222 protein-coding genes, 1 tRNA gene and 1 other RNA gene (1 of these 224 only partly in view) are annotated in these 221,280 nt (G+C 68.5%); 138 read left to right on the top strand and 86 right to left on the bottom strand.

What is annotated here, in order from left to right:
• The coding region (locus tag QTI68_RS27005; RefSeq protein WP_286526099.1) for an ABC transporter substrate-binding protein at window positions 1-342 on the bottom strand (342 nt) is incomplete at its 3' end.
• 127 nt (window positions 343-469) lie between these two features.
• Between QTI68_RS27005 and QTI68_RS27010 the strand changes: the two genes are divergently transcribed.
• Both QTI68_RS27010 and QTI68_RS27015 read left to right on the top strand, forming a co-directional pair.
• Window positions 470-841, top strand: coding sequence for an Hsp20/alpha crystallin family protein (locus tag QTI68_RS27010; protein WP_286526101.1), 372 nt, complete (start codon window positions 470-472; stop codon window positions 839-841).
• Between the two features lie 217 nt (window positions 842-1,058).
• The gene (locus QTI68_RS27015; protein WP_286526103.1) at window positions 1,059-1,784 is read left to right on the top strand and encodes an alpha/beta hydrolase-fold protein; all 726 of its coding nucleotides are present in this window, start codon (window positions 1,059-1,061) and stop codon (window positions 1,782-1,784) included.
• On the opposite strand, the gene tsaD is transcribed toward QTI68_RS27015, so the two are convergent.
• Entirely contained in the window at window positions 1,744-2,781 is a 1,038-nt protein-coding gene (tsaD, locus tag QTI68_RS27020) for a tRNA (adenosine(37)-N6)-threonylcarbamoyltransferase complex transferase subunit TsaD (protein ID WP_286526104.1), read from the bottom strand. The genes QTI68_RS27015 and tsaD overlap by 41 nt on opposite strands.
• A gap of 86 nt (window positions 2,782-2,867) precedes the next feature.
• Between tsaD and QTI68_RS27025 the strand changes: the two genes are divergently transcribed.
• The 4 genes from QTI68_RS27025 to QTI68_RS27040 all read left to right on the top strand — a co-directional run bounded on the left by QTI68_RS27025 (window position 2,868) and on the right by QTI68_RS27040 (window position 7,444).
• On the top strand, window positions 2,868-4,148 hold the full coding sequence (locus QTI68_RS27025; RefSeq protein ID WP_286526106.1) for a nitrate regulatory protein: 1,281 nt from the start codon (window positions 2,868-2,870) through the stop codon (window positions 4,146-4,148).
• A 323-nt stretch (window positions 4,149-4,471) separates the two neighbouring features.
• Entirely contained in the window at window positions 4,472-5,716 is a 1,245-nt protein-coding gene (locus QTI68_RS27030; RefSeq protein WP_286526108.1) for a CmpA/NrtA family ABC transporter substrate-binding protein, read from the top strand.
• 10 nt (window positions 5,717-5,726) lie between these two features.
• Window positions 5,727-6,638 carry a nitrate ABC transporter permease gene (ntrB, locus tag QTI68_RS27035; RefSeq protein ID WP_286526109.1) on the top strand — a complete coding sequence of 304 codons (912 nt, stop codon included), beginning with the start codon at window positions 5,727-5,729 and terminating at the stop codon, window positions 6,636-6,638.
• Window positions 6,635-7,444 carry an ABC transporter ATP-binding protein gene (locus tag QTI68_RS27040; protein ID WP_286526110.1) on the top strand — a complete coding sequence of 270 codons (810 nt, stop codon included), beginning with the start codon at window positions 6,635-6,637 and terminating at the stop codon, window positions 7,442-7,444. Before ntrB ends, QTI68_RS27040 begins: the two co-directional genes overlap by 4 nt.
• A 22-nt stretch (window positions 7,445-7,466) precedes the next feature.
• Here QTI68_RS27040 and QTI68_RS27045 read toward each other — a convergent pair whose 3' ends face one another.
• On the bottom strand, window positions 7,467-8,723 hold the full coding sequence (locus QTI68_RS27045; protein ID WP_286526112.1) for an ANTAR domain-containing protein: 1,257 nt from the start codon (window positions 8,721-8,723) through the stop codon (window positions 7,467-7,469).
• Between the two features lie 254 nt (window positions 8,724-8,977).
• Between QTI68_RS27045 and QTI68_RS27050 the strand changes: the two genes are divergently transcribed.
• Window positions 8,978-10,246 (top strand): MFS transporter, encoded by a 1,269-nt coding sequence (locus tag QTI68_RS27050; protein ID WP_286526114.1) that lies wholly within the window; start codon window positions 8,978-8,980, stop codon window positions 10,244-10,246.
• 17 nt (window positions 10,247-10,263) lie between these two features.
• Here the strand turns inward: QTI68_RS27050 and QTI68_RS27055 are convergent, their stop codons facing one another.
• Window positions 10,264-11,973 (bottom strand): bifunctional protein-serine/threonine kinase/phosphatase, encoded by a 1,710-nt coding sequence (locus QTI68_RS27055; protein ID WP_286526115.1) that lies wholly within the window; start codon window positions 11,971-11,973, stop codon window positions 10,264-10,266.
• Between the two features lie 66 nt (window positions 11,974-12,039).
• Between QTI68_RS27055 and nirB the strand changes: the two genes are divergently transcribed.
• The 9 genes from nirB to QTI68_RS27100 all read left to right on the top strand — a co-directional run bounded on the left by nirB (window position 12,040) and on the right by QTI68_RS27100 (window position 22,041).
• Window positions 12,040-14,496 (top strand): nitrite reductase large subunit NirB, encoded by a 2,457-nt coding sequence (gene nirB / locus QTI68_RS27060; protein ID WP_286526119.1) that lies wholly within the window; start codon window positions 12,040-12,042, stop codon window positions 14,494-14,496.
• Between the two features lie 14 nt (window positions 14,497-14,510).
• Window positions 14,511-14,891, top strand: a complete 381-nt coding sequence (gene nirD / locus QTI68_RS27065) for a nitrite reductase small subunit NirD (protein ID WP_286526120.1) — start codon at window positions 14,511-14,513, stop codon at window positions 14,889-14,891.
• 8 nt (window positions 14,892-14,899) lie between these two features.
• A complete protein-coding gene (locus tag QTI68_RS27070) occupies window positions 14,900-17,716 on the top strand; it encodes a nitrate reductase (RefSeq protein ID WP_286526121.1) in 2,817 nt (938 codons plus the stop codon).
• A gap of 24 nt (window positions 17,717-17,740) precedes the next feature.
• The gene (gene ybiB, locus QTI68_RS27075) at window positions 17,741-18,682 is read left to right on the top strand and encodes a DNA-binding protein YbiB (protein ID WP_286526123.1); all 942 of its coding nucleotides are present in this window, start codon (window positions 17,741-17,743) and stop codon (window positions 18,680-18,682) included.
• A complete protein-coding gene (gene cobA / locus QTI68_RS27080; protein WP_286526124.1) occupies window positions 18,679-19,467 on the top strand; it encodes a uroporphyrinogen-III C-methyltransferase in 789 nt (262 codons plus the stop codon). The genes ybiB and cobA overlap by 4 nt, the downstream gene beginning before the upstream one ends.
• 10 nt (window positions 19,468-19,477) lie before the next feature.
• Window positions 19,478-20,716 carry a BaiN/RdsA family NAD(P)/FAD-dependent oxidoreductase gene (locus tag QTI68_RS27085; RefSeq protein WP_286526127.1) on the top strand — a complete coding sequence of 413 codons (1,239 nt, stop codon included), beginning with the start codon at window positions 19,478-19,480 and terminating at the stop codon, window positions 20,714-20,716.
• Between the two features lie 98 nt (window positions 20,717-20,814).
• A complete protein-coding gene (gene rpsU / locus QTI68_RS27090; protein ID WP_007833691.1) occupies window positions 20,815-21,027 on the top strand; it encodes a 30S ribosomal protein S21 in 213 nt (70 codons plus the stop codon).
• 109 nt (window positions 21,028-21,136) lie between these two features.
• The gene (locus tag QTI68_RS27095; protein ID WP_286526128.1) at window positions 21,137-21,586 is read left to right on the top strand and encodes a GatB/YqeY domain-containing protein; all 450 of its coding nucleotides are present in this window, start codon (window positions 21,137-21,139) and stop codon (window positions 21,584-21,586) included.
• Window positions 21,587-21,588: 2 nt separating this feature from the next.
• The gene (locus tag QTI68_RS27100) at window positions 21,589-22,041 is read left to right on the top strand and encodes an NUDIX domain-containing protein (RefSeq protein WP_286526130.1); all 453 of its coding nucleotides are present in this window, start codon (window positions 21,589-21,591) and stop codon (window positions 22,039-22,041) included.
• Between the two features lie 20 nt (window positions 22,042-22,061).
• On the opposite strand, the gene QTI68_RS27105 is transcribed toward QTI68_RS27100, so the two are convergent.
• From QTI68_RS27105 to pmbA, 4 genes are all read right to left on the bottom strand, one after another.
• Window positions 22,062-23,264 (bottom strand): ammonium transporter, encoded by a 1,203-nt coding sequence (locus QTI68_RS27105; RefSeq protein ID WP_286526132.1) that lies wholly within the window; start codon window positions 23,262-23,264, stop codon window positions 22,062-22,064.
• 175 nt (window positions 23,265-23,439) lie between these two features.
• Window positions 23,440-23,841: a type II toxin-antitoxin system VapC family toxin gene (locus QTI68_RS27110; RefSeq protein ID WP_286526134.1), complete on the bottom strand. Its 402-nt coding sequence runs from the start codon at window positions 23,839-23,841 to the stop codon at window positions 23,440-23,442.
• A 6-nt stretch (window positions 23,842-23,847) separates the two neighbouring features.
• Window positions 23,848-24,105: a type II toxin-antitoxin system Phd/YefM family antitoxin gene (locus QTI68_RS27115; RefSeq protein ID WP_286526137.1), complete on the bottom strand. Its 258-nt coding sequence runs from the start codon at window positions 24,103-24,105 to the stop codon at window positions 23,848-23,850.
• Between the two features lie 45 nt (window positions 24,106-24,150).
• Entirely contained in the window at window positions 24,151-25,521 is a 1,371-nt protein-coding gene (pmbA, locus tag QTI68_RS27120; RefSeq protein ID WP_286526139.1) for a metalloprotease PmbA, read from the bottom strand.
• 58 nt (window positions 25,522-25,579) lie between these two features.
• On the opposite strand from pmbA, the gene yjgA reads away from it, so the two are divergent.
• The 3 genes from yjgA (at window position 25,580) to QTI68_RS27135 (ending at window position 27,579) form a co-directional block, all read left to right on the top strand.
• On the top strand, window positions 25,580-26,236 hold the full coding sequence (gene yjgA / locus QTI68_RS27125; protein WP_286526141.1) for a ribosome biogenesis factor YjgA: 657 nt from the start codon (window positions 25,580-25,582) through the stop codon (window positions 26,234-26,236).
• Window positions 26,237-26,262: 26 nt separating this feature from the next.
• A complete protein-coding gene (gene mog, locus QTI68_RS27130) occupies window positions 26,263-26,820 on the top strand; it encodes a molybdopterin adenylyltransferase (RefSeq protein ID WP_503011747.1) in 558 nt (185 codons plus the stop codon).
• Window positions 26,821-27,039: 219 nt separating this feature from the next.
• Complete coding sequence (locus QTI68_RS27135) at window positions 27,040-27,579, top strand: ORF6N domain-containing protein (RefSeq protein WP_286526145.1); 540 nt, start codon at window positions 27,040-27,042, stop codon at window positions 27,577-27,579.
• A 172-nt stretch (window positions 27,580-27,751) separates the two neighbouring features.
• On the opposite strand, the gene QTI68_RS27140 is transcribed toward QTI68_RS27135, so the two are convergent.
• From QTI68_RS27140 to QTI68_RS27160, 5 genes are all read right to left on the bottom strand, one after another.
• Window positions 27,752-29,188, bottom strand: coding sequence for an aldehyde dehydrogenase family protein (locus tag QTI68_RS27140; protein WP_286526147.1), 1,437 nt, complete (start codon window positions 29,186-29,188; stop codon window positions 27,752-27,754).
• Between the two features lie 35 nt (window positions 29,189-29,223).
• Window positions 29,224-29,676 (bottom strand): nuclear transport factor 2 family protein, encoded by a 453-nt coding sequence (locus QTI68_RS27145; RefSeq protein ID WP_286371343.1) that lies wholly within the window; start codon window positions 29,674-29,676, stop codon window positions 29,224-29,226.
• Between the two features lie 42 nt (window positions 29,677-29,718).
• On the bottom strand, window positions 29,719-30,630 hold the full coding sequence (gene kdgD / locus QTI68_RS27150; protein ID WP_286526149.1) for a 5-dehydro-4-deoxyglucarate dehydratase: 912 nt from the start codon (window positions 30,628-30,630) through the stop codon (window positions 29,719-29,721).
• A gap of 49 nt (window positions 30,631-30,679) precedes the next feature.
• Complete coding sequence (locus QTI68_RS27155; RefSeq protein ID WP_286371341.1) at window positions 30,680-31,657, bottom strand: Bug family tripartite tricarboxylate transporter substrate binding protein; 978 nt, start codon at window positions 31,655-31,657, stop codon at window positions 30,680-30,682.
• Between the two features lie 107 nt (window positions 31,658-31,764).
• Window positions 31,765-32,571, bottom strand: coding sequence for a FadR/GntR family transcriptional regulator (locus QTI68_RS27160; RefSeq protein WP_286526166.1), 807 nt, complete (start codon window positions 32,569-32,571; stop codon window positions 31,765-31,767).
• A 67-nt stretch (window positions 32,572-32,638) separates the two neighbouring features.
• On the opposite strand from QTI68_RS27160, the gene QTI68_RS27165 reads away from it, so the two are divergent.
• The 19 genes from QTI68_RS27165 (at window position 32,639) to QTI68_RS27255 (ending at window position 52,940) form a co-directional block, all read left to right on the top strand.
• Entirely contained in the window at window positions 32,639-33,481 is an 843-nt protein-coding gene (locus tag QTI68_RS27165; protein WP_286526167.1) for an NAD-dependent epimerase/dehydratase family protein, read from the top strand.
• Between the two features lie 5 nt (window positions 33,482-33,486).
• Window positions 33,487-34,377: an SMP-30/gluconolactonase/LRE family protein gene (locus QTI68_RS27170; RefSeq protein ID WP_286526169.1), complete on the top strand. Its 891-nt coding sequence runs from the start codon at window positions 33,487-33,489 to the stop codon at window positions 34,375-34,377.
• Window positions 34,378-34,426: 49 nt separating this feature from the next.
• The gene (locus QTI68_RS27175) at window positions 34,427-35,398 is read left to right on the top strand and encodes a TRAP transporter substrate-binding protein (protein ID WP_286526171.1); all 972 of its coding nucleotides are present in this window, start codon (window positions 34,427-34,429) and stop codon (window positions 35,396-35,398) included.
• 59 nt (window positions 35,399-35,457) lie between these two features.
• On the top strand, window positions 35,458-35,946 hold the full coding sequence (locus tag QTI68_RS27180) for a TRAP transporter small permease (RefSeq protein ID WP_286371336.1): 489 nt from the start codon (window positions 35,458-35,460) through the stop codon (window positions 35,944-35,946).
• Window positions 35,947-35,949: 3 nt separating this feature from the next.
• Window positions 35,950-37,245, top strand: a complete 1,296-nt coding sequence (locus tag QTI68_RS27185) for a TRAP transporter large permease (protein ID WP_286526172.1) — start codon at window positions 35,950-35,952, stop codon at window positions 37,243-37,245.
• Between the two features lie 10 nt (window positions 37,246-37,255).
• Window positions 37,256-38,842, top strand: a complete 1,587-nt coding sequence (gene garD / locus QTI68_RS27190) for a galactarate dehydratase (RefSeq protein ID WP_286526174.1) — start codon at window positions 37,256-37,258, stop codon at window positions 38,840-38,842.
• Between the two features lie 106 nt (window positions 38,843-38,948).
• Window positions 38,949-39,713, top strand: a complete 765-nt coding sequence (locus tag QTI68_RS27195; RefSeq protein WP_286526176.1) for an SDR family NAD(P)-dependent oxidoreductase — start codon at window positions 38,949-38,951, stop codon at window positions 39,711-39,713.
• A gap of 51 nt (window positions 39,714-39,764) precedes the next feature.
• The gene (locus tag QTI68_RS27200) at window positions 39,765-40,739 is read left to right on the top strand and encodes a tripartite tricarboxylate transporter substrate binding protein (RefSeq protein WP_286526178.1); all 975 of its coding nucleotides are present in this window, start codon (window positions 39,765-39,767) and stop codon (window positions 40,737-40,739) included.
• A gap of 25 nt (window positions 40,740-40,764) precedes the next feature.
• Entirely contained in the window at window positions 40,765-41,757 is a 993-nt protein-coding gene (locus QTI68_RS27205; RefSeq protein ID WP_286526181.1) for a Bug family tripartite tricarboxylate transporter substrate binding protein, read from the top strand.
• A gap of 148 nt (window positions 41,758-41,905) precedes the next feature.
• Entirely contained in the window at window positions 41,906-42,757 is an 852-nt protein-coding gene (gene asd / locus QTI68_RS27210; protein ID WP_286526183.1) for an archaetidylserine decarboxylase, read from the top strand.
• A gap of 144 nt (window positions 42,758-42,901) precedes the next feature.
• The gene (locus QTI68_RS27215) at window positions 42,902-43,228 is read left to right on the top strand and encodes a winged helix-turn-helix transcriptional regulator (RefSeq protein ID WP_286508103.1); all 327 of its coding nucleotides are present in this window, start codon (window positions 42,902-42,904) and stop codon (window positions 43,226-43,228) included.
• A gap of 64 nt (window positions 43,229-43,292) precedes the next feature.
• Complete coding sequence (locus QTI68_RS27220; RefSeq protein ID WP_286508104.1) at window positions 43,293-43,643, top strand: FKBP-type peptidyl-prolyl cis-trans isomerase; 351 nt, start codon at window positions 43,293-43,295, stop codon at window positions 43,641-43,643.
• Between the two features lie 219 nt (window positions 43,644-43,862).
• On the top strand, window positions 43,863-44,429 hold the full coding sequence (gene grpE / locus QTI68_RS27225) for a nucleotide exchange factor GrpE (RefSeq protein WP_286526185.1): 567 nt from the start codon (window positions 43,863-43,865) through the stop codon (window positions 44,427-44,429).
• Window positions 44,430-44,535: 106 nt separating this feature from the next.
• Window positions 44,536-46,473, top strand: coding sequence for a molecular chaperone DnaK (dnaK, locus tag QTI68_RS27230; RefSeq protein WP_286526186.1), 1,938 nt, complete (start codon window positions 44,536-44,538; stop codon window positions 46,471-46,473).
• A 92-nt stretch (window positions 46,474-46,565) separates the two neighbouring features.
• Window positions 46,566-47,705: a molecular chaperone DnaJ gene (gene dnaJ / locus QTI68_RS27235; protein WP_286526189.1), complete on the top strand. Its 1,140-nt coding sequence runs from the start codon at window positions 46,566-46,568 to the stop codon at window positions 47,703-47,705.
• Between the two features lie 129 nt (window positions 47,706-47,834).
• Entirely contained in the window at window positions 47,835-48,167 is a 333-nt protein-coding gene (locus QTI68_RS27240) for a hypothetical protein (protein WP_286526191.1), read from the top strand.
• 19 nt (window positions 48,168-48,186) lie between these two features.
• Window positions 48,187-50,109, top strand: coding sequence for a PrkA family serine protein kinase (locus QTI68_RS27245; protein ID WP_286526450.1), 1,923 nt, complete (start codon window positions 48,187-48,189; stop codon window positions 50,107-50,109).
• Window positions 50,110-50,136: 27 nt separating this feature from the next.
• The gene (locus QTI68_RS27250; protein ID WP_503011748.1) at window positions 50,137-51,420 is read left to right on the top strand and encodes a YeaH/YhbH family protein; all 1,284 of its coding nucleotides are present in this window, start codon (window positions 50,137-50,139) and stop codon (window positions 51,418-51,420) included.
• Window positions 51,324-52,940: a SpoVR family protein gene (locus QTI68_RS27255; RefSeq protein ID WP_503011749.1), complete on the top strand. Its 1,617-nt coding sequence runs from the start codon at window positions 51,324-51,326 to the stop codon at window positions 52,938-52,940. Before QTI68_RS27250 ends, QTI68_RS27255 begins: the two co-directional genes overlap by 97 nt.
• Here QTI68_RS27255 and QTI68_RS27260 read toward each other — a convergent pair.
• From QTI68_RS27260 to aroQ, 3 genes are all read right to left on the bottom strand, one after another.
• Window positions 52,937-53,575, bottom strand: a complete 639-nt coding sequence (locus QTI68_RS27260) for a DNA-3-methyladenine glycosylase I (RefSeq protein ID WP_286526197.1) — start codon at window positions 53,573-53,575, stop codon at window positions 52,937-52,939. The two genes, QTI68_RS27255 and QTI68_RS27260, sit on opposite strands and share 4 nt — an antisense overlap.
• 61 nt (window positions 53,576-53,636) lie before the next feature.
• Window positions 53,637-54,749: a mandelate racemase/muconate lactonizing enzyme family protein gene (locus tag QTI68_RS27265; RefSeq protein ID WP_286526199.1), complete on the bottom strand. Its 1,113-nt coding sequence runs from the start codon at window positions 54,747-54,749 to the stop codon at window positions 53,637-53,639.
• Window positions 54,746-55,201 carry a type II 3-dehydroquinate dehydratase gene (aroQ, locus tag QTI68_RS27270; RefSeq protein WP_286526201.1) on the bottom strand — a complete coding sequence of 152 codons (456 nt, stop codon included), beginning with the start codon at window positions 55,199-55,201 and terminating at the stop codon, window positions 54,746-54,748. Before aroQ ends, QTI68_RS27265 begins: the two co-directional genes overlap by 4 nt.
• 120 nt (window positions 55,202-55,321) lie before the next feature.
• Between aroQ and QTI68_RS27275 the strand changes: the two genes are divergently transcribed.
• Genes QTI68_RS27275 through QTI68_RS27295 form a run of 5 tightly spaced genes read left to right on the top strand, consistent with a single transcriptional unit; the run spans window position 55,322 to window position 59,694 of the window.
• Complete coding sequence (locus QTI68_RS27275; protein ID WP_286526451.1) at window positions 55,322-56,158, top strand: amidohydrolase family protein; 837 nt, start codon at window positions 55,322-55,324, stop codon at window positions 56,156-56,158.
• A 45-nt stretch (window positions 56,159-56,203) separates the two neighbouring features.
• On the top strand, window positions 56,204-57,310 hold the full coding sequence (locus tag QTI68_RS27280) for an S-(hydroxymethyl)glutathione dehydrogenase/class III alcohol dehydrogenase (protein ID WP_286526202.1): 1,107 nt from the start codon (window positions 56,204-56,206) through the stop codon (window positions 57,308-57,310).
• An 8-nt stretch (window positions 57,311-57,318) separates the two neighbouring features.
• Complete coding sequence (locus tag QTI68_RS27285) at window positions 57,319-58,230, top strand: alpha/beta fold hydrolase (protein ID WP_286526204.1); 912 nt, start codon at window positions 57,319-57,321, stop codon at window positions 58,228-58,230.
• A complete protein-coding gene (gene fghA, locus QTI68_RS27290) occupies window positions 58,227-59,093 on the top strand; it encodes an S-formylglutathione hydrolase (RefSeq protein WP_286526206.1) in 867 nt (288 codons plus the stop codon). Before QTI68_RS27285 ends, fghA begins: the two co-directional genes overlap by 4 nt.
• 4 nt (window positions 59,094-59,097) lie before the next feature.
• Window positions 59,098-59,694 (top strand): 3'-5' exonuclease, encoded by a 597-nt coding sequence (locus tag QTI68_RS27295; protein ID WP_286526207.1) that lies wholly within the window; start codon window positions 59,098-59,100, stop codon window positions 59,692-59,694.
• A 1-nt stretch (window position 59,695) separates the two neighbouring features.
• On the opposite strand, the gene QTI68_RS27300 is transcribed toward QTI68_RS27295, so the two are convergent.
• Window positions 59,696-60,214, bottom strand: a complete 519-nt coding sequence (locus tag QTI68_RS27300) for a gluconokinase (RefSeq protein ID WP_286526208.1) — start codon at window positions 60,212-60,214, stop codon at window positions 59,696-59,698.
• A 61-nt stretch (window positions 60,215-60,275) separates the two neighbouring features.
• On the opposite strand from QTI68_RS27300, the gene QTI68_RS27305 reads away from it, so the two are divergent.
• From QTI68_RS27305 to QTI68_RS27315, 3 genes are all read left to right on the top strand, one after another.
• Window positions 60,276-63,482 carry an efflux RND transporter permease subunit gene (locus QTI68_RS27305; protein WP_286526209.1) on the top strand — a complete coding sequence of 1,069 codons (3,207 nt, stop codon included), beginning with the start codon at window positions 60,276-60,278 and terminating at the stop codon, window positions 63,480-63,482.
• A 69-nt stretch (window positions 63,483-63,551) separates the two neighbouring features.
• Window positions 63,552-64,769 (top strand): efflux RND transporter periplasmic adaptor subunit, encoded by a 1,218-nt coding sequence (locus QTI68_RS27310; RefSeq protein WP_286526211.1) that lies wholly within the window; start codon window positions 63,552-63,554, stop codon window positions 64,767-64,769.
• Complete coding sequence (locus tag QTI68_RS27315) at window positions 64,766-66,265, top strand: efflux transporter outer membrane subunit (protein ID WP_286526212.1); 1,500 nt, start codon at window positions 64,766-64,768, stop codon at window positions 66,263-66,265. The genes QTI68_RS27310 and QTI68_RS27315 overlap by 4 nt, the downstream gene beginning before the upstream one ends.
• Here the strand turns inward: QTI68_RS27315 and QTI68_RS27320 are convergent.
• Window positions 66,216-67,310 (bottom strand): PA0069 family radical SAM protein, encoded by a 1,095-nt coding sequence (locus QTI68_RS27320; RefSeq protein ID WP_286526214.1) that lies wholly within the window; start codon window positions 67,308-67,310, stop codon window positions 66,216-66,218. The genes QTI68_RS27315 and QTI68_RS27320 overlap by 50 nt on opposite strands.
• A 114-nt stretch (window positions 67,311-67,424) precedes the next feature.
• On the opposite strand from QTI68_RS27320, the gene QTI68_RS27325 reads away from it, so the two are divergent.
• Window positions 67,425-67,781, top strand: a complete 357-nt coding sequence (locus QTI68_RS27325; protein WP_286526216.1) for a DOPA 4,5-dioxygenase family protein — start codon at window positions 67,425-67,427, stop codon at window positions 67,779-67,781.
• Between the two features lie 15 nt (window positions 67,782-67,796).
• On the opposite strand, the gene QTI68_RS27330 is transcribed toward QTI68_RS27325, so the two are convergent.
• Window positions 67,797-68,453: a glutathione S-transferase gene (locus QTI68_RS27330; RefSeq protein ID WP_286526218.1), complete on the bottom strand. Its 657-nt coding sequence runs from the start codon at window positions 68,451-68,453 to the stop codon at window positions 67,797-67,799.
• Window positions 68,454-68,554: 101 nt separating this feature from the next.
• Here QTI68_RS27330 and QTI68_RS27335 point away from each other — a divergent pair, with 101 nt between their 5' ends.
• Window positions 68,555-69,772 carry a polyhydroxyalkanoate depolymerase gene (locus QTI68_RS27335; protein ID WP_286526222.1) on the top strand — a complete coding sequence of 406 codons (1,218 nt, stop codon included), beginning with the start codon at window positions 68,555-68,557 and terminating at the stop codon, window positions 69,770-69,772.
• Here the strand turns inward: QTI68_RS27335 and QTI68_RS27340 are convergent.
• On the bottom strand, window positions 69,769-70,686 hold the full coding sequence (locus QTI68_RS27340) for a LysR family transcriptional regulator (protein WP_286526224.1): 918 nt from the start codon (window positions 70,684-70,686) through the stop codon (window positions 69,769-69,771). The genes QTI68_RS27335 and QTI68_RS27340 overlap by 4 nt on opposite strands.
• 83 nt (window positions 70,687-70,769) lie before the next feature.
• On the opposite strand from QTI68_RS27340, the gene QTI68_RS27345 reads away from it, so the two are divergent.
• Together QTI68_RS27345 and QTI68_RS27350 are read left to right on the top strand one after the other, a co-directional pair.
• On the top strand, window positions 70,770-71,861 hold the full coding sequence (locus QTI68_RS27345) for an adenosine deaminase family protein (protein WP_286526225.1): 1,092 nt from the start codon (window positions 70,770-70,772) through the stop codon (window positions 71,859-71,861).
• On the top strand, window positions 71,858-72,844 hold the full coding sequence (locus tag QTI68_RS27350; protein WP_286526228.1) for a Bug family tripartite tricarboxylate transporter substrate binding protein: 987 nt from the start codon (window positions 71,858-71,860) through the stop codon (window positions 72,842-72,844). Before QTI68_RS27345 ends, QTI68_RS27350 begins: the two co-directional genes overlap by 4 nt.
• 9 nt (window positions 72,845-72,853) lie before the next feature.
• On the opposite strand, the gene QTI68_RS27355 is transcribed toward QTI68_RS27350, so the two are convergent.
• Window positions 72,854-73,303, bottom strand: a complete 450-nt coding sequence (locus QTI68_RS27355; RefSeq protein ID WP_286526231.1) for a CBS domain-containing protein — start codon at window positions 73,301-73,303, stop codon at window positions 72,854-72,856.
• A 136-nt stretch (window positions 73,304-73,439) separates the two neighbouring features.
• Between QTI68_RS27355 and QTI68_RS27360 the strand changes: the two genes are divergently transcribed.
• The gene (locus QTI68_RS27360) at window positions 73,440-74,750 is read left to right on the top strand and encodes an O-acetylhomoserine aminocarboxypropyltransferase (protein WP_286526233.1); all 1,311 of its coding nucleotides are present in this window, start codon (window positions 73,440-73,442) and stop codon (window positions 74,748-74,750) included.
• Entirely contained in the window at window positions 74,750-75,544 is a 795-nt protein-coding gene (locus tag QTI68_RS27365) for an alpha/beta fold hydrolase (protein WP_286526235.1), read from the top strand. Before QTI68_RS27360 ends, QTI68_RS27365 begins: the two co-directional genes overlap by 1 nt.
• A gap of 10 nt (window positions 75,545-75,554) precedes the next feature.
• On the opposite strand, the gene QTI68_RS27370 is transcribed toward QTI68_RS27365, so the two are convergent.
• The 4 genes from QTI68_RS27370 to QTI68_RS27385 are packed head-to-tail and all read right to left on the bottom strand — an operon-like array spanning window position 75,555 to window position 78,790.
• Window positions 75,555-76,478 (bottom strand): DNA-processing protein DprA, encoded by a 924-nt coding sequence (locus QTI68_RS27370; RefSeq protein ID WP_286526237.1) that lies wholly within the window; start codon window positions 76,476-76,478, stop codon window positions 75,555-75,557.
• A 16-nt stretch (window positions 76,479-76,494) separates the two neighbouring features.
• Entirely contained in the window at window positions 76,495-77,157 is a 663-nt protein-coding gene (locus QTI68_RS27375) for an NAD-dependent epimerase/dehydratase family protein (protein WP_286526239.1), read from the bottom strand.
• The gene (locus tag QTI68_RS27380; RefSeq protein ID WP_286526241.1) at window positions 77,154-77,531 is read right to left on the bottom strand and encodes a thioredoxin family protein; all 378 of its coding nucleotides are present in this window, start codon (window positions 77,529-77,531) and stop codon (window positions 77,154-77,156) included. The genes QTI68_RS27375 and QTI68_RS27380 overlap by 4 nt, the downstream gene beginning before the upstream one ends.
• 44 nt (window positions 77,532-77,575) lie before the next feature.
• Complete coding sequence (locus QTI68_RS27385; RefSeq protein ID WP_286526242.1) at window positions 77,576-78,790, bottom strand: YihY family inner membrane protein; 1,215 nt, start codon at window positions 78,788-78,790, stop codon at window positions 77,576-77,578.
• On the opposite strand from QTI68_RS27385, the gene QTI68_RS27390 reads away from it, so the two are divergent.
• Genes QTI68_RS27390 through QTI68_RS27415 form a run of 6 tightly spaced genes read left to right on the top strand, consistent with a single transcriptional unit; the run spans window position 78,777 to window position 82,641 of the window.
• A complete protein-coding gene (locus QTI68_RS27390) occupies window positions 78,777-79,253 on the top strand; it encodes a DUF2069 domain-containing protein (RefSeq protein WP_286526244.1) in 477 nt (158 codons plus the stop codon). The genes QTI68_RS27385 and QTI68_RS27390 overlap by 14 nt on opposite strands.
• A complete protein-coding gene (locus QTI68_RS27395; RefSeq protein ID WP_286526245.1) occupies window positions 79,250-80,671 on the top strand; it encodes an FAD-binding oxidoreductase in 1,422 nt (473 codons plus the stop codon). Before QTI68_RS27390 ends, QTI68_RS27395 begins: the two co-directional genes overlap by 4 nt.
• 51 nt (window positions 80,672-80,722) lie before the next feature.
• On the top strand, window positions 80,723-80,992 hold the full coding sequence (locus QTI68_RS27400; RefSeq protein WP_286526247.1) for a type II toxin-antitoxin system CcdA family antitoxin: 270 nt from the start codon (window positions 80,723-80,725) through the stop codon (window positions 80,990-80,992).
• Between the two features lies 1 nt (window position 80,993).
• A complete protein-coding gene (locus tag QTI68_RS27405) occupies window positions 80,994-81,308 on the top strand; it encodes a CcdB family protein (protein WP_286526248.1) in 315 nt (104 codons plus the stop codon).
• Between the two features lie 4 nt (window positions 81,309-81,312).
• Window positions 81,313-82,146, top strand: a complete 834-nt coding sequence (locus QTI68_RS27410) for a thymidylate synthase (protein WP_286526250.1) — start codon at window positions 81,313-81,315, stop codon at window positions 82,144-82,146.
• A gap of 3 nt (window positions 82,147-82,149) precedes the next feature.
• Entirely contained in the window at window positions 82,150-82,641 is a 492-nt protein-coding gene (locus QTI68_RS27415) for a dihydrofolate reductase (protein WP_286526252.1), read from the top strand.
• 9 nt (window positions 82,642-82,650) lie between these two features.
• On the opposite strand, the gene QTI68_RS27420 is transcribed toward QTI68_RS27415, so the two are convergent.
• A complete protein-coding gene (locus QTI68_RS27420; RefSeq protein ID WP_286526253.1) occupies window positions 82,651-83,847 on the bottom strand; it encodes an OmpA family protein in 1,197 nt (398 codons plus the stop codon).
• Window positions 83,844-85,319, bottom strand: a complete 1,476-nt coding sequence (locus tag QTI68_RS27425) for a serine/threonine protein kinase (protein ID WP_286526255.1) — start codon at window positions 85,317-85,319, stop codon at window positions 83,844-83,846. Before QTI68_RS27425 ends, QTI68_RS27420 begins: the two co-directional genes overlap by 4 nt.
• A gap of 147 nt (window positions 85,320-85,466) precedes the next feature.
• Between QTI68_RS27425 and QTI68_RS27430 the strand changes: the two genes are divergently transcribed.
• The 11 genes from QTI68_RS27430 (at window position 85,467) to QTI68_RS27480 (ending at window position 95,213) form a co-directional block, all read left to right on the top strand.
• Complete coding sequence (locus QTI68_RS27430) at window positions 85,467-86,498, top strand: LacI family DNA-binding transcriptional regulator (RefSeq protein WP_286526257.1); 1,032 nt, start codon at window positions 85,467-85,469, stop codon at window positions 86,496-86,498.
• 60 nt (window positions 86,499-86,558) lie between these two features.
• Window positions 86,559-87,890, top strand: coding sequence for an ABC transporter substrate-binding protein (locus tag QTI68_RS27435; RefSeq protein ID WP_503011750.1), 1,332 nt, complete (start codon window positions 86,559-86,561; stop codon window positions 87,888-87,890).
• Window positions 87,891-87,915: 25 nt separating this feature from the next.
• Window positions 87,916-88,869: a carbohydrate ABC transporter permease gene (locus QTI68_RS27440; protein WP_286526263.1), complete on the top strand. Its 954-nt coding sequence runs from the start codon at window positions 87,916-87,918 to the stop codon at window positions 88,867-88,869.
• A gap of 8 nt (window positions 88,870-88,877) precedes the next feature.
• Entirely contained in the window at window positions 88,878-89,834 is a 957-nt protein-coding gene (locus QTI68_RS27445) for a carbohydrate ABC transporter permease (protein ID WP_286526264.1), read from the top strand.
• 11 nt (window positions 89,835-89,845) lie between these two features.
• Window positions 89,846-90,049, top strand: a complete 204-nt coding sequence (locus tag QTI68_RS27450) for a hypothetical protein (protein ID WP_286526266.1) — start codon at window positions 89,846-89,848, stop codon at window positions 90,047-90,049.
• Between the two features lie 5 nt (window positions 90,050-90,054).
• On the top strand, window positions 90,055-91,176 hold the full coding sequence (locus QTI68_RS27455) for an ABC transporter ATP-binding protein (RefSeq protein ID WP_286526267.1): 1,122 nt from the start codon (window positions 90,055-90,057) through the stop codon (window positions 91,174-91,176).
• On the top strand, window positions 91,169-92,209 hold the full coding sequence (locus tag QTI68_RS27460; RefSeq protein ID WP_286526269.1) for an ABC transporter ATP-binding protein: 1,041 nt from the start codon (window positions 91,169-91,171) through the stop codon (window positions 92,207-92,209). Before QTI68_RS27455 ends, QTI68_RS27460 begins: the two co-directional genes overlap by 8 nt.
• A 27-nt stretch (window positions 92,210-92,236) precedes the next feature.
• Window positions 92,237-92,857, top strand: coding sequence for a dihydroxyacetone kinase subunit DhaL (dhaL, locus tag QTI68_RS27465; RefSeq protein WP_286526272.1), 621 nt, complete (start codon window positions 92,237-92,239; stop codon window positions 92,855-92,857).
• 9 nt (window positions 92,858-92,866) lie between these two features.
• Window positions 92,867-93,856 (top strand): dihydroxyacetone kinase subunit DhaK, encoded by a 990-nt coding sequence (gene dhaK / locus QTI68_RS27470; RefSeq protein WP_286526274.1) that lies wholly within the window; start codon window positions 92,867-92,869, stop codon window positions 93,854-93,856.
• A gap of 80 nt (window positions 93,857-93,936) precedes the next feature.
• Complete coding sequence (xth, locus tag QTI68_RS27475; protein WP_286526276.1) at window positions 93,937-94,716, top strand: exodeoxyribonuclease III; 780 nt, start codon at window positions 93,937-93,939, stop codon at window positions 94,714-94,716.
• Window positions 94,713-95,213, top strand: coding sequence for a hypothetical protein (locus tag QTI68_RS27480; RefSeq protein ID WP_286526278.1), 501 nt, complete (start codon window positions 94,713-94,715; stop codon window positions 95,211-95,213). Before xth ends, QTI68_RS27480 begins: the two co-directional genes overlap by 4 nt.
• A 135-nt stretch (window positions 95,214-95,348) precedes the next feature.
• Here the strand turns inward: QTI68_RS27480 and ntrC are convergent, their stop codons facing one another.
• The 15 genes from ntrC to ompA all read right to left on the bottom strand — a co-directional run bounded on the left by ntrC (window position 95,349) and on the right by ompA (window position 109,938).
• Window positions 95,349-96,857, bottom strand: coding sequence for a nitrogen regulation protein NR(I) (ntrC, locus tag QTI68_RS27485; protein WP_286526280.1), 1,509 nt, complete (start codon window positions 96,855-96,857; stop codon window positions 95,349-95,351).
• Between the two features lie 22 nt (window positions 96,858-96,879).
• Window positions 96,880-97,956: a nitrogen regulation protein NR(II) gene (gene glnL / locus QTI68_RS27490; RefSeq protein ID WP_286526281.1), complete on the bottom strand. Its 1,077-nt coding sequence runs from the start codon at window positions 97,954-97,956 to the stop codon at window positions 96,880-96,882.
• A gap of 4 nt (window positions 97,957-97,960) precedes the next feature.
• Window positions 97,961-98,473, bottom strand: a complete 513-nt coding sequence (locus QTI68_RS27495) for a hypothetical protein (RefSeq protein WP_286526282.1) — start codon at window positions 98,471-98,473, stop codon at window positions 97,961-97,963.
• 141 nt (window positions 98,474-98,614) lie between these two features.
• Window positions 98,615-100,030 carry a type I glutamate--ammonia ligase gene (glnA, locus tag QTI68_RS27500; protein ID WP_286526283.1) on the bottom strand — a complete coding sequence of 472 codons (1,416 nt, stop codon included), beginning with the start codon at window positions 100,028-100,030 and terminating at the stop codon, window positions 98,615-98,617.
• A 148-nt stretch (window positions 100,031-100,178) separates the two neighbouring features.
• The gene (locus QTI68_RS27505; RefSeq protein WP_286526284.1) at window positions 100,179-100,979 is read right to left on the bottom strand and encodes a competence/damage-inducible protein A; all 801 of its coding nucleotides are present in this window, start codon (window positions 100,977-100,979) and stop codon (window positions 100,179-100,181) included.
• Window positions 100,976-101,848, bottom strand: a complete 873-nt coding sequence (locus QTI68_RS27510; RefSeq protein ID WP_286526285.1) for an EI24 domain-containing protein — start codon at window positions 101,846-101,848, stop codon at window positions 100,976-100,978. Before QTI68_RS27510 ends, QTI68_RS27505 begins: the two co-directional genes overlap by 4 nt.
• 39 nt (window positions 101,849-101,887) lie before the next feature.
• Window positions 101,888-102,859: a sterol desaturase family protein gene (locus QTI68_RS27515; RefSeq protein WP_286526286.1), complete on the bottom strand. Its 972-nt coding sequence runs from the start codon at window positions 102,857-102,859 to the stop codon at window positions 101,888-101,890.
• 31 nt (window positions 102,860-102,890) lie between these two features.
• On the bottom strand, window positions 102,891-103,619 hold the full coding sequence (locus tag QTI68_RS27520) for a polysaccharide deacetylase family protein (RefSeq protein ID WP_503011744.1): 729 nt from the start codon (window positions 103,617-103,619) through the stop codon (window positions 102,891-102,893).
• A gap of 142 nt (window positions 103,620-103,761) precedes the next feature.
• A complete protein-coding gene (locus QTI68_RS27525; RefSeq protein ID WP_478139410.1) occupies window positions 103,762-104,733 on the bottom strand; it encodes a YncE family protein in 972 nt (323 codons plus the stop codon).
• 48 nt (window positions 104,734-104,781) lie between these two features.
• A complete protein-coding gene (locus tag QTI68_RS27530; RefSeq protein WP_286526287.1) occupies window positions 104,782-105,540 on the bottom strand; it encodes a pseudouridine synthase in 759 nt (252 codons plus the stop codon).
• Window positions 105,541-107,319 (bottom strand): gamma-glutamyltransferase, encoded by a 1,779-nt coding sequence (gene ggt / locus QTI68_RS27535; protein ID WP_286526288.1) that lies wholly within the window; start codon window positions 107,317-107,319, stop codon window positions 105,541-105,543.
• A 90-nt stretch (window positions 107,320-107,409) separates the two neighbouring features.
• Window positions 107,410-107,797, bottom strand: a transfer-messenger RNA (tmRNA) gene (gene ssrA / locus QTI68_RS27540).
• An 11-nt stretch (window positions 107,798-107,808) separates the two neighbouring features.
• The gene (gene gph, locus QTI68_RS27545) at window positions 107,809-108,477 is read right to left on the bottom strand and encodes a phosphoglycolate phosphatase (RefSeq protein WP_286526289.1); all 669 of its coding nucleotides are present in this window, start codon (window positions 108,475-108,477) and stop codon (window positions 107,809-107,811) included.
• Window positions 108,474-109,193 carry a bifunctional 2-polyprenyl-6-hydroxyphenol methylase/3-demethylubiquinol 3-O-methyltransferase UbiG gene (ubiG, locus tag QTI68_RS27550; protein ID WP_286526291.1) on the bottom strand — a complete coding sequence of 240 codons (720 nt, stop codon included), beginning with the start codon at window positions 109,191-109,193 and terminating at the stop codon, window positions 108,474-108,476. The genes gph and ubiG overlap by 4 nt, the downstream gene beginning before the upstream one ends.
• A gap of 97 nt (window positions 109,194-109,290) precedes the next feature.
• The gene (ompA, locus tag QTI68_RS27555) at window positions 109,291-109,938 is read right to left on the bottom strand and encodes an outer membrane protein OmpA (protein ID WP_286526293.1); all 648 of its coding nucleotides are present in this window, start codon (window positions 109,936-109,938) and stop codon (window positions 109,291-109,293) included.
• 225 nt (window positions 109,939-110,163) lie between these two features.
• On the opposite strand from ompA, the gene gyrA reads away from it, so the two are divergent.
• The 22 genes from gyrA (at window position 110,164) to QTI68_RS27665 (ending at window position 133,032) form a co-directional block, all read left to right on the top strand.
• The gene (gyrA, locus tag QTI68_RS27560) at window positions 110,164-112,815 is read left to right on the top strand and encodes a DNA gyrase subunit A (RefSeq protein ID WP_286526295.1); all 2,652 of its coding nucleotides are present in this window, start codon (window positions 110,164-110,166) and stop codon (window positions 112,813-112,815) included.
• Window positions 112,812-113,396 (top strand): DUF2059 domain-containing protein, encoded by a 585-nt coding sequence (locus tag QTI68_RS27565; protein WP_286526296.1) that lies wholly within the window; start codon window positions 112,812-112,814, stop codon window positions 113,394-113,396. Before gyrA ends, QTI68_RS27565 begins: the two co-directional genes overlap by 4 nt.
• Before the next feature lie 50 nt (window positions 113,397-113,446).
• A complete protein-coding gene (gene serC / locus QTI68_RS27570; RefSeq protein WP_503011751.1) occupies window positions 113,447-114,514 on the top strand; it encodes a 3-phosphoserine/phosphohydroxythreonine transaminase in 1,068 nt (355 codons plus the stop codon).
• 113 nt (window positions 114,515-114,627) lie between these two features.
• Window positions 114,628-115,746 (top strand): prephenate dehydratase, encoded by a 1,119-nt coding sequence (gene pheA / locus QTI68_RS27575; protein WP_286526298.1) that lies wholly within the window; start codon window positions 114,628-114,630, stop codon window positions 115,744-115,746.
• Window positions 115,747-115,748: 2 nt separating this feature from the next.
• Window positions 115,749-116,627, top strand: coding sequence for a prephenate dehydrogenase (locus tag QTI68_RS27580; RefSeq protein WP_286526299.1), 879 nt, complete (start codon window positions 115,749-115,751; stop codon window positions 116,625-116,627).
• A gap of 2 nt (window positions 116,628-116,629) precedes the next feature.
• A complete protein-coding gene (locus QTI68_RS27585) occupies window positions 116,630-118,624 on the top strand; it encodes a bifunctional 3-phosphoshikimate 1-carboxyvinyltransferase/cytidylate kinase (RefSeq protein ID WP_286526300.1) in 1,995 nt (664 codons plus the stop codon).
• Window positions 118,625-118,786: 162 nt separating this feature from the next.
• Entirely contained in the window at window positions 118,787-120,472 is a 1,686-nt protein-coding gene (rpsA, locus tag QTI68_RS27590; protein ID WP_286526302.1) for a 30S ribosomal protein S1, read from the top strand.
• Window positions 120,473-120,540: 68 nt separating this feature from the next.
• Window positions 120,541-120,858: an integration host factor subunit beta gene (locus tag QTI68_RS27595; protein ID WP_286508188.1), complete on the top strand. Its 318-nt coding sequence runs from the start codon at window positions 120,541-120,543 to the stop codon at window positions 120,856-120,858.
• 32 nt (window positions 120,859-120,890) lie between these two features.
• On the top strand, window positions 120,891-121,208 hold the full coding sequence (locus tag QTI68_RS27600; protein ID WP_286526303.1) for a LapA family protein: 318 nt from the start codon (window positions 120,891-120,893) through the stop codon (window positions 121,206-121,208).
• Complete coding sequence (gene lapB, locus QTI68_RS27605; protein ID WP_286526304.1) at window positions 121,198-122,382, top strand: lipopolysaccharide assembly protein LapB; 1,185 nt, start codon at window positions 121,198-121,200, stop codon at window positions 122,380-122,382. The genes QTI68_RS27600 and lapB overlap by 11 nt, the downstream gene beginning before the upstream one ends.
• A 106-nt stretch (window positions 122,383-122,488) precedes the next feature.
• The gene (locus QTI68_RS27610; RefSeq protein WP_286526305.1) at window positions 122,489-122,854 is read left to right on the top strand and encodes a ComEA family DNA-binding protein; all 366 of its coding nucleotides are present in this window, start codon (window positions 122,489-122,491) and stop codon (window positions 122,852-122,854) included.
• A gap of 172 nt (window positions 122,855-123,026) precedes the next feature.
• The gene (locus QTI68_RS27615; protein WP_286526306.1) at window positions 123,027-123,992 is read left to right on the top strand and encodes a TRAP transporter substrate-binding protein; all 966 of its coding nucleotides are present in this window, start codon (window positions 123,027-123,029) and stop codon (window positions 123,990-123,992) included.
• 89 nt (window positions 123,993-124,081) lie between these two features.
• Window positions 124,082-124,615, top strand: a complete 534-nt coding sequence (locus tag QTI68_RS27620; RefSeq protein ID WP_286526307.1) for a TRAP transporter small permease — start codon at window positions 124,082-124,084, stop codon at window positions 124,613-124,615.
• A gap of 7 nt (window positions 124,616-124,622) precedes the next feature.
• Window positions 124,623-125,936 carry a TRAP transporter large permease gene (locus tag QTI68_RS27625; RefSeq protein ID WP_286526308.1) on the top strand — a complete coding sequence of 438 codons (1,314 nt, stop codon included), beginning with the start codon at window positions 124,623-124,625 and terminating at the stop codon, window positions 125,934-125,936.
• A 24-nt stretch (window positions 125,937-125,960) separates the two neighbouring features.
• Window positions 125,961-126,338, top strand: coding sequence for a fluoride efflux transporter CrcB (gene crcB / locus QTI68_RS27630; RefSeq protein WP_286526309.1), 378 nt, complete (start codon window positions 125,961-125,963; stop codon window positions 126,336-126,338).
• Between the two features lie 42 nt (window positions 126,339-126,380).
• The gene (locus QTI68_RS27635) at window positions 126,381-129,320 is read left to right on the top strand and encodes a monovalent cation/H+ antiporter subunit A (protein ID WP_286526310.1); all 2,940 of its coding nucleotides are present in this window, start codon (window positions 126,381-126,383) and stop codon (window positions 129,318-129,320) included.
• Entirely contained in the window at window positions 129,320-129,673 is a 354-nt protein-coding gene (locus QTI68_RS27640; protein ID WP_286526311.1) for a Na+/H+ antiporter subunit C, read from the top strand. Before QTI68_RS27635 ends, QTI68_RS27640 begins: the two co-directional genes overlap by 1 nt.
• The gene (locus tag QTI68_RS27645) at window positions 129,670-131,370 is read left to right on the top strand and encodes a monovalent cation/H+ antiporter subunit D (protein ID WP_286526312.1); all 1,701 of its coding nucleotides are present in this window, start codon (window positions 129,670-129,672) and stop codon (window positions 131,368-131,370) included. Before QTI68_RS27640 ends, QTI68_RS27645 begins: the two co-directional genes overlap by 4 nt.
• On the top strand, window positions 131,367-131,861 hold the full coding sequence (locus QTI68_RS27650) for a Na+/H+ antiporter subunit E (protein ID WP_503011745.1): 495 nt from the start codon (window positions 131,367-131,369) through the stop codon (window positions 131,859-131,861). The genes QTI68_RS27645 and QTI68_RS27650 overlap by 4 nt, the downstream gene beginning before the upstream one ends.
• Window positions 131,858-132,136 carry a K+/H+ antiporter subunit F gene (locus QTI68_RS27655; protein WP_286508199.1) on the top strand — a complete coding sequence of 93 codons (279 nt, stop codon included), beginning with the start codon at window positions 131,858-131,860 and terminating at the stop codon, window positions 132,134-132,136. The genes QTI68_RS27650 and QTI68_RS27655 overlap by 4 nt, the downstream gene beginning before the upstream one ends.
• On the top strand, window positions 132,133-132,468 hold the full coding sequence (mnhG, locus tag QTI68_RS27660; RefSeq protein WP_286526313.1) for a monovalent cation/H(+) antiporter subunit G: 336 nt from the start codon (window positions 132,133-132,135) through the stop codon (window positions 132,466-132,468). Before QTI68_RS27655 ends, mnhG begins: the two co-directional genes overlap by 4 nt.
• A 12-nt stretch (window positions 132,469-132,480) precedes the next feature.
• Complete coding sequence (locus tag QTI68_RS27665) at window positions 132,481-133,032, top strand: DedA family protein (RefSeq protein WP_286526314.1); 552 nt, start codon at window positions 132,481-132,483, stop codon at window positions 133,030-133,032.
• A gap of 15 nt (window positions 133,033-133,047) precedes the next feature.
• Here the strand turns inward: QTI68_RS27665 and QTI68_RS27670 are convergent, their stop codons facing one another.
• Window positions 133,048-134,391, bottom strand: coding sequence for an MFS transporter (locus QTI68_RS27670; RefSeq protein WP_286526315.1), 1,344 nt, complete (start codon window positions 134,389-134,391; stop codon window positions 133,048-133,050).
• Window positions 134,392-134,537: 146 nt separating this feature from the next.
• Between QTI68_RS27670 and cyoA the strand changes: the two genes are divergently transcribed.
• From cyoA to QTI68_RS27710, 8 genes are all read left to right on the top strand, one after another.
• Window positions 134,538-135,599, top strand: coding sequence for a ubiquinol oxidase subunit II (gene cyoA, locus QTI68_RS27675; protein ID WP_286526318.1), 1,062 nt, complete (start codon window positions 134,538-134,540; stop codon window positions 135,597-135,599).
• A 2-nt stretch (window positions 135,600-135,601) separates the two neighbouring features.
• Window positions 135,602-137,605, top strand: coding sequence for a cytochrome o ubiquinol oxidase subunit I (cyoB, locus tag QTI68_RS27680; RefSeq protein ID WP_286526319.1), 2,004 nt, complete (start codon window positions 135,602-135,604; stop codon window positions 137,603-137,605).
• Entirely contained in the window at window positions 137,598-138,239 is a 642-nt protein-coding gene (gene cyoC, locus QTI68_RS27685; protein ID WP_286526321.1) for a cytochrome o ubiquinol oxidase subunit III, read from the top strand. The genes cyoB and cyoC overlap by 8 nt, the downstream gene beginning before the upstream one ends.
• Window positions 138,236-138,637, top strand: coding sequence for a cytochrome o ubiquinol oxidase subunit IV (gene cyoD, locus QTI68_RS27690; RefSeq protein ID WP_286526322.1), 402 nt, complete (start codon window positions 138,236-138,238; stop codon window positions 138,635-138,637). The genes cyoC and cyoD overlap by 4 nt, the downstream gene beginning before the upstream one ends.
• Window positions 138,638-138,660: 23 nt before the next feature.
• Window positions 138,661-139,410, top strand: a complete 750-nt coding sequence (locus QTI68_RS27695) for an SURF1 family protein (protein ID WP_286526323.1) — start codon at window positions 138,661-138,663, stop codon at window positions 139,408-139,410.
• Complete coding sequence (locus QTI68_RS27700) at window positions 139,394-140,698, top strand: ATP-binding protein (protein ID WP_286526324.1); 1,305 nt, start codon at window positions 139,394-139,396, stop codon at window positions 140,696-140,698. Before QTI68_RS27695 ends, QTI68_RS27700 begins: the two co-directional genes overlap by 17 nt.
• Entirely contained in the window at window positions 140,688-141,224 is a 537-nt protein-coding gene (locus QTI68_RS27705; protein WP_286526325.1) for a response regulator transcription factor, read from the top strand. Before QTI68_RS27700 ends, QTI68_RS27705 begins: the two co-directional genes overlap by 11 nt.
• 352 nt (window positions 141,225-141,576) lie before the next feature.
• Entirely contained in the window at window positions 141,577-142,023 is a 447-nt protein-coding gene (locus QTI68_RS27710) for an NUDIX hydrolase (RefSeq protein WP_286526326.1), read from the top strand.
• A gap of 46 nt (window positions 142,024-142,069) precedes the next feature.
• On the opposite strand, the gene QTI68_RS27715 is transcribed toward QTI68_RS27710, so the two are convergent.
• A complete protein-coding gene (locus tag QTI68_RS27715; protein ID WP_286526327.1) occupies window positions 142,070-142,261 on the bottom strand; it encodes a hypothetical protein in 192 nt (63 codons plus the stop codon).
• Between the two features lie 391 nt (window positions 142,262-142,652).
• Here QTI68_RS27715 and QTI68_RS27720 point away from each other — a divergent pair, with 391 nt between their 5' ends.
• Window positions 142,653-142,868, top strand: coding sequence for a hypothetical protein (locus QTI68_RS27720; RefSeq protein ID WP_286526328.1), 216 nt, complete (start codon window positions 142,653-142,655; stop codon window positions 142,866-142,868).
• Between the two features lie 29 nt (window positions 142,869-142,897).
• Here the strand turns inward: QTI68_RS27720 and QTI68_RS27725 are convergent, their stop codons facing one another.
• Complete coding sequence (locus tag QTI68_RS27725) at window positions 142,898-144,121, bottom strand: NAD(P)/FAD-dependent oxidoreductase (protein ID WP_286526329.1); 1,224 nt, start codon at window positions 144,119-144,121, stop codon at window positions 142,898-142,900.
• Window positions 144,122-144,274: 153 nt separating this feature from the next.
• Between QTI68_RS27725 and QTI68_RS27730 the strand changes: the two genes are divergently transcribed.
• The 3 genes from QTI68_RS27730 to QTI68_RS27740 are packed head-to-tail and all read left to right on the top strand — an operon-like array spanning window position 144,275 to window position 146,759.
• Entirely contained in the window at window positions 144,275-144,964 is a 690-nt protein-coding gene (locus QTI68_RS27730; RefSeq protein ID WP_286526330.1) for a glutathione S-transferase family protein, read from the top strand.
• 56 nt (window positions 144,965-145,020) lie between these two features.
• Window positions 145,021-145,884, top strand: coding sequence for a hypothetical protein (locus QTI68_RS27735; protein WP_286526331.1), 864 nt, complete (start codon window positions 145,021-145,023; stop codon window positions 145,882-145,884).
• Window positions 145,881-146,759: a RibD family protein gene (locus tag QTI68_RS27740; protein ID WP_286526332.1), complete on the top strand. Its 879-nt coding sequence runs from the start codon at window positions 145,881-145,883 to the stop codon at window positions 146,757-146,759. Before QTI68_RS27735 ends, QTI68_RS27740 begins: the two co-directional genes overlap by 4 nt.
• On the opposite strand, the gene QTI68_RS27745 is transcribed toward QTI68_RS27740, so the two are convergent.
• The 4 genes from QTI68_RS27745 to QTI68_RS27760 are packed head-to-tail and all read right to left on the bottom strand — an operon-like array spanning window position 146,756 to window position 150,146.
• The gene (locus QTI68_RS27745; protein WP_286526333.1) at window positions 146,756-147,643 is read right to left on the bottom strand and encodes a class I SAM-dependent methyltransferase; all 888 of its coding nucleotides are present in this window, start codon (window positions 147,641-147,643) and stop codon (window positions 146,756-146,758) included. The two genes, QTI68_RS27740 and QTI68_RS27745, sit on opposite strands and share 4 nt — an antisense overlap.
• A complete protein-coding gene (locus QTI68_RS27750) occupies window positions 147,640-148,713 on the bottom strand; it encodes a glycosyltransferase family 4 protein (RefSeq protein WP_286526334.1) in 1,074 nt (357 codons plus the stop codon). Before QTI68_RS27750 ends, QTI68_RS27745 begins: the two co-directional genes overlap by 4 nt.
• A complete protein-coding gene (locus tag QTI68_RS27755) occupies window positions 148,710-149,123 on the bottom strand; it encodes a 6-pyruvoyl trahydropterin synthase family protein (RefSeq protein ID WP_286526335.1) in 414 nt (137 codons plus the stop codon). The genes QTI68_RS27750 and QTI68_RS27755 overlap by 4 nt, the downstream gene beginning before the upstream one ends.
• A gap of 24 nt (window positions 149,124-149,147) precedes the next feature.
• Window positions 149,148-150,146: a zinc-dependent alcohol dehydrogenase gene (locus QTI68_RS27760; RefSeq protein WP_286526336.1), complete on the bottom strand. Its 999-nt coding sequence runs from the start codon at window positions 150,144-150,146 to the stop codon at window positions 149,148-149,150.
• A gap of 75 nt (window positions 150,147-150,221) precedes the next feature.
• Between QTI68_RS27760 and QTI68_RS27765 the strand changes: the two genes are divergently transcribed.
• The gene (locus QTI68_RS27765; RefSeq protein WP_286526338.1) at window positions 150,222-150,449 is read left to right on the top strand and encodes a hypothetical protein; all 228 of its coding nucleotides are present in this window, start codon (window positions 150,222-150,224) and stop codon (window positions 150,447-150,449) included.
• Window positions 150,450-150,454: 5 nt separating this feature from the next.
• On the opposite strand, the gene QTI68_RS27770 is transcribed toward QTI68_RS27765, so the two are convergent.
• The 7 genes from QTI68_RS27770 to QTI68_RS27800 are packed head-to-tail and all read right to left on the bottom strand — an operon-like array spanning window position 150,455 to window position 157,963.
• Window positions 150,455-151,459 (bottom strand): XdhC family protein, encoded by a 1,005-nt coding sequence (locus QTI68_RS27770; RefSeq protein WP_286526340.1) that lies wholly within the window; start codon window positions 151,457-151,459, stop codon window positions 150,455-150,457.
• Between the two features lie 3 nt (window positions 151,460-151,462).
• The gene (locus QTI68_RS27775; RefSeq protein ID WP_286526342.1) at window positions 151,463-152,035 is read right to left on the bottom strand and encodes an SRPBCC family protein; all 573 of its coding nucleotides are present in this window, start codon (window positions 152,033-152,035) and stop codon (window positions 151,463-151,465) included.
• Between the two features lie 37 nt (window positions 152,036-152,072).
• Complete coding sequence (locus QTI68_RS27780; protein ID WP_286526344.1) at window positions 152,073-153,278, bottom strand: vWA domain-containing protein; 1,206 nt, start codon at window positions 153,276-153,278, stop codon at window positions 152,073-152,075.
• Window positions 153,275-154,204, bottom strand: a complete 930-nt coding sequence (locus QTI68_RS27785; protein WP_286526345.1) for an AAA family ATPase — start codon at window positions 154,202-154,204, stop codon at window positions 153,275-153,277. The genes QTI68_RS27780 and QTI68_RS27785 overlap by 4 nt, the downstream gene beginning before the upstream one ends.
• Window positions 154,205-154,213: 9 nt before the next feature.
• Window positions 154,214-155,005, bottom strand: coding sequence for an FAD binding domain-containing protein (locus QTI68_RS27790; RefSeq protein ID WP_286526346.1), 792 nt, complete (start codon window positions 155,003-155,005; stop codon window positions 154,214-154,216).
• A 20-nt stretch (window positions 155,006-155,025) separates the two neighbouring features.
• A complete protein-coding gene (locus QTI68_RS27795; protein ID WP_286526347.1) occupies window positions 155,026-157,458 on the bottom strand; it encodes a xanthine dehydrogenase family protein molybdopterin-binding subunit in 2,433 nt (810 codons plus the stop codon).
• Between the two features lie 10 nt (window positions 157,459-157,468).
• Window positions 157,469-157,963 (bottom strand): (2Fe-2S)-binding protein, encoded by a 495-nt coding sequence (locus tag QTI68_RS27800; RefSeq protein WP_286526348.1) that lies wholly within the window; start codon window positions 157,961-157,963, stop codon window positions 157,469-157,471.
• A gap of 181 nt (window positions 157,964-158,144) precedes the next feature.
• On the opposite strand from QTI68_RS27800, the gene QTI68_RS27805 reads away from it, so the two are divergent.
• From QTI68_RS27805 to QTI68_RS27815, 3 genes are all read left to right on the top strand, one after another.
• Window positions 158,145-159,257, top strand: a complete 1,113-nt coding sequence (locus tag QTI68_RS27805; protein WP_286526349.1) for a helix-turn-helix domain-containing protein — start codon at window positions 158,145-158,147, stop codon at window positions 159,255-159,257.
• Window positions 159,258-159,367: 110 nt separating this feature from the next.
• The gene (locus tag QTI68_RS27810) at window positions 159,368-160,537 is read left to right on the top strand and encodes an ABC transporter substrate-binding protein (RefSeq protein ID WP_286526350.1); all 1,170 of its coding nucleotides are present in this window, start codon (window positions 159,368-159,370) and stop codon (window positions 160,535-160,537) included.
• Between the two features lie 52 nt (window positions 160,538-160,589).
• Window positions 160,590-160,916, top strand: a complete 327-nt coding sequence (locus QTI68_RS27815; protein ID WP_286526351.1) for a thioredoxin family protein — start codon at window positions 160,590-160,592, stop codon at window positions 160,914-160,916.
• Window positions 160,917-160,922: 6 nt separating this feature from the next.
• On the opposite strand, the gene QTI68_RS27820 is transcribed toward QTI68_RS27815, so the two are convergent.
• The 3 genes from QTI68_RS27820 to QTI68_RS27830 all read right to left on the bottom strand — a co-directional run bounded on the left by QTI68_RS27820 (window position 160,923) and on the right by QTI68_RS27830 (window position 163,550).
• Entirely contained in the window at window positions 160,923-161,708 is a 786-nt protein-coding gene (locus tag QTI68_RS27820) for a TOBE domain-containing protein (RefSeq protein WP_286526352.1), read from the bottom strand.
• Between the two features lie 41 nt (window positions 161,709-161,749).
• Window positions 161,750-162,127: a nuclear transport factor 2 family protein gene (locus tag QTI68_RS27825; RefSeq protein WP_286526353.1), complete on the bottom strand. Its 378-nt coding sequence runs from the start codon at window positions 162,125-162,127 to the stop codon at window positions 161,750-161,752.
• 112 nt (window positions 162,128-162,239) lie between these two features.
• Complete coding sequence (locus QTI68_RS27830; protein WP_286526354.1) at window positions 162,240-163,550, bottom strand: D-amino acid dehydrogenase; 1,311 nt, start codon at window positions 163,548-163,550, stop codon at window positions 162,240-162,242.
• A 129-nt stretch (window positions 163,551-163,679) separates the two neighbouring features.
• Here QTI68_RS27830 and QTI68_RS27835 point away from each other — a divergent pair, with 129 nt between their 5' ends.
• On the top strand, window positions 163,680-164,147 hold the full coding sequence (locus QTI68_RS27835) for an Lrp/AsnC ligand binding domain-containing protein (protein WP_286526356.1): 468 nt from the start codon (window positions 163,680-163,682) through the stop codon (window positions 164,145-164,147).
• A gap of 7 nt (window positions 164,148-164,154) precedes the next feature.
• Here the strand turns inward: QTI68_RS27835 and QTI68_RS27840 are convergent, their stop codons facing one another.
• A complete protein-coding gene (locus tag QTI68_RS27840; protein WP_286526357.1) occupies window positions 164,155-165,162 on the bottom strand; it encodes an AraC family transcriptional regulator in 1,008 nt (335 codons plus the stop codon).
• A 146-nt stretch (window positions 165,163-165,308) separates the two neighbouring features.
• Between QTI68_RS27840 and QTI68_RS27845 the strand changes: the two genes are divergently transcribed.
• From QTI68_RS27845 to QTI68_RS27880, 8 genes are read left to right on the top strand one after another with little or no spacing between them, the layout of a single operon-like run.
• The gene (locus tag QTI68_RS27845) at window positions 165,309-166,868 is read left to right on the top strand and encodes a long-chain-fatty-acid--CoA ligase (RefSeq protein ID WP_286526358.1); all 1,560 of its coding nucleotides are present in this window, start codon (window positions 165,309-165,311) and stop codon (window positions 166,866-166,868) included.
• Window positions 166,869-166,895: 27 nt separating this feature from the next.
• Complete coding sequence (locus tag QTI68_RS27850) at window positions 166,896-168,080, top strand: lipid-transfer protein (protein WP_286526359.1); 1,185 nt, start codon at window positions 166,896-166,898, stop codon at window positions 168,078-168,080.
• A gap of 13 nt (window positions 168,081-168,093) precedes the next feature.
• Window positions 168,094-168,534 (top strand): MaoC family dehydratase N-terminal domain-containing protein, encoded by a 441-nt coding sequence (locus tag QTI68_RS27855; RefSeq protein WP_286526360.1) that lies wholly within the window; start codon window positions 168,094-168,096, stop codon window positions 168,532-168,534.
• A gap of 12 nt (window positions 168,535-168,546) precedes the next feature.
• Window positions 168,547-168,966 (top strand): MaoC family dehydratase, encoded by a 420-nt coding sequence (locus QTI68_RS27860; RefSeq protein ID WP_286526361.1) that lies wholly within the window; start codon window positions 168,547-168,549, stop codon window positions 168,964-168,966.
• A 19-nt stretch (window positions 168,967-168,985) separates the two neighbouring features.
• Window positions 168,986-169,816, top strand: a complete 831-nt coding sequence (locus QTI68_RS27865) for an SDR family NAD(P)-dependent oxidoreductase (protein WP_286526363.1) — start codon at window positions 168,986-168,988, stop codon at window positions 169,814-169,816.
• A gap of 2 nt (window positions 169,817-169,818) precedes the next feature.
• On the top strand, window positions 169,819-170,613 hold the full coding sequence (locus tag QTI68_RS27870) for an enoyl-CoA hydratase/isomerase family protein (RefSeq protein ID WP_286526364.1): 795 nt from the start codon (window positions 169,819-169,821) through the stop codon (window positions 170,611-170,613).
• A gap of 12 nt (window positions 170,614-170,625) precedes the next feature.
• On the top strand, window positions 170,626-171,777 hold the full coding sequence (locus QTI68_RS27875; protein WP_286526365.1) for an acyl-CoA dehydrogenase family protein: 1,152 nt from the start codon (window positions 170,626-170,628) through the stop codon (window positions 171,775-171,777).
• 60 nt (window positions 171,778-171,837) lie between these two features.
• Window positions 171,838-172,638 (top strand): ParB N-terminal domain-containing protein, encoded by an 801-nt coding sequence (locus QTI68_RS27880; RefSeq protein ID WP_286526367.1) that lies wholly within the window; start codon window positions 171,838-171,840, stop codon window positions 172,636-172,638.
• Window positions 172,639-172,683: 45 nt separating this feature from the next.
• Here the strand turns inward: QTI68_RS27880 and QTI68_RS27885 are convergent, their stop codons facing one another.
• The 3 genes from QTI68_RS27885 to QTI68_RS27895 all read right to left on the bottom strand — a co-directional run bounded on the left by QTI68_RS27885 (window position 172,684) and on the right by QTI68_RS27895 (window position 174,906).
• The gene (locus QTI68_RS27885; protein ID WP_286526368.1) at window positions 172,684-173,181 is read right to left on the bottom strand and encodes a DUF8737 domain-containing protein; all 498 of its coding nucleotides are present in this window, start codon (window positions 173,179-173,181) and stop codon (window positions 172,684-172,686) included.
• A 112-nt stretch (window positions 173,182-173,293) separates the two neighbouring features.
• Window positions 173,294-174,175 carry an NmrA family NAD(P)-binding protein gene (locus tag QTI68_RS27890; RefSeq protein ID WP_286526369.1) on the bottom strand — a complete coding sequence of 294 codons (882 nt, stop codon included), beginning with the start codon at window positions 174,173-174,175 and terminating at the stop codon, window positions 173,294-173,296.
• Between the two features lie 89 nt (window positions 174,176-174,264).
• A complete protein-coding gene (locus QTI68_RS27895; protein WP_286526370.1) occupies window positions 174,265-174,906 on the bottom strand; it encodes an HD domain-containing protein in 642 nt (213 codons plus the stop codon).
• Window positions 174,907-175,026: 120 nt separating this feature from the next.
• Here QTI68_RS27895 and QTI68_RS27900 point away from each other — a divergent pair, with 120 nt between their 5' ends.
• On the top strand, window positions 175,027-176,058 hold the full coding sequence (locus QTI68_RS27900; protein WP_286526371.1) for a GlxA family transcriptional regulator: 1,032 nt from the start codon (window positions 175,027-175,029) through the stop codon (window positions 176,056-176,058).
• An 81-nt stretch (window positions 176,059-176,139) separates the two neighbouring features.
• Here the strand turns inward: QTI68_RS27900 and QTI68_RS27905 are convergent, their stop codons facing one another.
• From QTI68_RS27905 to QTI68_RS27915, 3 genes are read right to left on the bottom strand one after another with little or no spacing between them, the layout of a single operon-like run.
• Window positions 176,140-176,985 carry an ABC transporter substrate-binding protein gene (locus QTI68_RS27905; RefSeq protein ID WP_286526372.1) on the bottom strand — a complete coding sequence of 282 codons (846 nt, stop codon included), beginning with the start codon at window positions 176,983-176,985 and terminating at the stop codon, window positions 176,140-176,142.
• Window positions 176,982-177,680: an ATP-binding cassette domain-containing protein gene (locus tag QTI68_RS27910; RefSeq protein ID WP_286526373.1), complete on the bottom strand. Its 699-nt coding sequence runs from the start codon at window positions 177,678-177,680 to the stop codon at window positions 176,982-176,984. Before QTI68_RS27910 ends, QTI68_RS27905 begins: the two co-directional genes overlap by 4 nt.
• Window positions 177,677-178,426 (bottom strand): ABC transporter permease, encoded by a 750-nt coding sequence (locus QTI68_RS27915; protein WP_286526374.1) that lies wholly within the window; start codon window positions 178,424-178,426, stop codon window positions 177,677-177,679. The genes QTI68_RS27910 and QTI68_RS27915 overlap by 4 nt, the downstream gene beginning before the upstream one ends.
• Before the next feature lie 125 nt (window positions 178,427-178,551).
• Here QTI68_RS27915 and QTI68_RS27920 point away from each other — a divergent pair, with 125 nt between their 5' ends.
• On the top strand, window positions 178,552-179,655 hold the full coding sequence (locus tag QTI68_RS27920) for a substrate-binding domain-containing protein (RefSeq protein ID WP_286526375.1): 1,104 nt from the start codon (window positions 178,552-178,554) through the stop codon (window positions 179,653-179,655).
• Between the two features lie 6 nt (window positions 179,656-179,661).
• On the opposite strand, the gene QTI68_RS27925 is transcribed toward QTI68_RS27920, so the two are convergent.
• Window positions 179,662-180,882: an SUMF1/EgtB/PvdO family nonheme iron enzyme gene (locus QTI68_RS27925; protein WP_286526455.1), complete on the bottom strand. Its 1,221-nt coding sequence runs from the start codon at window positions 180,880-180,882 to the stop codon at window positions 179,662-179,664.
• Window positions 180,883-180,920: 38 nt separating this feature from the next.
• A complete protein-coding gene (locus tag QTI68_RS27930; protein WP_286526376.1) occupies window positions 180,921-182,000 on the bottom strand; it encodes a TRAP transporter substrate-binding protein in 1,080 nt (359 codons plus the stop codon).
• A 127-nt stretch (window positions 182,001-182,127) separates the two neighbouring features.
• Between QTI68_RS27930 and QTI68_RS27935 the strand changes: the two genes are divergently transcribed.
• From QTI68_RS27935 to QTI68_RS27955, 5 genes are all read left to right on the top strand, one after another.
• On the top strand, window positions 182,128-183,279 hold the full coding sequence (locus tag QTI68_RS27935; protein ID WP_286526377.1) for an ABC transporter substrate-binding protein: 1,152 nt from the start codon (window positions 182,128-182,130) through the stop codon (window positions 183,277-183,279).
• A gap of 146 nt (window positions 183,280-183,425) precedes the next feature.
• Entirely contained in the window at window positions 183,426-184,307 is an 882-nt protein-coding gene (locus QTI68_RS27940; protein WP_286508251.1) for a branched-chain amino acid ABC transporter permease, read from the top strand.
• A gap of 2 nt (window positions 184,308-184,309) precedes the next feature.
• Window positions 184,310-185,173, top strand: coding sequence for a branched-chain amino acid ABC transporter permease (locus QTI68_RS27945; RefSeq protein ID WP_286526378.1), 864 nt, complete (start codon window positions 184,310-184,312; stop codon window positions 185,171-185,173).
• A complete protein-coding gene (locus QTI68_RS27950) occupies window positions 185,170-185,970 on the top strand; it encodes an ABC transporter ATP-binding protein (RefSeq protein ID WP_286526380.1) in 801 nt (266 codons plus the stop codon). The genes QTI68_RS27945 and QTI68_RS27950 overlap by 4 nt, the downstream gene beginning before the upstream one ends.
• The gene (locus QTI68_RS27955) at window positions 185,967-186,698 is read left to right on the top strand and encodes an ABC transporter ATP-binding protein (RefSeq protein ID WP_286526382.1); all 732 of its coding nucleotides are present in this window, start codon (window positions 185,967-185,969) and stop codon (window positions 186,696-186,698) included. Before QTI68_RS27950 ends, QTI68_RS27955 begins: the two co-directional genes overlap by 4 nt.
• A 3-nt stretch (window positions 186,699-186,701) precedes the next feature.
• Here the strand turns inward: QTI68_RS27955 and QTI68_RS27960 are convergent, their stop codons facing one another.
• Genes QTI68_RS27960 through xseB form a run of 4 tightly spaced genes read right to left on the bottom strand, consistent with a single transcriptional unit; the run spans window position 186,702 to window position 190,170 of the window.
• Complete coding sequence (locus tag QTI68_RS27960; protein WP_286526383.1) at window positions 186,702-187,064, bottom strand: hypothetical protein; 363 nt, start codon at window positions 187,062-187,064, stop codon at window positions 186,702-186,704.
• Window positions 187,065-187,119: 55 nt separating this feature from the next.
• On the bottom strand, window positions 187,120-188,961 hold the full coding sequence (gene dxs, locus QTI68_RS27965) for a 1-deoxy-D-xylulose-5-phosphate synthase (RefSeq protein ID WP_286526385.1): 1,842 nt from the start codon (window positions 188,959-188,961) through the stop codon (window positions 187,120-187,122).
• 16 nt (window positions 188,962-188,977) lie between these two features.
• On the bottom strand, window positions 188,978-189,895 hold the full coding sequence (locus QTI68_RS27970; RefSeq protein WP_286526386.1) for a polyprenyl synthetase family protein: 918 nt from the start codon (window positions 189,893-189,895) through the stop codon (window positions 188,978-188,980).
• Window positions 189,892-190,170 carry an exodeoxyribonuclease VII small subunit gene (gene xseB / locus QTI68_RS27975; RefSeq protein WP_286535514.1) on the bottom strand — a complete coding sequence of 93 codons (279 nt, stop codon included), beginning with the start codon at window positions 190,168-190,170 and terminating at the stop codon, window positions 189,892-189,894. Before xseB ends, QTI68_RS27970 begins: the two co-directional genes overlap by 4 nt.
• Before the next feature lie 181 nt (window positions 190,171-190,351).
• Here xseB and QTI68_RS27980 point away from each other — a divergent pair, with 181 nt between their 5' ends.
• From QTI68_RS27980 to QTI68_RS28010, 7 genes are read left to right on the top strand one after another with little or no spacing between them, the layout of a single operon-like run.
• Complete coding sequence (locus tag QTI68_RS27980) at window positions 190,352-191,494, top strand: aromatic ring-hydroxylating oxygenase subunit alpha (RefSeq protein ID WP_286526388.1); 1,143 nt, start codon at window positions 190,352-190,354, stop codon at window positions 191,492-191,494.
• A complete protein-coding gene (locus tag QTI68_RS27985) occupies window positions 191,494-192,426 on the top strand; it encodes a DMT family transporter (protein ID WP_286526389.1) in 933 nt (310 codons plus the stop codon). The genes QTI68_RS27980 and QTI68_RS27985 overlap by 1 nt, the downstream gene beginning before the upstream one ends.
• Before the next feature lie 12 nt (window positions 192,427-192,438).
• Window positions 192,439-193,344, top strand: coding sequence for a sulfurtransferase (locus QTI68_RS27990; RefSeq protein ID WP_286526390.1), 906 nt, complete (start codon window positions 192,439-192,441; stop codon window positions 193,342-193,344).
• Entirely contained in the window at window positions 193,341-193,886 is a 546-nt protein-coding gene (locus tag QTI68_RS27995) for a DUF2796 domain-containing protein (protein ID WP_286526391.1), read from the top strand. The genes QTI68_RS27990 and QTI68_RS27995 overlap by 4 nt, the downstream gene beginning before the upstream one ends.
• Before the next feature lie 7 nt (window positions 193,887-193,893).
• Window positions 193,894-194,598 carry an ABC transporter ATP-binding protein gene (locus tag QTI68_RS28000; protein ID WP_286526392.1) on the top strand — a complete coding sequence of 235 codons (705 nt, stop codon included), beginning with the start codon at window positions 193,894-193,896 and terminating at the stop codon, window positions 194,596-194,598.
• The gene (locus QTI68_RS28005; RefSeq protein ID WP_286526394.1) at window positions 194,595-195,857 is read left to right on the top strand and encodes an ABC transporter permease; all 1,263 of its coding nucleotides are present in this window, start codon (window positions 194,595-194,597) and stop codon (window positions 195,855-195,857) included. Before QTI68_RS28000 ends, QTI68_RS28005 begins: the two co-directional genes overlap by 4 nt.
• 3 nt (window positions 195,858-195,860) lie before the next feature.
• On the top strand, window positions 195,861-196,463 hold the full coding sequence (locus QTI68_RS28010; protein ID WP_286526395.1) for a DUF3299 domain-containing protein: 603 nt from the start codon (window positions 195,861-195,863) through the stop codon (window positions 196,461-196,463).
• Here the strand turns inward: QTI68_RS28010 and QTI68_RS28015 are convergent.
• Window positions 196,460-197,752: an alpha/beta hydrolase gene (locus tag QTI68_RS28015; RefSeq protein ID WP_286526396.1), complete on the bottom strand. Its 1,293-nt coding sequence runs from the start codon at window positions 197,750-197,752 to the stop codon at window positions 196,460-196,462. The two genes, QTI68_RS28010 and QTI68_RS28015, sit on opposite strands and share 4 nt — an antisense overlap.
• A 76-nt stretch (window positions 197,753-197,828) precedes the next feature.
• Here QTI68_RS28015 and QTI68_RS28020 point away from each other — a divergent pair, with 76 nt between their 5' ends.
• Entirely contained in the window at window positions 197,829-198,038 is a 210-nt protein-coding gene (locus QTI68_RS28020) for a dodecin (protein ID WP_286369278.1), read from the top strand.
• Window positions 198,039-198,059: 21 nt separating this feature from the next.
• Here the strand turns inward: QTI68_RS28020 and QTI68_RS28025 are convergent, their stop codons facing one another.
• From QTI68_RS28025 to QTI68_RS28040, 4 genes are all read right to left on the bottom strand, one after another.
• Window positions 198,060-198,293, bottom strand: coding sequence for a hypothetical protein (locus QTI68_RS28025; RefSeq protein ID WP_286526398.1), 234 nt, complete (start codon window positions 198,291-198,293; stop codon window positions 198,060-198,062).
• 115 nt (window positions 198,294-198,408) lie between these two features.
• Window positions 198,409-199,287 (bottom strand): ZIP family metal transporter, encoded by an 879-nt coding sequence (locus QTI68_RS28030; RefSeq protein WP_286526399.1) that lies wholly within the window; start codon window positions 199,285-199,287, stop codon window positions 198,409-198,411.
• A 76-nt stretch (window positions 199,288-199,363) separates the two neighbouring features.
• Window positions 199,364-200,119 carry an aspartate/glutamate racemase family protein gene (locus QTI68_RS28035; RefSeq protein ID WP_286526400.1) on the bottom strand — a complete coding sequence of 252 codons (756 nt, stop codon included), beginning with the start codon at window positions 200,117-200,119 and terminating at the stop codon, window positions 199,364-199,366.
• A gap of 19 nt (window positions 200,120-200,138) precedes the next feature.
• Window positions 200,139-201,023 (bottom strand): transporter substrate-binding domain-containing protein, encoded by an 885-nt coding sequence (locus tag QTI68_RS28040; protein WP_286526401.1) that lies wholly within the window; start codon window positions 201,021-201,023, stop codon window positions 200,139-200,141.
• A 208-nt stretch (window positions 201,024-201,231) separates the two neighbouring features.
• Between QTI68_RS28040 and QTI68_RS28045 the strand changes: the two genes are divergently transcribed.
• Both QTI68_RS28045 and QTI68_RS28050 read left to right on the top strand, forming a co-directional pair.
• Entirely contained in the window at window positions 201,232-202,440 is a 1,209-nt protein-coding gene (locus QTI68_RS28045; RefSeq protein WP_286526403.1) for a D-amino acid dehydrogenase, read from the top strand.
• 59 nt (window positions 202,441-202,499) lie between these two features.
• Entirely contained in the window at window positions 202,500-202,904 is a 405-nt protein-coding gene (locus QTI68_RS28050; protein WP_286526456.1) for a hypothetical protein, read from the top strand.
• Window positions 202,905-202,912: 8 nt separating this feature from the next.
• On the opposite strand, the gene QTI68_RS28055 is transcribed toward QTI68_RS28050, so the two are convergent.
• The 4 genes from QTI68_RS28055 to polA are packed head-to-tail and all read right to left on the bottom strand — an operon-like array spanning window position 202,913 to window position 208,653.
• Entirely contained in the window at window positions 202,913-203,635 is a 723-nt protein-coding gene (locus QTI68_RS28055) for a hypothetical protein (RefSeq protein WP_286526404.1), read from the bottom strand.
• Complete coding sequence (locus QTI68_RS28060) at window positions 203,632-204,543, bottom strand: LysR family transcriptional regulator (protein WP_286526405.1); 912 nt, start codon at window positions 204,541-204,543, stop codon at window positions 203,632-203,634. The genes QTI68_RS28055 and QTI68_RS28060 overlap by 4 nt, the downstream gene beginning before the upstream one ends.
• Window positions 204,544-204,548: 5 nt before the next feature.
• Complete coding sequence (locus QTI68_RS28065; RefSeq protein WP_286526406.1) at window positions 204,549-205,844, bottom strand: M20/M25/M40 family metallo-hydrolase; 1,296 nt, start codon at window positions 205,842-205,844, stop codon at window positions 204,549-204,551.
• Between the two features lie 16 nt (window positions 205,845-205,860).
• Window positions 205,861-208,653: a DNA polymerase I gene (gene polA, locus QTI68_RS28070; protein ID WP_286526408.1), complete on the bottom strand. Its 2,793-nt coding sequence runs from the start codon at window positions 208,651-208,653 to the stop codon at window positions 205,861-205,863.
• Between the two features lie 98 nt (window positions 208,654-208,751).
• Between polA and QTI68_RS28075 the strand changes: the two genes are divergently transcribed.
• Genes QTI68_RS28075 through QTI68_RS28085 form a run of 3 tightly spaced genes read left to right on the top strand, consistent with a single transcriptional unit; the run spans window position 208,752 to window position 210,978 of the window.
• Window positions 208,752-209,123 carry a hypothetical protein gene (locus QTI68_RS28075; RefSeq protein WP_286526409.1) on the top strand — a complete coding sequence of 124 codons (372 nt, stop codon included), beginning with the start codon at window positions 208,752-208,754 and terminating at the stop codon, window positions 209,121-209,123.
• Window positions 209,124-209,130: 7 nt separating this feature from the next.
• The gene (locus QTI68_RS28080) at window positions 209,131-210,174 is read left to right on the top strand and encodes a homoserine kinase (RefSeq protein WP_286526410.1); all 1,044 of its coding nucleotides are present in this window, start codon (window positions 209,131-209,133) and stop codon (window positions 210,172-210,174) included.
• A 9-nt stretch (window positions 210,175-210,183) separates the two neighbouring features.
• Window positions 210,184-210,978 (top strand): BPSS1780 family membrane protein, encoded by a 795-nt coding sequence (locus tag QTI68_RS28085; RefSeq protein WP_286526411.1) that lies wholly within the window; start codon window positions 210,184-210,186, stop codon window positions 210,976-210,978.
• Window positions 210,979-211,111: 133 nt separating this feature from the next.
• Here QTI68_RS28085 and QTI68_RS28090 read toward each other — a convergent pair whose 3' ends face one another.
• Window positions 211,112-213,481 (bottom strand): UvrD-helicase domain-containing protein, encoded by a 2,370-nt coding sequence (locus QTI68_RS28090; protein WP_286526412.1) that lies wholly within the window; start codon window positions 213,479-213,481, stop codon window positions 211,112-211,114.
• 204 nt (window positions 213,482-213,685) lie between these two features.
• On the opposite strand from QTI68_RS28090, the gene QTI68_RS28095 reads away from it, so the two are divergent.
• Entirely contained in the window at window positions 213,686-214,663 is a 978-nt protein-coding gene (locus QTI68_RS28095; protein ID WP_286526413.1) for a GMP reductase, read from the top strand.
• A 12-nt stretch (window positions 214,664-214,675) separates the two neighbouring features.
• Here the strand turns inward: QTI68_RS28095 and QTI68_RS28100 are convergent, their stop codons facing one another.
• Window positions 214,676-215,542, bottom strand: a complete 867-nt coding sequence (locus QTI68_RS28100; protein ID WP_286526414.1) for an alpha/beta hydrolase — start codon at window positions 215,540-215,542, stop codon at window positions 214,676-214,678.
• 97 nt (window positions 215,543-215,639) lie between these two features.
• On the opposite strand from QTI68_RS28100, the gene QTI68_RS28105 reads away from it, so the two are divergent.
• Window positions 215,640-215,715 (top strand) — tRNA-Ala (locus QTI68_RS28105).
• Window positions 215,716-215,746: 31 nt separating this feature from the next.
• On the opposite strand, the gene QTI68_RS28110 is transcribed toward QTI68_RS28105, so the two are convergent.
• The 3 genes in view from QTI68_RS28110 to QTI68_RS28125 are tightly spaced (each overlapping or abutting the next) and all read right to left on the bottom strand, a layout consistent with a single transcriptional unit that may run on beyond the window.
• On the bottom strand, window positions 215,747-217,225 hold the full coding sequence (locus tag QTI68_RS28110) for an efflux transporter outer membrane subunit (protein ID WP_286526415.1): 1,479 nt from the start codon (window positions 217,223-217,225) through the stop codon (window positions 215,747-215,749).
• Complete coding sequence (locus QTI68_RS28115; protein WP_286526416.1) at window positions 217,212-220,403, bottom strand: efflux RND transporter permease subunit; 3,192 nt, start codon at window positions 220,401-220,403, stop codon at window positions 217,212-217,214. Before QTI68_RS28115 ends, QTI68_RS28110 begins: the two co-directional genes overlap by 14 nt.
• Window positions 220,400-221,280: the 3' portion of an efflux RND transporter periplasmic adaptor subunit gene (locus tag QTI68_RS28125; RefSeq protein ID WP_353506447.1), read on the bottom strand. 676 nt of this gene lie beyond the right edge of the window; only the last 881 of its 1,557 coding nucleotides appear in the window; its start codon lies beyond the right edge, outside the window; its stop codon occupies window positions 220,400-220,402. The genes QTI68_RS28115 and QTI68_RS28125 overlap by 4 nt, the downstream gene beginning before the upstream one ends.

Consider the following 221,280-nt stretch of genomic DNA (forward strand, 5'->3'; position numbering starts at 1 on the left):
CGAATTGCCCTGCAGCACGATGCGCGCGCCGTCGTCCATCGCGGCCCGCAGCGCCGAGAGCGCCTCCTCGTTCTGCCCCTTGCTGTCGTAGCGGTCGAGCTGCAGCATGCGGGCGCCGCCCGGCAGCTTGACGCCGCCGCGGGCGTTGACCCGTTCGACCGCCCACAGCAGGTTGCGGAACACGGCTTCGCCGGTGTTGGCGAAAGGGCCGCTCATGCTTTCGATCAGGGCCAGGCGGATCGGCGACGCCGATTGCGCCAGCGCCGCCGGAAGGGCCGGCGCGCATAGCGCCAGAGCGGCCAATTTCAAGGCGTGTCGACGCCAAATAAAGTTGGAAGGCATTGTCTTGAATCCCCTGTTGCAGCGCCTAGATGCGATGGCATGCGGCACTTGTCTTGTTGAACGCCGCGCAGTGTAAGGGACACACATTCTTGTCCCGGAAGCAATCCCTCAGCCCAGGAGTCTCACCATGTTTTTCGCCCCCGCAGTCCGCACCGCCCGCTTCGTTCCGCGCACCTATGACCGCAGCCTCGAGCGCTTCGTCAACCAGGCCTTCTCGGGTGCGCAGCGTTCGCTCAACGTCGAACAGGACGAGAAGACCTGGACCCTCACGCTGGACGTGCCCGGCCTGTCGCGCGACGACCTCACGATCGGCATCGAAGGCGCCGTGGTCCGCATCGAGAGCAAGGCCGAAGCCAAGCGCCAGATCAAGGCCGCGTACGAGCTGCCGCAGGACATCGACGTCGCCGCCAGCGAGGCCAAGCTCGAGAACGGCGTGCTGAGCCTGAAGCTGGGCAAGCTGGTGCCGGTGAGCAACGTCGCCCAGCTCGCGATCAACTGAGCCCCGCGGTGCATGCGCCCGGTTCGGCCCGGGCGCAATACCTCTCAATAGGCAGGTCGGTAACTTTCTGTTGCCGGCCTTGTCACAGTTCTGGCTCACAATAAGTGCCAAATACGTCACGTTCTGTGACGTCTTTTTCAATGCTTTCTTCTTAATTAGCGTCCGGATCGTCGAGTTCTGCGGTGGCAGCAGGTGGCGGGCGCCCGATCGAAGCGCCATGAAAACGCACTTGAAGTTTGCCAAGAACAACGCCCGGGCCGATACCCTGCTGGTCTTCCTGCCTGGCGCTTTTCTGAAGCCCGAGGAGTTCGAGCGCGAGGGCTTCGTCAACGCCGTCCGGGAGCGCGAGTTCGCGGCCGACGCCCTGCTGGTGGACGCCGACGTCTCCTACTACTACGACCAGACCTTCATCGAGCGGCTGCACCACGACGTGCTGGAGCCGCAGCGCGCGCTGGGCTACCGGTCGATCTGGCTGGTGGGCATCTCGATCGGCGGCTTCGGCGCCCTCATCCACGAACTGGCAAAGCCCGGCGCGGTCGACGGCATCGTTGCCCTGGCGCCCTACCTGGGCCGGCGGCCGATCGGCGCCGAGATTCACAAGGCCGGCGGCCTGCGGGCCTGGAAGGCGCCCGAGGGGCCGCCGCCGGACGAGGAAGTCGACCGCAAGCTGTGGCCCTGGCTGCAGCAGTACGCCTCGCCGCAGAAGGCCGCCCAGCTGCCGCCGCTGTACCTCGGCTTCGGGCTCAGCGACCGCTTTGCCTCCAACCACCAGCTGCTGGCCGACGCGCTGCCGACCGGCCACGTCTTCACCACCGAAGGCGGCCACGACTGGCCCCAATGGTCGCAGCTGTGGCGCAAGATGCTCGACGTGCTGCCGCTGCCTTCGATGGCGCGCAGCGAACTCAGGCGTCCGGCGGCGACGCCAATGGCCATCGCGGCCTGACGTCGAAGGCGTAGTGCCCGGTCGGCGCCTGGACGCCGGCCTGCAGCCGCATCGCCGCCGCCATCGCGATCATCGCGCCGTTGTCGGTGCACAGGTGCAGCTCCGGATAGTGCACGCGCACGCCGCGCCTGGCGCAGGCGGCATCGAGCTGCTGGCGCAGCACGCGGTTGGCGCCCACCCCGCCCGCGACCACGAAGCGGTCGAGCCCGGTCTGCTCGATCGCCGCCAGCGACTTCTTGAGCAGCACCTCGACGATCGCGGCCTGCGTCGAGGCGGCCAGGTCGGGCTTGCGGGCCTCCAGCTGGTCGCCCAGCTTCTTGGCCTGGGTCAGCACCGCGGTCTTCAGCCCGGCGAAGGAAAAGTCGAGGTTGCCGCTGTGCAGCAGCGGACGCGGCAGCTTGAAGGCCTCGGCATCGCCCTGCTCCGCCAGCTTGGCGAGCCAGGGGCCGCCGGGATAAGGCAAGCCCATGAGCTTGGCGCTCTTGTCGAAGGCCTCGCCGGCGGCATCGTCGATGGTTTCGCCGAGCAGCGCGTAGCGCCCGACGCCGTCGACCCGCATCAGCTGCGTATGGCCGCCTGACACCAGCAGCGCGACGAAGGGGAATTCGGGCGGGTCGGCGCTCAGGAACGGCGACAGCAGGTGGCCTTCGAGGTGGTGCACGCCGAGCACCGGCTTGTCGAGCGCCGCGCCGAGCGCGCAGGCCACGCCGGCGCCGACCAGCAGGGCGCCCGCCAGGCCGGGACCGCGGGTGTAGGCGACGACGTCGACGTCGGACAGGCGCCGGCCGGCCTCTTCGAACACCGCCTCGGTCAGCGGCAGGACGCGGCGGATGTGGTCGCGGCTGGCGAGTTCGGGTACCACGCCCCCGTAGGCCTGGTGCATCGCGATCTGGCTGTGCAGCGCGTGCGCGGCCAGGCGCGGCAGGCCGTCGTCCACGGTCTCGACCAGCGCCACGCCGGTTTCATCGCAGGAGGATTCGATTCCCAGTACATGCATCCGTCGAGTGTAGGCGGCACCCTGTTCCGGGGCACGGATGTTGCTGCATTCCCCTGGAACGGCCCCCGGGCCTCGAGAACACCCCGATGAAATCCGGATTGAGCTTCCTGGTCGGCGCGCTGCGCTGCGAAATCGACGAGCTGGAGCAGCTCGCGCGCACCAGCGAGCTGGTGGCGACGATCGGCCGGCTGGTCCATGCCCTGCAGCGCGAACGCGGCATCTCGAACGTGCTGCTGGCGTCGCGCGGCCAGCGCTTCGTTGCGCAGCGCGACGCCCAGATCGCCGAATGCCTGCGGCAGGAGCAGGCCGTGCGCCTGGCCTTCGACCAGCTCGACGCCGCCGATGGCCGCATCGGCAACGGTGCGCGGCTGTTCAGCCGGATCGCCTGGGTGCTGCCGGGGATGGACGCCCTGACCGGGTTGCGCCAGCGGATCGGCGCGCTGGACATCGATGCCGCGCAGTCGACCGCCGCCTTCGGCAAGCTGATCGCCGGCCTGATCGCGGTCGTGTTCGAGGCCGCCGACGGCGCGACCGACCCGGAGATCTCGCGCCTCCTGGTCGCGCTGTTCAACTTCATGCAGGGCAAGGAGTTCGCGGGCCAGGAGCGGGCCTGCGGCGCCGCCGCCTTCGCCTCGGGCCGCAACGACGGCGCCCGCCAGCAGCAATGGCTGCACCTGATCGCTTCGCAGGAGCATTGCTTCGCGCTGTTCGCCGACTTCGCCGCGCCCGGCTTGGCCGAGGTCTGGGGCTCGGTGCAGGCGGCCGCGCAGCTGGCCGAACTGGAGCGGCTGCGCCGCATCGCCTGCGCGGCGCCGGCCGGCGTGGCGCTTGACAGCGAGCTGAGCCAGGCCTGGTTCGACTGCTGCACCCGCCGCATCGACGCCATGCAGGCGGTCGAGGAGCGGCTGGCGGCCGACCTGCGCCGGCTCTGCCTGCACAAAACCACCCAGGCGCGCAGCGAGTTGCAGGCCCACGAGGCGCTGCTGGCCAGCCTGCAGGGCGAAAGCGGCGCGGAAACGGCGGATTTGGCGGATTTCTTTCTCGACGCGCCGGCAACGCCGGATGCACCGGCCGGCGGCGCGCCCTACGGCCGGCAGCTCGAGCGCTCGATCCTCGACATGGTGCAGGAGCAGTCACGCCGGCTGCAGGCGATGGGCGACGAGCTGGACACTGTGCGCGCCGCCCTCAACGAGCGCAAGCTGGTCGAGCGCGCCAAGGGACTCCTGATGGCGCACCGCCGCATCCGCGAGGAGGAAGCCCACAAGATGCTGCGCCAGACCGCCATGAACCAGGGCCGGCGCCTGGTCGAGGTCGCCGAATCGGTGCTCGCGATGGCCGAGTACCTGCCCGTCGACAAGGCGCCTTGAGTGCATCGCCGGCCCGCAATGGTGCACTGCACAAGCACTTCGCGACGGCAGGCTTCTTGCGGAATCCGCGCCACGGCAAGCATTGGCGGGTATTCAATGCTCCTCTTTTCATAGCAATCAGAAATTGGCACGCCGCTTGCTGTCTCCCAGTCCATAGACCGACGAAGGTCTTCAGGCAGGCGGCATCCAACGGCGGGTGCGGCCCACCGAACCGGACAAAGGCGTCCTTATCCCGCAGGGGCTCGTTTTCGAGCGGCCCGTGCGTGGTGAGGGCGCCTTTTCGTTTTTCCGAACCGCTTTTTTTACTTCCCGGAGTACGACCCATGACCGATGCGCTGAAACCCACACTGAGTCGCCGCCGAGTGCTGCAGGCCGCCGCCGCGGGCGTGGTCGGGCTCGACCCCGCACTGCGCGCCGCCGTCTGGGCCCAGGGCTCCGACAAGCCCGAGAAGGAGGAAGTCAAGATCGGCTTCATCCCGCTGACCGACTGCGCCAGCGTCGTGATGGCCTCGGTGCTGGGCATCGACAAGAAGTACGGCGTCAAGATCGTGCCGAGCAAGGAGGCCAGCTGGGCCGGCGTGCGCGACAAGCTGGTGAACGGCGAACTGGACTTCGCCCACGTGCTGTACGGCCTGGTCTACGGCGTGCACCTGGGCATCGGCGGGCCGAAGAAGGACATGGCCGTGCTGATGACGCTCAACAACAACGGCCAGGCCATCACGCTGTCGAAGAAGCTGGCCGACAAGGGTGCGGTCGACGGTGCCTCCCTGGCCAAGCTGATGGCCGGCGACAAGGCCGAATACACCTTCGCCCAGACCTTCCCCACCGGCACCCACGCGATGTGGCTGTACTACTGGATGGCGGCCAACGGCATCAACCCGCTGAAGGACGCCAAGGTCATCACCGTGCCGCCGCCGCAGATGGTGGCCAACATGCGGGTCGGCAACATGGACGGCTACTGCGTCGGCGAGCCCTGGGGCCAGCGCGCGATCATGGACGGCATCGGCATCACCGCGATCACCACCCAGGACATCTGGAAGGACCACCCGGAGAAGGTGCTCGGCACCACCGGCGATTTCGTGAAGAAGTATCCGAACACCGCGCGCGCCGTGACCGCCGCGATCCTCGAAGCCGGCAAGTGGATCGACGCCGGCCTGCAGAACAAGAACAAGATGGCCGAGACCATCGCCGACAAGAGCTACGTCAACACCAGCGTGGACGCGATCAACCAGCGCATCCTGGGGCGCTACACCAACGGCCTCGGCAAGAACTGGGACGACCCCAACTACATGAAGTTCTACGCCGACGGCGCGGTCTCCTATCCGTACCTGTCGGACGGCATGTGGTTCCTGACCCAGCACAAGCGCTGGGGCCTGCTGAAGGAGCATCCGGACTACCTGCAGGTGGCGACCCAGATCAACCAGATCGACATCTACAAGCAAGCCGCCGCCGCCACCAAGACCGCGGTGCCGAAGGAAACGATGCGCAGCAGCAAGCTGTTCGACGGCGTCGTCTGGGACGGCAAGAACCCGAAGCAGTACGCCGATTCGTTCAAGGTCCATGCCTGAGGAGCCCACCATGGTCAGTGCCGTCTTCCATTCCCCCCTCGAGGCCCACGCGGCCTTGCCGCCGGCGGCGAAAGCCGTCGCCCGCCCGGCTGCCGCGGCTGCGCCGGCCGCGCTCGAACCGAAGCCGCGCGTGCCGCGCGATTTCCGCGCCGTCTGGCTGCGCGTGCTGCCGCCGGTGCTCGGCTTCGCGCTGCTGGTGCTGGTCTGGGAACTGGTGGCGCTGAAGAGCACCACCGGCTTTCCGTCGCCGCTCGCGACCTGGCAGCAGGCGCTGACCGTGTTCAGCGACCCGTTCTACAGCAAGGGCCCGAACGACCAGGGCGTGGGCTGGAACGTGCTCTCGTCGCTGCAGCGGGTGGCGCTGGGCTTCGGCCTGGCGGCCGCGGTCGGCATCCCGGCCGGCTTCGCGATCGGGCGCTTCGAGTTTCTCTCGCGCATGTTCAATCCGCTGATCAGCCTCTTGCGGCCGGTGTCGCCGCTGGCCTGGCTGCCGATCGGCCTGCTGGTGTTCAAGGGCGCCAACCCGGCCGCCATCTGGACCATCTTCATCTGCTCGATCTGGCCGATGATCATCAACACCGCGGTCGGCGTGCAGCGCGTGCCGAGCGACTACATGAATGTCGCCAGGGTGCTCGACCTGAGCGAATGGAAGATCTTCACCAGGATCCTGTTCCCCGCCGTGCTGCCCTACATGCTGACCGGCGTGCGGCTGGCGGTCGGCACCGCCTGGCTGGTGATCGTCGCGGCCGAGATGCTGACCGGCGGCGTCGGCATCGGCTTCTGGGTCTGGGACGAGTGGAACAACCTCAACGTCGCCAACATCATCATCGCGATCTTCGTCATCGGCATCGTCGGCCTGGTGCTCGAGTTCGCGCTCGTCAAGATCGCCACCGCATTCACGTTCGAAGAGGTCAAGCAATGAACGACGACACCAAGTACATCGCGATCGAAGGCGTCGAACAGCGCTTCAAGACCGCCAAGGGCAGCTTCCTGGCGCTGCGCGACGTCCACCTGAACGTGGCCAAGGGCGAATTCATCACGCTGATCGGCCACTCCGGCTGCGGCAAGTCGACGCTGCTGAACCTGATCGCCGGCCTGACCACGCCGACGCAGGGCGTGCTGCTGTGCGCCAACCGCGAGATCAAGGGCCCGGGGCCGGAGCGTGCGGTGGTGTTCCAGAACCACTCGCTGCTGCCCTGGCTGACCTGCCACGAGAACGTGTACCTCGCGGTCGAGCGCGTGTTCGCGGCGACCGAGAACAAGGCGCAGCTCAAGGCCCGCACCGAGGCGGCGCTGGCACTGGTCGGCCTGACGCCGGCGGCGCAGAAGCGGCCCGGCGAGATCTCGGGCGGCATGAAGCAGCGCGTGGGCATCGCGCGGGCGCTGTCGATGGAACCCAAGGTGCTGCTGATGGACGAGCCCTTCGGCGCCCTCGACGCCCTGACCCGCGCCAAGCTGCAGGACGAACTGCTGGCGATCGTGCAGAAGACCCGCAGCACCGTCGTGATGGTGACGCACGACGTCGACGAGGCCGTGCTGCTGTCGGACCGCATCGTGATGCTGACCAACGGCCCGGCCGCCACCATCGGCGAGGTGCTGGCGGTCGACATTCCGCGGCCGCGCAACCGCGTGGAGCTGGCCGAAGACCCGGTCTACGTGCATGCGCGCAAGGCCGTGATCGACTTCCTCTACACACGCCAGGCGCACGTCGAAAAAGTCGCTGCCTGAATCAAACACCCGGCACCGGGACTCAGGACATGATCACCTGCAGGCTGTGCTCGTACGCGGCGGTGAGCTGCTCGAAGGTGTCGACCAGCGCGTCGCTGGCGCGCACCAGCGACGCCCGGCCCTCGGCGCTGTCGAGGGCCCGCACGCCACCCAGCAGGTGCAGCCATTCGTCGCGCGCGACCGCCAGCGCCGCACGGATCTCGGGCGAGCTCAGCGGCGCGGCTTCGAGCTCCCGCAGCGCGGCCTCGAATTCGTCCATCGTCGCGGCCATCCGGTCCTGCGACGGCGCCGCCAGCAGCGCCTCCTTGGCCAGCCGCTGGGCCCGCATGCGCTGCCGGCCGCAGAGGTTGACGATCCGCAGCGCCCGCCGAGCGCCGGAGGCTTCGAGCGCCTCGGTCAGCGCTTCGGCGGCCCGCAGCAGCGCCTCGGCCCGGGCATCGATCACATCGAGCGCCGACGCCGCCGGCCGCGCCGCGAGGGCCGTTTCCAGTTCCTGCCAGGCGCCGCGCACCCGGTCCAGCGCCGCGGTGGCGGGCGCGCCGAGCGCCAGGGCGGCGAGATGATCCAGGTTGTGCTTCACCCGCTCGGTCGACTGCGTGCGCAGCACCCGGGCGCGCCGCACGTCGATGCCGGCCAGGGCCTGTGCCGCGACCCGCACCAGCCGCTGCGACAGCATGCGCAGCTGGCCGGCGCGGTTGATCGCATCGGCCCACTGCGCGGCCTCGAGCACCGAACGCGAGACTTCGCCGAGCCGAAGGTTGGCATGCATGGCGGCGCCGCGCAGCAGGCCGAAGGCCTCGTCCTCGCCAATGCCGCGGGCCGACATCAGCAGGCCCTTGGCGCGATCGACCCACTTGCGCTCATCGAGGCGGGTGCGCAGCGCTTCGAGCTCGCCGCGCAGTGCGCCCTCGCGCTGCCAGCGGGCGTCGGCACGCGCCTGCAGCGCTGCCAGGGCCGGCGCGTCGATGCGATCGGCCGGCGCCCACGCGTGCACGCCGAGCGCCACCAGCTGCGCGTGGGCCGCACCGTCGAGCGGCGCGCTGACCAGGCCAATGGCGCAGGGCGGCAGGCCCGACCAGGCCCGCAGCGCATCGAGCAACGGTCCAGGCACCGAGCCTGGCAGCCAGATCAGGACCTGTCGTGGTGCCGACGCCTCGATCTGGCGCACCAGATCGCCGCAGGCGACCGCGACGAAACCGTGGGCCAGCGCCGGGTCGAGGGCCACGGGCAGCGCATCGGCAGCACTTTCGGGAGGAGGAGCAACGAGAAATCGGGTCACGGTGGCAATCGGAAACAGATCCACAGCATAGGCCAGCCAACGCTCAAGTTACTGGCACGTCTTTTGCGTAATTCAGGGGGCGGTGTAACGAAGCACCGCTTTGGTGAAGCGGCAGGTTCCTGCCCGCCGTCCGGCAGCGACAAGGCCGGACACACCCTCCAGGCTGCCGACTGCCGCGGCAGCCACACCTTCCCAACCCCGCCCGACGACACGGCCCGCTCACGGCCGGGCCGCGGCATTTCGCATGGACTGCCATGACCAGCTTCAAGACGTTTCTGAAAACAGGCCACGGCCCGACGCTGTTCGCGGCCTTCCTCTATTTCTCTTTCTCGTGCTGCATCTGGGTGCTGAACGGCGCCATGGCGCCCTTCATCGGCGAGACTTTCGATCTCTCGCCGGCGCAGAAGGGGCTGATGCTGTCGGTGCCGATCATCGCCGGCGCGCTGATGCGATTTCCGCTCGGCATCCTGTCGCAGTACATCGGCCGCAAGAACGCGACGCTGGTCGAGATGGGCCTGATCGCGGTGGCGATGCTGTTCGGCTTCTTCTTCGTGAAGAGCTTCAACGACCTGCTCGCGATGGGCGTGCTGCTGGGCATCGCGGGCGCCAGCTTCGGCGTCGCGCTGTCGCTCGGCTCGGGCTGGTTCCCGCCGCAGCACAAGGGCCTCGCGATGGGCCTGGTCGGCGCCGGCAATGTCGGCACCGCGGTGTCGGTGCTGGTGGCGCCGCCGCTGGCGCAATGGCTGGGCTGGCAGGCGGTGTACGGCGTCGCCGCCGGCGCCATCCTGGTGCCGATGGTCGTCATGATCGTGTTCGCCAAGGAGCCGCCGGACATCGACAGCCATGCCAGTTTCCGCGAACACATCGCCTGCCTGTTCGAGAAGGACGGCTGGGTCTTCAGCCTGATCTACGGCGTGACCTTCGGCGGCTTCATCGGCCTGACCACCTTCCTGCCGTCCTACTACTACGACCAGTTCGGCGTCAGCAAGGTGCAGGCGGGGCAGCTCACCATGCTGGCCGCCTTCATGGGTGCCGCGGTGCGCGTCGTCGGCGGCTGGATCTCCGACCGCTGGGGCGGTGTCAACACGCTGACCCTGGTGCTGACGGTGGTGGCCGGCGGCCTGGTGCTGGTGGGCATCTCGTCGTCTTCGCTGGTGCTCACCACGCTGCTGCTGATCGCCTGCTTCGCGGCACTGGGCGCGGGCAACGGCGCCCTGTTCCAGCTGGTGCCGCTGCGCTGGCCGGCCAGCACCGCGGTGGCCGGCTCGATGATCGGCGAGATCGGCGCCCTCGGCGGCGGCCTGGTGCCCAATGCGATGGGCCTGTCCAAGCAGTACCTCGGCAGCTACACCTGGGGCTTCGTCTTCTTCGCCCTGCTGTCGCTGGTGATGCTCGGCGTGATGCGCGTGATGCAGATCCGCTGGACCCGGACCTGGGCCGAGAAAGGCGGTCGTGCGCGGGTCGCGGCCTCTCCCTCGGCGGTCAAGTACGCCGCCCCGCGCAAGACGGCGCGCCAGCGCTGAAGAGGCCGCCCATCATGTCAGCGCGGCAAGAAGAGCAACCACAGCACGAGCAGGGCGTTGAGCAGCAGCGACACCGCCAGCGCGATCTTGACGAGCGCGGCCGGGTCGCGGCGGATCAGCGGCGTGTGGCCGGGCGGACCAACGGGACGCGACGCCCCACGCTCCAGCGCCAGCACCAGCTCCTCGGCGGTCTCGAAGCGCTGGCGCGGATCGCGCGCCACCGCCTTGCACACCAGGTGGTCGAGCCAGACGGGAACGTCGGGCCGGATGCGCGACAGCGCAGCCGGGTCGCGCCGGTAGCGCGCCAGCTGGTAGGGCTCGATCTCGCCGTAGGGCAGTCGTCCCGCCAGCCACTGGTAGAGCGTGACGCCGAGCGCGAACAGGTCGCTGCCGGCATCGGCGTCGGCACCCTGCCACTGCTCGGGGTTGATGTAGCTCGGCGTGCCGGCGTGCAGCTCGCGCTGGGCCTCGCCCTCGCGCCCGGACAGCGCGACGCCCAGGTCGAGGATGCGCCAGCGGCCGTCCTCGCCCAGGTGCAGGTTGCCGGGCTTGATGTCGCGGTGCACCACCCCCTGCCGATGCAGCCGGCCCAGTGCCTTGGCGATCGCGATGGCCGCGCCGATCACCTCGGCCGCGGCGCCCCGCGGGCCGGTTTTCTGCAGCTGTTCGAGCGTGCGGCCGCCATGCCAGTCGAACACGACGTAGAGCGCGCTGGCGTCCTCGGCGCGTTCATGCACGCGGACGAAGCCGCTGTCCGCGCGGGCGCTGACGCGCAGGCCCAGCCAGGCCTCGTGCGCCAGCATGGCGCGCTCCTCGGGATCGCCGGCGCGCGAGGGATGCAGCGTCTTGATCGCGACCAGCTCCCGCGTGACCGGATGGCGCGCCTGGTAGAGCAGGTGCACGCCGGTGTCGGCCACCCGTGCCGTGATGGCGTAGCCGTCGAGCACGTCGCCGACCTTCAGCGCCGGCGGCGGCGCCAGCCGACGGACGTCGCCGAGCTCGTCGTCGAGCTGGCGCGCGTCGAGGCCGATCACGCGGATCACCAGCGCGGTGGCGTTGTCGCGCGAACCGGCCGCGAGCGCCGCCCGCACCAGCGCCTCGCTGCCCTGCAGCGCCGTGCCCTGCAGTGCGAAGCGCGCCAGCTGCTGCGCCTTGAGTGCGCCGTGCACGCCATCGGAGGTCAGCACGAAGCAATCGCCGACACGGACCTCGCCCTGCGCGTAATCGACCCGCACCTGGTCGTCGAGGCCGATGGCCCGGGTCAGCCGGCTGCGCAGGTCCGGATGCTCGAAGGCGTGGTCCTGGGTCAGCGGCACGGCGGGCTCGCCGGCGTCGCGCACCTGCCAGGCGCGCGTGTCGCCGACGTGGGCCAGCGTGTAGCTCTGGCCGTGCAATACCAGCGCGGTCAAGGTGGTGAGCGCGGTGCCGCCGCCCTGCCGGCGCCGGTTGTGGTCGGCCAGCCAGGCGTTCTGGGCGCCGATCAGCCGGTCCAGGGCCGCGGTCGGCTCCCAGGTGTCGGGCGTCGCGAAGTAGTCGGCCAGCAGGCCCATCACGGTGGTCTGTGCCGCCTCCAGGCCATGGCCGCCGGCGGACACGCCGTCGGCGATGGCGGCGATCAGGCCGCGCGCCTCCTCGCCCGGCGGCGCGTGCACGGTGCCGGCGAAGTCCTCGTTGACGTCGCGCGGCCCGCGCTGGCTGCTGTAGCCGATGTCCACTTCAAAGCTCATGGCGCGATTCTCCACGCGCATCGCGGGCCACTCCGCCTGATTTGATTCCACGAAAGGTCCAGCCCCATGAAGAAGATGAAACTCGTGATGGTCGGCAACGGCATGGCCGGCGTGCGCACGCTCGAGGAACTGCTCAAGATCGAGCCCGAGCTCTATGACATCACCGTATTCGGCGCCGAGCCGCATCCGAACTACAACCGCATCCTGCTGTCCCCGGTGCTGGCCGGCGAGCAGACCGTGGACGAAATCGTCCTCAACAGCTGGGAGTGGTACGCCGACAACCACATCACGCTGCATGCCGGCAAGAAGGTGGTCGAGATCGACCGCGTCAAGCGCGTCGTGCGCGCCGACGACGGCACCGAGGCCGCCTACGACCGGCTGCTGCTGTGCACCGGCTCCAACCCCTTCATGCTGCCGGTGCCCGGCAAGGACCTGAAAGGCGTGATCGCCTACCGCGACATCGCCGACACCGACTACATGATCGAGACCGCCCGCACGCACAAGAACGCGGTCGTGATCGGCGGCGGCCTGTTGGGGCTGGAGGCGGCCAACGGCCTGATGCTGCGCGGCATGACCGTGACCGTGGTGCACGTGATGCCCTGGCTGATGGAGCGCCAGCTCGACGACGTCGCGGGCAAGCTGCTGCAGAAGTCGCTGGAAGACCGGGGGCTGAAGTTCATGATGGGCGCGCAGACGCAGGAGCTGGTCGGCGGACCCGACGGCCGGGTCAGCGCGATCCGCTTCAAGGACGGCACCGAGGTGGCAGCCGACCTGGTCGTGATGGCGGTCGGCATCCGGCCCAACACCGAGCTGGCCGAGAAGGCCCGGCTGCATGTCAACCGCGGCATCGTGGTGACCGACACCCTGCAGACCGTGACCGACGCCCGCATCTACTCGGTCGGCGAATGCGCGGCGCATCGGGGCATCGCCTACGGCCTGGTGGCGCCGCTGTTCGAGCAGGCCAAGGTGGCGGCCAACCACCTGGCGCAGTTCGGCATCGGCCGCTACCTGGGCTCGCTGACCTCGACCAAGCTCAAGGTCACCGGCATCGACCTGTTCTCGGCCGGCGAATTCATGGGTGGCGAAGGCACCGAGGAAATCGTCATGAGCGACCCCTTCGGCGGCGTCTACAAGAAGCTGGTGATCAAGGACGACAAGCTGGTCGGCGCCTGCCTCTACGGCGACACGGTCGACGGCAGCTGGTACTTCAAGCTCTTGCGCGACGGCCGCAGCGTGCACGACATCCGCGACAAGCTGATGTTCGGCGAATCGAACATCGGCGACACCGGCCACGAGGGCCACAGCAAGGCTGCCTCGATGCCCGACGACGCCGAGGTCTGCGGCTGCAACGGCGTCAACAAGGGCACCATCTGCAAGGCGATCAAGGACCGCGGCCTGTTCACGCTGGAGGAGGTCAAGAAGCACACCAAGGCCAGCGCCTCGTGCGGCTCGTGCACCGGACTGGTCGAGCAGATCCTGATGTTCACGGCCGGCGGCGACTACTCCGCCACGCCGAAGAAGAAGGCGGTCTGCGCCTGCACCGACGTCAGCCACCAGGACGTGCGCGAAGCGATCCGCAAGCAACACTACCTGACGCACGACGAGGTCTACCGCAATCTCGGCTGGCGCACGCCCAACGGCTGCGCCAGCTGCCGCCCGGCCGTCAACTACTACCTGATCTCGACCTGGCCCAAGGAGGCCAAGGACGATCCGCAGAGCCGCTTCATCAACGAGCGCAGCCACGCCAACATCCAGAAGGACGGCACCTACTCGGTGATCCCGCGCATGTGGGGCGGCCACACCACGCCCGACGAGCTGCGCCGCATCGCGGATGCGGCCGACAAATACAAGATCCCGACGGTCAAGGTCACGGGCGGGCAGCGCATCGACCTGCTGGGCGTGAAGAAGGAAGACCTGGAGAACGTCTGGAAGGACATCGGCATGCCCTCGGGCTTCGCCTACGCCAAGTCGCTGCGCACGGTGAAGACCTGCGTCGGCAGCGAGTGGTGCCGCTTCGGCACCCAGGACTCGACCCAGCTGGGCAAGGACCTGGAGCGCGCGCTGTGGGCGATGTACTCGCCGCACAAGGTCAAGCTGGCGGTCTCGGGCTGCCCGCGCAACTGCGCCGAATCGGGCATCAAGGACGTCGGCGTGATCGGCGTCGACTCGGGCTGGGAGATCTATGTCGGCGGCAACGGCGGCATCAAGACCGAGGTGGCGCACTTCCTGGTCAAGGTGAAGAGCGCCGAGGAAGTGATGGCGTACGCCGGCGCCTTCCTGCAGCTGTACCGCGAGGAAGGCTGGTACCTGGAGCGCACCGTGCACTACATCGGACGGGTCGGCCTCGACCACGTGAAGAAGCGGATCCTCGAAGACGCCGAGGGCCGCAAGGCGCTCTGGGAACGGCTGCAATTCGCGCTCGACGGCGAACCCGATCCGTGGTTCGAGTCGAGCCAGGCGTCGGTCGACGTCCGGCAGTTCACGCCGGTGGCGGTGGTCGGCGCGCTGCCGCAGACCGTTTGAAAGGAAGCACGGCCATGAACCAATGGACAGCCATCTGCCGCGTCGACGACATCCCGGTGCTGGGCGCACGGCGCGTGGCGCGGCCCGCGGGCATCGACGTCGCGGTGTTTCGCAATGCCGAGAACCAGGTCTTCGCCCTGCTCGACCGCTGCCCCCACAAGGGCGGCCCGCTGAGCCAGGGCATCGTCTTCGGCACCAGCGTGGCCTGCCCGCTGCACAACTGGGCCATCGGGCTCGACGACGGCTGCGCGAAGTCGCCCGACGAAGGCTGCACGCCGCGCTTCGCGGTCAAGGTGGCGGACGGCGTGGTGCACCTGGACAGCGCGGAACTGGCCGGCCATGCCACCGAGCTCGAACGCCCGGTCGCCGGCCCGAAGCGCTCGGTCGCGGCTTGAGGAACGACATGAACGAAACACGCTCCACCTGCCCGTACTGTGGCGTCGGTTGCGGCGTGATCATCGAATCCGATGGCGCGCAGATCACGGGTGTGCGCGGCGACCCCGAGCACCCGGCCAACTTCGGCCGCCTGTGCACCAAGGGCTCGACCTTGCACCTCACGGCCAGCGCCGCGGTCACGATGCAGACGCGCCTGCTGCGGCCCATGCAGCGGGTCACCCGAGGCTCGGCGCCCGAAGCGATCAGCTGGGACGGCGCGCTCGACCTCGCCGCCGGGAAGTTCGCGCAGGTGATCCGCGATCACGGGCCGGACGCCGTGGGCTTCTATGTCTCGGGCCAGTTGCTGACCGAGGACTACTACGTCTTCAACAAGCTCGCCAAGGGCCTGATCGGCACCAACAACATCGACACCAACTCGCGCCTGTGCATGAGCAGCGCGGTGGCCGGCTACAAGCAGACGCTCGGCGCCGACGCGCCGCCGGCCTGCTATGACGACCTCAAATCCGCCGACTGCCTGTTCATCGTCGGCAGCAACACGGCCTGGGCGCATCCGATCCTGTTTCGCCGCATCGAGGACGCCAAGGCCGCCAACCCGGCGCTCAAGATCATCGTGGCCGATCCGCGCCGCACCGACACGGCAGAGATCGCCGACCTGTTCCTGCCGATCCAGCCCGGCACCGACGTGATGCTGTTCAACGGCATGCTGCACCTGATGCTCTGGGAAGGCTGGACCGATGCCCGCTACATCTCCGCGCACACCACGGGCTTCGATGCGCTCAAGGCCACGGTGCGCGACTGCACGCCCGACCGCGTGGCGCAGGTCTGCGGCATCGCCAAGGACGACCTGCTGCAGGCCGCGCGGCTGTTCGCGACCTCGGCGGCGACCTTGAGCCTCTACTGCCAGGGCCTCAACCAGTCGTCCTCGGGCACCGCCAAGAACGCGGCGCTCATCAACCTGCACCTGGCCACCGCGCAGATCGGCAAGCCCGGGGCCGGTCCGTTCTCGCTGACCGGGCAGCCCAACGCGATGGGCGGCCGCGAAGTCGGCGGCCTGGCCAACCTGCTGTCGGCCCACCGCGATCTCGCCAACCCCGCGCACCGGGCCGAAGTCGCGGCCCTGTGGGGCGTGCCGGAGGTGCCGGCGAAGGCCGGCAAGACCGCGGTCGAGATGTTCCAGGCGGCGGCCGACGGCGAGATCCGGGCCCTCTGGATCGCCTGCACCAACCCGGCGCAGTCGATGCCCGACCAGGCCACCGTGCGCCGCGCGCTCCAGCGCTGCGAGTTCGTGGTGGTGCAGGAGGCCTTCTCGACCACCGCGACCTGCGACTACGCCGACCTCCTGCTGCCGGCCACCACCTGGGGCGAGAAGGAAGGCACGGTCACCAACAGCGAACGCCGGATGTCGCGCGTGCGCCCGGCGGTGGCGGCGCCTGGCCAGGCGCGCGGCGACTGGGCGATCGGCGTGGATTTCGCGCGCCGGCTCGAAGCCCGGCTCGCGCGCGCCGGCCTCCCGGCCACCCTCTTCCCCTACGCCGACGCCGAATCGGTCTGGAACGAGCACCGCGAAAGCACCCGCGGGCGCGACCTCGACATCACCGGCATGAGCTACGCGATGCTCGAGGCGGCGCCGCAGCAGTGGCCGCTGCGCGAGGGCGAAGCGGCCGGCCGTGCGCGGCTCTACGAAGACGGCGTGTTCCCGACCCCCGATGGCCGGGCCCGCTTCGTCGACACGCCCTACAAGCCGGTGGCCGAGGCCCGCGAGGCGCGCTATCCGTTCTCGCTCAACACCGGCCGGCTGCGCGACCAGTGGCACGGCATGAGCCGCACCGGCACGCTGGGCCGGCTGTTCGGCCACGTGGCCGAGCCGAGCGTGCAGATGCACCCGCAGGACATGGCGCGCCGTCAGCTGGCCGAAGGCGACCTGGTGCATGTGACGTCGCGCCGCGGCTCGATCGTGCTGCCGCTCGCCGCCAGCACGGAAGTCGGCCTGTCCCAGGCCTTCATCGCGATGCACTGGGGCGGCGAGTACCTGAGCGGCAGCTCGAGCACGGGCGAACGGCTGGCGGGCGTCAACGCACTCACCACGCCAAGCTACTGCCCCGACTCGAAGCAGCCGGAACTCAAGCACGCGGCAGTTAAGATCCTCAAGGCCGAGCTGCCCTGGTCGCTGCTCGCTGCCGCCTGGCTGCCCCAGGATGCGGCGCTGGACACGGCCGGCGCGCTGCGCGCCCTGATGCAGAGCTTTCCCTTCGCCAGCTGCGTGCCCTTCGGCACCGGCGGCGCGCTCGAAGGCGGCGCGGCCGAGCGCACCGGCATCCTGTTCCGGGCCGCCGGCTACGAGGCTCCGCCGGACGCCGTGCTGGCGCAGATCGAGAACCTGCTGGCGCTCGGCGGCGCCGACACGCTGCGCTACGCCGATGCCCGGCGCGGCCAGCGGCGCGCCGTGCGGCTGGCACGCGACGGCGTCGACGCCCGGCTCGAAGGCTTCCTGCTCGGCGGCGACACGCGCGCCGAAGCCTGGATCAAGGCCCTGCTGCAGGACCGCCTGCCGGCCCAGGCCTACGGCCGCCAGCTGCTGCGCCCCGGCGCCACGGCACCGGCCGGCGTGGCCGCGCGCGGCAAGGTCGTGTGCAGCTGCTTCGGCGTCACGCAGACCGCGATCGAGGCGCAGCTGGCGAGCGGCCCGGGCGACGAGACCGAAGGCCTGGCCGCACTGCAGGGCGCGCTCAAGTGCGGCACCAACTGCGGCTCCTGCCTGCCCGAACTCAAGCGCATGGTGCGTGCCGGCGTGGCGGGGCATAAGCCCACTGCCCAACCGGCATAAGGCATGCGGGACAATCCGGCACCCATGGGAATCAGTCACTACATCAAGGAAATCGGCCGCGGCGCCCGCGGCGCGAAGCCGCTCGCCCGCGAACAGGCTGCGGACCTGTTCGGCCAGGTGCTGGACGGCAGCATCACCGACCTCGAGATGGGCGCCTTCTGCCTGGCGATGCGGATCAAGGGCGAGACGCCCGAGGAGCTGGCCGGCTTCCTCGATGCCACCCATGCCCGGCTGGCGCGCTTCCCGGCCGGCGAGCGGCCGCTGGTCGTGCTGCCGAGCTACAACGGCGCCCGCCGGCTGCCGGTGCTGACGCCGCTGCTGGCGCTGCTGCTGGCGCGCGAGGGGCTGCCCGTGCTGGTGCACGGTGCGGCCACCGAATCGACCCGGGTCCTGGCGTCCAGCGTGCTGGCCGCGCTCGAGGTGCCGGCGCTGGGGGCAATCCGCCCGATCGCCGGCGGCGAGGCGGTGTTCGCGCCGACCGCGCTGCTGAGCCCCGGGCTCAAGCGCCTGCTCGATGTGCGCCGAGTGGTCGGCCTGCGCAACCCGGGCCACAGCGTGGTCAAGCTGATGCAGCCCAGCCTCGGCGACTGCGTGGTGATCGGCAGCTACACCCATCCCGAATACGCGCGCTCGATGGCCGCCACCTTCGAGCTCACCGGCATGACCGCGCTGCTGTCGCGCGGCCTCGAGGGCGAGAGCGCGGCCGACCCGCGCCGCACCGCGCAGGTCGACGGCTTCGTGCGCGGGCAACGCATCGCGCTGCAGGCGCAGCAGCCCGGCACCCAGGCCGAAGTGCCCGGCCTGCCGAGCGAGATCGACGTCGAGACCACGGCCACCTACACCCGGCGCGTGCTGGCTGGCGAGCTGCCGGTGCCCGACGCGCTGGCGCAGCAGGTGGCGCACGTCCTTCAACTGGCGCAGCGCGCGCAAGAGACACGCGCCACCCACACCGCGGAGATCCCATGAGCCAACTTTCCCTCCAAGGCAGCTGCACGCTGGTGGGCGCCGGTCCCGGCGACCCCGAGCTGCTGACCCTCAAGGCGGTCAAGGCGATCCAGGCCGCGACCGTGCTGCTGGTCGACGATCTGGTCAACGACGAGATCCTGGCCTACGCCCGGCCCGGCGCCCGCATCGTCCACGTCGGCAAGCGCGGGGGCTGCCGCAGCACGCCGCAAGCCTTCATCGAACGCCTGATGATCACCGCGGTGCAGGAAGGCGAGACCGTGGTCCGCCTGAAAGGCGGCGATCCCTTCATCTTCGGCCGCGGCGGCGAGGAGGTCGAGCACCTGCGCGAGCATGGCATCGAGGTCCGGGTCGTCAACGGCATCACGGCCGGCCTGGCCGCGGTCACGGCGCTGGGCGTGCCCCTGACCCACCGCGACCATGCCCAGGGCGTGGTGTTCGTCACCGGCCATGCCAAGACCGGCTACGCCGCCGGCGAACACCCGACCGACTGGCGCCAGCTGGCGGCCACCGCCCGCGACGCCCGCCTCACGCTGGTGATCTACATGGGCGTCGCCGGCGTCGCCCACATCCAGGACGAGCTGCTGCACGGGCTGCCCGGTGACACGCCGGTCGCCGTCATCCAGCATGCCAGCCTGCCGCAGCAGCGCCACATCGCGACCACCCTGGCGCGGCTGCGGGCCGACATCGCGGGCGCGGCCATGGCCAGCCCGTCGGTGATCGTGGTCGGCGACGTGCTGCGCGGCCTGGCTGCGGCCGGCGTCCCGTCGGCCCGCTTCGGCACCTGAGACCGGCCCGTTGGACAGCTTCGACGTCGTCGTCATCGGCGCAGGCGCCGCCGGCCTCTTCTGCGCCGGCGTGGCGGGCCAACGCGGCCTGAAGGTGCTGCTGCTCGACCATGGCGAGCGCATCGCCGAGAAGATCCGCATCTCGGGCGGCGGCCGCGCCAACTTCACCAACCGCGACCTCGACGTGCGCGCACCCCAGCGCCACTTCATCGGCGACAACCCGAACTTCTGCCGCTCCGCGCTGTCGCGCTACACGCCGCAGCAGTTCGTCGCGCTGGTCCAGCGCCACGGCATCGCCTTCCACGAGAAGCACAAGGGCCAGCTGTTCTGCGACGGCCCGTCGCAGCAGATCATCGACATGCTGCTGGCCGAGTGCGCAGCCGGCGGCGTGACCCACTGGCAGCCCTGCAGCGTCGGCGCCGTCTCGTGGTCGGACGACGGCGGCTATGCGATCCAGACCGGCCGCGGCGCCGTGCGCTCGCCCCGCCTGGTGGTCGCGACCGGGGGCCTCTCGATCCCGCAGATCGGCGCCAGCGACTTCGGTTACCGGATCGCCACCCAGTTCGGCCTGCGCGTCATCACGCCGCGGCCGGCGCTGGTGCCGCTGACCTTCGGCGGCGAGGCCTGGGAACCGTATGCGGGGCTGGCCGGGCTGGCGCTGCCGGTGCAGATCGAGACCGGCAGCAAAAAGGAGCGCATGGCGTTCCATGAAGACCTGCTGTTCACCCATCGCGGCCTGTCGGGTCCTGCGGTGCTGCAGATCTCGAGCTACTGGAAGCCCGGCGCGCCCCTGACCCTCGACTTCGCGCCCGGCACCGACGTCGCGGCGGCGCTGTCCGAGGCCAAGCAGCGCTCCCGCAAGCGGATCGGCAACGAACTGGCGGCCTGGGTGCCGTCCCGGCTGGCCGACGCCTGGGTCGGCCAGGACGCCGCCCTGCAGCGCCCGATCAATGAGGCCGCCGACCGGGCGCTGGCGGCCCTGGCCGAGCGCATCGCGCGCTGGCAGATCACGCCCAGCGGCACCGAGGGCTACAAGAAGGCCGAGGTCACGGCCGGCGGCGTCGACACCCGCGACCTGTCCTCCCAGACCCTCGAATCGAAGCAGCCGGGGCTCTATTTCATCGGCGAGGTGGTCGATGTCACGGGCTGGCTCGGCGGCTACAACTTCCAGTGGGCCTGGGCCAGTGCGCACGCCTGTGCCCAGGCGCTGGTGGCGCAACCCAAAGCTGACGCTATAATGTCGGGCTAACTTCGGCCTCCCCTCAACGGCCCACCCCATTTTTCAGTTGAGGAACCCCGGCCCGGGGCCTCGATCTCCCCAGGCCAAATGAACCAACCGATCCCTAAATGACCACCATCCGCGTAAAAGAAAACGAGCCCTTCGACGTCGCACTGCGCCGCTTCAAGCGCACCATCGAAAAGCTCGGCCTGCTGACCGACCTGCGTGCCCGCGAGTTCTACGAAAAGCCGACCGCCGAGCGCAAGCGCAAGAAGGCCGCGGCCGTCAAGCGCCACTACAAGCGCGTGCGCAGCATGCAGCTCCCCAAGAAGCTGTACTAAGCACCCGCAGCGTTGGCCACAGGCCACCGCCCGGTTCAATCCGGATCGAGCCGCGCCAGGGACACCCTGCCGCGGCTTTTGTTTGTCGCTCCATCAAAGAAAGCCAGCCATGAGCCTCAAGAACCAGATCACCGAAGACATGAAGACCGCGATGCGCGCCAAGGACGCCGAGCGCCTGGGCACCATCCGCCTGCTGCTCGCGGCCCTCAAGCAGAAGGAAGTCGACGAGCGCATCGAACTCGATGACGCGATGGTGGTCGCGATCGTCGACAAGCTGGTCAAGCAACGCAAGGACTCGGTCGCCGCCTTCACCCAGGGCGGCCGCACCGACCTGGCCGACAAGGAAGCGGCCGAGATCAAGGTGCTCGAGGTCTACCTGCCGCAGCGCATGAGCGCCGACGAGGTGGCGGTCGAGGTCCGGGCGATCGTCGCCGAGCTCGGCGCCAAGGGCCCGGGCGACATGGGCAAGGTGATGGGCGCGGTCAAGGCCAGGCTGGCCGGCAAGGCCGACATGGGCCAGGTCAGCGCCGCCGTCAAGGCGGCACTCGCCGGCGCCTGAGCATGAAGTCGCGCCCGGTCCTCAAGGCCTGCGCCTGCCTGGTCGATGCCCAGGGCCGGCTGCTGGTGTTCCACCATCCCGAGGACCGCGGCATGCAGCTGCCCAAGGGCACGATCGAGCCTGGCGAAGCGCCCGAGGACGCTGTGCGGCGCGAATTGCTGGAAGAGTCGGGGGTCGACTACGCGGGGCCGCTGGAGCCGCTGGGCACCATCGACCGCTACTGCGAGGCCGGCGTCGAAGGCAACAAGCACCGCCATCCGCAGCTGTGGCACCTGTTCCTGATGCGCTTCGAACACCCGCTGCCCGAAACCTTCGACCATGTCGCAATGGGAAGCCCCGAAGAAGACGGGTTGGTGTTCAGCTTCAGCTGGCTGACGCCGGACGCGTCGCTGGAGGACTTCGCCGCGCCCTACGTCCGGGTGATCGAAAAAGTCCGCGCCGCGCTCGCCGCCTGAGCGCCGGCCCGGGCGCCGCCCTACCAGTTGGCTTCGCGCTCCGGGGTTGCCGAGATGTGGTGGATCGACAGGTCGGCGCCGTCGTACTCCTCCTCCTGCGACAGCCGCAGCCCCAGCGTGGCCTGCAGCACGCCATAGACCGCTGCGCCGGCGACCAGCGCCCAGGCCACCCCGATCGCCACCCCGACCAGCTGGGCCCAGAGGTTCACCCCGCCGATGCCGCCCAGCGCCCGGCTGCCGAAGATCCCGGCCGCGATGCCGCCCCAGGTCCCGCAGAGGCCATGCAGCGGCCAGACGCCGAGCACGTCGTCGATCTTCCACTTGTTCTGCGTCAGGGTGAACATCTTGACGAAGATCGCGCCGGCCACGCCTCCCACCACCAGCGCGCCGATCGGGTGCATCAGGTCGGATCCGGCGCAGACCGCCACCAGGCCCGCCAGTGGCCCGTTGTAGACGAAGCCGGGGTCGTTCCTGCCCAACGCCAGCGCCACCAGCGTGCCGCCGACCATCGCCATCAGCGAATTGACCGCCACCAGGCCCGAGATCTTGTCGATCGTCTGGGCGCTCATCACGTTGAAGCCGAACCAGCCCACGCACAGGACCCAGGCGCCGAGGGCCAGGAACGGGATGTTCGAGGGCGGGTGCGCGCTCAGCGAGCCGTCGCCCCGGTAGCGGTTGCGGCGCGCCCCCAGCAGCAGCACCGCCGGCAGCGCCAGCCAGCCGCCCATCGCATGGACCACCACCGAGCCGGCGAAGTCGTGGAACTCGTTGCCCGTGACCCGGGCCAGCCAGTCCTGGATGCCGAAGGCCCGGTTCCAGGCGATGCCCTCGTAGAGCGGATACACCAGGCCCACGATGACGGCCGTGGCGATCAGCTGCGGCCAGAACTTCGCGCGCTCCGCGATGCCGCCCGAGATGATGGCCGGGATCGCCGCGGCGAAGGTGAGCAGGAAGAAGAAGCGCACCAGCTCGAAGCCGCTGCCGGCCGCCAGTTGCTCGGCGCCGACGAAGAAGTGCGTGCCGTAGGCGACGCCGAAGCCGACCAGGAAATAGACGATGGTCGACACCGAGAAGTCGACCAGGATCTTGACCAGCGCATTGACCTGGTTCTTCTTGCGCACGGTGCCGAGTTCGAGAAAGGCAAAACCCGCATGCATCGACAACACCATGATGGCGCCAAGGAGAAGAAAGAGCGCGTTCGTGCCCCGAGTGAGTGCATCCATTGGAGATTGGCTTTGATATTTGCTTGGAGATGGTGCGTCGACGCCGGATGGCCCGGTTGACGCACCGATCGAAAGCAAAAATGGTGCCAAATCGCCTCATGACGGTGCCTTCCGGTCCATGTCGCTGCATGGCGCACCGAAACGGACGTCGTCCGTCGGCGCCCCAGGCCGGCGATCAGGCGAACGGATTCACCAGGCCGACGCCGAAGGATTCGAAATCACCGACGTTGCGGGTCACGACCTTCAGGCCATGGCGCAGGGCGGTGGCGGCGATCATCGCGTCTTCGTAGAGGGTGTCCGAGCGTCGATGCATCAGCCGGGCCCAGATCCTGAAGGTCTGGGCATCCATCGGCAGACTGTTGTAAGTGGCTGCCACCTGGTCGGCCCAGTGCTCGATCTCGGCCGCCTTGACCGCATCCTGCTCCCGCGTCAGTTCGATCCCCGCCTGGATCTCGCCCAGGCTGACCGCGGACAGATGCAGATCGCTGTCGTCGACGGCCTGCAGCCAGGCCAGCACCGCCCCATGGGGGCGCGGGCGCCGCAGTTCCGAGATGACGTTGGTGTCGAGCAAATACATTGGGCGTCAGTCGAGCGGCTCGGCCCGGCGCCGCCGCGCTCCGCCCCTCTGGGGCACCAGGCTGTCCGTGCGGGCGGCATCGGACATCAGCAGCGATTTCAGGGACGGCCTGGCGGCTTCCTGCAGCCGCTTCCATTCGGCCGCAGGCACCAGCACCGCGGCCTCCGCGCCCCGGCGTGTCACCAGCTGCGGCCCCTCGGCGAGGCAGGCGTCGAGGAATTCGCTGAAGCGCGCCTTGGCATCTTGAACCGGCCATGACTTCATGGCGATCTCCTTCGGACTAGTCAGATGACCAGTCTAGCGACAATCTCATGCCCCCGCGACCTTCATGCGATTGACCAGCAAGGATCCCGTCGTCTTCGCCCCATAGTTGTAGGCATCCGCGCCCACCGCCTCGATGCCCATCAGCATGTCCTTGAGGTTGCCGGCGATCGTGATCTCCTGCACCGGGAACGCGATCCGGCCCTTCTCGACCCAGAAACCGCTGGCGCCGCGCGAATAGTCGCCCGTCACGTAGTTGACGCCCTGCCCCATCAGCTCGATCACCAGGAGGCCGGTCCCGAGCTTCTCGAGCATGGCATCGAGGTCGTCGCCCTTTTTGGTCAGGCGGGAGGTCAGCGTCAGGTTGTGCGAGCCGCCGGCGTTGCCGGTGGTCTTCATGCCCAGCTTGCGGGCCGAGTAGGTGCTGAGGAAATAGCCCTCGAGCCGTCCGGCATCGACCACCTTGCGCTTGCGCGTCACGACGCCCTCGTCGTCGAAGGGCGAGCTGCCCTTGCCGCGCAGCAAATGCGGGTCCTCGACCACGTCGATGTGCTTGGGCAGCACCTTCTTGCCAAGCGAATCGAGCAGGAAGGTGCTTTTGCGATACAGCGCACCGCCGCTGGTGGCCTGCACCAGCCCGCCCAGCAGTCCGGCCGCCAGCGGCGACTCGAACAGCACCGGGCATTCGGTGGTCTTGATCTTGCGCGACTTGAGGCGGCTCAGGGCCCGCTCGGCGGCATAGCGGCCTACGGCCACGGGGCTCGCCAGCTCGTCGGCCGAGCGCATCGAGCTGTACCAGGCGTCGCGCTGCATGTCGTCGCCCTTGCCGGCGATCGGCGCCACCGAGATCGAATGGCGCGAGCTGGCATAGCCGCCGCGGAAGCCGCGGGTGTGGGCACTGAAGAAGTGGCTTTGCTGCGCCGAGACCCCGGCACCTTCGCTGTTGGTGATGCGCTTGTCAGTCGACAGCGCCGCCGCCTCGCATTCGAGCGCCAGGCTGGCCGCCTGCTCGCTGGTGACGTCCCAGGGGTGGAACAGGTCGAGATCCGGCTGCTCCTTGGCGATGTCGGCCTCGTCAGGCAGGCCGCTGACCGGGTCCTCGGCAGTGAAGCGGGCGATGTCGTAGGCCGCCTGCACGGTCTGGGCGATCGCCGCCTCGGAGAAGTCGGAGGTGCTGGCATTGCCGCGGCGGTGGCCCACGTAGACCGTGACGCCGAGCGACTTGTCGCGGTTGCGCTCGACGTTCTCGAGCTCGCCCTTGCGCACCGAGACGCTCAGGCCGCAGCCCTCGGACGCCTCGGCGCCGGCATCGGTCGCTCCGAGCTTCTTGGCATGGGCCAAGGCCGAATCGACCAGGTTTTCGAAGAAAGGACGGCTGTAGGCGAAGCCGGAGTCGGCGCGCGAGGAAGATGTGGTCATGTGTTGGCTATGATACTTGCGCCCCCTGTTCCCGATGGTGCGGCCAACGATTGCATCTATGTCCCGCAAACCCAAAAAAGGCTACTTCGTCCGTGGCGAGTTCGTGGCCGAAGGCAGCGAACTCGATCTGGAGCTCAAGCGCGAGCTCAAGGGCACCGACGCCGCCAGCAAGACCGACCTCAAACGCGAGAGCGCCGAACTGCAGGCGCTGGGCGAAGCCCTGCTCGGCCTGCGCGCCGGCCTGTTCGACACCCTCGACCTGGGCGACAAGCTCAAGGACGCCATCGCCGACGCCAAGCGCATCACCAACTTCGAGGGCAAGCGGCGCCAGATGCAGTTCATCGGCAAGCTGATGCGCGGCCTCGACGCCGCGGTGCTCGACACGGTCCGCGCCGCCCTGGCCGAGCAGGACCGCCTGCCGGCCGAGGAAACCGCGGCGCTGCACGAAGCCGAGCGCTGGCGCGACCGGCTGATCGCCGACGACGATGCGCTGGGCGGCTGGATCGAGACCCACCCGGCCACCGATGCCCAGCAGCTGCGCGCCCTGGTGCGCCAGGCCCGCAAGGACATCAAGGCCGGCCCGCCCGGCGAGGCGCCGCGCCAGGGCAAGGCCTACCGCGAGGTGTTCCAGATCGTGCGCGCCCAGCTGCGCGTGCATGGCACCGCCGACCTCGCCGACGAGGCGGCCGAGCAGGCGCGCGAGGACGACGCATGACGGCATTCGATCCGGTCCGCATCGGCATCGTCTCGGTCAGCGACCGCGCTTCCAGCGGCGTCTATGAAGACAAGGGCCTGCCGGCGCTCAAGGACTGGCTGCAGCGCGCGCTGCGCAATCCGCTTACTTTCGAATCGCGGCTGATCCCGGACGAGCAGGCCGGCATCAGCACGGCCTTGATCGACCTGGTCGACGCCGGCTGCTCGCTGGTGCTGACCACCGGCGGCACCGGCCCGGCCCTGCGCGACGTCACGCCCGAGGCCACGCTGGCCGTGGCCCACAAGGAAATGCCGGGTTTCGGCGAGCAGATGCGGCAGATCAGCCTCGCCTTCGTGCCGACCGCGATCCTGTCGCGCCAGGTCGCGGTGATCCGCGAACGCAGCCTGATCATCAACCTGCCGGGGCAGCCGAAGGCGATTGCCGAGACGCTCGAAGGACTGCGCAATGCAGACGGCACGCAGGCTGTGCCGGGCATCTTCGCGGCGGTGCCGTACTGCGTCGACCTGATCGGCGGGCCCTACCTGGAGACCGACGACGCGGTCTGCAAGGCGTTTCGGCCGAAGTCGGCGGTTCGGTCTATCTAGTCTGTCGAGGACAGAGCAAAGACTCCTTCACAGTTTCTCGTTCTGTCCCGCAAGGTCTGAGCAGGTCGACGACAGGGTTAATACTGCTGCGCAGGTTCTTGATCCAGTCCCATAACGGTGTTGGCGCAAGCCGATGACTAAAAGACGGGGAAGAGGGAGCGCATGGTTACAACAACGACGGGCAGCGCGCTGCTGCCGCGCATCGAGGGGCGCATCCAGGTGCTGCGCGGGCTGAAGGTGATGATCGACGCCGATCTGGCCGAGCTCTACGGCGTGCCGACCAAGGCGCTGAACCAAGCCGTCAAGCGCAATGCAGCACGCTTTCCGCCGGACTTCATGTTCCAGCTCGACGCCGCCGAGAAGGCCGAGGTGGTCACAAACTGTGACCACCTCTCGAAGCTGAAGTTCTCGAGGACGCTGCCATTCGCGTTCACGGAGTTCGGCGCAGTGGCCCTGGCCAACGTGCTGGCCTCGGCACAGGCTGTAGAGATGGGCATCTACGTGGTGCGCGCTTTCGTGCGGCTGCGGCAAGCGGCGAGCTTGCATGAGGATTTGGCCAGGCGACTGGCCGAGATCGAGGAGAAGACAGAGCGGCTGGAGCTATCGCACGACATGCTCAGCCGCAACACGCGCAATCAACTGCGCCAATTGTTCGAGGCCATGCGTGCTCTGACGGTGCCTCCCGACCCGCCCAAACGGCCTATCGGGTTCGTGCCGCCGGAAGAGAAGAAGACACCGAAGGCGCGCAGCAAGAAATAGTCGATCGAATCGAGCTGCATCGACAAGAAAGCCACCCGGACTCCCCGCCAGCACCAAGTTCCGGACAGAGCAAAAACTGCTGCGCAGTTTCTTGGTCTGTCCCGCAAGGTCTAGTCAGTTGAGGACAGAGCAAAAACTGCTAACGCAGTTTCTTGGTCTGTCCCGCAAGGTTTCAGGAAAGCGTGTACGCGGTCTTCACGACAGTGAAGAACTCCTGCGCATACCTGCCCTGCTCGCGCGGCCCGTAGCTCGACCCCTTGCGCCCGCCGAAGGGCACGTGGTAGTCCACCCCCGCTGTCGGCAGGTTGACCATCACCATGCCCGCCTGGCTGTGGCGCTTGAAATGCGTCGCGTACTTCAGCGAGGTGGTGGCGATGCCGGCTGACAGGCCGAACTCGGTGTCGTTGGCCGTGGCCAGCGCCTCCTCGTAGTTCTTCACCCGGATCACGCTCGCCACCGGCCCGAAGATCTCTTCCTTGTTGATGCGCATCGACGCCGCCGACTCGCTGAACAGCGCCGGCGACATGTAGTAGCCGTCGGTGTCGAGCTTCAGCCGCTCGCCGCCCGCGGCCAGCGTGGCGCCCTCGCCCTTGCCGATCGCGATGTATTCCAGGTCCTGGTCGAGCTGCGACTTCGAGGACACCGGACCGATGTCGGTGCCCTGCGCCAGCGCATCGCCGACCTTGATCTTCGCCATGCGGGCCTTCATCGCCTCGATGAACTTCGGATAGATCCCTTCGGTCACGATCAGCCGGCTCGACGCGGTGCAGCGCTGGCCGGTCGAATAGAAGGCGCTCTGCACGCTGAGCTCCACCGCCTGGTTCAGGTCGGCGTCGTCCAGCACCACCTGCGGGTTCTTGCCGCCCATCTCGAGCTGCACCTTCTTGTGGTTGGTGGCGCACTGCACCGCGATGTTGCGGCCCACGCCGACCGAGCCGGTAAAGCTGATCGCATGGATGCCCGGGTGGTTGACCAGCGCGTCGCCAATCACGCTGCCGCGGCCCATCACGAGGTTGAACACGCCCGCCGGAATGCCCGAGCGGCTGATGATCTCGGCCAGCGCCCAGGCGCAGCCCGGCACCAGGTCGGCCGGCTTCATCACCACGCAGTTGCCGAAGGCCAGCGCCGGGGCGATCTTCCAGGCCGGGATGGCGATCGGGAAGTTCCACGGCGTGATCAGGCCGACCACGCCCACCGGCTCGCGCGTGATCTCGATGCCGATGCCGGGGCGCACCGACGGCAGCACCTCGCCCGACAGGCGCAGGCATTCGCCGGCGAAGAACTTGAAGATCTGCGCCGCGCGGGTGGCTTCGCCGATGCCTTCGGCCTTGGTCTTGCCTTCTTCGCGCGCCAGCAGCGTACCCAGTTCTTCCTTGCGCGCCAGGATCTCGTTGCCGATCTTCTCGAGCGCTTCGGAGCGCGCCTGGATGCCGCCCGTCGACCAGGTCGGGAAGGCGGCGGTGGCGGCCGCCACGGCGGCGTCGACCTGGGCCGCGTCGCCCTGCGCGTACTGGCCCAGCACGTCGCCGAGATTGCTCGGGTTGACGTTCGGGCTGTAGCTGGCAGCCGCGCGCCATTCGCCGTTGATGAGGTTGTCGAAGTTCTGCATGGCAGGGTCCTTGGAAATCGGGGTGGGGATAGGCATTACTGCGGCGGGCGCACCGCCTGGCGGGCCAGCAGCTTCCAGTCGCCGCCCGGGCCCTGTTGCTGCCAGACGCCGAGGATCTTGATGCTGACCTTGCCGGGCTTGCCGGAGTCGTTGGTGTCGGCCGTGAGCGTATGGCGCACGATCGCGACGTTGTCGATGACCTTGATGGTCTGCTCGGTGATCGCGATGGTCACGAAGTCCGACTTGCCGTCCATCAGGTCGCTGATGAAGCTGGTCTTGGTGTCGACCTTGCCGCCCGAGTGGCCGTAGCTCAGATCGTCGGCCACCAGCGCATTGAGCGCTGCGGGCGTCGGGTCGATCATCGCCACGCGCAGCTTCTCTGCCGCGGCGGCGACTGCCGGCGACTTGGCCGCCTCGTTGCCACGCATCGTGGTGCAGCCGGCGAAGGCCGCGGTGGCGGCAGCGATCAAGACCAGTTTCTTCAGCATTTTTTGTCTCCTGTTGTTGTGTGATTGCAAGCGCTTGGGAAATTACTGCGGGCCGAGCTTGTCGATCAGCGCGGCCAGGGCCTGGTATTCGTCGGCCTTGAGCTCGGTCAGCGGCGTGCGCACCGGACCGGCATCGTGGCCGACGATCTTCGCGCCGGCCTTCACGATGCTCACGGCGTAGCCCTGGCCCTTGTTGCGGATGTCCAGGTAGGGCATGAAGAAGTCCTTCAGCAGGCGGTGCTGCGTCGCGATGTCGTCCTTGGCGACCGCATGGTAGAAGTCCATCGCGGTCTTCGGAATGAAGTTGAACACCGCCGACGAATACACCGGCGTGCCGAGCGCCTTGTAGGCCGCGGCATAGACCTCTGCCGTCGGCAGGCCGCCGAGGTAGGCGAAGCGGTCGCCCATGCGCAGGTGGATCGCGCTCATGAGTTCGATGTCGCCGATTCCGTCCTTGAAGCCGACCAGGTTCGGGCAGCGCTCGGCCAGCTTCTCGAGCGTGTCGGGGTAGAGCTTGCTCTGGCCGCGGTTGTAGACGATGACGCCGAACTTCACGCTCTTGCAGACCGCCTCGACATGCGCCGCCAGGCCTTCCTGGCCGGCTTCGGTGAGGTAGTGCGGCAGCAGCAGCACGCCATGGGCGCCGGCCTTCTCGGCCGCCTGTGCGCACTGGATCGCGAAGCGCGTCGGGCCGCCGGCGCCAGCGATGATCGGCACTACGCCGCGACAGGTGTCGACCGCGGTCTGGATGATGCCGGGGTACTCGTCGCCGGTCAGCGAGAAGAACTCACCGGTGCCGCCGGCCGCGAACAGCGCGCTCGCGCCATAGGGCGCCAGCCATTCGAGGCGCTTCTCGTAGCTCTTCTTGTCGAAGTCGCCATTGCGGTCGAAATCGGTGAGCGGGAAGGACAGCAGGCCGGAGCCCATGATGGTCTTGAGTTCTTGAGGCGTCATTTTTTGGAAGAACGGGGTGGTGGAAAGGGAGGGTGTGGAGAGGCCGGGGCTAATCCAGCTTGATCTGGGCGGCGTTCACGACCTTGGCCCAGCGGGCGCGTTCCTTCTCGAAGAACTGGTCCTGCTCGGTGGGCGTCATGGTCACGACCTCGGCGCCCTGGCCGGCCAGCCGCGAGCGGATGTCGGGCGAGCGGATGATGGCGATCAGTTCCTTATTGAGGCGCTGCACCAGCGCCTCGGGTGTGCCGCGCGGCGCCAGCACGCCTTGCCAGGTGCCGGATTCGAAGCCGGGCACGCCCTGCTCCGCAATGGTCGGCACTTCGCCGATCAGGGGCATGCGCGTGCCCTTGGACACGCCCAGCACCTTGAGCTTGCCGCTCTGCACATGCGGCAGCGTCGCCAGCATGCCGTTCATCAGCACCTGGGTCTGGCCGGCCACCGTGTCCTGCACCGCCTGCACGCCGCCCTTGTAGGGCACGTAGACCCAGCGCGCGCCGCTCGCGCGCTCGAGCGCGACGCCGGCCAGGTGCGGCGCACTGCCGGTGGCGGTGACCGCGAAATTGAGGTCGGACTTCTTCGACAGCGCGACCAGTTCCTTCAGGTTGTTGGCCGGCACCGACGGATGCACCACCAGCAGGTGCGGCGAGTAGGCCAGCATGGTCACGCCGCGCAGGTCCTTGGCGGGGTCGAAGGACAGCTTGGTGTAGACCGAGGGGCTGATCGCCAGCGCGCCGACGTCGCAAAGCAGCAGCGTGTAGCCGTCGGGCTGGGCCTTGGACACCAGATCGGCGCCGAGATTGCCATTCGCGCCGGCGCGGTTCTCGACGATCACGGATTGCTTGAGTGCCTCCGACAGCGGCACGCTGATCGAGCGGGCGATGATGTCGGACGACCCGCCGGGCGGGTACGGCACGACGATGCGGATCGGCTTCGAAGGCCAGGCGTCGGCGGCCTGCGCGGCACCACCGGCGGCCAGCAGTCCGCTGCCGAGTGCACCTAGGACCAGATGGCGGCGATTCAAGCGCATGGGTTTGTCTCCAGGTTCGTTGAGGAATGAGAATCGCATGGTAGCGATGTCGTCAGTCATCGTACAACTAGATCCGGCAGATGTCCAGCAAAAGACCTGCGCGCCGCTCAGGCCGCCGGCGCCTGCCCTGCGGCCGCGGTCTGCTCGGCGTCGAGCCGGGCCGCTTCCTGGGCGAGGCGAAGCCGTTCGCGGCTGTTGGTGAGATGGATGCGCATCGCCGCGCGCGCCGACTCGGCGTCGCGGCGCGCGATCGCCGCGTAGATTTCCTCGTGCTCGCGGTTCACGCGGCTCAGGTATTCGCCGCGCCGGTCGTGATTGCGGATGGCGGTGATCCGGGTGCGCGGAATGATCGTGGTGCCGAGGTGGCTCATGATGTCCGCGAAGTAGGGATTGCCCGTCGCCTGCGCGATCTGAAGGTGGAAGCGGAAATCGGGCGCCACGGTATCGCCGGCGGTCGTCACGTTGTGTTCGAAGTCGTCGAGCGCCTGCCGCATGGCGGCCAGCTGTCCCTCGGTGCGGCGGGTCGCGGCCAGGCCTGCGGACTCGGTCTCCAGGCTGATGCGCAGCTCGAGCACTGCGAGCACGTCGACCGAGGTCGCGATGTCCGAGGCCTCGAGCCGGAACATGCCGGCGGCGCGCGGCTGCAGCACGAAGGTGCCGATGCCGTGGTGGGTCTCGACCAGCCCGCCTGCCTGCAGCTTGGAGAGCGCCTCGCGCACCACGGTGCGACTCACGCCGTAGGTCTGCATGATGGCCGACTCGGTCGGCAGTTTGTCGCCCGGGCGCAACTGCTGGCTGCGGATCTTGTCGCCGAGGTCGTCGACCAGGCCATGCGCCAGGCCCCGCACCCTGCGGCGCGGAGGAGCGCCGCCGGCTTCGGTGGTTGCGGTAGACCCCGTTGACAGGTTCGACATGGCGTGATGATAATCGCCTCCACGTTGTACGACAACCGATAACTTACGACCACCGACAGAGACACGAATGAGCGCCGCTTCCGCTTCCGCCACCCCTTCCTCCCCCGTCCTCCAAGTCGGCCGCCTCCTCCTGACCGGCGCCGCCGGCGGCCTGGGCAAGGTCCTGCGCGAACGCCTGCGCCCCTACGCGGGCGTGCTGCGCCTCTCCGACATCGCTTCGCTGTCAGCGGCCGAAGGCCCGCACGAGGAAGTCGTCGCCTGCGACCTGTCCGACAAGCAGGCGGTCGATGCGCTGGTGGCCGGCTGCGACGCCATCGTGCATCTGGGCGGCGTGTCGGTGGAACGGCCCTTCGAGGAGATCCTCGAGGCCAACATCAAGGGCGTGTTCCATATCTACGAGGCGGCCCGCCGGCACGGCGTGAAACGCGTGGTGTTCGCCAGCTCCAACCACGTGATCGGCTTCTACAAGCAGGACGAGCACCTCGACGCGCACGTCCAGCGCCGGCCCGACGGCTACTACGGCCTGTCGAAGTCCTTCGGCGAGGACGTGGCCCAGTTCTACTTCGACCGCTGGGGCATCGAGACCGTGAGCATCCGCATCGGCTCCTCGTTCCCCGAGCCCCTCAACCGCCGCATGATGAGCACCTGGCTCAGCTACCGCGACCTGACCACGCTGATCGAGAAGTCGCTGTTCACGCCGGGCGTCAGGCACACGGTGGTCTATGGCGTCTCGGCCAACCGCGACGTCTGGTGGGACAACTCGGGCGCCGCCGTGCTCGGCTACGCGCCGCAAGACACGTCCGAAGTCTTTCGCGACAAGGTCGAGCAGCAGCCACCGGTCGCATCCACCGACCCCAACGCCATCTACCAGGGCGGCGCCTTCACCGCCCAGGGTCCGTTCGGAGACTGAGCGCCATGGGGAGCCAAGCCGAACTCGTGGTCGACGCGCGCTGCGGCACGGGCGAGAGCCCGGTGTGGTCGGTGGCGGAGTCCGCCTTGTACTGGGTCGACATTCCCGGCCGCGCGCTGCACCGCTGGTCGGCGGCCGGCCACACGCAGTGGGCCAGCGACGAAATGCCGGCCTGCATCGCGCCGCGTGCCGACCTGCCGGGCAGCTGGATCGCCGGCATGGAGAGCGGCCTGTTCTCGCTCACGCCGCAGGACGGCGGCACGCTCGCGGCCACCCGGCTCGCCGAGGTGTCGCACGCGCGGCCCGGCATGCGTTTCAACGACGGCCGCTGCGACCGCCAGGGCCGCTTCTGGGCCGGCACAATGCTGATGGACATGGCTGCGGGCGCCCGCGTCGGCCGGCTCTACCGCCACGACAAGGGCAGCCTCGCGCCGTCGCTGCAGCTCGACGACCTGATCGTGCCGAACGGACTCGCCTTCAGCCCCGACGGCCGCACGATGTACCTGTCGGACTCGCATCCCAGCGTGCAGACGATCTGGGCCTTCGATTACGACACCGCCACCGGCACGCCATCGAAGCGACGCGTGTTCGTGGACATGAATCCCCTGCCCGGCCGTCCCGACGGCGCCGCTGTCGATGCCGACGGCTGCTACTGGATCTGCGGCAACGACGCCGGACAGGTGCACCGCTTCACGCCCGAGGGACGGCTCGACCGCTCGCTCGAGGTGCCGGTCAAGAAGCCGGCGATGTGCGCCTTCGGCGGCCCCAAGCTCGACACCCTGTTCGTCACCTCGATCCGCCCGGGCGGCGACCTGTCGGACCAGCCGCTGGCCGGCGGCGTGTTCGCGCTGCGGCCGGGCACGCAGGGCATTCCGGAGCCGGCCTTCGGCGGCTGAACCGATCGCTTTCAGTTTTTCACGACAACCACCAGAAAGAGGAAGACAAATGAAGTTCAACAAGCACGCACTCATCGTCGCCATCGCGGCCGGCGTGACCGCGATGGCCGCACAGGCCACCGAGTTCCGGTCGGCCGACATCCACCCCGATGACTACCCGACCGTGACCGCGGTCAAGTTCATGGGCGAACGGCTCAAGGAGCTCTCCGGCGGCAAGGACACCATCAAGGTGTTCAACAACAGCGCCCTGGGCAGCGAGAAGGACACCATCGAGCAGACCAAGATCGGCGCGCTGCAGATGGTGCGCGTGAACATCGCGCCCATGAACAACATCTGCCCCGAGACGCAGGTGCCGACGATGCCCTTCCTGTTCCGCTCGGTCGACCATCTGCACAAGGTGCTGGACGGCCCGATCGGCGAGGAAATCCTCAAGTCCTGCGAGAAGCAGGGCTTCATCGGCCTGGCCTACTACGACAGCGGTGCGCGCTCGATGTTCACGGCCAAGAAGCCGGTGCGCAGCTTCGCCGACATGAAGGGCCAGAAGGTCCGCGTGCAGCAGTCCGACCTGTGGGTCTCGATGCTCGAGGCGATGGGCGCCAACGCCACGCCGATGCCGATGGGCGAGGTCTACACCGGCCTCAAGACCGGCCTGATCGACGCCGCCGAGAACAACTACCCGACCTATGAAAGCTCGCGCGCCTTCGAGGTCGCCAAGTACTACACCAAGACCGAGCACTCGATGGCCCCCGAGATGCTGCTGTTCTCCAAGCGCGCGTGGGACAAGCTGACGCCGCAGGAGCAGGGCTGGCTGCGCCAGGCCGCCAAGGAATCGGTGCCCTACATGCGCAAGCAGTGGGAAGAGCGCGAAGTGAAGTCGCTCGCGACCGTCAAGGCCGGCGGCGCCGAGATCATCGACATCGACAAGGCCCCGTTCCAGGCCGCGATGAAGCCGGTGTACGACAAGTTCATCGTCGACGCCAAGCTCAAGGACCTCGTCAAGCGCGTGCAGGACACGAAGTAATCGTCTGAGCCCGGCCGCCCTCCCCCGCACGCGGGAGGGCGTCGCCAACCCACATCATCATGTATACGAAAATCTGCCGCACGCTGGCTCGCGCCTGCATGTGGCTGGGCATCTTCGGCCTCGTCGCGGTGATCTGCGCCGTGAGCTGGCAGGTGTTCGGCCGCTACGTCCTCAACAACACCCCCACCTGGGCCGAGAGCCTGGCGCTGCTGCTGGTGCTCTACGTCACCATGCTCGGCGTCGCCGTCGGCGTGCGCGATGCGGGCCACATCGGCCTCGAGTCCTTCCTGGTGCTGGCGCCCGACTGGCTGCGCCTCAAGATGGAATTCCTGATCCACTTCCTGATCCTGCTGTTCGGCGCCGCGATGGCCTGGAACTGCGCCTCGCTGGCCGAGTCGGTCTGGGGCTACCGCCTTCCCACGCTGTGGATCTCCGAAGGCTGGAAATACGTGCCGGCCGCAGTGTCCGGCGTCCTCATCGTGATGTTCTCGATCGAACACATCATCGCGCTCGCCCAAGGCCGCGAAGTCGAACCCGCCTGGGGCTGAGCCATGACCATTCCTCTCCTGATCCTCTGCATCTCCTTCACGGTCTTCCTGCTGCTGGGCGTGCCGGTGGCGTTCTCCATCGGCCTGTCGGCCCTGTCCACCCTGCTCTACGAAGGCCTGCCGCTGGAAGTCGGCTTCCAGCAGATGACCTCCGGCATGGGGATCTTCTCGTTCCTCGCGATCCCGTTCTTCATCTTCGCCGGCGAGCTGATGCTCTACGGCGGCATCGCCGACCGCATCGTCAACTTCGCGCGCAACCTCGTGGGCCACGTGCGCGGCGGCCTGGGCATGTCGAACGTGGTGGCCTGCACCTTGTTCGGCGGCGTCTCGGGCTCGCCCGTGGCCGACGTCTCGGCCATGGGCGCCGTGATGATCCCGATGATGAAGAAGGAGGGCTATCACGCCGACTACGCGGTCAACGTGACGACCCACGCGGCCCTGGTCGGCGCGCTGATGCCGACCAGCCACAACCTGATCATCTATTCGCTCGCGGCGGGCGGCAAGGTATCGATCGCGGCGCTGATCCTCGCGGCACTGCTGCCCGCGGCGGTGCTGACCATCAGCAACCTGGCGGCGGCCTACCTGGTGGCGGTCAAGCGCGGCTATCCGGCCGGCACCTTCCCGGGCTGGCAGATCGTGGCCCGCTCGTTCGCGGCCGCACTGCCGGGCCTGTTCATCGTCGTGCTGATCCTCGGCGGCATCCTGTCGGGCGTCTTCACCGCGACCGAATCGGCCGCCGTGGCCGTGCTCTATGCGCTGGCCCTGACGATCCTGGTCTACCGCACGCTGAAGTGGGAGCACTTCATCAAGGCGGCGGCGAAGGCGGTCCGCACCACGGGCGTGATCCTGCTGCTGATCGGCATCTCGAGCACATTCGGCTATCTGATCAGCCTCTACGGCGTGGCCGAACTCACCGGCCAGATGCTGTCGCAGGTCACGACCACGCCGTGGATGATCTTCCTGCTGATCAACATCATCCTGTTCGTGCTGGGTACCTTCCTGGACATGGCGGCGACCATCCTGCTGTGCACGCCGATCTTCCTGCCGATCGCGCAGCAGTACGGCATGACCTCGGTGCAATTCGGCGTCGTGATGCTGATCAATTGCGCGCTGGGCCTCAACACCCCGCCGGTGGGCACGACGCAGTTCGTCGGCTGCGCGATCGGCGGGGTGTCGGTGGGCACCGTGATGAAGACCATCTGGCCCTTCTATGGCGCGCTGATCTTCGCGCTCGGCGTCGTCACCTTCGTGCCGGCCTTCTCGACCTGGCTGCCCAGCCTGTTCATGGTGGTCAAGTAAGGGAGCACCCATGTCCGAAGCCGTCAAGCCACCGCTCACCATCCTCATGCACGCGCGCGACAACGTCGCGATCGTGGCCAACGACGGCGGCCTGGCGGCCGGCACCGTGTTCGCCTCGGGCCTCGTGCTGCGCGAGAAGGTGCCGCAGGCCCACAAGGTGGCGCTGGTCGACATCCCCGAGGGCGGCGTGGTGCGCCGCTACGACGTGCCGATCGGCTATGCCCTCAAGCCCATCCCGGCCGGCAGCTGGGTGCACGAGCGGCTCCTGAGGATGCCCGCCGCGCGCGAGCTCGACGGCCTGCCCATCGCCACCGTCAAGCCGCCCGCCATGCCCCCGCTCGAGGGCTACACCTTCGAGGGCTTTCGCAACCCCGACGGCTCGGTCGGCACCCGCAACATCCTGGCCATCACCCAGACCGTGCAGTGCGTGGCCGGCGTCACCGAGTTCGCGGTCCAGCGCATCAAGGCCGAGCTGCTGCCCCGGTTTCCCAACGTCGACGACGTGGTGGCGCTCGAACATTCCTATGGCTGCGGCGTGGCCATCGACGCCCCCGACGCCGTCATCCCGATCCGCACCCTGCGCAACATCAGCCTCAATCCGAACTTCGGCGGCGAGGTGATGGTCGTCAGCCTGGGCTGCGAGAAGCTGCAGCCCGAGCGGCTGATGCCCCCGGGCACCATTCCCCTGATCGACGAGCGCAACGTGGCCGATGTCGGCGACAGCGCCGACGCCAAGCTCGACGTGGTCTGCCTGCAGGACGAGGCCCATGTGGGCTTCATGTCGATGGTGGACTCGATCCTGCGCCAGGCCGAGGAGCACCTGGAGCGCCTGAACGACCGCCGCCGCGAGACCGTGCCGGCCAGCGAGCTGGTGGTCGGCGTGCAGTGCGGCGGCAGCGACGCCTTCTCGGGCGTCACGGCCAACCCGGCGGTGGGTTTCTGCACCGACTTGCTGGTGCGCGCCGGCGCCACCGTGATGTTCTCGGAGGTCACCGAGGTGCGCGACGGCATCGACCAGCTGACCTCGCGCGCGACCACCCCTGAGGTGGCCGAGGCGATGATCCGCGAGATGGCTTGGTACGACGCCTACCTCGAGCGCGGGCGGGTCGACCGCAGCGCCAACACCACGCCGGGCAACAAGAAGGGCGGCCTCTCGAACATCGTGGAGAAGGCGATGGGCTCGATCGTCAAGAGCGGCAGCGCGCCGATCTCGGGTGTGGTCGCGCCGGGCGAGAAGGCGCGCCAGAAGGGGCTGCTGTACGCCGCCACGCCGGCGAGCGACTTCATCTGCGGCACCTTGCAGCTGGCCGCGGGCATGAACCTGCACGTCTTCACCACCGGCCGCGGCACGCCCTACGGGCTGGCCGAGGTGCCGGTGATCAAGGTCGCCACGCGCAGCGACCTGGCGCGCCGCTGGCACGACCTGATGGACGTCAACGCCGGGCGCATCGCCGACGGCGAGGCCAGCATCGAGGAGGTGGGCTGGGAGCTGTTCAAGCTGATGCTCGATGTGGCCAGCGGCCGCAGGAAGACCTGGGCGGAGCAGTGGAAGCTGCACAACGCGCTGGTGCTTTTCAATCCGGCGCCGGTTACCTGAGACCTTGCGGGACAGACCAAGAAACTGCGCAGCAGTTTTTGCTCTGTCCTCAACTGATCAGATGCCTTCCGTCCCCAACTGACCACAGACAAGGAGAGCACGCACCATGGAAGACCTCAAGGGCCGCACTGCCCTCGTCACCGGCGCCAGCACCGGCATCGGCGCCGCAGTCGCCATCGCCTACGCAGCCCGCGGCATGCGCGTGGCCGTCCACTACAACAGCTCGACCGCGGCGGCAGAACAGGTCGTCGCCACCATCCAGGCCGCCGGCGGCGAGGCCTTCGCCCTGCAGGCCGACGTGCGCGACAGCGCCGCGATCCGCCGGGTGGTCGGCGAGGCCCGCGACCGGCTCGGCGCGATCGACGTGCTGGTGAACAACGCCGGCAGCCTGGTCAAGCGGCTGCCGATCGCCGACTTCGACGACGCCGTGTTCGACGAGGTGCTGCACATCAACGCGCGCTCGGTGCTCGCCTTCTGCCGCGAGGTGGTGCCGCTGATGCGCGCCCAGGGGCGCGGCGGCAGCATCGTCAACGTGTCGTCGATCGCGGCGCGCAACGGCGGCGGCCCGGGCGCCTATCTCTATGCCGGCGCCAAGGGCTTCGTCAGCACGGCGACGCGCGGCCTGGCGAAGGAACTGGCGCCCGACCGGATCCGGGTCAATGCCGTGTCGCCGGGCGTGATCCAGACGCCCTTCCACGACCGCTTCTCGACGCCGCAACTGCTCGAATCCTTCAAGGCCGCGATTCCGCTGGCCCGCATCGGCGCGCCGGACGACTGCGTCGGCGCCTTCCTGTACCTCGCTTCCGAGCAGCTGTCGGGCTACGTGACCGGACAGATCCTCGAGGTGAACGGCGGCCAGTACATGCCCTGAGGCCCCCACCGCCACCCGGGCGCACAGATCAACAACAACGGAGACACGCACTTGAACACCGCAACCCTGCGCGGCCTGGCCGCATTCACGGCCGCGGCCGCCCTGTCCCTGGGCCTGGCCGCCCCCGCCGCGGCGCAAAGCGACTTCCCCAACCACACCGTCGAGCTGCTCGTGCCCTACCAGCCCGGCGGCGGCACCGATGGCCTGGCGCGCACCTTCGCCGACGCCAGCCGCAAGCACATGGCGCAGAGCATGGTGATCATCAACCGCCCCGGCGCCGGCGGCGCGATCGGCTGGACCGAGGTGATCAACGCCAAGCCGGATGGCTACAAGCTCGCGGTGCTCACGGTCGAGCTGCTGACCTTGCCGCACCTGGGGCTGGCCAAGTTCAACTACGACGATTTCCAGCCGATCGCCCAGCTCAACGCCGACCCGGCCGCCATCACGGTCAAGGCCGACGCGCCGTGGAGCACGGTCGAGGAATTCCTCGCCGCCGCCAAGAAGGACCCCGAGGGCGTGCGGGTGGGCAATTCCGGCAATGGCTCGATCTGGCACCTGGCGGCCGCGGCCCTCGAAGACAAGACCGGCGCGAAGTTCAACCACATCCCGTTCCAGGGTGCCGCGCCCGCGGTGCTGGCGCTGCTCGGCGGCCACATCGAGGCCGTGGCCGTGAGCCCGGCCGAGGTCACGACCCACGTGCAGTCGGGCAAGCTCAAGATGCTGATGGTCATGGCCGACCAGCGGGTGAAAGGCTTCGAGAAGGTGCCGACCGCCAGAGAGCGCGGCATCGACCTCTCGATCGGCACCTGGCGCGGCCTCGGCGCCCCTAAAAACACCCCGCCCGAAGTGATGGCCAAGCTGCGCGAGATCACCGCCAAGACCGCCGCCGAGCCGATGATGCGCGAGGCCATGGAGAAGCAGAACCTGGGCTACGTCTACACCGACGGCGCGGCCTTCCAGCAGACCCTGGCGCGGGACAACGCCTATTACAAGAGCCTGATCGCCAAGCTCAACATCAAGCCCTGAGACCCAGGAAGCCGAAGGAGACCCCATGCAACGCCGCACCCTGATCCACACCGCCCTCGCCTCGCTCGCCGCCGGCCTGCCGGCCCTGCCCGCGCTGGCCCAGCCTTCCTGGCCGACCGGCAAGCCGATCACCTACCTGGTGCCGTTCCCGGCCGGCGGCACCACCGACCTGCTGGCCCGCCTGATCGCGCAGAAGCTCGGGCCGGCGCTGGGCACCAGCGTGATCATCGACAACAAGGGCGGCGCCGGCGGCAGCATCGGCTCGGAGGTCGCGGCGCGGGCGGCGCCGGATGGCTTCACGCTGCTGGGCGGCACCATCAGTTCGCACGCCATCAACGTCAGCCTCTACCCCAAGATCGGCTACGACCCGCAGAAGTCCTTCGCACCGGTGACGCTGATCGGCACCAATCCGGTGGTGCTGGTGGTCAACCAGGCGAGCCCGTACAAGACGCTGAAGGACCTGCTCGACGCCAGCCGCGCCAAGCCGGGCGGGCTGTCCTCGGCCTCGGCCGGCACCGGCACCTCGCAGCACCTGGCGCTGGAGCTGATGGCCTTCAAGTCGGGCGTCAAGTTCACGCACGTGCCCTACAAGGGCAGCGGCCCGGCGATCCAGGACGTGATCGGCGGTCAGGTCGACATGATGTTCGACACCACCGTGGTCGCAGGCCCGCATATACAAAGCGGCAAGCTGCGCGCCCTGGCCGTGACCTCGGCCAAGCGCCTGGCGTCGATGCCGAACGTGCCGACCGTGGCCGAATCGGGCATCCCGGGGCTGGCCGACTTCGAGGTGGTGTCCTGGCAGGCGATCTTCGTGCCGGCCGGCACGCCGGCGCCGATCGTCGATCGCCTGCACGACGAGATCCGCAAGATCCTGGCCCAGCCCGAGATGCAGGAGAAGCTGAAAGGCTTCGGCATGGAGCCGGCGGACATGACGACTGTCCAGATCGCGGCCTTCCAGAAGTCCGAAGTCGACAAATGGGCCCAAGTGATCAAGGCTGCAAACATCAAGGCCGAATAGCTGACCCCCACGCTCCCCCACTGCGTGTGGGTCGCTGCCCCCCAAGGGGGCCGCAGGCCGCCTTGGGGCGGCCCGGCGTCGGCCTTGTCCTGCGAAACGCAAGCAGGGCGGTCGATAGAATCGCCTACCGTTTTCCTGGGATTTCGCCTTGTCCGACCGCCTGCCCGTTCTGCCCCAATACCTGTTCCCCAAGCAGGCGCTGACCTCCTTCGCCGGCTGGGTGGCGGGCAAGGAACGCGGGTCGGTCACGACCTGGATCATCCGCCGCTTCGTCGCCAAGTACGGCGTCGACATGGGCGAGGCGCTGGCCAGCGACATCGCGAGCTACCGCAGCTTCAACGACTTCTTCACCCGCGCCCTCAAGCCCGGCGCGCGGCCGATCGCCGCCGCCGACCTGGTCTCGCCGGTGGATGGCGCGATCAGCCAGTTCGGCGCCATCGAGGGCGACCAGATCTTCCAGGCCAAGGGCCACCGCTACTCCACCACCGCGCTGGTCGGCGGCGACGCCGCCCTGGCGGCCCGATTCGCGCACGGCAGCTTCGCCACGCTCTACCTGAGCCCGAAGGACTACCACCGCATCCACATGCCCTGCGACGCTCGGCTGCTGCGCATGATCTATGTGCCGGGCGACCTGTTTTCGGTCAACCCGACCACCGCGCGCGGCGTGCCCGGCCTGTTCGCACGCAACGAGCGCGTGGTGTGCGTGTTCGAGACCGCGCGCGGCCCCTTCGTCCTGGTGCTGGTGGGCGCCACCATCGTCGGCAGCATGGCCACCGTCTGGCACGGCGTGGTCAATCCGCCGCGCGGCGGCGAGGTGCGCGAATGGCGCTACGACGACCAGCAGGTCGTGCTGCGCCAAGGCGAGGAAATGGGGCGCTTCCTGCTCGGCTCCACGGTGGTGATGCTGTTTCCGGCACCGCCGCTGGCCTTCACGCCCGCGTGGGCGCCGGGGCGGCCGGTGCGGCTCGGCGAAGCCATGGCCGAATACCGGGCAGACTGAAGCCGCGATCCCGCGAGCCGCAGCCGGCTTGTGGATACAGCTATAAAACTTGTAGCAGAGCGCCATCTGGGATATAGTCCTCGCCCGATTCCGGGTGCTCCCAGACCCACACAAGAACCACGGCGCCCCGAGGAGATGAAATCGATGAGCAGCAAGGAAAACGCGGCCGTCAGCCAATTGCTGGCGCTGCTGGAAGCCCGCTATGCGCTGCGCGTCCTCTGGGCCCTCCGGGACGGCCACGCCCAGACCTTCCGCCTGCTGCAGGACAGCGTCGGCAGCATCACGCCGAACACCCTGAACACCCGCATCAAGGAACTTCGCGAAGCCGGCCTCGTGAACCACGGCAGCGAAGGCTACAGCCTGACCCTGAGCGGCCAGGACCTGCTCAAGCGGCTGTCGGACCTGCAGGCCTTTGCGGGCAAGTGGCAGCAGACCCAGGTCAAGAAGACGGCGCCGCCGCCGACGCCGTAGCCGCTTGCCAGGTCGTTAAACTGCGCGGTTTTCCAACCTTTTCCAAATCCTGAAGGAGCGCACCATGCCCACCACTTCCTCCGGCCTGCAGTACGAAGACACCACGGTCGGCGAAGGCGCCGAAGCCAAGGCCGGCCACCACGTGCATGTGCACTACACGGGCTGGCTCTACAACGACGGCGTCCAGGGCGCCAAGTTCGACTCCAGCCGCGACCGCAACGACCCCTTCGCCTTCTCGCTCGGCGCCGGCCAGGTCATCAAGGGCTGGGACGAAGGCGTCGCCGGCATGAAGATCGGCGGCAAGCGCACCCTGATCATCCCGGCGGCGCTGGGCTACGGCGCCCGCGGCGCCGGCGGCGTGATCCCGCCGAACGCGACCCTCAAGTTCGACGTCGAACTGCTCGACGCGCACTGACTGGCCCCCACGCTCCTCACTGCGTGTGTCGCTGCCCCCCGAGGGGGCCGCAAGCCGCCTTGGGGCGGCCCGGCGCCGGCTTCATCCCCGGCGCTCCCTCAGTCCCCAGAATGCGCCTTCGGGCGCATTTTTTGTCTTGAAAACCACCTGGACAGCCCCAAATGGCTGGCTATTGTTCGTTTTTCACTGAATTCCGGCATGGCAGCCGGCTTTTTGAGCATGTCTGACCCGCAAAACACCCCCATTCATCCCGACACCCTGCAAGGCGAGCCCAGCCCCGAAGAGCTCGAGGCCGCCCAGGCGGCCAACGAGGCCGACGCGCTGGCGGCGGCCCAGGCCGAGATCGCCGCGCTGCAGGCCAAGAATGCCGACCTCGCCGACCAGTTCCTGCGCGCCCAGGCCGACGTCCAGAACGCCCGCCGCCGGGCCGACGACGAGATCACCAAGGGCCGCAAGTTCGCGATCGAAGGCTTTGCCGAGAGCCTGCTGCCGGTGCTCGACAGCCTCGAAGCCGGGCTGGCGATCCCCGACGCCACGGTCGAGCACCTGCGCGAAGGCACCGAAGCCACCCTGCGCCAGCTGAAGAGCGCCCTCGAGCGCAACAAGGTGATCGAGATCGCGCCCCCGGCCGGCAGCAAGTTCGACCCGCACCAGCACCAGGCCATCTCGGTCGTGCCGGTGCCGGGCCAGGAGCCCAACACCATCGCCAGCGTCCTCCAGAAGGGCTACACGATCGCCGAGCGCGTGCTGCGCCCGGCCCTGGTGACGGTCAGCAGCCCGGGTTGAGAAACCACAAGAAACCCACAGGAAATCCCCGTCCCATCCCTTGAATCGACGCGGGTTATCCACAAGTTCACAACAACTTAATTTTCGAAAGTCCAGGAGAAAAAACATGGCCAAAATCATCGGTATCGACCTCGGCACCACCAACTCGTGCGTGTCGATCATGGAAGGCAACACCACGCGAGTGATCGAGAACTCGGAAGGCGCGCGCACGACGCCTTCGATCGTGGCCTACCAGGAAGACGGCGAAGTACTGGTCGGTGCCTCCGCCAAGCGCCAGGCGGTCACCAACCCCAAGAACACGATCTACGCCGTGAAGCGCCTGATCGGCCGCAAGTTCGAGGAAAAGGAAGTCCAGAAGGACATCGACCTGATGCCCTACAGCATCACCAAGGCCGACAACGGCGACGCCTGGGTCGAAGTGCGCGGCAAGAAGCTCGCACCGCAGCAGATCAGCGCCGAGATCCTGCGCAAGATGAAGAAGACCGCCGAAGACTACCTCGGCGAGCCGGTCACCGAGGCCGTGATCACGGTGCCCGCCTACTTCAACGACAGCCAGCGCCAAGCCACCAAGGACGCCGGCCGCATCGCCGGCCTCGACGTCAAGCGCATCATCAACGAACCGACGGCGGCGGCGCTGGCCTTCGGCCTCGACAAGCAGGACAAGCGCGACCGCAAGATCGCCGTCTACGACCTCGGCGGCGGCACCTTCGACATTTCGATCATCGAGATCGCCGACGTCGACGGCGAAAAACAGTTCGAAGTGCTGTCGACCAACGGCGACACCTTCCTGGGCGGCGAGGACTTCGACCAGCGCATCATCGACTACATCATTTCCGAGTTCAAGAAGGACCAGGGCGTCGACCTGAGCAAGGACGTGCTGGCCCTGCAGCGCCTCAAGGAAGCCGCCGAAAAGGCCAAGATCGAGCTGTCGAACGGCGCCGCCACCGACATCAACCTGCCCTACGTCACCGCCGATGCCTCGGGCCCGAAGCACCTGAACATCAAGCTCACCCGCGCCAAGCTCGAAAGCCTGGTCGACGAGCTGATCGAGCGCACCATCGCCCCCTGCCGCACCGCCATCAAGGATGCCGGCGTCAGCGTGACCGACATCAGCGACGTGATCCTGGTCGGCGGCATGACCCGCATGCCCAAGGTGCAGGAAAAGGTCAAGGAGTTCTTCGGCAAGGAGCCGCGCAAGGACGTCAACCCCGATGAAGCCGTGGCCGTCGGCGCCGCCATCCAGGGCCAGGTGCTGTCGGGCGACCGCAAGGACGTGCTGCTGCTGGACGTCACCCCACTGTCGCTCGGCATCGAGACGATGGGCGGCGTGATGACCAAGATGATCACCAAGAACACCACGATCCCGACCAAGTTCGCGCAGACCTTCTCGACCGCGGAAGACAACCAGCCGGCCGTGACGATCAAGGTGTTCCAGGGCGAGCGCGAGATCGCCTCGGGCAACAAGCTGCTCGGCGAATTCAACCTCGAGGGCATCCCGCCGGCCTCGCGCGGCACGCCCCAGATCGAGGTCAGCTTCGACATCGACGCCAACGGCATCCTGCACGTCGGCGCCAAGGACAAGGGCACCGGCAAGGAAAACAAGATCACCATCAAGGCGAATTCGGGCCTGTCCGAGGACGAGATCCAGAAGATGGTCAAGGACGCCGAGCTGAACGCGGCCGACGACAAGAAGAAGGTCGAGCTGGCCCAGGCCCGCAACCAGGGCGAAGCCATGGTGCACAGCGTCAAGAAATCGCTCGGCGAGCACGGCGCCAGCCTGGACGCCGGCGAGAAGGAAAAGATCGAAGCCGCGATCAAGGACGTGGAAGAAGCCCTGAAGGGCGACGACAAGGCCGCGATCGACGACAAGACCAACACGCTGATGACCGCCAGCCAGAAGCTCGGCGAGAAGATGTACGCCGACGCGCAGGCGGCCGCCGGCGCGGCCGGTGCCGCGGCAGGCGGCGCTGGCCCGGAAGCTGCAAGCGCCCCGGCGGACGACAACGTGGTCGACGCCGAGGTCAAGGAAGTCAAGAAGGGCTGATCTTCACACCCTGAACGAGGCTGGACCCCCTGGCAAGGCGGTCCGGCCTTTTCCGCTTTCTGCCCCCCGATTTCGCCACCGACCCCCCGACCATGGCCACCAAACGCGACTACTACGAAACCCTCGGCGTTCCCAAGAACGCGAGCGAGGAGGAAATCAAGAAGGCTTATCGCAAGCTTGCGATGAAGCACCACCCCGACCGCAACCACGGCGACACCGGCAAGGAATCCGAGGCCAAGTTCAAGGAGGTCAAGGAAGCCTACGAAATGCTGTCGGACAGCCAGAAGCGGGCCGCCTACGACCAGTACGGGCACGCCGGCGTCGACCCGAACATGCGCGGCGGCCCGGGCGCGGAGGGCTTCGGCGGCTTCGCCGAGGCCTTCGGCGACATCTTCGGCGACGTCTTTGGCGGCGCCCGGGGCGGTCGCCAGGGCGGCGGGCGGCAGGTGTTCCGCGGCAGCGACCTCAGCTACGCGATGGAAGTCACGCTCGAGGAAGCGGCCGAGGGCAAGGACGCCCAGATCCGGATCCCGAGCTGGGACGACTGCGACACCTGCAAGGGCTCCGGCGCCAAGCCCGGCACCAAGCCGATCACCTGCACCACCTGCCACGGCCAGGGCGCGGTCCAGATGCGCCAGGGCTTCTTCAGCGTCCAGCAGACCTGCCCGACCTGCCACGGCTCGGGCAAGATCATTCCCGAGCCCTGCGCGACCTGCCACGGCCAGGGCAAGATCAAGAACAACAAGACGCTCGAAGTCAAGATCCCGGCGGGCATCGACGACGGCATGCGCATCCGCAGCACCGGCAACGGCGAGCCCGGCACCAACGGCGGCCCGCCCGGCGACCTCTATATAGAGATCAGGCTCAAGAAGCACGAGTTGTTCGAGCGCGACGGCGACGACCTGCATTGCGTGGTCCCGGTCAGCATCACCACGGCGGCGCTCGGCGGCGAGATCAACGTGCCGACGCTCAAGGGCGCGGCGGCGATCGACATCCCCGACGGCACCCAGAGCGGCAAGCAGTTCCGGCTGCGCGGCAAGGGCATCAAGGGCGTGCGCTCGAGCTACCCGGGCGACCTGTACTGCCATGTGCGGGTCGAGACCCCGGTCAAGCTGACCGAGCACCAGCGCAAGCTCATGAAGGAGCTCGACGAGTCGCTCAAGAAGGGCGGCGACAAGCACAGCCCGACCGACAAGGGCTGGTTCGACAAAGCCAAGGAATTCTTCAGCTAGCGCATTGCGCCGGCAGCGCCGACCGGCGCACCGGCGCCGGCAATATCCAAGCGGCCTTCGGGCCGCTTTTTTGTTGTCCGCGTATTCCTGTAGGCGCCGGCGGCGCGACCGGCGTTGGATCGGAAACAGATGATCCCGGCACCTGCACCCAACCTACAAGCCCTGGCGAAGCCGGCCCACGGCCGTGCCGTGCACGAATCGCCGCATGCTCGTAGCATGTGTTCGGTGGCTGCTGCAGCCGGAGGCGGTTTCGCCAATTGCTGCCGCTTTCCGCTGGAACTTTTTTGCAACGATCAAATTCTTATTTCAAAAGCAATTTGCTCGAAGCGTCGTTTGTTCTATGCTTTGAACAAGTTCATGCCCGAGGGTTTTTTCCACAGCGTGCACACATCACCTGGCACCATTCCTGCGAAGAACGATGCGACGTGTGCGGCACGGATTTCCCGGGCAGCGCCCGGCTGACTCGATGGAGGTGTCTATGGTGGATGTCATCAGCAACTTCGCAGCGCGATATGAGCGCACGCGCGAAGAGGTCTTGTCCCTTCAGGAATACCTGGAGATCTGCAAACGGGAGCCTCTGGCCTACGCCACGGCCGCCGAGCGGATGCTCAAGGCGATCGGCGAGCCCGAACTGGTGGACACGCGCAACGACCCCCGGCTCTCGCGCATCTTCGCCAACAAGGTCATCAAGATCTACCCGGCCTTCCGCGAGTTCTACGGCATGGAAGACGCCATCGAGCAGGTGGTGTCCTACTTCCGCCACGGCGCCCAGGGGCTGGAAGAAAAGAAGCAGATCCTGTATCTGCTGGGCCCGGTCGGCGGCGGCAAGAGCTCGATCGCCGAGCGCCTGAAGCAGCTCATGGAGCACGTGCCCTTCTATTCGATCAAGGGCTCGCCCGTGAACGAAACCCCGCTGGGCCTGTTCGACGCGGCCGAGGACGGCGAGATCCTCGAAAAGGAATACGGCATTCCGAGGCGCTACCTGCAACGGATCCTGTCGCCCTGGGCGGTCAAGCGGCTCGAAGAGTTCGGCGGCGACATCCGCCAGTTCCAGGTCGTCAAGCGCTACCCCTCGGTGCTGCGCCAGATCGCGGTCGCCAAGACCGAGCCGGGCGACGAGAACAACCAGGACATCTCCTCGCTGGTCGGCAAGATCGACATCCGCAAGCTCGAGGACTACGCGCAGGACGACCCGGACGCCTATGCCTACTCGGGCGGCCTGTGCTTGGCGAACCAGGGCCTGCTGGAGTTCGTGGAAATGTTCAAGGCGCCGATCAAGGTGCTGCACCCGCTGCTGACCGCCACCCAGGAAGGCAACTTCAAGGGCACCGAAGGCTTCGGCGCCATCCCGTTCGACGGCATCGTGCTGGCGCACAGCAACGAAAGCGAATGGAAGGCCTTCCGCAACAACAAGAACAACGAGGCCTTCCTCGACCGGATCTACATCGTCAAGGTGCCCTACTGCCTGCGGGTCTCCGAGGAGATCAAAATCTACGAGAAGCTGGTGCGCAACTCGTCGCTCTCGGCGGCGCCCTGCGCGCCTGGAACCTTGCGCATGATGGCCCAGTTCTCGGTGCTCACGCGGCTCAAGGAACCCGAGAACTCCAGCATCTTCAGCAAGATGCAGATCTACGACGGCGACAACCTCAAGGACACCGACCCCAAGGCCAAGTCGATGCAGGAGTACCGCGACTACGCGGGTGTCGACGAAGGCATGAGCGGGACCTCGACCCGCTTCGCCTTCAAGATCATCTCGAAGGTCTTCAACTTCGACAGCAGCGAGGTGGCGGCCAATCCGGTGCACCTGATGTACGTGCTCGAACAGCAGATCGAGCGCGAGCAGTTCGCGCCCGAGACCGAGCAGAAGTACCTCTCGTACATCAAGGAGCTGATGGCGCCGCGCTATGCGGAATTCATCGGCAAGGAGATCCAGACCGCGTACCTGGAAAGCTACTCGGAGTACGGCCAGAACATCTTCGACCGCTACGTCACCTACGCCGACTACTGGATCCAGGACCAGGAGTACCGCGACCAGGACACCGGCGAGGTCTTCGACCGCGGCTCGCTCAACGCCGAGCTCGAGAAGATCGAGAAGCCCGCGGGCATCAGCAACCCGAAGGACTTCCGCAACGAGATCGTCAACTTCGTGCTGCGCGCGCGGGCCGGCAACGCGGGCAAGAACCCGCTGTGGACCAGCTACGAGAAGCTGCGCACCGTGATCGAGAAGAAGATGTTCTCGAACACCGAGGAACTGCTGCCGGTCATCAGCTTCAACGCCAAGAGCAGCGCCGACGAGATGAAGAAGCACGAAGACTTCGTCAACCGCATGGTCCAGAAGGGCTATACGGCCAAGCAGGTCCGCCTGCTGTGCGAGTGGTATTTGCGGGTTCGCAAGAGTTCATGATGAACTGAAGGAGTTCTGTCCGTGGCCATGCTGCAGCAGATCATCGACCGCCGGTTGTCAGGCAAGAACAAGTCCATCGGCAACCGCGAACGTTTCCTGCGACGCTACCGCGAGCAGATCGGCGAGGCCGTGCGCCGCGCCGTCAGCGGCCGCGGCATCCGCGACCTCGAACAGGGCGAGGACATCACGCTGCCCAAGCGCGATGTCTCCGAGCCCGTGTTCGGCCACGGCCAGGGCGGCGACCGCGAGTACGTGCATCCGGGCAACAAGGAGTACGTCAAGGGCGATCGCATCGAGCGGCCGCAGGGCGGCGGCGGCGCGGGCAAGGGCTCGCAGGCCGGCGACGGCGAAGGCGGCGAGGACGATTTCGTCTTCAGCCTGACCAAGGAAGAGTTCATGCGGGTCTTCTTCGAGGACCTCGCCCTGCCCCACCTGATCCGCACCCAGCTGGCCGAGGTGCCCGAGTGGAAGAGCCACCGGGCCGGCTTCGTGAGCGACGGCAACCCGAGCAACCTGCACGTGGTGCGCTCGATGCGCGGCGCACTGGCCCGGCGCATCGCGCTGGGCGGCGACTCGCGGCGCGAGATCCGCGAGCTCGAAGCCCACCTGCTGCACCTGCAGCGCAGCCCGCGCGTGGCCGATGCCATGGTGCAGCGCGAGATCCGCGAGACCGAGGCCAAGCTCGAGGAGCTGCGCAGCAAGGCCAAGCACGTGCCATTCCTCGACCCGATCGACCTGCGCTACCGCAACCGGGTCAAGGTGCCGGTGCCCTCCGCCAAGGCCGTGATGTTCTGCCTGATGGACGTCTCGGGCTCGATGGACGAGGCCCGCAAGGACATGTCGAAGCGCTTCTTCATGCTGCTCTACATGTTCCTGACGCGGCACTACGAGAAGATCGACCTGGTCTTCATCCGCCACCACACCCAGGCCTCCGAGGTCACCGAGGAAGAATTCTTCCATGCCACCGAGACCGGCGGCACCGTGGTCTCGAGCGCCCTGACCTTGATGCTCGACATCGTGCGGGCCCGCTACCCGAGCGGCGAATGGAACATCTACGGCGCCCAGGCCAGCGACGGCGACAACTGGCACCAGGACTCGGGCCGCTGCCGCGAGCTGCTGGCCGACCACCTGCTGCCGCTGGTGCGCTACTACGCCTACGTGCAGGTGGCCGAGGCCGAGCAGAACATGTGGGAGGAGTACTCGCAACTGGCCGAATCCCACAAGAATTTCGCCATGCGCAAGGTCAGCGACGCGCAGGACATCTACCCGGTGTTCCGCGACCTGTTCAAGAAAGAGAGGGGGCCGGCGTGAACGAGACCACGAAGACACGGACGCCATTGCCCAGTCCGTCGGACTGGACCTTCGAGCTGATCGAGCAGTACCACACCGAGATCGCCCGGGTGGCCAAGGGCTACAAGCTCGACACCTATGCCAACCAGCTCGAGATCATCACGGCCGAGCAGATGATGGACGCCTATGCCTCGGTCGGCATGCCGGTCATCTACCGCCACTGGTCCTACGGCAAGCAGTTCATCGCCACCGAGAAGAACTACCGCCGCGGCCACATGGGGCTGGCCTACGAGATCGTGATCAACTCCGATCCCTGCATCGCCTACCTCATGGAAGAAAACACCATGGCCATGCAGGCCCTGGTGATCGCCCATGCGGCCTACGGCCACAACAGCTTCTTCAAGGGCAACTACCTGTTCAAGATGTGGACCGACGCGTCGTCGATCATCGACTACCTGGTCTATGCCCGAAAGTACATCAGCGAGTGCGAGGAGCGCCACGGCGTCGGGGCGGTCGAGGACCTGCTCGATTCCTGCCACGCACTCATGAACCACGGCGTCGACCGCTACCGCCGGCCGCAGCGCCTGTCGCTGAGCCAGGAGCAGGCAAGGCGCGAGGAGCGCGAGCACCATCTGCAGCAGCAGGTCAACGACTTGTGGCGCACCCTGCCGCGCAAGGCCGGCCGAACGTCGGAAGACGAAGAGGCCTCCAGGCGCTTCCCCGCCGAGCCCCAGGAGAACCTGCTCTACTTCATCGAGAAAAATGCACCATTGTTGGACCCCTGGCAACGCGAAGTGGTGCGCATCGTGCGCAAAATCGGGCAGTACTTCTATCCGCAGCGCCAGACCCAGGTCATGAACGAGGGCTGGGCCACCTTCTGGCACTACACCCTGCTCAACACGCTCTATGACGAAGGCCTGCTGGCCGACGGCTTCATGATGGAGTGGCTGCAGTCGCACACCAACGTGGTGTTCCAGCCGCCGGTCGGGCATCGCGCCTACAGCGGCATCAATCCCTATGCGCTGGGTTTCGCGATGTTCACCGACCTGCGGCGCATCTGCGAAAAGCCGACCGAGGAAGACCAGCGCTGGTTCCCCGACCTGGCGGGCTCCAATTGGCTGACTTCGCTCGATTACGCCATGCGCAATTTCAAGGACGAGAGCTTCATCGGACAATTCCTGTCGCCGAAATTGATGCGCGATTTCCGCTTTTTCACGGTCCGCGACCAGGAAAGCGAACCCGAGCTCGAGGTTTCCGCCATCCACGACGACAGCGGCTACCGGCAAGTGCGCGAATCCCTGTCGCGCCAGTACGACCTGAACCACCGCGAGCCCAACATCCAGGTCTGGAGCGTGAACCTGCGCGGGGACCGCGCGCTGACGCTGCGCCACACCCAGCACAACAACCGCCCGCTGCACGACAACGCCTCCGAGGTGCTCAAGCACGTGGCGCGGCTGTGGGGTTTCGACGTCCACCTCGAAAGCGTCGACAGCCAGGGCCGGATCAGCCACCGGAAGGTGACCGGGCCGCAAGCTGCCTAGCGCGGGACTTTGAGCTTGGTGCGGGCCTTCAGCGCCAGGTCGCGCGCGTGGCAGCCCTCGATGTGGTCGTTGACCAGTCCCATGGCCTGCATGAAGGCATAGACCGTGGTCGGGCCGACGAAGCTCCAGCCGCGCTTCTTCAGGTCCTTCGACATCGCGATCGATTCGGCCGAGGTCGTGAAGCTCTGCAGGGCCGCGTGCGTGATCCGCTTCGGCCGCGAGGCCGGATCGGGCTCGAAGCGCCAGGCGTAGGCCGCCAGCGAACCGAACTCCCGGCGCAGTTCGATCACGCGGTGGGCGTTGTTGATCGCCGACTCGATCTTGCCGCGATGGCGCACGATGCCGGCGTCGGCCAGCAGCCGCTCGACGTCCTTCGGTCCGAAACGGGCCATCTGCTCGGCATCGAAATCGGCGAAACCGCGGCGGAAGGCCTCGCGCTTGTTCAGGATCGTGAGCCAGCTCAAGCCGGCCTGGAAGCCCTCGAGGCACAGCTTCTCGAACAGGCGCCGGTCGTCCGTGACCGGGAAGCCCCATTCGCCGTCGTGGTAGCGCTGGTAGAGCGGCGTCGCGGCGCACCAGCGGCAGCGCCAGGCGTGGTCTTCGCCTTCGAACAGGCCGGCTCGCTCGACGCTCATAGGGCAACCTCCGTGCTGCGCACTGCGGTGCGAGCCCCCTTCGGAGCGGCCGGGCGGGGGCTCATGCCGCAGGCTTCCGGAACGACTGCCAGGCGGCCGCGGTCGGCGTGGTGCCCGCGCCGGGCTGCTGCGGCAGGCGGAAGTGGCCATCGACGACCTCGGCCGGCTCGGTGAAGCAGTCCTTGATCCACGGGATGTACTCGAGCACCTCGCAGGCCGGGTGCGCGTAGCTCAGGTGTACGTGGACCTGGCTCATGTCGCCCGCGTGCGGCGCCACCGGCAGGCGGAAGGAATGGGCGGTCTCGCAGACCTGGAGCACCTCGGTGATGCCGCCCATGCGCGTGACGTCGGGCTGGACCCAGTGGATCGCCTGCTGGGCGAAGAACTCGGAGAAGGCATCGGCGGTGTAGAGCTGCTCGCCGAGCGCCACCGGGATGCGGGTGGCGCGGGCCAGCGCCGCGTGGCCCTTGACATCGTCATACCACAGGGGCTCCTCGAACCAGAGCAGGTCGAAGGGCTCGGCGCCGCGGCAAAAGCGCAGGCAGGTGGCGAGATCCCACTTGCCGTTGCCGTCGATCGCCAGCGTGACGGACGGCCCGATGGCTTCGCGCACGGCCTCGATGCGCCGCAGATCGCGGTCCACGCTCGAACCGACCTTGATCTTGATGCCGGTGAAACCATCGTCGACCGCGCGCCGTGCGCCGTCGACCAGTTGTGCGTCGCCGATGCTGAGCCAGCCGATGTCGGTGTTGTAGGCGCGGACGCGAGGCCTCACCTGGCCGCCAAGGAGTTGCCACAGGGGCACGCCGGCCGACTTGGCCTTCAGGTCCCACAGCGCGACGTCGATCGCCGCCAGCGACAGCGTCGTGATGCCGGCACGGCCGATCCATTGCAGCGCGGGGTTGCGCGCCAGTTTCTGCCAGAGGCGACGGACCTCGCCCGCGTCCTCGCCGAGCAGGAGCGGGGCATGGCAGGTCGCGATGCAGCGCGTGATCAGCTGGTCGCCCGCCAAGTCGGCGTGGGTGCCGGTGAAGCCATGGCCGACCAGCCCGTCCTCGGTCTCGATCCGCGCGCCGACCACGCCCCAGTGCGTCAGGGTGTGCGTGCTGTCGGCGATCTGGCTGCCGGTGACCGGCACGTGCAGGATGAAAGGTTCGACCGAGACGATCTTCATTTGGCGACGCTTACGCGCACCAGCGCCTCGATCGCCAGCGGATAGCCCTTGACGCCGAAGCCGACGATGATGCCGCGTGCCGCCGGCGAGATGTACGAATGGTGGCGGAACTCCTCGCGCGCATGCACGTTGGAGATGTGCAGCTCGACCAGCGGCACGCTGGCGCCCTTGATGGCGTCGTGCAGCGCGATCGAGGTGTGGGTGTAGGCGCCGGGGTTCATCACCACGCCCAGCATCCGGCCGGCGGCGACTTCGCGTCCGGCCTCGTGGATCCAGTCGATCAACTGCCCTTCGTGATTGGACTGCCGGCATTCGATCTCGATGCCGAGCGTGGCGCCGGTCTCCAGGCACATGCGCTCGACGTCGGCCAGCGTTTCGTGGCCGTACTGCGCGGGCTCGCGCGTTCCGAGCAGGTTGAGGTTGGGGCCATTCAGGACAAGAATCTTTTTCATGGCTCGCTTTTTATCAGGTGCGGCATCGCATTTTCGGCCCGACCGCCGGATCGGGCAAACACGGCGGCCGGCCGGCCAGGGCCTGCTCGATCCCGCGCTGGTGCCCGGATCATGAAGCCGCTGCGCATCGACGCCCACCAGCACTACTGGTCGCCGGCGCACGGCGACTACGGCTGGCTGGTCGATACGCCCGCCCTGCACGCCATCCACCGGGACTTCACGCCGGCCGACCTGGCGCCGCTGCTGGACCGCGCCGGCATCGACGGCACGGTGCTGGTTCAGGCGGCGCCGAGCGAGGCCGAGACCTGGCGGCTGCTCGCGCTCGCCGCCGAACCGGCGAGCCGCGTGCGCGCCGTGGTCGGCTGGACCGCGCTGGACGCCCCCGACGCACCCGCGCGCATCCGCCGGCTGGCGCAGCAGCCGCTGCTCAGGGGACTGCGGCCGATGCTGCAGGACCTGCCGGATCCCGAGTGGGTGCTCGGCGACGCCCTGCTTCCGGCCTGGGCAGCGATGATCGAACAAGGACTGGTCCTGGACCTGCTCATCAGGCCGCACCAGATCGATGCCGCGCGCCGGCTCGCGCTGCGTCACCCGGGGCTCGCGATGGTGGTGGACCATGGCGCCAAGCCCGCCATCGCGGCCGGCGGCTTCGAGCCCTGGGCCGGCGACATGGCACGGCTGGCGGCCGCGACGCGGGTCCACTGCAAGCTGTCCGGGCTGGCCACGGAAGCAGGCCCCGGCTGGCGGGTCGACACCCTGCGGCCCTATGTCGGACACCTGCTGCGCCATTTCGGTCCGGCCCGGATGATGTGGGGCAGCGACTGGCCGGTGTTGAACCTCGCGGGCGACTACCGGCGCTGGCAGGTCGCCTGCGACGAATGGCTGGCCGAGCTGCCGGCCCCGGAGCGGGCCGGTGTATGGGGCACGAACGCGGCCCGGTTCTATGGCATAAAGTGAGCGACGCGCCGGGATTCCCCGGCGCCTTTTTACTTTCTGCACGCCATGAAAACCAAAGCCGCCGTCGCCTGGCAATCGGGCCAGCCCCTGACCATCGAAACCGTCGACCTCGAAGGGCCGAAATTCGGCGAAGTGCTGGTCGAGATCAAGGCCACGGGCATCTGCCACACCGACTACTACACCCTCTCGGGCGCCGATCCCGAGGGCATCTTCCCCGCCATCCTGGGCCACGAGGGCGCAGGCATCGTGGTCGACGTCGGCCCCGGCGTCACGACCCTCAAGAAGGGCGACCACGTCATCCCGCTCTACACGCCCGAATGCCGCCAGTGCAAGTTCTGCCTGAGCCGCAAGACCAACCTGTGCCAGCTGATCCGCGGCACCCAGGGCAAGGGCCTGATGCCCGACGCCACCAGCCGCTTCAGCCTGGACGGCAAGCCGATCTTCCACTACATGGGCACGTCGACCTTCAGCAACTACACGGTGGCACCCGAGATCTCGCTGGCCAAGATCCGCGAGGACGCGCCCTTCGACAAGGTCTGCTACATCGGCTGCGGCGTGACCACCGGCATCGGCGCCGTGATCTTCACGGCCAAGGTCGAGGCCGGCGCCAACGTGGTGGTCTTCGGCCTCGGCGGCATCGGCCTGAACGTGATCCAGGGCGCGAAGATGGTGGGCGCCGACAAGATCATCGGCGTCGACCTGAACCCGGCGCGGGAGGCGATGGCGCGCAAGTTCGGCATGACGCACTTCATCAACCCCAAGGACACGCCGAACGTGGTCGACGCCATCGTGCAGCTGACCGACGGCGGCGCCGACTACAGCTTCGAGTGCATCGGCAACACGCAGGTGATGCGCCAGGCGCTCGAATGCACGCACAAGGGCTGGGGCCGCAGCATCATCATCGGCGTAGCCGAAGCGGGCGCGGAGATCAGCACCCGGCCGTTCCAGCTGGTCACCGGCCGCAAGTGGGAGGGCTCGGCCTTCGGCGGCGCGCGCGGCCGCACCGACGTGCCCAAGATCGTCGACTGGTACATGGAGAACAAGATCAACATCGACGACCTGATCACCCACACCATGCCGCTGGAGGACATCAACAAGGGCTTCGACCTGATGAAGCGCGGCGAGTCCATTCGCGGCGTGGTGCTGTACTGAGCATCGCCATGACGCGGATGCAGCCGCTGCGCACGGTCCGGGCCGGCGTGCTCGAGGTCGCGTACTTCGAGGCCGGCCCCGCCGACGGGCCGCCCGTGCTGCTGATGCATGGCTTCCCCTACGACATCCACAGCTACGCCGAGGTCGCGCCGATGCTGGCCGAGGCCGGCTGCCGGGTCGTCGTGCCGTACCTGCGCGGCTACGGCGGCACCCGCTTCCTGAGCGATTCGACGCCCCGCTCGGGCGAGCAGGCCGCGCTCGGCGCCGACCTGCTGGCGCTGCTCGACGCGCTGTCGATCCCGCGCGCGCTGCTGGCCGGCTACGACTGGGGCGGGCGCGCCGCCTGCGTGGTGGCCGCGCTCTGGCCCGAACGCTGCGCCGGGCTGGTCTCGTTCAACAGCTACAACATCCAGGACATCGCGAAGGCGATGCGCCCCGAAGTGGCCGAGAGCGAGCACCGGCTCTGGTACCAGTACTACTTCCACAGCGAACGCGGCCGGGCCGGGCTGGCAGCCGACCGGCGCGGCATCACGCGCCTGCTGTGGCGGCTCTGGTCGCCGACCTGGTCCTTCGACGAAGCCACCTTCGAGCGCAGCGCAGCCGCCTTCGACCATCCCGACTTCGTCGAGGTGGTGATCCAGTCGTACCGCCATCGCTTCGGCCTCGCGCCCGGCGACCCGGCCTATGCCGACATCGAGGCGCGGCTGGCCGCCCAGCCACCGATCGCCGTTCCCGCCATCACCTTCGACGGCGCCGACGACGGCGTGCGGCCGGTGAGCGACGCTTCGGCGCACGCGCACCGCTTCACCGGCCCGCGCTCGCACCGCATCGTGCCCGGCGTCGGCCACAACATGCCGCAGGAAGTGCCGCGCGTGTTCGCCGACGCGGTGCTCGAACTCCTTTCCGCATCGAATCCATGACCGACAGCCCCAAGACCCTTTCCGAACACCGCTGCTTCCGCGGCACGCTGAGCTTTCTCGAACACGACGCGCGCACGATCGGGCTGCCGATGCGCTTCTCGGTCTTCCTGCCGCCGCAGGCCACCAGCGGGCCGGTACCGGCCGTGATGTACCTCGCCGGCCTGACCTGCAACGAGGAGACCTTCATGGTCAAGGCCGGCGCCCAGCGGCTGGCGGCCGAACTCGGCCTGGCCTTGATCGCGCCGGACACCAGCCCGCGCGGGCCGGCGGTCGAGGAGATCGAAGGCGCGACCGCCAGCTGGGATTTCGGCGTCGGCGCCGGCTTCTATCTCGACGCCACCGAGGCGCCGTGGTCCCGACACTGGCGCATGGAAAGCTGGATCGTCGACGAACTGCTGCCGCTGGTGGCACGACACCTGCCGATCGACGGCGAACGCATCGGGATCTTCGGTCATTCGATGGGCGGCCACGGCGCGCTGACCCTGGCGCTGCGCCATCCGGGCCGCTTCCAGTCGCTGTCGGCGCTGGCGCCGATCTGCGCACCCACCCGGTGTCCGTGGGGCGAGAAGGCCTTCAGCGGCTATCTCGGCGCCGACCGCACGCGGTGGCTGGCGCACGACGCCAGCGCACTGATGCAGTCGCAGGCGAAGGCGCCTTACCCGCGAGGGATCCTGATCGACCAGGGGCTGGCCGACAAATTCCTCCCGGACCAGCTGCACCCGCAGCACTTCGAGGCCGCCTGCGCGCAGGCCGGCCAGCCGCTCACCTTGCGCCGGCACGCCGGCTACGACCACGGCTACTACTTCGTCCAGAGCTTCCTGGCCGACCATCTGGTGCACCACGGCAACGTGTTGCGGGGCTGAACACATGTCGCCGCCACCGCTGCCCGAACGCGAGGACATCGCGCTGCTCGAACCCTTCGAGGGCCTGGGGCTGAAGGACATCCGGGTGGTGGCCAGCGCCGAAGACGCGGCCGACGCCGCCGCGGCCCTGCGCGCCAGCCGGGTGGTCGGTTTCGACACCGAGTCGAAGCCGACCTTCGCCAAGAACGAGGTCTCGGGCGGGCCGCACCTGATCCAGTTCGCCACCCGCGAGCAGGCCTGGCTGTTCCAGCTGCACCGCAGCGAATTCCACGACACGCTGGCGACGCTGCTCGGTGACCCAGGCCTGACCAAGGCCGGCTTCGGGCTGTCGAGCGACCTGAGCCTGATCCGCCAGCGCTTCGGCGTCGAACCGCAAGGCGTGCTCGACCTCGACAGCGAATTCCGCCGCCGCGGCTACCGGCGCTCGGTCGGCGTCAAGACCGCCGTGGCGCTGGTGTTCGAGCGCCGCTTCGTCAAGTCGCGCAAGGCCACGACCTCGAACTGGGCCAACCGGCAGCTGACCGACGCCCAGCTGCGCTATGCGGCCAACGACGCCTACGCCGCGATCCGGGTCTTCGACGCCCTGGGCCTGCGCGCCTGATTCAGGGCCCGGCCCACCACGCCCTCACCTGCGCCACCAGTTCCGGCAGCGGCGCGGTGGCGTCGACCGCCAGCACGCCCGGCTCGCCGACCGGGGACTCCAGCGTGGCGAACTGGTTGGCGACCAGGCTGGCCGGGAACATGTGGGCACCGGCCCGCGCCGCCACCCGGCGCTCGGCCTCCGCCGGGGTCAAGGCCAGGAAGACGAAGCGCAGTCCGGGCACGGCCGCGCGCAGCCGCTCGCGGTAGTCGCGCTTCAGGGCCGAGCAGGTCAGCACCGCGCCCTCGGGCCGGCGCGCCAGCTCGGCGCCAAGGGTCGCGAGCCAGCCGGCGCGGTCGGCATCCGTGAGCGCGATCCCGGCGCGCATCTTGCTGACGCTCTCGGCCGAGTGGAAGTCGTCGCCTTCGATCAGCGGCAACCCCGCTTCTCGCGCGAGTGCCGCGCCGAGGCTGGACTTGCCGCAACCGGAGACGCCCATCACGACGGTCGAGTACTGTTTGGGAACGTAAAGCTTAGGCATTCACTCAATTGTGTGTCCATCTCTACTTATGATGGCGGCCTTCTTCCAGAAGTAACAAGTCGTGTCCATGGTACAGCTCGCCCTGCGTCGTCCGTACACCTTCATCGTGATGGCGATGCTGATCGTGCTGGCCACGCCATTCGTGCTGCTGCGGATGGCGACCGACATCTTCCCGGAGATCAATATTCCGGTGATCAGCATCATCTGGAACTACGGCGGGCTGCCGGCGCAGGAGATGGGCCAGCGCATCGCCGGCCAGACCGAGCGCAGCCTGACGACGACGGTCAGCGACATCGAGCACATCGAGTCGCAGTCGCTGGCCGGCGTGACCGTGATCAAGGTCTTCTTCCAGCCGACCGCCAACATCGAGACCGCCATCGCCCAGGTCGTGGCCTCGATGCAGACCCAGGTGCGGCAGCTGCCGCCGGGCATCACGCCGCCGCTGGTGATCAAGTACTCGGCCTCCAGCATCCCGGTGATCCAGCTGGCGCTGTCGAGTCCGAGCCGGCCGGAGAACGCCCTGTTCGATGCCGCCGTCAACCAGCTGCGGCCCCAGCTCATCACGATCCCGGGCGTGGCCGTGCCCTTCCCCTACGGCGGCAAGAACCGGCTGATCTCGGTCGACCTCGACACCCAGGCGCTGCAGGCGCGCGGCCTGTCGCCGGCAGACGTGGTCAACGCGGTCAATGCGCAGAACCTGATCCTGCCCTCGGGCACGGCCAAGTTCGGCGCCACCGAATACAACGTGCGCCTGAACGGCTCGCCGGAGGTGCTGGCCGGACTCAACGACCTGCCGGTGCGCACCGCGGCCGGCGCCACCACCTACCTGCGCGACGTCGCCAACGTGCGCGACGGCTTCTCGCCGCAGACCAACGTGGTGCGCCAGGACGGCGTGCGCGGCGTGCTGCTGTCGGTGCTCAAGAACGGCGGCGCCTCGACCCTGGACATCGTCGCCAACCTGCGCGCCCTGCTGCCGGTGGCGGCCCAGGGCATGCCGGCGGACATCAAGGTCACACCGCTGTTCGACCAGTCGGTCTTCGTCAAGGCCGCTGTGCAGGGCGTGGTCGCCGAAGCCGTGATCGCCGCCGCGCTGACCGCCGCCATGGTGCTGCTGTTCCTCGGCAACTGGCGCAGCACGCTGATCATCGCGCTGACGATTCCGCTGTCGATCCTGGCCTCGATCCTGGTGCTCTACGCGCTCGGCCAGACGCTCAATCTGATGACCCTGGGCGGTCTCGCGCTCTCGGTCGGCATCCTGGTCGACCAGGCGATCGTGACGATCGAGAACATCGAGCGCCACCTGCACATGGGCACCGAGCTGAACCAGGCGATCCTGGTCGGTGCCGGCGAGATCGGGCCGGCCGCGTTCGTCTCCACGCTGTGCATCTGCATCGTCTTCGTGCCGATGTTCTTCCTCTCGGGCGTGGCCAAGTTCCTGTTCGTGCCGCTGGCGATGGCGGTGGTGTTCGCGATGCTGGCCTCCTACCTGCTGTCGCGCACGCTGGTACCCACCCTGGTGATGCTGCTGATGGGCGACCACGGCAAGGCCGCGGCCGATGCGAGGCCCAGCCTGCTGCAGCGCGTCTACCGCCGCTTCGACCGCCGCTTCGAGCGTGTGCGGCGGGCCTACACGCTGGTGCTGTCGGCGCTGCTGGCGCGGCGCGGCCGCTTCATCGTGCTGTTCCTGGGCTTCTGCCTGCTGTCCTGCCTGCTGTACCCGGTGCTGGGCCGCGATTTCTTCCCGAGCGTGGATGCCGGCCAGATCCGGCTGCACATGCGCGCACCGACCGGCACCCGCATCGAGGAGACCGCGCGCCTGGCCGACGAGGTCGAGGCGGCGATCCGCGAGCTGGTGCCGAAGGACCAGCTGGAGACCATCCTCGACAACCTGGGCGTGCCCAACAGCGGCATCAACCTGTCGTACAGCAACGCCGGCACCATCGGCACGCTCGACGGCGAGATCCTGCTGTCGCTGCGCGACGGCCACCGGCCGACCGAGGAGTTCGTCTCGCTGCTGCGCGCCGAGCTGCCCAAGCGCTTCCCGGGCACCGAGTTCTTCTTCCAGCCGGCCGACATCGTCACCCAGATCCTCAACTTCGGCCTGCCGGCCGCAATCGACGTCCAGTTCAGCGGCAACGACGTCGCCGGCAATGCGGCCCGCGCGGCCGAGCTGGTGAAGGCGATCCGCAAGATCCCGGGCGCGGTCGACGCCCACGTCCACCAGCGGCTCGACGGCCCCGGCCTCAACCTGCAGATGGACCGCAGCCGCCTGCAGCAGTTCGGCCTGACCGCGCAGAACGTCGGCCAGAACGTGCTGATCGCGCTGTCGGGCAGCTCGCAGACCCAGCCTGCCTTCTGGCTCAACCCGCAGAACGGCGTGGTCTACAACATCGCGGTGCAGACGCCGCAGTACGCGGTCGATTCGCTCGACTCGCTGCTCAACCTGCCCATCGGCGGCGGCGGCGCGGCCGGCAACGCGCCGCCGCAACTGCTGGGCAACCTGGTGGAAGCACAGCAGGGGCGACAGCCGGCCGTGGTCTCGCGCTACAACATCCAGCCGGTGGTCGATGTCTATGTCAGCGTGCAGGGCACCGACCTGGCGAGCGTGGCGACGAAGGTCCAGGCGCTGGTCGACGAGATGCGGCCGCGGCTCGCGCGCGGCAGCCAGGTGGCGGTGCGCGGCCAGGTCCAGACCATGCAGTCATCGTTCATCGGGCTCGGGGTCGGGCTGGCGATGGCGATTGTGCTGGTCTACCTGCTGATCGTGGTCACCTTCCAGTCCTGGCTCGACGCCGCGATCATCATCACCGCCCTGCCCGCGGCGCTGGCCGGCATCGCCTGGATGCTGTTCATCACCGGCACCACGCTCAGCGTGCCGGCGCTGACCGGGGCCATCATGACCATGGGCGTGGCCACCGCCAACAGCATCCTGCTGGTGGCCTTCGCGCGCGAGCGCCTGGCCGCCGGCATCCCGCCGCTGTCGGCGGCACTGGAAGCGGGCGCCACCCGGATCCGGCCGGTGCTGATGACCGCGCTGGCGATGATCATCGGCATGATCCCGATGGCACTCGGCCTCGGCGAAGGCGCCGAGCAGAATGCCCCGCTGGGCCGCGCCGTGATCGGCGGCCTGCTGTTCGCGACCGTTTCGACCTTGTTCTTCGTGCCCGCCGTCTATGCCGAGATCCACAGCCGCCGGGCCCACCGCCAGGCCGCACGCGACGCGGCCGCCGCACCTCATTCGCTCGGGGCCGCGCCCCAGGAGACCTGAATTCATGAACGCAGCGCCGGGCCGCCCCAAGCCAGTTCGCACCGCAGTGCGGAGCACGGAGGTCAGCCCATGACCGACCAACGCCATGCGGCCTTGGGCATCCACCCGATCGCCGCCGACGAAGACGGGGGCCACGACAACCTGCCCCGCCGGCGCCAGATCGTGCGCAGCACCCGCATCGCGGTGCTGCTCGTGCTGGCCCTGCTGGCGATCGGCGCCGCGCGCACCGTCTATGTCCGCGTCGCCAACGCCCGCGCCCTGGAAGCCGGCACCGCCGAGCGCGCCACCCAGTACGTGAAGACCGCCCTGCCCCAGACCGCGGGCAGCGGCCAGACGCTGGCGCTGCCCGGCACGCTGCAGGGCTTCACGCAGTCACCAATCTCCGCGCGTGCCAGCGGCTATCTCAAGCGCTGGACCCGGGACATCGGCAGCCGGGTCGAGAAGGGCGAGCTGCTCGCCGAGATCGAGACGCCCGAGATCGACCAGCAGCTGTCGCAGGCGGTCGCGGCGCGCCAGCAGGCGGCCGCCGCGCTCGAACTCGCGAAGAGCACGCTGGCGCGCTGGGAGGGCCTGCGCAAGAAGGACGTGGTCTCGCAGCAGGACCTCGACGAACGCCGCGGCGCCCTGGCCCAGGCCAGCGCCAACCTGGCGGCGGCCGACGCCAATGTGCAGCGGCTGCGCCAGACCGAGGGCTTCAAGCGCGTCCTGGCGCCCTTCGCGGGCGTGATCACGCGGCGCAACGTCGACGTCGGCGACCTGATCGATGCCGGCGCGGGCAACGGCGGCCGGGCGCTGTTCCAGCTCGCCCAGACCGATCCGCTGCGGGTCTACATCAACGTGCCGCAGGCCTACGCCCAGCTCGTGAAGGAAGGCCAGCCGGTGGTCGTCACCCAGACCGAACTGCGCGGCCAGAGCTTCAAGGGCCAGGTGGCGCGGACCTCGGGCGCGATCGATTCGACCACCCGCATGATGCAGGTCGAGGTCGCGCTGCCGAATAAGGAAGGCATCCTGCTGCCGGGCGCCTACGTGCAGGTCTCTTTGCCGCTGACGCCCAGCCGCGCGCTCAGCATTCCCGCCAATGCGCTGCTGTTCCGCGCCGAAGGCACGCGGGTCGCGGTGGTCGACGCCGAGGGCAAGGTGCGGCTGCGCGGCGTCAGCATCGGGCGCAACTACGGCGACACGGTGGAAGTGATCGACGGCATCTCGGGCAGCGACAGGTTGGTGCTGAACCCCTCGGACTCGCTGGCCGAAGGCGACCTGGTCACGGTCGCGAAGGAGCCGGCGTGAGTCTTCGCCGGTTGTCGTCGGTGGCCGCCGCCGCCGCATTGCTCGCCGGCTGCGTCGCCGGGCCCGACTACCGCAAGCCGGAGGTCGAGGTGCCGGTCAGCTGGCAGCTCGAGCAGCCCTGGCGCCAGGCTTCGCCCGGCGATGCCGAGGCCAAGGGTCCATGGTGGCGGCGCTTCGACGACCCGACGCTCGACGCCCTGCAAGAGAGGGCGTTGGCCAACAGCCCGACACTCGACTTGGCGAGCGCCCGGCTGGCGCAGGCGCGGGCCACGCTGGCGGGCGCCGAATCGGGCCGCTCGCCGCAGCTGGGCCTGGGTTCGCGCGCCTCGCGGCTCAAGATCTCGGCCAACCGGCCGCTCACCAACTACGCCACCAACAACTATTCGACGGTCCAGAACGACTTCGCGCTGACCCTGGTCGCCAGCTACGAACTCGACCTCGCGGGCCGGGTTCAGCGCACGGTCGAGGGCGCCACCGCCTCGGCCGCGCAATCGGCCGCCGACCTCGAGAACACCCGGCTGCTGCTGACCGCCGACCTGGCCTCGGCCTACTTCAGCCTGCGTGCGACCGACCTGGAGCTCGACGTGGTCGCGCGCTCGATCGAGGTCCAGCGCCGGGCCCTGCAGTTCGTGACCGACCGCCACGAAGGCGGCGCGGTGTCGGGCCTCGACGTGGCGCAGCAGCAGGCGCTGCTGGACAACACACTGACCCAGGTCGACCTGCTGAAGCGGCTGCGGTCGCAGTTCGAGCATGCGATCGCGACCCTGACCGGCACGCCGGCGCCGAACTTCGCGCTGGCGCCGGACATCCAGCCGCTGCGGCCGCCGGCGATCCCGCTCGGCGTGCCCTCGGACGCGCTCGAGCGCCGGCCCGACGTCGCCGCCGCCGAGCGCGCGATGGCCGCCGCCAATGCGCAGATCGGCGTCGCCACCGCGGCCTTCTACCCGAGCGTGAACCTGCTGCCTTCAGGCGGCGTCGACAGCCGCAGCCTGTCGACCCTGTTCGATGCCCAGAGCGTGCTGTGGTCGATCGGCGTCTCGGCGACCCAGACGATCTTCGACGGCGGCCGCATCCGGGCCAACGTCGACTTCACGAAGGCCGGCTACGACGCCACCGTCGCCAGCTACCGCCGGGTGGTGCTGACCGCGATGCAGGAGGCCGAGGACGGCATCACCGGCCTGGCGTCGCTCGAACGCGCGGCGGCGCAGTCGCAGACGGCGGTGGCCAGCGCGCGCCGGGTGCTCGACATGTCGGCCAGCCGTTACGAGGGCGGCGCCACCACCTTCCTCGACGTCATCACGGCCCAGCAGGCGCTGTTGAACATCGAGCGCCAGTCGGCCCAACTGGCCGGGCAGCGCATGCTGGGCTCGGTGTTCCTGGTGAAGGCGCTGGGCGGCGACTGGTGCGGCGTCGAAGCGCGCGGGGCCGGCGGCGGGGGCGCCAGCACTAGAACAGATTGCCCTGCCCCGCTGCGCCAGGTGGTCGGAACGCGCTGAGGTCGAGCCCGATGCGCTGGCGGTTGAAGCCGATGCGGTTCGTCGCCTTCTCGAAGCGCTGGCGAATCAGGTCGGCCCACAGGCCGCTGCCCTTCATGCGGGTCGCGAAGTCGGCATCGTAGTCCTTGCCGCCGCGCATCTCGCGGATGCGCGCCATGATGCGATCGGCCCGCTGCGGGTAGTGCAGTTCGAGCCACTGCTTGAACAACGGCGCGACCTCCCAGGGCAGCCGGATCACGGTGTAGAAGGCGCAGCGCGCGCCAGCCTCCCAGGCGGCTTCGAGCACCTGCTCCATGTCCTCGGTGACGAAGGGAATCTGCGGCGCCACGCTGACGCCTACCGGCACCCCGGCGTCGGCCAAGGTGCGCAGGGTGCGCAGCCGCCGGTGCGGCGCGGCGGCCCGCGGCTCGAGCTTGCGCGCCAGTTCGCCGTCGAGCGTGGTGATCGTGACGTACACCGCGGCCAGCCGGTCGGCCGCCATCGGTGCGATCAGGTCGAGGTCGCGCTCGACTGCGCTGGACTTGGTGACGAGGCCGAAGGGATGGCGTGATTCCTTCAGCACTTCGATCACCGAGCGCGTGAGTCGCAACTCGCGTTCGATCGGCTGGTAGCAATCGGTCGCGGTGCCGATCGCGATCTGGCTCGGCCGGTAGGCCTTGCGGCCCAGTTCGGCGCGCAGCACCTCGGCGATGTTGCGCTTGGCGATCAGCTTGGTCTCGAAGTCCAGGCCGGGCGAGAGATTGAGGTAGCTGTGGGTGGGCCGGGCGAAGCAGTAGATGCAGCCGTGCTCGCAGCCCCGGTAGGGGTTGAGCGAGCGGTCGAACGGAATGTCGGGCGAGTCGTTCTCGCTCAAACCCGATTTCACGTCCTCGAAGCGGACCTCGGTCTGCAGCGGCTGGAGGCCTTCTGCTTCGGCCTCGCCCTCTTCGAGCGTGCCCCAGCCGTCGTCGAAGGCGTCGCGCACGTCGCGCTCGAAGCGATGCGGCAAGCGCGTCGCGGCGCCGCGACCCTTGAGGGCGTGGACGGGGATGAAGCTGTCGCCCATGGCGCCTCCAGATACTGTATGAAATCACAGTATTCCATGTTTCGACGGAAGGCGCAGCAACGAACTGCAACGACCCGGGCTGCGCTAAGCTGCAAGTCCTACCGATCGTTCCCCATGCCTCGCCGCCCCGAAAACCTCTACCCCCAGTACCACGCCCATCTCTATTTCGGCCCTGAGACCGTCGCCCAGGCGCGCCGGATCGCCGAGCAGGCGGGGCGCGAGTTGCTGGTGGTGGTCGGGCGCGTGCACGAAAAACTCGTCGGCCCGCATCCGCACTGGAGCTGCCAGATCGCCTTCGACGCCGCCGAGTTCGATGAAGTGATCGCCTGGCTCGAGGCCCACCGCGAGGGGCTCGACGTCTTCGTGCACGGCCTCACCGGCGACGACTATCAGGACCACACGGCGCATGCGATGTGGCTCGGCAACGAATCCACGCTGGACCTCGGCATGTTCAGCCGCCCGCCCGGCTGACACGCCGACGACCCCTCAGAACTCGGCATCCAGCTCGTCGATCTCCTCCGGCTCCTGCTTCGCCGCCTTGATCCATTCCTGCATCGCGGGCAGCTCGATGATCCGCTTGCAATAACCGGCGCAAACCGTGTCCAGGGTCACGTCGTAGGTCAAGAAGCGGGTCACCACAGGCGCATACATCGCGTCCGCAATGCAAGGCTGCTTGCCGAACAGGTACGGGCCGCCGTAGGCCTTCAGGCACTCGCGCCAGATCGCGACCACGCGGTCGATGTCGGCCTGCGCGCGCGACCAGATCTTGAAGTTGGGGAACCTGGCCTTGACGTTCATCGGCAGCGAACTGCGCATCGCGCTGAAGCCCGAATGCATCTCGCCGCAGATCGCCCGGCAATGGGCCCGGGCCTTGGCATCGGCCGGCAGCAGGCCGGCCTTGGGCTTGATCTCGTTGAGGTATTCGCCGATCGCCAGCGTGTCCCAGACCTTGATGCCGGCGTGCTCGAGCGACGGCACCAGCATCGACGACGACAGCAGCAGCATCTCGGCCTTCATCGCCGGGTCGTCGGGCGGGATCACCTTTTCGCTGAAATCCAGGCCCGCGAGCCGGCACATCAACCAGCCGCGCAACGACCAGGCGCCGTAGTTCTTGCTGCTGATGGTGAGGACGGGTTTGGCCATGGAGACTCCTGGGCTGCCGGATCGGCTCTGCACCAGTGCAAGCCCTGTGCCAGAACAGTGCACCGCCTCGCCTTGGCCCGCAACTTGCCTGCAGCCCCCTCATGCTGTACCGGGCCTACCAAACTCACACCGACCTGCTCTCGCCGTCCCGGCTCGCAGCCCAGTACCTCGGCAACAGCGTGTGGAAGTCCCGGCTGGACCGCAGCGCGGCCCGCCGCATCGCTGCGGCGATGGACGTCTACGCCCACTTGCGGCTGACCCACACGCGGCCCGACTACGACATCAAGAGCGTGCTGTCCGAAGGGCAGGAAGCCGCGGTCACCGAAGAGGTCGCGCTGGTCGCGCCCTTCGGCACCCTGCTGCACTTCCGCAAGGACACCAAGGCGGTGCAGCCGAAGGTGCTGCTGGCCGCACCACTGTCGGGCCATTTCGCGACCTTGCTACGCGAAACGGTGCGCACCCTGCTGCGCGACCACGACGTCTACCTGACCGACTGGCACAACGCCCGCGACGTGCCGCTGTGGAACGGCGGCTTCGGCCTCGACGACTACACGCTGCAGATCGTGAGCTTCCTCGAGGCGATCGGCCCCGGCGCCCACATGGTGGCGGTCTGCCAGCCCTGCGTCGCGGCGCTGGCGGCGACCGCGCTGATGGCCGAGGACGACCACCCCGCCGCGCCGCTGAGCCTGACCCTGATGGCCGGCCCGGTCGACTGCCGCATCAATCCGACCGCGGTGAACAAGCTGGCGACCGATCGCCCGATCGGCTGGTTCGAGCGCAACCTGATCAGCCGGGTGCCCTGGCCGCACGCCGGGATGATGCGGCGCGTGTACCCCGGCTTCCTGCAGCTCAGCGCCTTCATGAGCATGAATCCCGACCGCCACAAGGAACAGTTCAAGAAGCTCTATCACCACCTGGTCGAAGGCGAACTCGAGCAGGCCGCCACGATCCGGAACTTCTACGACGAATACCTGGCGGTCAACGACCTGCCGGCCGAGTTCTATCTCGAGACGGTCGAGCGGGTGTTCCAGACCTACGACCTGCCGCGCGGCGAGCTCACTGTCGGCGACCGCACGGTGAACCCCGCGGCCATCCGCCGGACCGCGCTGATGACGGTCGAAGGCGAGCGCGACGACATCTGCGCGGTCGGGCAGACCGTGGCGGCGCAGGACCTGTGCACCAGCATCCGCCCCTACCTCAAGACCCACCACCTGCAGGCCGGCGTCGGCCACTACGGCGTCTTCAGCGGCAGCAAGTGGAACACGCAGATCTATCCGCGGGTGCGGGAGATGATCCACACGGCGCAGGAACTGCACTAAGCCGCGGTCGCCACCAGGGCCTCCCGCAGGTGCGCGATCAGCGCCTGCGACGCGACGTTGCGCATCGGCCCGGGCAGGTAGACGAGCACGATGCGGCGCTCGATGCCGGGCCGGGTCAGCGGCAGCACCACCAGTTCATCGTCGCGCAGCGAGGACGTGTAGAGCCTCGGCATCAGCCCGAGCGCCAGCCCGCCGCGCACCAGGGCGTAGAGCGTCTCCGAATAGCCCACCCGGTAGGGCTCCGAGCCCTGCGCGAACTGGGCCCGGGCCGGGTCCCCCAGCGCCGGCATGCTGCCGCTCTCGAAGAGCACCAGGCGCTCGCCGCCGATCGCCTCCCAGTCGGCGCCGCCGGCAGCGGCCAGCGGGTGGTCGCGCCGCGCCACCAACACCAGCGGATCGCGGAACAGGTCGATGCAGACCAGCCCGCCCGGCGGTTCGGTGATGGCGGCCACCGCGAGGTCGAGCTGGCCGCTGCGCACTTCGGCCAGCAGCGCATTCGACGGCGCGTCGCGCCAGGCGAACTCGACGCCGTGCGGCGCGTCGCCGCCGACGAATGCCGCCACCGCCGCCGCGACCCGGGCGCTGGCCGAAGGGATCACCCCGATCCGCACGAAGGCGCGGCCGCGCTGCACCGTGCTCTCGATGTCGCGCAGCGCGACCTCGAAGGTGTTGACCAGGTAGTCGGTGCGCGCCAGCACCTCGGCGCCGACCGGTGTCAGCGCCAGCCGATGGGTCGAGCGGGTCAGCAGTTCGGCGCCGAGCAGCTTCTCCATCTGCTTGATCGCATTGCTCAGCGCCGGCTGGGTGATCGACAGGCGGCGCGCGGCGCGGCCGAACTGGCCCTCTTCCACCAGCACCGAGAAGCACTGGAGCTGGCGCAGCGTGAGCGCACGCAATGGCAAGGTGGAAGCCATGGACCTCGGCTATAGATTCAGTGAATGAAATTATAGGAATTCAAAATTTTCCTTATTTCAGCGCCCTGCCTAGACTGGGCAGCATGCGCACTGCAGACACCGCCCTCCCCGACCCTCTCGAGTCCTTCCTGCGGGCGATCCCGAAGGTCGAGCTGCACTGCCACCTGTTCGGGACGGTCCGCCACGACACCTTCGCGGACCTCAACCGCCGCGCCGGCTCGCCGCTGGCCGACGACGAGATCGAGGGCTTCTACACCCGGGGCGAAAAGCCGGTCGGCGTGCTGCGGGTGCTGCGGGCGCTCGATGCCCAGTTGGTGCGCAGCGCCGACGACCTGCACCGGCTCACTTTCGAATACCTGCAGGACGCGGCGGCGCACCAGGTGCGCTACAGCGAGTTCTTCTGGAACCCGACCGGCACCGTGCACGCCTCCGGCATCGGCTACCGCCAGGCCCAGGATGCGATCGTCCGCGCGATCCACGATGCCGAGCGGGCGTTCGGCATCGTCGGCCGGCTGATCGCGGCGATCGACCGCGAAGCCAGCCCCGAGGCGGCGGTCGAGATGGTGCAGTGGGTCACCGCAAACCGACGCGACGAAGTGATCGGCATCGGCATCGACTACCGCGAGAACGATCGGCCGCCCGAGCTGTTCGCCGAGGCCTACCGCGACGCCCGGCGCGCCGGCCTCAAGACCACCGCGCACGCCGGCGAGTTCGGCATGCCCTGGACCAACGTGCGCACCGCGCTCGACCTGCTCCAGGTCGACCGCATCGACCATGGCTACACGGTGGTCGACCGGCCGGAATTCGCACGCGAATGCGCCGAGCGCGGCGTGCTGTTCACGGTCGTGCCGACCAACTCCTACTACCTGCGCACGCTGCCGCCGGAACGCTGGGCGCTCGACCACCCGATCCGCCGCATGCCGGGCCTGGGCCTGCGCATCCACCCGAACACCGACGACCCGACCCTGCACAAGGTCACGCCCACCGGCGCCTGGCGGATGATGGTGCGCGACTTCGGCTTCGGGCTCGACGAGCTGCGCGGCTTCATGCACAACGGCCTGGACGGCGCCTGGATCGACGATGCGCAGCGTCGCCGGTGGCGTGCCGACTGGAGCGCCGAATTCGACCAGCTCCGTGCCAGCCTCTCCCCGGACTCCTTCTTGCCGACCCCATGAAAAAACCCATCGCCAAACCCCTGCTCCTCGCCGCCGCCCTGCTGGGCACCCTGGCCGGCGTGGCCTCGGCCCAGCCGTCATGGCCCGGCGCCAAGCCGATCACGCTGATCGTCCCCTATTCGGCCGGCGGCAGCGTCGATTTCACGGCCCGCCTGGTCGCGACCAAGCTCGGCGAACGGCTCAAGCAATCGGTGGTGATCGAGAACGTGACCGGCGCCGGCGGCGCCATCGGCGTGGCCAAGGCGGTCAACGCGGCGCCCGACGGCTACACGCTGGTGGCCGGGCCGGACAGCGCGATCGCGATCGGCCGCCTGATCAACCCGGCCGCCTTCAAGTTCGATCCCCTGAAGGACCTGGCGCCGGTCGGCATGCTGAACACGGCGCCGATGGTGCTGGTCGCCCGTCCCGGCCTGCCGGTGAAGGATTTCGCCGATTTCGTGAAGCTCGCCAAGGCCTCGCCCGGCAAGTTCAACTACGCCACCTCGGGCGTCGGCACCGTGCTCCAGCTGGCGATGGAACTGCTGAAGGAGCGCACCGGGATCTTCGTCACCCACGTGCCGTACCGCGGCGGCGCCCAGATCGCGACCGACGTGATCGGCAACCAGGTCGACCTGGCGATGCTGGTCAGCACCAGCGCGATCCCGCACGTGACGGGCAACCGGCTGAAGGCGCTCGGCGTCACCGGCAGCCAGCGGCTGGAGGCCTTGCCCCAAGTGCCGGCCTTCGGCGAGATGCCGGGCCTGAAGGGCTTCGACATGGTGAGCTGGACCGGCATCTTCGCGCCGGCCAACACGCCGGCGCCGATCGTGAGCCGCCTGAACCAGGAGCTCAACGCGGTGCTGAAGGACCCCGAAGTGCGCGCCAAGCTGCAGGAGCAGGGCGCGCTGCCCGGCACCGGCTCGCCGGAGGACCTGGGTCGGTTCGTGAAATCGGAATACGCCCGCAACCAGAAGATCGTGCAGGCGGCCAACATCAAGGAGTGAGCCGCGGGCTCAGGACGACTCGTCCTCCGCCGGCCAGTCGCGGATGTACGCCTTCAGCATCTTGTTCTCGAAGTTCTGGCTGTCGACCACCGCCTTGGCGACGTCGTAGAAGCTGATCACGCCCATCAGCATGCGCTTGTCCATGACCGGCATGTAGCGAGCGTGGCGCTCCAGCATGATGCGGCGGATCTCGTCGAGGTCGGTTTCGAGGGTGCAGGTCACGGGATGGTCGTCCATCGCCTTGCGCACCAGGGTGCCGCCGACCTGGCCGCCGTTGGCGACGAGGGCGACGATCACTTCGCGGAAGGTCAGCATGCCGACCAGGTCGCCATGCTCCATGACCACCAGGGAGCCGATGTCCTTGTCGGCCATGACGTTGACCGCGCTGGCCAGGGGTTCGTCGGGCGTGACCGTGAAGAGCGTGTTGCCCTTGACGCGCAGGATATCGCTGACTTTCATGTAATTTGCTCCTCGCTTGCTCGGCGGCGTGCCGATTTGAATATAGCCCACAATGGCCGCCCGTCCACCGACCCGTGATTGACGCGCCGAGCCGCGCGTAACCGGGCATTGCAGAAACGATTCTCGAAAGGCGCTCATGTCCGGCTACTCAGACCCCGGCTTCGACACGCTGGCATTGCATGCCGGCGCCGCACCCGACCCCGCCACCGGCGCGCGGGCGGTGCCGATCCACCTCACGACCTCCTTCGTCTTCGAATCCAGCGACCATGCCGCGGCGCTGTTCAACCTGGAGCGCGCGGGCCATGTCTACTCGCGCATCAGCAACCCGACCAATGCGGTGCTCGAGCAGCGCGTGGCCGCGCTCGAAGGCGGCATCGGGGCGATCGCCACCGCCAGCGGCCAGGCGGCGCTGCACCTGTCGATCGCGACCCTCATGGGCGCCGGCTCGCACATCGTCGCCAGCACCGCGCTGTACGGCGGCTCGCAGAACCTGCTGCACTACACGATGCGCCGCTTCGGCATCGAGACCACCTTCGTCAAGCCCGGCGACCTCGACGGCTGGCGCGCCGCGATCCGGCCCGAGACCAAGCTGCTGTTCGGCGAAACCGTGGGCAACCCGGGGCTCGACGTGCTGGACATCCCGGCTGTCAGCGAGATCGCGCACGCCGCCCGGGTGCCGCTCCTGGTCGACTCCACCCTGACCTCGCCCTACCTGATCAAGCCCTTCGACTGGGGAGCCGACCTGGTCTACCACTCGGCCACCAAGTTCCTGTCCGGCCACGGCACCGTGATCGGCGGCGTGGTGGTCGACGGCGGCAGCTTCGACTGGGAGCGCTCGGGCAAGTTTGCCGAACTGACCCAGGCCTACGACGGTTTCCACAACATGGTCTTCAGCGAGGAGAGCACGGTCGGCGCCTTCCTGCTGCGGGCCCGCCGCGAAGGCCTGCGCGACTTCGGCGCCTCGATGAGCCCGCACACCGCCTGGCTGATCCTGCAGGGGATCGAGACGCTGCCGCTGCGCATGGCGCGCCACATCGACAACACGCAGAAGGTGGTCGAGTTCCTGGCCGCGCATCCGTTCGTGGCGCGCGTGGGCCATCCGCTGCTCGAATCACATCCCAGCCACGCGCTGGCCAACAAGCTGCTGCGCCACGGCGCCAAGGGCGCGGGCGCGGTGTTCAGCTTCGACCTCAAGGGCAACCGCGAGCAGGGCAAGAAGTTCATCGAGGCGCTCAAGCTCTTCAGCCACCTGGCGAATGTCGGCGACTGCCGCAGCCTGGTGATCCATCCGGCCAGCACCACGCACTTCCGCATGACCGACGAGGCACTGGCCGGCGCCGGGATCTCGCAGGGCACGATTCGCCTGTCGATCGGGCTGGAAGACCCGGCCGACCTGATCGACGACCTCAAGCGCGCGCTGAAAGCGGCGGAAAAGGCGGGTGCGTGATGCAGTTCGACGTCAACGGCCACGCCACCTACTGCTACACCGGCGGCAAGCCGCTCGACCCCGCCAAGCCGACGGTGGTCTTCATCCATGGCGTGCTCAACGACCACAGCGTCTGGATCCTGCAGAGCCGCTGGTTCGCCAACCACGGCTGGAACGTGCTCGCGGTCGACCTGCCGGGACACTGCAGGAGCGCAGGCGCGCCGCCCGCCAGCGTCGAGGACGCCGCCGCCTTCATCGTCGCGCTGCTCGATGCCGCGGGTGTCGCCAAGGCCGCGCTGGTCGGCCACAGCTTCGGCTCGCTGATCGCACTGGAAACCGCGGCGCGCGCGCCGGAGCGGGTCACGCACCTGGCGCTGGTCGGCACGGCCTACCCGATGACCGTGTCGCCGGCGCTGCTCGATGGCGCGCTCGACGACCCGCAGCGCACGATCGCGATGGTCAGCACCTTCTCGCATTCGATGCTGGCGCCGCCACTCGGCCCGGGGGTCTGGCTCGCCGGCAGTTCGCGGGCGCTGATGCGCCGCGTGCTCGCAAGCAACACCGACGCCAACGTCTTCCACATCGGGTTCAAGGCCTGCAACGACTACGCCAACGGCGAACAGGCGTTGGCCAAGGTGCAGTGCCCGGTGCTGTTCCTGCTCGGCGACGCCGACCAGATGACGCCGCCGCGGGCCGCCCGCTCGCTGGCGCAGAAGGCGCCGGGCGCCAAGGTCGTCACCGTCAAGGCCGGCCACGCGCTCATGAGCGAGGCACCCGACGCGGTGCTGTTCGCACTGCGCGACTTCCTGGCCTGAGCCGCCAAAACTATGGCACGGCGCGCAGTTGATCTGCTCGCCGTGCAACGACTTCCAGCATGGCCGGGTAGTCCGCGCGCGAAAAAATCGGTGTCGCGCCATGCTGAGCGACAAGCATCTTCGGCAGTGCGCTCGCCGTGCTGACGTTGGAACCGGCTTCGGGAAGGATGGCGAACACCGTCTGCGCGTCACGATGGCAAGACTCCGCATGTGCAGCCGAGGCGCTCTTTTCATTGCCCTCCACGAAAATGGACGCGCACGTCAGGCCCACCTGGATGCGGTGGCACGAGACGAGGCTGCCTGCAGTGGCCCCCACGCCCACCGGATGCTCTGAAACCCAGGCCCCGCCACCTTCCAGAATGCGATCCGCCAACGACCGGATCTTGGCCGGGCCGGCCCGCTCGAGCCCATGTGCAAGCACCGCGATCGACGAACTTTTGCCTTTCAGCGCGCCGGCGTGCGCTGCAGCATCGATTCCGATGGCCATGCCGTTCACGACCGGCCAGCCCTCGTCGGAGAGGTACTGAGATATCCGCTCCGCGATCGCCAGGCCATGCGGCGTTGCCCTGCGTGTGCCGACCACGGCCACGCCCGGAAGCTTGTCCAGCACGGCCATGTCGCCGCGCACGAACAACACGGGCGGCGCATCCGCGATCCGCCGCAGGGTCACGGGGTACCGATCGGACGACAACGGAACCGGTGCAATGCCCAGTGGCAAGCCCAGGTCGATGTCGCGCTGTGCGTCTCCGACCGACATGTTCACGGATGGCCTGGAAACGCCGGCGCGCTCGAGCACGTCGTTGATCGACATGGATCCAGCCCTATTGTCCGTCCGCAGGTCGTCAAGAAACTGACGCAGCGCAGCCCCCGCCAACCGGCCGGATCGCTGCATTGCCAGCGCCGCCACAGCGATGGCGATCTCGTTGTCACTCATGCTCCGGCGCCCGGCGTCAACGCAACGCGTTGATGTCCGCCATCTCGACCAGCGGACTCGGCGCGCCGCGCTTGGCGACGACCAGCATGGCGCGCCCGACCTGCTCGCTGGTCGTGACCGCATCGGGCCGCCAGCGGCGCACCAGCCCGAAGACCGGGTTGGCGACCACGTAGGCCCACCGGTACAGCGCCGTCTTCGAGCGCACGCCATGCATCGGCTGGATCATGCCGGGGCGGAACATGTAGGCGGCCTTGAAGGGCAGCCGCATCAGCGCGTTCTCGGTCGCGCCCTTGACGCGCGCCCACATGCGGGGGCCGCGCTCGGTGCTGTCGGTGCCGGCGCCCGTCACGTAGACGAAGGTCATCTGCGGGTTGAGCCGCACGAGCGTGCGCGCCACCCCCAGCGTGAGGTCGAAGGTCACGCGCTTGTATTCCTCCTCGCTCATGCCGACCGAGGAGACGCCGAGGCAGAAGAAGCAGGCGTCGAAGCCGGCGAGTTCGGCCTCGACCGCCGCGAGCTGTCCCGGGTCGGGCACGACCAGGTCGCGCAGCTTCGGATGCGTCTCGCCGCTCGGCCGGCGGCCGACGCAGAGCACCGCGGTCACGTCGGCATCGTGCAGGCATTCGCGCAGCACGCCCTGCCCCACCATGCCGGTGGCGCCGAAGAGAAGGATCTTCATCGGCCGCCGACCGAAAACGCCTCAGGCTCGCGCTGGAGCGCGCCCAGCAGGGTCGACACCTCGGGCGCCAGGGCCTGGGCCGGCTGGAGCGCGCCCAGCAGCCGCGCCAGTGTTTCGGCATGGGGCAGCAGCGGGCCGAGGAAGCGGGTGCCGGCCTCGCTGGCGATCAGGAGCGTCGGAAAGGTCTCGACGTCGAAGTCGTCCGCGATGTGCGCATGGTCCTCGATGTCGACCCACGCGAAACGGAATTGCGGATGGTCGCGCGCCACCGACTCGAACAGCGGCCGGTACTCGCGACAGGCGCCGCACCATTCGGCGCACAGGCAGACGACCCAGAGGCGATCGTCGGCGGCGGTGGTTGAGAAATCGGTCAAGGCAGTGTCGAAGGAACGAAGGGCTGGGGAGGAGTTCGGCGCCATTATCGATTCGCCAGCAAATCCTGCAGCCGCAGGCTTTCGAGAGGGCCTTGGGACCAGAGGCTGCGCAACGGCGGTGTGTGCGGCATCAGCAGCTCCCGCAGCAGCGGCTCCAGCGGCGTCGCGGGGCCCGCCAGCAGCACGAAGCGGGGATCGTCGTTGTCGCGTTCCTCGGCCAGCGGCGCGATCCAGTCGAGCGCGACCAGGGTTTCGAGCACCGGCGCGAGCTGCAGGGCGTCGACTCTCATGCGTCCCACCAGCTCGGCCGCGCCCAGGCCGCTGGCCGGTGTCGACCTGGCGGCATGCAGGTCCTGGAGCACCTCGACCGCCAGCTGCAGCGGCCACCCGGCCGCGCCGCCGCGCCGCGCCACCCCGGCCAGCAGGCTGGGCAGGTAGGCCGCGATCACCGCGCCCAGCAGCACGATCACCCAGGCCACGTAGATCCAGACCAGCAGGATCGGCACGGTCGCGAAGGCGCCATAGAGCACCGAGTAGGTCGGGACCAGGCTCAGGTAGTAGCCCAGCACCCGCTTGGCGAGCTCGATCGCCGTGGCGACGAAAAGGCCGCCCGCCCAGGCGTGCGACCACTTCACGTGGGTGTTCGGCACGTAGCGGTAGAGGGCCGTCATGCCGCCGGCCAGCAGCACGAATTCGAAGGTGTCGAACAGCAGCTTGACGATCGCGCCGCCCACCACCTCGCGCGAGGCCGAGAAGAAGGACGCCGTGGTGCTGAGGCTCAGTGCCAGTACCAGCGGACCGAGCGTGATCGCGGCCCAGTAAATCAGCACCCGCTGCGCCAGCGGCCGGGGCTTGCGCACCCGCCAGATGTTGTTGAGCGTCTTGTCCATGGTGAGGATCAGCGCCACCGCGGTCACCAGCAGCACCACCAGGCCGGCGACGCCGAGCCCGCTGGCCTTGCTGGCGAACTGGTTCAGGTAGCCCAACACCTGGCGCGCGATGTTGTCCGGGATCAGGCTGTCGATCAGCCAGCGCTGGACCCGGCCCTGCATCGTGCTGAACATCGGGAAGACGGTGAACAGGGCCGCCGCCACGGTGAAGAAAGGCACCATCGCGATGGTGGTGGTGAAGGTCAGGCTGCTCGCGGTCAGGCCAAGCCGGTCCTCGCGGAAACGCTCGCCCAGCACCGCCGCCGTGTTCCCCCAGGGAAAGTGCGAAAGATCCCTCCAGAACTGCCAGCGATTCATGGCCGGTATCATGCCGCATGGGCTCCCCCGAGGCTTCGCGCACGGCGTGTCGCTTCACCTTCCTGTGATCAATTCCTCTCTCCCTTCCTCCTCCGTTTCCGCCACCCGATGGCTTGCCGTCGGCAGCCTGGTCGGGCTGATCGTGCTCGGGCTCGCCTGGGAGCTGTGGCTGGCGCCCTTGCGGCCGGGCGGTTCGTGGCTGGCGCTCAAGGTGCTGCCGCTGGTGGTGCCGCTGGCCGGCCTGCTGAAGAACCGCATGTACACCTATCGCTGGGTCAGCCTGATGGTCTGGCTCTATTTCACCGAAGGCGTGGTGCGCGCCTGGAGCGACACCAATGGCGTCGGCCAGGTGCTGGCGCTGGTCCAGGTCGTGCTGTGCCTGGCGCTTTTCACGGCCTGTGCCTGGCATGTGCGGCTGCGGCTGCGCAACGCGGCCCAGGCGCGCAAACTCGAAATCGAAAGGGCGACGCCATGAGCGTTCTGTTGGAGAAGCTGCGCGCGATCGTCGGCGCGGCGAACGTGCTCACCGAAGGCGACCTCGGCGCCTGGGAGCAGGACTGGCGCAAACGCTCGCGCGGCAAGGCGCTGGCGGTCGTGCGGCCGGGCGATACGCGGCAGGTCGCCGAGGTGGTCCGGGCCTGCGCCGAAGCCGGCACCTCGATCGTGCCGCAAGGCGGCAACACCGGGCTGGCGGTCGGCTCGACGCCCGACGAGAGCGGCACCCAGGTGCTGCTGAGCCTGCAGCGGCTGAACGCGATCCGCGGCATCGACGCCGCCAATCTCACGATGACGGTCGAGGCCGGCTGCGTGCTTCAGACCCTGCAGGAGGCGGCGCGCAACGCCGGCTTCCTGTTCCCGCTGAGCCTTGCGGCCGAAGGCAGCTGCACCATCGGCGGCAACCTGGCGACCAACGCCGGCGGCACGCAGGTGGTGCGCTACGGCAACACGCGCGACCTGTGCCTCGGGCTCGAGGTCGTGACGCCGCAGGGCGGGATCTGGGAAGGCACCAGCGGCCTGCGCAAGGACAACACGGGCTATGACCTGCGCGACCTGATGATCGGCAGCGAAGGCACGCTCGGCGTCATCACGGCGGCCACCATGAAGCTCTACCCGCTGCCGGCGGCCCAGCTCACGGCCTGGGCGGCCGTGCCGTCGCTCGACCACGCGGTCACCCTGCTGGGCCTGGCGCACCAGCGCCTGGGGGCCGGCCTGACCGGTTTCGAGGTGATGGGCAAGTTCGCGCTGAGCCTGGTCGACAAGCACTTCCCGGCCCTGCGCGTGCCATTCATCGACGACGCGTCCGTTCCCTGGTGCGTGCTGCTCGAGAACTCCGACAGCGAATCGGAGGACCATGCCCGCAGCCGCTTCGAGGCCTTGCTCGAAACCGCCTTCGAAGCCGGCTGCGTGACCGACGCGGTGGTGGCAGAGAGCCTCACGCAGGCGCACCAGCTCTGGCACATCCGCGAAAGCATCCCGCTGGCGCAGGCCGAGGAAGGCCTCAACATCAAGCACGACATCTCGATCGCGGTGTCGCGCATCCCGGCCTTCGTGGCCGAGACCGACGCGCTGCTGGCGCGCGAGATCCCGGGCGTGCGGCTGGTGAATTTCGGCCACCTCGGCGATGGCAACCTGCACTACAACGTGCAGGCGCCCGAGGGCGGCGACAGCAAGGCCTTCCTGCGCGACCACGAGGACCGGATCAACACCCTGGTCTACGACGCGGTCGAGAAGTTCGATGGCTCGTTCTCGGCCGAGCACGGCGTCGGCTCGCTCAAGGTCGACAAGCTCGAGAAGCACAAATCGCCGGTGGCGCTCGAGATGATGCGCGCGATCAAGCGCGGGCTGGACCCGCAGAACATCCTGAATCCGGGGCGGGTGATCCGACTGGCCTGAGGTTCCGATGCGCGTAAACTATGCGCATAGTTCATGCTTGGAGAGCGCCCCATGCTTCGCTTCGACAAAGCCCCGAAGAAAGCCACCAACCTTTCGCTGAACAGCAAGGTGCTGGAGGCGGCGCGCGAGCTCGGCATGAACCTGTCCCAAACCGTGGACGAACTGCTTGCAGAAGAGGTCAAGCGACGCTACTGGGCGAAATGGGCGGAAGAAAGCAAGGACGGGATCGCCGCCTACAACGCCAGGATCGCAAAGGAAGGCTTGCCGCTGGCCAAGTACCGCACTTTTGCACGCAGCCTGGGCGACGGCAAGAAAGGCTGACATGGCGCGCTTCGATGTCTATTCGAATCCGGACGCAACCGATCGCGCGGCCATTCCGTTCATGCTGGACGTCCAGAGCGACTATCTCGAAGGTCTGGACACGCGCGTGGTCATCCCGCTCTTCACCACCGCCCGCTTCAAGACCAGGGTGCGCACGCTGAATGCGGAGCTTCGGGTCGCCGGAAAGGAGGTTGTCATGGACACCGCCTCGATCGGCGCCATTCCCTCGACGGAGCTGCGCCGACCCGTCGCCAATCTTTCCGACCAGCAGCTCGAAATTCAGGACGCGCTCGACGCATTGTTCGCAGGCTATTGACGACATGACCCCCCACCCCATCCGCTCCCAATACGAAGACTTCATGCGCCACGTCGACAGCACCGGCGTACAAAAGGGCGACCGCACCGGCACCGGCACCAAGAGCGTGTTCGGCTACCAGATGCGCTTCGACCTCAACGAGGGCTTCCCGCTGGTCACCACCAAGAAGGTGCACCTGCGCTCCATCATCCAGGAACTGCTCTGGTTCCTGACCGGCTCGAGCGACAACAACTGGCTCAAGGAGCGCGGCGTCACGATCTGGGACGAATGGGCCCGCGAAGATGGCGACCTGGGCCCGGTCTACGGCGTGCAATGGCGCAGCTGGCCGACGCCCGACGGCGGCCACATCGACCAGATCCAGCAGGTGATCGACACCCTCAAGAGCAACCCCGACTCGCGCCGCATCATCGTCAGCGCCTGGAACGTGGCCGAGCTCTCGAAGATGGCGCTGATGCCCTGCCACGCCTTCTTCCAGTTCTACGTGGCGCCGCCGCAAGCCCCTGGCGAGCGCGGCAAGCTGAGCTGCCAGCTCTACCAGCGCAGCGCCGACATCTTCCTCGGCGTGCCCTTCAACATCGCGAGCTACGCGCTGCTGACGCACATGGTGGCGCAGCAATGCGAGCTGGATGTCGGCGACTTCATCTGGACCGGTGGCGACTGCCATATCTACAGCAACCATGCCGAGCAGGTCGCTCTGCAGCTGAGCCGTGCACCGCGCGCCTATCCGACGCTGGTCATCCGGCGCAAGCCGGCCTCGATCTTCGACTACCAGTACGAGGATTTCGCGGTCGAGGGCTACGACCCGCATCCCGCGATCAAGGCGCCCGTGGCGGTCTGACAGATGCGTGTCAACCTGCTCCTCGCGCGCGCCGCCAACGGCGCGATCGGACTCGGCGGCACGATGCCCTGGCACCTGCCCGAGGACATGGCCCACTTCAAGCGCCAGACCGCGGGTGCGCCCGTGATCATGGGCCGCAAGACCTGGGACTCGATCCCGCCGCGCTTCCGTCCGCTGGCCGGCCGGCGCAACATCGTGGTCACGCGCAATGCCGACTGGCAGGCCGAAGGCGCAGAGCGGGCAGGAAGCTTGCCGGAAGCCATCGCCCTGTGCGAACACGCCCGCAGCGACGAAGCCTGGGTGATCGGCGGCGCCCAGATCTACGCCGAGGCGGAGCCGCTGGCCCAGCGCGTGGTGCTGACCGAGATCGCGCGCGACTACGAGGGCGACGCCTGGGCCCCCGCCTTCGATACCGGCTGGCACGAGACCGCGCGCGAATCGCACATCGCGGCCAACGGCCTGCCGTTCAGCTTCGTCACGCTGGAGCGGCGCTGAGCCGAGTTCTCAGCCGCAGGCCTCGATCTTGAATTCGACGCGGCGGTCGAGCGCATCGACGGCGTCGTCGGTGCCGCTGCCGATGATGTTCTCGCGAAAGCCCTTGCCGCTGGTCGTGGTGCGCGGGCCCAGTGCGGTCGAGTCGTTCACCAGCCGCTGGCGGATGTAGGCCGCGCGCTGCAGCGACAGCGCATCGTTGTACGCCACCGGACCGGTGTGGCTGGTGTGGCCGATGATGGCCATGCAGATCCCGGCGTCGGTGCTGGCCTTGGCGATCTGATGCAGCCACATCGGATAGGGGCCGCTGATCCGGCCATCGGACCAGAACACGGTGGTGTTCGGATTGAAGAGGAACTTGACGCCGAGCTGCCGGTTCGCGATGCCGTAGGCGACGATCTTGCCGAACGCCTGCTCGGCCTCGGCCGTGCGGCCCAGCTTGGCCGACGACAGATAGATGCCGTTGAGCACGCGCAGCTGCTCGCCGTCCGAGGTCGCGGCCACTGCGCTGTACTGCGCCAGCGCCTCCGGATAGCGTCCCGCGTTGTAGTGCGCGGTGGCCGCCGTGATCGTCGGCGCCGCCGAGAGCCGCGCCAGGTAGGCCGGGTCGGCACGCTGGCCGGCCGCCGCGGCGGTGGTGCGCACGTAGCCTTCGACCAGCGGGTCCCGCGTCGGCACCGGCGTGTCGCGGTCGTAGGGCAGCGGCGTGTGGTCCAGGCCCTCGTCACGCACCAGCGACGATGCGTGCGCGACGACCGTGCCGCTCTTCAGTTCGGTCAGGGCCAGGTCGATCCGCAACGGGCCCTGTGGCTGGCTGGGCGCGACCCGCGTCATGGTGCCGGTGAGCAGGTAGCGGGCCTTGCCGAGGTTTTCGCTGTCGAAGGGCAGGACCTCGATCGCGTCGTACTTGGTGCCCATGCGCTCGATCACGCGGTCCTGCAGCTGCAGCGTCGCGATCGTCTGCTGGCCGCTGCCGGCATCGAGCATCGGATCGAGCACCACGCTGCGCCGGCCGCCGATCCGGTCGAGAAACAGCGGCTGCGTCTGGGTCTGGACGACCAGCGCATCGGTGGCTTGCACCACGGCTTCGGCGAAGGGCAGCGGGGCCCCGGACGCGGCGACCGGCGGCGCCGCGCAGCCGGCGAGGCCCGTCGCCAACCACGCGGCCAGCGACAGGAACACGATGTGCAGCCAGCCAGTCCGTCTCATGGTCCGCAGTCCTTCCTGAGCATTGCGGCCTCGGCCGCCGTGAGGGGACCGAGCGAGGCCCGTTGCAAGGACTCGACGCATTGCGTCCGGCCCGGCCCCGCTTGAGCGGTGGCCAGCGGCGCTTGCGTCTCGCGCGCGCGCTCGCGGGCGGGCTCGGCGCGCGGCCGTTGTTGCGCCGTTCTTCGGACCGGTTCGGGCGCGATCGGCTCCGAGGCGACCACGCGGGGCAGCGACTCGGTCAGCGCCAGGGCCGCTGCGGGCAGCGCCTGCTCAGGCACCGGCGCCTTCACCTGCGCCTGCGCCGCGGGCACAGGTTCAGCCGCGGGCGCGGGCGCCGCCGGCAGCGACACCATCCGTAGCGGCTCGGGCAGTGGCGGCGGCAGGCCCGGATCGCCGAGCCGGATGGCGGTGGCTGCGCCAACGCCCACCAGCAACCCCAGCGCCAGCCGCGTGACGGCCTGGGTGCGGCTGCGGCGCGGCGCCGCCTCACGGCCCGGGAGCGCGGGCGCCTCGCAGCCGAAGGCGGGCTCGAAGACGAAATCTGGCCTGTCGTTCGCACTCAGCAGGTCGAGATCCTGGTCCCGGCGATCGTGGGCGCCACTCAGCCGGTTCCAGAGTTCGGCCGCGCTCGTGCAACCGCCCTGGGGAATCGGCGACAGCGCCGCATCGACCGCATCCATGAAATGTCCGCTGTAGCGACGGCGCGCCACTTCGGCGAGCGGCCGGACCCGATCGTTCCGGCGCGCCGGGGGCTGGCCGGCAATGGCCGCGTACACCACGCCCGCCAGCGCCCGCAGATCGGACAGCGGGGCGTCGAGGTCGTCGCCCACGTCCCGGATGCCGCCGAACGCCGTCAGCACCGGGCCGTCGTCGGTGAGCAGGATGCGGTGCGTCGCGATCCCGCCGTGCACGCACTGCGAAGCGTGCAACGTGCCGAGCGCATCGAGCAGGGGACGCAGCCAGCTGCACAGCTGGGCCTCGTCGGGCGGCCGGCCGAGTTCCACCAGCACGCGCGCCAGCGTCGCGCCCTCGTAGTACGGCATCGCCATGTAGGCCGTGCCGTTGCCTTCCCAGAAATGCAGCACCCTGGGCAGCGAGGGGTGATCGATTCGCCCCAGCATCCGGGCCTGGTTGATGAAGCTGCACAGCCCGACCTGGAACGCCGCCACCCGGCCCTTCGACTTCGCGACCACCGCCGCCGACACGCGGTCCCTCGACGCCAGTGCACCGGGCAGGTATTCCCGCACCGCCACATGCTGCTCGAGCACATGGTCCCAGGCCAGGTAGACGATGCCTTTGTCGTTCTCGCCGATGGTGCCGACGATCTCGTAGTCGAACAGCCTGAAGCCTTCGGGCAGCGCATGGATGTCGCGCGCCGGCGCCTCGTCGGAAGCCTCCGGGGCGGCCTGCGCGCGTTTCCCCGCCGCCGGGTGTTGCGCGGTGCGGAGGTCGAGCGCAAGGGCGCTGTTCATGGCGTCGACTCTACGTCGCCCGGCCGTCGACGACATTCACCGGACGCACTAGCCGAATGGACGCCAGGTCACCTGACATGCTCCAAAACCCTGATTGATTTAATTATTGATGTTAATACGATGATGCCCTCAAACCGCGTTTCAGCCATGTCCAGCGCCCCCACGATCGCCGATATCGCCCGCACCGCCGGCGTCGGCACGGCCACGGTCGACCGGGTGCTCAACCGTCGAGCCGGCGTCAACGCCGAGACCGTGCAGCGCGTGCTGCAGGTGGTCGAGGAACTGGGCGCGCCGCAGCAGCCGGGCCGCCCGCGGCGCGGCGCCAACGCCCGCTTCGCCTATGTGCTGCCGGCGGACGACTCACCCTTCCTGGAGCTGGTCGAAAGGCAGATTGCGCAGGCCGCCGGCGACTTCCGGCATGCCCACATCACCGAGGTCACGCACCGCATCGACAGCACCGACCCCGGGCGCTTCGCCGAAGAACTCGCGCAGGTCGGCGACTGCGAGGGCATCGCCCTGCTGGCGCCCGACCTGCCGCCGATCAAGCGCGCCATCAACGAGCTGGTGCGCGCCGGCGTGCACGTGGTGACCTTGTTCTCCGACGTCGCGGGCTCGATGCGCGAGACCTGCATCGGCGCCGACAACCGGGCCGCCGGCCGCACCGCCGGCCTGCTGCTGGCGCGGATGGCCAACGACACCCGGCGCGACACCTTGCTGCTGTCGTCGCAAGCGACCCGGCTGTCGGCCGAGATCGAGCGCCGCATCGGCTTCGCCCACGTCATCGAGGAGCGATTCCCCCGGCTGCACATGGTGCGCACGCCCGACCTGCCGGCCGACGACGACGGCGCCTGCCGCGCGTTGCTGCAGGCCCTGCGCGACGACATCGACCCCGCGCGCGTGGCCGGCATCTACAACGTCGGCTCGGGCAGCGCCGGCGTGGCGCGCGCACTGGCCGAGGCCGGCCTGGCGCCCGAAGCCGGCGTCGCGGTGCACGACTTCACGGACGCGCACGCGTCCCTGCTGAGCGCCAACGCCCTGTCCTACGTCCTGCACCAGGACATCCATTACTGCGTATTGACGGCGGCGCGCGTGCTGCGCGCGCTGTGCGAGAACGTCCGCGGCGCACTCAACGTGGTGCAGCCGCGCATCGAGATCCTGACGGCCGAGAACCTTCACTGAGCGGACGCCCGGTACGTGCCCCTGAACCCAAACCTTTTTTGGAGACAGCTCATGAAATCGATGTCGAAGATGCTCCCGGGCGTGATCGCCCTCGCCGCTGCCACCGTGCTCAGCCTGACCGGCGCCGACGTGCGCGCGCAGGACAAGACCATCACCCTGTGCTGGGCCGCCTGGGACCCGGCCAACGCGCTGGTCGAACTCTCGAAGGACTTCACCACCAAGACCGGCATCAAGATGAAGTTCGAGTTCGTGCCGTGGACCAGCTTCGCCGACCGCATGCTCAACGAGCTCAACTCCAAGGGCAAGCTGTGCGACCTGATCATCGGCGACAGCCAGTGGATCGGCGGCGCCGCCGAACAGGGCCAGTACGTCAAGCTCAACGAGTTCTTCGACAAGGAAGGCATCAAGATGACCGACTTCGCGCCCGCCACCGTGGTGGGCTATGCGGAGTGGCCCAAGAACACGCCCAACTACTGGGCGCTGCCGGCCATGGCCGACGCGGTCGGCTGGACCTATCGCAAGGACTGGTTCGCCAAGCCCGAGCTGCAGGCCGAGTTCAAGAAGAAGTACAACCGCGACCTCGCACCGCCCAAGACCTGGGCCCAGTTCAAGGAAGTGGCCGAGTTCTTCCAGGGCCGCATGATCGACGGCAAGAAGGTCTACGGCGCCTACCTCTTCACCGAGCGCGGCTCCGAAGGCATCACGATGGGCGTGACCAACGTGCTCTACCCGATGGGCTTCAAGTACGAGGACCCCAAGAAGCCCTATGCCATGGACGGCTTCGTCAACTCGCCGGACGCGGTGCGCGGCCTCGAGTTCTACAAGGCGCTCTACAAGGGCAGCACCCCGCCCGGCCTCACCAACGCCTACATGACCGAAGGCCTCGACGCCTTCAAGTCGGGCCAGGTGGCGATGATGATGAACTGGTTCGCCTTCTTCCCCGGCCTCTACAAGGACCCGAACGTCGGCGGCGACAAGATCGGCTTCTTCGTCAATCCGTCGGACAAGGCCAAGGGCGTGCAGCTCGGCGGCCAGGGCATCTCGGTGGTGTCGTACTCGCCGAACCGCAACGAGGCGCTGCAGTACATCAAGTGGTTCGCCAACCCCGACGTGCAGAAGAAGTGGCAGGCCATCGGCGGCTCGTCGGCCGCCAAGGCGGTGCTCAACGACCCGGCCTACCCGAAGAGTTCGCCCTTCGCCCAGCCCTTCCTCGACTCCATGGACATGGTGGTCGACTTCTGGGCCGAGCCCTCGTATGCGCAATTGCTGTTGTCGATGCAGAAGCGCGTGCATGATTACGTGGTGGCCGACAAGGGCACCGCCAAGGAGGCGCTCGATGCACTGGTGGTCGACTGGAAGAAGGTCTTCAAGGACGACGGCAAGGCGAAGTGACGGCCAGGCCCAGGCGAAACACGGCATGAGCACTCCCGCCGCCCTCGTCGCCCGCGCCGCCCAGGCCACGCCGGCCGGGGTGGCGTCGCGGATGCGCGGTCTCTCCGACCGCGCGATCGCCTGGCTGTTCGTCGCGCCGACGATGCTGCTGCTGCTGGCGATCAACATCTTCCCGCTGATCTGGACCATCAAGCTGTCGTTCACCAACTACCGGGCCAACCGGCCCAACGCGGCGGTGGTCGACGTCGGCATCGACAACTACGTGTCGGTGCTGACCGACCCGGACATCTGGCTGGCGATGCAGGCCACCGCGCACTTCCTGTTCTGGACCATCCTGCTGCAGGTGCTGATCGGCTTCGCGCTGGCCTACCTGATCGACCGCAAGTTCCGCGGCCACGGCTTCTGGACCACGATGATCCTGATCCCGATGATGCTGTCGCCCGCGGTGGTCGGCAATTTCTGGGCCTTCCTGTACCAGCCGCAGACGGGCCTGTTCAACTACGCGGTGTCGTTCCTCTCGGGCATCCCGGCCTCGTCCTTCGAGATGATCGGCTCGGTCAAGCTCGCGCCCTGGGCGATCATCATCGTCGACACCTGGATGTGGACGCCCTACGTGATGCTGATCTGCCTGGCCGGCCTGCGTTCGATCCCCGACTACATCTACGAGGCGGCCGAGGTCGACCGGGCCTCGAAGTGGCGCCAGTTCTGGTCGATCACGCTGCCGATGGTGCTGCCCTTCATCATGCTGGCGGTGCTGTTCCGCGGCATCGAGAACTTCAAGATGTTCGACATGGTCAACCTGCTGACCTCGGGCGGCCCGGGCTCGGCGACCGAGCTGGCGTCGATCACGCTCAAGCGCGAGGCCTTCGAGAAATGGCGCACCGGCTATTCGTCGGCGTTCGCGATCATCCTTTTCGTGGCGGTGTTCGGCCTGGCCAACATCTACGTCAAGGCGCTCAACCACGTGAAGAACCGCTGAGGCAACCCATGCGCACCGGCATCAGCACCGCCCACTCCGTCGTCGAGCCGAGCGCGCGCACCCGCCTGATGGCTGGCGCGGTGGTGGTCGCGTATGCGCTCCTGACGATGATCCCGCTGGTCTGGATCATCCTGACCGGCTTCAAGACGCCGCCCGACTCGATCAGCTACCCGCCGAAGGTGCTGTTCACGCCCTCCCCCCAGGGCTACTGCAACCTGTTCACCACGCGCTCGCGCCAGACGCCCGAATACATCGCCGCGCTGCCGCCTGCGACCGAGATCTGCGACAAGGTCGCGCGCGACGACAACATGGTGGTCGCGGGGCGCTCCAACTACATCCCGCGCTTCGTCAACTCGCTGATCATCGCCTTCGGCTCGACCGTGCTGTCGGTCGGCATCGGCGTGATGGCCGCCTACGCCTTCTCGCGCTTCAACGTGCCGCTGAAGGACGACATGCTGTTCTTCATTTTGTCCACGCGGATGATGCCGCCGATCGCGGTGGCGATCCCGATCTACCTGATGTACCGCGAGCTCGGCCTGTCGGACACGCGCCTCGGCATGATCCTGCTGTACAGCGCGGTCAACGTGTCGCTCGCGGTGTGGCTGCTCAAGGGCTTCATCGACGAGATTCCGCGCGAGTACGAGGAGGCCGCGATGGTCGACGGCTACACGCGGCTGCAGGCCTTCCGCAAGGTGGTGCTGCCGCAGGCCACCACCGGCATCGTCGCCACCTCGATCTTCTGCCTGATCTTTGCCTGGAACGAATACGCCTTCGCGGTGCTGCTGACCTCGGGCACGGCGCAAACGGCGCCGCCTTTCATCCCGATCATCATCGGCGAGGGCGGACAAGACTGGCCGGCCGTGGCCGCCGGCACCACCTTGTTCCTGATCCCGATCCTGGTCTTCACGGTGTTGCTGCGCCGGCACCTGCTGCGCGGCATCACCTTCGGCGCAGTGCGCAAGTAGGAGCTCCGGCCATGTCGACCCCTTCCCTGCCCGTCCACCGCCGCTGGCCGCGCTGGCTGCGCCGCGGTCCGATGGAAATCGTCGCCTGCGTCGTGATCACGGCCGGGCTCGTGATGATGCTGCAGCCGCTCGCGATGAGCCTGTTCACCTGGTCGTTCCTGACCACCCTGTTCGGCACCGCGCTGTTCATGGTCGTGTCCAAGTTTCCCGCCTGAACGCCATGGCCGAGATCCGCGTCCACGAACTGCACAAGGCCTTCACCGACTTCACCGCGGTGAAGAGCTCGAGCTTCGCCGTGCGCAACGGCGAGTTCTTCTGCCTGCTCGGCCCCTCGGGCTGCGGCAAGACCACCACCCTGCGCATGATCGCCGGGCTCGAGCTGCCGACCTCCGGCCAGATCTTCCTCGGCGACGAGGACGTGAGCTTCAAGCGGGCGTCGGCGCGCGACATCGCCTTCGTGTTCCAGATGTTCGCGCTCTACCCGCACATGAACGTGCGCCGAAACATCGCCTTCCCGCTGGTCTCCCAGGGCATGGCACGCGACGAGATCGGCCGCCAGGTCGAGCAGGCGGCGCGCACGCTGCGCATCACGCACCTGCTCGACAAGCCGGTGTCGCAGCTGTCGAGCGGCGACCGCCAGCGCGTGGCGCTGGGCCGCGCGATCGTGCGCCAGCCGCTGGCCTTCCTGATGGACGAGCCGCTCGGCGCCCTCGACGCCGAGTTCCGCGAAGTGATGTGCCACGAACTGCGCGCCCTGCACGACCGGCTGCAGGCCACCACCGTGTACGTGACGCACGACCAGATGGAGGCGATGGCCATGGCCGACGTCATCGCGATCATGAACGAGGGCGTGATCGAGCAGCTCGGCGCTCCGCTGGAGGTCTACGAGCGGCCCGCCAGCGTCTTCGTGGCCGACTTCATCGGCGCGCCGTCGATGAACTTCCTGCCCTTCGAGGCCGGCCTGGCGAGCGGCGACGATGCGATCCTGATCGGCCCGGCGCGGATCGCCGTGCCGCCCGTGCGCGAAGACGTGTCGCCGCGCGCGCTGCTGTGCGGCGTGCGCCCCGAGCATGTGCGCTTCGACGACGCGTCCGGGCTGCGCGCCGAGGTGCTCGCGACCGAATACCTCGGCACCCGCACCGTCGTGACGCTGGCCACCGCGCAAGGCACCACGCTGCGCGCCAAGGTCGACGTCGACATCCCGGTGGCGCGCGGCGACCATGTCGGATTGGCCTTCGATGCCGCGAAGATTTCGCTCTTCGATGCCGCATCGGGCCGGGCGCTGCGCAGCGCGCGCGACGAGACGCCGCTGCGGGCCGGACGGAGGGCGCGCCATGGCTGAGCTTCGACTCTCGGGCGTCATCAAGCGCTTCGGCGGCGTCACCGCGGTCGACGGCGTCGGCCTCGACATTCCGAGCGGCGAGTTCTTCGTCCTGCTGGGCCCGAGCGGCGCCGGCAAGACGACCACGCTGCGCCTGGTGGCGGGCCTCGAGCGTCCGGACGCCGGCCGCGTCTCGATCGGCGGGCGCGACGTCACGGCGCTCGCGCCGGCGCTGCGCGACGTGGCCTTCGTGTTCCAGCAGTATTCGCTCTATCCGCACCTGAGCGTCTTCGACAACCTGGCCTTCCCGCTGCGCTCGCCGCTGCGCCCCGCGCCGGAAACCGAGGTGCGCCGCAAGGTCGAGGAGGTCGCCCGCATGCTGCGCATCCACGACAAGCTGCAGAACCCCGCGACCCGTCTGTCGGGGGGCCAGATGCAGCGGGTGGCGATCGGCCGCGCCCTGGTGCGCAGCCCCGCGCTCTACCTGATGGACGAACCGCTGTCCTCGCTCGACGCCAAGCTGCGCAACGACCTGCGGCTGGAGCTCAAGCGCATCCAGCAGGACCTCGGCGCCACCATGCTCTACGTGACGCACGACCAGATCGAGGCCATGACCCTGGCCACCCGCATCGGCGTGCTCGACGCCGGCCGGCTGGTACAGGTCGGCACGCCGCAGCAGATCTACGAGAACCCGGGCAGCGCGCACGTCGCCTCGCGGCTCGGCTCGCCGCGCATCAACCTGGTCGCCCGCGGGCTGTTCCCGCAGCTCGCCGGGCCCGAGCGCGCGGTGACGGTCGGCATTCGCGCCGAGCACCTGCGGCTGCACCGCCGTCCGGCGGCGAGCGGCCCCGGCATGGCGCACCGGGGCGCCAGCGTCAGGCGCATCGAGCGCCTGAGCGATCTGCACCTGGTGCATGTCGGCCTCGACGACAGCGGCCAGGAGCTGATCGTCTCGGCGCCCGCCAACGAGAGCTTCGAGCCGAACGATGCGGTGCAGGTCGAACTGCTGCGCCCGCTCTGGTTCGATGCCGAGAGCCGGCGCATCCATGCCTGAACACGGCACATCCACACGGGAGACCCCATGGCCGACATCGACCTGATACGCAACGCGACCCAGACCCTGATCGACCATGTCGACGAACTGACGGCCCTCGACCAGGCGATCGGCGACGGCGACCACGGGCTCAACATGCGCCGCGGCGCGCTCGCCATCCAGGCCCGGCTCGACGAGCTCGCCGGCCAGTCGCTCAACGAGGCGCTGCGCACCATGGGCATGGCCTGCATGTCGACCATCGGGGGCTCGTCGGGCCCGGTGTTCGGCACCTTGCTGGTCACCCTCGGCAAGGAACTGCCCGACCCGCCCACCGCCGCCGCGCTGGCCGGCGCACTCGATGCCGGCATCAGGGCGCTGACGCGACTGGGCAAGGCCGAGGTCGGCCAGAAGACCCTGCTCGACGTCCTCGACCCGGTGCAGAAAGTGCTCGCCGAAGGCGGCGGGCAACTGGCCGGTCGCGTGCGCGACTGCGCCTTCGCGAGCGCCGACGCCACGGCCGCGATGGACGCCATCAAGGGCCGCGCCTCGTTCCTCGGCGAACGCGCGCTGGGCCATGTCGACCCGGGCTCGCGCTCGGTCGCCCTGATCATCGGCGCGATCTGCGACGGCCTGCAATCGCGCGCGCAACCGACCTCCCAATCCGCCTGAAAGCGCACCATGAAAAAGCTCATCAACGACGTCGAGTCCCTGTTGTCCGAATCGCTGGACGGCTTTGCGGCCGCGCACGCCGACATCGTGACGCTCGGCGAGGGCGGCCAGTTCGTCCGCCGGCGCACGCCCAAGCCCGGCAAGGTCGCGCTGATCTCGGGCGGCGGCTCGGGCCACGAGCCGCTGCATACCGGCTTCGTCGGCCACGGCATGCTCGACGCGGCCTGCCCGGGCCAGGTGTTCACTTCACCGACGCCCGACCAGATGCTGGCGGCGGCGCAGGCGGTGGACACCGGCGCGGGCGTGCTGTTCATCGTCAAGAACTACTCCGGCGACATGATGAACTTCCAGATGGCCGCCGAGATGATCGACTGCGACAACGCCACGGTCATCGTCAACGACGACGTGGCGGTCGAGAACTCGACCTACACGACCGGCCGGCGCGGCGTCGCCGGCACCTTGATCGTCGAGAAGATCGTCGGCGCCGCCGCCGAGCGCGGCGATGGACTGGCGGCGCTGAAGGCGCTCGGCGATTCGGTCAACAAGGCGACGGCCTCGATGGGTGTGGCGCTGACCTCGTGCACCGTGCCGGCCGCCGGCAAGCCGACCTTCCAGATCGGTGCCGACGAGATGGAGATGGGCGTCGGCATCCACGGCGAGCCGGGCCGGCGCCGGGTCCGGCTGGCATCGGCCGACGACATCGCGGCCGAGCTGAGCGGCGCGATCCTCAAGGACCTGTCGCTCAAGCCGGGCCAGGAGGTGCTGCTGCTGGTCAACGGCTTCGGCGGCACGCCGCTGATGGAGCTGTACCTGATGGTGAATGCGGTGCGCAAGATACTGGACGGCCATCGGCTGAAGATCGCTCGCTGCCTCACCGGGTCGTATGTGACTTCGCTGGAGATGGCGGGGTGCTCGGTCACCGTGAGCGCGATGGATGCGGCCACGCTGGCGCTGTGGGATGCACCGGTGCACACGGCGGCGCTGCGTTGGGGGATGTGAACGGGCCGCAGTGCCACGCGACCAGGCGGGTATAGTCGTCCGAACCCTCGACACGAACCCCCTAGATCCCACGACTTGCAATGAAGCTGGCCACCTGGAACGTCAATTCCCTCACCGCCCGCCTGCAGCATGTGCTCGACTGGCTGGCCGCCAATCCGGTCGATGTCCTGTGCCTGCAAGAACTCAAGATGAGCGACGACAAGTTTCCGCTTGAGGTGCTCAAGGACGCTGGCTACGATTCGGCCGTGTTCGGCCAGAAAACCTACAACGGGGTCGCGATCCTGAGCCGCGCGCCGGTTCGCGACGTCCTGAAGAACATCGGCGGCTTCGCCGACGATCATTCGCGCGTCATCAGCGGCACGCTCGACACGCCGGACGGCGCGCTGCGCATCGTCAATGGCTACTTCGTCAACGGCCAGGCGCCCGACAGCGAGAAGTTCGTCTACAAGATGAAGTGGCTCGACGGCCTGCACGACTGGCTGCGCCAGGAACTGGTGGCCCATCCGAACCTGGTCCTGCTCGGCGATTTCAACGTCGCGCCCGAAGACCGCGACAGCTACGACCCGGTCGGCCTCGCCGGGACGATCCACCACACGCCCCAGGAGCGCGCGCATTTCAACGCCCTGCTGGAGCTCGGCCTGGCGGACAGTTTCCGGCTCTTCGAGCAGCCGCCCAAGAGCTACTCCTGGTGGGACTACCGCATGCTCGGCTACCAGAAGAACCGCGGACTGCGCATCGACCATGTCCTGGTCAGCCAGCCGCTGGTGCCACGCGTCAAGCGCTGCGTGATCGATCGCGTGCCGCGCAAATGGGAAAAGCCCAGCGACCACGCGCCGGTGATCATGGAGCTGGCCCCATGAAGAACCCGCTCGCGCTCGCCATGCTCGTGCTGCTGCTCGGCCTTTCGGGCTGCAGCGTGTTGAAGCCGGACGCGACGCCCGCCGCCGCGCCAGGCGCAGCGCCCGATGCAGCAGCCTCCTCGACCGAGGCCTCCCCCGGGCGACTGATCACGGCCCAGACACCGGCCGTGAAGGCCTACCGCAAGGTCGGCGCGGCGGCCATCTACAAGAAGTACCCGCAGCGCATCTACAAGGGCAAGATTCCGCCGCTGGTCTATGCCGTGGTGGTGACCGAGACCGACGTCGATGCCGACGGCCGCGTCAAAGGCGTGTACTTCTCCCGCACGCCCAGCCACGCGCCCGAGGTGAGCGGCATGATCGCCGAGCTGATCAAGGGCGCGTCGCCGTTGCCCAGCCCGGGCAAGATCGGCGCCCATACCTATGTCGACACCTGGCTGTGGGACAAGAGCGGCCAGTTCCAGCTGGACACCCTGACCCTGGGCCAGCGCAACCGATAGAAAAGGCTCACCCCCGAAGCGCCTGCGGCGCCTCCCCCTCAGGGGGCGATACCGGCGGCCCGGCAAAGCCGGTTCCGCGGTATCCCTGGTGTTGGCAGCACCCGAATCAACGCACCGGACGAAGCCCGGCCACTTTCATTCGAGGCCCAGTTCCTGGATCTTGCGGGTGATGGTGTTGCGGCCGATGCCGAGCTTCTGGGCCGCCTCGATGCGGCGGCCGCGCGTGCTGGCCAGCGCCGTCAGGATCAGCCGCGACTCGAAGCGGCGCGACAGCGCATCCCAGACATCGGTGCGGCCCGCCGCCAGCATGCTCTGGGCTTCGAGTTCGAGGCCGCTCTCCCACGCCAGCGAGGCTGCCGCCGCCGGCACACCCGCGGCGGCAGGCGCCGCAACGGCCGTCGACGCGGGCATCGCCAGCGGCTCCCGCTCGGCCGCCACCGGCACGGGCACCGCATGCGGCTCCGCGGCCGGGGCGATCGCCATCACTTCGGGCGGCAGGTCCTTGGCCTCGATCAGCTGCGCCGGCGCCATCACGGTCAGCCAGTGGCAGATGTTCTCGAGCTGGCGCACGTTGCCCGGAAAACCGAAGGTCGCCAGCTGCGCCAGCGCCGCATCGGAGATGCGCTTCGGCTCGACGCCGAGCTGCTTGGCGCTCTGCTGCAGGAAATGCCGCGTCAGCGCCGGCACGTCCTCGCCGCGCTCACGCAGCGCCGGCAGCCGCAGCCGGATCACGTTGAGCCGGTGGAACAGGTCTTCGCGGAAGCCGCCGAGCTTCACGCGCTGTTCGAGGTCCTGGTGGGTCGCCGCAATCACGCGCACGTTGGCCTTGACCGAGTTGTGGCCGCCGACGCGATAGAAATGCCCATCGCTCAGGACGCGCAGCAGGCGCGTCTGCAGGTCGAAGGGCATGTCGCCGATTTCGTCGAGGAACAGCGTGCCGCCCTCGGCCTGTTCGAACCGGCCGCGGCGCATGGTCTGGGCGCCGGTGAAGGCGCCGCGCTCGTGGCCGAACAGTTCGCTCTCCAGCAGGTCCTTCGGGATCGCGGCCGTGTTGATGGCGACGAACGGGCCGTTCGCGCGCGGCGAATGCTTGTGCAGCGCGCGCGCCACCAGCTCCTTGCCCGAGCCCGATTCGCCGGTGATCAACACCGTGACATTGCTTTGCGACAGCCGTCCGATGGCACGGAACACGTCCTGCATCGCCGGCGCCTGCCCGAGCATCTCGGGCGCGGCCGCCATGCGCTCCTCGGCCACTTCCTCGCGCTGGCTTTCGTCGACCGCGCGGCGGATCAGTTCGACCGCACGCGGCAGATCGAAAGGCTTCGGCAGGTATTCGAAAGCACCGCCCTGGAAGGCCGAGACGGCGCTGTCGAGGTCGGAAAAGGCCGTCATGATGATCACCGGCAGGCCGGGATGCTTGGCCTTGATCTTGTCGAGCAGGTCGAGCCCCGAGCCACCGGGCATGCGGATGTCGCTGACCAGGACCTGGGGGCCCTGGGTCTCGTCGTCGGCCGCCGCATCGAGGGCGGCAAGAACCTCGCGCGGATTGGTGAAGCTACGGGTCGGCAGGTCTTCGCGCAGCAGCGCTTTTTCCAGCACGAAGCGGATTGATTGATCATCATCCACTATCCAGATCGGCTTCATGCAGCTCCTTGTTGCTTGGCTGCTAGGGCAGCGGTATCAGTATCTTGAAATCAGTCCGTCCCGGGACGCTGTCGCACTCGATCACGCCGTGATGCTGTTGCACAAAAGTTTGCGCAAGCGTCAATCCCAAGCCTGTCCCGCCATCCCTGCCCGACACCAGCGGGTAAAAAATGCGGTCCTTGATCGCGTCCGGCACGCCCGGTCCGTTGTCGATGACATGCAATTCCAGTGCCAGTCGATACCACTGCTTATTGAAGATAACCTGACGCGCGATGCGGGTCTTGAAAGTGATCTGCGCATCGCCCGCGGCACGCCGCTCGGCGAGGGCCTGGGCGGCGTTGTGGACGATGTTGAGCGTGGCCTGGATCAGCTGCTCGCGATCGCCGCGAAACTCGGGAATCGAGACGTCGAAGTCGCGCTCGATGTGGAGGTCGCGCGGGAACTCCGCCAAGATCACCGAACGCACCCGCTCGCAGACCTCGTGGATGTTGACGTCGCCCACCACGTGCGGACGCCGGTGCGGCGCCAGCAGCCGGTCGACCAGCGTCTGCAGCCGGTCGGCCTCGTGGATGATGACCTGCGTGTATTCGATCAGGTCGCGCGACTCGACCTCCATCTGCAGCAGTTGCGCGGCGCCGCGAATGCCGCCGAGCGGATTCTTGATCTCGTGCGCGAGATTGCGGATCAGCTCCTTGTTGGCCTGCGCCTGGTCGAGCAATCGCTCCTCGCGGTCCTGCCGCGCCTGCTGCTCGAGCGGCGACATCTCGATGATCAGCTCGCCCGCCTTGTCGCTCTGTGCCAGCGTCACCAGCACCGGCATCAGTTCGTGGTTGACGCGGCGCAGCAAGGCCTCGTAGCGCAATGTGGCGAAGTCGTTGCTGCGGGCGCCGTCGATGGCGGTGCGCAGCACCTGCGGTTCCTGGAAGCAGGCCCCGAACTGCGAGCCCTCGAGCGTGCGGCGCGAGGTGCCGAGCGCGTCCTCGAGGCCCGAGTTCGCGAACAGCACCGAGCCGTCGACCCGCACCACCGCGATCAGCGTCGACAGCAGGTCGAAGGCCTGGAAGCGCTTGCCCGGTCCAGCCGATTTACCAAAGGCCATCCGGTCAGCGATTGACCGCGGGCAGGCGGCCGATCTCGCGTTGAAGGCCGGCGATGTCGCTCTCGTTGCGGGCGATCTCGGCCTTCATCTCGGCCACGCGGTCGAGATACTTCTGGTAGTTCTTGCTTTCGCTGCCCTGCTTCTCGGGCTCGCCGTTGTTGTAGTCCCTGAGCAGCTGGGTCTGCCGCTCCTGGGCCTTGCGCAGTTCGGCCTCGAGCACCGAGCGGGCCTCGCCGTCGCGCGCCCGCTGGTCGGCGCCTTCGACCCGCGGACTGCCGGCCGGCGCGCGCACCGCGGTCCCGCCGGCGGCCGGCGCGGCCGAGGCGACCGGCCGCGTGCCCTGCACGATGGTCAGGTTGCCGCCCTCCATGATCTTGCAGCCGCGCTGCTGCGCGACGGTCGCGTTGTTGGTGTATTCGTTGCCGCAGCGCCAGACGCGCTCTTGCTGCGCCTGGGCCTGGAAAGGCACGCCGGCCGCCGCCACGGCGGTCAGCAGGAGAACGGAGAGAGTCTTCATGGTCTTGGGTGTAGTGCGCCGCAAGTCGGCATTTTCATGCAATTCGAAACAGATCCGACCCGGATGTTCCCGCCCAAATAAAAAGGACGGCCGCAGCCGTCCTTTTTTAACGCTCCGGGGGGCGACCCCGGATCTGGTCAGTCACAAAGAATAGTACATGTCGAACTCGACCGGGTGCGTCGCCATGCGGAAGCGCGTGACTTCCTGCATCTTGAGGTCGATGTAGGCATCGATGTACGAGTCGGTGAACACGCCGCCCTTGGTCAGGAAGGCACGGTCCTTGTCGAGGTACTCGAGCGCCTGGTCGAGGCTGTGGCAGACGGTCGGGATCAGCGCGTCTTCTTCCGGCGGCAGGTGGTACAGATCCTTGCTGGCGGCTTCGCCCGGATGGATCTTGTTCTCGACGCCGTCGAGGCCGGCCATCAGCAGCGCCGCGAAGCCCAGGTACGGGTTCATCAGCGGGTCCGGGAAGCGGGCTTCGACGCGGCGGCCCTTCGGGTTCGCCACGAACGGGATGCGGATCGAGGCCGAGCGGTTCTTGGCCGAATAGGCCAGCTTGACCGGGGCTTCGAAGCCGGGCACCAGGCGCTTGTAGCTGTTGGTGCCGGGGTTCGTGATGGCGTTCAGCGCGCGGGCGTGCTTGATGATGCCGCCGATGTAGTGCAGCGCGAAGTCGCTCAGGCCGGCGTAGCCGTCGCCTGCGAACAGGTTCTTGCCGTCCTTCCAGACCGACTGGTGCACGTGCATGCCCGAGCCGTTGTCGCCGACGATCGGCTTCGGCATGAAGGTGGCCGTCTTGCCGTAGGCGTGGGCCACGTTGTGGATCACGTACTTCTGCAACTGGACCCAGTCGGCGCGCTGGATCAGCGTGCTGAACTTGGTGCCGAGCTCCATCTGGCCGGCGTTGGCCACTTCATGGTGATGCACTTCGACCGGGATGCCCAGCGATTCGAGCACCAGGCACATCTCGGAGCGCATGTCCTGGAAGCTGTCGACCGGGGGCACCGGGAAGTAGCCGCCCTTGACCGCGGGACGGTGGCCGGTGTTGCCGTGCTCGAATTCCTTGCCGGTGTTCCAGGCGGCTTCTTCGGACTCGATCTTCACGAAGCAGCCGGACATGTCGTTCGACCAGCGCACGCCGTCGAAGACGAAGAATTCGGGTTCCGGTCCGAAGAAGGCGGTGTCGCCGAGGCCCGAGGCCTTCATGTAGGCTTCGGCGCGCTTGGCCAGCGAGCGCGGGTCGCGTTCGTAGGGCTTGCCGTCCGACGGATCGACCACGTCGCAGGTCAGGATCATCGTCGTTTCTTCGAAGAACGGATCGATGTTGGCCGTGTTCGGATCGGGCATGAGCTGCATGTCCGACGCTTCGATGCCCTTCCAACCGGCGATCGAGGAGCCATCGAATGCGTGGCCCGAAGTGAACTTGTCTTCATCGAACGCGGAAACCGGCACGGTCACGTGCTGTTCCTTGCCGCGGGTGTCGGTGAAGCGGAAATCGACGAACTTGACCTCGTTTTCCTTCACGAGTTTGAGTACGTCGGCGACGGTCTTGGCCATCAGGTTCTCCTTGGTATGGACAGGGGGTTGGAAGTACGGGAATTCAGGATGCAGTTTCTATGCCATTGTCACAGCGGCCGGGAGCGCCTCGGCGCCCCGGGGAACCCCCAAAACAAGGCAAGTTGTAACCAAACTGGTGCGTCGTGCGTTAACGCACCATTTCGGGGCCCAGCCGCGCATCAAAGCCGTGCAGGCCGGCCAGCAGCTGGCCGTAGGCGGCTTCGACCCGGCTCGCGTCGCCCTTGACGCCGAGCTCGATGTGGCGTCCGTGCTGCGGGTGGTCGACGCTCGGCAGGCTGAACACCTTGATGCCGGGATGGTCGCGCTCGACCGCCTGCATGAGCGGCGTCAGGGTCGCCTCCATGGCGCCGTAGACGATCACCGATTTTTCGCCGGCGCGGCCGCGCGCGAACAGCCCGGCGTAGCGGCCGTCGAGCACCGATTCGATCATCGGCCAGGCCATCACCGGGAAGCCGGGCACGAAGTGGACGTCGCCGACGCTGAAGCCGGGGATCTTGTTGTAGGTGTTGGGAATGATCTTGGCGCCGAGCGGGAACACGCCCATGTTCAGGCGGTGGACGTTGTCCGGGCGGTCCGGCTCGTAGACCGTGCCCTGCTCGCGCGCCGTGTCCTGCATGCGTTCCCGGATCAGTGCCTCGGCTTCGGGATGCAGCGCCAGCGGCACGCCCAGGGCGGCCGCCGCGCACTGGCGCGTGTGGTCGTCGGGCGTGGCGCCGATGCCACCGGTCGAGAACACGATGTCGCCCGACGCGAAGGCCCGGCCCAGCGCGGCCGTGATGCGCACCGGCACGTCGCCCACGTATTCGGCCCAGCCGAGTTCGAGGCCGCGCGCGGCCAGCAGCTCAATGACCTTGGGCATGTGCTTGTCGATGCGCTTGCCGGACAGGATTTCGTCGCCGACGACGATCAGACCGAAAGAACGGCTCATGGGGCACTCCATTGGCTCGCGGCCGCGCTGGCATCCAGCACTTCAACCGCGGAAGAGGAAACGGCGGCCGCGGCACGCTGCGCCCGCAACTGGGCCAGCGCGTCGAGGCAATAGTGGGCGAACCACAGCGCCGAGAAGGCGAACACCAGGGTATAGATCCAGATGGCCAGCGGCGCCAGCACGAAGAAGGCGGCGGCAAACAGGAGGCCTGAAGCCCAGACGATGCTGGGCGCCGCGCCGAGGTAGCCGCACAGCACGCCGATGCCCAGCAGCGGCAGGCGGTGGATGCGCAGCAGTGTGTCGCGCTCCTCGGGGCTGGCGTGCTCGGCCAGCGCGTCGAAGCTCATCACGCGGTAGGTCAGCCAGCCCCAGATCAGCGGCGGAAGGATCAGCACCAGCGGCGGGATCAGCCACAGCGGCATCGACACCACCAGCGCCAGCAGCGCCAGCACCGTGAGGCCGATCGAACGGGCCATGCTGCCGAAGAAAGAGGCGCCCTTCTTCTGCTCCAGGCTGGCGAAGCGCCGCTCGGCCACCAGCCGAGTAAGCGCCGGCGCCATGATGCCGGCCACGATCAGCAGCGACACCACGACGATCAGCGGCGTGGCGGCGAAGACCACCACCAGCGGCGCCAGGGCGGCCGCGACGTCGCCCGAGAAGAAGCGGCCGATCCAGCCCCAGAAGCCGGCCAGCAGGGGCCAGGCATCGAGCGCCGCGCGGGTCCAGACCACCGCGGCGTCCCAGTAGAAATAGCCGAGCACCGTCGCCAGCGCGATCATCAGGCCGAGCGGCAGCAGCGACAGCACGATCACCCGCGGGTGCAGGCAGTAGGCGACCGCGCGCCAGAAGGAATCGAGGAGAAGACGCATCGGGTGCCGAGGATAACGCCAGCGGGTGACCGCGGCGCCTCAATCCCTGCCGACCAGGCGCCGCAGCCCGAGCCATTGCTGGGCCCAGAAGCCGCGCCCGTAGTCGCGCACCCGGCCACTCGCATCGGGCTCGACCTGGTCGCGGATGCCGGTGGCGTCGTAGCGGTCTTCGAAATTGACGCTCCGGAAGAGCATGTCCCACCAGGGCAGCAGCACGCCGAAATTGTGACCTCCCAAGGACTTCGGTCCCTGGGACTCGTGCCCGATGCCGATCGCGTGGTGCACCCGATGGAAGCGCGGGCTGATCCACAGGCGCTCGCCGATGGCGCCGAAGCCGAGGCGCAGGTTGGCATGCTGCAGGCTCTCGCTGAGCTGGGTGAAGGCGACGATTGCAATGAACTGCCCCGGTGCGACGCCGATCAGCTGCGCCACGAGGACGATGATCGCGTCGTGGATCAGGTCGTCGAGCAGGTGGTTGCGGTTGTCGCTCCACATCGTCATCTGGCGCTGCGAGTGGTGCAGCGAATGCAGCGCCCACCACCAGCGGAAGCGATGCTGGCCGCGGTGGATCAGGTACTCGACGAAGTCCAGCACGACCAGGTAGATCGCGAACGCGATCCAGGGCACGTCGGTCACGCCTGGCCAGAGTTCGTCCAGGTGCATGCTGCCCCAGCCGGCCGCGCGCGCCATCCCCAGCAGGTCGTCGAACAGCGGCTGCACGGCGAAGAACATGGCCAGCCGGAACAGCCCGAGCCGGTGGATCAGCGTGTAGAGGATGTCGGTGCGGATCGCGCGCCGGTCGACCACCGGCTCGGCCGGCCGCCAGCGCTGCAGCGGGCCGATGACCGCGACCAGCACCGCGATCTGGATCACGCCGACCAGCAGCCAGCCGGTGGCATCGAAGGCATCCTCGACCCAGCCGCCCAGGCCGATGGCATAGACCAGCGGCTGGACGGCGGCCTCGAACAGCCATTGCTGCAAGGACGAGAAGAGGTCGGTGAGCCAATCCATCTGCGTGCGATCCGCGGGAACGACCGAAGGTTCAGGAATGGGCCGCGATCCAGGCGCGGTAGGCCGGATGCTGGCGCAGCGTCTCGAAGCAGAAGCCGCGGGCCTTGAGGCCGACGATCAGCGGCTCGAGGTCGGCCGGCGCCCACGGGTCCTTGCGCGACCAGATGCCCAGGTGCGCGAGCAGGATGTCGCCGGACTGGATCTTGTCGAGCGCCTGGGCCAGCAGCTGCGCGTTGCTGTAGGTCTCGCTCGGCAGTTCGTCGCCCAGGAAGCCGGCCGGCGCCCAGGCCACGTGCTCGAAGCCGCAGGCCTTGGCGGCCGCCAGCAGCTTGGGCGAGGTCTTGCCGCCGGGCGCGCGGAACAGCGGCAGCGGCTTCTTGCCCGTGATGAGCTGCAGCCGCTCGGAGGACTTGGCGACATTGGCGCAGTATTCGGCGGCGCTCCAGGTGAACTCGCGGCCGGCGAAGGCGCCGGCCGTCGGGCGGATCCGGAAGCGCGGCTCGACGCCCTTGATGTCGCCGCGCCAGTAGGCATGGTCGTAGGTGTGGGAGGCGAACTCGTGGCCCTCGGCCGCCCTCGCCTTCCACCACGGCGCCCAATGGTTGTCGAGGCTGTCGCCGTCGGTCTGGGTGCGCTCGGCGGCAGCGAAGAAGGTCACGCGGACGTCCTGCCGCTTGAGCACCTCGGCCACCAGCGGCGCGATGCCCATGTGGCCGGTATCGAAGGTCAGGTAGACCGGCTTGGCGCAGCCCTCAGCCAACGCGCTGCCCGACGCCGCCGCACCGGCTGCGAGCAGCAGCGCGGCAGCGCCGAGCCTAGGCCGGCGCCGGGCCGCCCCAAGGCGGCCTGCGGCCCCCTCGGGGGGCAGCGACCCACACGCAGTGGGGGAGCGTGGGGGCCATTCAAGACTTGGCATGGTCGAGCGTCCACACCCCGTGCGGCGACCGGCCGACGTTCACCTGCCGCACCACCTTGCGGCTCGCCAGGTCGACCACGCTGAGCTTCTTGGCCCAGCGCGAGGTCACGTAGAGCGTCTTGCCGTCGGCCGAGACGTCCATGCAGTCGGGTCCGCCGGGCACCGGATAGGTGTCGGTCACCTGCAGCGTCGCCAGGTCGATGCGGCTGATGGTGTTGGCCACCCGGTTGCTGACGAACACGCTGCGGCCGCCGTCGCCGGCGGCGCGGAAGGCATGGGCGCCCTTGCCGGTCGGGATCTTGCCGACCAGCTTGGGCTGGGCGCCCGCGACGTCGAACACCTGCACGCCATCGCTCCCGGTCAGGCCCACCAGCAATGTCTTGCCGTCGTGGATGCCGAAGATGTCGGCCGGCATCGGGCCGGTCGCGGTGCGCCAGCGGATGGTCTGCGTCGCCAGGTCGACCGCGATCAGTTCGTCGCTGTCCTGCATCGAGACATAGGCCGTGGTGCTCTTGCCGTCGATCCAGATGTGGCTGGGCGTCTTGCCGGTCGGGATGCGCTTGACCAGCTTGGGTTCCTTGCCGTCCCAGCGGTAGACGTCGACGTGGTTCAGGCGGTTGCCCGCGGTGACGAACCACTTCATGTCGGGCGAGAAGCGCAGGTGGTAGGGATCGATGATCCCGTAGACCACGCGCTGCACCTCGGCCGTTCGCGGATCGAGGAAGGTCAGCGAGTCACCGGCCGAGTTGGCGACGATCAGCGAATGCTCGTCGGGCGCGAGGTAGAGATGGTGCGGCTCCTTGCCGGTCGGGATGCGCGTCTTCTCGGTCCAGCCGGTGGGCTCGATCACGCTGACGGTGGCGTCGAGGGAGTTGAGCACGAAGACCGGCGGGGGTTCGGCGGCCTGGGAAGCCACCGACGCGCAGACAAACAAAAAGGCCGCGAAACGGCCCGTCAGGTAGGAAATGGAGCGCAAGGGAGGAGTTCCGGACGAAGACTGGCTATCTTAACGACCCACACCCACCGTTGGCTGACCGCCGCGGGCGCTGCGCAGGCCTTCGACTTGATCCGCGTCAAGCCAGCGCCACTGGCCGGGCGCCAGCTCGTCCGGCAGCGCCAGTTGCCCGATGCGCGAGCGATGCAGCGCCTCGACCCGGTTGCCGACCGCCGCCAGCATGCGCTTGACCTGGTGGTACTTGCCTTCGGTCAAGGTCAGGCTCAGCTGCAGCGGGCCGGTGGCCTCGCAGGCGGCGGCCCGGACCGGCTTCGGGTCGTCGTCGAGCACCACGCCGGCCAGCAGCCGGTCGATCTGGCCCGGGTCGACCGGATGCTTGGTCGTGACCTCGTAGACCTTCGGCACATGGTGCTTCGGAGACCCCATCCGATGGATGAACTGGCCGTCGTCGGTCAAAAGCAGCAGGCCCGTGGTGTCCTGGTCGAGGCGGCCGATCGCCTGCACGCCCTGCACGGCCCCCTTGTTCGGCCGCAGCCGCAGCGGCGAAGGCAGCAGCGTGTAGATGCTCGGGTAGGTCGACGGCTTCTGAGAGCATTCGGTGCCGGCCGGCTTGTGCAGCATCAGGTAGGCCTTCTCGTGGTACGCCCAGGCAGTGCCCTGGACCGTGAAGTGCAGGCCGTCGGTCGCCACGTCTGCCCCGGGATCGGTGACCGGGGCGCCGTCGATCGTGACGAAGCCCTGCTGGACCAATCCGGCGCACACGCGCCGGGTGCCGAAGCCCTGGGTGTAGAGAATTTCTTCGATATGCATTCAGTAGCCGAGCGCGAGGCCCGTATTGCGGCGCGGATCGTTGGCGCCATAGAAGCGGTTGGCGCCCACCGGCCGGCCCCCCAGCGTGGGCGCGCCGACCAGGATCGCCGCCAGGTGGTTGGCGGGCTGGGCCTCGCCGAATTCGTGACCCATGTCGACCAGGATCTTGCGGGTGTCCGGCGACAGCGCGAAAGGCTCGACGTTGGTCACGTCCGGCATCCACTGCTGGTGGAAGCGCGGCGCGTCCACGGCTTCCTGCACGTCCATGCCGTAGTCGACCAGGTTCAGGATGCTGTGGAGCACCGTCGTGATGATGCGGCTGCCACCCGGCGTGCCGACCACCAGCACCGGCCGCCCGTCCCGCGAGACGATGGTCGGGCTCATCGAGCTCAGGGGCCGCTTTCCTGGCGCGATCGCGTTGGCTTCGCCCTGGATCAGCCCGTACATGTTGGGTTCGCCCGCCTTCGAGGTGAAGTCGTCCATCTCGTTGTTGAGCAGCACGCCGGTGCCTGCCGCCATGACCTTGGCGCCAAACCAGTCGTTGAGGGTGTAGGTCACCGACACCGCATTGCCCCACTGGTCGAGGATCGAATAGTGCGTGGTGTTGCTGCCTTCGTGCGGCGCGACCCCGTTGCGCAGGTCCCTGGACACGCCGGCGCGCGCCGGGTCGATGGTGCTGCGGATCTTGTCGGCATAGCGCTTGTCGATCAGGCGCTCGACCGGGTTCTTCACGAAGTCCGGGTCGCCCAGCTGGCTGTTGCGGTCGACGTACGCATGGCGCATGGCCTCGATCTGGTAGTGCACGCCCTGGGCCGACCGGAAGCCCAGCGACTTGAGCGGGTAGCCCTCGAGGATGTTCAGCATCTCGCAGAGCACCACGCCGCCCGAACTCGGCGGCGGTGCCGAAATGACGCGATAGCCGCGGTAGCTGCACTCGATCGGAAGCAGTTCGCGCGCCTTGTACTGGTCGAGGTCGGCCTGCGTGATCAGCCCGCCCCCGGCCTGGTTCGAGGCCACGATCGCGCTGCCGACGGGCCCCTTGTAGAAGCCGTCGACCCCGTGGCGGCTGATCGCCTTCAAGGTCTTCGCCAAGTCTTTCTGGACCAGCTTCTGGCCCACGGCGAAGGCTTCGCCCTTGTTCAGGAACACCGCCGCCGACGCCGGATCGCTGCTGAAATCGGCGGTGGCGGTCGCCAGCATGTCGATGTCGCCCTGCTGCAGCACGAAGCCGCGTTCGGCCAGCGCGATCGCCGGCGCGACCAGCGCGCTGCGCTTCATGGTGCCGTACTGCTCGCGGGCCCGCTCGAGGCCGGCGACCGTGCCGGGCACACCGACCGCGAGGTGGCCCCGGGTGCTGAGGCCCGGAATCAGGTTGCCGGTCTTGTCGAGGTACATGTCGGGCGTTGCGGCCAGCGGCGCCTTCTCGCGGAAATCCAGGAAGGTCTTGCGGCCGTCGGCCAGCTGTGCCGTCATGAATCCGCCGCCGCCCAGATTCCCGGCCGCCGGATAGACCACCGCCAGTGCGTAGCCCACCGCCACAGCGGCATCGAACGCGTTGCCCCCGCGCTTGAGCACGTTGACGCCCACCTGGGTCGCCAGGGTTTGCGCGCTCACGACCATGCCGTTCTCGGCGGTGACCGGTGCCTGCGAGGCCGCCTGCGCAAAGGCGCCGGCCCATGTGAATGCCGCTGCCACGCCCAAGCGCAGCGCCTTCGTCCAGCAGTGGCGCCGCGCAAGCACGTCGCTGTGGGTCGTCAATGTCGTCTTCGATGAATCCATGGGCCTCTTTGCACGGGACAGGGGTGCCGTGGAGGGATTGGATCGCAGATGCGCCGCCGATGCAAAATGCATCGGCGGCGCCTTCTTGAATGGTGGAGCTGGGGGGATTTGAACCCCCGTCCGCAAGCCTTCTTCGCGCAGATCTACATGTTTAGCGGTCTGATTTGAGTCTCGCCACCGGTGTCGCGCAGTCGCACGCTACACCGGCCGCCAGCACCCTATTTTCTCGTCCCGACCCAAGGTACCCGGATCAGGACCAGCCCATGTAGATTATCTTTGCAGCCGGGAGGCGTCAGATTGCTCTAGCGCCCCCTTGCCCAGCCCATCGGCCTGCTGTTGCAAAGCTCACCGGCAATTAAGCGGCGAGTGCGAAACGTTCGTCGTTTGCAGTTAGTTTGTTTGAATCTGTTTTACGAGCGCATTCAGCTCGACATGCCCCGCTGCGATTCCGAACCCACGTCGAAACCAGTGCAGCCCCAAGCGAACATTTTAGGCCTGTTTCAGTAACTTCAAGAGCTCCATGGGCGAAGCGATGGCGGCATCGGCATCCCAGCGCGCCACTTCGGCCTGCTCGCCCATGTAGCCGTAGGTCGCGGCCACCGTGCGCATGCCGGCGGCGCGGCCGGCCAGGATGTCGCGCTCGTCGTCGCCCACATACATGCAGTGCGCAGGCGCGACGCCGAGCCGGCGCGCCGCCTCGAACAGCGGCTCCGGGTGCGGCTTGGCATGCGGTGTGGTGTCGCCGCTGACGATGGCGCGGGCGCTTTCGAACAGCGCCATCGCGCGCGTCAGCGGAACGGTGAAGCGCTCGGACTTGTTGGTCACCACGCCCCACTGCAGCCCGGCGGCCCTCAGGGCCTCGACCAGCTCGGCCACGCCGTCGAAGACCTGCGTGTTGTGCAGCATCCGCGACTCGTACTTGACGAAGAACTCCTCGCGCAGCTCGGGAAATTCGGGTGCTTCGGGCGTGATGCCGAAGGCCACGCCCAGCATGCCCCGGGCGCCGGCGCCGGCCATCGGGCGATAGCGCGCCAGCGGCAGCGACGGCAGGCCGCGCTCGGTGCGCATCTGGTCGGCCGCGGCGCCCAGGTCCGGGGCGCTGTCGATCAGGGTGCCGTCGAGGTCGAACAGGACGGCTTCGGTGCGATCCGGCCTCACAGGGAGCCCGCCGGCTTCTGGGTGGCGAACATGTAGTTGACGCTGGTGTCGCCGCTCAGCCAGTAGCGCCGGGTCACGGGGTTGTGTTCCAGGCCGCGGGTGTGGCGCAGGTCGAGCCCGGCGGCGCGGCAGCCAGCGGCCAGCTCGCTGGGCCGGATCAGCTTCTGGTATTCGTGGGTGCCGCGCGGCAGCATGCCCAGCACGTACTCGGCCCCCACGATCGCCAGCATGAAGGACTTGAGGTTGCGGTTGATGGTCGAGAAGAAGACCCAGCCGCCGGGCTTGGCGAGCTCGGCGCAGGCCTTGACGACGGAGGCCGGATCGGGCACGTGTTCGAGCATCTCCATGCAGGTCACGACGTCGAAAGTGGCTGGCTGCTCGGCCGCCAGCGCCTCGGCACTGACCGAACGGTACTTGACGCCGCGCGTGCCGGCCTCCAGGGCATGCAACTGCGCCACCTTGAGCGCCTTGTCGGCCAAGTCGACGCCCAGCACCTCGGCGCCCTTGCGCGCCATCGAGTCGGCCAGGATTCCGCCGCCGCAGCCGACGTCGAGCACCTTGCGCCCGGCAATCGGTGCGATGCCGTCGATCCAGTCGAGCCGCAGCGGATTGATTTCGTGCAGCGGCCGGAATTCACTTTCGAGATCCCACCAGCGGTGCGCGAGTTCGGAAAATTTGGCGAGTTCTGCCGGATCGGCATTCACGGTATCTGTCATGCAGCGATTATGAAACGTCGCGAATTGAAATGCCGGCTCGCGGCCGGCCATAAAAAAACCCCGCCGAGGCGGGGTTTTCTTCAGCGATTCTGGCGAATCACTTGTTGGGGCGGGTACCGACCACTTCGATTTCCACGCGGCGGTTCTTGGCGCGGCCTTCGGCGGTGCGGTTGTCAGCGATCGGCTGGCTCTTGCCCTTGCCTTCGGTGTACACGCGGTTCTTTTCGACGCCCTGCGAGACCAGGAAGGCCTTGACGGCTTCAGCGCGGCGGACCGACAGCTTCTGGTTGTACGCAACGGTACCGATCCAGTCGGTGTGACCCACGGCGATGATGACTTCCAGGTTCACGTCCTTGATCTTGGAGACCAGGTCGGTGAGCTTGGCGCGGCCTTCAGGCTTCAGGACGTACTTGTCGAAGTCGAAGAAAGCGTCAGCGGCGAAGGTGACCTTCGAAGCAGCGACTGCCGGGGGAACCGGAGCCGGTGCCGGAGCAGGTGCAGCAGCCACAGGAGGTGCCGGAACCAGAGCGCCGTCGCAGCCAGCGGCAGCCGTTGCAGGCGTCCAGTTGGCATCGCGCCAGCACAGTTCGTTCGTGCCGTTCTTCCAGACCAGTTCGCCCGTGCCGTTTTGCCAGTTATCGATGACCGGTCCGCCATTCGCAGCGGTGACACGGGTCTGCGCGCCGGCGGCAGTGGCGAGCGCAGCGACTGCAAACATCATCGCCACTTTATTCAGTTTCTTCATGGTTCTCCTCTTGGGGAAAAAGCCGCAGCCGCGCTGCGAATCAAGGACGCTTTAAGTGACCACCACCCAAAACGTTGAGGCGATTGTGCCATAGGGTCTTTGGCAAACCCCCCCGCAGACGCCCCGGAAACGTAGGACGGAGGCGGAATACCGGCCTTGTGTTGCGGCGGTGCGACACCGTCCACAGCGTAAAATTCCGCCTCCCTTGCCGTCAGCGTGCCGCTCATGACCTCGTTCGCCAAAGAAACACTGCCCATCAGCCTCGAAGAGGAAATGCGTCGCAGCTACCTGGATTACGCCATGAGCGTGATCGTCGGGCGCGCCCTTCCGGACGCCCGGGACGGCCTCAAGCCGGTGCATCGGCGCGTGCTTTTCGCCATGCACGAGCTCAACAACGACTGGAACCGGCCTTACAAGAAGTCGGCCCGTATCGTCGGCGACGTCATCGGCAAGTACCACCCGCACGGCGACCAGTCGGTCTACGACACCATCGTGCGGATGGCGCAGAACTTCTCGATGCGCCACATGCTGGTTGACGGCCAGGGCAATTTCGGCTCGGTCGACGGCGATATGGCGGCAGCGATGCGCTATACCGAGATCCGGCTGGCCAAAATTGCCCACGAAATGCTGGGCGATATCGACAAGGAAACAGTCGATTTCGGCCCCAATTACGACGGCTCCGAAAAAGAACCGCTGGTATTGCCGAGCAAACTGCCAAATCTGCTGGTCAATGGCGCCGGCGGCATCGCGGTCGGCATGGCGACCAACATTCCGCCGCACAACCTGAACGAGGTGGTCGACGCCTGCCTGCACCTGCTGCGCCACCCCGACGCCAGCATCGACGACCTGATGGAGATCGTGCCGGCGCCCGACTTCCCCACCGCCGGCATCATCTACGGCATCAACGGGATCAAGGACGGCTACCGCACCGGCCGCGGCAAGGTCGTGATGCGCGCCAAGTGCCACTTCGAGGACATCGACCGTGGCCAGCGGCAGGCGATCATCGTCGACGAACTGCCCTACCAGGTCAACAAGAAGACGCTCCAGGAGCGCATGGCCGAGCTGGTGCACGAGAAGAAGATAGAAGGCATCAGCCACATCCAGGACGAGTCCGACAAGTCGGGCATGCGGCTGGTGATCGAGCTCAAGCGCGGCGAAGTGCCCGAGGTGGTGCTCAACAACCTCTACAAGCAGACCCAGCTGCAGGACACCTTCGGCATCAACATGGTGGCGCTGGTCGACGGCCAGCCGAAGCTGTGCAACCTCAAGGACCTGATCGAGGTCTTCCTGCAGCACCGCCGCGAAGTGGTCACTCGCCGCACCGTGTTCACCCTGCGCAAGGCGCGCGAGCGCGGCCATGTGCTCGAAGGCCTGGCGGTGGCGCTGGCCAACATCGACGAATTCATCGCGATCATCCGCAACGCGCCGACACCCCCGGTCGCCAAGGCCGAGCTGATGAGCCGCGCCTGGGACAGCAAGCTGGTGCGCGAGATGCTGACCCGCACCCGCGCCGATGGCGGCGTGATCAACGCCGACGACTACCGACCGGACGGCCTCGAGCGCGAATACGGCATGCACGCCGACGGCCTCTACAAGCTGTCGGACACCCAGGCCCAGGAAATCCTGCAAATGCGCCTGCAGCGCCTGACCGGCCTCGAACAGGACAAGATCGTCGCTGAATACAAGGACGTGATGGCCGAGATCGACGACCTGCTCGACATCCTGGCCAAGCCGGAGCGGGTCTCGGTGATCATCGGCGACGAACTCGGCGCGATCAAGCAGGAGTTCGGCCAGAGCAAGCTGGGCGCCCGCCGCAGCCTGGTCGAACACAGCGCCTTCGACCTCTCGACCGAGGACCTGATCACGCCCACCGACATGGTCGTGACCCTGTCGCACAGCGGCTACATCAAGAGCCAGCCGCTCAGCGAGTACCGGGCCCAGAAGCGCGGCGGCCGCGGCAAGCAGGCCACGGCGACCAAGGAAGACGACTGGATCGACCAGTTGTTCATCGCCAACACGCACGACTACATCCTGTGCTTCTCGAACCGCGGCCGGCTCTACTGGCTCAAGGTCTGGGAGGTGCCGGCGGGTTCGCGCGGCTCGCGCGGGCGGCCGATCGTGAACATGTTCCCGCTGCAGGAAGGCGAGAAGATCAACGTCGTGCTGGCGCTCACCGGCGAGAAACGCACCTTCCCGGCCAACCAGTACGTCTTCATGGCGACCTCGATGGGCACGGTCAAGAAGACCGCGCTCGACGAATTCAGCAACCCGCGCAAGGCCGGCATCATCGCGGTCGACCTCGACCCGGGCGACTACCTGATCGGTGCCGCCCTGACCGACGGCGCCCACGACGTGATGCTGTTCTCCGACGGCGGCAAGGCGGTGCGTTTCGACGAGAACGACGTCCGCCCGATGGGCCGCAACGCCCGCGGCGTGCGCGGCATGACGCTGGAAGACGGCCAGGGCGTGATCGCCATGCTGGTGGCCGAGGACGAAGAGCAGAGCGTGCTCACCGCGACCGAAAATGGTTACGGAAAACGCACAAGCATTACCGAGTACACGCGTCACGGCCGGGGAACCAAGGGCATGATCGCGATTCAACAAAGTGAACGTAACGGCAAAGTGGTGGCCGCGACTCTCGTGCATGCCGACGACGAGATCATGCTCATCACCGACAAGGGTGTCCTCGTGCGCACCCGAGTCTCCGAAATCCGCGAACTGGGGCGAGCGACGCAAGGCGTCACCCTGATCGGACTCGACGAAGGCGCCAAGCTCAGCGGGCTGCAGCGCATCGTCGAGAATGACGCGAATATCGAGAATGAACCCGGCGCCGACGACGACACTTCCACCCCCTCTTCAACGGAGAACCCTCAGTGAAAAAAATCAAACTCGCGCTCCTCACGGCCGCGCTTGCCGGCAGCTCGCTGGCCATGGCCCAGGACAAGGCGACCTTGATCAAGCAATTCATCGACATGCAACGCCCCGGCGTCGAATCGCTGGCACGCGGACTGGTCGAACAGTCGAGCGCCCCGATCGCCCAGGCCGGCTCCCAGTACCTGCAGACCCAGGTGCCGGCCGAAAAGCGCGAAGCCGCCGCCAAGGCCGCCGATGCCGAGCTCAAGAAGTACTTCGACGACGCCTACCCGATCGTGCGCGACAAGGCCGTGCAGCTCGCACCAGGCGCCCTGACCCCGATCATGGAGCAGAGCTTCAGCGAAGATGAGCTCAAGCAGCTCATGGCCTGGATCAGCTCGCCGCTGAGCAAGAAGTACCAGGAAATCAACCCCAAGCTGCAGACCGCCCTGACCGAAAAGCTGGTGGCTGAAACGCGCGCCACGATCGAGCCGAAGATGGTCGCGCTCGACGCCAGCGTCGCCAAGGCACTGGGCGCACCGACCAGCCCGCCCGCCGGTGCCGGCAAGGCCGCAGCGCCCGCCAAGGCGCCTGCCAAGAAGTGACGAAGCCCGCGGGTCCGCGCCCGTACAACTTCTCCGCGGGTCCGGCCGCGATGCCGGAGGCGGTGCTGCAGCGCGCCGCCGCCGAGATGCTCGACTGGCACGGCAGCGGCATGGGCGTGATGGAAATGAGCCATCGCGGCAAGGAGTTCGGCGCGATCTGCACGCAGGCCGAGGCCGACATCCGCGAACTGCTCGCGGTGCCATCGCAGTTCCACATCCTGTTCATGCAGGGCGGGGGCCTGGGCGAGAACGCGATCGTGCCGATGAACCTGTCGCGCGGCACCCGTGCCGACTTCGTCCTCACGGGTAGCTGGAGCATCAAGTCGCACAAGGAAGCCCAGCGCTACTGCGAGGCGAAGGTGGTGGCGAGCAATGCGGCGGACGGCCACACCCGGCTGCCGGATCCGGCCGGCTGGCAGCTCTCGGCCGATGCGTCGTACGTCCACGTCTGCACCAACGAGACCATCAACGGCATCGAATTCCAGCAGCTGCCCGACCTGGCCGCGCTCGGCAGCAAGGCACCGCTGGTGATCGACTTCTCGTCGCACGTGGCGTCGCGCCCGGTCGACTGGTCGCGCGTGGGCCTGGCCTTCGGCGGCGCCCAGAAGAACCTCGGCCCTGCCGGCCTCACGATCGTGATCGTGCGCGACGACCTGCTCGGCCACGCGCTCCAGATCTGCCCGAGCGCCTTCAACTACAAGACGGTGGCGGACAACCAGTCGATGTACAACACGCCCCCGACCTGGGGCATCTACATCGCCGGCCTGACCTTCCAGTGGCTGCGGGAGCAGCAGGAAGGCGAACTGCGCGGCGTCGCGGCCATGGAGGCGCGCAACGTCGCCAAGGCGCGGCTGCTGTACGACTTCATCGACGGCTCCGACTTCTACGCAAACAAGGTCGACCCCGGCTGCCGCTCGCGCATGAACGTCCCCTTCTTCCTGGCCGACGAGAGCCGCAACGAGGCCTTCCTGGCCGGCGCCCGCGAGGCCGGGCTGCTGCAGCTCAAGGGCCACAAGTCGGTCGGCGGCATGCGCGCCAGCATCTACAACGCCATGCCGTTGGCCGGCGTGCAGGCGCTGGTGGCCTACATGCGAGAATTCGAACGGTCGCGTGCCTGATCTGACCCCCACGCTCCTCACTGCGTGTGTCGCTGCCCCCCGAGGGGGCCGCAGGCCGCCTTGGGGCGGCCCGGCGCCGGCCTAAGGCCCTGCAGACACCGAGCACTTGACCAATGACCGCACCAGCCACACCGCCCTCCACCCCCGCAACCTCCCCCGGCCTGGCCGATCTGCGCGTGCAGATCGACTCGCTCGACCAGCAGCTCCTCGACCTCCTGAACCGGCGCGCCCGCGTGGCTGAACAGGTCGGCGAGGTCAAGAAGCGCGAGGGCACGCCCTTCTTCCGGCCCGACCGCGTGGCCCAGGTGATCGAGAAGATGCAGCAGAGCAACGGCGGCCCGCTGAAGGCGCTGCACGTGGCCGCCATCTGGCGCGAGATCATGTCGGCCTGCCTGGCGCTCGAGTCGCCGCAGCGGGTGGCCGTGCTCGGCCCCGAAGGCACTTTCTGCGAGCAGGCCGCGGTCGAGTACTTCGGCGGCGCCGCCGACCTGGTCTATTGCGCCAGCTTCGACGAGGTCTTCCATGCCACCGCCGCCGGCAGCGCCCAGTACGGCGTGGTCGGGGTCGAGAACTCCACCGAGGGCGTGGTCACGCGCTCGCTCGACCTGTTCCTGCACTCGCCGACCCACGTGGTCGGCGAGGTCAGCCTGCTGGTGCGCCACCACCTGCTGCGCTCGAGCAACTCGCTCGAGGGCATCGAGGCGGTGCTGGCCCATCCGCAGGCGCTGGCCCAGTGCCAGACCTGGCTCGCCAAGCACCTGCCGAACGCCGAGCGGCGCGCCGTGTCGAGCAACGCCGAAGGCGCCCGGCTGGCGGCCGGCAACCCGGCCTGGGCAGGCCTGGCGAGCGAACGCGCGGCCACCCGCTTCGGGCTGCACATCGTGGCCCACGCGATCCAGGACGACTCCTACAACCGCACCCGCTTCGCCGTCATCTGCCTGCCGCAGACGCTGGCGATGCCGCCGGCGACCGGGCGCGACTGCACCAGCCTCGTGGTGTCGGTGCCCAACCAGCCCGGCGCGGTGCACGACCTGCTGGTGCCGCTCAAGGCCAACAACGTCTCGATGACCCGCTTCGAGTCGCGGCCGGCCCGCACCGGCCAGTGGGAGTACTACTTCTACATCGACCTCGACGGCCATCCCTCGCAACCCAACGTGGCCGCCGCGCTCGTCGAACTGCGCAAGTTGTGCGCGTTCTACAAGGTCCTCGGCGCCTACCCGATCACAGCCTGACAATGATCGAACAGTTGGGCCTGATCGGCTGCGGTTTGATGGGCGGCTCGTTCGCGCTGGCGCTCAAGCGCGCGAAACTGGTGAAGCGGGTGGTCGGCTACAGCAAGTCGCCCTCGACCACCGAACGCGCCCGGCAGCTCGGCGTCATCGACGTCGCGGCACCGTCGGCGCTGCTGGCGATGTCGGGCGCCGACCTGGTGCTGATCGCGGTGCCGGTCGGCGCTTCCGAGCAGACTTTCAAGGCGATCCGCCACGGCATCAACGACAAGATGTTCGTGATGGACGTCGGCTCGACCAAGGGCGACGTCATCGAGGCGGCGCGGCGCGGCCTGCAGGACCAGATCGGCGCCTTCGTCCCGGCCCACCCGATCGCCGGCAAGGAGGTCGCCGGGGTCGAGCATGCGGATGCCGACCTGTACACCGGGCGCCAGGTGGTGCTCACGCCGGTCAAGGCCACGCTGCGCTCGAACGTGCAGCGGGCCTCCAAGGTCTGGACCGCCATCGGCGCCAAGGTGGTAACGATGACGCCGGAGGCCCATGACAGCGCCTTCGCGGCCGTCAGCCACCTGCCGCACCTGCTGGCCTTCGCCTTCATCAACGCCATGACCGCGCACCCCCAGGGGAGCCGCTTCCTCGAACTGGCGGGCCCGGGCTTCCGTGACTTCACGCGCATCGCCGCCAGCGACCCGACCATGTGGCGCGACGTCCTGCTGGCCAACCGCGAGCAGGTGCTGCTGCAGGCCCAGGGCTTCCGCGAGGCCCTGGCCCACCTCGAGGCGCTGGTGCGCACCGGCAACGCGCAGGAGTTGGAAGACGCGATCGCGGCGGCGAGCGGCGCTCGCTCCCTGTGGCAGCCCGGCGTGGCCGCCTCGCCGGACTGACCATGTTCACGACCCCCTTCCTCGACATCCCGCCGCTGGGCGCGGCCGCCGGCACCGTCCGGCTGCCGGGCTCCAAGAGCATTTCCAACCGCGTGCTGCTGCTGGCGGCACTGGCCAGCGGCACGACGACCGTGTACGACCTGCTCGATTCCGACGACACGCGGGTCATGCTCGATGCGCTGGCCGCCCTCGGCTGCTCCGTCGAGCGCGCCGGCGACACCCTGCGCATCGAAGGGCTCGGCGGCCGGTTGAAGACGCCCTCGGCATCGCTGTTCCTCGGCAACGCCGGCACCGCGATGCGCCCGCTGACCGCCGCGCTGGCCCTGCTGGGCGGCGAGTTCGAGCTGCGCGGCGTGCCACGCATGCACGAGCGCCCGATCGGCGACCTGGTCGACGCCCTGACCCAACTCGGCTGCCGCGTCGACTACCTCGGCAATCCGGGCTATCCGCCGTTGCAGATCCATCCGGTCGCGCTCGACGACTTGCAGCTCGACGCCCCGATCCGCGTCCGCGGCGACGTCTCCAGCCAGTTCCTGACCGCGCTGCTGCTGGCGCTGCCCCTAGCCGCCCGGCGCGACATCGTGATCGACGTGGTCGGCGAACTGATCTCCAAGCCCTACATCGAGATCACGCTCAACCTGCTGGCGCGCTTCGGGATCACGGTGCAACGCGAGGGTTGGCAGCGCTTCACCATTCCGGCCGGCAGCCAGTACCGCTCGCCGGGCGACATCCACGTCGAGGCCGATGCGTCGTCGGCCAGCTATTTCATCGCGCTCGGCGCCATCGCCGAAGGAACGGGCATCCGGATCGAGGGCGTCGGCGCCGAATCGATCCAGGGCGACATCCGCTTCATCGACGCCGCGCGCCAGATGGGCGCCAGGGTCGACAGCGGCCCGAACTGGCTGGCGATCTCGCGCGGCGCCTGGCCGCTCCGGGCCATCGACATCGACGCCAACCACATTCCCGATGCCGCGATGACCCTGGCCGTGATGGCGCTCTACGCCGATGGCCCGAGCACCTTGCGCAACATCGCCAGCTGGCGCGTCAAGGAAACCGACCGCATCGACGCCATGGCCAACGAGCTGCGCAAGCTCGGGGCCACGGTCGAGGACGGTCCCGACTTCATCCGCGTCCACCCGCTGCCGGCCGGCGGCTGGCAGCCGGCCAGCATCAAGACCTACGACGACCACCGGGTGGCGATGTGCTTTTCGCTGGCGGCCTTCAATCCGGACGGCGTCGCGGTGCGCATCCTCGATCCGCACTGCGTCGCCAAGACCTTCCCCGACTACTTCGAGACCTTGTTCTCGGTCGCCCATGCGCCCGAGGTGCCGGTGATCTGCATCGACGGCCCGACCGCGTCGGGCAAGGGCACGCTGACGGTCGAGGTGGCGCGGCGGCTCGGCTACCACTACCTGGATTCGGGCACGCTCTACCGCGTGACCGGGCTGGCGATGCGCCGCGCCGGACTCGACGCCGAGCCCGCCCACGAGGCCCGCATCGCCGATCTGGCGCGGGCCCTGCCCCTGGTGTTCAGCGAGGGCAAGGTGCTGCTGGCAGGCGAGGATGTGAGCGAGGACTTGCGCACCGAGGCCGCCGGCATGGACGCCTCGCGCGTCTCGGCGCTGCCGGCGGTGCGGGCTGCCCTGCTGGCGCTGCAACGCAGCTTCCGGCGCCTGCCGGGGCTGGTGGCGGACGGCCGCGACATGGGCACCGTGATCTTCCCGGACGCCGGGCTCAAGGTCTACCTCACGGCGAGCGCCGCCCACCGTGCCGAACGGCGCTATAAGCAGTTGATTTCAAAGGGTATTTCGACTACAATCGACAGTCTTCGCGCCGACCTGGAAGCGCGTGATCTGCGGGACTCGTCCCGCAGCGTCGCGCCACTCAAGCCGGCGCCTGATGCCCGCCTCCTGGACAACTCGCACCAGACGATCGAGCAATCGGTCGTGCAGGTGCTTGCCTGGTGGCAGGAAGTACAGCCGTTCGAGTCCGCTTGAACGGTGTTTTCGATCCAGCCGGGTCCCCGCCGCGCGACAGCGCATCGGCCCTGCTGGTTGTTCAACCCTAACCGGGCCCAAAGCCCACACAACCGCCGCCGCCAGACCCAAGCCAGCCGCAATGGTGCAGCTGCAAACCCTGCGTGACGGAAGGAAAAACACATGTCTGAATCTTTTGCCGACCTATTCGAAGAATCCCTGAAGCGTTCGGAGATGCGCACCGGTGAGGTCATCACCGCCGAAGTCGTGCGTGTCGAACACAACCACGTCGTCGTCAACGCAGGCCTCAAGTCCGAAGCCTACGTGCCGATCGAAGAGTTCAAGAACGACAAGGGCGAGCTCGAAGTCCAGGCCGGCGATTTCGTTTCCGTGGCCATCGGCTCCGTCGAAAACGGCTACGGCGACACCATCCTCTCGCGCGACACCGCCAAGCGTCTGGCTTCGTGGCTCGCGCTCGAGAAGGCCCTCGAATCCGGCGACTTCGTCACCGGCACCACGAGCGGCAAGGTCAAGGGCGGCCTCACGGTGCTGGTCAACGGCATCCGCGCCTTCCTGCCGGGTTCGCTGATCGACACCCGTCCGATCAAGGACCTGACCCCGTACGAGAACAAGACCCTCGAATTCAAGGTCATCAAGCTCGACCGCAAGCGCAACAACGTCGTGCTGTCGCGCCGTGCCGTGGTCGAAGCCAGCATGGGCGAAGAACGCGCCAAGCTGATGGAAACCCTGAAGGAAGGCGCAGTCGTGCGCGGCGTCGTCAAGAACATCACCGAATACGGTGCGTTCGTCGACCTCGGCGGCATCGACGGTCTGCTGCACATCACCGACATGGCATGGCGCCGCGTCCGCCACCCGAGCGAAGTGGTGCAGGCCGGCCAGGAAATCACCGCCAAGATCCTCAAGTTCGACACCGAGAAGAACCGTGTCTCGCTGGGTCTGAAGCAAATGGGCGACGACCCGTGGATGGGTGTTTCGCGCCGCTACCCGCAATCGACCCGCCTGTTCGGCAAGGTCACGAACATCGCCGACTACGGCGCGTTCGTCGAACTCGAACCCGGCATCGAAGGCCTGGTGCACGTCTCCGAAATGGACTGGACCAACAAGAACATCGCGCCGAACAAGATCGTCTCGCTCGGCGACGAAGTCGAAGTCATGGTCCTCGAGATCGACGAAGACAAGCGCCGCATCAGCCTCGGCATGAAGCAGTGCAAGGCCAACCCGTGGCAAGAGTTCGCGCAGAACACCAAGCGCGGCGACCGCGTCAAGGGCCCGATCAAGTCGATCACCGACTTCGGCGTCTTCGTCGGCCTGGCTGCCGGCATCGACGGCCTGGTTCACCTGTCCGACCTCTCGTGGAACGAAACCGGCGAAACCGCCGTTCGCAACTACAAGAAGGGCCAGGAAGTCGAAGCGATCGTGCTGGCTGTCGACGTCGACCGCGAGCGCATCTCGCTGGGCATCAAGCAGCTCGACAGCGACCCGTTCACCACGTTCACGACCGTGAACGACAAGGGCCAGGTCGTGACCGGCAAGGTCAAGACCGTGGACGCCCGCGGCGCTGAAATCGACCTCGGCGAAGACATCATCGGCTACCTGCGCGCCAGCGAAATCTCCCGCGACCGCGTGGAAGATGCACGCAACGTGCTCAAGGAAGGCGACGAAGTCACGGCCGTGGTGGTCAATGTGGATCGCAAGACCCGCAACATCCAGCTGTCGATCAAGCAGAAGGACATGGTCGACGAGCAAGGCGCCATGGCCAGCCTGAGCCAGCAGTCGGCACGCGAGAACGCGGGCACGACCAGCCTGGGCGCCCTGCTGCGCGCCAAGCTGGACAACTCGGACAAGTAATCCGGGTCCCGGGGACAGGGTCGGCGCCGGGCGCCACCCTGTCTTTTTTTTCGCCTACATTTCTTGCCATGACCCGCTCCGATCTCGTCGAAGAACTCGCAGCCCGCTTTGCGCAACTCACGCACCGCGATGCCGAATACGCCGTCAAGACCATTCTTGACGCCATGGGCGACGCGCTGGTGCGCGGGCACCGCATCGAGATCCGCGGCTTCGGCAGCTTCACGGTCAACCGGCGCCCGCCGCGCATCGGACGCAATCCGCGGTCCGGCGAAAGCGTCCAGATCCCCGAGAAGCGGGTGCCCCACTTCAAACCGGGCAAGGCCCTGCGCGAGGCGGTCGACGCCCAGACCGCGATCCTCGACGCCGAGAAGAACAAGGCCCGCTGAGGCATAGAATTCCCCGGCCATCGGGGACCCGCATGAAATATCTCCTGTGGCTGCTCAAGGCAGCCATTTTTTTTACCCTCTTCGCCTTCGCGCTGAACAACCAGCACGACGCCACCGTCTACTTCTTCTTCGGCACCTCGTGGCGCGCGCCGCTGGTGCTGGTGGTGCTGGCCGCCTTTGCCGGCGGCCTGGTGGTCGGCGCACTCGGCATGCTGCCGGGCTGGTGGAAGCACCGCAGCGCCGCCGCCCAGCGGCCGGCCGCCCCGGTCGCCCCGACGACGGCCTCGCCCGCGGCGCCGCCCGCGCCTGCCACCACCGACCTGCCCGCCGTTCGCCAACATGGACTTTGATTTCAGCTGGCTGCTGCTCGGCCTGCCGATCGCCTTCGTGCTCGGCTGGCTCGCTTCGCGCTTCGACCTGCGGCAGCTCAGGATCGAGAACCGCCAGGCGCCCAAGGCCTATTTCCGCGGCCTGAACTTCCTGCTCAACGAGCAGCAGGACCAGGCCATCGACGCCTTCATCGAGGCGGTGCAGAACGACCCCGACACGCAGGAGCTGCATTTCGCGCTGGGCAACCTGTTCCGGCGCCGGGGCGAATACCAGCGCGCAGTCCGCGTGCACGAGCACCTGCTGGGCCGGGGCGACCTGAGCCGCGCCGACCGCGACCGCGCGCAGCACGCGCTGGCGCAGGACTTCCTGCGCGCCGGCCTGCTCGACCGCGCCGAGGCCGCGCTGCAGAAGCTCGAAGGCACGCGCTACGAGAACGAGGCCCGGCTCTCGCTGCTCGCCATCTACGAACGCTCGCGCGAATGGGCGCAGGCCGAGGACGTGGCGCAGAAGCTCGATGAATCCGACCAGGCCAGCTACGGCACCCGCCGGGCCCACCACCTGTGCGAGCAGGCGGCCGAACGCGTGGCCGCCGGCGACCTCGGGGGGGCGAGCCGGCTGCTGCAGCAGGCCGTCGCGCTGGCGCCCGAGGCGCCGCGACCGGCCATCGACAGCGCCACGCTGCAACTGCGCAAGGGCGATGCGGCGGCAGCCTTCGACACGCTGGCGGCACTGAGCGAGACCGCGCCGCTGGCGCTGCCCCTGTACGCGGCGGCGATGCAGCAGGCCGCGGTGGCTTCGCAGCGCTCCGGCGAGGCGCTCGCCCTGCTGCAGCGGCGCTACGTGGCGTCGCCATCGATCGATGTGCTCGAGGCGATCATCGCGCTGGGCGGCACGCCGGCATTGCCCGACGATGCGCCCTCGGATGCGGCGATCGCGGCGCAGCCGCGCGACGGCTACATCGCCCACCTGGCGCACCATCCCTCGCTGGTGGCGGCCTCGCGCTGGCTGGCCGGCGAGCGTTTCGAACATGAGCAATTCCACCCGCAGGTGCAGCGCTCGCTCGACCAGGCCACCCGGCCGCTGATGCGCTACCGCTGCGCGGCCTGCGGTTTCGAGGCCCACCAGTACTTCTGGCACTGCCCGGGCTGCCAGGCCTGGGACAGCTACCCGCCACGGCGCGTCGAGGAACTCTGACCGCCCCGCCGGGGCGCTTCGCCGATATCATGGCCAGCGCCGGGCGCACTCGGCGCGCGGCGGGGTGCTTCGGCACCTCCCACACCAAGTCAGGGAGAGAAAAAAGATGATGAAGAAGATAGTGGCCATCGCGGCCATGCTGTTTGCTGTCGGCTCCTGGGCCGCAGTCGATGCCAACAAGGCCACCGAGGCGGAGCTGCTCGGGATCAAGGGCGTGGGCCCGGCCATGTCCAAGCGCATCACGGACGCCCGCAAGGAGGCGCCGTTCAAGGACTGGGCCGACTTCATGGGCCGGGTGAAAGGCGTGAAGGACAAGGCGGCGACCCAGCTGTCGGCCGAAGGGCTGACGATCGATGGCCAGGGCTTCGGCGCGCCGTCGGCGCCCGCCGTCGCGGCGGCGAAGGTCGATCCGAAGGCGGCGGGCAAGGCCGCAGCGGCACCGGTGCCGGTCAAGGCGGCAACCAAGCCCTGAACCCGCCCGGCCACGCCGGACAACAACACAAGGCCGCCTTCGGGCGGCTTTTTCGTGGCCCGAGTCAGACTCCCATCAGGACTGCCGTGGCAGGGAAAGGCCCGAGCGGTGGCCCGATATTTGCACGTATGCTGCCGATCGCCTTTCTACTTCCGCACCTTCTGGAGAGTCCATGCATCACAAGTTCGGCATTGCCCTCGCTGGCCTGACCCTCGGCGCCGCCGCCTTCGCACAGACCAAGTGGGACCTGCCCACCGCCTACCCCGCCACCAACTACCACACCGAGAACATCACGCAGTTCTCGAAGGATGTCGATGCGGCGACCGGCGGCAAGCTCAAGGTCACGGTGCATGCCAACGCATCCTTGTTCAAGGCGCCCGAGATCAAGCGCGCGGTGCAGAGCGGCCAGGCCCAGGCCGGCGAGATCCTGCTGGCCAACTTCGCCAACGAGAATCCGATCTACGCGCTCGACGGCGTGCCCTTCCTGGCGACCACCTACCCCGAGGCGAAGAAGCTGTACGAGGCCTCCAAGCCGGCCATGGAGAAGCTGCTCGCGGCCCAGGGCATCAAGGTGCTGTTCATGGTGCCGTGGGCGCCGCAGGGCATCTACTCGAAGAAGGAAATCGGCTCGGTGGCCGACCTGCGCGGCATCAAGTGGCGCGCCTACAGCCCGGCCACCGCCAAGATCGCCGAACTGATCGGCGCCCAGCCGGTGCAGATCCAGCAGGCCGAACTCAGCGCCGCGATGGCCACCGGCGTGATCGAGAGCTACATGAGCTCGGGGTCGACCGGCTACGACACCAAGACCTACGAGAACATCAAGAACTTCTACGACACCCAGGCCTGGATCCCGAAGAACGCGGTGCTGGTGAACCTCAAGGCCTTCGAGGCGCTCGACCCGGCGACCAAGGCCGCGGTCACCAAGGCGGCCGCAGATGCCGAGGCGCGCGGCTGGAAGGTCGCGCAGGAGAAGAACGACGAATACAAGCGCCTGCTGGCCGAACGCGGCATGAAGATCCACAAGCCCTCGCCGAAGCTCGATGCCGACATGCGGCAGGTCGGCAGCATCATGCAGGCCGACTGGCTCAAGGCCGCCGGCCCCGATGGCGCCGCCATCGTCGCGAGCTACAAGAAATGATGAAGCCCCCACGCTCATCGCTTCGCGTATCGCTGCCCCCCGAGGGGGCGCAGGCCGCCCTTGGGGCGGCCCGGCGGGCGGCCTGACCCATGCGTCGCTGGCTGGACCGCCTGTATGACGGCGCAGGCGCGCTGGGCGCTTTCTGCGTCTTCCTGATCTTCGTGCTGATGATCGTGGCCGGCGTCGGCCGGCAGATGAACTGGCACGTGAGCGGACTCAATGACGTGGTCGCCTGGCTCTGCGCCGCCGCGGCCTTCTTCGCCATGGCCCATGCCTTTCGCCATGGCGACTTCGTGCGCGTCACGCTGCTGCTCGAGGCGGTGTCGCCGAAGCTGCGGCGCGCGCTCGACGTCGGCTGCCTGCTGGTGGCCGCGGTGGCGGTCGCCTACCTCACTTACTCGGCGACCAGCTTCACCTGGGAAAGCTACGAGTTCGCCGAGATGGCGACCGGCCTGGTCGTGATCCCGATCTGGATTCCGCAATCGACCTTCGTGCTGGGCTGCTGGCTGCTGCTGATCGCGATGGTCGACGAACTGGTCGGCGTGGTGCGAGGCGAGAAGCCCAGCTACCAGCGCGCAGTCGAAGAGCGGCACGCGGCCGGCGACTTTTCCTCCGACGTCTAAGGCGCTCATGCTCGAAACTCTTCTGATGGGCGCGCTGCTGCTCGCCATCATGCTGGTGCTGCTCGCCGGCGGCGTCTGGATCGCGATGACCCTGGCGATCGTCGGCTGGGTCGGCCAGGCCTTCTTCACCAACACGCTGCCGGCCAAGAACCTGTTCTCGTCGTTCTGGGAATCGAACGCCTCCTGGGAGCTGGCGGCGCTGCCGCTGTTCATCTGGATGGGCGAGATCCTGTTTCGCACCAAGCTCAGCGAGGAGATGTTCGAGGGCCTGCGGCCGTGGCTCAACCGGGTGCCCGGGCGTCTGATGCACACCACCATCCTCGGCTGCGGCGTGTTCGGCTCGGTCTCGGGCTCGTCGGCCGCGACCTGCGCCACCATCGCCAAGGTGGCGCTGCCGGAACTGGTGCGCCGCGGCTACAACGAGAAGCTCGCCATCGGTTCGCTGGCCACCGCGGGCACGCTGGGCATCCTGATCCCGCCGTCGATCACGATGGTGGTCTACGCGGTGGCGGCCGACGCCTCGATCATCCGGATCTTCCTGGCCGGCTTCCTGCCGGGGCTGCTGCTGATGGTGCTGTTCTCGGGCTACATCGGCTGGTGGAGCCTGCGCCACCCCGACCAGGTGCCGCCGGCCGACCCGCCGACCTCCTTCATGGAGAAGATCCGGCTGTCGGGCAACCTGATCCCGTGCGCGCTGCTGATCGTCTTCATCGTCTGGGTGCTGATCGCGGGCTGGGCCACGGCCACCGAATGCGCAGCCTTCGGCGTGCTGGGTTCGCTGGCCATCGCCGCCTGGGGCCGGAGCCTGAGCTGGAAGAACTTCAAGGACGGGATCATGGGCGCCACGCGCACCAGCTGCATGATCATGTTCATCCTCGCCGGCGCCGCCTTCCTGACCAAGACCATGGCCTTCACGGGCATCCCGCGCGAACTGGCCGAGTGGGTCGACTCGATGCACCTGTCGCCCTATGCGCTGATCGGCGCACTGGTGCTGGTGTACCTGGTGCTCGGCACCGCGCTCGACGGCATCTCGATGATCGTGCTGACCAGCGCGGTGGTGCTGCCGATGATCCAGAAGGCCGGCTTCGACCTGGTCTGGTTCGGCATCTTCATCGTGCTGCTGGTGGAGATCGCCGAGGTGACGCCGCCGGTGGGCTTCAACCTCTTCGTGCTGCAGAACATGACCGGCAAGGACAGCAACGTGATCGCCAAGGCGGCAATCCCCTTCTTCTTCTGCCTGGTGCTGTGCATCGTGCTGATCACTGTCTTCCCGAGCATTGTCACGATCCTGCCCGACGTCGTGATGGGCGTCGAGAAGTAGCCGGGCCGCGAATATCATCGCCCGATGCTGTTGAACGTCATCGTCATCTGCGTCTCCGCCTGCATCGGCGCCTTGATGCGCTGGGGCTTCCAGTTGTGGCTCAATCCGGGCGGCCTGCTGCCCTGGGGCACGCTGGCCGTGAACCTGATCGGCGGCTACATCGTCGGCGTGGCGATCGCAGTCTTTACCGCCCTGCCCGACATCGACCCGGCCTGGCGCCTGGTCGTGGTCACCGGCTTCCTGGGCTCGCTCACCACTTTCTCCAGCTTCTCCGCCGAGGTGGTCGGCATGCTCATCGGCGGCCGTCCGGGCCTGGCGCTGGGCACGGTGGCGCTGCACCTCGGCGGCTCGCTGTTTCTGACCTGGCTGGGCTTTCGCACCGTGCAGCATTTCATGGCCTGACCTGGGGGATTGCCGCGGGGCCGGTCGATAGAATCGGCCGCAATGCCCCTTGTCTTCCTCGTTGCCCTTCCCTTCGTCGCCAGCGTGCTCGCCGCGCTGCTGCCATCGGATGCGCGCAACCGGGAATCGACGCTGGCCGGATTGGTCGCGCTGGGCTGCGCGATCCAGGCCGCCTGGTTCTTTCCGAGCCTCGCCAACGGCAACGTGATCCGCCAGCGGGTCGAGTGGCTGCCCGTGCTCGGGCTCGACCTCACGTTCCGCATGGACGGCTTCGCCTGGCTGTTCTGCATGCTGGTGCTGGGCATCGGCGCGCTGGTGGTGCTCTATGCGCGCTACTACATGTCGGCCTCCGACCCGGTGCCGCGCTTCTTCTCGTTCTTCCTCGCCTTCATGGGCGCGATGATGGGCGTGGTGCTGTCGGGCAACCTGATCCAGATGGTGATGTTCTGGGAGCTCACCAGCCTGTTCTCGTTCCTGCTGATCGGCTACTGGCACCACCGGCGCGATGCCCGGCGCGGCGCCAGCATGGCGCTCACGGTCACCGCCGCCGGCGGGCTCTGCCTGCTGGCCGGGGTGCTGATCCTCGGGCGCATCGTCGGCAGCTACGACCTCGACATGGTGCTGGCCTCGGGCGACCTGATCCGCGCCAATCCGCTCTATCCCGCCGTGCTGGTGCTGGTGCTGCTGGGCGCCTTCACCAAGAGCGCGCAGTTTCCGTTCCACTTCTGGCTGCCGCGCGCGATGGCGGCACCGACGCCGGTGTCGGCCTACCTGCATTCGGCCACGATGGTGAAGCTCGGCGTGTTCCTGATGGCACGGCTGTGGCCGGTGCTGTCGGGCACCGAGCCCTGGTTCTGGCTGGTCGGCGGCGCCGGCGCGATCACCTTGCTGCTGGGCGGCTACATCGCCATGTTCCAGCGCGACCTGAAGGCGCTGCTGGCCTATTCGACCATCTCGCACCTCGGGCTCATCACGCTGCTGCTCGGGCTCAACAGCCCGCTGGCGGCGGTCGCGGCGGTGTTCCACATCATGAACCACGCGACCTTCAAAGCCTCGCTGTTCATGGCTGCCGGCATCATCGACCACGAGAGCGGCACCCGCGACATCAGCAAGCTCAGCGGCCTCATGAAGCTGATGCCGATCACCGGTACGCTGGCGATCATCGCCAGCGCCTCGATGGCCGGCGTGCCGCTGCTCAACGGCTTCCTGTCGAAGGAGATGTTCTTCGCCGAGACGGTCTTCATCCAGTCGAACGTCTGGGTCGACCGCGGCCTGCCGGTGATCGCCACGATCGCCGGGATCTTCAGCGTGGCCTACTCGGCCCGTTTCGTGTTCGATGTCTTCTTCGGTCCGCCGTGCGGGTCCGATGTCCCGAAGACGCCGCACGAGCCGCCGCACTGGATGCGGGTGCCGGCCGAGCTGCTGGTGCTGATCTGCCTGGTGGTCGGCATTGCGCCGGCCTGGTCGGTCGGTGCCTTCCTGGCCGCTGCAGCGGCGCCGGTGGTCGGCGGCGAGCTGCCGGCCTACAGCCTGGCGCTGTGGCACGGATTCAACCTGCCGCTCATGATGAGCTTCATCGCGCTGGCGGGCGGCGCCCTGCTCTACCTGCTGCAGCGGCACGGCCGCGCACGCGGCGTGCTCTCGACCACGCCGCTGCTGCATCGCTTCGACGGCCAGCGGATCTTCGAGAACCTGATGGCGCGCCTCAGCGAAGCCGGCCGCCGCAGCCGCCGGCTGCTCGGCACCCGCCGGCTGCAGATGCAGTTGCTGCTGCTGGTCGCCGTGGCGCTGGCAGGCGCCGGCGCGGCACTTTGGGTCACGCCGGTCACGCGCGGCTCGCGCGAACTGCTCACCTTCTCCCCGATGTTCGCGATGACCTGGCTGATCGGCGCCACCTGCGCGGTGAGCGCGGCCTGGCAGGCCAAGTTCCACCGGCTCGCTTCGCTGATGCTGGCCTCGGGCGCGGGCCTGGTGTGCTGCATCACCTATATCTGGTTCTCGGCGCCCGACCTGGCGCTGACGCAACTGGTGGTCGAGGCCGTCACCACGGTGCTGATCCTGCTCGGGCTGCGCTGGCTGCCGATGCGCAGCGCCAAGTCGGAACCGGTCGGCGCGCCACTGCGCCACTGGAGCCGGCGCGGACGCGACCTCGCCATCGCGATCGCCGCCGGCGCCGGCATGTCGGCCATCGCCTGGAGCGTCATGACGCGACCGTTCCCGCTCAGCATCTCGCCGTTCTTTCTCGACAACGCGCTGTTCCTGGGCGGCGGCAGCAACGTGGTCAACGTGATGCTGGTCGACTTCCGCGGCTTCGACACCTTCGGCGAGATCACGGTGCTCGGCGTGGTCGCGCTGACGGTGTATGCGCTGCTGCGGCGCTTCCGGCCGGCGATCGAGTCGATGGCGCTGCCGATCCAGCAGCGGCTGCAGCCGGCCGACGGCAGCAGCGACCTGCTCAATCCGCGCCGGGCCACCGACACGGCCGTCGGCTACCTGATGGTGCCGGCGGTGCTGGTGCGGCTGCTGCTGCCGCTGTCGGTGCTGGTCTCGGTCTATTTCTTCATGCGCGGCCACAACCAGCCGGGCGGCGGCTTCGTCGCCGGTCTTGTGATGTCGGTGGCACTGCTGCTGCAGTTCATCGTCTCGGGCACCGAATGGGTCGAGGAGCACCTGCGGATCTATCCGCGCCGCTGGATCGCGGTCGGCCTGCTGCTGGCGCTGGCCACCGGCGGCGGCGCGGTGGTGCTCGGCTATCCGTTCCTCACCACGCACACCGCGCACCTGCACCTGCCGTTGCTCGGCGAGGTTCACGTGCCGAGCGCGCTGTTCTTCGACATGGGCGTGTTCTCCCTGGTGCTCGGCGCGACCATGCTGATCCTCACCGCGCTGGCCCACCAGTCGGTGCGCAGCCATCGCTGGTCCGACGAGCAGGCCGAGCGGGAAGCCGCGCGCGTCGCGGCCGAAGCCGGAGCGCCCGCCTGATGGAAGTCGTGCTCGCCATCGCCATCGGCATCCTCACCGGGTCGGGCGTGTACCTGCTTCTGCGTCCGCGCACCTTCCAGGTGATCATGGGTCTCACCCTGATCTCGTACGCCGTCAACCTGTTCATCTTCAGCATGGGGCGGCTCAAGGTCGACAGCGAGCCGGTGCTCGAACCGGGCTTGGTCGCGACACTCGCCAACACCGCCGATCCGATGCCGCAGGCGCTGGTCCTGACCGCGATCGTGATCGGCTTCGCGATGACGGCGCTGTTCCTGGTCGTGCTGCTGGCCTCGCGCGGCCTCACCGGCACCGACCACGTCGACGGCCGGGAACGCACGGAGCCGCAGGAATGAACGAGCTCTTCGCCTTCCTCGACCGGCTGCTCGAGTTCAGCATGCCGCACCTGATCGCGGTGCCGATCCTGGTGCCGATGCTGACCGCCGCCCTGATGCTGCTGCTCGGCGAGGAACATCGCCGCAGCAAGTCGGCGCTCAGCGTGGCCTCGGGCCTGATCGGCCTGCTGACCGCGCTGGCCCTGCTGCGCTGGGTCAACGCGCCGGACACCGGCGGCGGCCCCGGCTCGATCGGCGTCTACCTGCCGGGCAACTGGCGCGCGCCCTTCGGCATCGTGCTGGTGGCCGACAGGCTGTCGACCATGATGGTCGCGCTGACCGGTGTGGTCGCCTTTGCCGCCTCGATCTACTCGACCTCGCGCTGGGACCGCGCGGGCGTCCATTTCCATCCGCTGCTGCAGCTGCAGCTGATGGGGCTCAACGGCGCCTTCCTCACCGGCGACCTGTTCAACCTGTTCGTCTTCTTCGAGGTCATGCTGGCCGCATCGTACGGGCTGCTGCTGCACGGCTCGGGGCGGCTGCGGGTGCAGGCCGGGCTGCACTACGTGGCCATCAACCTGGCCGCCTCGTCGCTGTTCCTGGTCGGCGCCGCACTGCTCTACGGCGTGACCGGCACGCTCAACATGGCCGACCTGGGCGTGCGCATCGCGCAGCTTGATCCCGCCGACCGCGGCCTGGTGCACGCGGCCGCGGCCATCCTCGGAACGGCCTTCTTCGCCAAGGCCGGCGCCTGGCCGCTCAATTTCTGGCTGGTGCCGGCCTACAGCGCGGCGGTGGCCCCCGTGGGGGCCGTGTTCTCGCTGCTGACCAAGCTGGGCATCTACACCATCCTGCGGCTCTGGACCGTGCTGTTCGCACCCGACACCGGCGCCTCGGCGCAGGTCGGCCAGGGCGTACTGACCACGATCGGCATGGCGACGCTGTTCGTCGGCGCCTTCGGCATCGTGGGCACCCAGCGGCTGTCGAACCTGGCCGGCTTCAGCGTGCTGGTCTCGGCCGGCACGCTGCTGGCGGCGATCGGCTTCGGCCAGCCGGCGATATGGGCCGGCGCGCTGTACTACCTGCTGACCTCGACCCTGGCGGTGGCCGCCTTCTTCATGCTGATCGACATGATCGAGCGCTGGCGCAACGAGGGCCGGAGCATCGCGCCGCACGAGGCGGCAGGCGATGCACCCTTCCTGTCCAAGGACCTGCGCCGGCTCGACGACGTCAACCTCGACGACGATGCGCAGGCGCTCTACGGCCGCGCCATCCCGGCCGGCGTCGCCTTCCTCGGGCTCAGTTTCGTCTGCTGCACGCTGCTGCTGGCGGGCATGCCGCCGCTGTCGGGCTTCGTCGGCAAGTTCGCGATGCTGTCGGGCCTGCTCGGCACCGAGCACGTCGCGCCGGCGGGCTGGGTCTTTCTCGGGCTGCTGATGTTCTCGGGCCTTTTCTCGCTGCTCGCACTGGGCCGCACCGGCATCCGGCATTTCTGGACCCAGGCCCACGCCACCTTGCCGGCCTTGCCCGCCCTCGAGGTGCTTCCGGTCGCGGCGCTGCTGGCCGCCTGCCTGGCGTTGACGATCGAAGCCGGCCCGGTGATGCACCACGCGGCCGCGACCGCCGAGGGCCTGTTCTCGCCCACCGCCTACCGCCGGGCGGTGCTCGGTGCGGCGCAGGTGCCCGATCCGCCCGCCAAGCCGGGAGCTGCGAAATGATCGCGCGCTGGCTGCCGGCGCCGTCGCTGTCGATCGCGCTGTTCGTGGTCTGGCTGCTGCTGAACCAGTCGCTCGATGCGGCCACCCTGCTGCTGGCGGCGATCCTCGCGATCGCGGTGCCGCTGCTGACCCAGTCGCTGCGGCCGGCCCGCGCGCACATGCGCCGGCCGGCGGTGGCGCTGCGGCTCTCGGGCGTGGTGGCCCATGACCTGGTCGAGTCGGCGCTGACGGTCGCGCGCCTGTTGCTGACCCGCCGCAGCGCACAGATGTCGCCTTGCTTCGTGCGCGTGCCGCTCGAGCTGCGCGATCCCAACGCGCTCGCGGTGCTGGCCATGATCATCTGCCTGACGCCGGGCACCGCCTGGGCCGAGATCGCGCTCGACCGCTCGACCCTGCTGATCCACGTGTTCGACCTCGACGACGTGCCGGCCTTCATCGCCATGGTCAAGACCCGCTATGAAGCCCCGCTGATGGAGATCTTCGAATCATGACGCCCGTGCTCTTCTGGGCCCTCAAGCTGGCGCTGCTGCTGCTGGCCGTGGCGATGCTGTGCGCGCTGTTCCGCCTGCTCGTCGGGCCGACCGCGCAAGACCGGGTGATGGCGCTCGACTGCCTCTACATCAACGGCATGCTCATGATGCTGGTGCTGGGCATCGTCTACGCGAGCAACGTCTACTTCGAGGCCGCGATGCTGATCGCGCTGTTCGGCTTCGTCGGCTCGACGGCGATCGCCAAGTTCCTGCTGCGCGGCGAGGTGATCGAATGAATGAGGCATTGCCACTGTGGGCCGAGGTGCTGACGGCCGTCTTCGCGGTGGTCGGCGCCGCGTTCGCCGCCATCGGCTCCTTCGGCCTGGTGCGCATCCCGACCTTCTTCCGCCGCATCCACGCGCCCACGCTGGGCGCGACGCTCGGCGTCTGGTGCATGACGCTGGCCACCATCATCTACTTCTCGGTGCAGGGGCGCAGCCTGTTCCTGCATGCGGTGCTGATCGCCCTCTTCGTCGCCCTCACCGCGCCGGTCACCACCATCTTCCTGATGCGCGCGGCGCTGTTCCGCGAGCGGCAGAAGAAAAGCGACGTCCCGCCGCCGGGCTGAGGCCTCCTTCCGATGCTGTCCCAGCTGCTCCAGCAATACGGCTACATCGTGGTCTTCGTGGCCGGCATCTTCGAGGGCGAGACGATCCTGATGCTGGGTGCCTTCGCGGTGCACCAGGGCTACCTCTCGCTGGGACCGCTGATCGCCTGCGGTGCGGCGGCGGCGTTCCTGACCGACCAGTTCTACTTCCACCTGGGGCGCCGCAAGGGCGCCGTGCTGCTGGCGAGCCGGCCCAAGCTGCGGGCCCACATCGAACGGGTCAACGGCTTCGTCGACCGACATCCGGTGGCGACCATCTTCCTGATGCGCTTCGCCTGGGGCCTGCGCATCGCGCTGCCGGCCACGCTGGGCATGGGCCCGATGCGGGCCCCGCTCTTCGCAGTGCTGGACGCCGTGGCCGCGCTGCTCTGGGCGACCGTCGTCAGCCTGTTCGGGCTCAAATTGACGGGCTGGCTGCACGCGGCGATCGGCCACCTGAAGCCGCACGAGCATCAATTGATCCTCGGCGCGCTGGTGATCACGCTGGCCGTGGCGCTGTGGCGCCAGTGGCACTCCCGGCGCTAGGCGCCGCGCGCCGAGCTATTCTCGGACTTCTTCCAGCGCCCGGTTGACCCGCAGCGCGGCCAGGGTGCACAGCGCGCCCGACAGCAGGTAGACGCTGACATAGCCCAGGCCGAAGTTGGCCGACAGGCCGAGCGCGACCAGCGGCGCGAAGGCGGCGCCGATCAGCCAGGCCAGGTCGGCCGTGAGCGCGGCGCCGGTGTAGCGGTACTTCGACTCGAAGTTGGCCGTCACCGCCCCGGCCGCCTGGCCATAGGACAGGCCCAGGATCACGAAGCCGACCAGGATGAAGACGTCCTGCCCGAGCTTGCCGCCGTCCAGCAGCGTCGGGGCGAAGCCGCTGAACACCGCGATCGCGACCGCCAGGCTGCCCAGGGTGTTGCGGCGGCCGATGCGGTCGGCGATCACGCCGGAGATCACGATGCCGATGGCACCGAGCACCGCGCCGACCATCTGGATGACCAGGAATTCGCTCACCGACTGGGTGGAGTAGAGGGTGATCCACGACAGCGGAAACACCGTGATCAGGTGGAACAGCGCGTAGCTGGCCAGGGCGGCGAAGGCGCCGATGACCAGGTTGGAGCCCTGCGAGCGGGTGATCTCGACCACGCTGGCGGGTTCGAGTTCGCGCTCTTCGAGCAGGCGGTCGTATTCATTGGTGGCCACCAACCGCAGGCGGGCGAACAGCGCGACGACATTGATCGCAAACGCCACGTAAAAGGTGTAACGCCATCCCCAGTCGAGGAAGTCCTCGGTCGACAGGCTGGAATACAGGAACGCGAACAGGGCGCTGGCAATGAAAAAGCCCACCGGCGCACCCAGTTGGCCCAGCATGGCGTACCAGCCGCGGCGGTTCGGCGGCGCATTGAGCGCCAGCAGCGAGGGCAGGCCGTCCCAGGAGCCGCCGAGCGCGATGCCCTGGCCGACGCGCAGGATCGACAGCGCGATGATCGAGGCGAAGCCCATGCTCGCATAGCCCGGCAGGAAGGCGATGCCGGCGGTCGAGATGCCGAGCATGAACAGCGCCGCCGTCAGCTTGGCCTCGCGCCCGAAGCGGCGCTGGATCGCCATCGAGGCCACGGTGCCGAAGGGCCGGGCAATGAAGGCGAAGGAGAAGATCACGAAGGCGTAGAGCGTGCCCTCGAGGCGGTTTTCCATCGGAAAGAAGACCGCCGGGAACACCAGCACCGAGGCGATGCCGTAGACGAAGAAGTCGAAATACTCGGAGGCGCGGCCGATGATCACGCCGACCGCGATCTCGCCCGGGGCGATCGGCGAATGGTCCGAGGCGGCGTCGGGGCCGTCGTGCTGGGTGTCGTGCAGCGGCGAGGAGCCGCCGGGACTGATGCTGGACGTCGTCATTTCTGCTTTTGGGTCGTGTTCAACTGGATTCCCCGAGGGTCTCACTGAATCGAGATTGCCGCCATAGGACAAAACGTCCAATATCCCGCAGTCGCCAAACGAAGTAGATTGTGGTCCCTTTGCGCACCAAACGCTCATCCTCCGGCATGCCTCCCCTCAAGAACTTCCGCGGACTGCTCCTGCTCCCGCTCGCCCTGTTGGCGGGCTGCGACATGGTGCTGTTCAATGCGTCCGGCGACATCGCGCGCCAGCAAGGCCAGCTGATCGTGGTCTCCACGGTCCTGATGCTGCTGATCATCGTGCCGGTGATCGGTCTCACCATCTATTTCGCCTGGCGCTACCGGCAGACGAACAAGGAGGCGAACTATTCGCCCGACTGGGACCACTCCACCGAGCTCGAACTGGCGATCTGGGGCGCGCCGCTGATGATCATCATCGCCCTCGGCGCGATCACCTGGATCAGCACCCACACCCTCGACCCCTACCGCCCGCTGCGCCGCATCGAGCCCGGCCGCCCGGTGCCGTCCGAGGTCAAGCCGCTGACCGTCGAGGTGGTGGCCCTCGACTGGAAGTGGCTGTTCATCTACCCGGAGCAGGGCATCGCCACGGTGAACGAACTGGCGGCGCCGATCGACCGCCCGATCGTCTTCAAGATCACCGCCTCCTCGGTGATGAACTCCTTCTTCATCCCGGCGCTGGCCGGCCAGATCTACGCCATGCCGGGCATGGAGACCAAGCTCAACGCGGTCATCAACAAGCCCGGTGACTTCGAAGGCTTCTCGGCCAACTACAGCGGCGCCGGCTTCTCCGGCATGCGCTTCCGCTTCCATGGCGTGAGCGAGCCCGACTTCGAGGCCTGGGTCCAGAAGTCGAAGACCGCCGGCGGCGCGCTGACCCGCGCGGCCTACCTCGAACTCGAGCGCCCCAGCGAGCGCGATCCGGTGCGCCGCTTCGCCAGCGTCGAGCCCGACCTCTACCATGCGATCGTCAACCGTTGCGTCGACCGCAACAAGATGTGCATGGAGCAGATGATGGCCATCGACGCCGATGGCGGCCTCGGCAAGGTCGGCGCCTACAACGTCTCGCCGCGCCCCTGGCAGCCCGACGCCAGCATCCCGCCCCGCACCTACGTGACGGCCATGTGCAGCGTCAACGACCCCGCCGGACTTTCGCTTCCGCTTTCCACCGCCCGCATCCGAGAAGAATAAAGATGCTCGACCATCTCGACTTGACGAAGCTCGTCTTCGGCCGCCTCTCCTGGGAGGCCATCCCCCTCCACGAACCGATCCTGCTGTTCACCTTCATCGCCGTCGTTCTCGGCGGCGTGGCGGTGCTCGGCGCGATCACTTATTTCCGTGTCTGGGGCACGTTGTGGCGCGACTGGATCACCAGCATCGACCACAAGAAGATCGGCATCATGTACATCATCCTCGGCCTGGTGATGCTGCTGCGCGGCTTCTCCGACGCGATCATGATGCGGGCCCAGCAGGCCTTCGCCTTCGGCGACAACGCAGGCTTCCTGCCGCCGCACCACTACGACCAGATCTTCACCGCCCACGGCGTGATCATGATCTTCTTCGTCGCGATGCCGCTGGTGACGGGCCTGATGAACTTCGTCGTGCCGCTGCAGATCGGTGCCCGCGACGTCGCCTTCCCGTTCCTGAACAACTTCAGCTTCTGGATGACCACCTTCGGCGCCGGCCTGGTGATGGCCTCGCTGTTCGTGGGCGAGTTCGCGCGCACCGGCTGGCTGGCCTACCCGCCGCTGTCGGGGCTGGAGTTCAGTCCGGACGTCGGGGTCGACTACTACATATGGTCCTTGCAGATCGCGGGGGTCGGCACATTGCTGTCGGGCATCAACCTGATCGCGACCATCGTCAAGATGCGCGCCCCGGGCATGTCGCTGATGAAGATGCCGGTGTTCACCTGGACCGCGCTCTGCACCAACATCCTGATCGTCGCCGCCTTCCCGGTGCTGACCGCCGTGCTGGCCCTGCTGTCGCTCGACCGCTACGTCGGCACCAACTTCTTCACGAACGACTTCGGCGGCAACGCGATGATGTACGTGAACCTGATCTGGATCTGGGGCCACCCCGAGGTCTACATCCTGATCCTGCCGGCCTTCGGCGTGTTCTCCGAAGTCGTCGCCACCTTCTGCGGCAAGCGCCTGTTCGGCTATGCGTCGATGGTCTATGCCACGCTGGTGATCACGATCCTGTCGTACCTCGTGTGGCTGCACCACTTCTTCACGATGGGCTCGGGCGCCAGCGTCAATTCGTTCTTCGGCATCACGACGATGATCATCTCGATCCCGACCGGGGCGAAGATCTTCAACTGGCTGTTCACGATGTACAAGGGCCGCATCCGCTTCGAGCTGCCCATGCTCTGGACCATCGCCTTCATGATCACCTTCGTGATCGGCGGCATGACCGGGGTGCTGCTGGCGGTTCCGCCGGCCGACTTCGTGCTCCACAACAGCCTGTTCCTGATCGCCCACTTCCACAACGTGATCATCGGCGGCGTGCTGTTCGGCCTGCTGGCCGGCATCACCTACTGGTATCCGAAGGCCTTCGGCTACAAGCTCGACGAGTTCTGGGGCAAGTGCTCGTTCTGGTTCTGGGTCATCGGCTTCTACTTCGCCTTCATGCCGCTGTACGTGCTGGGCCTGATGGGCGTGACCCGCCGCCTGAGCCACTTCGAGGACCCGTCCTACCAGATCTGGTTCCAGATCGCGGCCTTCGGCGCCGTGTTGATCGCCCTGGGCATCGCCTGCTTCCTGATCCAGCTCGTAGTGAGCTACGTGCGCCGCGATTCGCTGCGCGACCTGACCGGCGACCCGTGGGACGGCCGCACCCTCGAGTGGTCGACCTCCTCGCCGCCGCCGGCCTACAACTTCGCCTTCACGCCCCGCGTGTACGACAACGACGCCTGGACCTACATGAAGAAGCACGGCTACGTGCGGCCGCTCGAAGGCTTCATCCCGATCCACATGCCGAAGAACACCGGCGCCGGCTTCATCATCGCGGCCCTGGCCGCGGCCTGCGGCTTCACGCTGATCTGGCAGATGTGGCTGCTGGCCGGCGTGTCCTTCGTCGCCATGCTGCTCGCCGTGATCATCCACACCTTCAACTACAAGCGCGACTACCACATCCCCACCGAGGAAGTCGTCCGCACCGAAGGCGCCCGTACCCGCCTGCTCGCCGGCCATGTCTGATACCACCGTCCTCTCCTCCAACGGCGCCGTGAGCGCCGGCCAGCACCCGCTCTTCCACCTGCCGGGCGAGCATCACCCGGAGAACGGCACCCTGCTCGGGTTCTGGCTCTACCTGATGAGCGACTGCCTGGTGTTCGCCTGCCTGTTCGCGGTCTACGCGGTCCTGGGCCGCAACTTCGCGGCCGGCCCTTCGGGCGCCGACCTGTTCGACCTCCGGCTGGTGGCGCTCAACACCGCCTTCCTGCTGTTCTCGTCGATCACCTACGGCTTCGCAATGATCGAGATGCAGCGCAAGCGCATGGGCGCCACGATGGCCTGGCTGGCCATCACGGCCCTGTTCGGCGCCGCGTTCATCAGCGTCGAACTGTACGAGTTCGCGCACCTGATCCGCGAAGGCGCCGTGCCGCAGCGCAGCGCCTTCCTGTCGTCGTTCTTCGCACTGGTCGGCACCCACGGCCTGCACGTCACCTTCGGCCTGGTCTGGCTGGTGGTGCTGATGGTGCAGGTGACCAAGCGCGGCTTCATCGCCGAGAACCGCCGCCGGCTGATGTGCCTGTCGATGTTCTGGCACTTTCTGGACGTGGTCTGGATCGGCGTCTTCACCTTCGTGTACCTGATGGGAGTGTTGCCATGAGCGCGCACAACGAACACGCCGCCCACGGCGGCCATGGCGATCACCACGACGACCATGACGACGGCGCCCCGCACGCCACCGTCAAGGGCTACCTGACCGGCTTCATCCTGTCGCTGATCCTGACCGCGATCCCGTTCTGGATCGTGATGGGCAACGTGTTCGAGAAGAGCAGCACGACCGCCTTCGTGATCCTCGCCTTCGCAGCCGTGCAGATCGTCGTCCACATGATCTACTTCCTGCACATGAACGCGAAGTCCGAGCATGGCTGGACCATGCTGGCCCTGATCTTCACGGTGGTGGTGGTCGTGATCACGCTGAGCGGCTCGCTGTGGGTGATGTATCACATGAACCACAACATGATGCCGGGCCTGATGAACGAGACGCACAAGATGCCTTGACCGGCCCAAGGCACGGCGCTTCGGTGAGGAGACTTCTTCCGCGGCTGGCGCTGGCCTTGTGCGCGCTCTCGGCCTTCGCGGGCTTCTTCGCGCTCGGCACCTGGCAGCTCGAGCGCCGGGCCTGGAAGCTGGACCTGATCGAGCGCATCGACCAGCGGGTCCACGCGCCTGCCGTCGACGCACCGGCACCCGGCCAATGGCCGCGCGTCAACCGGGCCGACGACGAATACCGGCATGTGCTTGCCACCGGCCGCTTCCTCCACGACCGCGAGACCCTGGTCCAGGCCACGACCGAACTGGGCAGCGGCTACTGGGTGCTGACGCCCCTGCGCATGGCCGACGGCCGCTCGCTGCTGGTCAACCGCGGCTTCGTGTCGCCGGCGCAGCAGAAGGAGCGTGCGGCGCGCCGCGAAGGCGAGCCGGCTGAAGCGGCCACCGTCACCGGCCTGCTGCGGATGACCGAGCCGCGCGGCGCCCTGCTGCGCGACAACGACCCGGCCGCCGATCGCTGGTATTCGCGCGACGTGCAGGCGATCGCGCTGGCGCGCGGCCTGAGCGACGTCGCGCCCTACTTCGTCGATGCCGATGCAGGGACGGCGGCGCCTGGTGGCCCGGTCGGCGGCCTGACCGTGATCGCCTTTCCCAACAACCACCTGGTCTACGCCCTGACCTGGTATGCCCTGGCCCTGATGGTCGCGGGCGCGACCTGGATCGTGGTCCGCCAGGAACGCCGGCGCGCCGAGGAAGGAAGCCCCGATGGCTCGCACGACTGACTACGGCGACGCCACCGGCCTCGAGAACATGCAGCAGCTGATCCAGCTGCGCTGGATGGCGGTGGTCGGCCAGGTGGCGACCATCGCGGTGGTGCACTACGGCTTCGGCATCCGCCTGCCGCTCGACCAGATGCTGGCGGTGCTGGCCTTCCTGGCCGCCTTCAATGCCGCCAGCCAGCTGCGCTGGCGCATCCACCGCGACGTCAGCAACGGCGAGCTCTTCGTCGCCCTGCTGGTCGACGTCGCGATGCTGACCGCGCAGCTCTACCTGAGCGGCGGTGCCGCCAACCCCTTCGTCTTCCTGTACCTGCTGCAGGTGATCCTGGGCGCGGTGCTGCTGGAGGCCTGGTCGACCTGGACCATCGTCGGCATCACCAGCGCCTGCTTCGCCGGGCTGGCGATCTTCAGCGGTCCGCTGCAGCTGCCGATCGAGCATGGGCGCGGCCTGCTGAGCCCGTACATCCTGGGCATGCTGATCTGCTTCGGCCTCAACGCGGCGCTGCTGGTGGTGTTCATCAGCCGCATCAGCCGCAACCTGCGGGCCCGCGACGCCCGCTTGGCCGCGCTGCGTGAACGGGCCGCCGAGGAAGAGCACATCGTGCGCATGGGCCTGCTGGCCTCGGGCGCCGCGCACGACCTGGGCACGCCGCTGGCCACGCTGTCGGTGATCCTCGGCGACTGGCGGCATCTGCCGCATTTCACCTCCGACCCCGAGCTGCTGGCCGAGATCGACGAAATGCAGGCCCAGGTGCAGCGCTGCAAGGCCACCCTGAGCGGCATCCTGCTGTCGGCCGGCGAGGCGCGCGGAGAGTCTTCGCTCGAAACCACGGTCAGCACCTTTCTCGACGACACGGCCGAGGAGTGGCGGGCGACGCGGCCGGTGCTGGCCTTCGAGTACGAGAACCGCTTCGGCCACGACCTGCCGATGGTTTCCGACTCGGCCCTGAAGCAGACCCTTTGCAACGTGCTCGACAATGCGCTGCAGGCGTCGCCCGACTGGGTGCGCCTCGAAGCGACCCATGACGGCGACACCCTGCGGCTCACGGTGACCGATGCCGGGCCTGGCTTCGCACCCGGGATGCTGGCCGATTTCGGCAAGCCCTACCTGTCGACCAAGGGCCGGCCGGAAGGCGGGCTCGGGCTGTTCCTGGTGGTCAACGTGGCGCGCACGCTGGGCGGCAAGGTGAGCGCGCGCAACCGCCCCGAAGGCGGCGCCGAAGTGACGCTGACCCTGCCTCTGGCATCGATCATTCTCGAAGAAGAGGAAGACGAAGGAAATGGAAGCTGAACGCCTGCTGCTGATCGTCGAGGACGACGCGGCCTTCGCCCGCACGCTCGGGCGCTCGTTCGAGCGGCGCGGCTACACGGTGCTGCTGGCGGCCAACGTCGACGAGGTCGCTTCCCTGCTCCAGGCCCATTCGCCGCGCTACGCGGTGGTCGATCTCAAGCTCAGCGGCGAGGCCTCGGGGCTGGCCTGCGTCCAACTCTTGAACCGGCACGATCCGGCGATGCTGATCGTGGTGCTGACCGGCTTCGCCAGCATCGCCACCGCGGTCGAGGCGATCAAGCTGGGCGCCTGCCACTACCTGGCCAAACCCTCCAACACCGACGACATCGAGGCCGCCTTCGGCCGCGCCGAGGGCGACACCGACATCGAGCTGACCAACCGCTCGACCTCGATCAAGACGCTCGAATGGGAGCGCATCCACGAGACGCTGGCCGAAACCGGCTTCAATATTTCCGAGACGGCGCGGCGGCTCGGGATGCATCGGCGGACGCTGGCCCGCAAGCTGGTCAAGCAGCAGGTCAAATAAGACGGCCACGGGCGCCGGACTTGTACCGGGCTTCTGTGGATAACGCTGTGCGAAGGGCGTGGAAGCGAATGCACGGGCCCAGTCCCCATGCGGGTTCCCACCGCATTGCCTGCAAAACGGGCAGGCTGGCGGCCGTGGAAAACTCGCGGCGCAGGTGCCCGGCGTGTTGTCGCCGTAGAACGTGCCGTGCCGCCCGGTGTAGCGGGAAAGCTTCGCCACCGCAGGACATTTCCCTCAAAGAAGACAGATCCACCCAAGGGCTATGCAAGAAACAATGGACTCCGCAAAAAGCCATTGACTTGGCCCAATCAGCGCCAACGCAAATTCTCAAGAATCCGTTCTCTCACAAGCCATGTCCGATCGCATTCAATCGTCGATACGCAGACCCGTTGCAGCGATCATTTCCGTTGTGATCTGCAAGCGCGAAGTCTTGTTGGTACGTCGTGCCAACCGTCCTGACGCCGGGCGCTGGGGTTTCCCTGGAGGCAAGATCGAGTTGGGCGAGTCGATCCGAGCAGCCGCCATGCGCGAACTCTTCGAGGAAACGCAAGTTCGGGCCGAGGTGCTGCAGGCGTACACCGCGATCGACGCATTCGACCTAGATGAGGATGGGACTATGAATCAGCACTTCGTTCTGGTCGGCGTCGCGTGTCGCTGGCTCTCCGGCGAGCCGCGCGCGGGGGATGATGCGCTGGAGGCGCGCTGGTTCCCGTTGAAGGGGTTGATATCAGCCGACCCTGCGATGAGTTCTGGCGTTGCCGAAATGGCACGCCAAGCGGCGACTCTGGTGGAGACTTGAGCACCGTAGTAATCGCCAACGCAGAGTGGCCCTATATGACCACTCCTCAGAGGGCGACGACATACTTGAAACCGACGCCCAGCGCCACCGCCAGCACGACCAAGAAGAACAGCCGCCCCCATCGGACGCGGGGGTGACTGTTCAGATCGTGCAGTTCGGAGCGGTGGAGGCCCGAAAACGACGTCGAATCAGGCTTGTCCCGGGCCCAGTCGTGGAAGTTGTCTCGGTCGGTGTTCATGTAATACATTTTAACTAACATTACATGATTTTTGACAAGGGCTACGTTCGGGTTCTGTCCATTTGTTCCTCGGTTTGGGGCGGGCTCACGCCGACGGCGTACTCTGCTCCGCGAATGTCCCCCGGCCTGCGGCCTCCTCCTTTATTTCGCTGCGCAGAGCACACCATCGGCGTGAGCCGTCAAGCCGGTCGTTCATCCTCCGCCAGCGCCCCACGGCGCTACCCGTGCCGAGGGCACCGGGTGGCCCCCGCAGCGAAGTAAAGGAGGAGCCGAAGGCGGGGGACATGAGCGGAGGGGGCCACCCGGTGTCCTCGGCACGCGCCCCGAAGATCGCACGTAACGTAGGCCTTCTCCTACAGAAAAGCCCAAGCGAAACGCCCACCATCAAGGCATGAAAAATCCGATCAAACTCGTTATCGACGAGCCGGCGCCCGGGTCTTTTCTCTGGACGCTGCTCGAATGCGACGCCGGTGGCGTCCCCCACAAGGTGGTGCGCGCCGCCGAATACGGCGCCGACACCTACGAGGCCGCGCTGGCGGCCGGCACCCGCATGATGGACGCCGAGATTCGCAAGAATCTCGCGCCGCGTCCGGCGGGCGTGTCCTGAACCTGCCGGCGGCCGCGGCCTGTTGACCCTCAGGCCAGGTGCGTCTTGAGCGGCACGGCCGGATCGGCCGCGACCGCCGGGTCGGGGCTGCGCCCCGCTTCCAGCAGCTTGCGGCTCATCATGTGGTCGACCGGCGCGTTGACCGATTCGACGCAACGCAGTTGGTCGTCCACGTAGTGCAGCAGCGAGAACGAGGCCGCGCTGGCCCCGGGCCGCCGCACCGTGACGTGGCCAGGCGTGCCGGGCGCCGGCACCAGGCCGGCCATCTGCAGCCGCAAGCTGCCCTGATCGGACCAGAACCACGGCACCGCGTCATGCGGCCGCGGCGCACCGGTCAGGGTCGCCACGGCGGTGCGGGCCTGGTCGTTGGCGTTCTGCACCGACTCCAGGCGCAGCGCCTGGCCGGCGCGCCGGTCCGGGAAGCGCGTGCAATCGCCCACTGCGAGCACGCGCTCGTCGCTGGTCTGCATGTAGGCGTCGACCACGATGCCGTCGGCGCACTCCAGGCCGGCGGCCTCGGCCAGCGCGGTCTCGGGCACCGCACCGATGCCGAGCAGCAGCAGGTCGATCGGCTGCAGCGCGCCGTCGACCTCGATCGCCATCAGCCGCGGGCCGTCGATCTGCAACACACCGCTCTGCACGCCCACGCGCAGGTCCATGCCGGCGGCGCGGTGGGTCGCCAGCACGTGCGCCGACAGCTCGGGCGACACGGCGCGGCTCAACAGCCGCGGCGCGCTTTCGAGCACCAGCACCTGCTTGCCGAGCGCCAGCGCGGTGGCGGCCACCTCGAGGCCGATGAAGCCGCCGCCGAGCACGGTCACGTGCTGCGCCGCGGCCAGCAGGCTGCGCAACTGCGCCGCTTCGTCGGCGGCGCGCAGCAGGGCCACGTTGGACAGCCCCGCCAGCGCCGACAGGCGGCGGGCACGGGTGCCGGTCGCGAGCACCAGGCGTTCCCAGCCGAGCACGGTCCCCGATTGCAGCGTGACCGTGCGGGCGGCGCGGTCGATCGCCAGCGCCGCATCGCCCAGGTGCATCGTGATGCCCGATTCCGCATACCAGGCTTCGGCCCGATGCTGCTGCGGCTGCTCGTCCGGGCTCTTCAGGAAGGTCTTGGACAGCGGCGGCCGGTGATAGGGAATGGTCGCTTCCTCGCAGACCAGGTGGACGCGCCCGCCCTGCCCGGCCTCGGCCAGGCCGGCGCACAGCTGGGCGGCGGCATGGCCGCCTCCGACGATGACGATGTTGGTGCTCATGAATGCTTTCTGTCGTGTGGCAGCCGATCGGCCCGGGTCCCCGGGGTCGCTGCAGCGCACCCACCGAATGCTACTGCGCCCCGGGCTGGACTTGGGCTTAGGATGGCGGACGCCGAACGACGGCGCGTTCGCCGCCAGGAGACAAGGACCCGCATGATCGAGCTCTATCACTGTGTCAGCGCACGTTCGTTCCGCCCGCTCTGGGCGCTCGAGGAACTGGGCGCGCCCTACCAGTTGCGCATGCTGCCCTTTCCGCCGCGCGCGCTCCAGCGCAGCTACCTCGCGCTCAACCCGCTCGGCACCGTGCCCCTGCTGCTCGACGGCGCCACGCGCATGACCGAATCGTCGGCCATGTGCCAGTACCTGGTGCAGCGCTGCGACCCCGGCAACCGGCACGGGCTGGCGGTGCGGCCCGACGAGCCCGGCTTCGGCGCCTGGCTCAACTGGCTGCACCACGGCGAGGCCACGCTGACCTTCCCGCAGACCATCGTGCTGCGCTACGGCCGCTTCGAGCCCGAGGAGCGCAAGCTGCCGCAGGCGGCGGACGACTATGCCAAGTGGTTCATCGCCCGCCTGCGCGGCATCGACGCGGTGCTGCAGCAGCATGCCTTCCTGGCCGCCGACCGCTTCACGGTGGCCGACATCTCGGTCGGCTACGCGCTGCTGCTGGCCAACGAACTCGACCTGGTGCCGCGCTTCCCGGCCGCGGTGGCCGCGTACTGGGACCGGCTGCAGCAACGCGACGGCTTCCGGCGCGCGCTGGCCGCGCAGCACGACGCGGCCGTGGCGCAGGGTGTCTCGCCCTGGACCTCGACGCGTCCGCCGCCGGTGGAGTCCGCCTGATGCCGCCGCCGACCTGTCGCATTGACGGCGGCCCCGGCCGGCCTGCATAAACGGGCATGGACTTCCACCACCCGCTGTTCGAGAGCCTGGCGCTGCCGCTGGTGCTGTCGTTCGCGGCCACCGGCCTGCTGCGCGCCGTCCTCGGTGCGGTGCATGGCCGGCGCTGGGCCTCGGCGGGCGTCGCGCCGGCGATCCTGGTCGCCTCGGCCTGGGTGCTCGGCTGGCAGATGTGGCCGGGCGAGCTGACCGAGGAGCTGCCCTGGATCTACGCCTCGGCCGCCTTGCTCGGGGTCGGCCTGGAAGGCATGCGCGCGATGAAGCGCACCACCTGGCTCGCCTGCTGCGTGCTGTGGGCGCTGGTGCTGGTCGGCCTCAGCGACCAGCCCGCGGTGCTGCAGGTCGCCACGTGGGCGGTCGGCGCCGCGGCGATCGCGGCGGTGCTGGGTGCGCCGCTCGAGCAGGCCGACGCGCCCGCCAGCCTGCTGATCGCGGGGATTGGACTGTCGGCGGTGGCTTTCATTTCAGGATCGCCGCTGCTGTTCGAGCTCGGCCTGGCGATCGCCGCCGCCATCGCCGGCTGCGCCTTGTGGCTGTGGCCCAAGGCCCGCATCGGCTTCGGCGCCAGCGGCGCGGTGGTGTGCGTCATCGCCTGGCTGACGCTGGCCCAGGGCCTCGCCCTGCTGACGCCGGTGCAGCCCGAGGTACTGTTGCTGCTGGCCTGCGCCCTGACGGCGGGGCCGACGGTGCAGTGGCTGCGGCGCGGACGACGCCCCGCGATCGATGCAGTGATCGTCGCGGGCCTGGCGGCGCTGTGGGTCGCGGGCGCGGTCGCGCTGGCGCTTCATGGCCAAGCCCAGGCAGCTCGCCAGACGCAGGACACCCCCCATTCCACGCCCCCACGCCTTGCCGACAAGCCATGATGCACTCCGCCCCCACCCTCCCCGGCATCGATGCGCTGTGGCCGCTGTGCCTGGAGATCGCGGCGCGCAGGCGACGCCGCCAGGCCACGGATGCCAGCGCGCCGATCGCCTGGAGCGCGGCCCGGGGCTTCGCGTTGCAGGGCCTGTGGGACGACCAGGCGCTCGAGCTGTTCGAGCTGCTCAAGCCCCTGCTCGACCAGCCGCGCGCGGGCACGCCCTGGGCGATCGGCCAGCTCGGCCAGAGCCTGGATGGCTGCGTGGCCACCCATGGCGGCGACTCCAACTACGTCAACGGGCCGGAGATGCTGGTGCACCTGCACCGCCTGCGCGCGCTGTGCGACGCAGTCATCGTCGGTGCCGGCACCGCGGCCATCGACAATCCGCAGCTGACCACGCGGCGGGTGGCGGGCCCGCACCCGGTGCGGGTGCTGCTCGACCCGGCGCTGCGCCTGCCGGCGACGCTGCGCGTCTTCTGCGACCGCCAGGCACCCACGCTGCTGGCGTGCGACGCCGCACGCACGCCCGAAGCGGCGCGGCGCGTGGGCGCCGACCAGGTGCTCGGCGTGCCCGGCCTGCTGCGGCCCGATGGCAGCGCCGACCTGCGCGCGCTGCAGGCTGCCTTGCAGCAGCGCGGCCTGGGCGTGCTGTTCGTCGAAGGTGGCGGCGTCACCGTGTCGCGCTTCATCGCGCAGGGTTGCCTCGACCGGCTGCATCTCAGCATCGCGCCGGTGATCATCGGGGCTGGCCGGCCGGGCCTGCAATTGCCGCGCAGCGCCGCGATGCGCGATTGCCTGCGGCCGCCGGGGCGCCTGTTCCGCATGGGCGCCGACGTGCTCTGGGACCTTGATTTGCGCGCCGCGCGGTCTGCGGATTAGGGCCAGACGGCAAGCAAGTCCGCGTGGCCGATGCGAAGCCTGGTGCGCGCGAGCAGCTGCATCCGCTCGGCCGACCATGCGGCGACCGACGCGGCGGCGCCGGGGTCCTGCTCGCGCGCGGCGGCCGCGCTGCCTTCGACCAGCGCGGCCAGCATCGCCTGTGCCTGGGCGCCGTCGCGAGCGTCGATGTGCCAGTCGCTGGCGATGCGCTGAGGCTCGCAGCCCAGCGCGCGCAGCCGATCGGCCGCCACCTCCACCGCCCTGCCGCCCAACGCCGGGCCGAAGCCCTTGTCGCCGCGCTGGTGCGCCTCGAACAGACGCAGAACCGCCTCATCGGCCGCCCGCTTCGGGGTCCAGTCGACGCGCCCGTCGACCGTCAACGCGAACAGCAGCGCCGCCTTCGCCGCGCAGGCGCGGGTCAGCAGTTCGTCGAGCCAGGCGGCCGACACCAGGTCGAGCAGCGCCGACGCCGTGATCAACCCGACCCCGGCCAGCGGCAGCGCGGCCAGCTCGCGGGCGAGATCGAGGTGCACGGTTTCCACCTCGGCCTGCCAGCCCGGTCCTTCGACGCGCAGCCGATCCCCCTGCGTGCGCACCGCGAAGGCTTGCGCTGCGGCCCAGGCCGCGAGCGCGCCGGGCAATGCCGCCAGCAGCCGCGGATCGTGATCGACCAGCCGCCAGTGCTGCGCGCCGCCCAGGCGGGGCGCCAGTTCGCGCAGGTTGGCCCCGGTGCCGCAGGCCAGGTCGAGCACACCGAGCGTGGAGCCGTCGCCGCGCAATCGGCGGCCCAACCCGGCCAGGTCGAAGGCAGCGGCCGATGCCTCGCGTGCGGCCCGGTCGAAGGGCTCGCGCAGCGCGAGCCAGTCGGCGCTGAATCCGGTCATGGCAACGGTGCGAGCGCGGCGGCGTCGAGGGCGACGGCAAAGCGCGCCGCGCTCGACCTCCAGTCTGGCAAGCCGCGTCGGGCCTCGCGGGCGCCCTCGGCCAGCCGGGCTCGCAGGCCGTCTTCGTCCAGCAGGCGCCGCAACGCGGCCCGCAACGCGTCGACCTCGCCCGGCGGAACCAACAGGCCCGCAGTGCTCGGCACGGTATCGGGGATGGCGCCGGCCAGCGTGCTGATCACCGGCAGGCCGTGCGCCAGGGCCTCAGCCAGCGCCATGCCATAGCCCTCGTGGAAGGACGGCAGCACGAAAACATCGGCAGCCTGGTAGAGCGCGCGCAGGCCGGCCTCGTCGCATTCGCCGTGGAGCCGCACGCGATCCTGCAGGCCGCGGGCTTCGATCGCGGCCGCCAGGGCCGCCGCGCAGGCCGGGTCCATCGTGAGGCTGCCGGCGCAATCGAGCGTCCACGGCCGATCGCGCAGGCCGGCCAGCGCCTCGACCAGCAAGGCATGGCCCTTGCGCGGCGTCACGCTGGCAACGCACAACAGCGCCGGTGCGGCCGCGCCAGAGCCCCGCGCCAGCGGCGCGGGATCGGTGCCCGGCTCGACCACCGTGATGCGGGCGGCCTCGACGTCGAAGGCCGCCAGCGCCCGCGCCGTGGCCGGGCCGGTGACGACGACGCCGCGTGCGGACGCCAGCGCGCGCCGCTCGCTCTCGAACAGCGCCCGCTGCCGATCGGGCGCCAGCCCGGTCTCCAGCGACAGCGGATGGTGCACCAGCGCGACCCAGCGCAGCCGCTTCGCATGGGCCGCGGCCAGGTCGGGCAGGACGCCGAAGCCCAGGCCGTCGACCACCGCCAGCGTGCCGTCGGGCAGCGCCTCGATCAGGCGGCGAGCCAGCGCCAGAGCCGATGCATCGGGCTCGGGAAAGCCGGGTCCCAGTGACTGCACGTCGACCTGCCAGCCGGCCGCGCGCAGGCCGTCGATGATCCGGCGGTCGTAGCCATAGCCGCCGGTGCGGGTGCCGAGATCGCCCGGCACGAGGAAGCTGCAGCGCCCGTTCAATGGATTCAACGCGCCTCGGCCGGCAGTGCGCCCTCGTAGGCGGCCCAGGCCACGTGCGATTCGTTGAGCCGCACCCGCAGGCCCGACAGTCCGCTGGCGTGCGGCCCGAGATCGCCGGCCGCGATCCGCGCGGCAACCCGATCGAAGATCACGCGGGCCATGAACTCGGTGGTCGTGTTGCGTCCCTCGAAGGCCGGATCGTCGTCGAGGTTGCGCAGGTTGAACTCGCCCAGCACGCTGCGCAGCACCTCGGTCGCCCGCGCGATGTCGACCACCATGCCATCGGCATCGAGTTCGGCGCGGCGAAACTCGAGATCGACCACGTAGGTCGCGCCGTGCAGGCGCTGGGCCGGGCCGAAGGCCTCGCCGCGAAAGCTGTGGGCGATCATGAAGTGGTCGCGGACGTTGACGCTGTACATGCAGGGGCTCCAGGCGGTTGGGTCTCAGGTGTAGTCGATGCGCTGGCACAGCGTGTCCGGCGCACCGGCGGCAAGTCGCGCCAGCACCTCGGGCAGCTGGTCGAAGGGCGCGGTGTCGGTCAGCAGCAGGTCGAGCACCGGGTCGCGCAGCAGCGACAAGGCCAGCGCCAGCCGCCGCCGGTGCGGCCAGCGGCTGCGCTGGGCCGGCGCCACGTGGCCGACCTGGGAGCTCTTGAGCACCAGCCGGCGCGAATGAAAGGCCTCGCCGAGCGCCAGCGGCACCGGCCGCTGCCCATACCAGCTGAGCTCGATCACGGTGGCCTCGAAGGCCGCCAGCGACAGCGCCGTGGCCAGGCCCTGGGGCTGGCCGCTGGCATGCAGCACCAGGTCGGCCTCGGGCCGCGCATGCTCCGGCAGCGAGAAGGCGACGCCGAGACGCTCGGCCACGGCGCGGCGCGAGGCCTGCACGTCGACCAGTTCGACCTCACAGCCCGGCAGCCGCGCGGCCAGCCAGGCGACCAGCAGGCCGACGACCCCGCCGCCCACCACCGTGATGCGGTCGCCGACACGCGGCGCCGCATCCCAGAGCGCATTGACCGCGGTCTCCATGTTGGCGGCCAGCACCGCGCGCCCGGGCGGCAGGCCGTCGGGCAGCGGGTGCACCGCATCGACCGGCACCACATAGCGGGTCTGGTGCGGATACAGGCAGAAGACGGGACGGCCCTGCCATCCTTCGGGGCCCTGCTCGACGATGCCGACGCTGGCGTAGCCGTACTTGACCGGTGCGGGGAACGCGCCCGCTTGAAACGGTGCGCGCATGCGCTCGAATTCGCTGGCCGGCACCTCGCCGCGGAACACCAGCGATTCGGTGCCGCGGCTGACCGCGCTGTGCAGCGTCCGGACCTCGACCTCGCCGGGGCCGGGCGCGGCCATCGGCTCGATCCGGATCGCGGCCCGGCCCGGCGCTTCGATCCAGCAGGCGCGCGGCGCGGTGGCAATCACTCGGGGCGGAATGGCTGGCATGGTGCTTTCATCTTAAGGCGATGCCCGTGCACTATTTCACGCCGCAGACGATCCGTCTCTGATAGCCTGACCGCCATGCGCGCCCTCATCCTGATCCTCAATGTCGCCGTGCTCGCGATCGCCTGGTGGGCGGCCTCGCTGACTGGCGTCCTGATTGCCGCCGGCCTCTGCTTCGTGCTCGTGGCCGGCCTCTTCGCCTTCTCGATGGCCCGCACCGAAGCCCGCGAGTCGCGCAAGATGCAGCGCGCGATGGGCCGCAACACCACCTTCCTGGCGGAACTGCTGGGCCCGCGCAAGCCCTGACGGATTCAGCCCGCGGCCGCCTTGGCCACCGCCACCGCCGCTTCGCGCGGCAAGGCCACCGCGTTCTTCACCGCCAGGATCTCCGCCATCACGCTGACCGCGATCTCGGGCGGGGTCTTGCTGCCGATGTAGATGCCGATCGGGCCGCGCAGGCGCGCCAGCGATTGCTCGGTCTGCTCGAAGTGCTCGATCATGCGCTCGCGCCGGGCCTCGGCATTGCGCCGTGATCCGATCGCGCCGACATAAAAGGCCTCGCTCTGCAGCGCCTCCAGCAGCGCCAGGTCGTCGAGCTTGGGGTCGTGCGTGAGCGCCACCACGCAGGTCCGGCGATCGGGCTTGAACGCGACCACCGCATCGTCGGGCATCTCGGTGGTGATGGCGACGCCGGGCAAGGTCCAGGCCGTGTGGTATTCGGTGCGCGGGTCGCACAGCGTGACAGCGAAGCCGCTGAACTTGGCCATCGTCGCCAGGTATTCGGCCAGCTGGCCGGCACCGATCAGCAGCATGCGGTATTCGGGGCCGAAGGTGTTCACGAGCTCGGTGTCGTCGACCAAAAGCTCGGCCGGCGAGATCGCCTCGGCCAGCGCGACCGCGCCATCCGCCAGCTGCACCGTGCGCTGCATCAGCTGCCCCTGCTCGAGCGCCGCCACCAGCGTCTTCAGGGATTCGGCGTCGGGGTCGTATTCGAGCAGCAGCTCGAGCGTGCCGCCGCAGGGCAGCCCGAAGCGATGCGCCTCGTCGGCCGTGATGCCGTACTTGACCAGCGCCGGCGCGCCCGTGGGCATGACGCCGTCGCCGTGGGCGCGGCTGTAGCGGGCGATCAGGTCGTCCTCGATGCAGCCGCCCGAGACCGAGCCGACCACCGCGCCGTCCTCGGCCAGCGCCATGATCGAGCCGACCGGGCGCGGCGACGAACCCCAGGTGCGGACCACGGTCGACAGCAGCGCACGGCGGCCCGCCAGCCGCCAGTCGCGCAGGGTGCGCAGCACCATGACGTCCAGGTTTTCCATGGCTCAGTCGGGGTCCTTGTTGTCGGTGTCGGCCTTCTTGCCGATGCCGAGCTTCTGCATGAAACCCGCCACGGCGCCGACCTTCTCGGCCGGCGCTTCGGCCGCCGCCTCGGGCGGCGGGCCATAGCGGCTCTGCATCTCGGCATCGAAGCGCTTGAAGAAATCGTCGGCCGTGGACTTGGCGGCGCCGTCGATCAGACGCTGGCCCATCTGCGCGATCTTGCCGCCGACCTGGGCCTGCACGGTGTAGTCGAGCTCGCAGCCTTCGGCGCCGTCGGCCACCGGCTTGAGCGACACGCTCGACGCGCCCTTGGCGAATCCGGCGACGCCGCCCTGGCCCTCGAAGGACAGCTTGTAGCTGTCGGGCGCCAGGATGTCGGCCAGCGTGACCTTGCCGCTGAACTTGGCCGACACCGGCCCGATCTTCAGCGCCAGCCCGACCGAATACTCGTTCTCGCCGGTGAGCTCGAACCGGTCGCAGCCCGGGATGCATTTCTTCAAGGTCTCGGGATCGTTGAGCGCATCCCAGGCCTGTTGCTGCGTGACGCCGAGACGGCGGTTGCCGAGCATTTCCATGGTGGATTCCTTGTTGTCTTGGTGGGTGAACGGGCCGCTATCGACCTGCGCGCATCAGCGCCGCGAGGCTCGAAGCCAGTTGTTCGAGGGCGCTCAGATTGTGGACCGCGAGCATCGCGTCTGCATGGCGGTGCAACATGGCCGCACCGCGCGCAAGGGGAGCGTAGCCTTCGTAGCGCAGCAACGGGTTGAGCCACAGGACGCGCCGCGAATGCCGCTTGAGCCACAGCAGTTCGCGCTCCAGCGCCTCGGGCTCGCCGGTGTCGAGGCCGTCGCTGATCACCAGCACCAGCGTGCGGCGTCCGGTGAGGCGCCGCGCGTGCTTGTGGCGCAGCTGGGCCAGCGAATCGCCCAGCCGGGTGCCGCCGGCGAAATCGTCGATGGCGGCGCCGGCCGCGGCCAGCATCGCATCGGTGTCGGCAATGCGGAAGGCCGGCGTCAGGTCGGTCAGGTGGGTGCCGAAGGCGAACACGTCGCGCCGGCCCGCGCGCCGGGTCGACGCATGCAGGAAAGCCAGCAGCAGGCGGGCGTAGCGTTCCATCGACCCCGAGACGTCGATCAGCACCAGCAGCGGCAGCGGCTGGCGGCGGCGCGAGAGCTTCGGCAGCCGCAGCATTTCGCCGCCGGTGCGCGCCGCCTCGTGCAGCACGCCGGGCCAGTGCATGCGCGAATGCACGCCGCCGTCGCCGGCCACCCGCAGCCGGCGCGAGGGCAAGGTCGGCACCGGCAGCGCGATGTCGCGCGCCAGCCGCTCGACCAGCCGGTACTCGGTGGCGCCGAGCGCGTTGAAATCGGCATGGTGGACCCGCTGCCGGTCGCTGGCGGTCATCGCGGCATCGAAGTCGATCTCGCGCTCGGTCTGCGCCGGCTTGACCGCATCGCGCGGGGCCGCCAGCGCCTCGCGCACCCGCGGCCGGCGCTTGGACGGCTCGGCCTTGCCTTCGGCGCTAGGCAGCATCTGGGCCAGCAGCTTGTTGGCCAGCTCGGGATCCCGGAACCAGGCGTCGAACAGTTCGCGGAACACCCCCCGGTCTTCCTCGCGGCTGATCATCACGGCCTCCATCGCGGACGCCAGGTCGCCGCGGCTGTCGACGCCGACCAGCATCGCGGCCTCGGCCGCCAGCCCGATGCGCATGGCGTCGGTGCGCACGCCGGCGCGCCGCAATGCACGGCCGAAACCCGCGAGGTTGCCTGCGAGCTTGCCGCGGCGGGCATCGCCGAGCTGCTGCACGCGCTCGGTCAAGACGGAGCCTCCTCCTCGGGCTTGAGCAGGTCGGAGGCCAGCTCGCGCGTCAGCGCGGCGACATCGTCGCGCTGCTTGAACAAGATGCCGGCAGTGTCGGCCACCACCTCGGGGTCGAGTTCGACCGTGTCGAGCGCGATCAGGGCCTTGGCCCATTCGACGCTCTCGGCGATGCCCGGCGCCCGCTGGAAGGCACTGGCGAACGGGGCCGTGCGCAGCCGGCCGACGAAGGCCGCGACCTGCTCCGACAGCACCCGGCCGGCCTCCGGCACCTGGGCCCGCACGATCGCCAGCTCGCGTTCGCGCTCCGGGTAGTCGAGCCAGTGGTAGAGGCAGCGCCGCTTGACCGCGTCGTTGAGTTCGCGCGTGCGGTTGCTGGTGAGCAGCGTGACCGGCGGCACCAGCGCCCGCACCGTGCCGAGTTCGGGGATGCTGACCTGGTACTCGCCCAGGTATTCGAGCAGGAAGGCCTCGAAGGGCTCGTCGGCGCGATCGACTTCGTCGATCAGCAGCACCGCGCCGGGCGGCGCGGCCTGCAGCGCCTGCAGCAGCGGCCGGCGGATCAGGTAGCGCGGCTGGTAGACCTCGGACTCGATGTCGCTCGATGCGCCCTGCGCCTCGGCGGCCCGCATGTGGAGCAGTTGGGCCGCGTAGTTCCATTCGTAGAGCGCCTCGCGCTGCTCGAGCCCGTCGTAGCACTGCAGGCGCAGCAGTTCGCGCCCGAGGGCGGCGGACAGGGCCTTGGCGAGTTCGGTCTTGCCGACCCCGGGCTCGCCCTCGAGCAGCAGCGGACGCTGCAGCTTGAGGGCCAGGAACACCGCGGTCGCCAGCCGTCGATCGGCGAAGTAGCCGACGCCTTGCAGCGCCTGCACGACCGCATCGATGGAGGAGAAAGGCGAGGTCGTGGCAGGCGTGGTGTCGGTCATCCCGAAAGCTTAGCCGAGGGCCTTGGCGACCGCGCGTTGCGTGAGCACGCTGATCAGGTTGGCCCGGTACTCGGCCGAGGCATGCAGGTCGCTGTTGAGGTCGGAGGCGTCGATCTTGACGCCGGCCGCGGACTCGGGCGTGAACGCCTTGGCGAGCGCGTCCTCGAGGCCCTTGTGCCGGAACACGCCGTTGCCCGCGCCGGTGACCGCCACCCGCACGCCGCTGTCGGACTGGGCGACGAAGATGCCGACCAGCGGGAAGTTCGAGGCCTTCTGGCGCAGCTTCTCGTAGGCCGCCCGCTTCGGGATCGGGAACCGGATGGCCTTGATCAGTTCGCCGTCTTCAAGCGCGGTGGTGAACAGGCCCTGGAAGAAGTCGTCGGCCGCGATCTCGCGCTTGTTCGTGACGACCGTGGCGCCGGTCGCCAGCACCGCGCTGGGATAGCAGGCGGCCGGATCGTTGTTGGCGACCGAGCCGCCGAGGGTGCCCATGGCGCGCACCTGGCGGTCGCCGATGTGCGCCGCCAGGTAGGCGAGCGCCGGAAAGGCGGCCTGGATGTCGGCGTGGTTGGCAACGTCCAGGTGCCGGGACATGGCGCCGATGACGAAGCTGTTGCCATCGCGGGTGATCCCGGTGAGCTCCTTGACGCCGCTCAGGTCGGCCAGTTGCTCCGGGGCCGAGAGGCGCAGCTTCATTGAAGCCAGCAGGGTCTGGCCGCCGGCCAGCGGCTTGGCGCCCGCAGCGGCCAGCTTGACCGCGTCGGCCAGGGTGGTGGGACGTTCGAGGGTGAAGGCGTACATGGTGTTTTTTCCTTCGGTGTTCAGGGAGCCGGACGGCCTTGGGTGCTGGCGGCGAGGGAGGGCTGCGGGGTCGCGCTCGCGCTGCCCTTCTTCATGGCCTCCCAGACGCGGTGCGGCGACGCCGGCATGTCGAAGTCCTTGACGCCCAGGGGCGCCAGCGCATCGAGTACCGCGTTGATCACGGCCGGCGGCGAGCCGATGGCACCGGCCTCGCCGCAGCCCTTGGTGCCCAGCGGGTTGTGGGTGCAGGGCGTGCAGACGGTGTCGAGCTTGAACATCGGGAAGTCTTCGGCGCGCGGCATCGCGTAGTCCATGAAGCTGCCGGTGAGCAGCTGGCCTTCGCTGTCGTAGACGCAGTTTTCCATCAGCGCCTGGCCGATGCCCTGCACCAGGCCGCCATGCACCTGGCCCTCGACGATCATCGGATTGATGATGGTGCCGAAGTCGTCGACCGCCGTGAAGCGGTCTACCTTGACCTCGCCGGTCTGCTTGTCGATCTCGACCTCGCAGATGTAGGTGCCGCCCGGGAAGGTGAAGTTGGTCGGGTCGTAGAAGGCGGTTTCGTTGAGGCCGGGCTCGAGCTTGTCGAGCGGGTAGTTGTGCGGCACATAGGCCGTCAGTGCCACCTGGCCGAACGGGATCTTCTTGTCGGTGCCCTTGACCGTGAACTCGCCGTTGGCGAACTCGATGTCGGCGTCGCTGGCTTCCAAGAGGTGGGCCGCGATCTTCTTGGCCTTGGCCTCGATCTTGTCGAGCGCCTTCATGATTGCCGCGCCGCCCACCGAGATCGAGCGCGAGCCGTAGGTGCCCATGCCGAAGGGCACGCGGCCGGTGTCGCCGTGCACCACGTCGACCGCCTCGACCGCGATGCCCAGGCGCGCCGCGACCACCTGTGCAAAGGTCGTCTCGTGGCCCTGGCCATGGCTGTGGGAGCCGGTGAAGACGGTCACGCTGCCGGTCGGATGGACCCGGATCTCGCCGCATTCGAACAGGCCCGCGCGCGCGCCGAGCGCACCCGCGATGTTCGACGGCGCGATGCCGCAGGCCTCGATATAGCTCGAGTAGCCCATGCCGCGCAGCTTGCCCTTCGCCTCGCTGGCCGACTTGCGGGCAGCGAAGCCGGCGACGTCGGCCAGCTGCTTCGACTTGTCCATGCAGGCGTGGAAGTCGCCCGTGTCGTACTGCAGCGCCACCGGCGTCTGGTAGGGGAAGGTGGTGATGAAGTTGCGCTTGCGGATCTCGTCCTGGCCCAGGTTCATTTCCCAGGCGCAGCGCGACACCAGCCGTTCGAGCAGGTAGGTGGCCTCGGGCCGGCCGGCGCCGCGGTAGGCATCGACCGGCGCGGTGTTGGTGAACCAGGCATCGACCTCGACGTAGATCTGCGGCGTCGTGTACTGGCCGGCCAGCAGCGTGGCGTAGAGGATGGTCGGCACCGCGGTCGCGAAGGTCGACAGGTAGGCACCCAGGTTGGCGTTGGTGTGCACCCGCAGCGCCAGGAACTTGCCCTGGGCGTCCATCGCCATCTCGGCATGGCTCACGTGGTCGCGGCCGTGGGCGTCGGACAGGAAGCACTCGGAGCGCTCGCCGGTCCACTTGATGCTGCGGTTGAGCTGCTTCGAGGCCCAGGTGAGGCAGACGTCCTCGGCGTAGAGATAGATCTTCGAGCCGAAGCCGCCGCCGACGTCGGGCGCGATCACGCGCACCTTGTGCTCGGGCAGGCCGAGCACGAAGGCGGTCATCAAGAGCCGTTCGACGTGCGGATTCTGGTTCGACACGTAGAGCACGTACTCTTCGTTGGCCCGGCTGTAGCTGCCGATGGCCACGCGCGGCTCCATCGGGTTGGGCACCAGACGGTTGTTGACCAGGTCGAGCTTGGTGACATGGGCCGCGTTCTGGAAGGCGGCATCGACCGCCGCCTTGTCGCCGATCGCCCACTTGTAGCACTGGTTGTCGGGCGCCTCGTCATGGATCGTGACGCCGCTCTGCTTCTTCGCGGCATCGGCCACGCTGACCAGCGCGGGGTGGACGTCGTAGTCGACCACCACCGCCTCGGCCGCGTTCTTGGCCTGCTCGACGGTCTCGGCCACCACCATCGCGACATGGTCGCCGACATAGCGCACCTTCTTGATCGCGAGGATCGGGTGCATCGGCTCCTTCATCGGCGTGCCGTCGGGGTTGTTGATGAGCCAGCCGCAGGGCAGCCCGCCCATCTTTCCCTCGATGTCCTTGCCGCTGAAGATGCCGACCACGCCGGGCATCTTCGATGCCGCGGCAATGTCGACGGACTTGATCGTGGCGTGCGCGTGCGGCGAGCGCACGAAGATGCAGTGGGCCTGGTTGGCCAGGTCGATGTCGTCGGTGTACTGGCCGGCGCCAGTCAGGAAGCGGTAGTCTTCCTTGCGCTTGAGGGCCTCGCCGATGTGCGGCAGGCCTGCGAAGTCGGGTGCGCCCATGTCGTGCTCCTCAAGCGGTGGCCGTGGTCTTGGCGGGCGCGGCGGACATCGCCTCGCCACCCATCTGCACCGCCTTGACGATGTTCTGGTAGCCGGTGCAGCGGCAGAGGTTGCCGTCGAGCAGTTCGCGGATCTCGGTCTCGCTGGACTTCGGATGGTGGGTGCACAGGTCGATGGCGCTCATCACCATGCCCGGCGTGCAGAAGCCGCATTGCAGGCCGTGGCACTCCTTGAAGGCTGCCTGCATCGGGTGCATGGTGCCGTCGGGCTGGGCGATGCCCTCGATGGTGGTGATCTGGGCGCCGGCCACCTGCGCGACCAGCACGTTGCACGACTTGACCGCCCGGCCGTTGACGTGGACGGTGCAGGCGCCGCATTGCGCGGTGTCGCAGCCGACATGCGTCCCGGTCAGGTGGAGATGCTCGCGAATCGCTTGCACGAGGAAGGTGTTCGGGGGGGCGTCGACCGTGACCTCGCGGCCGTTGACCGTGAAAGGAACCTGCATGTGGCTGTCTCCGTTGTAGGTGATGGCTGAACTTCGGCCGCATGATCTTGGACGGGCGGCAAAGGCACGATCCTAGGCAAAACCCTAGGCGCTTGCGCGTTGTCCTTGAAATTCTCAAAATGAAACAGCTCGCCCTCCGGCGAGTTCCGAACAGGCGCCGCCGAGGCCCGATGTCCACACGATGACGCCCTCTTTCGCTTCTCCCCCGCCCGAGCGCACCCTGTCCATTGCCCAGGCGCGCCGCGCATGGATCGACGGCGACCGCCCGGCCGATCCACTGGCGGCGCCGGTCGAACCGTGGCTGGTGCGCTCGTGGCAGCGCTGCCTGGCCGCCGGCCACCGCCCGCGGCAGCACGTGAGCTTCGATCCGGTCTCGGCCGAGCAGGCGCAGCGGGTGGCCGAGCGCAACCGCGCACTGGTGACGGCGGCGCGGCCGGTGCTCGACCGCCTGTCGCGGGCGATCGCCGACACCCGCTATTTCGCCATCCTGACCGACGCCGACGGCATCGTGGTCGACGTCGGCGCCCTGCCCTCCGGCAGCGACCCGGCTGCTCGGCATGCGCGCGACATCGCGCGCATCGGCGTCGACCTGTCGGAGCGCGCCGTCGGCACCACGGCGATCGGCGCGGCGCTGGCCGAGCACGCCTCGGTCTGGCTGCATCGCGGCGAACACTTCTTCGACGACACCAGCATCTACAGCTGCGCCGGCGCGCCGCTGTTCGGCCCGCGGGGCGAATGCATCGGGATGCTCGACCTGACCGGTGTCCAGGTGGTCGAGCGGCCCGAGCTGCGCCACCTCGCGGCGTCCTCGGCCCGCAGCATCGAGAACGCGCTGGTGCAGGGCCACCCCTGCGAGCTGCTGCTGCAGATCGGCTGGCCAGGCAGCGTCGCCGGCACCGACACCGACGGCCTGCTGTGCATCGACGCCGACGGCGGCATCAGCGGCGCCAATGCCGCGGCGCGCCAGATGCTGCACCAGCCGCTCGGCGGGCGACCGTCGCTCCATTGCAACGACCTCTTCGCGCTGCCGCCGCAGATGCTGTTCGATGCCGCCCGGCGCGGCGACGCCGTGCTCGAGGTGCCGCTGTGGTCGGGCTTGCGGGTCCAGGCCCGGCCGCGGCTGGCGCGGCAGCCCAGGGCGGTCGCTGGCGCGAGCGCGCCGCGGCTGCGCGACGTCGAGTCGGCCCTGATCCGCAAGGCCGTCGACGATGCCCGCGGCAATGTCGCGGAGGCCGCGCGGGCCCTGGGCATCAGCCGCGCCACCGTCTACAGAAAGCTCGGTCGGGGTCGTTGACGGGCCCAGCGGCCCGGCATCGCCCTAGTGACAATTTTACAAATTGTTGCTATTGTCAGCGTCTGTTAAAACCCGCGCGCCGAACCCGGCGGCCTGATTGGACGTTGACCATGCGTGAGCCCGAGGCCAATAGCTTTTCCCTGCCGTCGAAACCCAATCGGCGCCAGGTCATCACCCGCATCGCGGGCGCCGCCGGCCTTGCTGCCGCAGCCGGCTTCGGACTGCCCGCGTTCGCCCAGGCCCGGACCATCCGCATCGGTGCTTCCTTCGACAACAGCAGCGTCGAGAAGGCCAACGGCATCGCCCTCTTCGTCGGATCGTCGGCCTACTTCAACGCCGTGAACCGCGCCGGCGGCATCAATGGCTCCAAGGTCGAGCTGGTGATGGCCGACGACCAGTTCAAGCCGGACATCGCCAAGGCCAACGCCCTGGCCTTCGCCGCCGACAGCTCGGTGCTGGCCATGGTGCACCCGCTGGGCACGCGGCAGACCGCCGAGATCAGCGATGCCGTGCCCGGCATGGCGGTGGTCGGCCCGAACACCGGCACCGTCTCGCTGCGCAAGAAGGCAGCACCCAACACCTTCTGGGTGCGCGCCAACTATGACCAGGAACTCGACCGGCTGATCGCCACCGCCGCCGTGCTGGGGCAGTCGCGCATCGGCATCGTCTATTCGGAAGACCCGCTCGGCCAGTCGCTGCTGGCGGGTTTCAAGGCCGCGCTCGCCAAGGCCAAGCTCGAGCCGGCGGTGATCGCCAGCACGCCGAGCACCACCAGCATGGAGGTCGACGCCGCCGCCGCCAAGATCGCAGCGGCCGAACCGCAGATCGTCATCATCGGCCTGGCCGGCACCGCGCCGGCCTTCGTTCGCGCGCTGCGCAAGGCCGGCGGCAAGAGCAGTGCCTACGGCCTGTCGATCACGGCCAGCGCGCTCGGCGCGATGGGCGACCTGGCCCATGGCCTGGGCTTCGCGATCGTCGTGCCCTCGCCGTTCGCGACCAAATTCGAGATCGTGCGACGCTACCAGGCCGACATGCTGGCCAACGGCGTCAAGGAGTTCTCGCTGCCGAGCCTGGAGGGCTACATGGACGCCTGCGTCCTGGCCGAGGGCCTGCGCCGCGCCGGTCCGTCGCCGACGCGCGCCGGCGTGATCGCCGCGCTGGAGCACATCGAGGCCTACGACCTGGGCGGCGTGAAGATCAACTACGGCCGCGGCAACCGCGAAGGCAACCAGTTCGTGGATGTCGCGGTGATCAGCTCGAACGGCCGTTTGATCAGCTGAACGGCGGCGCCGGCCGCGAGCGGGTTTCGCGTGGCTCGCGCAGAATCGCCGGATGAGTTCAAGCTATTCAACGGTCGCGCCTTCGCGCGAAGAGGTCGACGCATTGCCCGGCCCCACGCTGGTCGAGTTCGGCACCGACTGGTGCGGCTTCTGCAAGGCGGCGCAGCCGCTGCTGGCCGAAGCGCTGGCCGCGGCGCCCGCGCTGCGCCACCTGAAGATCGAAGACGGCAGCGGCCGCGCGCTGGGCCGTTCGTTCAAGATCAAGCTGTGGCCGACGCTGGTCTTCATGCGCGACGGCCGGGAGGTCGGCCGGCTGGTGCGGCCGGACAGCGCGGCGAAGATCACGCAGGAACTCGGCCGGCTCGGTACGGTGGCCTGAGCCCGGTCAGCCGGGCAGCGCCACCACCACCGCCGACTCGTCGACCGTCGCCAGCACGCGCTGGCGCCCGCGCAGCGCCGTGCCGCTGGGCGCGAAGCCCACCAGCTGCAGGCCGCCTTCCAGCGTCACCGAGATCTCGTCGCTGTCCTCGCCACGCGCCACGCCGGCGACCACCCCGCCCAGCTGATTGCCCCTGGGGCGGCGCTCGGTCGAGACTCGCTCGACCCGCACGGCGGTCGCCTTGCACAGCGCGATCGCCTGCATGCCCTCGGCCAGGCCGAGCAGCTCCGCGCTCTCCTGCGTGATGCAGGCGGCGATGCGCTGGCTGCCGCCCAGCGCCAGGCGCACCCGCACCTGGCGGCCGGTCGACTCGATCGCCTCGACGGTGGCCGGCAGCTGGTTGCGCATGCTGGTGCGGATCGCGAGCCGCGCCACCGCGGTGCCGGCGCCGGCGGCCGAGCCCCCCGCCGCTTCGGCGTGCGTCTGCACCGCGCGCCGCGCCACCTCCAGCGCCTGTGCGAGCTCGAGCAGCTGCGTGCCGTGCGCCGTCAGCGTGGCGCCCCCGCCGCCGGCACCGCCGACCGCGCTCGCCACCAGCGGCACGCCGGCCAGGTTGGTCAAGGTCGCGACCGCCTGCCAGGCGGCCTTGTAGCTGACGCCGACGTCGCGCGCGGCCTGCGAAATGCTGCCCGTGCGGCCGATGCCGCGAAGGATCTCGATGCGCTTGTCGCTCATGCCGTGGCCGAGCGCGTCGCCGAAGCGGGGGGATGCGGTTGCTTGTGCTTTCGCCATGGCGGCATTGTGCCGATGGCGCGCACGCGCCCTGCCGCGGATCAGGCCCCGACCGGCACCTTGTCCAGGAAACCCGTGACCGATTGCAGCCGGCCGGCTTCCAGCTGCGCGAAGTCGGTCCCCTCGATCAGGTCCTCGGCACCGCTGGGTCCCAGGGTCCACGAGAAGCGCAGCCGGTCGCCGTGCGCGTCTGGCTGGCCCTTGAGGGCGAAGCGAAAGCCGGGAAAGCGCTGCTGCACGCCGCTGACGAGCGCGCTGATCTGCGTGCGGCCGCTGGCCCGCGCCAGCGGATCGACATAGCGCGCGTCCTCGGTCCAGTGGGTTTCGAGCAGCCTCAGGCGGCGCTCGGCATCGGTCTCGTTCCAGACCGCGATGTAGTGCTCGGCCACGCGGGCGGCATCGATGGTGGCGGTGTTCATGGCGTTTCCTTTCGATTCACGACCCGCAACAGCGCGGGGTGAACGAATGGTCGCCGTGCGGCCTCCGCGGGTCGATGACCCCGGAGGTCATGGACCCATTGCGAACAGATTCTCAGGCCGGCACGCCTTGCGGTCGGCCCGCACTGCCACGTCCCGGCGCGACCGGCAGGTAGCGATCGACCGACAGCCCGTCGGTGCGGATCTCAGGACGCCGCCCCGTCACCTGGTCGGCCACCAGCTTGCCGGAACCGCAGGCCATGGTCCAGCCCAGCGTGCCGTGCCCGGTGTTGAGGAACAGGTTGCCGTAGCGGGTCGGGCCGACGATCGGCGTGCTGTCGGGCGTCATCGGGCGCAGGCCGGTCCAGAAGCTGGCGCGCGGCAGGTCGCCGCAGGGGAACAGGTCGGTGATGACGCGCTCCAGGGTCTCGCGCCGGCGCGGGTTCAGGCGCAAGTCGAAGCCGCCGAGTTCGGCCATGCCGCCGACCCGGATGCGGTCGTCGAAGCGCGTGACCGCGACCTTGTAGGTCTCGTCGAGCACCGTGGACTGCGGCGCCAGCGAAGGATCGACCAGCGGCACCGTCAGCGAATAGCCCTTGACCGGATAGACCGGGATGTCGAGCCCCAGCGGCGCGATGAAGTCGCGCGAATAGCTGCCGAAGGCCAGCACGTAGCGCTCGGCGGTGAGCACTTCGCTCGCCGCGCCGCCCAGGCGCACGCCGGTGATCCGGCCGCCTTCCGTGACCAGGCCGTCGACCGGCTGGTCGAAGCGGAAGTCGACGCCCAGCCCGCGGGCGATCGCCGCCAGGCCCTGGGTGAACAGGTTGCAGTCGCCGGTCTCGTCGTTCGGCAGGTGCAGGCCGCCGGAGAGCAGATCGCCGGTGCGCGCCAGGGCCGGTTCGACGCTCGCCAGGCGGCTGCGGTCGAGCAGCGTGTAGGGCACGCCGCATTCGTCGAGCACGGCCAGGTCGCGCTGCACCGCATCGAGCTGCGCCTGGGTGCGAAACAGCTGCAGCGTGCCCTGGGTGCGCTGCTCGTAGCGGATGCCGGTCTCGGCGCGCAGCGCGCGCAGGCAGTCGCGGCTGTACTCGGCGACGCGCATCATCCGTTCCTTGTTGAGCGCATAGCGATCGGGCGAGCAGTTCCTGAGCATCTGCGCCATCCAGCGCAGCTGGAACAGAGAGCCGTCGGGGCGGATCGACAGCGGCGCATGCTTCTGGAACATCCACTTGATGGCCTTCAGCGGGATCCCCGGCGCCGCCCAGGGGGTCGAGTAGCCGGGCGACACCTGGCCGGCATTGGCGAAGCTGGTTTCCTGCGCCGGGCCGCCCTGGCGATCGATCAGGGTCACCTCGGCGCCATTGCGCGCCAGGTAGTACGCGGTGGTCACGCCGATCACGCCACCGCCCAGAACGATCACTTTCATCGCAGAACTCCAAGAAAGCAGGAAAGGAGTCAATGTTATGAATTGATCGTCGGTAAACTCCACTGAAATTAGGCCACGTTGCAGTGTTTTCAGCTGCTTTCGGCCTGCCTGAAGGCCCCAAGGAGTGAAATGACCGACCTCGACCGCACCGACCGAAAAATCCTCGACATCCTGCAGCGCCAGGGACGCATCTCGATGACCGACCTGGCCGAGCAGATCGGCCTGTCGACTTCGCCCTGTTCCGAGCGGGTGCGACGCATGGAGCGCGAGGGCGTCATCAGCGGCTACCACGCGCGCATCGACCCGCAGGCGCTCGGCAAGCAACTGCTGGTGTTCGTCGAGATCACCCTGTCGTCGAAATCGGCCGATGTCTTCGACAAGGTCCGCCAGGAGCTCCTGCACGTGCCCGAGGTCATGGAATGCCATCTGGTGTCGGGCGGCTTCGACTACCTCGTCAAGGCCCGCCTGCGCGCCATGAGCGACTACCGCAACCTGCTCGGCGACCTGCTGAAGAAGCTGCCGGTGCCGGCCGAGTCGAACAGCTACGTGGTGATGGAGGAGATCAAGGAAAGCCTCTACCTGCCGATGGACCGCTGATCCGAAATCAAGGGCCGCCGCGGCGGTAGGCGCCGGGCGCGCTGCCGGTCCACACCTTGAAGGCGCGCTGGAACGCCGCGCTGTCGGCAAAGCCCAGCTCGAAGGCCAGCGTCGCGAGCGGCACCGTGCCCGAGATCAGGCGCACGATCGCGGTGTCGCGGCGCAGTTCGTCCTTGAGCGACTGGAACGAGGTGCCTTCGCTGGCCAGCCGCCGCTGCAAGGTCGAGGTCGACATGTGCAGCGCCTCGGCGGTGGCCGCGAGGTCGGGCCATGCCGGCTGGGTGTGCTGCAGGTGGCCGCGCACGCGCGCGCTGCACAGGTCGTCGCCGCGCCGCGGCACGATCACCTGGGCCCGCGCGTCGGCCAGGAAGGCGCGCATCGCGGCCTCGTCGCGGCGCACCGGCTTCTTCAGTTGCGCCGCGTCGAACCAGAACGCCGACTGCGCGCAGCCGAAGTGCAGCGGCGCCGGAAAGACCTTGCCGTAGCTGCTGGCGTAAGCCGGACTCTGGAACGCGAAATCGAAGCGCACCGCCGGCAACTGCCCGCCAGCCAGCCAGGCCAGCAGCCGCCAGACAACGCGCAGCATCAGTTCGTGCAGGAAGGCCGGGCGCGCCTGCGACGGATCCACCACCCGCAGCGCCACGCCCGCCAGTGCGCCGTCACGCACCAGTTCCAGCAGCAGGTCGTCCTGCAGCAGGCGAAACACGTGGGCGACGCGGCGGGTCGCGGCTTCGAGTGTCGGCGCGTCGATCGCGGCGCGGGTCATGAGGGCCAGGCTGCCGCGCTTGACGGGCCGCGACAGGAAGCCCAGGCATTCGTCGTCGAAGCGCTCGATCAGGCGCCCGAACAGCGCCACGTACTGGTCGGCCGTGACGCGCGCGCCGGGTTCCTGCAGCAGCCCGGGCGGAATGCCGGCCTCGGCCAGCAGGTCGTCGCAGCAGCAGCCGCGCGCCTGGATGCCGGACACCATGCCCTTGACGAACGCGATCGAGATCGTGACCGGAGGACGCAGCATCGATCGAAGGCTCCATGAGGGCGAGGGTTGAGGTCTTTTGCCATCGGATCGATGCGAAACGCAATCGTCCGGACGGCCGGCGGTTTCTACCATGAGCCCACCCAGAACAAGGCCACGGAATCCCGGGGTCGGAAGGAGACAAAGGCATGTACCTCACCCAAGCACTGCACCGCGCGGCGCAGCAGCATCCGGATCGCGTGGCGGTGCGCTTCGGCGACCGCCAACGCAGCTTCGGCGAACTGATCGACCGGGTGGCACGCCTGGCAGCGGCCTTGCAGGCACTCGGCATGCAGCGGGGCGACCGGGTCGCGATGCTGTCGCTCAATTCCGACCGCTACCTCGAATACCAGATGGCCGTGCCCTGGGGCGGCGGCGTGCTCAACCCTTGCAACATCCGCTGGTCGGCGGCCGAGATCCTCTATTCGCTGAACGACTCGGGCTCGACCATCCTGCTGGTCGATGCGAGCTTCGCCCCGCTGGTCGAGCCGTTCAGGCGCGAGGCCACCACCTTGCGCGAGGTCGTGTTCTGCGGCGACCGCGAGGCGCCCGCCGGCATGCACGGCTACGAAGCCCTGCTGGCCGAGGCCGTACCGGTGCCCGACGCGCTGCGCCGCGGCGAAGACCTAGCCGGCATCTTCTACACCGGCGGCACCACCGGCTTTCCCAAGGGCGTGATGCTGAGCCACACCAACATGTGCAGCTCGGGCATGGCGCTGCGCGCCGAGGGCCTGGCCGGACCCGACGGCACCTACCTGCACTGCGCACCGATGTTCCACCTGGCCGACATGGGCCTGGCGATGCCGCACTGGATCGAGGGCAACACGCATTCGATCATCCCGGTCTTCAACCCCGAGCAGGTGCTCGACGTCATCGAGCGCGACCGGGTCACGCATGCGCTGCTGGTGCCCACCATGATCCAGATGCTGGTCGACCACCCGGCGATGAAGAAGCCGCGCGACCTGCGCTCGCTGCGCGCCATCGCGTACGGTGCCTCGACGATCGCCGAGGCGGTGCTCGAACGCGCCATGAACGCCTTGCCCGGCGTCGAATTCGCGCAGGCCTACGGCATGACCGAATTGTCGCCGCTCGCGACCCTCAATCCACCCTGGTACCACACCCGCGAGGCACGCCACCTCGGCAAGCTGCGCTCGGCGGGCCGGGCCAGCCACTGCACCGAGGTCCGCATCGTCGACCCGCAAGGCGTCGAGGTGCCGCGCGGCACGGTCGGCGAGGTGATCGTGCGCGGACCCAACGTGATGCAGGGCTACTGGAACCAGCCGGGGCTCACCGCGGCGGCGCTGCGCGACGGCTGGATGCACACCGGCGACGGCGCCTGGATGGACGACGACGGCTTCATCTTCATCGCCGACCGGCTCAAGGACATGATCATCACGGGCGGCGAGAACGTCTATTCGGCCGAGGTCGAGAACGCCCTGGCGCAGCATCCCGCCGTGCTGGCCTGCGCGGTGATCGCGATCCCGAGCGACGAGTGGGGCGAGAGCGTGCACGCGGTGGTGGTGCGGCGGCCCGAACAAGAGGTCGCGCCGGCCGCGCTGATCGCCCACTGCAAGTCCCTGATCGCGGGCTACAAGTGCCCGCGCAGCGTCGACTTCGTCGCTGCGCTGCCGCTGTCGGGCGCCGGCAAGGTGCTCAAGACCCGGCTGCGCGAACCCTTCTGGCAGGGCCGCGAGCGCGCCGTGGCCTGAATCAACACCCACACCAAGGAGCCTTTCATGAACCAGGATGTCTACGTTGCCGGGGTCGGCATGATCCCCTTCACCAAGCCCGGGGCCGGCGAGGCCTACCCGCAGATGGCGGCCCAGGCCACCCGGCAGGCACTCGCCGACGCCGGCATCGGCTACGAGCAGGTGCAGCAGGCCTATGTCGGCTATGTCTACGGCGACTCCACCGCCGGACAGCACGCGCTGTACGAGGTCGGGCTGAGCGGCATTCCGATCGTCAACGTCAACAACAACTGCTCGACCGGCTCGACCGCGCTGTTCCTGGCGCGCCAGGCGGTGGCCAGCGGCGCTGCCGATTGCGTGCTGGCGCTCGGCTTCGAGCAGATGCGCCCGGGCGCGCTCGGCGCTGTCTTCACTGACCGGCCGAGCCCCTTCGAGCGCTTCGACAAGGCCACCGCGGAGCTGGTCGGGCAAGACGAGATCCCGCTGGCGCTGCGCTACTTCGGCGGCGCCGGCCTCGCCCACATGCAGCAGTACGGCACGCAGCTGTCGACCTTCGCCAAGGTCCGCGCCAAGGCCAGCCGCCATGCGGCGAACAACCCGCTGGCGCTGTTGCGCAAGGTAGTGACCGAGGAAGAGGTCATGAATGCCCCGGTGATGTGGCCCGGCGTGATGACCCGCCTGATGGCCTGCCCGCCGACCTGCGGCGCGGCCGCGGCCGTCATCTGCTCGAAGGCCTTCGCCGAGCGGCACGGCATCCAGCGCAGTGTGCGCATCAGGGCGCAGGCCATGACCACCGACCGCCCCGCCACCTTCGAGGCCCGCGACATGCGCGAGGTGGTCGGCTTCGGCATGGCGCAGGCGGCGGCACGGCAGGTCTACGAGGCCGCGGGCATCGGGCCGGACGACCTCGACGTCGTCGAGCTGCACGACTGCTTCGCGCAGAACGAACTGATCAGCTACGAGGCGCTCGGCCTGTGCGGGCTCGGCGGCGCCGAGCAGTTCATCTGCGACGGCGACAACAGCTACGGCGGCAAGGTGGTCACCAACCCGTCGGGCGGCTTGCTGAGCAAGGGCCATCCGCTCGGCGCCACCGGCCTGGCCCAGTGCTACGAGCTCACGCACCAGCTGCGCGGCACGGCCGAACAGCGCCAGGTCGAAGGCGCCCGGCTGGCGCTGCAGCACAACCTCGGGCTCGGCGGCGCCTGTGTCGTGACCCTCTACGAACGCGTCTGAAAAAGGAGCGCCCATGATCGACAAGAAATGGATCGGCCACGAACTGCCCGCATCGGTGCTGCCGATCGAGCGCAGCCGGCTGCAGTTCTTCGCCAAGGCGATCGGCGAGACCGATCCGGTCTACACCGACGTCGCCGCGGCGCGCGATGCCGGCTACCCCGACCTGCCGGCACCGCCGACCTTCCTGTTCGCGGCCGAGCTCGACTCGGGCGCCTCCGAGAAGATGCTCGCCGACCTGCAGATCCCGATCGCCAAGCTGCTGCACGGCGAGCAGGGCTTCAGCTTTCATGTGCCGGCCTGCGCCGGCGACACCGTCACCGTGCGCAGCACGATCAGCGACATCTACGACAAGAAGAACGGCGCGCTCGAGTTCGTCGTCAAGACCGCGCGCGCCACCAACCAGCACGGCGAGCTGGTCGCCGAACTGCGCACCGTCATCGTCTGCCGCCACTAGGAGAACGCCCGAATGAACCCTCCCACCTTCGACAGCGTGCAGGTCGGCGACGCCTTGCCGCCGCTGCAGCTGCCCCCGGTCGACCGCACCGCGCTGGCCCTGTTCGCCGGCGCCTCGGGCGACCACAACCCGATCCACATCGACATCGACGTGGCGCGCCGCGCCGGCATGCCCGATGTCTTCGCGCAAGGCATGCTGGGCATGGCCTGGCTCGGCCGCCTGCTCACCGCCTGGGCGCCGCAGAGTCGGCTGCGCCGCTTCGACGCCCGCTTCCAGGGCATCACCCACCTGGGCAATGCGATGCGCTGCAGCGGCACCGTGGTCGAGAAGCTCGAGCAGGCCGGCGAGCGCTGCGTGCGCATCGAGCTGCTGAGTGCCAACCAGTTCGGCCAGACCAAGATCGTCGGCGAGGCGCTGGTCGCGCTGCCCTGAAACCCAAAGGAAGAAAATGATGACAAGCAAACTCGAAGGCAAGGTCGCCCTCATCACCGGCTCGGGCCGCGGCATCGGGCGCTCGATCGCGCTGAAGCTGGCCAGCGAAGGCGCGCGCATCGTCGTCAACGACCTCGACGCCGAGCCGGCCCAGGAAGCCGTGCAGGCCATCCGCGAGGCCGGCGGCCAGGCGGTCGCCTGCATCGGCAACGTCACGGCGCCGGATTTCGCCGAGCGCTTCGTCGCCACCGCGGTGAACGAGTACAAGGGCCTGGACATCGTCGTCAACAACGCCGGCTACACCTGGGACAACGTGATCCAGAAGATGAGCGACGAGCAGTGGTACGCGATGCTCGACTGCCACCTGACGGCGCCGTTCCGCATCCTGCGCGCTGCACAGCCGGTGATCCGGGCGCTCGCCAAGGCCGAAGGCGAAGCCGGTCAGCGCGTGATGCGCAAGGTGGTCAACATCTCGTCGGTGGCCGGCCTGTTCGGCAATGCGGGCCAGGCCAACTATTCGACCGCCAAGGCCGGCATCGTCGGCCTGACCCAGACGCTGGCCAAGGAATGGGGCCGCATGAACGTCACGGTCAACTGCGTGGCCTACGGTTTCATCAAGACCCGGCTCACCGGCAGCGCCGCCGACGGCGGCACCGCCCGCATCGACGGCCGCGACATCAAGGTCGGCGTCAACCCCGATCTGATGGCCGCGATGGAGCGCAGCATCCCGCTCGGCCGCGGCGGCACGCCCGACGAGGCGGCCGGCGCGGTGTACCTGCTGTGCATTCCCGAGTCGGACTACGTGAGCGGCCAGACGCTGATGTGCAGCGGCGGGCTGACCGGGATTTAAGAATGACCGCCCACGTACGCAGTGCCCTCCACGATGGCGTGGCCACTCTCACGCTCGACCGCGCCGAGGCGCTCAACGCGCTCTCGCCGCCATTGATGGTCGAACTGGCGCAGGCACTGCGTGCCGCCGGCGCCGACGAGCACACGCGCGCGATCGTGCTGACCGGCGCCGGCCGCGCCTTCTCGGCCGGCGGCGACATCGGCTGGTTCGGCGAGGTCCTGGCCGGCGGCGGACTCCACGCGCAGGCCGAGATCGGCCGCTACATGGAAGACGTCGGCAACCCGCTCACGCAAGCCATCGCCGAATGCCCGGTGCCCGTGGTCGCGGCGGTCAACGGACCCTGCGTCGGCGGTGCGGTCGGCATCGCGCTGGCGGCCGACGTCGTGCTGGCTGCGCGTTCGGCGTACTTCCTGGTGCCGCAGGTGCCGCAGCTCGGCGCCGTGCCGGACCTCGGCGCCACCTGGCTGCTGTCGCGCCTGCTCGGGCGCAGCCGCGCCCTGGGCATGGCGCTGCTCGGGGAGCGGATCGACGCCGCGCAGGCCGAGCAATGGGGCCTGGTCTGGCGCTGCATCGCCGATGCCGAACTGCAGGCCGAAGCCCAGGCCCTGGCGCGGCGGCTGGGCCGCGCGTCGGCGGCTGCGCTGCGCGACACGCGCTGGCTGATCGATGCGGCGCCCGCCAACAGCCTCGAACAGCAGCTCGCCTGCGAGTGCACGGCGCAGCGCCAGCACGTCGCCGGCCCCTTCTTCAACGATGCCTGCGCGCGCTTCCTGGCCCGCGCGGGCTCACGCCACTGACGAACCCGACCCATGCTCCCCTCACTGCTGCGCCATCGCTGGATGGACGACGACATCGAAGCCTTCCGCGACCCCGTGCGCCGCTACATCGCGGCCGAACTGGCGCCCCATCTGGACGGCTGGCGCCGCCAGGGCTACATCCCGCGCGAGGTCTGGCGCCCGTTCGGCGAGCTGGGATTCCTGCTGCCCGAACTGGACGAAGCCCACGGCGGCGCTGGCGTTTCGCTGGCCTATCAGCTGGTGGTGCAGGACGAACTCGCCAAGGCCGAGGTGCCGGCCAACACCACGGTCCACAACCTCGCGGCGCACTACATCCTCGACTACGGCACCGAGGCCCAGAAGCAGCGCTGGCTGCCGCGGCTCGCCAGCGGCGAGCTGCTGGCCGGCATCGCGCTGACCGAGCCCGGCTGCGGCTCCGACCTGAAGGCCTTGCGCACGCGCGCCCGGCGCGACGGCGATGCCTACCTGATCGACGGCGCCAAGACCTTCATCACCAACGGCTTCACCGCCAACCTGCTGGTGGTGGCCGTGCGCACCGGCGACGCCGGCAGCCGTGGCGTCTCGCTGGTGGTGCTCGAGACCGACGACCTTCCGGGATTCAGGGTCGGCCGAAGGCTGGAGAAGCTGGGACAGCACGCATCCGACACGGCCGAGCTGTTCTTCGACGACGTGCGCGTGCCGGCCGACCACTTGCTGGGCGAAAAAGAAGGCGAAGGCTTCGTGCAGCTGATGAGCCAGCTGCCCTACGAACGCCTGCTGCTGTGCGTGCCGGCGGCCGCGGTGATCGAGCGCGCGGTCGAACTCACGCTGGCCTACACGCAGCAGCGCAAGGCCTTCGGCCAGAGCGTGTTCGATTTCCAGAACACGCGCTTCAAGCTGGCCGAGTGCGCGACCCTCGCGCACGTGGTGCGCAGCTTCGTCAACGACTGCATCCAGCGCCTGCTCGACGGCCAGCTCGAGCCCGAGGCGGCCTACATGGCCAAGTTGTGGTGCACCGAGCAGCAGGGCAAGGTCACCGACGAATGCCTGCAGCTGTTCGGCGGCTACGGCTACATGACCGAGTACCCGATCGCCCGCATGTACGCCGACGCCCGCATCCAGCGCATCTACGGCGGCACCAGCGAAATCATGAAGGACCTGATCGCGCGAAAACTGGGCGCCTGAAGGCTGCGGGCAGGGGCTCGCTAGAATCCCGCCCCTTGTCCCGCATCCGCATCGCGCCCCATGAACATCGTCGTCAACGAAGAACTGAAATCCTATATCGACCCGTTGACCCCGGACGAATATGAATCCCTGGAGCGCAGCATCCTCACCGAGGGCTGCCGCGATGCGCTGGTGCTGTGGGGCGATGTGCTGGTCGACGGCCACAACCGCTACGGCATCTGCCAGAAGCACGGGCTGCCGTTTCAGACGGTGCAGAACACGCGCTTCAAGTCCATCGAGGACGTGCACCTGTGGATGATCGACCAGCACCTGGGCCGGCGCAGCGTGTCGGACTTCCTGCGCGGCGTGCTGGCGCTGCGCAAGAAGGACATCGTGGCCGGCCAGAAGGCCCGGGCCGCCGCGGCGCCCGCGGATGACGCCGACGACCCGCCCTTCGACGCCGATCCGGCGCTGCCGCCGGCGGCACCGCTCAACAGCCGCGAGGCCATCGCCAAGGCCGCACGTCTCAGCAGCAGCCAGGTCGTGATGATCGAGAAGATCCAGAAGCAGGCGGCCCCCGAGCTGGTGGCCGCGGTCAAGTCCGGCACGATCTCGATCAATGCGGCGGCGGCCGTGGCGTCCCTGCCGGCCGAAGAGCAGATCGCCGCGGCCAACGGCGGCAAGGACGAGCTCAAGCAGGCCGCCAAGCGGGTGCGCGAGGCGAAGCGCCCGGCGCGCCCGGAGCCTGCAAAGGCCGAAGCCTCGGACGAGCCGGACGAGGTTCAGCGCCTCACGCAGCAGGTCGCCGAACTGACGGCCGAGAACGCGGACCTGCGCCGCCAGGTGGCCTCGCTGCACGCGCTGCTGGCGGCCGAAGCCTGACGCGATTCCAGTGGTCTCGGCTCGAACTTCGAGCTTCGCGATGGCTCAAGCTTGCATGCCGTACTTCGGCCCGGCCCGGAGCCGAGCCAGGATCAGGGCGTGGCCGACCATCAGCGGCGGAACCACCACCATGGGGATGTAGTAGGTGGCGCCAAAGTCGCCAGGCGCCGCGAACGTCAGGCCGCGGGCGAAGGCGTTGAGAAAGTCGACCACCCCCACGACGCTGAAAATCCATACAAGCGGAATCGCGAAGCGCGAATTGGCCCTTAGCGCAGCTATCGAGACCAATCCGAGAATCGCAGTCAGCAGGTCGCCATAGGCGGTCGGGAAAGAAAAGCGATGGTCCATCGGCGCGGTCGTGACGCCATGAATCAGAAACGAGAGCCCCAGGTAACGAAAGCAATGAGGAAAGATGAGGGCCACCAGCGCGTCGCGCGCCGGCATTGCACGAACGCGCGGCCAGACATACCAGACGCCGATCAGCCCGGATGTCAGCAGACCCATGGTGACGCTGATGGGCAGAATGAGTTCGAGGGGAATCATGATGGTCAACCTCTTGAGAAAGCGTCTGAAAGGGGTGGAAGCTTTCCGCCCCCAAAGTCGGCGGCCGCCTTGGGCATATCGAACCTCGCCTCCTTCAGTCTTGTGATGGCGCTCAGGCGAACGCCGACCGGTTCTGGGCGATGAACGCCGGAAGCGACAGCGGTGGCTCGCCAGTGACTTGTTCGACGACGTCGTTGGTGCCGGCGAACACGCCGTTTTGGTAGTCCTGAGCGACTTCGCAGAGGTGTTGCACGAGGAAAGGGTTGAACTTGTAGGTTTGCTCCATCCGTTGGCGGAATGCCTCGATCGACAGCGGCACGTATGAAATCTTGGCGCCCAGCACATCGCTCATGGCGGCGGCAATTTCTTCATGGTCCATCTCGCGCGGCCCATGCAACGGATAGATTCTTCCGCCATGGCCTTCAGGTTCGGCCAGGATGTGCGCGATGACGCGACCCTGGTCGTCGGTGCTGATGGGCGCATGCCGACCGTTGCCGAAGGGAAACACAATTTGCTTGCTCGCCCAGATCTCCTTCGCAAAATGCGGATAGACCAGCCAGTCGGCGAAGAAGGTGGGCCGCAGGTGTGTCGTCGGCACACCCGACCAGTCGAAGACCCGCTCGGACATCCAGTGGTCACGGGCGGCATGGCTCTTCGAATCGCGGCGCGCGGAGATTTGCGACATGTTGACGATGGCGCCCACCCCGGCTTCCTTCGCCGCCTGGGCGAAGAACGCGCTGGCCTGGACGATGCCCGGGCTGATCGGGTGCAGGAAGTAGGCCGAGCGGATGCCTTGCATGGCGGCCTGAATGGCGTCGATGTCGGTGAAGTCACCCAGTGCGATTTCCACGCCCCTCTTCCGAAGCGCGGCCGCCTCGTCGCCGTCCCTGCGCACGTAGGCGCGAACGCGTTGCCCCCTCTCCAACAGGTTGTCGATGGCCAGGCCACCGGTGCGGCCGGTGGCCCCGCTGACCAGGATTTCTGCTTTGCTCATGATGTTTGTTCTCCGAGGGATGTGGGGGCATGGTTTCTGTCACGGCAGAGGCGCCCCCGACTGACACATGGGCCGAATCAGCTTCTGATTCAGCTTTCGAAAGGCGCGTGGTCGAGCAGGTCGCACACGTCCGGTATCTCGAAGCCATGCACGTGGCGGTGCCCGATGTCGGCCAGCCCAGTGCCAACGGCGGTATGAGGCTTCTTGCGGGCGACCTCCGCCAAGGCACTCTGGAATGCAGCCTTGAAGCCCAGGCGGGGATACAGCGCCAGCGTGTCGTCGATGAGGGACGGGGTGATTTCGTCCATCCAGAGGCCCATCACATCGACATGTGCGCCCATATGGACCAGCGCGACCTCGGGCTCCTTGCGGTCGGCGATGCCGGCGCTGGAGTGCAGGGCAATGGCGTCCCAGACCAATCGGGTCTTTGCATCGGAGTAGCCATTCGCGAGAAGAATCCTGCTCGCCGCGTCGGCGCCGTCGACCTCGAAACGGTGCTCGGCCGCGTAGTCATGGGTGAGGCCCAGGTCGTGCAGCAGCGAGGCCAGATACACCGCTTCGCGGTCGTACTTCAGGCCACGCTTTCGGCCCAGGAATTCGGCGAACCACCAGGTGCGGTGGACGTGGTTTCTCATGGCGGGCGAGTGCACGCTTTGCACCACATAGGCGGCCTTATGGGCCAGCGCGGAGTTCGGGGCACTGATGCCGCCGATGAGGATGGGTGTTTCCATGACGCTTGCTCCTTCAGGAACGTCGTTGCCAGGCCTTCACTGTAGGTTTTGAGTGATAGGCACAAATGACTGTTTACAGACGATTTGTGCCAAAATGGACGAATTCGCCCGGAGGCCGTCATGACTGAGAGAAAGAGACCTGGCGCCAGCGAGCCCCGCGTGGCGATGGCGCGAAAACGTGTGGTCATCCTGGGATTGCCACCGGTGGACGCGCTGGACGTCATCGGGCCGGCAGAGGTCTTCACCCTCGCGAACCGGTTGCATGGCGGGGAAGCAGCGCCCTACCTGCTGGAATTGGTCTGTCCCGGGCCTGATCTCAACCTCGAGAGCGAAACCGGCATCGGGCTCCGGGCCCACCGAACGCTCGAACAGGAACGGCGCTCGAGCAAGCCGATCGACACCCTGGTGGTCGCGTCAGGATTCCAGCCGGAGCTGCAACTCGACAGGACCGTCATCCAGTGGATTCGAACCCGCTCGCGGTCCGTCCGGCGCATCTGCTCGATATGCGTCGGCGCGTTTGCGCTGGCCGACGCCGGCTTGCTGGACGGACGCCGGGCGACCACGCATTGGGGCATGGCGAAACGCCTGGCCGAGCTCTATCCCAGCGTGGTGGTGGACCCCAATCCCATCTGGGTGAAGGACGGGAATGTCTACACGTCAGCGGGCATCTCGGCGGGAATCGACCTTGCGCTGGCACTTGTCGCCGAAGACCTGGGCGAAGGCCTGGCCCTCGAGGTCGCCAAGAATCTTGTGCTGTTCCTGCGCCGCCCTGGTGGCCAGGCGCAGTTCAGCGTTTCCCTGCAGGCCCAACACGGACTCGGTTCCAAGTTGGAAGGGCTGCGTACCTGGATCAGCGAGAACCTGCACTCGGAACTGACTGTCGATGTGTTGGCGGACAAGCTCGCGATGAGCGTGCGAACGCTCATCCGGACATTCGAAAGAGAGTTGAATACCACGCCGGCGAAGTACGTCGAGGACGTGCGGCTGGAGTCGGTGCGTCGGGCGCTCGAACTGGGAGGACGCTCGATCGAGGAGATTGCGCGTCGATGCGGCTATCGGAGCGTCGATGTTCTCAGAAAGGCATTTGTGCGGCGCATCGGAGTCAGTCCGAGAGAGTACGCGCAACGGTTCGCGCAAGTGGGGACAAGCTGACCGACGAAACGATTGCCTGTCGTCGAGTCCATGAGTTCCAACCCAGCCCGCCCGCCGTAGGCGCTTCGGGGGTGTTTCATCCTATGGCGTGGCGTTCGGAAAGAAGAGTTGCTCGCCGCCGATCTTGTAGGCCGCGATGGTCGACTGCCCGGCCGGCGAGATCACCCAGTCGACGAACTTCTGGGCACCCGCGCTGTCGAGATTCGGAAACTTCACCGGGCTCACCACCATCACGCCGTATTGGTTGAACAGCCGCTTGTCGCCTTCCACCAGCACCGCCAGGTCGGCGCGGTTCTTGAAGCTGAGCCAGGTGCCGCGGTCGGCCAGCACATAGGCGCCGCTCGAGGCCGCGATGTTCAGCGCCGGCCCCATGCCGCAGCCGCATTCCTTGTAGCCCGTGCCCTTCCTGTCGTTCGGCAGCGGCTGGCCGGCCTCGCCGATGCCGGTCTGCGTCCACAGGCGGCGTTCGGCGGCGTCGGTGCCGCTCTTGTCGCCGCGCGAGACGAAGGGCGCGTGGGTCGCGGCGATCTTCTTGAGCGCGGCAACGATGTCCTGGCCCTTGACGCCGGCCGGATCGGCCTTCGGTCCGACCAGCACGAAGTCGTTGTACATGACCGGAAAGCGCTTGGCCGCGAAACCTTCGGCGACGAACTTTTCCTCAGCGACGGTGTCGTGCACGAACAGCACGTCGGCATCGCCGCGCCTGGCCATGTCGATCGCCTGGCCGGTACCGACGGCAACCACCTTGATGTCGATGCCGCTGGCCTGCTTGAAGGCCGGCAGCAGGTGCGAGAACAGGCCCGACTGCTCGGTCGAGGTGGTCGACGCCATCGTGAGGGTCTCGGCCTGTGCCGCCAGCGCGCTCGCCGCCAGCACGGCGGCCCCGAAGGCGCGCACCAGGGCCGTGGACAGATTGAACAGCTTCATACCAGTTCTCCTTTGACAAACAGACGGGCCTCCTCGGGCAGCGGCCCGTGGAAGAAATCATGGACCGGCAGGTCGGCCACCTTCCGGCCGTGCTCGAGATAGACGACGCGGCTCGCGAGCCGCTTGACCTGTCCGAGGTTGTGGCTGGCAAAGACCAGCGTGCGGCCCTGCGCCGCATCCGCGATCAGCGCCTCGACATCGCGCTTGGCGGTGGGGTCGAGGCTGGCGGTCGGCTCGTCGAGCAGCAGCACCTCGGGATGCAGCGCCCAGGCGCGCGCCAGCGCCATGCGCTGCTGCTGGCCGCCCGACAGCGTGCGCGCATTGCGCCCCGCGAGCTCGGCCAGCCCGACCCTGTCGAGCGCGACGATGGCCTCGCGCTGCGCATCGCGCCAGCGCGAACCCTTCAGCCAGAGTGCCAGCGCGACGTTGTTGCGGACGCTGGCGCGCAGCATGTGCGGCCGCTGGAACAGCATGGCCTGCGACATCGGCGGCACATGGCTCACGAAGGCGCCGCCCGCGTGCGGCAGCAATCCGTGCAGCAGCCTCAGCAGGCTGCTCTTGCCGCTGCCGTTGGCACCGATCAGCGCCACCCTTTCGCCCGCCCGGATCTCCAGGTCGACGCCGGTCAGGGCCTGCACCTTGCCGAAGCGCAGCACGATCCCGCGCAGGCTGAACATCGGCGCCCCGGCGGTCATGGCCCGACCTCCAGCGTCCGCGCGCGCATCGCATCGGCCGCCCCGCCGTCGACCCGCTCGCGCCAGGCGCGCAGCGCCGCGATCGCCAGGTTCAGCGCCAGCACCACCGCCAGCAGCACCAGCCCGAGGGCCAGCGCCAGCGGCAGGTCGCCCTTGCTGGTCTCGAGCGCGATGGCGGTGGTCATCACGCGCGTGAAGCCGTCGATGTTGCCGCCGACGATCATCACGGCGCCGACCTCCGACACGGCGCGGCCGAAGGCGGTGATCACCACCGTGACCAGCGCATAGCGCTCGTCGGCCGCCAGCAGCAGGCCGCGCGCGAGGCTGCGGGCGCCGAGCGAGCGCAGCTGCTCCCCATGGGCGCGGTCGGCGTCCTCGATCGCCTGCCGCGTCAGTGCCGTGACCACCGGCAGCACCAGGATGGTCTGCGCCAGCACCATGGCCTTGAACGAGAACAGCCAGCCCAGGAAGCCGAGCGGACCGGAGCGCGAGAGCAGCAGGTAGATCACCAGGCCCACCACCACCGAAGGCAGCGCCAGCAGCGTGTTCAGCAGTGTCAGCAGCAGGCCGCGCCCGGGGAAGCGCGCCACCGCCAGCCAGGCGCCGAGCAGCAGGCCGAAGCCGCAGGCCAGCAGGCAAGCCGTCGCGCTGACCGCCAGCGAGCGCCCGACGATGGCGAGCAGCACGGGATCGGCGGAGACGACGAGGTACCAGGCGGCAGCGGCGCTGTCGGCAAAAGTGTTCATGCGGGGCGTGGAGAGGGAAGCGCTGGAGTATGGGCAGACCGATGCGGCCGACTTATGAAATCACTTGCATAGGCGGCGGGCAGGCTCTGCATAATCCCCGGCGCCTGCTCCCCTTCCGTTCTCCCGTGCAACAGATCGAACTCTCCTACGCCATCTCGCCGCGCCGCCACGGCCGGGCCCTGATCCGCAATCCGCTGATGGAGTTGCTGCACGCGGTGCGCGAGCACGGATCGATCTCCGCCGCCGCGCGGGCGGTCGGCTATTCCTACCGTCACGTGTGGGGCGAGCTCAAGCGCTGGGAGCAGCTGCTGGGCCATCCGCTGGTGACCGGCGACCAGGGGCGCGCGGCCCAGCTCTCGGAGTTCGGCGACAAGCTGCTGTGGGCCGAACGCCAGGCCCAGGCCCGGCTGGCCCCGCAGATCGAGGCGCTCCATGCCGACCTCGAACGCGCCTTCGCGCTCGCGTTCGACGACAGCACCCACCTGCTGAGCCTGCACGCGAGCCATGACGATGCGCTGGTGCTGCTGCGCGCGCGTGCCGCCGCCACGGCCCGGCTGCAGCTGGACATCCGCTTCACCGGCAGCGTCGACGCGATCAGCGCGCTGAACCAGGGCCGCTGCGTGATGGCGGGCTTCCACACGCTGGAACGGCCGCCGTCCGGCTCGCTCGCGCAGCGCACCTACAAGCCCCTGCTGAAGCCGGGACTGCACAAGATCATCGGTTTCGCGCGGCGCACCCAGGGCCTGATCGTCGCGCCCGGCAATCCGCTCGGCTTGATGAACCTGGCCGACGTCGCGGCCCGCGGCGCCCGCTACGTGAACCGGCCGATCGGCACCGGCACGCGGGTGCTGTTCGAAGAACTGCTGGCGCGAGACGGACTGGCGGCCGACGGCATCGACGGCCATGGGCACTGCGAACCCTCGCACGCGGCCGCGGCGCACGCCGTGGCGTCGGGCGAGGCCGATGCCGCTCTCGGCATCGAATCGGCCGCCATCGGCGCCGGGCTGGGCTTCGTGCCGCTGGTGCACGAGCGCTACCACCTCGCCTGCCTCAAGTCGGCGCTCGAGCAGCCGGCCGTCCAGGCGCTGCTGCTGCTGCTGCGCGGCGCCGCCTGGCGGCATCAGCTGGGCACCCTGCCGGGCTACGAGAGCGCCAGCAGCGGCGAAGTCGAGTCGCTGCGCTCGCTGCTGCCCTGGTGGAACTTCAAGCCGAAGAAGAAGAGCGGCTGAACCGGGTCACAGCGCGCAGGTCCTGAAGCCGAAGAAGCCGTCGTCGCGCTCGGGCAGCGCGAAGCCGCGGCGCTTCGGCGAGCGCAGCCGCGCCCGGGTGGCGAACGAGGCGCCGCGCAGCACCCGGGCCTGGCCGAAGGCGGGCTGGGGATCGAACTCGCCGCCCTGGCTCCAGGGATCGGCGCGAAAGCCCGGCCACGGGTGCAGCGTCCCGGAGGTCCATTCGTGGACGTCGGCCCAGCGGAAGCCGCGCCGGGCCGCCGTGTGGGCGGCGATTTCCCATTCGACCTCGGTCGCGATGCGCCGGCCGGCCCAGCGGGCCCAGGCATCGGCCTCCCACCAGGCGACATGGACGGCGCTGCGGTTGCCGGCGGCACGCACCGTGCGGCCGAACTGCTGCTGCAGCACCGAGCCGCCGGTGCCGTGGCGGGCCGCACCGATCTGCTCGACATGGCGCGGCCCGCGCCGGCCTTCGGTCTGCCGCGCCAGCCATGCAAGGCCTTCGGTGCGCCACAGCTCGGGCCGGTCGTAGCCGCCGTCGTCGACGAATTCGACATATTGGCTCCAGGTCACGGGCTGGGCATCGATCTCGAACTCGGGGACGTCGACGCGCTCGATGCCGCGCTCCTGCGCAAAGGCAAAGCCACCCGCCGCCAGGCCGAGCTCCCACGGCGTGGCGGGCAGCGAGAGCGGCGGCCGCGTCACCGCGGCCGGCGGCAGCTCGACCTTCAACGGCAGGCCCAGGGTCTGCGCCATGACCAGCAATTGCTCGCCGCGCAGGTCTTCATGGAACAGCGCGAGCCGATAGAAGTAGAGGCCGGCGTCGGTCTCGGCCGCATGCTCGAGCAGCTCGAGCGTGCTTTCGAGCGTGTCGAGCAGATAGGCCTTGGTCTGGGCCAGGTCGGGCAGCCCGGGTGCATCCCGATCCGCGGGCGCGCGCTGGGCCGGGTTCCACCAGTCGTCGGCGTCGGGCTCGATCGCCGCCAGCCGCGTGGGACGCACCGGGCACTCTTCACCGAAGGCGCGCTGCGTGTTGCGGCCGATCCACCATTCGGCGAACCAGCCAATGTGGCCGGCCAGCCAGACCGGCGGGTCGATGCCCGCGACGCGCGGCACCGCGAGCGTCTCGCCGCCCAGCGCCTGCTCGTAGAGCGACAGCAGGTGCAGCGTGTGGTTGCGGGCATCGATCAATGCCAGCGAGAGCAGTTCCCGGCCGGCCCGCCGCATGTCGGGGGAGTCGATCGATGGCGAGGTGCCGGCCGGGCTCACAGCTTGGCGCCCTGCAGGTAGGCGTCGAACGGCGCCTCGGTGAAACGGTCCACGAACAGCTGGCCCTGCTGGAAGGCACGGTAGTCGCCGTGGAGCTTCTTCCAGGCCGGGTTGCTGCGCTCGAGTGCGTGGCACAGGTCCATCGACACCTTGAAGGCGGCATCGAGCAGCGGCCGGGGGAAGGGCTTGATCTGCGCCCCCGCGCCGGCCAGTTCCCGCAGCGCCGCCGGGTTGCGGGCGTCGTAGCGGCCGATCAGCTCGGCGTGCACCGTGGCGCTGGCGGACTGCAGGATCGCCTTGTAGTCGGGCGTCAGCGCATCGAAGGCCTTCTGGTTGACCAGCAGGTCGAGCTGCATCGCGCCGGCCCACCAGCCCGGGGTATGGCAGAAGCGTGCGACCTTGGGCAGCCCGAGCTTCTGGTCGTCGTAGGGGCTCAGGCCCTCGGCCCCGCCCAAGCCCTTGGAAAAGGCCTCGCGCAGGTCGCTGCCCGACGCCGGGCCCTGCACCACCCCGCCCAGGCGCGCGATCACACGCCCGGCCAGGCCATCGAAGCGGACCTTCAGGCCCTTGAAGTCGTTGGCGCCGCGCAGCTCGCGGGCGAACCAGCCAAGCCGCTGGGCCCCCGCGCTGCCGCACGGAAAGCCGACCGCGCCGAAGCCGGCGTGGAACTCGCGGCTGAGCCTGAGGCCATTGCCTTCGGTCATCCAGGCATTCAGTTGGCGCGCGTTCATGCCGAAGGGGATCGCGGCGCCGAAGGCGAAGGCCTCGTTGTGGTCGACGAACAAGGCGCCCGAGGTGTGGCAGGCCTCGATCGCGCCGCGCTGCACGCCGTCGAGCACGTCCCGCGCCGACATCAGTTCACCGGCGGCATGGACCTCGACCTGGAAGCGCCCGCCGCTCATCTCGCCGACCTTCCTGGCGAAGGACTCGGCGGCGCCGAACAGCAGGTCCTGGGACTTGGCGAAGCTCGATGCCAGCCGCCAGCGCGTCAGCGCCTGCGCATGCACGGCCGGCGCCACGCCGGCAGCGAGCACCCCGGCCAGGCCGGCACGCTGGATCAGAAAACGACGTTGCATCGATCGGAACTCCTGGAAAGCCCCCAAGGCGGGGACGCGCGATTGTAGGAATCACTGAACGCGGGGCCTGTAAGCAGCTTATAAAATGGCCGCCCCCGTTCTTCCCTTTCCCGAAAGATCTTCCCAAATGAGACAACTTCCGTTCAAGACCTCGCTGCTCGCACTGGCGACTTTCGCCGCCTTCGCCGCCCAGGCCGCCGACCTCAAGATCGGCGTGGCCGAAGCCTTGTCGGGCGGTGCCGCGCAGTATGGCGTGGCGATCCGCAACGGCTTCGAGCTCGCGGCCGCCGAGATCAACGCCGCCGGCGGCATCAACGGCAACAAGATCGAGCTGATCGTCGCCGACGAGCAGGGCAAGAAGGAAGAAGCGATCAACGTCTTCAAGAAGCTGATCTTCCAGGACCAGGTGCTGATGGTCTTCGGCCCGACGCTGTCGAACTCGGCCCAGGCCGCCGACCCGATCGCCCAGGCCGCCAAGACCGTGGCCTTCGGCACCTCGAACACCGCCGACGGCATCACCTCGATCGGCGACCACGTATTCCGCAACTCGGTGACCGAAGCCGACGTGCTGCCCGAGACCATCAAGACCGCGGTCAAGAACGCCGGTATCAAGAAGGTCGCCGTGCTCTACGGCAACGACGACGTCTTCACCAAGAGCGGCTACGACAACTTCAAGAAGGCGCTCGACGACCTGAAGATCCCGGTCACCACGACCGAGACCTTCGCCAAGGGCGACGTCGACTTCAAGGCCCAGCTGACCAAGATCAAGGCCAGCGGCGCCGATGCGATCGTGCTGTCGGCCCTGCTCGCCGAAGGCGCGCCGATCATGGTGCAGGCCCGCCAGCTCGGCCTGAACGTGCCGATCATCGGCGGCAACGGCATGAACTCGGTCAAGGTGTTCGAGCTCGCCAAGGGCAACTCCGACAACCTCTATGTCGGCAGCCCCTGGTCGGCCAGCAACGCGACGCCCGAGAACACCAAGTTCATCAAGGCCTACAACGAGAAGTACAAGACCGCGCCCGACCAGTTCGCGGCCCAGGCCTACGACGCCATGTACATCGCGGCGCAGGCACTCAAGGGCGTCAAGATCAGCGGCAACCTGACCGCCGACCGTGCCGCCGTGCGCGATGCGCTGCCGAACGCCAAGTGGACCGGTGCCACTGGCGCTTTCCAGTTCCGCCGCGCCAACGACAAGGCCGGCAAGCCGGCCGGCTACGACGCCCAGCAGACCCCCATCGTCAGCGTGACCAAAGGCGCTGAATTCGTAATCGCCAAATAACGCTCGCCCCCAGGTTGGCTCACTTCGTGTAGCCGCCCACCCCCTGCCGGGGGCAACACCTGCGGCCCGGCAAAGCCGGTTCCGCGGTGTTTCACGAACAGCGGGACCGGCATGGCCGGCCCGCTTTCTTCCGGAACGGAATTCCCATGCTTGAACAGCAACTTGTCAACGCACTGTCCCTCGGGTGCGTCTATGCGCTCTTTGCGCTCGGCTTCACGCTCATCTTCGGCGTGCTCGGCGTCATCAACCTCTCGCACGGCGCGGTCTTCATGGTCGGCGCCTATGCCGCGGTGCAGGCCATGGCGCGCTTCGATCTTCCGCTGTGGGCCGGACTGCTGTTCGCTTTCGTGTTCTGCGGCCTGCTCGGCCTGCTGATCGACTTCCTGGTGCTGCGGCCGCTGCGCGCGCGCAACGCCCCCCACCTGATCCCGATGATCGCCACCATCGGCGTCGCGATCATCCTGAACAACGGCATCCAGGGCATCTTCGGAGCCGAGAACGTGCGCTTCCCGGCCGGTGTGGTGTCGGGCGAATCGCTGGACCTCGCGGGCATCCACCTGACCGCGCTCGAACTCGGCATCATCCTGCTGTCCTTCGTGCTGATGGGGGTGCTGATGGTCGCGCTCAAGCGCACCCAGCTCGGCCGCGCCCTGCGCGCGATCGCCGAATCGCCCAAGGCCGCCTACCTGCTCGGCATCAATGTCGAAGGCCTGTTCTTCCTGACCTCGTTCGCGGCCGCCGCGCTCGGCGGCCTGGCCGGCGTGCTGATCGGCCTCTATTCCAACGCCGTGTTCCCGCTGATGGGCCAGCCGATGCTGCACAAGGGCATCGCGGTGATCATCCTGGGCGGCATGGGCGACATCCGCGGGGCGATGCTCGGCGGCCTGTTCCTCGGCTTCGCCGAGGTGCTGTCGGTGGCCTACATCGGCTCGACGATGCGCGACGCGGTCGCCTTCGGCCTGCTGTTCCTGGTGCTGCTGGTGCGGCCCAAGGGCCTGTTCGGCTCCATGCAGGAACGCAAGGTCTGAGCATGGACGCCCTCAACAACTTCTGGTCGGTCTACAGCAACCTGGTGCTCACGCTGGGCACCAACGCCCTGCTGGCGCTGTCGATCTGGCTCACCCTCTCGTGCGGCATGCTGGCGATGGCCAACGCCGCCTTCATGGGCATCGGCGCCTACACCTCGGCGATCCTCACGATGACCTACGGCGTGCCGTTCCCGGTCGCGATCGCGGCCGGCATGGCGGCACCGGCGCTGACCGCCTTCGTGATCGGCAAGCCGACGCTCCGGCTCTCCGGCGTCTACCTGGCGATGGCCACGCTGGCCTTCGGCGAGGTGGTGCGCATCGTGGTGCTCAACGCCGAATCGCTGACCGGCGGCGCGCTGGGCCTGAACGGCATCCCGCCCATCACCCAGTGGTGGCACGTCGCGCTGGCGCTGGTGCTGGTGCTGCTGGGCCTCTGGCGGCTGCGCCGCTCCAAGGTCGGCCGCGCCTTCGAGGCCATCAAGGAAGACGAAACCGCCGCCGGCCTGATGGGCATCGACGTCCAGGCCCACAAGATGCTGGCCTTCGTGCTCGGCGGCGCCATCGCCGGCCTGGCCGGCGTGCTCAACGCGCACCAGACCTTCTTCATCGGCCCGAACGAATTCGGCTTCGACCGCGGCGTCGACATCCTCACCATGACCGTGCTCGGCGGCATCAACGGGCTTACCGGCCCGGTGCTCGGCGGCGTGATCCTCACGATCCTGCCCGAGGCGCTGCGCGCCTTCGGCGACTTCCGGCTGGTGGTCAACGGCGTGATCCTGGTGCTGATCGTGCTGTTCCTGCCCAAGGGCATCTGGGACCCGGCGCGGTTCCGCCAGTGGTTCGGACGCAAGGGAGCTGCGGCATGAGCACGACGCCTCTTCTCCAGCTCGACGGCGTATCGCGCCACTTCGGCGGCCTCAAGGTTCTGCAGGACGTCAACCTCGAGGTGCCGCAGGGCGGCATCTTCGGGCTGATCGGGCCCAACGGCGCCGGCAAGACCACGGTCTTCAACCTGACCACCGGGCTGCTGCCGACCACCGGCGGCACGATCCGCTTCGAAGGCCGGGACCTGGCCGGCGTCAAGCCGCACGAGATCACCCGCGGTGGCATCGCGCGCACCTTCCAGAACATCCGCATCTTCAAGGAGATGTCGCTGCTCGAGAACGTGATGGTCGGCATGCACGCCAAGCTGCGCTACGGCGGCCTCGGCCTGCTGGCCTCGTCGGGCCTCTTCCGCAGCGAGGAGCGGCGCGCGCGCGACCGTGCGCGCGAACTGCTCTCGTGGGTCAAGCTCGACCACAAGGCCGATGACGCGGCCGACAACCTGTCCTACGGCGACCAGCGCAAGCTCGAACTGGCGCGCGCGCTGGCGACCGAGCCGAAGCTGCTGCTGCTCGACGAGCCGGTGGCCGGCATGAACAGCAGCGAAAAGACCGACCTGATGCACGAGATCCGCAACATCAGCGGTCGCGGCTACACCATTTTCATGATCGAACACGACATGCGCTTCGTGATGGGCCTGTGCGAGCACATCGCCGTGCTGAACTTCGGCCGCATCATCGCGCGCGGCGGCCCGGACGCGATCCGCAACGACCCTCAGGTGATCGAGGCCTACCTGGGCCGCGAGGAAGACGAAGCGAGCAACGAGGGAGCCACGGCATGAGCGCTTCCTCTTCTTCTCCCCTGCTCAAGGTCGAGGGCCTGAAGGTCTCCTACGGCCATATCGAGGCCGTCAAGGGCATCGACTTCGAACTGCACGAAGGCCAGATCACGACCCTGGTCGGTGCCAACGGCGCCGGCAAGTCGACCACGCTGCTGGCCTTGTCGGGGCTGGTCAAGAAGGCCGCCGGACGGGTGGTACTGGGCGGCCAGGACCTGAGCTCGCTCTCGCCGCACAAGATCGTGGCCTCCGGCATGGTCCAGGTGGCCGAAGGCCGCGCCACGCTGACCACGCTGACCGTGCGCGAGAACCTCGAGCTCGGCGGCTACACCCGGCGCGACAGCCGGGCCCAGCGCGCCGACGACCTCGACCACGTATTTGCGCTGTTCCCGCGCCTCAAGGAACGCGAAGGCGGCCTCGCCGGCAACCTCTCGGGCGGCGAGCAGCAGATGCTGGCGATCGGCCGCGCGCTGATGGCCAAGCCCCGCGTGCTGCTGCTCGACGAACCCTCGATGGGCCTGGCGCCGATCATCGTGCAGGACATCTTCCGGACGCTGCGCGAGATCAACAAGGCGGGCCTGACGGTGTTCCTGGTCGAGCAGAACGTGCGGCAGGCACTGAAGATCGCCGACCGCGCGTATGTGATCGAGACCGGGAAGATCGTGCTGGAAGGCGACGGGCGCGAGCTGCTCGGGAATCCGAAGGTGCAGGACGCGTATCTGGGCGGATAGAACCTACCCGGGCAGCGTTTCGGGCGCCGAAGTCGCGCCCTGCGGCTGCCTTGCGCGGTAGGCGGCCTCCAGTTCGCTGGCGACGCGCTCCGGCTCGCACCACAGCTCGGCGATGGCGCGCTCCCCGACACATTGGCCTTCCAGGCGCACATAGATGCACGGAAAGTTGCCGCCCAGTCCCCGGGCGACATGCAGCAGGCAGGCCGCCAGGGTGGCGAAGCCGCCTTCGTTGAAAGACACGGGCGGCACCACACCGCCGGCACGCGGCGCGCGCACGCCGTAGGCGTAGGTGTGCGTGGCGGCATCCTCGCGCAGCTCGACGACCGGCTGCATGGAGCGCGCGACCTGCTCGAAGATCCTGTCCATGGCGGCAGTGTACGGGGTGGCGGCGGTCCGGCCAACCGGCCGCCCGCTCAGCTACCTAGAACCGGGCCCGGATCGACTGCTCGATCCCGGCCGCGTCGAGGCCGATGCCCGCCAGCAGCTTGGCCGGATCGCCGTGCTCGATGAAGCGGTCCGGCAAGCCCAGCTGCAGCACCGGCTTCTGCACGCCCGCCGCCTGCAGCGCTTCGAGCACCGCGCTGCCCGCGCCGCCCATGATCGCGCCCTCTTCCAGGGTGACGATGGCATCGTGCGTGCCGGCGACCTTGAGCAACAGCTCGACGTCGAGCGGCTTGGCCCAGCGCATGTTGACCACCGTGGCGTCGAGCGCCTCGGCGGCCGTGAGCGCCGGATACAGCAAGGTGCCGAAGGCCAGGATCGCGATGCGGCGGCCTTCGCGACGGATCTCGCCCTTGCCGAACGGCAGCCCTTCGAGCGTCAGCGGAGGCGTGACGCCGGCACCGGCGCCGCGCGGGTAGCGCACCGCCACCGGGTGGTCCTGTTCATAGGCACTGCTGAGCAGCTGCCGGCACTCGGCCTCGTCGGCCGGGCAGGCCACGCTCATGTTCGGAATGCAGCGCAGGAACGGGATGTCGTAGGCACCCGCGTGCGTCGCGCCGTCGGCACCCACCAGCCCCGCGCGGTCGAGCGCGAACACCACCGGCAGGTTCTGGATCGCGACGTCGTGGATCAGCTGGTCGTAGGCGCGCTGCAGGAAGGTCGAGTAGATCGCCACCACCGGCTTCAGGCCTTCGCAGGCCAGTCCGGCCGCGAAGGTGACCGCATGCTGCTCGGCGATGCCGACGTCGTAGTAGCGGCCCGGAAAGCGCTGCTCGAACTCGACCAGCCCCGAGCCCTCGCGCATCGCCGGCGTGATGCCGACCAGGCGGCCGTCCTGCGCCGCCATGTCGCACAGCCAGTGGCCGAAGACCTGCGTGAAGGTCTGCTTCGGCGCCGTCGCGGGCTTGACCAGCCCAACGGCGGGGTCGAACTTGGACGGCCCGTGGTAGGCCACCGGGTCGGCCTCGGCCAACTTGTAGCCCTGGCCCTTCCTGGTGACCACATGCAGGAACTGCGGGCCGTCGAGATGCTTGAGATTCTCGAGCGTCGGGATCAGCGAATCGAGGTCGTGGCCGTCGATCGGGCCGACGTAGTTGAAGCCGAACTGCTCGAACAGCGTGGCCGGCACCACCATGCCCTTGGCATGCTGCTCGAAGCGCTTGGCCAGCTCGAACAGCGGCGGCGCCGCGCGCAGCACGCTCTTGCCGACGTTCTTGGCGGCGGCATAGAAGTTGCCGCTCATCAGCTGCGCCAGGTAGCGGTTGAGCGCGCCCACCGGCGGGCTGATCGACATGTCGTTGTCGTTCAGGATCACCAGCAGCTTGCAGTCGCAGACGCCGGCGTTGTTGAGCGCCTCGAAGGCCATGCCGGCGGTCAGCGCGCCGTCGCCGATGATCGCCACCGAATGCCGGTCCTCGCCCTTCTGCTTGGCCGCCATCGCCATGCCGAGCGCAGCCGAGATGCTGGTCGACGAATGGGCCGTGCCGAAGGTGTCGTACTCGCTCTCGCTGCGCTGCGGGAAGCCCGAGATGCCGCCGAGCTGGCGCAGGGTCGGCATGCGCTCGCGCCGGCCGGTCAGGATCTTGTGCGGATAGGTCTGGTGGCCCACGTCCCACACCAGCCGGTCGTGCGGCGTGTTGAAGACATGGTGCAGCGCGACCGTGAGCTCGACCGTGCCGAGGTTCGAGCTCAGGTGGCCCCCGGTGCGCGACACGTTGTCGAGCACGCAGGTGCGCACCTCGTCGGCCAGTTGCTTGAGCTGCACGCGGTCGAACCGGCGCAGCACGGAGGGATCGTGGATGGTGGGGAGCAGCGGAGCCATGGGGGAGGTGTTGTTGTTATCGATCGCGGTCCACGATCATGTAGGCCAGCGCCCGCAGCGCGGCGGTGTCGGCCAGGGTGCTGCGATCGAGCGCGGCGAGCGAGCGGGCCAGCAGTTCGCGGGCCTGCGCGCGGGCGCCGTCGAGGCCGAGCAGCGACACGTAGGTGGGCTTGTCGCTGGCGGCGTCCTTGCCGGCGGTCTTGCCGAGCGTCTCGGAATCGGCGACGACGTCGAGGATGTCGTCCACCACCTGGAAGGCAAGCCCCACGGCGGCGCCGTAGTCGCGCAGGGCGGCGAGCACCGGGGGCGGCTGCCGGTCGCCGCAGGCCGCGCCCATCTCGACGCTGCCCTGCAGCAGCGCGCCGGTCTTGAGCCGGTGCATTTCGCGCAGCTGGGCCTCGTCGAGGGCCAGGCCGACACTGGCCAGGTCGATCGCCTGGCCACCGGCCATGCCCTGGCTGCCGGCCGCCGTGGCCAGCAGGCGGCAGAGCTGGGCCTGGACCTCCGCTGCCACTTCGTCGCCGGCGGGCGTGAGCAATTCGAACGCCAGCGCCTGCAGGGCGTCGCCCGCCAGCAGGGCGCCGGCTTCGCCGAACGCCACGTGCACCGTCGGCTTGCCGCGGCGCAACACGTCGTTGTCCATGCACGGCAGGTCGTCGTGCACCAGCGAGTAGGCGTGGATCAATTCGACCGCGCAGGCAGCCCGCAGGGCCGCGGCCGGCTGGCCTCCGACCGCTTCGCTGGCCGCGAACACCAGCAGGGGCCGCAGCCGCTTGCCGCCGTCGAGGACCGCATAGCGCATGGCATCGCCGAGCCGGACCGGGGCATCGACGCCCACCCATCGCGACAGCGCCGACTCGACGCTCGCCAGGTAGGGGTCGCTCCAGGCGGCCAGCCGCGCCGCATCCCAGCGCGAGGTGTCCACGCCCTTCATTCGCCGGCCCAGACCTTGAGGCTGCCCGCGTCGAGCACCTTGATCTGGTCTTCGACCGCCTGCAGGCGGTCGCGGCAGAAGGCGAGCAGCGCGGCGCCGCGCTGGTAGCTGCCGAGCAGCTTGTCGAGCGGCAACTGGCCGGATTCGAGTTCGGTCACGAGTTGTTCGAGTTCCTGGAGCCCGGCTTCGTAGCTCGCGGGCAAGGGACCGGTGTCGGGCGAGCTGGCCACGGCGGACGCATCGGCGGGCATGGGAGAAGGAGGCACCTTGGGCATTCAGGGGTTTGGCGTGAAACGCGCCATTTTAGGGCGGGGGCAGGAATGCGGCGCCGAGGGTACAATCGCCCTCTCCCAAAAGCCGGCGCTGCCGGCGCACTCCTTCGGGCCGTCCACACCTTCGACGGCAGCCTTCCGTTTTTATTTCTCTCTCCCTGTGGGGAGCTTGGTCAGGTCACCCATGTCTGATTTAAGTCTTCAACTGCAGCAGGCTTCGAGCCAACTTCCGGTTTCCGCGTACTTCGACGAGGCGCTCTACGCCCGCGAGCTGCAAACGCTCTTCGCCGACGGGCCGCGCTATGTCGGCCACCGCCTCACGGTTCCCGAACCGGGCAACTTCCATACCTTGCCCCAGGAACAGCAGGGCCGCGCGCTGGTGCACACGCCGAAGGGGGTGGAGCTGATCTCCAACGTCTGCCGCCATCGCCAGGCGCTGATCCTGCAAGGCCGCGGCCAGCTCGATGCGCAGGCCGGCGGCAACATCGTCTGCCCGCTGCACCGCTGGACCTACGCCGCCGCCGACGCCCGCACCACCGGCACCCTGATCGGCGCCCCGCACTTCGAGCAGGACCCCTGCCTCAACCTGCACAACTACCCGCTGACCGAATGGAACGGGCTGCTGTTCGAGCAGAGCGCCAACGGCCGCGGCCGCGACATCGGCGCCGACCTGGCCCGGCTCGGCCCGCGCCTGGACCTCGACTTCGAGGGCTACGCCTTCGACCGTGTCGAACTGCACGAGTGCAACTACAACTGGAAGACCTTCATCGAGGTCTACCTCGAGGACTACCACGTCGGCCCGTTTCACCCCGGCCTCGGCAGCTTCGTCACCTGCGACGACCTGCGCTGGGAGTTCGGCCATCATTTCTCGGTCCAGACGGTGGGCGTGGCCAACCGGCTCGGACGCGCCGGCAGCCCGGTCTACCAGCGCTGGCAAGAGCAGCTGCTCAAGTACCGCAACGGCCATCCACCCCGCTACGGCGCGATCTGGCTCAGCTACTACCCGCACGTGATGGTCGAGTGGTATCCGCACGTGCTCACGGTGTCGACGCTGCATCCGATCGGGCCCCAGAAGACGCTCAACATGGTCGAGTTCTTCTACCCGGAAGAGATCGTCGCCTTCGAGCGCGAGTTCGTCGAGGCCCAGCAGGCCGCCTACATGGAGACCTGCGTCGAAGACGACGAGATCGCCGAGCGCATGGACGCCGGCCGCCGCGCCCTGATGCTGCGCGGCGACGACGAGAGCGGCCCCTACCAGAGCCCGATGGAAGACGGCATGCAGCAGTTCCACGAGTGGTACCGCCGCGAGATGCGCAGCCCCTCCTGATGCAGGCGCTCTGGATGGTGCTGGGCGCACTGATCTTCGCCACCATGGGCGTGTGCGTGAAGTTCGCCTCGGCCTGGTTCTCCAGCGCCGAACTGGTGTTCTACCGCGGCCTGATCGGCATCGTCTTCCTTTGGGTGCTGGCACGCAGCCGCGGCGTCACGCTGGGCACGCGCTACCCCGGCATGCATGCCTGGCGCAGCCTGATCGGCGTGGTCTCGCTGGGCGCCTGGTTCTTCGCCATCGCCCACATGCCGCTGGCCACCGCCATGACGCTCAACTACATGAGCAGCGTCTGGATTGCCGCCTTCCTGGTCGGCGGCGCCCTGCTCGCCTGGGTGCCCGTGCCGGGCCGCGACGGCAACATTGCGCGGCCGCCGCTGCAAGGCCCGCTGGTGCTGACCGTGCTGGCCGGCTTCGGCGGCGTGGTGCTGATGCTCAAGCCGACGGTCGGCGACAACCAGGGCTTCGCCGGCCTGATGGGCCTGCTGTCCGGCCTCACGGCCGCCTTCGCCTACATGCAGGTCGTCGCGCTGTCGCGGCTCGGCGAGCCCGAGGCGCGCACGGTGTTCTATTTCGCGGTCGGCTCTGCCGTGGCGGGCGGCCTCGGCACCCTGCTGGGCGGGGCCACGCCGTGGGCCGAATGGACCTGGGGCCACGCGCTGTGGCTGCTGCCGGTGGGCGTACTGGCGGCGCTGGGCCAGCTCTGCATGACGCGCGCCTACGCCAGCGCCAAGACCGAAAGCGGTACCCTGCTGGTTGCCAATCTCCAATACTCGGGCATCGTCTTCGCCGCGATCTACAGCGTGCTGCTGTTCGGCGACCGGATCGACGCCTCGGGCTGGGCCGGCATGGCACTGATCGTCTGCAGCGGCATCGCCGCCACCGTGCTGCGCCAGCGCTCGCTGCCCAAGGCGCCCGCCGAGGAACACTGAAGGGGAGCTTTCATGTACACGACCTTGATTTCCGCCGAGCAGCTGAAGACCCTGCTGGCCAGCGGCACCGCATCGATGCTGTTCGACTGCAGCTTCGAGCTGATGAAGCCCGACGCCGGCCCGCAGCTGTACCGCGCGGCCCACATCCCGGGCGCGGTGTACGCCAACATCGACACCGACCTGAGTGCCAAGCATGGCGCGCCGGGCGCCCACGGCGTGGTGGTGGCGCAGGACGACGGCCCGCCGGCTTCGGGCGGGCGCCACCCGCTGCCCAGCCGCGAGCGCTTCGCGGCCTGGCTGTCGAGCGTCGGTTTCGCCAACGGCATGCAGGCGGTGGTGTACGACCGCAATGGCGCCAACTATTGCGGCCGGCTCTGGTGGATGCTCAAGTGGATGGGCCACGAGGCCGTGGCCGTGCTCGACGGCGGCCTGCAGGCCTGGCAGGCGGCGGGCGGCGAGGTCACGAGCCGCGAGGAGCCGACGCATTTCCAGTCGAACTTCGTCGCCGGCGCGCCGCTGCTGAAGCTGGTCGACACGCGAACGGTCGCGGCCCGGCTCGAGCAGCCTGACCAGACGCTGATCGACGCCCGCGCCGCCGCAAGATATCGCGGCGAGGTGGAACCTCTGGACCCGATCGCGGGTCACATCCCGGGGGCCCTGAACCGGCCCTTCACCGAGAACCTCGGTCCCGACGGAAAATTCAAGCCGGCCGCGCAGTTGCGCACCGAGTTCGAGGATTTGCTGGCGGGCCGGGATCCCGCGACGGTCGTCCACCAATGCGGCAGCGGCGTGAGCGCCGTGCCCAACCTGCTCGCCATGCAGATCGCGGGCCTCGGGCCGACCGCGCTCTATGCCGGCAGCTGGAGCGAGTGGAGCAACACGCCGGGGCTGCCGACCCGGCAAGGCGCCCAAGCATGACCCTGTTCCGACGACCGTTCGTCACCTTCGCGATCACCGCCCTCCTGGCCGCTCCCCTGGCCGCATCGGCCCAGGCACAGGCCGCCCACGTCCATGGCCAGATCAGGCTCGACGTCGTGGTCGACGGCCCGACCATCGTGATCGCGATGGAATCCCCGCTCGACAACTTCGTCGGCTTCGAGCGCGCCCCGCGCACCGACGCCGAGAAGAAGACCGTCGAGGACGCGATCGCGCAGCTGCGCGCCGGCGCCGACCTGTTCAAGATCGATCCGGCCGCGAACTGCAAGCTCGGCCCGGTGACGCTGCGCTCGGCCACGCTGGGGCTGGGCAAGGGCGAAGAAGGTGCCGCCGAAGGCCACGCCGACCTGGATGGCAGCTTCGCATTCAACTGCACCAACGCGGCAGCCGCCAAGTTCATCGATGTCGAGCTGTTCAACGCCTTCAAGGGGCCGCGCCAGATCGAGGCCCAGATCGCCGCGCCGCAGGGCCAGTTCAAGCGCACGCTGAAGCGGCCCGCGATCCGGCTGGCCTGGGGCAAGTGATCCGACCGTGAGCTTCGTCCTTTCGGCCGCCGCGCTGCGCTTCGCCTGGCCGGGCGCCGACCGCCCCTGCATCGACATCGAGCGCTTCGAGGTCAATGCAGGCGAGGCGGTGTTCCTGCACGGGCCGAGCGGCTGCGGCAAGAGCACGCTGCTGTCGCTGCTGGCCGGCGTGCTGATCGCCGACGCCGGCCAGGTCCGCCTGCTGGGCCACGACTGGGCCGCGCTCTCCGGCGCCGCGCGCGACCGGGCCCGGGTCGCGCACGTGGGCTACATCTTCCAGCAGTTCAACCTGCTGCCCTACCTCAGCGTGCTCGACAACGTGCTGCTGCCCTGCCGCTTCTCGGGCCGCCGCATGGCGCAGGCCTCGCAGGACGGCTCGGCGCAGGCGCAGGCCCGCGAACTGCTGGCCCGGATGGGCCTGGACAGCAGCCTCTGGCAGCGCCAGGCGATGCAGTTGTCGGTCGGCCAGCAGCAGCGCGTGGCGGCGGCCCGGGCCCTGATCGGCCATCCCGAGGTCGTCATCGCCGACGAGCCCACCTCGGCGCTCGACGAGGACCGCCGCGAGGCCTTCCTCGACGTGCTGCTGGCGGCCTGCGCGGCCCATCGCAGCGCGCTGGTCTTCGTGAGCCACGACCAGCGCATCGGCGCGCGCTTCTCGCGCCATGTGCTGCTGCCCGAGATCAACCGCGCCGCCTCGGGGGTGGCGGCATGACGGCGCTGTTCGGCATCGCCTGGCGCAGCGCCTGGAACCGCCGCTTCACGCTGGCGCTCACGGTGCTCTCGATCGCGCTGTCGACCTTCCTGCTGCTGGGCGTCGAACGCATCCGCACCGAGCTGCGCGAGAATTTCTCGTCCTCCGTGTCGGGCACCGACCTGATCGTCGGCGCGCGCACCGGCTCGACCCAGCTGCTGCTGTATTCGGTGTTCCGCATCGGCGCCGCCACCAACAACCTGCAGTGGAAGAGCGTCCAGGCGCTGGCCACCCACCCGGGCGTCGCCTGGGTGGTGCCGGTGTCGCTCGGCGACTCCCATCGCGGCTTCTCGGTGCTGGCCACCACGCCGGCCTACTTCGAGCGCTTCCGCTACGGCAACCGGCAGCCGCTGCGGCTGCGCGAAGGCAAGCCCTTCGCCGAGCTGTTCGACGCCGTGGTCGGCGCCGAGGTGGCGGATTCGCTCGGCTATCGCGTTGGCCAGCAGATCACGCTGGCGCACGGCAGCGGCGAGCTCGACGTCTCCGACCATGCCGACAAGCCCTTCACCGTGGTGGGCGTGCTCGCGCGCACCGGCACGCCGGTCGACCGCACGGTTCACATCGGGCTCGAGGCGATGGAGGCGATCCATCTCGAATGGGTCGGCGGCGCGCCGATGCCGGGCCTCAAGATCCCGGCCGAGCAGGTGCGCAAGTTCGACCTCACGCCCAAGACCGTGACCGCGGTGCTGGTCGGCCTGAAAAACCGGGCCGCCGTGTTTGCGGTCCAGCGCTGGGTCTCGACCTATGGCGGCGAGCCGCTGATGGCGATCCTGCCGGGCGTGGCGCTCGACGAACTCTGGCGCGTGGTCGGCGTCGGCGAGAACGCGCTGCTGCTGATGTCGGCACTGGTCGCGCTGGTGAGCCTGGCCGGACTGGTGTCGGTGGTGATGGCCGGTCTGAACGAACGGCGCCGTGAACTCGCCGTGCTGCGCGCGGTCGGCGCCAGCCTGCGCCATGTGCTGGCGCTGCTGGCGCTCGAAGGCGCCTTGGTGACGCTGCTGGGCGTGCTGCTCGGCGTCGTGGCGACGGTGCTCGGCGTCGCCTGCCTGTCGCCCTGGCTGCAGTCCCATTTCGGTCTCGCGCTGCGGCTGACCGAACCCACCCCGAACGAATGGCTGCTGCTCGCGAGCGTGCTGGCGGCCGGCTGGCTCGCCAGCTTGCTGCCGGGCATTCGTGCCTACAGGTTGTCGCTTGCCGATGGACTCTCCCCCAGGATCTGACACATGAACTTGCGCCCTCTTCTTCTGTCGCTGCTTTCGTTCACCATCGCCAGCAGCGCCCTCGCCGCCGGCCCCGCACCGCAGGCCACCTCGCCGACCCAGCCGCTCGGCGGCAAGGTTGCCGACACCAAGGCCGTGCCGGGCCAGCCGCGCCTCATCACCTGGGAAGAGCTGGTGCCCAAGGACTGGGACCCCGGCAAGGAGCTCAAGGGCATCGACCTGAGCAAGCTCGACGACAGCGACCCGCGCGCCAACGAGCTGCTCATGAAGCTGCAGGAGGTGTCGAACAACGCACCGACCAATCCGGCGCTCAACGGCGTCGAGGTCAAGATCCCGGGCTTCATCGTGCCGCTCGAGGAGAACAAGGGCGAGGTCACCGAGTTCCTGCTGGTGCCCTACTTCGGCGCCTGCATCCACACGCCGCCGCCGCCGGCCAACCAGATCCTCCACGTGCGCCCGAAGCAGGGTGCGAAGTTCCGCGCCATGGACACGGTCTGGGTCAGCGGCAAGCTGCAGACCGTGCGCAACGACTCGATGATGGGCGTCAGCGGCTACCAGATCGCCGCCGACAGCGTCACCAAGTACAGCGGCAGCCCGAAGCCCTAACCACCCGCCCTAGGCCGGAACAACTGGTAGATCCGGTCGTAGAAATCGGCCGGGAAACGCCAGTAGCGCGCGCCCCCGGGGGTCTGCTGCTCGTCGAGCCCGCGCCGCGGCGGCGGCGCATTCAACAGGAACTGCGCCACCATGTCGCCGCTGACCCAGGGGTCGTCGTACCAGAAGGCGTGCGAACTCTCGGGCAGGTTGGGGATGTCGTTCGGGTCGACGCGGATCAGGTCGAAGCGCAGCTTGCGCGATGCGTCGACCAGGAAGCGGGTCTGCTCCTCGTCGAGTTCGGTCACGTCGGGCCGGCCGGCGCGCGAGGCCCGGCCGACGATGGCGGCGAAGCGCAGCACCGAGTCGTTGAGGTTGGCGGCGATGCTCACGCGCTCGATGATGTCGATGTAGCCGGTCAGCTCGTTGACGAAGCGGCGGGTGTCGATGTCCGGCGCCGCGAAGTAGATCTGCCCGAGCCGCAGGCGCTGCTGCAGCTGGGCCCGCGTCTCGCCGGGCCGCGGCGTGCCCAGCCGCACCAGTGCCGGGCTCAGCACCTGCGCGCCGGCGCTGTAGGCCAGCACGTCGATCTTCGACGCCGTGGTGTTCTCGCCCAGCAGCTCGACCATCCGCGCGAAAGGCTCGACCGTGCTGGCCGCATTGTTGACGTCGGTCAGGTAGCGCAGGATCGATCCCGCAGAAGGCCACATGAAGACCAGCACCACCATCCGCCGCCCGGTGAAATGGCGGAACTGCGCCGCCTGGGCGGCCGCACGAGGCACCGTGTTGTTGGAGCCATGCACGTAGATCAGCAGTTCGCTGTTGGGACTGGCGGCCAGCGCCTTGTTGATCATCGCGAAGAAGGCCTGGGCCTCGGGCGAGTTCTTCACGTCCTCGTTCGAGCGCAGCACCGCCTTCTGCTCGAGCCGCTCGAGGTGGACGATCGGGCGCTCGTCGGGATCTGCGCTGGTCGACAGGCGATGCAGCGTCTCCCAGTCGAGCGACTCGTCGCCGACCCGCACGTGGGCCACGCCCATGCGCAGGTCGTCGGTCGGCACGATGGTGTGGACCGGATCGGGATGCTCGATCAGCGCCAGCCGGTTGGTGGCATAGAACACCGGCACGTCGGTGGTCTTGAGCTTCTCGCCGATCTTCTCGAAGGGGTCGATGTCACCGTTGCTGAAGCTCACCGGGGTGGGCATCAACCGCACCGGGGCGTAGCAGCCGGCCAGCAGCACCACGGCCAGCAACGAGAGGACAAGGCGCGCGGCCCGGCGGATTCCGACTTGAGAGGGGTGCATGCGCCGGAAGTATAGGGAGCCCCCACAGACGGCTGCGAACGTGCCACCATGGCGGTCCCGAAAAAAGGAGACCACCATGTCCGATCATGTCTACAAGCTTCTGGAACTCACCGGCTCGTCCCCGACCAGCAGCGACGATGCAGTGCGCCGCGCGATCGCGAAGGCCAGCGAATCGGTGCGCAACATCCAGTGGTTCCAGGTCACCGAGACCCGCGGCCACGTGGTCGACGGCAAGGTCGGCCACTGGCAGGTGACGCTGAAGGTGGGCTTTACCCTCGAGGACTGATCTCCGCCCGCGGTGGCGGGCTCAGTCGGGCGCCTGGATCACCCGGTCGAATTCCTCGTCGGCCGGCACGTTGTCGGCGTCGAGTTCGCTGGCGTCGGTGAGGTCGATGCCGGTTTCTTCCGACAGCTCGTCGGTGGCGCCGGTTTCGTCCGAATCGAATTCCTCTTCGTCCTCGGGCAAGACGTCGTCGGTGTCGTCGATCTCGGGTTCGTCTGCGGCTTCTCCGGACCGCAGAGGGGGGTCGGCGCTGGTCATGATCGGACTCCTAGATAGCTGCTTCGCATGATGCGCCCCACTAGGCGCGCCCCGCCGAATCCACCTCATCGGCGAAGGGACAAGAAGCTTGTCAGAAAGCGCCGCGGGTGTCCATTCAGTGGGTGTGGGCCGCTTCGTGGGCGGCGTCATGACCGGCGCCTTCGTGGGCATGGTCGTGGTCGCCATGCGCCAGGCGGCTCACCAGCGTGACCAGCACGATGCCTGCCACCAGCCAGACGATCTGCAAGGCGGTCTGGCGCGCGGGCAGCCGTTTCTGCAGCTGCGGGATCAGGTCGGCCAGGGCCACGTACACGAAGCTGCTGGCCGCCAGCACCAGGAAATACGGCAGCCAGCCGTGCAGCCGGTCGACCAGCCACCAGCCAACCACGCCGCCGAGCGCCGTCATGGTGCCGGCCAGCGAGACCTTGACCAGCGCCGCCCGCGGGTTGGCCGAACTCTGGCGCAGCACCACCAGGTCGCCGATATGGTGCGGCACCTCGTGCGCCAGCACCGCGATCGCCGCCACCATGCCCAGCCGCAGGTCGGCAATGAAGGCCGAGGCGATCAGGATGCCGTCGCCGAAGCAATGCACGCTGTCGCCGGTGAGCACGGCCCAGCCGCCGCCGCCGCGCGGCGCATGGTCGTGGCCGTGCGCATGGGCATGCGCGTGGGCATGGGCGTGGCCGTGGTCATGGCCCTGGTGATGCTCGTGCCCGTGGTGCCACAGCTCCGCCTTGTCGAGCAGGAAGAAGAAGACCAGCCCGAACAGCAGCACGCCGAACAGCACGCCGGGTTCGATCCGGCTCTCGAAGGCCTCGGGCAGCAGGTGCATGAAGGCGGTCGCGAGCAAGGCGCCCGCGGCCAGGCTCAGCAGGTGCTGCGGATTGACCCCGCCGGAGCCGCTGCGCACGCCCACGCGCAGCAGCAGCGCGGCGATCCAGACACTTCCGATACCGGCGACCAGGGTCGCGGCGATGATGGCAAACAAATTCATGGCGGCTTCGCGCTTGGGAGGCAAAAACAAAAGCCGCCCATCGGACGGCTTCGGCGCTTCGATCTTATCAACCGTGTCAAGGGGGATGCCCCGGAGCCCCGCGATAGGCGCGCGCCGCCAGCGCCGACGCCAGCACCTGCGCCGGGTCGAGCAAGTCCAGGCCCTCGGTCCCGGCCGCCCCCTGCAGCCCGAGCGGGATCTCGGTGCAGCCCATCACGATCGCGACCGGCCCGTGGCGATGCGCCAGCTGCAGCGCCACCCGGCTGAAGCAGGAACGGGCCAGCGCCATGTCGCCGGCCTTCACGCCGTCATAGATGCCGCGCATGAGGAGGCGGCGCTCCTCGTCCAGCGGCAGGTGGCAGGCGATGCCGGCGTCGGCCATCGCCTGCGCGTAGAGACCGACCCGGTAGGTGCCTTCGGTCGCCATCAGCGCGGCGCCGCGCACGCCCTGCGCCGCCAGGTGGGCCGACACCTCCCGCGCCACGTGCAGCACCTCGACCTGCGGAAAGCGGGCCTGCAGCGTCCCGTGCCAGGCGTGCGCCGTGTTGCAGGCAATGGCCACGGCGCGGCTGCCCAGCGCGGCCAGCCGCCCCAGCGCCTGCAGCATCGGCTCGAGCGGCTGGTGGGCGCCGGACTCGCTCGACTCGAGCGCACCGCTGCGGTCGGGCACCGGCACCTGGGCCAGCCAGTGCTCCGGAAAGGCCTGGTCGCCGACCACCTGGCCGTGCGCGCGCAGCAGGCGGGCGCAGGCGTCGACGAACAGGCGCACGAAGTCCGCGCCGGCCGCCGGGCCCATGCCGCCGAGGATGCCGACCGTTTGCGGCGCGAGCATGCGATACCGCCGTTCGGGTTCAGGTCGCGGGCTTGTCGTTCGGCGCCTGGATGTTCTCGCGCAGCTGCGGGCTCATCGGCAGGTTCAGCGGCACGCCCTTGGGCGGGATCGGCTGCAGGAACCACTTCGCGTACATCTTCTCGAACTCGCCGCTCTTCATGAGGTCGATGAAGGTGTCGTCCACCAGCTTCTTGAAGGCCGGGTCGTCCTTGGGCAGCATGCAGGCATAGGGCTCGACCTGCAGCGCGTCGCCGACGACCTCGAAGTCGGCCGGGTTCTTGGCGTTGGCCATCAGGCCGAACAGCAGGATGTCGTCCATCGCGAAGGCGACCGCGCGGTCGCTCTCGACCAGCAGGAAGGCGTCGGCGTGGTCCTTGCCGAGCACCAGGTCCATGTCGAGGTTCTTCTCGGTGTTGTACTTGCGCATGACCAGGGCGTTGGTGGTGCCGGTGGTGCTGGCCACGGTCTTCTTCGCCAGGTCGGCGTAGTTCTTGATCTTCGAGGACTTCTTCGCCAGCAGGCGGGTGCCGGTGTAGAAGTGGTTGATGGCGAAGCTGACGTCCTTGGCACGCGCCGTGTTGTTGGTGGTCGAGCCGCACTCCAGGTCGATGGTGCCGTTGCTGATCAGCGGGATCCGGTTCTGTGAGGTCACCGGCATCAGCGCCACCTCGAGCTTGGGCTTGTTGAGCTTCTTCTTGACCGCGTCGACCACCGCGTTCGACAGCTCGACCGAGAAGCCGATCGGCTTCTCGCCGCCTGCGAGGTAGCTGAAGGGCACGGACGATTCGCGGTAGGCCAGGGTGATCTTGCCGCTCTCGGCGATCTTGGCCAGGGTGTCGGCGGCTTGGGCGCCGGTGGTGGCTGCGGCGAGCAGGACCGCGGCCATCGATGCGGAGAATTTCATGGAGCCCTTTCGGCTGATTGAAGGTAAGCAAGTGTAGGAATCATTCATGCGCCGCTCACAATTCCTTTTCTGCGCCCGGGCATGACCAAAAGTTATGGGCTGGGCATGCCATGTGCTTTGGCTATGGGCTGCCGCGCTTTTGGCATTTCCCGGCGCGTCGGCGCGGACCTAGAGTCGAGCCTTCCGAAACAAGAGAGAGGAAAGCGTCATGCACGTCTGCGTGCTCGGGGCCGGCATCGTCGGCCTGGCGACCGCCTGGCAGCTGAACCGCCAGGGTTTCCAGGTCAGCGTGATCGACCGTGCCGCGCCCGGCGCCGGAGCGAGCGGCGGCAATGGCGCGCAGCTGAGCTACTCGTACGTCCAGCCGCTGGCCGACCCGTCGATCTGGAAGCAGTTGCCCAAGCTGCTGCTGTCGCCCTCCTCGCCGCTCAAGCTGCGCCCGCAGCTCGACCCGCTGCAATGGCGCTGGGCCCTGGCCTTCCTGGCGGCCTGCAACGCCCGCACTTCGCACGAGAGCACCGCCAGCCTGCTGGCGCTCGCGGCGCGCAGCCGCGCCGCCTTCGAGGCCATGCGCGCCGACGTCGCGCCCGACTGCGATTTCTCGGCCACCGGCAAGCTGGTGCTCTACGCCGGTGCAGCATCGCTGGCCGGCGCCCAGCGGCAGCTCGAACTGCAGCGGGCCATGGGCAGTGAGCAGCGCCTGGTCACGGCCGACGAGTGCATCGCCATCGAGCCGGCGCTGGCCAGCTACCGGGCGCGGATCGCCGGCGCCGTCCACACGCCCAGCGAATGCGCGGCCGACTGCCTCAAGGTCTGCACGGAGCTCCTGCGGGCGCTGCGCGCGCGCGGCGTGCGCTTCATGCTCGACACCGAGATCACCGGCTTCGATGCCCGCGACGGGCGGGTGGCCGCGGTGCACACCGCCGCCGGCGACGTCGAGGCCGATGCCTTCGTGATGGCGCTGGGCACGGCCTCGCACCGGCTCGGGCGCCAGCTCGGCGCCTACCTGCCGGTCTACCCGCTCAAGGGCTACAGCATCACGGTCGATGTCGATCCGGCACCGGGCGCGGCGCCGCAGGTGAGCGTCACCGACAGCGTCCGAAAGGTGGTGTTCGCGCGCATCGGATCGCGTCTGCGGGTGGCCGGCATGGCCGAGCTGGTCGGCCACGACGCCAGCATCCCGGCCCAGCGCATCGAGGCGCTGGCCGAGGCCACGCGCGCCGTTTTCCCGCGCGCCGGCCGGCTTGAAGCACTGCAGCCCTGGACCGGCATGCGGCCGGCCACGCCGACCGGCGTGCCGATCGTCGGGCGGCTCGAGGGCGCCCCCTCGAACATGCTCTTCAACACCGGCCACGGGGCGTTGGGGTTCACGCTGGCGTTCGGCTCGGCCGAACGGGTGGCCGAGGCGCTGAACTGACTTCGCCCCCGCGAGGTCGACTCCGTGCGATCATTCCGGGCCTCGACGGGGACCCCATGATCTCGACCGACTGGAAGCGCCGCGCCAGGCTGTTCATCCAGCGCTTCTGGCAGCCCACCTCCGCCTGCATGACCTGCATGCCGGGGAGCTGGAGCAATCTGATGAGCGCGGCGCATTGGGCGACCGCGCTGCAGACCGGCTTGGCGACCGGCATCCTGGCGGTGCTCCTGACCTTCACGCCGGCGGTCAGGCTCTACACCAACCGGTACGGCAATGCGCTGGTCGTCGGCTGCCTGACCGCGGTGGGCGACGCCTACTCGCATGCCAATCACTACGACATCCCCTACGCCGAAGCGCTCGTGACCGGGTTCGTTTCAGGCCTGCTGGCGCTGGCGGGCTCGTACCTGTTCGAAGACCGCGCGCGACGCCTGCGGGCGGCATGGGCGCGGATTTCGGGGCGTTGAGCGGACGCTCAGACCGGCCGGCGCCAGCGACCGGACTCGGGGCACACCACGGCCCGTTCACCGTTCAGCCGGACCTGCTCCTGGTCGATCCCCAGGGCGGCGGCGGGATCGGTGTCGAAGTCCACGCGGAGCGTGTGTCCCACATGCGGGTCTTCGATCGGCAGTTCCCAGGTCAGGAACACCTGGGTGCAGTCCAGCCCGGGCGCGAAGTCGGCCGGGTCGAAGCCACTGGCTTGACGCCGGATGACGGCGTGCGGCTGGCCGGTGTCGAACACCACCGCCGTCCCGCGGTCAAGCGGGATCCGATGGCCCGCCACCGGAAAGTGGAGGTCCAGGCCCTTGTCCTCGCTCACGAAGAGATTGCAGAAGGCGGCCCCGCCGTAGTGCTCGCCGTCATGGTGGTACCGCGCGCCCCGGCAGGCCATCAGGGCGACCTCGCTGGCGGCCAGCACCTCCGACAGCCCGAGCGTGCGCGTCCAGTCGGACATCGCCTGCACGCAGTGCCGGTAGTCCGGCCAGCGGGCACGCGCCCGGGCCAGCGGCAGGGGCTCGACGTCGCCGGGCTCGAGTTCCAGGCGCGCAGCGACCTCCCGCTCCCAATCGGCAACGAGGCGCGCGGGCGGCACGGGCAGGTCGAGCCGGTCCCACAGCACGACATCGCTCACGCTTCGGCTGCGCAGGGCGTCGCCGCTGTGGAACAAGGACGTCAGGCGGTCGGGGGGGTGGCTCATCCGGGCCCCTTCATCTCCTCGATCGCCTCGCGCATGAAGCGCGTGATGCTGCGCACCGCGACCGAATCCGGCCGTCCGGCGAAGCGCAGCGCGCGGATCGGCACCGGGATGTGCGGCTCGAGCGTCAGCACGTCGACCTTGCCGCGATCGGCCGAATTCGCGGTGCAGCCGTCGACCAGCGCCACGCCCAGGCCATGGTGCGCCATCGCCAGCGCCGCATGGTAGGTCTGCACCGTGACCACCGCCTGCTGGAAGCCCACGCCGGCCTGCCGGCAGGCCTGGCTCAGGCTGGTGCCCACCGGGTCGCGGCTGTCGAGCCCGATCACCGGCAGCTTGACCAGGTCGTGCAGGGCCACCGAGCCGTTGCGCAGCAGGGCCCGCGGCAGCATGCCCTTCGGGGCGATGCAGACCATGCGGCTGTCGGCCAGCGCCTCCTGGGTCAGCGAGGGATGCACCGCCGGGCTGAACGCGAAGCCGACATCGGCCTCCTGGAGCAACAGCGCCGACATGATCTGCGGCGAATGCAGCGACTCGAGCGTCACCGCGATCGACGGATGCTGCTCACGGAAGCGCTTCAGGGCCCGCGGCAGCACCTCGTAGCTCAAGGCCAGCACGCTCAGGACGCGGAGTTCGCCCGCATCGCTCGCCGTGCGCAGGTTGGCCGCCAGCCGCTGCACCTCGTCGAGCTGCGCGAACAGGCGCTCGATGTGCGGATAGAGGGCCAGCGCCTCGGTGGTCGCCGAGAGCCGGCCCTTGGCGCGCTGGAACAGCGGAAAGCCGAGCTGGATCTCGGCATGCTGCAAGGTGCGGCTGACCGCCGGCTGCGTGATGTTGATGAGCCGCGCCGCGGCGCTCACGCTGCCGGTGAGCATGATGGCGTTGAAGACCTCGATGTGGCGCAGGCGCATGGAATCTAGGGCGCAGACACCTTGTCGCGCGAGATGTCCATGATCAGCTGCGCCGACAGCGACAGCCGCGGCTCGATCGAATCGATCAGCACGTACTCGGCGTCGGCCGAGTGGGCGCCGAAGCCCTGCAGGCCGAAGCGCTCGACCACCGCCGCCTTGGTCTTCAGGGCCGCGAAGGCCGCATCGGTGCCGCCGCCGGCGACCTTGTCGTCGGCCCCCAGCTCGCGGCCCATCTCCTTGTAGATCTGCTGCGCATGCAGCGCCAGTGTCCGCGAGGCGTCGTTGGCCTCGAGCGGCGGCCGGCGGCGCTCGAACTTCAGCTCGACCTTGGCATCGGGGACGAGCTGCTTCTTCACGCGCTCCTGCACCTGCTGCTCGATGCGGTCGTAGTCCGCGACCCTGATCACCCGCACGTCGGCGCCCGCCGAGGCGCTGGCCGGGATCACGTTGCGGTTGCTGCCCGAGCGCGAGATGGTCCAGTTCATCTTGAGACCGGTCGCCGGGTCGGACAGGTCGCGCATCTGCAGGATCTGGTGCGACAGTTCGTACAGCGCATTCACGCCCAGCTCCGGTGCCGACCCCGCATGCGAGGCCTTGCCGGTGACGTTCAGGGTGACCGAGGCGATGCCCGCGGTGGCCAGCGACAGCTTGTCGCCGTGGACGTAGGCGCCTTCGTAGGACATCACGACGTCGTGCTCGCCACCCAGCTGCGTGATCAGCTTGCGCGCGCCGGGCGAGCTGATCTCCTCGTCGCCGTTGATCAGCACGGTCAGCGTGCCGTACTCCTTGAAGTCCATCGCCTTCAGCAGCGCCAGCGTGTGGGCGATCACGGCGATGCCCTGCTTGTCGTCGGCGATGCCCAGGCCGTAGGCCTTGTCGCCTTCGATGCGGAAGGGCTGCTTGTTCAGCATGCCGATCTGGTAGACCGTGTCCATGTGCGCGATCAGCATGATCTTCTTGCTGCCGGTGCCCTTGAAGGTCGCGCGCACGACCTTGCCGATCTTCTCGGGGGTGTCCTCCATGCGGTAGGCGTCGGCCGAGGGATCGATCAGTTCGACCTGGCCGCCGAGCGCACGGAACTTGTCCGCGATCAGGTTGGCGATCTTGTCGAGCCCTTCGAGGTCGCGGCTGCCGGATTCGATCGAGACCAGCTGGTTCAGGGTCTGCAGCAGCGCCGGTTTTTCCTTGGCGGCCAGCGCGGCGATGCGTGCATCGGGGGCGGCGGATGCGCTGCCCATCCAGGCGGCGCAGACGGCGCAGAGCGCGAAGGTGGCGAGAGCGGAGCGTTTCATCAGGTTCATTTTTCCTTGGGGATTCTCAATGTGCCTTGTCCCAGTTGGGTCCGAAGCCGATTTCGGCCAGCAGCGGGACCTTGAGGTCGGCCACGCCGGCCATCAGACGCGGTATTTCGGTGCGGACCCACTCGACCTCTTCCTCGGGCACTTCGAAGACCAGTTCGTCGTGCACCTGCATGATCATCTTCGTGCCGCGCTGCTCGGCGTCGAGCACCTCCTGCACCTTCACCATGCTGAGCTTGATCAGGTCGGCCGCCGTGCCCTGCATCGGCGCGTTGATCGCGGCGCGTTCGGCACCGCCGCGGCGCGGGCCGTTGGGCGAGTTGATCTCGGGCAGGTAGAGCCGGCGGCCGAACACGGTCTCGACATAGCCCTTTTCCTTGGCCAGCGCCTTGGTCTCGTCCATGTAGACCTTCACGCCCGGGTAGCGGGCAAAGTAGCGCTCGATGTAGGAGGCCGCGGCCTTGGTCTCGATGCCGAGGTTGCGCGCCAGCCCGAAGCTGCTCATGCCGTAGATCAGGCCGAAGTTGATCACCTTCGCATAACGGCGCTGCTCGCTCGACACCTGGTCCACCGCCACCCCGAAGACCTCGCCGGCTGTGGCCCGGTGCACGTCGATGCCCTCGGTGAAGGCCCGCAGCAGCGATTCGTCGCCGCTGATGTGGGCCATGATGCGCAGCTCGATCTGCGAGTAGTCGGAGCTCGCGATGACACGGCCCGCGGGCGCCACGAAGGCCTCGCGCACGCGCCGCCCCTCGGGCGTGCGGATCGGGATGTTCTGCAGGTTCGGGTCGTTGCTCGACAGCCGCCCGGTCACCGCCACCGCCTGCGCGTAGTGCGTGTGGACGCGGCCGCTGCGCGGATTGGCCAGCAGGCCCAGCTTGTCGGTGTAAGTGCCCTTCAGCTTGGACAAGCCGCGATGCTCGAGGATCTTCGCCGGCAGCGGGAAATCCTCGGCCAGCTTCTCGAGCACTTCCTCGTCGGTGCTCGGCGCGCCGCTCGGCGTCTTCTTGATTACCGGCAGCCCGAGCTTGGTGAAGAAGACCTCGCCGATCTGCTTGGGCGACCCGAGGTTGAAAGGCTGGCCCGCGAGCGCGTAGGCCTCCTCCTCGAGCGCCATGATGCGCTTGCCGAGTTCGTTGCTCTGCGACGCCAGGGTCGGCGCGTCGATCAGCACGCCGTTGCGCTCGATCCGATAGAGCGTCTCGCTGCTGGCCATCTCGAGCTCGTAGACGAAGCGCAGTTTCTCGTCGGCCTCGAGCTTCGGCCAGAGCACCCGGTGCACGTCGAGCGTCTGATCGGAGTCCTCGCACGAATATTCGGCCGCCTTGTCGATCGACACCTGGCTGAACGAGATCTGGTGCGCGCCCTTGCCGCACAGGTCCTCGTAGTCGATGCCGCTGCGGCCCAGGTGCCGCTCGGCCAGACTGGCCAGGCCGTGCGGCTTGTGCACTTCGAGCACATAGCTCTGCAGCATGGTGTCGTGGGCGTAGCCCTGCACCTCGATGCCGTGGTTGGCGAACACGTGGCGGTCGTACTTGACGTGCTGGCCCAATTTCTTCTTCGCGCCGTTCTCGAGCCAGGGCCTGAGTTTGGCGAGCACCTCGTCGCGCGGCAGCTGCGCCGGCGCATCGGGGTAGTTGTGGGCCACCGGGATGTAGGCCGCCGCGCCCGGCTCGACGCTGAAGCTCAGGCCGACGATCTCGGCGCGCATCTCGTCGAGCGAGGTGGTCTCGGTGTCGAGCGCGACCAGTTCGGCGGCCTCGATCCTCGCCAGCCAGGCGTCGAAGGCCTCCCAGGTCATCACCGTGTCGTAGGCCAGGTTGCTGACCTTCTCGGCCGCCGCCTGGGCCGGGTCGCTGAACAGGTCGCCATTCGCCTCGGGGCCGCCGCGCTTCTTGTTTTCCTCGATCAGCTCGGGCGGCACGGCGTGCGCCTCGAGCGACTTCACCAGGCTCTTGAAGCCGTACTGCTCGTAGAACTCCTTGAGCGCGTCGACCTGCTGCGGGCCGATCGCGATCGCGTCCAGCGCCGGCAGGCCGGCCACATGCTCGCCGAGTTCGCAGTCGGTGCGGATCGTGACCAGGCGGCGGCCCTGGGGCAGCCAGTCGAGGGCCTGGCGCAGGTTCTCGCCGGCCTGGCCCTTGACCTCGGCCGCGCGCGCGATCAGGGCATCGAGCGAGCCGTATTCGAGCAGCCACTTGGCCGCCGTCTTGGGGCCGACCTTCGGCACGCCCGGCACGTTGTCGACGGTGTCGCCGACCAGCGTCTGGTAGTCGATCATCAAGCTCGGCGGCACGCCGAATTCGGCCGTCACGCCGGCCACGTCGCGCTTCTTGCCGTTCATGGTGTCGATGATCGTGACGTGCTCGTCCACCAGCTGGCTCAGGTCCTTGTCGCCGCTGGAGACGATCACCTCGATGCCCTGGCTGGCGGCGGTGCGCGCCAGCGTGCCGATCACGTCGTCGGCCTCGACCTCGGGCACGGTCAGCACCGGCCAGCCGAGCATCCGCACCACGCGGTGGATCGGCTCGACCTGGCTGCGCAAGTCGTCCGGCATCGGCGAGCGGTTGGCCTTGTAGTCGGGATACCAGTCGTCCCGGAAGGTCTTTCCGGGCGCATCGAAGACGCAGGCCGCGTAGTCGGCCCGCACCTCGCGCCGCAGCGCCTGCATCATGTTGATCATTCCTCGGATGGCCCCGGTGGCGGGGCTGCCGTTGTCGCCCGGAACGGCGCGCAGATCGGGCATCGCGTGGAAGGCGCGATAGAGGTAGCTCGATCCGTCCACGAGCAGCAGCGTTTTCTTGTCGGTCATCGGGCCATTTTGCCGTGCCGCGCGGCCGCCCCCGGAAGGCCGAAAAGATCGGCCCTCGTGGCTTTCTCCGGACCAGACCCGGACCTACAATCTCTTCCATGTCTTCTTCCATGCCCCTGGTCCGCCTGGCACTGCTCGCGCTGGCCTGCGCCGCGCCCGCCGCCGTCGTCTTTGCGCAAAACCCGCAGCCTGCGGCCCCGGCGCCCGCCCAGGCGCAGCCGGACCCGGACAAGGCCGCCGGCCGCCAGAACCAGACGATCGAGCGCATCCACGTCGAAGACAGCGGCGCCACCATCGACGAGCTCCGCGTCGGCGGCCAGACCCAGGACATCAAGGTCAAGCCCAAGAACAACGCCCCGGCCTACCAGGTCCTGCCCAACACCGAAGAGCGCAGCCGCAGCCAGGGCCAGTCCGACTCCAGCGCGGGCGAAGGCGGCTCGCGGGTCTGGTGGAACGTCTTCAAGTTCTGAGCGCGCAGTGGCGGTTTTCACGGAAGTCGGATTCGACGAAGCAGACGCGCTCGTCCGGCGCCTCGGCCTGGGCGCCCTGACCGCCCTCAAGGGCATCGAGGGCGGCATCGAGAACACCAACTACTTCGCCAGCACCGAATCCGGCGAATATGTCCTGACCCTGTTCGAGCGCCTGGGCGCCGAGCAGCTCCCCTACTACCTCTGCCTGATGAAGCACCTGGCGGCGCGCGGCATCCCGGTGCCCGAGCCGGTGGCCGACCCGGCCGTGGCGCCGCCCCAGGGCCACCCGCTGTCGATCCCGGCCAACGCCCCCTGCGAGCTGCTGCACACGGTGGCGGGCAAGCCGGCGGCGGTGGTCCAGCGCCTGAACGGCAAGAGCGAACTGGCCCCCTCGGCCGCCCATTGCGCCGAACTCGGCCGGCTGCTCGCCCGCATGCACCTGGCGGCCCGCGACTACCCCCGCATCCAGCCCAACCTGCGGGGCCTGGGCTGGTGGAACGACACCATGCCGGTGGTGCTGCCCCACCTGGACGCCGCCCAGGCCGCGCTGCTGCGCAGCGAGCTGGCCTACCAGAACCACGTGGCCGAGTCCTCGGCCTATGCGGCGCTGCCGCGCGGGCCGGTGCATGCCGACCTGTTCCGCGACAACGCGATGTTCGACACCCACGCAAGCGCCGACGCGCCGCGTCTCACCGGGGTGTTCGATTTCTATTTCGCCGGCGCCGACAGCTGGCTGTTCGATCTCGCCGTCTGCCTGAACGACTGGGCGATCGACCTAGCCAGCGGCCGCCACGATGCGGCCCGGGCCGATGCCCTGCTGGCGGCCTACGGCACCGTCCGGCCGCTGACGGCGCCCGAGCGGGCATTGCTGCCGGCGATGCTGCGGGCCGCGGCGCTGCGCTTCTGGATCTCGCGCCTGTGGGACTTCCACCTGCCGCGCGAAGCCAGCATGCTCAAAGCCCACGACCCCACCCACTTCGAGCGCGTGCTGCGGCAGCGCGCCCACGCCACCTTCGAATTTGCGACCGGCGCCGACGCGCTGGCCGCCTGACCGGACCCGATGAAACTCAATCTCGTGCCGGCCCGTACCGGCGTGCTGTGGGTCCGTAGCGGGCTCAAGGCCTTCGCCCGGCAACCGCTGGCCTTCATCTCGCTGTTCTTCTTCTTCATGGCGCTGGTCTCGATCGCCTCGCAGCTGCCGCTGGTCGGCGCCGCGATCGCGCTGATGCTGCTGCCGACCATGACGCTCGGGCTCATGGCGGCGGCACAGCAGGCCGCCGGGCCCGAAAAGCCACCGGCTGGCACCGTGTTCCTGGCCGCCCTGAACGCGATTCGCGCCGACGTGCGGCCGATGGCGGTGCTCGGGGCCCTGTATGCCGGCCTGTTCCTCGGGGTCATGGCGATCTCGGCCCTGGCCGACGGCGGCCAGTTCGCCCGCGTCTACCTGCTCGGCGGCCCGCTCACCCGCGAACTGGCGGAATCGACCGAATTCCAGGTTGCACTGTGGATCGCCATGGGGCTGTACCTGCCGCTCTCGCTGGCTTTCTGGCACGCGCCGGCGCTGGTCCACTGGCACCGCGTGCCGCCGGCCAAGAGCCTGTTCTTCAGTTTCGTGGCCTGCTTCAAGAACTTCGGCGCCCTCACCGTGTTCGGCCTGGCCTGGGTCGGCGTCTTCATCGGCGCCGGCATCGTGCTGAGCCTGCTCGCCAGCCTGCTGGTGGCAGTGGGCGCGATGGGTGCCGGCGACGGTGCCGCGGCGATCGGCGGCGCCATGATGATCGCCGGCGCGCTGGTGATGGCGGCGATGTTCTTCACCAGCACCTGGTTCACGTTCCGCGACAGCTTCCAGGAATAGGCTCGCCCCCCCAGGTTGGCTCACTGCGTGTAGCCGCCCACCCCCCTGCCGGGGGGCAACACCAGCGGCCCGGCGAAGCCGGTTCCGCGGTGTTTCACCAACGGGCCGGGCTGTGGCGGGGATGGCGGGGGTCTCAGACGGGCGTGAGCTTGGCGACCGAGAGCGCCAGCCACTTGATGCCGTGGCGCGGGAAATTGATCTGCGCGCGGGCGTCGTCACCGGTGCCTTCGAGCGCGGTCACCGTGCCCTCGCCGAACTTGTTGTGGAACACCTGCATGCCCGAGCGCAGCCCGTGCGACGGCGCTGCCTTCTGCGGCGGCACCGGCGGGCTGGCGAACGAATCCTTGCTGAAGCCACCGGCGCCGCCGCGTGTCGTGGCATAGCCGCCGCCATAGCCGAAGGCCGAAGGCGCGAAGCCCTGGTTCTTGGGCGTCAGCCACTTGAGCGCGCCTTCGGGCAGTTCGTCGAAGAAGCGGCTCTTCAGGTTGTAGCGGGTCTGGCCGTGCAGCATCCGGGTCTGCGAATGGCTCATGTAGAGGCGCTGGCGTGCGCGCGTGATGGCGACATACATCAGCCGCCGTTCTTCCTCGAGGCTCTCGTTGTCGCTCATCGAGTTCTCGTGCGGGAACAGGCCCTCTTCCATGCCGGTGATGAAGACGCAGTCGAACTCGAGGCCCTTGGCCGCGTGCACGGTCATGAGCTGCACCGCGTCCTGGCCGGCCTGGGCCTGGTTGTCGCCCGATTCCAGCGCCGCATGGGTCAGGAAGGCGGCCAGCGGGCTCAGGGTCTCGCCGGTCTCGGCGTCGGGCGCCAGCGGCTCGTCGAGCACGGGCCGGTTCGGGTCCAGCCCCTGGCTGGCCGGCGACTGGCGCAGCTCGTCGACCGGCAGCGCTACCGCGTCGCGGCCGAAGCCCTCCTGGGTGACGAAGCTCTCGGCCGCGTTCACCAGTTCTTCCAGATTCTCGATCCGGTCCGCGCCTTCGCGGTCGGCTTTGTAATGCTCGATCAGGCCGCTGTGGTCGAGCACCAGCTCGATGATCTCGCGCAGCGACAGGCCCTGCGTCTGCTCGCGCAACACGTCGATCTTTGCCACGAAGGCGGTCAGGTTGCTGCCGGCCTTGCCGCCGACCGCGCTCACCGCGTCGTGCATCGACCGGCCGGCGGCGCGGGCCGCATCCTGCAATTGCTCGATGCTGCGGGCGCCGATGCCGCGCGGCGGGAAATTGACGATCCGCAGGAAGCTGGTGTCGTCGTCCTTGTTCTCGAGCAGCCGCAGGTAGGCCAGCGCATGCTTGATTTCGGCCCGCTCGAAGAAGCGCAGTCCGCCATACACGCGGTACGGCACCGAGGCGTTGAAGAGCGCCGTCTCGATCACCCGGCTCTGCGCATTGCTGCGGTAGAGCACCGCCATTTCCTTGCGGTCGATGCCGTCGCGCACCAGCTGGCGCATCTCCTCGACCATCCATTGCGCCTCGGCGAAATCGCTGGTCGCCTCGTAGACCCGCACCGGCTCGCCGGGGCCCTGGTCGGTGCGCAGGTTCTTGCCCAGCCGCTTGGTGTTGTGGCTGATCAGCGCATTGGCCGAATCGAGGATGTTGCTGTAGCTGCGGTAGTTCTGCTCGAGCTTGATCTGGTGCGAGACATCGAACTCGCGCACGAAATCGGCCATGTTGCCCACCCGCGCCCCGCGGAAGGCATAGATGCTCTGGTCGTCGTCCCCGACCGCGATCACGCTGTTGTCGTTCGGCGTGAAACGGCCCTCGACCGTGGTGCCCGAGAGCATCTTGATCCAGGCGTACTGCAGCCGGTTGGTGTCCTGGAATTCGTCGATCAGGATGTGGCGGAAGCGCCGTTGGTAGTGCTCGCGCACCGGGTCGTTGTCGCGCAGCAGCTCGTAGCTGCGCAGCATCAGCTCGCCGAAGTCGACCACGCCCTCGCGCTGGCACTGTTCTTCGTAGAGCTGGTACAGCTCGACCTTCTTGCGGTCGTCGTCGCTGCGGGCCTCGACGTCGCGCGGGCGCAGGCCGTCTTCCTTGGCGCCGGCGATGAACCATTGCGTCTGCTTGGCCGGAAAGCGCTCGTCGTCGACATTGAACTGCTTCATCAGCCGCTTGATGGCCGAGAGCTGGTCCTGGGTGTCGAGGATCTGGAAGGTCGACGGCAGGTTGGCGAGCTTCCAGTGGGCGCGCAGGAAACGGTTGCACAGGCCGTGGAAGGTGCCGATCCACATGCCGCGCACATTGACCGGCAGCATCGCGCCCAGCCGGGTCATCATTTCCTTGGCGGCCTTGTTGGTGAAGGTGACGGCCAGGATGCCGCCCGGCGACACCTGCCCGGTCTGCATCAGCCAGGCGATGCGGGTGGTCAGCACCCGGGTCTTGCCGGAACCGGCGCCCGCCAGGATCAGGGCGTTGCCGGCCGGCAACGTGACGGCGGCACGCTGCTCCGGGTTGAGATTGTGGAGCAGCGGCGAATCTGCGGCGGCCGCGAGGTCGGTGAACATCCGTCGATTGTAGAAAGCCCTGCGTATCGGGGTTATACGAAGTTGCCCAAGGCCCCGACGCGGGCAAGCGTGTAAAATCAGTCACCGGGCCCAAGTTTCTTGCGCCCGGTTTTTTGTGCCCGTTTCACGCTGCGTCCCGCAGCGCAGACAGCTCGAAGACCGGCCGGACCAAGCGCTCATTCACCTTACACAAAGGAGCTTGGTATGCAGATTTTCGACTACGACAACATCCTCTTGCTGCCCCGCAAATGCGTGGTGGAAAGCCGCTCGGAGTGCGACGCCAGCGTCACGCTGGGCGGGCGCAGCTTCCGAATCCCGACGGTGCCGGCCAACATGAAGACGGTGGTCGACGAGACCATCTGCACCTGGCTGGCCAAGAACGGCTACTTCTACGTGATGCACCGCTTCGACCTGGACAACCTCCAGTTCGTCAAGGACATGCACGCCCAGGGCGTGTTCGCCTCGATCTCGCTGGGCGTCAAGAAGCCCGACTACGACACGGTCGACCAGATGGTCGCCGCCGGCCTGGCGCCCGAATACATCACGATCGACATCGCGCACGGCCATGCCGACAGCGTGAAGAACATGATCGGCTACCTCAAGAAGAAGCTGCCCAAGAGCTTCGTGATCGCCGGCAACGTCGGCACGCCCGAGGCCGTGATCGACCTCGAGAACTGGGGCGCGGATGCGACCAAGGTCGGCATCGGCCCGGGCAAGGTCTGCATCACCAAGCTCAAGACCGGCTTCGGCACCGGCGGCTGGCAGCTGTCGGCGCTCAAGTGGTGCGCCCGCGTGGCGACCAAGCCGATCATTGCCGACGGCGGCATCCGCGACCATGGCGACATCGCCAAGAGCATCCGCTTCGGCGCGTCGATGGTGATGATCGGCTCGCTGTTCGCGGGCCATGAAGAGTCGCCCGGCAAGACGGTCGAGGTCGACGGCGCCCTCTTCAAGGAGTACTACGGCTCGGCCAGCGACTTCAACAAGGGCGAATACAAGCACGTCGAGGGCAAGCGCATCCTGGAGCCGATCAAGGGCAAGCTGGCCGACACGCTGGTCGAGATGGAGCAGGACATCCAGAGCTCGATCAGCTATGCCGGCGGGCGCAAGCTGATGGACATCCGCCGGGTCAACTACGTCACGCTGGGCGGCGACAACGCCGGCGAGCACCTGCTGATGTAGGCCGGCCCGAGCTCAGGCCTCCAGCAGCTGCGCCGCCAGCTGGTGCAGCCGGTGCGCCGGCTCGGCCAGCGCATCCAGGACGCTGAAATGGTTGCGCCCGGGCATCAGTTCGCACACCGGCACGGTCCGCGGACCCCAGGCATCGCGGATCAGCGCGTTCTGGCGCTGGAATTCTTCGCTCTCGTCGCCGCCGGCGACCGCCCAGAGCCGGCCCCGCGCCGGCGCCGGCCACAGCGCCGGACTCAGGCGCCGCGCCTGGGCGTCGTCCAGCCCCAGTGTGTCGGCGATGAACGGCGCATGCTGCAGCGGCCGCAGGTCGTGCAAGCCCGAGATCGACAGCGCGTTGCGCACCAGTTGCGGCGGCAGGTCGGGCGCCACCGCCTGCCAGTCGCACCCCAGCAGCATCGCCGCCAGGTGCCCGCCGGCGGAGTGGCCCGAGACCGTGATGCGCGACGGATCGCCGCCATGCGCCGCGACGTGGCGCCAGGTCCAGGCGAGCGCCTGCACCATCTGCAAGGCAATGTCATCGATGCCGACCGGCTGCCCGGGCGTGCCCGGACACAGCGCGTAGTTGGGCACCACGACGCAGACGCCGCGGTCGTTGAACGGGCGGGCGACGAATGAATGCTCGCTCTTGTCGAGCGCGCGCCAATAGCCGCCGTGAATGAACACCAGCACCGGCGCATCGGGCACCGGCGCCGGAAAGACGTCGAGCGTCTCGCCCACGCCGTCGCCGTAGCGCAAGTCGACATGGCAGGGCTGCGCGGCGCGGGTCGCGGCGGATTCCGCCGCCCAGCGCTCGAAGTACGCCGGATGGTCGGGCACCAGGGCGCGGTTGTTGTACATGCGGTCCAGCCAGGCGGGATCGTACGAGGCCATCGGTTCTGCTCCAGGGTGTGCGAGGCGCGCATCTTGGCACGGCCGCCACGCCGCCGTGCAAACCGGGGCCGGTTCTGGTTAGAATTCTGTTTGCGTTGGGGGGGTAGCTCAGCTGGGAGAGCGCCGCGTTCGCAATGCGGAGGTCGTGAGTTCGATCCTCATCCTCTCCACCAACACTTCTTTTCGGACTCGCCCTGCCGGCCCTCAAGGCATCAGCGGCGGCCGTTCCCCCAGCCGCACCGCCGGCTGCGGCGCATCCTGGTTCGCCAGGTCCACCCACCCTCCGCCCAGCGCCTTGTAGAGCGACGCCGCCCTCAGCAGCACGTCGCCCTGCGCCTGCGCCAGCTGCACCTGGGCATTGAACAGGCTGCGCTCGGCGTCGATCACCTCCAGGTAGCTGGTGTAGCCGCCTTCGAAGCGCTTGCTCGCGAGCCGCGCGTAGTTGATCAGCGCCGAGACCTGGATCTGCTGCGCGGCGAGGGATTCGCGCGAGTTGCCGATGCCGGCGAGCGCGTCCGCGGTCTCGCCGAAGGCCGCCTGCACGGTCTTGCGGTACTGGGCGAGCGCCGCGCGCTGCCCGGCCTCGGCGCTCTCCACCTGGCCCGCGATGGCGCCGGCGGTGAAGATCGGCAGGCTGACGTCGGCCCCATAGCTCCAGATCCGCGCCGAGCCGCCCCACAGGTCGGACAGCGAGCGGCTCGCCTGGCCGAAGGCGCCGGTCAGGGAAATGGTCGGGAAGTATGCCGCCTTGGCGGCGCCGATGCGCGCATTGGCGGCAACCAGCGTCTGCTCGGCCTGCAGGATGTCGGGACGCCGGTCGAGCAGCTCGGACGGCAGCCCCCCGGGCACGGCGGGCGCCGCCAGCGCATCGATGCTGCGCCCGCGAGCGATCGGCCCCGGATCGCGTCCGATCAGCACCGAGAGCGCGTTTTCCTGCTCGATGATGGCCTGCACCAGCACCGGCACGGCGCGCAGGGCGGTGGCGTATTCGGAGCGGGCCTGGCTCACCTCGACCGCCGACACCACGCCGCCCTTGAAGCGGCGCTCGAACAGCCTGAGCGAATCGGTGCGCAGCTTCAAGGTGCTGCGCGCGACCTCGAGTTCGCGGTCCTGCTCGCGCAGCCGCACATAGCCGGTGGTGACCGCCGCCACCACCGACAGCACGGTGCCGCGCCGGGAGGCCTCGCTCGCCTGCAGGTCGGCGGTCGCCGCCTCGGTCAGCCGCCGTATGCGCCCGAACAGGTCGATTTCCCAGCTCGCGAGCAGCGTGACCTGGCCCGCGTTGTAGGGGTTGATCGACGGCGCCGGGCTGATCGTCTGCTCGCTCGCCCGGGTCCGGCTGCCGGCCGCATCGGCACCGATCTGCGGGAACAACGGCGCCCGCGTGGTGCCGAGCACGCCGTAGAACTGCTCGACCCGCGCCGCCGCCACCACCAGGTCCTGGTTGTTGCGCAGGCCTTCGACGATCAGCGCGTCGAGCGTGGGGTCGCCGAACTGGCGCCACCAGGCCGAATCGGCCAGCGCGAGCTCGGCCGCGGTCGGCGGGCTGGCGCCGCGGAATTCGGCCGGGATGTCCAGCGCCGGGCGCTTGTAGTCCGGTCCCAGCATGCAGCCGGCCAGCAGCGCCGCCAGCCCGAGAGCGGCGCCGGCGCGGCCGATGGGGAACCTGTCAGTGCGGGGCATCGGTGGCTCCCCCCGCTTCGGGCAGCGCGGGCCTGGCCGGATCGGCGGGCTGCTTCCTGGCCGCCGCGCGATCACCGAGCGTCTCGAAGCCCCAGAAGAACATCGGGATGAAGAAGATGGCGATCAGGGTCGCGCCGAGCATCCCGCCGATCACGCCGGTCCCCAGCGACTGCCGGCTGGCGGCCGAGGCGCCGCTGGCGATGGCCAGCGGAATGCAGCCGAGGATGAAGGCCAGCGAGGTCATGATGATCGGCCGCAGCCGCAGCTTGGCGGCGCCGACCGCGGCGTGGTACGCCGACAAGCCCTCCTTGTGGCGCAGTTCGACCGCGAACTCGAAGATCAGGATCGCGTTCTTGGCCGCCAGCGCGATCAGCACCGTGAGCCCGATCTGGAAATAGACGTCGTTCTGGATGCCGCGCATCCAGATCGCGGCGATGGCGCCGAACAGCGCGAAGGGCACGGCCAGCATCACGCCGAGCGGCAGCGTCCACTTCTCGTACTGCGCGGCCAGGATCAGGAACACCATCACGAGCGCGAAGGCGAACACCATGCCGGCGGTGGACCCGGCCTTGCGCTCCTCGTAGGACTGCCCGGACCAGGCGAACGAAAAGCCCTGCGGCAGCACCTCCCTGGCGAGCGCCTCCATGGCGTCCAGCGCCTGGCCCGAGCTGTAGCCCTCGGCGGCATCGCCGGTGATCTTGGCGGCCGTGAAGTTGTTGAAGCGCGTGACGATGTCGGCGCCGGTGACGTAGCGGGTGTTGGCCACGGCCTTGAGCGGCACCATCTTGCCTTCGTGGTTGCGCACGAACATGTTCTGCAGGTCGTCCGGCTTGGTGCGGTAGTCGGGCTCGGCCTGCAGGATGACCTGGAACAGCCGGCTGTTCTTCGGAAACTGGCTCACGTAGAGCGAGCCGAACAGCGTCTGCAGCGTCGAGTAGACCTCGTCCACCGACACCCCCAGGCTCTCGGTCCTGTCGCGGTCGACGTCGACCAGCAGCTGCCGCGAGCGGGTGTTGATGGTCGAGTTGACGCCGCGCAGCTCGGGCCGCTGGCGCGCCTTGGCGATGATCTCTCGCGTCACCTCCTCGACCCGCTGCAGGCTGGCGTCGCCTTCGCTCTGGACCCAGAACTCGAAGCCGCCGGTCGTGCCCAGCCCCGGGATCGAAGGCGGATTGACCGGCACCATCACGCCTTCCTTGAAGGTCGAGAATTCGGCCGTGGCGTCGCGGATCAGCGCGTCGGCGCGGTCGCCCGGCGCCTGCCGCTCGGCGAAGCCCTTGAGCGACACGAAGAGCACGCCCGCGTTGGACTTGAGCTGCGAGTCGATCAGGCTGAAGCCGGGCACCGACGCCACCGACTTCACCGCCGGCTGCTTGCTGAACCACTGCTGGGCACGGTCGGTGGCCGCCTCGGTGCGATCGAGGCTGGCGGCGTCGGGCATGATTGCCGCGGTGAAAATGTAGCCCTGGTCCTCGACCGGCAGGAAAGTCGACGGCACCCGCTTGAAGAGCCCGAGCGTGATGGCGACCATGCCGGCGATCAGCAGCAGCGAGAAGCCGACGCGCCGGATTGCCAGCCGGGTGGTCGAGGTGTAGCCCTCGGTGAGGCGCTCGAAGCGCCGGTTGAACCAGCCGAAGAAGCCCTTCTTCTCGTGCTCGCCCGGCTTCGGCGGCTTCAGCAGGATGGCCGCCAGCGCCGGCGAGAGCGTCAGCGCCACCAGGCCCGAGAACACCACCGACACCGCGATCGTGATCGCGAACTGCTTGTAGAGCTGGCCCGTGATGCCCGACAGGAAGGCCACCGGGATGAACACCGCGCACAGCACCAGCACGATGGCCACCACCGGGCCGCTGACCTCGTCCATCGCCTTCTTCGCGGCGTCTTTCGGGCCGAGTCCGAACTCGGCCATGTTGCGCTCGACGTTCTCGACCACCACGATGGCGTCGTCGACCACGATGCCGATCGCCAGCACCATGCCGAACAGGGTGAGCATGTTGATCGAGAAGCCCATCGCGGTCATGCCGATGAAGGCCCCGAGGATCGACACCGGCACCGCCAGGATCGGCACCAGCGTGGCGCGGAAGCTCTGCAGGAACAGGAAGACGACCAGCACGACCAGCACCACCGCCTCGACGAAGGTGTGGACCACTTCGCTGATCGACTCGCGCACGAAGTCGGTGGTGTCCAGCGCGATGTCGTAGTCCAGGCCTTCGGGAAAGGTGGGCCTCATCTCGGCCAGCAGCTTCTTCACGTCGGTCGCGACCTGCAGCGCGTTGGCACCCGGCTGCTGGTAGATCGCGATCAGGGTGGCGGTCTTGCCGTTGTACTTGGAGCGGATCGAATAGTCCTTGGCGCCCAGCTCGGCGCGGCCGATGTCCTTGACCCGGACGATGGCGCCGGTGCCCTGCTGGGCCCGCAGGATGATGTTGTCGAACTGCGAGGGCTCGGTCATGCGGCCCGAGGTCGTGACCGGAATGGTCTGCTGCACCGGCGTCGCGGTCGGCGAGGCGCCGAGCCGGCCGGCGGCGTACTGCTGGTTCTGGGCCGCCACCGCCCGCTGCACGTCGGAGGCCGTCAGGCCCAGGCCCGCCATGCGGTCGGGCTTGAGCCACAGGCGCATCGCGTAGTCGGGCGAGCCGAAGATCGAGCTCTGGTTGGCCCCCGGCACCCGCTTGATCGCGTCCAGCACGTTGATGTTGGCGTAGTTCGCGATGTAGGTCGAATCGAGGCTGTCGTCGGGCGAATAGATCGCCACGATCATCATGAAGGCCTGCGACTTCTTGGCCACCGAGACGCCCTGGCTGCTGACCGCCGAAGGCAGTGTGGGCAGCGCCAGGTTGACCCGGTTCTGGACATCGACCTGGGCCAGCGACGGGTCGGTGCCGATCTCGAAATAGATCGACAAGGTCATGTTGCCGGTCGAGCTCGAGGTCGAGTTCATGTACATCATGCGGTCGGCGCCGTTGACCTGCTGCTCGATCGGCGCCGCCACGTTCTGCGACACCACCTCCGAACTGGCGCCCGGGTAGGTGGCGCTGACCGAGATCTGCGGCGGCGTGATGTCGGGGAATTGCGCGATCGGCAGGTTCAGCATCGCCACCGCGCCGGCCAGCACGATGATGATCGAGATGACCGACGCGAAGATCGGGCGGTCGATGAAGAAATGCGCAAACTTCATCGTGCCTCCGCCAGCACGACGTCGACCCGGCGTGCCAGCGCAGGCGAATCGGCACCCACCAGGTTCGGGGGTTCGTGCAGCACGATGCGCCCGGGCGCCACGCCGGCGGCGACCAGCGCGTCGCGCACGGCCTGCGCCCGATCCCGGGCCAGCGTCTTGTTGGCGGCCGCGTCGCCGCTGGCATCGACATAGCCCTGGACCTCGGCGCGCATTGCGGGGCGGGACTTCAGCGTCGCGGCCACGCCCAGCAGCCGCGCGCGGCCGGTGGCGTCGAGCACGGCGCGACCGCGCTCGAAGTAGACGGCGTCCTTCTCGGAGGCAGCGGGCGCGGCGGCGGACGGCATGGCCGGCGCGGACACGGCGCCCATGGCGGGCAGTCCGGCCGACACCGAAGGCAGCGACGCCGACGCGGCCAGCGTCGCCTTCTCCACGGGCAGCGGTTCCGCCGGCACTTCCTTGGCGCTCACGACCACCCCGGGCGCCAGCCGCATGAAGCCGTCGACCACCACGCGCTCGCCGTTCTTGAGCCCGCCGGTCACGAGCCACTGGTCGCCGAGCCAGTCGCCGGCCTCGACCGGCCGCTGGATCACCTTGCCCTCGCCGTCGACGGTCCAGACGAACTGGCCGCGCGGGCCCTGCTGCACCGCGCGCTGTGGCACCACGATCGAATTCGGCCGCGTGAAGCCGGACACCTTGACGCGGACGAACTGGCCGGGGCGCAGCTGGCCCCTGGGATTGGGCAGCTCGGCGCGCAGCAGGAAGGTGCCGGTCTCCTGGCTGAAGGCCGCGTCGGCGAAGGTGACGCGGCCCCGGGCCGGGAAGGTCGATCCGTCGGCCAACACCAACTCGACGCCATAGTCATCGTTCGGCGCCTTCA

This window comes from Variovorax sp. J31P207, assembly GCF_030316965.1.
Classification (GTDB): domain Bacteria; phylum Pseudomonadota; class Gammaproteobacteria; order Burkholderiales; family Burkholderiaceae_C; genus Variovorax; species Variovorax ginsengisoli_B.

Excerpts from the sequence above, each read along its gene's own strand:
- QTI68_RS27300 (WP_286526208.1), bottom strand. The coding sequence starts at position 60,214 with ATGCCTAAGCTTTACGTTCCCAAACAGTACTCGACCGTCGTGATGGGC.
- QTI68_RS27835 (WP_286526356.1), top strand. The coding sequence starts at position 163,680 with ATGACCGACCTCGACCGCACCGACCGAAAAATCCTCGACATCCTGCAG.
- QTI68_RS27285 (WP_286526204.1), top strand. The coding sequence starts at position 57,319 with ATGACGCGGATGCAGCCGCTGCGCACGGTCCGGGCCGGCGTGCTCGAG.
- QTI68_RS27030 (WP_286526108.1), top strand. The coding sequence starts at position 4,472 with ATGACCGATGCGCTGAAACCCACACTGAGTCGCCGCCGAGTGCTGCAG.
- QTI68_RS27850 (WP_286526359.1), top strand. The coding sequence starts at position 166,896 with ATGAACCAGGATGTCTACGTTGCCGGGGTCGGCATGATCCCCTTCACC.
- tsaD (WP_286526104.1), bottom strand. The coding sequence starts at position 2,781 with ATGCATGTACTGGGAATCGAATCCTCCTGCGATGAAACCGGCGTGGCG.
- QTI68_RS27140 (WP_286526147.1), bottom strand. The coding sequence starts at position 29,188 with ATGCAGAACTTCGACAACCTCATCAACGGCGAATGGCGCGCGGCTGCC.
- dnaJ (WP_286526189.1), top strand. The coding sequence starts at position 46,566 with ATGGCCACCAAACGCGACTACTACGAAACCCTCGGCGTTCCCAAGAAC.
- QTI68_RS27055 (WP_286526115.1), bottom strand. The coding sequence starts at position 11,973 with ATGAGCTTTGAAGTGGACATCGGCTACAGCAGCCAGCGCGGGCCGCGC.
- nirB (WP_286526119.1), top strand. The coding sequence starts at position 12,040 with ATGAAGAAGATGAAACTCGTGATGGTCGGCAACGGCATGGCCGGCGTG.
- QTI68_RS27635 (WP_286526310.1), top strand. The coding sequence starts at position 126,381 with ATGCCCCTTGTCTTCCTCGTTGCCCTTCCCTTCGTCGCCAGCGTGCTC.
- QTI68_RS27925 (WP_286526455.1), bottom strand. The coding sequence starts at position 180,882 with ATGCGGCGGGCCGGCCGGGAACTGCTCTCGCTGGCATTGATCGATGCC.
- QTI68_RS27310 (WP_286526211.1), top strand. The coding sequence starts at position 63,552 with ATGACCGACCAACGCCATGCGGCCTTGGGCATCCACCCGATCGCCGCC.
- QTI68_RS27405 (WP_286526248.1), top strand. The coding sequence starts at position 80,994 with ATGGCGCGCTTCGATGTCTATTCGAATCCGGACGCAACCGATCGCGCG.
- QTI68_RS27155 (WP_286371341.1), bottom strand. The coding sequence starts at position 31,657 with ATGCGCTTGAATCGCCGCCATCTGGTCCTAGGTGCACTCGGCAGCGGA.
- QTI68_RS27280 (WP_286526202.1), top strand. The coding sequence starts at position 56,204 with ATGAAAACCAAAGCCGCCGTCGCCTGGCAATCGGGCCAGCCCCTGACC.
- ntrB (WP_286526109.1), top strand. The coding sequence starts at position 5,727 with ATGGTCAGTGCCGTCTTCCATTCCCCCCTCGAGGCCCACGCGGCCTTG.
- QTI68_RS28025 (WP_286526398.1), bottom strand. The coding sequence starts at position 198,293 with ATGACCAGCGCCGACCCCCCTCTGCGGTCCGGAGAAGCCGCAGACGAA.
- QTI68_RS27600 (WP_286526303.1), top strand. The coding sequence starts at position 120,891 with ATGAAATATCTCCTGTGGCTGCTCAAGGCAGCCATTTTTTTTACCCTC.
- QTI68_RS27830 (WP_286526354.1), bottom strand. The coding sequence starts at position 163,550 with ATGAAAGTGATCGTTCTGGGCGGTGGCGTGATCGGCGTGACCACCGCG.
- QTI68_RS27110 (WP_286526134.1), bottom strand. The coding sequence starts at position 23,841 with ATGTATTTGCTCGACACCAACGTCATCTCGGAACTGCGGCGCCCGCGC.
- QTI68_RS27840 (WP_286526357.1), bottom strand. The coding sequence starts at position 165,162 with ATGCTGCGTCCTCCGGTCACGATCTCGATCGCGTTCGTCAAGGGCATG.
- QTI68_RS27990 (WP_286526390.1), top strand. The coding sequence starts at position 192,439 with ATGTACACGACCTTGATTTCCGCCGAGCAGCTGAAGACCCTGCTGGCC.
- QTI68_RS27220 (WP_286508104.1), top strand. The coding sequence starts at position 43,293 with ATGCCCACCACTTCCTCCGGCCTGCAGTACGAAGACACCACGGTCGGC.
- QTI68_RS27160 (WP_286526166.1), bottom strand. The coding sequence starts at position 32,571 with ATGTCGAACCTGTCAACGGGGTCTACCGCAACCACCGAAGCCGGCGGC.
- QTI68_RS28040 (WP_286526401.1), bottom strand. The coding sequence starts at position 201,023 with ATGAAATTCTCCGCATCGATGGCCGCGGTCCTGCTCGCCGCAGCCACC.
- QTI68_RS27050 (WP_286526114.1), top strand. The coding sequence starts at position 8,978 with ATGACCAGCTTCAAGACGTTTCTGAAAACAGGCCACGGCCCGACGCTG.
- QTI68_RS27940 (WP_286508251.1), top strand. The coding sequence starts at position 183,426 with ATGCTTGAACAGCAACTTGTCAACGCACTGTCCCTCGGGTGCGTCTAT.
- QTI68_RS27010 (WP_286526101.1), top strand. The coding sequence starts at position 470 with ATGTTTTTCGCCCCCGCAGTCCGCACCGCCCGCTTCGTTCCGCGCACC.
- QTI68_RS27880 (WP_286526367.1), top strand. The coding sequence starts at position 171,838 with ATGAACATCGTCGTCAACGAAGAACTGAAATCCTATATCGACCCGTTG.
- QTI68_RS28045 (WP_286526403.1), top strand. The coding sequence starts at position 201,232 with ATGCACGTCTGCGTGCTCGGGGCCGGCATCGTCGGCCTGGCGACCGCC.
- xth (WP_286526276.1), top strand. The coding sequence starts at position 93,937 with ATGAAGCTGGCCACCTGGAACGTCAATTCCCTCACCGCCCGCCTGCAG.
- pmbA (WP_286526139.1), bottom strand. The coding sequence starts at position 25,521 with ATGACCACATCTTCCTCGCGCGCCGACTCCGGCTTCGCCTACAGCCGT.
- QTI68_RS27875 (WP_286526365.1), top strand. The coding sequence starts at position 170,626 with ATGCTCCCCTCACTGCTGCGCCATCGCTGGATGGACGACGACATCGAA.
- QTI68_RS27700 (WP_286526324.1), top strand. The coding sequence starts at position 139,394 with ATGGCTCGCACGACTGACTACGGCGACGCCACCGGCCTCGAGAACATG.
- QTI68_RS27900 (WP_286526371.1), top strand. The coding sequence starts at position 175,027 with ATGACTGAGAGAAAGAGACCTGGCGCCAGCGAGCCCCGCGTGGCGATG.
- QTI68_RS27460 (WP_286526269.1), top strand. The coding sequence starts at position 91,169 with ATGGCTGAGCTTCGACTCTCGGGCGTCATCAAGCGCTTCGGCGGCGTC.
- cyoA (WP_286526318.1), top strand. The coding sequence starts at position 134,538 with ATGCCTCCCCTCAAGAACTTCCGCGGACTGCTCCTGCTCCCGCTCGCC.
- QTI68_RS27805 (WP_286526349.1), top strand. The coding sequence starts at position 158,145 with ATGACGCCCTCTTTCGCTTCTCCCCCGCCCGAGCGCACCCTGTCCATT.
- serC (WP_503011751.1), top strand. The coding sequence starts at position 113,447 with ATGCCGGAGGCGGTGCTGCAGCGCGCCGCCGCCGAGATGCTCGACTGG.
- QTI68_RS27215 (WP_286508103.1), top strand. The coding sequence starts at position 42,902 with ATGAGCAGCAAGGAAAACGCGGCCGTCAGCCAATTGCTGGCGCTGCTG.
- QTI68_RS27825 (WP_286526353.1), bottom strand. The coding sequence starts at position 162,127 with ATGAACACCGCCACCATCGATGCCGCCCGCGTGGCCGAGCACTACATC.
- QTI68_RS27725 (WP_286526329.1), bottom strand. The coding sequence starts at position 144,121 with ATGAGCACCAACATCGTCATCGTCGGAGGCGGCCATGCCGCCGCCCAG.
- QTI68_RS27855 (WP_286526360.1), top strand. The coding sequence starts at position 168,094 with ATGATCGACAAGAAATGGATCGGCCACGAACTGCCCGCATCGGTGCTG.
- QTI68_RS27430 (WP_286526257.1), top strand. The coding sequence starts at position 85,467 with ATGTCCAGCGCCCCCACGATCGCCGATATCGCCCGCACCGCCGGCGTC.
- QTI68_RS27145 (WP_286371343.1), bottom strand. The coding sequence starts at position 29,676 with ATGCTGAAGAAACTGGTCTTGATCGCTGCCGCCACCGCGGCCTTCGCC.
- QTI68_RS27980 (WP_286526388.1), top strand. The coding sequence starts at position 190,352 with ATGTCTGATTTAAGTCTTCAACTGCAGCAGGCTTCGAGCCAACTTCCG.
- ubiG (WP_286526291.1), bottom strand. The coding sequence starts at position 109,193 with ATGACAGATACCGTGAATGCCGATCCGGCAGAACTCGCCAAATTTTCC.
- QTI68_RS27375 (WP_286526239.1), bottom strand. The coding sequence starts at position 77,157 with ATGAAGATCCTTCTCTTCGGCGCCACCGGCATGGTGGGGCAGGGCGTG.
- QTI68_RS27755 (WP_286526335.1), bottom strand. The coding sequence starts at position 149,123 with ATGTACAGCGTCAACGTCCGCGACCACTTCATGATCGCCCACAGCTTT.
- glnL (WP_286526281.1), bottom strand. The coding sequence starts at position 97,956 with ATGGCCTTTGGTAAATCGGCTGGACCGGGCAAGCGCTTCCAGGCCTTC.
- QTI68_RS27705 (WP_286526325.1), top strand. The coding sequence starts at position 140,688 with ATGGAAGCTGAACGCCTGCTGCTGATCGTCGAGGACGACGCGGCCTTC.
- QTI68_RS27455 (WP_286526267.1), top strand. The coding sequence starts at position 90,055 with ATGGCCGAGATCCGCGTCCACGAACTGCACAAGGCCTTCACCGACTTC.
- QTI68_RS27845 (WP_286526358.1), top strand. The coding sequence starts at position 165,309 with ATGTACCTCACCCAAGCACTGCACCGCGCGGCGCAGCAGCATCCGGAT.
- QTI68_RS27335 (WP_286526222.1), top strand. The coding sequence starts at position 68,555 with ATGCTGTACCGGGCCTACCAAACTCACACCGACCTGCTCTCGCCGTCC.
- QTI68_RS27775 (WP_286526342.1), bottom strand. The coding sequence starts at position 152,035 with ATGGAAATGCTCGGCAACCGCCGTCTCGGCGTCACGCAGCAACAGGCC.
- QTI68_RS28035 (WP_286526400.1), bottom strand. The coding sequence starts at position 200,119 with ATGCTCGCGCCGCAAACGGTCGGCATCCTCGGCGGCATGGGCCCGGCG.
- QTI68_RS27410 (WP_286526250.1), top strand. The coding sequence starts at position 81,313 with ATGACCCCCCACCCCATCCGCTCCCAATACGAAGACTTCATGCGCCAC.
- QTI68_RS27670 (WP_286526315.1), bottom strand. The coding sequence starts at position 134,391 with ATGACGACGTCCAGCATCAGTCCCGGCGGCTCCTCGCCGCTGCACGAC.
- QTI68_RS27165 (WP_286526167.1), top strand. The coding sequence starts at position 32,639 with ATGAGCGCCGCTTCCGCTTCCGCCACCCCTTCCTCCCCCGTCCTCCAA.
- dhaK (WP_286526274.1), top strand. The coding sequence starts at position 92,867 with ATGAAAAAGCTCATCAACGACGTCGAGTCCCTGTTGTCCGAATCGCTG.
- ntrC (WP_286526280.1), bottom strand. The coding sequence starts at position 96,857 with ATGAAGCCGATCTGGATAGTGGATGATGATCAATCAATCCGCTTCGTG.
- QTI68_RS27915 (WP_286526374.1), bottom strand. The coding sequence starts at position 178,426 with ATGAACACTTTTGCCGACAGCGCCGCTGCCGCCTGGTACCTCGTCGTC.
- QTI68_RS27905 (WP_286526372.1), bottom strand. The coding sequence starts at position 176,985 with ATGAAGCTGTTCAATCTGTCCACGGCCCTGGTGCGCGCCTTCGGGGCC.
- cyoB (WP_286526319.1), top strand. The coding sequence starts at position 135,602 with ATGCTCGACCATCTCGACTTGACGAAGCTCGTCTTCGGCCGCCTCTCC.
- QTI68_RS28005 (WP_286526394.1), top strand. The coding sequence starts at position 194,595 with ATGACGGCGCTGTTCGGCATCGCCTGGCGCAGCGCCTGGAACCGCCGC.
- QTI68_RS27795 (WP_286526347.1), bottom strand. The coding sequence starts at position 157,458 with ATGGGCGCACCCGACTTCGCAGGCCTGCCGCACATCGGCGAGGCCCTC.
- QTI68_RS27765 (WP_286526338.1), top strand. The coding sequence starts at position 150,222 with ATGCGCGCCCTCATCCTGATCCTCAATGTCGCCGTGCTCGCGATCGCC.
- QTI68_RS27645 (WP_286526312.1), top strand. The coding sequence starts at position 129,670 with ATGAACGAGCTCTTCGCCTTCCTCGACCGGCTGCTCGAGTTCAGCATG.
- dxs (WP_286526385.1), bottom strand. The coding sequence starts at position 188,961 with ATGGCTCCGCTGCTCCCCACCATCCACGATCCCTCCGTGCTGCGCCGG.
- QTI68_RS27740 (WP_286526332.1), top strand. The coding sequence starts at position 145,881 with ATGATGCACTCCGCCCCCACCCTCCCCGGCATCGATGCGCTGTGGCCG.
- QTI68_RS28090 (WP_286526412.1), bottom strand. The coding sequence starts at position 213,481 with ATGTTCACCGACCTCGCGGCCGCCGCAGATTCGCCGCTGCTCCACAAT.
- QTI68_RS27340 (WP_286526224.1), bottom strand. The coding sequence starts at position 70,686 with ATGGCTTCCACCTTGCCATTGCGTGCGCTCACGCTGCGCCAGCTCCAG.
- QTI68_RS27625 (WP_286526308.1), top strand. The coding sequence starts at position 124,623 with ATGCTCGAAACTCTTCTGATGGGCGCGCTGCTGCTCGCCATCATGCTG.
- QTI68_RS27730 (WP_286526330.1), top strand. The coding sequence starts at position 144,275 with ATGATCGAGCTCTATCACTGTGTCAGCGCACGTTCGTTCCGCCCGCTC.
- QTI68_RS27435 (WP_503011750.1), top strand. The coding sequence starts at position 86,559 with ATGTCGAAGATGCTCCCGGGCGTGATCGCCCTCGCCGCTGCCACCGTG.
- QTI68_RS27810 (WP_286526350.1), top strand. The coding sequence starts at position 159,368 with ATGCGTGAGCCCGAGGCCAATAGCTTTTCCCTGCCGTCGAAACCCAAT.
- QTI68_RS27495 (WP_286526282.1), bottom strand. The coding sequence starts at position 98,473 with ATGAAGACTCTCTCCGTTCTCCTGCTGACCGCCGTGGCGGCGGCCGGC.
- nirD (WP_286526120.1), top strand. The coding sequence starts at position 14,511 with ATGAACCAATGGACAGCCATCTGCCGCGTCGACGACATCCCGGTGCTG.
- QTI68_RS27995 (WP_286526391.1), top strand. The coding sequence starts at position 193,341 with ATGACCCTGTTCCGACGACCGTTCGTCACCTTCGCGATCACCGCCCTC.
- gyrA (WP_286526295.1), top strand. The coding sequence starts at position 110,164 with ATGACCTCGTTCGCCAAAGAAACACTGCCCATCAGCCTCGAAGAGGAA.
- QTI68_RS27910 (WP_286526373.1), bottom strand. The coding sequence starts at position 177,680 with ATGACCGCCGGGGCGCCGATGTTCAGCCTGCGCGGGATCGTGCTGCGC.
- fghA (WP_286526206.1), top strand. The coding sequence starts at position 58,227 with ATGACCGACAGCCCCAAGACCCTTTCCGAACACCGCTGCTTCCGCGGC.
- QTI68_RS27930 (WP_286526376.1), bottom strand. The coding sequence starts at position 182,000 with ATGCAACGTCGTTTTCTGATCCAGCGTGCCGGCCTGGCCGGGGTGCTC.
- ompA (WP_286526293.1), bottom strand. The coding sequence starts at position 109,938 with ATGAAGAAACTGAATAAAGTGGCGATGATGTTTGCAGTCGCTGCGCTC.
- ybiB (WP_286526123.1), top strand. The coding sequence starts at position 17,741 with ATGGGAATCAGTCACTACATCAAGGAAATCGGCCGCGGCGCCCGCGGC.
- QTI68_RS27770 (WP_286526340.1), bottom strand. The coding sequence starts at position 151,459 with ATGGAAAACCTGGACGTCATGGTGCTGCGCACCCTGCGCGACTGGCGG.
- xseB (WP_286535514.1), bottom strand. The coding sequence starts at position 190,170 with ATGCCCAAGGTGCCTCCTTCTCCCATGCCCGCCGATGCGTCCGCCGTG.
- QTI68_RS27395 (WP_286526245.1), top strand. The coding sequence starts at position 79,250 with ATGAGCGTTCTGTTGGAGAAGCTGCGCGCGATCGTCGGCGCGGCGAAC.
- QTI68_RS28115 (WP_286526416.1), bottom strand. The coding sequence starts at position 220,403 with ATGAAGTTTGCGCATTTCTTCATCGACCGCCCGATCTTCGCGTCGGTC.
- QTI68_RS27420 (WP_286526253.1), bottom strand. The coding sequence starts at position 83,847 with ATGAGACGGACTGGCTGGCTGCACATCGTGTTCCTGTCGCTGGCCGCG.
- QTI68_RS27040 (WP_286526110.1), top strand. The coding sequence starts at position 6,635 with ATGAACGACGACACCAAGTACATCGCGATCGAAGGCGTCGAACAGCGC.
- QTI68_RS27170 (WP_286526169.1), top strand. The coding sequence starts at position 33,487 with ATGGGGAGCCAAGCCGAACTCGTGGTCGACGCGCGCTGCGGCACGGGC.
- QTI68_RS27950 (WP_286526380.1), top strand. The coding sequence starts at position 185,170 with ATGAGCACGACGCCTCTTCTCCAGCTCGACGGCGTATCGCGCCACTTC.
- QTI68_RS27115 (WP_286526137.1), bottom strand. The coding sequence starts at position 24,105 with ATGAAGTCATGGCCGGTTCAAGATGCCAAGGCGCGCTTCAGCGAATTC.
- QTI68_RS27785 (WP_286526345.1), bottom strand. The coding sequence starts at position 154,204 with ATGACCGACACCACGCCTGCCACGACCTCGCCTTTCTCCTCCATCGAT.
- QTI68_RS27510 (WP_286526285.1), bottom strand. The coding sequence starts at position 101,848 with ATGCGTCTTCTCCTCGATTCCTTCTGGCGCGCGGTCGCCTACTGCCTG.
- QTI68_RS28020 (WP_286369278.1), top strand. The coding sequence starts at position 197,829 with ATGTCCGATCATGTCTACAAGCTTCTGGAACTCACCGGCTCGTCCCCG.
- QTI68_RS28085 (WP_286526411.1), top strand. The coding sequence starts at position 210,184 with ATGAAACTCAATCTCGTGCCGGCCCGTACCGGCGTGCTGTGGGTCCGT.
- QTI68_RS27935 (WP_286526377.1), top strand. The coding sequence starts at position 182,128 with ATGAGACAACTTCCGTTCAAGACCTCGCTGCTCGCACTGGCGACTTTC.
- QTI68_RS27385 (WP_286526242.1), bottom strand. The coding sequence starts at position 78,790 with ATGATACCGGCCATGAATCGCTGGCAGTTCTGGAGGGATCTTTCGCAC.
- QTI68_RS28060 (WP_286526405.1), bottom strand. The coding sequence starts at position 204,543 with ATGCGCCTGCGCCACATCGAGGTCTTCAACGCCATCATGCTCACCGGC.
- crcB (WP_286526309.1), top strand. The coding sequence starts at position 125,961 with ATGCTGTTGAACGTCATCGTCATCTGCGTCTCCGCCTGCATCGGCGCC.
- pheA (WP_286526298.1), top strand. The coding sequence starts at position 114,628 with ATGACCGCACCAGCCACACCGCCCTCCACCCCCGCAACCTCCCCCGGC.
- QTI68_RS27095 (WP_286526128.1), top strand. The coding sequence starts at position 21,137 with ATGAGCCTCAAGAACCAGATCACCGAAGACATGAAGACCGCGATGCGC.
- QTI68_RS27265 (WP_286526199.1), bottom strand. The coding sequence starts at position 54,749 with ATGAAGATCGTCTCGGTCGAACCTTTCATCCTGCACGTGCCGGTCACC.
- QTI68_RS27180 (WP_286371336.1), top strand. The coding sequence starts at position 35,458 with ATGTATACGAAAATCTGCCGCACGCTGGCTCGCGCCTGCATGTGGCTG.
- QTI68_RS27250 (WP_503011748.1), top strand. The coding sequence starts at position 50,137 with ATGCTGCAGCAGATCATCGACCGCCGGTTGTCAGGCAAGAACAAGTCC.
- QTI68_RS27260 (WP_286526197.1), bottom strand. The coding sequence starts at position 53,575 with ATGAGCGTCGAGCGAGCCGGCCTGTTCGAAGGCGAAGACCACGCCTGG.
- QTI68_RS27955 (WP_286526382.1), top strand. The coding sequence starts at position 185,967 with ATGAGCGCTTCCTCTTCTTCTCCCCTGCTCAAGGTCGAGGGCCTGAAG.
- QTI68_RS27960 (WP_286526383.1), bottom strand. The coding sequence starts at position 187,064 with ATGGACAGGATCTTCGAGCAGGTCGCGCGCTCCATGCAGCCGGTCGTC.
- QTI68_RS27760 (WP_286526336.1), bottom strand. The coding sequence starts at position 150,146 with ATGCCAGCCATTCCGCCCCGAGTGATTGCCACCGCGCCGCGCGCCTGC.
- QTI68_RS27610 (WP_286526305.1), top strand. The coding sequence starts at position 122,489 with ATGATGAAGAAGATAGTGGCCATCGCGGCCATGCTGTTTGCTGTCGGC.
- cobA (WP_286526124.1), top strand. The coding sequence starts at position 18,679 with ATGAGCCAACTTTCCCTCCAAGGCAGCTGCACGCTGGTGGGCGCCGGT.
- QTI68_RS27585 (WP_286526300.1), top strand. The coding sequence starts at position 116,630 with ATGTTCACGACCCCCTTCCTCGACATCCCGCCGCTGGGCGCGGCCGCC.
- QTI68_RS27185 (WP_286526172.1), top strand. The coding sequence starts at position 35,950 with ATGACCATTCCTCTCCTGATCCTCTGCATCTCCTTCACGGTCTTCCTG.
- QTI68_RS27505 (WP_286526284.1), bottom strand. The coding sequence starts at position 100,979 with ATGAGCCGTTCTTTCGGTCTGATCGTCGTCGGCGACGAAATCCTGTCC.
- dhaL (WP_286526272.1), top strand. The coding sequence starts at position 92,237 with ATGGCCGACATCGACCTGATACGCAACGCGACCCAGACCCTGATCGAC.
- cyoD (WP_286526322.1), top strand. The coding sequence starts at position 138,236 with ATGAGCGCGCACAACGAACACGCCGCCCACGGCGGCCATGGCGATCAC.
- QTI68_RS27425 (WP_286526255.1), bottom strand. The coding sequence starts at position 85,319 with ATGAACAGCGCCCTTGCGCTCGACCTCCGCACCGCGCAACACCCGGCG.
- QTI68_RS27240 (WP_286526191.1), top strand. The coding sequence starts at position 47,835 with ATGATCCCGGCACCTGCACCCAACCTACAAGCCCTGGCGAAGCCGGCC.
- QTI68_RS27415 (WP_286526252.1), top strand. The coding sequence starts at position 82,150 with ATGCGTGTCAACCTGCTCCTCGCGCGCGCCGCCAACGGCGCGATCGGA.
- cyoC (WP_286526321.1), top strand. The coding sequence starts at position 137,598 with ATGTCTGATACCACCGTCCTCTCCTCCAACGGCGCCGTGAGCGCCGGC.
- QTI68_RS27295 (WP_286526207.1), top strand. The coding sequence starts at position 59,098 with ATGTCGCCGCCACCGCTGCCCGAACGCGAGGACATCGCGCTGCTCGAA.
- yjgA (WP_286526141.1), top strand. The coding sequence starts at position 25,580 with ATGTCCCGCAAACCCAAAAAAGGCTACTTCGTCCGTGGCGAGTTCGTG.
- QTI68_RS27195 (WP_286526176.1), top strand. The coding sequence starts at position 38,949 with ATGGAAGACCTCAAGGGCCGCACTGCCCTCGTCACCGGCGCCAGCACC.
- QTI68_RS27345 (WP_286526225.1), top strand. The coding sequence starts at position 70,770 with ATGCGCACTGCAGACACCGCCCTCCCCGACCCTCTCGAGTCCTTCCTG.
- QTI68_RS27480 (WP_286526278.1), top strand. The coding sequence starts at position 94,713 with ATGAAGAACCCGCTCGCGCTCGCCATGCTCGTGCTGCTGCTCGGCCTT.
- QTI68_RS28030 (WP_286526399.1), bottom strand. The coding sequence starts at position 199,287 with ATGAATTTGTTTGCCATCATCGCCGCGACCCTGGTCGCCGGTATCGGA.
- QTI68_RS27710 (WP_286526326.1), top strand. The coding sequence starts at position 141,577 with ATGTCCGATCGCATTCAATCGTCGATACGCAGACCCGTTGCAGCGATC.
- QTI68_RS27870 (WP_286526364.1), top strand. The coding sequence starts at position 169,819 with ATGACCGCCCACGTACGCAGTGCCCTCCACGATGGCGTGGCCACTCTC.
- QTI68_RS27390 (WP_286526244.1), top strand. The coding sequence starts at position 78,777 with ATGGCCGGTATCATGCCGCATGGGCTCCCCCGAGGCTTCGCGCACGGC.
- kdgD (WP_286526149.1), bottom strand. The coding sequence starts at position 30,630 with ATGACGCCTCAAGAACTCAAGACCATCATGGGCTCCGGCCTGCTGTCC.
- rpsU (WP_007833691.1), top strand. The coding sequence starts at position 20,815 with ATGACCACCATCCGCGTAAAAGAAAACGAGCCCTTCGACGTCGCACTG.
- QTI68_RS27580 (WP_286526299.1), top strand. The coding sequence starts at position 115,749 with ATGATCGAACAGTTGGGCCTGATCGGCTGCGGTTTGATGGGCGGCTCG.
- QTI68_RS27895 (WP_286526370.1), bottom strand. The coding sequence starts at position 174,906 with ATGGAAACACCCATCCTCATCGGCGGCATCAGTGCCCCGAACTCCGCG.
- QTI68_RS27945 (WP_286526378.1), top strand. The coding sequence starts at position 184,310 with ATGGACGCCCTCAACAACTTCTGGTCGGTCTACAGCAACCTGGTGCTC.
- QTI68_RS27715 (WP_286526327.1), bottom strand. The coding sequence starts at position 142,261 with ATGAACACCGACCGAGACAACTTCCACGACTGGGCCCGGGACAAGCCT.
- QTI68_RS27370 (WP_286526237.1), bottom strand. The coding sequence starts at position 76,478 with ATGAGTGACAACGAGATCGCCATCGCTGTGGCGGCGCTGGCAATGCAG.
- QTI68_RS27615 (WP_286526306.1), top strand. The coding sequence starts at position 123,027 with ATGCATCACAAGTTCGGCATTGCCCTCGCTGGCCTGACCCTCGGCGCC.
- QTI68_RS27595 (WP_286508188.1), top strand. The coding sequence starts at position 120,541 with ATGACCCGCTCCGATCTCGTCGAAGAACTCGCAGCCCGCTTTGCGCAA.
- QTI68_RS28055 (WP_286526404.1), bottom strand. The coding sequence starts at position 203,635 with ATGAGCCACCCCCCCGACCGCCTGACGTCCTTGTTCCACAGCGGCGAC.
- lapB (WP_286526304.1), top strand. The coding sequence starts at position 121,198 with ATGGACTTTGATTTCAGCTGGCTGCTGCTCGGCCTGCCGATCGCCTTC.
- QTI68_RS27530 (WP_286526287.1), bottom strand. The coding sequence starts at position 105,540 with ATGCATATCGAAGAAATTCTCTACACCCAGGGCTTCGGCACCCGGCGC.
- QTI68_RS28100 (WP_286526414.1), bottom strand. The coding sequence starts at position 215,542 with ATGGCCTCGTACGATCCCGCCTGGCTGGACCGCATGTACAACAACCGC.
- QTI68_RS28065 (WP_286526406.1), bottom strand. The coding sequence starts at position 205,844 with ATGAACCTGATGAAACGCTCCGCTCTCGCCACCTTCGCGCTCTGCGCC.
- ggt (WP_286526288.1), bottom strand. The coding sequence starts at position 107,319 with ATGGATTCATCGAAGACGACATTGACGACCCACAGCGACGTGCTTGCG.
- QTI68_RS27985 (WP_286526389.1), top strand. The coding sequence starts at position 191,494 with ATGCAGGCGCTCTGGATGGTGCTGGGCGCACTGATCTTCGCCACCATG.
- QTI68_RS27440 (WP_286526263.1), top strand. The coding sequence starts at position 87,916 with ATGAGCACTCCCGCCGCCCTCGTCGCCCGCGCCGCCCAGGCCACGCCG.
- QTI68_RS27355 (WP_286526231.1), bottom strand. The coding sequence starts at position 73,303 with ATGAAAGTCAGCGATATCCTGCGCGTCAAGGGCAACACGCTCTTCACG.
- QTI68_RS27640 (WP_286526311.1), top strand. The coding sequence starts at position 129,320 with ATGGAAGTCGTGCTCGCCATCGCCATCGGCATCCTCACCGGGTCGGGC.
- QTI68_RS27100 (WP_286526130.1), top strand. The coding sequence starts at position 21,589 with ATGAAGTCGCGCCCGGTCCTCAAGGCCTGCGCCTGCCTGGTCGATGCC.
- rpsA (WP_286526302.1), top strand. The coding sequence starts at position 118,787 with ATGTCTGAATCTTTTGCCGACCTATTCGAAGAATCCCTGAAGCGTTCG.
- QTI68_RS28095 (WP_286526413.1), top strand. The coding sequence starts at position 213,686 with ATGCAGATTTTCGACTACGACAACATCCTCTTGCTGCCCCGCAAATGC.
- QTI68_RS27970 (WP_286526386.1), bottom strand. The coding sequence starts at position 189,895 with ATGAAGGGCGTGGACACCTCGCGCTGGGATGCGGCGCGGCTGGCCGCC.
- QTI68_RS27790 (WP_286526346.1), bottom strand. The coding sequence starts at position 155,005 with ATGTACGCCTTCACCCTCGAACGTCCCACCACCCTGGCCGACGCGGTC.
- polA (WP_286526408.1), bottom strand. The coding sequence starts at position 208,653 with ATGACCGACAAGAAAACGCTGCTGCTCGTGGACGGATCGAGCTACCTC.
- garD (WP_286526174.1), top strand. The coding sequence starts at position 37,256 with ATGTCCGAAGCCGTCAAGCCACCGCTCACCATCCTCATGCACGCGCGC.
- QTI68_RS27350 (WP_286526228.1), top strand. The coding sequence starts at position 71,858 with ATGAAAAAACCCATCGCCAAACCCCTGCTCCTCGCCGCCGCCCTGCTG.
- glnA (WP_286526283.1), bottom strand. The coding sequence starts at position 100,030 with ATGGCCAAGACCGTCGCCGACGTACTCAAACTCGTGAAGGAAAACGAG.
- dnaK (WP_286526186.1), top strand. The coding sequence starts at position 44,536 with ATGGCCAAAATCATCGGTATCGACCTCGGCACCACCAACTCGTGCGTG.
- QTI68_RS27365 (WP_286526235.1), top strand. The coding sequence starts at position 74,750 with ATGCAGTTCGACGTCAACGGCCACGCCACCTACTGCTACACCGGCGGC.
- QTI68_RS28010 (WP_286526395.1), top strand. The coding sequence starts at position 195,861 with ATGAACTTGCGCCCTCTTCTTCTGTCGCTGCTTTCGTTCACCATCGCC.
- QTI68_RS27175 (WP_286526171.1), top strand. The coding sequence starts at position 34,427 with ATGAAGTTCAACAAGCACGCACTCATCGTCGCCATCGCGGCCGGCGTG.
- QTI68_RS27745 (WP_286526333.1), bottom strand. The coding sequence starts at position 147,643 with ATGACCGGATTCAGCGCCGACTGGCTCGCGCTGCGCGAGCCCTTCGAC.
- QTI68_RS27015 (WP_286526103.1), top strand. The coding sequence starts at position 1,059 with ATGAAAACGCACTTGAAGTTTGCCAAGAACAACGCCCGGGCCGATACC.
- QTI68_RS27735 (WP_286526331.1), top strand. The coding sequence starts at position 145,021 with ATGGACTTCCACCACCCGCTGTTCGAGAGCCTGGCGCTGCCGCTGGTG.
- aroQ (WP_286526201.1), bottom strand. The coding sequence starts at position 55,201 with ATGAAAAAGATTCTTGTCCTGAATGGCCCCAACCTCAACCTGCTCGGA.
- grpE (WP_286526185.1), top strand. The coding sequence starts at position 43,863 with ATGTCTGACCCGCAAAACACCCCCATTCATCCCGACACCCTGCAAGGC.
- QTI68_RS27515 (WP_286526286.1), bottom strand. The coding sequence starts at position 102,859 with ATGGATTGGCTCACCGACCTCTTCTCGTCCTTGCAGCAATGGCTGTTC.
- QTI68_RS27720 (WP_286526328.1), top strand. The coding sequence starts at position 142,653 with ATGAAAAATCCGATCAAACTCGTTATCGACGAGCCGGCGCCCGGGTCT.
- QTI68_RS27025 (WP_286526106.1), top strand. The coding sequence starts at position 2,868 with ATGAAATCCGGATTGAGCTTCCTGGTCGGCGCGCTGCGCTGCGAAATC.
- QTI68_RS27445 (WP_286526264.1), top strand. The coding sequence starts at position 88,878 with ATGCGCACCGGCATCAGCACCGCCCACTCCGTCGTCGAGCCGAGCGCG.
- QTI68_RS27860 (WP_286526361.1), top strand. The coding sequence starts at position 168,547 with ATGAACCCTCCCACCTTCGACAGCGTGCAGGTCGGCGACGCCTTGCCG.
- QTI68_RS27865 (WP_286526363.1), top strand. The coding sequence starts at position 168,986 with ATGACAAGCAAACTCGAAGGCAAGGTCGCCCTCATCACCGGCTCGGGC.
- QTI68_RS27330 (WP_286526218.1), bottom strand. The coding sequence starts at position 68,453 with ATGGCCAAACCCGTCCTCACCATCAGCAGCAAGAACTACGGCGCCTGG.
- QTI68_RS27820 (WP_286526352.1), bottom strand. The coding sequence starts at position 161,708 with ATGGCGAAAGCACAAGCAACCGCATCCCCCCGCTTCGGCGACGCGCTC.
- QTI68_RS27650 (WP_503011745.1), top strand. The coding sequence starts at position 131,367 with ATGATCGCGCGCTGGCTGCCGGCGCCGTCGCTGTCGATCGCGCTGTTC.
- mnhG (WP_286526313.1), top strand. The coding sequence starts at position 132,133 with ATGAATGAGGCATTGCCACTGTGGGCCGAGGTGCTGACGGCCGTCTTC.
- QTI68_RS27360 (WP_286526233.1), top strand. The coding sequence starts at position 73,440 with ATGTCCGGCTACTCAGACCCCGGCTTCGACACGCTGGCATTGCATGCC.
- QTI68_RS27655 (WP_286508199.1), top strand. The coding sequence starts at position 131,858 with ATGACGCCCGTGCTCTTCTGGGCCCTCAAGCTGGCGCTGCTGCTGCTG.
- QTI68_RS27320 (WP_286526214.1), bottom strand. The coding sequence starts at position 67,310 with ATGGGCGACAGCTTCATCCCCGTCCACGCCCTCAAGGGTCGCGGCGCC.
- QTI68_RS28075 (WP_286526409.1), top strand. The coding sequence starts at position 208,752 with ATGTCTTCTTCCATGCCCCTGGTCCGCCTGGCACTGCTCGCGCTGGCC.
- QTI68_RS27325 (WP_286526216.1), top strand. The coding sequence starts at position 67,425 with ATGCCTCGCCGCCCCGAAAACCTCTACCCCCAGTACCACGCCCATCTC.
- QTI68_RS27205 (WP_286526181.1), top strand. The coding sequence starts at position 40,765 with ATGCAACGCCGCACCCTGATCCACACCGCCCTCGCCTCGCTCGCCGCC.
- QTI68_RS27450 (WP_286526266.1), top strand. The coding sequence starts at position 89,846 with ATGTCGACCCCTTCCCTGCCCGTCCACCGCCGCTGGCCGCGCTGGCTG.
- QTI68_RS27885 (WP_286526368.1), bottom strand. The coding sequence starts at position 173,181 with ATGATTCCCCTCGAACTCATTCTGCCCATCAGCGTCACCATGGGTCTG.
- QTI68_RS28110 (WP_286526415.1), bottom strand. The coding sequence starts at position 217,225 with ATGCCCCGCACTGACAGGTTCCCCATCGGCCGCGCCGGCGCCGCTCTC.
- QTI68_RS27815 (WP_286526351.1), top strand. The coding sequence starts at position 160,590 with ATGAGTTCAAGCTATTCAACGGTCGCGCCTTCGCGCGAAGAGGTCGAC.
- QTI68_RS27800 (WP_286526348.1), bottom strand. The coding sequence starts at position 157,963 with ATGCAGGTTCCTTTCACGGTCAACGGCCGCGAGGTCACGGTCGACGCC.
- QTI68_RS28015 (WP_286526396.1), bottom strand. The coding sequence starts at position 197,752 with ATGCACCCCTCTCAAGTCGGAATCCGCCGGGCCGCGCGCCTTGTCCTC.
- QTI68_RS27400 (WP_286526247.1), top strand. The coding sequence starts at position 80,723 with ATGCTTCGCTTCGACAAAGCCCCGAAGAAAGCCACCAACCTTTCGCTG.
- QTI68_RS27105 (WP_286526132.1), bottom strand. The coding sequence starts at position 23,264 with ATGGATGCACTCACTCGGGGCACGAACGCGCTCTTTCTTCTCCTTGGC.
- QTI68_RS27665 (WP_286526314.1), top strand. The coding sequence starts at position 132,481 with ATGCTGTCCCAGCTGCTCCAGCAATACGGCTACATCGTGGTCTTCGTG.
- QTI68_RS27890 (WP_286526369.1), bottom strand. The coding sequence starts at position 174,175 with ATGAGCAAAGCAGAAATCCTGGTCAGCGGGGCCACCGGCCGCACCGGT.
- QTI68_RS27620 (WP_286526307.1), top strand. The coding sequence starts at position 124,082 with ATGCGTCGCTGGCTGGACCGCCTGTATGACGGCGCAGGCGCGCTGGGC.
- QTI68_RS27070 (WP_286526121.1), top strand. The coding sequence starts at position 14,900 with ATGAACGAAACACGCTCCACCTGCCCGTACTGTGGCGTCGGTTGCGGC.